General features: G+C 62.3%; 216 protein-coding genes, 3 tRNA genes, 1 other RNA gene and 1 pseudogene (2 of these 221 only partly in view). 107 read left to right on the top strand and 114 right to left on the bottom strand.

The window, feature by feature from the left end; translation table 11 throughout:
• Nucleotides 1-556 carry the 3' portion of a TIGR00341 family protein gene (locus tag MLE18_RS01355; protein WP_243366630.1) on the top strand. Its footprint begins 452 nt before the window's first position, so the window shows 556 of its 1,008 coding nt (coding positions 453-1,008); its start codon lies beyond the left edge, outside the window; its stop codon occupies nucleotides 554-556.
• Nucleotides 557-952: 396 nt separating this feature from the next.
• Here MLE18_RS01355 and MLE18_RS01350 read toward each other — a convergent pair whose 3' ends face one another.
• The 5 genes from MLE18_RS01350 to MLE18_RS01330 form a co-directional block, all read right to left on the bottom strand.
• Nucleotides 953-1,285 (bottom strand): DMT family transporter, encoded by a 333-nt coding sequence (locus MLE18_RS01350; RefSeq protein WP_243366628.1) that lies wholly within the window; start codon nucleotides 1,283-1,285, stop codon nucleotides 953-955.
• Nucleotides 1,286-1,420: 135 nt separating this feature from the next.
• Nucleotides 1,421-2,986: a sigma-54-dependent Fis family transcriptional regulator gene (locus MLE18_RS01345; protein WP_243366626.1), complete on the bottom strand. Its 1,566-nt coding sequence runs from the start codon at nucleotides 2,984-2,986 to the stop codon at nucleotides 1,421-1,423.
• A gap of 13 nt (nucleotides 2,987-2,999) precedes the next feature.
• Nucleotides 3,000-3,587 carry an indolepyruvate oxidoreductase subunit beta gene (locus tag MLE18_RS01340; RefSeq protein ID WP_243366624.1) on the bottom strand — a complete coding sequence of 196 codons (588 nt, stop codon included), beginning with the start codon at nucleotides 3,585-3,587 and terminating at the stop codon, nucleotides 3,000-3,002.
• Nucleotides 3,588-5,429, bottom strand: a complete 1,842-nt coding sequence (iorA, locus tag MLE18_RS01335; RefSeq protein ID WP_243366622.1) for an indolepyruvate ferredoxin oxidoreductase subunit alpha — start codon at nucleotides 5,427-5,429, stop codon at nucleotides 3,588-3,590.
• Between the two features lie 32 nt (nucleotides 5,430-5,461).
• The gene (locus tag MLE18_RS01330; RefSeq protein WP_243366620.1) at nucleotides 5,462-6,091 is read right to left on the bottom strand and encodes a tetratricopeptide repeat protein; all 630 of its coding nucleotides are present in this window, start codon (nucleotides 6,089-6,091) and stop codon (nucleotides 5,462-5,464) included.
• 167 nt (nucleotides 6,092-6,258) lie between these two features.
• Here MLE18_RS01330 and MLE18_RS01325 point away from each other — a divergent pair, with 167 nt between their 5' ends.
• From MLE18_RS01325 to MLE18_RS01215, 23 genes are all read left to right on the top strand, one after another.
• Nucleotides 6,259-7,518: a glutamate-5-semialdehyde dehydrogenase gene (locus tag MLE18_RS01325; protein ID WP_243366618.1), complete on the top strand. Its 1,260-nt coding sequence runs from the start codon at nucleotides 6,259-6,261 to the stop codon at nucleotides 7,516-7,518.
• Between the two features lies 1 nt (nucleotide 7,519).
• On the top strand, nucleotides 7,520-8,173 hold the full coding sequence (nadD, locus tag MLE18_RS01320; protein ID WP_243366616.1) for a nicotinate (nicotinamide) nucleotide adenylyltransferase: 654 nt from the start codon (nucleotides 7,520-7,522) through the stop codon (nucleotides 8,171-8,173).
• A gap of 120 nt (nucleotides 8,174-8,293) precedes the next feature.
• Nucleotides 8,294-9,343 carry a hemolysin family protein gene (locus MLE18_RS01315; protein WP_243366614.1) on the top strand — a complete coding sequence of 350 codons (1,050 nt, stop codon included), beginning with the start codon at nucleotides 8,294-8,296 and terminating at the stop codon, nucleotides 9,341-9,343.
• A gap of 2 nt (nucleotides 9,344-9,345) precedes the next feature.
• On the top strand, nucleotides 9,346-9,771 hold the full coding sequence (locus MLE18_RS01310) for a cytochrome c maturation protein CcmE (protein ID WP_243366612.1): 426 nt from the start codon (nucleotides 9,346-9,348) through the stop codon (nucleotides 9,769-9,771).
• Between the two features lie 37 nt (nucleotides 9,772-9,808).
• Entirely contained in the window at nucleotides 9,809-11,695 is a 1,887-nt protein-coding gene (locus tag MLE18_RS01305) for a heme lyase CcmF/NrfE family subunit (protein WP_243366610.1), read from the top strand.
• Nucleotides 11,696-11,699: 4 nt separating this feature from the next.
• Nucleotides 11,700-12,359: an ABC transporter ATP-binding protein gene (locus MLE18_RS01300; RefSeq protein ID WP_243366608.1), complete on the top strand. Its 660-nt coding sequence runs from the start codon at nucleotides 11,700-11,702 to the stop codon at nucleotides 12,357-12,359.
• Nucleotides 12,353-13,027: a heme exporter protein CcmB gene (locus MLE18_RS01295; RefSeq protein ID WP_243366606.1), complete on the top strand. Its 675-nt coding sequence runs from the start codon at nucleotides 12,353-12,355 to the stop codon at nucleotides 13,025-13,027. The genes MLE18_RS01300 and MLE18_RS01295 overlap by 7 nt, the downstream gene beginning before the upstream one ends.
• Before the next feature lies 1 nt (nucleotide 13,028).
• Nucleotides 13,029-13,691: a cytochrome c biogenesis protein CcsA gene (gene ccsA, locus MLE18_RS01290; protein ID WP_243366604.1), complete on the top strand. Its 663-nt coding sequence runs from the start codon at nucleotides 13,029-13,031 to the stop codon at nucleotides 13,689-13,691.
• Nucleotides 13,692-13,700: 9 nt separating this feature from the next.
• Nucleotides 13,701-13,838, top strand: coding sequence for a CcmD family protein (locus MLE18_RS01285; RefSeq protein WP_243366602.1), 138 nt, complete (start codon nucleotides 13,701-13,703; stop codon nucleotides 13,836-13,838).
• Entirely contained in the window at nucleotides 13,831-14,415 is a 585-nt protein-coding gene (locus tag MLE18_RS01280; protein ID WP_243366600.1) for a tetratricopeptide repeat protein, read from the top strand. The genes MLE18_RS01285 and MLE18_RS01280 overlap by 8 nt, the downstream gene beginning before the upstream one ends.
• 263 nt (nucleotides 14,416-14,678) lie before the next feature.
• The gene (locus tag MLE18_RS01275) at nucleotides 14,679-15,839 is read left to right on the top strand and encodes an ABC transporter substrate-binding protein (RefSeq protein ID WP_243366598.1); all 1,161 of its coding nucleotides are present in this window, start codon (nucleotides 14,679-14,681) and stop codon (nucleotides 15,837-15,839) included.
• A gap of 176 nt (nucleotides 15,840-16,015) precedes the next feature.
• A complete protein-coding gene (locus MLE18_RS01270) occupies nucleotides 16,016-16,903 on the top strand; it encodes a branched-chain amino acid ABC transporter permease (RefSeq protein ID WP_243366596.1) in 888 nt (295 codons plus the stop codon).
• A gap of 10 nt (nucleotides 16,904-16,913) precedes the next feature.
• Complete coding sequence (locus MLE18_RS01265; RefSeq protein WP_243366594.1) at nucleotides 16,914-17,942, top strand: branched-chain amino acid ABC transporter permease; 1,029 nt, start codon at nucleotides 16,914-16,916, stop codon at nucleotides 17,940-17,942.
• Between the two features lie 3 nt (nucleotides 17,943-17,945).
• The gene (locus MLE18_RS01260) at nucleotides 17,946-18,731 is read left to right on the top strand and encodes an ABC transporter ATP-binding protein (protein WP_243366592.1); all 786 of its coding nucleotides are present in this window, start codon (nucleotides 17,946-17,948) and stop codon (nucleotides 18,729-18,731) included.
• Nucleotides 18,724-19,431, top strand: coding sequence for an ABC transporter ATP-binding protein (locus MLE18_RS01255; RefSeq protein ID WP_243366590.1), 708 nt, complete (start codon nucleotides 18,724-18,726; stop codon nucleotides 19,429-19,431). The genes MLE18_RS01260 and MLE18_RS01255 overlap by 8 nt, the downstream gene beginning before the upstream one ends.
• A 19-nt stretch (nucleotides 19,432-19,450) precedes the next feature.
• The gene (gene guaB, locus MLE18_RS01250) at nucleotides 19,451-20,908 is read left to right on the top strand and encodes an IMP dehydrogenase (protein WP_243366588.1); all 1,458 of its coding nucleotides are present in this window, start codon (nucleotides 19,451-19,453) and stop codon (nucleotides 20,906-20,908) included.
• Nucleotides 20,908-22,461 (top strand): glutamine-hydrolyzing GMP synthase, encoded by a 1,554-nt coding sequence (gene guaA, locus MLE18_RS01245; protein ID WP_243366586.1) that lies wholly within the window; start codon nucleotides 20,908-20,910, stop codon nucleotides 22,459-22,461. The genes guaB and guaA overlap by 1 nt, the downstream gene beginning before the upstream one ends.
• A gap of 3 nt (nucleotides 22,462-22,464) precedes the next feature.
• A complete protein-coding gene (locus MLE18_RS01240; RefSeq protein WP_243366584.1) occupies nucleotides 22,465-22,962 on the top strand; it encodes a twin-arginine translocase TatA/TatE family subunit in 498 nt (165 codons plus the stop codon).
• The gene (hisB, locus tag MLE18_RS01235; RefSeq protein ID WP_243366582.1) at nucleotides 22,955-23,536 is read left to right on the top strand and encodes an imidazoleglycerol-phosphate dehydratase HisB; all 582 of its coding nucleotides are present in this window, start codon (nucleotides 22,955-22,957) and stop codon (nucleotides 23,534-23,536) included. The genes MLE18_RS01240 and hisB overlap by 8 nt, the downstream gene beginning before the upstream one ends.
• Complete coding sequence (locus MLE18_RS01230) at nucleotides 23,536-24,186, top strand: hypothetical protein (protein WP_243366580.1); 651 nt, start codon at nucleotides 23,536-23,538, stop codon at nucleotides 24,184-24,186. The genes hisB and MLE18_RS01230 overlap by 1 nt, the downstream gene beginning before the upstream one ends.
• Entirely contained in the window at nucleotides 24,183-24,917 is a 735-nt protein-coding gene (gene hisA, locus MLE18_RS01225) for a 1-(5-phosphoribosyl)-5-[(5-phosphoribosylamino)methylideneamino]imidazole-4-carboxamide isomerase (RefSeq protein ID WP_243366578.1), read from the top strand. Before MLE18_RS01230 ends, hisA begins: the two co-directional genes overlap by 4 nt.
• Nucleotides 24,918-25,189: 272 nt before the next feature.
• Nucleotides 25,190-26,473 carry a S1C family serine protease gene (locus MLE18_RS01220; RefSeq protein WP_243366576.1) on the top strand — a complete coding sequence of 428 codons (1,284 nt, stop codon included), beginning with the start codon at nucleotides 25,190-25,192 and terminating at the stop codon, nucleotides 26,471-26,473.
• Nucleotides 26,474-26,567: 94 nt separating this feature from the next.
• Nucleotides 26,568-26,780, top strand: a complete 213-nt coding sequence (locus MLE18_RS01215; RefSeq protein WP_243366574.1) for a heavy-metal-associated domain-containing protein — start codon at nucleotides 26,568-26,570, stop codon at nucleotides 26,778-26,780.
• 266 nt (nucleotides 26,781-27,046) lie between these two features.
• Here MLE18_RS01215 and MLE18_RS01210 read toward each other — a convergent pair whose 3' ends face one another.
• From MLE18_RS01210 to ade, 3 genes are all read right to left on the bottom strand, one after another.
• Entirely contained in the window at nucleotides 27,047-27,706 is a 660-nt protein-coding gene (locus MLE18_RS01210; RefSeq protein WP_243366572.1) for a carbonic anhydrase, read from the bottom strand.
• Nucleotides 27,703-28,602: an isocitrate lyase/PEP mutase family protein gene (locus MLE18_RS01205; protein ID WP_243366570.1), complete on the bottom strand. Its 900-nt coding sequence runs from the start codon at nucleotides 28,600-28,602 to the stop codon at nucleotides 27,703-27,705. The genes MLE18_RS01210 and MLE18_RS01205 overlap by 4 nt, the downstream gene beginning before the upstream one ends.
• A 530-nt stretch (nucleotides 28,603-29,132) precedes the next feature.
• Nucleotides 29,133-30,869 carry an adenine deaminase gene (gene ade, locus MLE18_RS01200; RefSeq protein ID WP_243366568.1) on the bottom strand — a complete coding sequence of 579 codons (1,737 nt, stop codon included), beginning with the start codon at nucleotides 30,867-30,869 and terminating at the stop codon, nucleotides 29,133-29,135.
• A gap of 111 nt (nucleotides 30,870-30,980) precedes the next feature.
• Between ade and yedF the strand changes: the two genes are divergently transcribed.
• Nucleotides 30,981-31,598, top strand: a complete 618-nt coding sequence (gene yedF, locus MLE18_RS01195; RefSeq protein WP_243366566.1) for a sulfurtransferase-like selenium metabolism protein YedF — start codon at nucleotides 30,981-30,983, stop codon at nucleotides 31,596-31,598.
• A gap of 83 nt (nucleotides 31,599-31,681) precedes the next feature.
• Complete coding sequence (locus tag MLE18_RS01190) at nucleotides 31,682-32,458, top strand: pseudouridine synthase (protein ID WP_243366564.1); 777 nt, start codon at nucleotides 31,682-31,684, stop codon at nucleotides 32,456-32,458.
• An 84-nt stretch (nucleotides 32,459-32,542) separates the two neighbouring features.
• Here MLE18_RS01190 and MLE18_RS01185 read toward each other — a convergent pair whose 3' ends face one another.
• The gene (locus tag MLE18_RS01185) at nucleotides 32,543-33,517 is read right to left on the bottom strand and encodes a hypothetical protein (protein WP_243366563.1); all 975 of its coding nucleotides are present in this window, start codon (nucleotides 33,515-33,517) and stop codon (nucleotides 32,543-32,545) included.
• 125 nt (nucleotides 33,518-33,642) lie between these two features.
• On the opposite strand from MLE18_RS01185, the gene MLE18_RS01180 reads away from it, so the two are divergent.
• Entirely contained in the window at nucleotides 33,643-35,940 is a 2,298-nt protein-coding gene (locus MLE18_RS01180; protein WP_243366561.1) for a response regulator, read from the top strand.
• 17 nt (nucleotides 35,941-35,957) lie between these two features.
• Here MLE18_RS01180 and MLE18_RS01175 read toward each other — a convergent pair whose 3' ends face one another.
• Genes MLE18_RS01175 through uvrB form a run of 6 tightly spaced genes read right to left on the bottom strand, consistent with a single transcriptional unit; the run spans nucleotide 35,958 to nucleotide 44,211 of the window.
• Nucleotides 35,958-37,622 (bottom strand): NAD+ synthase, encoded by a 1,665-nt coding sequence (locus tag MLE18_RS01175; RefSeq protein WP_243366558.1) that lies wholly within the window; start codon nucleotides 37,620-37,622, stop codon nucleotides 35,958-35,960.
• On the bottom strand, nucleotides 37,619-38,404 hold the full coding sequence (gene dapB / locus MLE18_RS01170) for a 4-hydroxy-tetrahydrodipicolinate reductase (RefSeq protein ID WP_243366556.1): 786 nt from the start codon (nucleotides 38,402-38,404) through the stop codon (nucleotides 37,619-37,621). The genes MLE18_RS01175 and dapB overlap by 4 nt, the downstream gene beginning before the upstream one ends.
• 17 nt (nucleotides 38,405-38,421) lie before the next feature.
• Entirely contained in the window at nucleotides 38,422-40,479 is a 2,058-nt protein-coding gene (ligA, locus tag MLE18_RS01165) for an NAD-dependent DNA ligase LigA (RefSeq protein WP_243366554.1), read from the bottom strand.
• Nucleotides 40,476-41,138, bottom strand: coding sequence for a DUF3431 domain-containing protein (locus MLE18_RS01160; RefSeq protein ID WP_243366552.1), 663 nt, complete (start codon nucleotides 41,136-41,138; stop codon nucleotides 40,476-40,478). Before MLE18_RS01160 ends, ligA begins: the two co-directional genes overlap by 4 nt.
• The gene (locus MLE18_RS01155) at nucleotides 41,135-42,187 is read right to left on the bottom strand and encodes a potassium channel family protein (protein ID WP_243366550.1); all 1,053 of its coding nucleotides are present in this window, start codon (nucleotides 42,185-42,187) and stop codon (nucleotides 41,135-41,137) included. The genes MLE18_RS01160 and MLE18_RS01155 overlap by 4 nt, the downstream gene beginning before the upstream one ends.
• Complete coding sequence (gene uvrB, locus MLE18_RS01150) at nucleotides 42,184-44,211, bottom strand: excinuclease ABC subunit UvrB (protein ID WP_243366548.1); 2,028 nt, start codon at nucleotides 44,209-44,211, stop codon at nucleotides 42,184-42,186. The genes MLE18_RS01155 and uvrB overlap by 4 nt, the downstream gene beginning before the upstream one ends.
• Before the next feature lie 73 nt (nucleotides 44,212-44,284).
• Here uvrB and MLE18_RS01145 point away from each other — a divergent pair, with 73 nt between their 5' ends.
• From MLE18_RS01145 to MLE18_RS01135, 3 genes are all read left to right on the top strand, one after another.
• Nucleotides 44,285-44,773: a hypothetical protein gene (locus MLE18_RS01145; protein WP_243366546.1), complete on the top strand. Its 489-nt coding sequence runs from the start codon at nucleotides 44,285-44,287 to the stop codon at nucleotides 44,771-44,773.
• Complete coding sequence (locus tag MLE18_RS01140) at nucleotides 44,770-45,351, top strand: LOG family protein (protein WP_243366544.1); 582 nt, start codon at nucleotides 44,770-44,772, stop codon at nucleotides 45,349-45,351. Before MLE18_RS01145 ends, MLE18_RS01140 begins: the two co-directional genes overlap by 4 nt.
• Before the next feature lie 134 nt (nucleotides 45,352-45,485).
• Nucleotides 45,486-45,893, top strand: a complete 408-nt coding sequence (locus tag MLE18_RS01135; RefSeq protein WP_243366542.1) for a DUF4279 domain-containing protein — start codon at nucleotides 45,486-45,488, stop codon at nucleotides 45,891-45,893.
• Nucleotides 45,894-46,025: 132 nt separating this feature from the next.
• Here MLE18_RS01135 and MLE18_RS01130 read toward each other — a convergent pair whose 3' ends face one another.
• The 8 genes from MLE18_RS01130 to MLE18_RS01095 all read right to left on the bottom strand — a co-directional run bounded on the left by MLE18_RS01130 (nucleotide 46,026) and on the right by MLE18_RS01095 (nucleotide 52,435).
• Nucleotides 46,026-47,093, bottom strand: coding sequence for a DsbA family protein (locus MLE18_RS01130; protein WP_243366540.1), 1,068 nt, complete (start codon nucleotides 47,091-47,093; stop codon nucleotides 46,026-46,028).
• Nucleotides 47,094-47,303: 210 nt separating this feature from the next.
• On the bottom strand, nucleotides 47,304-48,089 hold the full coding sequence (gene aat / locus MLE18_RS01125) for a leucyl/phenylalanyl-tRNA--protein transferase (protein WP_419714880.1): 786 nt from the start codon (nucleotides 48,087-48,089) through the stop codon (nucleotides 47,304-47,306).
• A 16-nt stretch (nucleotides 48,090-48,105) separates the two neighbouring features.
• Entirely contained in the window at nucleotides 48,106-48,822 is a 717-nt protein-coding gene (locus MLE18_RS01120; protein ID WP_243366536.1) for a discoidin domain-containing protein, read from the bottom strand.
• 12 nt (nucleotides 48,823-48,834) lie between these two features.
• On the bottom strand, nucleotides 48,835-49,599 hold the full coding sequence (locus MLE18_RS01115) for an OmpA/MotB family protein (protein WP_243366534.1): 765 nt from the start codon (nucleotides 49,597-49,599) through the stop codon (nucleotides 48,835-48,837).
• 122 nt (nucleotides 49,600-49,721) lie between these two features.
• On the bottom strand, nucleotides 49,722-50,369 hold the full coding sequence (fsa, locus tag MLE18_RS01110) for a fructose-6-phosphate aldolase (RefSeq protein ID WP_243366532.1): 648 nt from the start codon (nucleotides 50,367-50,369) through the stop codon (nucleotides 49,722-49,724).
• Between the two features lie 4 nt (nucleotides 50,370-50,373).
• Nucleotides 50,374-50,649, bottom strand: a complete 276-nt coding sequence (locus tag MLE18_RS01105) for a transcriptional regulator (RefSeq protein ID WP_243366530.1) — start codon at nucleotides 50,647-50,649, stop codon at nucleotides 50,374-50,376.
• A 27-nt stretch (nucleotides 50,650-50,676) separates the two neighbouring features.
• Nucleotides 50,677-51,216 (bottom strand): 2-amino-4-hydroxy-6-hydroxymethyldihydropteridine diphosphokinase, encoded by a 540-nt coding sequence (gene folK, locus MLE18_RS01100; RefSeq protein WP_243367468.1) that lies wholly within the window; start codon nucleotides 51,214-51,216, stop codon nucleotides 50,677-50,679.
• 46 nt (nucleotides 51,217-51,262) lie between these two features.
• Nucleotides 51,263-52,435, bottom strand: coding sequence for an LL-diaminopimelate aminotransferase (locus MLE18_RS01095; protein WP_243366528.1), 1,173 nt, complete (start codon nucleotides 52,433-52,435; stop codon nucleotides 51,263-51,265).
• 81 nt (nucleotides 52,436-52,516) lie between these two features.
• Between MLE18_RS01095 and xerD the strand changes: the two genes are divergently transcribed.
• The 4 genes from xerD (at nucleotide 52,517) to MLE18_RS01075 (ending at nucleotide 57,206) form a co-directional block, all read left to right on the top strand.
• Nucleotides 52,517-53,464, top strand: coding sequence for a site-specific tyrosine recombinase XerD (gene xerD / locus MLE18_RS01090; protein WP_243366526.1), 948 nt, complete (start codon nucleotides 52,517-52,519; stop codon nucleotides 53,462-53,464).
• Nucleotides 53,461-56,151: a CBS domain-containing protein gene (locus MLE18_RS01085; RefSeq protein WP_243366524.1), complete on the top strand. Its 2,691-nt coding sequence runs from the start codon at nucleotides 53,461-53,463 to the stop codon at nucleotides 56,149-56,151. The genes xerD and MLE18_RS01085 overlap by 4 nt, the downstream gene beginning before the upstream one ends.
• A 75-nt stretch (nucleotides 56,152-56,226) precedes the next feature.
• Entirely contained in the window at nucleotides 56,227-56,523 is a 297-nt protein-coding gene (locus MLE18_RS01080; RefSeq protein WP_243366522.1) for a hypothetical protein, read from the top strand.
• Nucleotides 56,524-56,588: 65 nt separating this feature from the next.
• A complete protein-coding gene (locus MLE18_RS01075; protein ID WP_243366520.1) occupies nucleotides 56,589-57,206 on the top strand; it encodes a methyltransferase family protein in 618 nt (205 codons plus the stop codon).
• A 7-nt stretch (nucleotides 57,207-57,213) separates the two neighbouring features.
• On the opposite strand, the gene MLE18_RS01070 is transcribed toward MLE18_RS01075, so the two are convergent.
• Genes MLE18_RS01070 through MLE18_RS01040 form a run of 7 tightly spaced genes read right to left on the bottom strand, consistent with a single transcriptional unit; the run spans nucleotide 57,214 to nucleotide 63,265 of the window.
• Nucleotides 57,214-57,750 carry a DUF4279 domain-containing protein gene (locus MLE18_RS01070; protein WP_243367467.1) on the bottom strand — a complete coding sequence of 179 codons (537 nt, stop codon included), beginning with the start codon at nucleotides 57,748-57,750 and terminating at the stop codon, nucleotides 57,214-57,216.
• Nucleotides 57,751-57,807: 57 nt separating this feature from the next.
• Nucleotides 57,808-58,776: a tyrosine recombinase XerC gene (locus MLE18_RS01065; protein WP_243366518.1), complete on the bottom strand. Its 969-nt coding sequence runs from the start codon at nucleotides 58,774-58,776 to the stop codon at nucleotides 57,808-57,810.
• The gene (locus MLE18_RS01060; RefSeq protein ID WP_243366516.1) at nucleotides 58,751-59,707 is read right to left on the bottom strand and encodes a GGDEF domain-containing protein; all 957 of its coding nucleotides are present in this window, start codon (nucleotides 59,705-59,707) and stop codon (nucleotides 58,751-58,753) included. Before MLE18_RS01060 ends, MLE18_RS01065 begins: the two co-directional genes overlap by 26 nt.
• A gap of 2 nt (nucleotides 59,708-59,709) precedes the next feature.
• The gene (locus MLE18_RS01055) at nucleotides 59,710-60,549 is read right to left on the bottom strand and encodes an HDOD domain-containing protein (RefSeq protein ID WP_243366514.1); all 840 of its coding nucleotides are present in this window, start codon (nucleotides 60,547-60,549) and stop codon (nucleotides 59,710-59,712) included.
• Nucleotides 60,550-60,592: 43 nt separating this feature from the next.
• The gene (locus MLE18_RS01050; RefSeq protein WP_243366512.1) at nucleotides 60,593-60,931 is read right to left on the bottom strand and encodes a hypothetical protein; all 339 of its coding nucleotides are present in this window, start codon (nucleotides 60,929-60,931) and stop codon (nucleotides 60,593-60,595) included.
• Between the two features lie 23 nt (nucleotides 60,932-60,954).
• The gene (gene dprA, locus MLE18_RS01045) at nucleotides 60,955-62,187 is read right to left on the bottom strand and encodes a DNA-processing protein DprA (protein ID WP_243366510.1); all 1,233 of its coding nucleotides are present in this window, start codon (nucleotides 62,185-62,187) and stop codon (nucleotides 60,955-60,957) included.
• Between the two features lie 7 nt (nucleotides 62,188-62,194).
• Nucleotides 62,195-63,265, bottom strand: a complete 1,071-nt coding sequence (locus tag MLE18_RS01040; RefSeq protein WP_243366508.1) for a tetratricopeptide repeat protein — start codon at nucleotides 63,263-63,265, stop codon at nucleotides 62,195-62,197.
• Nucleotides 63,266-63,484: 219 nt separating this feature from the next.
• Between MLE18_RS01040 and MLE18_RS01035 the strand changes: the two genes are divergently transcribed.
• Nucleotides 63,485-64,411 carry a hypothetical protein gene (locus tag MLE18_RS01035; protein WP_243366506.1) on the top strand — a complete coding sequence of 309 codons (927 nt, stop codon included), beginning with the start codon at nucleotides 63,485-63,487 and terminating at the stop codon, nucleotides 64,409-64,411.
• An 80-nt stretch (nucleotides 64,412-64,491) separates the two neighbouring features.
• Here MLE18_RS01035 and MLE18_RS01030 read toward each other — a convergent pair whose 3' ends face one another.
• The 7 genes from MLE18_RS01030 to MLE18_RS01000 form a co-directional block, all read right to left on the bottom strand.
• Complete coding sequence (locus MLE18_RS01030; RefSeq protein WP_243366504.1) at nucleotides 64,492-67,440, bottom strand: chemotaxis protein CheA; 2,949 nt, start codon at nucleotides 67,438-67,440, stop codon at nucleotides 64,492-64,494.
• Between the two features lie 30 nt (nucleotides 67,441-67,470).
• A complete protein-coding gene (locus MLE18_RS01025; protein WP_243311622.1) occupies nucleotides 67,471-67,839 on the bottom strand; it encodes a response regulator in 369 nt (122 codons plus the stop codon).
• Between the two features lie 9 nt (nucleotides 67,840-67,848).
• A complete protein-coding gene (locus MLE18_RS01020; RefSeq protein ID WP_243366502.1) occupies nucleotides 67,849-68,562 on the bottom strand; it encodes a chemotaxis protein CheW in 714 nt (237 codons plus the stop codon).
• A complete protein-coding gene (locus MLE18_RS01015; protein ID WP_243366500.1) occupies nucleotides 68,559-69,329 on the bottom strand; it encodes a ParA family protein in 771 nt (256 codons plus the stop codon). The genes MLE18_RS01020 and MLE18_RS01015 overlap by 4 nt, the downstream gene beginning before the upstream one ends.
• A 73-nt stretch (nucleotides 69,330-69,402) precedes the next feature.
• On the bottom strand, nucleotides 69,403-70,281 hold the full coding sequence (locus MLE18_RS01010; protein ID WP_243366498.1) for a CheR family methyltransferase: 879 nt from the start codon (nucleotides 70,279-70,281) through the stop codon (nucleotides 69,403-69,405).
• Complete coding sequence (locus tag MLE18_RS01005) at nucleotides 70,281-72,209, bottom strand: HEAT repeat domain-containing protein (RefSeq protein ID WP_243366496.1); 1,929 nt, start codon at nucleotides 72,207-72,209, stop codon at nucleotides 70,281-70,283. The genes MLE18_RS01010 and MLE18_RS01005 overlap by 1 nt, the downstream gene beginning before the upstream one ends.
• A 42-nt stretch (nucleotides 72,210-72,251) precedes the next feature.
• Nucleotides 72,252-73,349: a protein-glutamate methylesterase/protein-glutamine glutaminase gene (locus MLE18_RS01000; protein WP_243366494.1), complete on the bottom strand. Its 1,098-nt coding sequence runs from the start codon at nucleotides 73,347-73,349 to the stop codon at nucleotides 72,252-72,254.
• 176 nt (nucleotides 73,350-73,525) lie between these two features.
• Here MLE18_RS01000 and MLE18_RS00995 point away from each other — a divergent pair.
• Both MLE18_RS00995 and MLE18_RS00990 read left to right on the top strand, forming a co-directional pair.
• Nucleotides 73,526-73,603 (top strand) — tRNA-Pro (locus MLE18_RS00995).
• Nucleotides 73,604-74,198: 595 nt separating this feature from the next.
• Nucleotides 74,199-75,983, top strand: coding sequence for a UDP-N-acetylglucosamine 2-epimerase (locus MLE18_RS00990; RefSeq protein WP_243366492.1), 1,785 nt, complete (start codon nucleotides 74,199-74,201; stop codon nucleotides 75,981-75,983).
• Nucleotides 75,984-76,603: 620 nt separating this feature from the next.
• Here the strand turns inward: MLE18_RS00990 and MLE18_RS00985 are convergent.
• The gene (locus MLE18_RS00985) at nucleotides 76,604-77,107 is read right to left on the bottom strand and encodes a phospholipase D family nuclease (protein ID WP_243366490.1); all 504 of its coding nucleotides are present in this window, start codon (nucleotides 77,105-77,107) and stop codon (nucleotides 76,604-76,606) included.
• 246 nt (nucleotides 77,108-77,353) lie between these two features.
• Here MLE18_RS00985 and MLE18_RS00980 point away from each other — a divergent pair, with 246 nt between their 5' ends.
• Nucleotides 77,354-77,800, top strand: coding sequence for a 4Fe-4S binding protein (locus tag MLE18_RS00980; protein WP_243366488.1), 447 nt, complete (start codon nucleotides 77,354-77,356; stop codon nucleotides 77,798-77,800).
• Entirely contained in the window at nucleotides 77,787-79,556 is a 1,770-nt protein-coding gene (locus MLE18_RS00975) for an aldehyde ferredoxin oxidoreductase N-terminal domain-containing protein (protein ID WP_243366486.1), read from the top strand. The genes MLE18_RS00980 and MLE18_RS00975 overlap by 14 nt, the downstream gene beginning before the upstream one ends.
• A 149-nt stretch (nucleotides 79,557-79,705) precedes the next feature.
• Here the strand turns inward: MLE18_RS00975 and MLE18_RS00970 are convergent, their stop codons facing one another.
• Both MLE18_RS00970 and MLE18_RS00965 read right to left on the bottom strand, forming a co-directional pair.
• The gene (locus MLE18_RS00970; protein ID WP_243366484.1) at nucleotides 79,706-79,975 is read right to left on the bottom strand and encodes a hypothetical protein; all 270 of its coding nucleotides are present in this window, start codon (nucleotides 79,973-79,975) and stop codon (nucleotides 79,706-79,708) included.
• Nucleotides 79,976-80,092: 117 nt separating this feature from the next.
• The gene (locus MLE18_RS00965) at nucleotides 80,093-80,893 is read right to left on the bottom strand and encodes an AraC family transcriptional regulator (RefSeq protein ID WP_243366482.1); all 801 of its coding nucleotides are present in this window, start codon (nucleotides 80,891-80,893) and stop codon (nucleotides 80,093-80,095) included.
• A gap of 83 nt (nucleotides 80,894-80,976) precedes the next feature.
• On the opposite strand from MLE18_RS00965, the gene MLE18_RS00960 reads away from it, so the two are divergent.
• Nucleotides 80,977-81,975 (top strand): bile acid:sodium symporter family protein, encoded by a 999-nt coding sequence (locus tag MLE18_RS00960; protein ID WP_243366480.1) that lies wholly within the window; start codon nucleotides 80,977-80,979, stop codon nucleotides 81,973-81,975.
• Between the two features lie 137 nt (nucleotides 81,976-82,112).
• Here MLE18_RS00960 and dxs read toward each other — a convergent pair whose 3' ends face one another.
• The 8 genes from dxs to MLE18_RS00920 form a co-directional block, all read right to left on the bottom strand.
• The gene (dxs, locus tag MLE18_RS00955; RefSeq protein WP_243366478.1) at nucleotides 82,113-84,017 is read right to left on the bottom strand and encodes a 1-deoxy-D-xylulose-5-phosphate synthase; all 1,905 of its coding nucleotides are present in this window, start codon (nucleotides 84,015-84,017) and stop codon (nucleotides 82,113-82,115) included.
• A gap of 74 nt (nucleotides 84,018-84,091) precedes the next feature.
• Nucleotides 84,092-84,982: a polyprenyl synthetase family protein gene (locus tag MLE18_RS00950; protein WP_243366477.1), complete on the bottom strand. Its 891-nt coding sequence runs from the start codon at nucleotides 84,980-84,982 to the stop codon at nucleotides 84,092-84,094.
• Nucleotide 84,983: 1 nt separating this feature from the next.
• The gene (gene xseB, locus MLE18_RS00945) at nucleotides 84,984-85,214 is read right to left on the bottom strand and encodes an exodeoxyribonuclease VII small subunit (RefSeq protein ID WP_243366475.1); all 231 of its coding nucleotides are present in this window, start codon (nucleotides 85,212-85,214) and stop codon (nucleotides 84,984-84,986) included.
• Nucleotides 85,211-86,146 (bottom strand): M23 family metallopeptidase, encoded by a 936-nt coding sequence (locus tag MLE18_RS17850; RefSeq protein WP_272881419.1) that lies wholly within the window; start codon nucleotides 86,144-86,146, stop codon nucleotides 85,211-85,213. The genes xseB and MLE18_RS17850 overlap by 4 nt, the downstream gene beginning before the upstream one ends.
• Nucleotides 86,143-87,540: an exodeoxyribonuclease VII large subunit gene (xseA, locus tag MLE18_RS00935; protein ID WP_243366473.1), complete on the bottom strand. Its 1,398-nt coding sequence runs from the start codon at nucleotides 87,538-87,540 to the stop codon at nucleotides 86,143-86,145. The genes MLE18_RS17850 and xseA overlap by 4 nt, the downstream gene beginning before the upstream one ends.
• 126 nt (nucleotides 87,541-87,666) lie before the next feature.
• Entirely contained in the window at nucleotides 87,667-89,391 is a 1,725-nt protein-coding gene (locus tag MLE18_RS00930) for a proline--tRNA ligase (protein ID WP_243366471.1), read from the bottom strand.
• Complete coding sequence (ispG, locus tag MLE18_RS00925; protein ID WP_243366469.1) at nucleotides 89,382-90,485, bottom strand: flavodoxin-dependent (E)-4-hydroxy-3-methylbut-2-enyl-diphosphate synthase; 1,104 nt, start codon at nucleotides 90,483-90,485, stop codon at nucleotides 89,382-89,384. Before ispG ends, MLE18_RS00930 begins: the two co-directional genes overlap by 10 nt.
• Nucleotides 90,486-90,556: 71 nt before the next feature.
• Complete coding sequence (locus MLE18_RS00920) at nucleotides 90,557-91,216, bottom strand: phosphoadenosine phosphosulfate reductase family protein (protein ID WP_243366468.1); 660 nt, start codon at nucleotides 91,214-91,216, stop codon at nucleotides 90,557-90,559.
• Between the two features lie 44 nt (nucleotides 91,217-91,260).
• Between MLE18_RS00920 and MLE18_RS00915 the strand changes: the two genes are divergently transcribed.
• From MLE18_RS00915 to MLE18_RS00870, 10 genes are all read left to right on the top strand, one after another.
• On the top strand, nucleotides 91,261-91,695 hold the full coding sequence (locus tag MLE18_RS00915; RefSeq protein ID WP_243366467.1) for a pyridoxamine 5'-phosphate oxidase family protein: 435 nt from the start codon (nucleotides 91,261-91,263) through the stop codon (nucleotides 91,693-91,695).
• 61 nt (nucleotides 91,696-91,756) lie between these two features.
• A tRNA-Arg gene (locus MLE18_RS00910) sits at nucleotides 91,757-91,832 on the top strand.
• A 534-nt stretch (nucleotides 91,833-92,366) separates the two neighbouring features.
• Nucleotides 92,367-92,606, top strand: a complete 240-nt coding sequence (locus MLE18_RS00905; RefSeq protein ID WP_243366465.1) for a hypothetical protein — start codon at nucleotides 92,367-92,369, stop codon at nucleotides 92,604-92,606.
• Between the two features lie 78 nt (nucleotides 92,607-92,684).
• Nucleotides 92,685-93,611, top strand: a complete 927-nt coding sequence (locus MLE18_RS00900; protein ID WP_243366463.1) for a winged helix-turn-helix domain-containing protein — start codon at nucleotides 92,685-92,687, stop codon at nucleotides 93,609-93,611.
• A 246-nt stretch (nucleotides 93,612-93,857) separates the two neighbouring features.
• A complete protein-coding gene (locus MLE18_RS00895) occupies nucleotides 93,858-94,559 on the top strand; it encodes a DUF5131 family protein (protein ID WP_243366461.1) in 702 nt (233 codons plus the stop codon).
• 63 nt (nucleotides 94,560-94,622) lie between these two features.
• A complete protein-coding gene (locus tag MLE18_RS00890; protein ID WP_243366459.1) occupies nucleotides 94,623-96,125 on the top strand; it encodes a DNA primase family protein in 1,503 nt (500 codons plus the stop codon).
• Between the two features lie 47 nt (nucleotides 96,126-96,172).
• The gene (locus MLE18_RS00885) at nucleotides 96,173-96,913 is read left to right on the top strand and encodes a hypothetical protein (protein WP_243366457.1); all 741 of its coding nucleotides are present in this window, start codon (nucleotides 96,173-96,175) and stop codon (nucleotides 96,911-96,913) included.
• 53 nt (nucleotides 96,914-96,966) lie between these two features.
• A complete protein-coding gene (locus MLE18_RS00880; RefSeq protein ID WP_243366455.1) occupies nucleotides 96,967-98,277 on the top strand; it encodes a hypothetical protein in 1,311 nt (436 codons plus the stop codon).
• 208 nt (nucleotides 98,278-98,485) lie between these two features.
• A complete protein-coding gene (locus MLE18_RS00875) occupies nucleotides 98,486-98,863 on the top strand; it encodes a hypothetical protein (protein ID WP_243366453.1) in 378 nt (125 codons plus the stop codon).
• On the top strand, nucleotides 98,850-100,469 hold the full coding sequence (locus MLE18_RS00870) for a hypothetical protein (RefSeq protein ID WP_243366451.1): 1,620 nt from the start codon (nucleotides 98,850-98,852) through the stop codon (nucleotides 100,467-100,469). The genes MLE18_RS00875 and MLE18_RS00870 overlap by 14 nt, the downstream gene beginning before the upstream one ends.
• A 1,089-nt stretch (nucleotides 100,470-101,558) precedes the next feature.
• Here the strand turns inward: MLE18_RS00870 and MLE18_RS00865 are convergent.
• Nucleotides 101,559-101,996, bottom strand: a complete 438-nt coding sequence (locus MLE18_RS00865) for a hypothetical protein (RefSeq protein ID WP_243366449.1) — start codon at nucleotides 101,994-101,996, stop codon at nucleotides 101,559-101,561.
• Nucleotides 101,997-102,025: 29 nt separating this feature from the next.
• On the opposite strand from MLE18_RS00865, the gene MLE18_RS00860 reads away from it, so the two are divergent.
• Nucleotides 102,026-102,583 carry a hypothetical protein gene (locus MLE18_RS00860; RefSeq protein WP_243366447.1) on the top strand — a complete coding sequence of 186 codons (558 nt, stop codon included), beginning with the start codon at nucleotides 102,026-102,028 and terminating at the stop codon, nucleotides 102,581-102,583.
• Between the two features lie 4 nt (nucleotides 102,584-102,587).
• Here the strand turns inward: MLE18_RS00860 and MLE18_RS00855 are convergent, their stop codons facing one another.
• Nucleotides 102,588-103,925, bottom strand: a complete 1,338-nt coding sequence (locus MLE18_RS00855) for a hypothetical protein (RefSeq protein WP_243366445.1) — start codon at nucleotides 103,923-103,925, stop codon at nucleotides 102,588-102,590.
• A gap of 775 nt (nucleotides 103,926-104,700) precedes the next feature.
• Between MLE18_RS00855 and MLE18_RS00850 the strand changes: the two genes are divergently transcribed.
• The 14 genes from MLE18_RS00850 to MLE18_RS00785 all read left to right on the top strand — a co-directional run bounded on the left by MLE18_RS00850 (nucleotide 104,701) and on the right by MLE18_RS00785 (nucleotide 123,681).
• Nucleotides 104,701-106,137 (top strand): AAA family ATPase, encoded by a 1,437-nt coding sequence (locus tag MLE18_RS00850; protein ID WP_243366443.1) that lies wholly within the window; start codon nucleotides 104,701-104,703, stop codon nucleotides 106,135-106,137.
• 14 nt (nucleotides 106,138-106,151) lie between these two features.
• The gene (locus MLE18_RS00845; protein ID WP_243366441.1) at nucleotides 106,152-106,574 is read left to right on the top strand and encodes a DUF1257 domain-containing protein; all 423 of its coding nucleotides are present in this window, start codon (nucleotides 106,152-106,154) and stop codon (nucleotides 106,572-106,574) included.
• A 108-nt stretch (nucleotides 106,575-106,682) separates the two neighbouring features.
• The gene (locus MLE18_RS00840; RefSeq protein WP_243366439.1) at nucleotides 106,683-106,865 is read left to right on the top strand and encodes a DUF2997 domain-containing protein; all 183 of its coding nucleotides are present in this window, start codon (nucleotides 106,683-106,685) and stop codon (nucleotides 106,863-106,865) included.
• Nucleotides 106,866-106,890: 25 nt separating this feature from the next.
• Nucleotides 106,891-107,802 (top strand): DUF3150 domain-containing protein, encoded by a 912-nt coding sequence (locus MLE18_RS00835; protein ID WP_243366437.1) that lies wholly within the window; start codon nucleotides 106,891-106,893, stop codon nucleotides 107,800-107,802.
• A 112-nt stretch (nucleotides 107,803-107,914) separates the two neighbouring features.
• Nucleotides 107,915-108,796 carry a PD-(D/E)XK nuclease family protein gene (locus MLE18_RS00830; protein ID WP_243366435.1) on the top strand — a complete coding sequence of 294 codons (882 nt, stop codon included), beginning with the start codon at nucleotides 107,915-107,917 and terminating at the stop codon, nucleotides 108,794-108,796.
• An 11-nt stretch (nucleotides 108,797-108,807) separates the two neighbouring features.
• On the top strand, nucleotides 108,808-109,731 hold the full coding sequence (locus tag MLE18_RS00825; protein WP_243366434.1) for an ATP-binding protein: 924 nt from the start codon (nucleotides 108,808-108,810) through the stop codon (nucleotides 109,729-109,731).
• A 155-nt stretch (nucleotides 109,732-109,886) separates the two neighbouring features.
• Nucleotides 109,887-110,363, top strand: coding sequence for a hypothetical protein (locus tag MLE18_RS00820; protein WP_243366433.1), 477 nt, complete (start codon nucleotides 109,887-109,889; stop codon nucleotides 110,361-110,363).
• A gap of 34 nt (nucleotides 110,364-110,397) precedes the next feature.
• Nucleotides 110,398-112,149, top strand: a complete 1,752-nt coding sequence (locus MLE18_RS00815; protein ID WP_243366431.1) for a DUF262 domain-containing protein — start codon at nucleotides 110,398-110,400, stop codon at nucleotides 112,147-112,149.
• A 399-nt stretch (nucleotides 112,150-112,548) separates the two neighbouring features.
• Complete coding sequence (locus MLE18_RS00810; RefSeq protein ID WP_243366428.1) at nucleotides 112,549-115,617, top strand: DUF499 domain-containing protein; 3,069 nt, start codon at nucleotides 112,549-112,551, stop codon at nucleotides 115,615-115,617.
• A gap of 2 nt (nucleotides 115,618-115,619) precedes the next feature.
• Nucleotides 115,620-116,249, top strand: coding sequence for a DUF3780 domain-containing protein (locus MLE18_RS00805; RefSeq protein WP_272881417.1), 630 nt, complete (start codon nucleotides 115,620-115,622; stop codon nucleotides 116,247-116,249).
• 9 nt (nucleotides 116,250-116,258) lie between these two features.
• Entirely contained in the window at nucleotides 116,259-119,273 is a 3,015-nt protein-coding gene (locus MLE18_RS00800; RefSeq protein ID WP_243366424.1) for an anti-phage-associated DUF1156 domain-containing protein, read from the top strand.
• Nucleotides 119,273-122,059 (top strand): phospholipase D-like domain-containing anti-phage protein, encoded by a 2,787-nt coding sequence (locus MLE18_RS00795; RefSeq protein WP_243366422.1) that lies wholly within the window; start codon nucleotides 119,273-119,275, stop codon nucleotides 122,057-122,059. Before MLE18_RS00800 ends, MLE18_RS00795 begins: the two co-directional genes overlap by 1 nt.
• Nucleotides 122,060-122,177: 118 nt before the next feature.
• Nucleotides 122,178-123,353 (top strand): class I SAM-dependent methyltransferase, encoded by a 1,176-nt coding sequence (locus tag MLE18_RS00790; protein WP_243366420.1) that lies wholly within the window; start codon nucleotides 122,178-122,180, stop codon nucleotides 123,351-123,353.
• Between the two features lie 127 nt (nucleotides 123,354-123,480).
• Nucleotides 123,481-123,681: a hypothetical protein gene (locus MLE18_RS00785; protein ID WP_243366418.1), complete on the top strand. Its 201-nt coding sequence runs from the start codon at nucleotides 123,481-123,483 to the stop codon at nucleotides 123,679-123,681.
• 37 nt (nucleotides 123,682-123,718) lie between these two features.
• Here MLE18_RS00785 and MLE18_RS00780 read toward each other — a convergent pair whose 3' ends face one another.
• The 5 genes from MLE18_RS00780 to MLE18_RS00760 form a co-directional block, all read right to left on the bottom strand.
• Complete coding sequence (locus tag MLE18_RS00780) at nucleotides 123,719-124,174, bottom strand: hypothetical protein (RefSeq protein WP_243366416.1); 456 nt, start codon at nucleotides 124,172-124,174, stop codon at nucleotides 123,719-123,721.
• A 95-nt stretch (nucleotides 124,175-124,269) separates the two neighbouring features.
• Nucleotides 124,270-125,100: a DNA-methyltransferase gene (locus MLE18_RS00775; protein ID WP_243366415.1), complete on the bottom strand. Its 831-nt coding sequence runs from the start codon at nucleotides 125,098-125,100 to the stop codon at nucleotides 124,270-124,272.
• 6 nt (nucleotides 125,101-125,106) lie between these two features.
• Nucleotides 125,107-126,591 carry a reverse transcriptase domain-containing protein gene (locus MLE18_RS00770; protein ID WP_243366414.1) on the bottom strand — a complete coding sequence of 495 codons (1,485 nt, stop codon included), beginning with the start codon at nucleotides 126,589-126,591 and terminating at the stop codon, nucleotides 125,107-125,109.
• Nucleotides 126,592-127,294: 703 nt separating this feature from the next.
• Nucleotides 127,295-127,630 carry a hypothetical protein gene (locus MLE18_RS00765; protein ID WP_243366413.1) on the bottom strand — a complete coding sequence of 112 codons (336 nt, stop codon included), beginning with the start codon at nucleotides 127,628-127,630 and terminating at the stop codon, nucleotides 127,295-127,297.
• A 28-nt stretch (nucleotides 127,631-127,658) separates the two neighbouring features.
• Nucleotides 127,659-128,858, bottom strand: a complete 1,200-nt coding sequence (locus tag MLE18_RS00760; protein WP_243366412.1) for a tyrosine-type recombinase/integrase — start codon at nucleotides 128,856-128,858, stop codon at nucleotides 127,659-127,661.
• 672 nt (nucleotides 128,859-129,530) lie between these two features.
• Here MLE18_RS00760 and MLE18_RS00755 point away from each other — a divergent pair.
• From MLE18_RS00755 to MLE18_RS00695, 13 genes are all read left to right on the top strand, one after another.
• Nucleotides 129,531-130,967, top strand: coding sequence for a sigma-54-dependent transcriptional regulator (locus MLE18_RS00755; RefSeq protein ID WP_243366410.1), 1,437 nt, complete (start codon nucleotides 129,531-129,533; stop codon nucleotides 130,965-130,967).
• 268 nt (nucleotides 130,968-131,235) lie between these two features.
• Complete coding sequence (locus tag MLE18_RS00750) at nucleotides 131,236-131,418, top strand: DUF3309 family protein (RefSeq protein WP_336605549.1); 183 nt, start codon at nucleotides 131,236-131,238, stop codon at nucleotides 131,416-131,418.
• 104 nt (nucleotides 131,419-131,522) lie between these two features.
• Nucleotides 131,523-131,702, top strand: coding sequence for a CsbD family protein (locus tag MLE18_RS00745; protein WP_243366406.1), 180 nt, complete (start codon nucleotides 131,523-131,525; stop codon nucleotides 131,700-131,702).
• A 217-nt stretch (nucleotides 131,703-131,919) separates the two neighbouring features.
• Nucleotides 131,920-132,303, top strand: coding sequence for a hypothetical protein (locus tag MLE18_RS00740; protein WP_243366404.1), 384 nt, complete (start codon nucleotides 131,920-131,922; stop codon nucleotides 132,301-132,303).
• Complete coding sequence (locus MLE18_RS00735) at nucleotides 132,251-132,559, top strand: glycine zipper domain-containing protein (RefSeq protein WP_336605548.1); 309 nt, start codon at nucleotides 132,251-132,253, stop codon at nucleotides 132,557-132,559. The genes MLE18_RS00740 and MLE18_RS00735 overlap by 53 nt, the downstream gene beginning before the upstream one ends.
• A gap of 175 nt (nucleotides 132,560-132,734) precedes the next feature.
• Nucleotides 132,735-133,325, top strand: coding sequence for a hypothetical protein (locus MLE18_RS00730; RefSeq protein WP_243366400.1), 591 nt, complete (start codon nucleotides 132,735-132,737; stop codon nucleotides 133,323-133,325).
• A 208-nt stretch (nucleotides 133,326-133,533) separates the two neighbouring features.
• Complete coding sequence (locus MLE18_RS00725; RefSeq protein WP_243366398.1) at nucleotides 133,534-133,815, top strand: SH3 domain-containing protein; 282 nt, start codon at nucleotides 133,534-133,536, stop codon at nucleotides 133,813-133,815.
• 72 nt (nucleotides 133,816-133,887) lie between these two features.
• Complete coding sequence (locus tag MLE18_RS00720; protein ID WP_243366396.1) at nucleotides 133,888-134,946, top strand: OmpA family protein; 1,059 nt, start codon at nucleotides 133,888-133,890, stop codon at nucleotides 134,944-134,946.
• A 329-nt stretch (nucleotides 134,947-135,275) separates the two neighbouring features.
• A complete protein-coding gene (locus MLE18_RS00715; RefSeq protein WP_243366394.1) occupies nucleotides 135,276-135,698 on the top strand; it encodes a chemotaxis protein CheB in 423 nt (140 codons plus the stop codon).
• A gap of 43 nt (nucleotides 135,699-135,741) precedes the next feature.
• The gene (locus MLE18_RS00710; RefSeq protein WP_243366392.1) at nucleotides 135,742-136,986 is read left to right on the top strand and encodes a sensor histidine kinase; all 1,245 of its coding nucleotides are present in this window, start codon (nucleotides 135,742-135,744) and stop codon (nucleotides 136,984-136,986) included.
• A 461-nt stretch (nucleotides 136,987-137,447) separates the two neighbouring features.
• Nucleotides 137,448-140,465 carry a chemotaxis protein CheB gene (locus MLE18_RS00705; RefSeq protein WP_243366390.1) on the top strand — a complete coding sequence of 1,006 codons (3,018 nt, stop codon included), beginning with the start codon at nucleotides 137,448-137,450 and terminating at the stop codon, nucleotides 140,463-140,465.
• Between the two features lie 3 nt (nucleotides 140,466-140,468).
• Nucleotides 140,469-142,196 (top strand): PAS domain-containing hybrid sensor histidine kinase/response regulator, encoded by a 1,728-nt coding sequence (locus MLE18_RS00700; protein WP_243366388.1) that lies wholly within the window; start codon nucleotides 140,469-140,471, stop codon nucleotides 142,194-142,196.
• A 582-nt stretch (nucleotides 142,197-142,778) separates the two neighbouring features.
• On the top strand, nucleotides 142,779-144,188 hold the full coding sequence (locus MLE18_RS00695; protein ID WP_243366386.1) for an SLC13 family permease: 1,410 nt from the start codon (nucleotides 142,779-142,781) through the stop codon (nucleotides 144,186-144,188).
• A gap of 124 nt (nucleotides 144,189-144,312) precedes the next feature.
• On the opposite strand, the gene MLE18_RS00690 is transcribed toward MLE18_RS00695, so the two are convergent.
• The 11 genes from MLE18_RS00690 to MLE18_RS00640 form a co-directional block, all read right to left on the bottom strand.
• Nucleotides 144,313-144,774: a YaiI/YqxD family protein gene (locus tag MLE18_RS00690; protein ID WP_243366384.1), complete on the bottom strand. Its 462-nt coding sequence runs from the start codon at nucleotides 144,772-144,774 to the stop codon at nucleotides 144,313-144,315.
• 18 nt (nucleotides 144,775-144,792) lie between these two features.
• Nucleotides 144,793-144,996 carry a YwbE family protein gene (locus MLE18_RS00685; protein ID WP_243366382.1) on the bottom strand — a complete coding sequence of 68 codons (204 nt, stop codon included), beginning with the start codon at nucleotides 144,994-144,996 and terminating at the stop codon, nucleotides 144,793-144,795.
• Nucleotides 144,997-145,214: 218 nt separating this feature from the next.
• Complete coding sequence (locus tag MLE18_RS00680) at nucleotides 145,215-146,069, bottom strand: ABC transporter substrate-binding protein (protein ID WP_243366380.1); 855 nt, start codon at nucleotides 146,067-146,069, stop codon at nucleotides 145,215-145,217.
• A 171-nt stretch (nucleotides 146,070-146,240) separates the two neighbouring features.
• Nucleotides 146,241-149,081, bottom strand: coding sequence for an MSCRAMM family protein (locus tag MLE18_RS00675; RefSeq protein WP_243366378.1), 2,841 nt, complete (start codon nucleotides 149,079-149,081; stop codon nucleotides 146,241-146,243).
• 289 nt (nucleotides 149,082-149,370) lie between these two features.
• Nucleotides 149,371-150,207 carry a UbiA family prenyltransferase gene (locus MLE18_RS00670; RefSeq protein WP_243366376.1) on the bottom strand — a complete coding sequence of 279 codons (837 nt, stop codon included), beginning with the start codon at nucleotides 150,205-150,207 and terminating at the stop codon, nucleotides 149,371-149,373.
• Nucleotides 150,204-151,457 (bottom strand): cytochrome c oxidase subunit II, encoded by a 1,254-nt coding sequence (gene coxB, locus MLE18_RS00665; RefSeq protein ID WP_243366374.1) that lies wholly within the window; start codon nucleotides 151,455-151,457, stop codon nucleotides 150,204-150,206. Before coxB ends, MLE18_RS00670 begins: the two co-directional genes overlap by 4 nt.
• A 7-nt stretch (nucleotides 151,458-151,464) precedes the next feature.
• Entirely contained in the window at nucleotides 151,465-151,764 is a 300-nt protein-coding gene (locus MLE18_RS00660) for a cytochrome C oxidase subunit IV family protein (protein ID WP_243366372.1), read from the bottom strand.
• Between the two features lie 15 nt (nucleotides 151,765-151,779).
• Nucleotides 151,780-152,376 carry a cytochrome c oxidase subunit 3 family protein gene (locus tag MLE18_RS00655; RefSeq protein WP_243366370.1) on the bottom strand — a complete coding sequence of 199 codons (597 nt, stop codon included), beginning with the start codon at nucleotides 152,374-152,376 and terminating at the stop codon, nucleotides 151,780-151,782.
• Nucleotides 152,369-153,991 carry a cytochrome c oxidase subunit I gene (gene ctaD / locus MLE18_RS00650; RefSeq protein WP_243366368.1) on the bottom strand — a complete coding sequence of 541 codons (1,623 nt, stop codon included), beginning with the start codon at nucleotides 153,989-153,991 and terminating at the stop codon, nucleotides 152,369-152,371. The genes MLE18_RS00655 and ctaD overlap by 8 nt, the downstream gene beginning before the upstream one ends.
• A gap of 66 nt (nucleotides 153,992-154,057) precedes the next feature.
• Nucleotides 154,058-154,921 carry an SCO family protein gene (locus tag MLE18_RS00645; protein WP_243366366.1) on the bottom strand — a complete coding sequence of 288 codons (864 nt, stop codon included), beginning with the start codon at nucleotides 154,919-154,921 and terminating at the stop codon, nucleotides 154,058-154,060.
• A 5-nt stretch (nucleotides 154,922-154,926) separates the two neighbouring features.
• A complete protein-coding gene (locus tag MLE18_RS00640) occupies nucleotides 154,927-155,214 on the bottom strand; it encodes a c-type cytochrome (RefSeq protein ID WP_243366363.1) in 288 nt (95 codons plus the stop codon).
• A gap of 394 nt (nucleotides 155,215-155,608) precedes the next feature.
• Here MLE18_RS00640 and MLE18_RS00635 point away from each other — a divergent pair, with 394 nt between their 5' ends.
• Genes MLE18_RS00635 through MLE18_RS00620 form a run of 4 tightly spaced genes read left to right on the top strand, consistent with a single transcriptional unit; the run spans nucleotide 155,609 to nucleotide 162,641 of the window.
• A complete protein-coding gene (locus MLE18_RS00635) occupies nucleotides 155,609-157,375 on the top strand; it encodes a cytochrome c3 family protein (RefSeq protein ID WP_243366361.1) in 1,767 nt (588 codons plus the stop codon).
• A gap of 11 nt (nucleotides 157,376-157,386) precedes the next feature.
• On the top strand, nucleotides 157,387-160,401 hold the full coding sequence (gene fdnG, locus MLE18_RS00630) for a formate dehydrogenase-N subunit alpha (protein ID WP_243366359.1): 3,015 nt from the start codon (nucleotides 157,387-157,389) through the stop codon (nucleotides 160,399-160,401).
• Between the two features lie 10 nt (nucleotides 160,402-160,411).
• Entirely contained in the window at nucleotides 160,412-161,128 is a 717-nt protein-coding gene (locus tag MLE18_RS00625) for a 4Fe-4S dicluster domain-containing protein (RefSeq protein WP_243366357.1), read from the top strand.
• A 43-nt stretch (nucleotides 161,129-161,171) separates the two neighbouring features.
• Nucleotides 161,172-162,641 carry a DUF1254 domain-containing protein gene (locus MLE18_RS00620; RefSeq protein WP_243366355.1) on the top strand — a complete coding sequence of 490 codons (1,470 nt, stop codon included), beginning with the start codon at nucleotides 161,172-161,174 and terminating at the stop codon, nucleotides 162,639-162,641.
• 120 nt (nucleotides 162,642-162,761) lie between these two features.
• Here MLE18_RS00620 and MLE18_RS00615 read toward each other — a convergent pair whose 3' ends face one another.
• The 12 genes from MLE18_RS00615 to MLE18_RS00560 form a co-directional block, all read right to left on the bottom strand.
• Nucleotides 162,762-163,172, bottom strand: coding sequence for a bacteriohemerythrin (locus MLE18_RS00615; RefSeq protein ID WP_243366353.1), 411 nt, complete (start codon nucleotides 163,170-163,172; stop codon nucleotides 162,762-162,764).
• Complete coding sequence (locus tag MLE18_RS00610) at nucleotides 163,169-163,591, bottom strand: hypothetical protein (RefSeq protein ID WP_243366351.1); 423 nt, start codon at nucleotides 163,589-163,591, stop codon at nucleotides 163,169-163,171. The genes MLE18_RS00615 and MLE18_RS00610 overlap by 4 nt, the downstream gene beginning before the upstream one ends.
• Before the next feature lie 155 nt (nucleotides 163,592-163,746).
• On the bottom strand, nucleotides 163,747-164,739 hold the full coding sequence (gene ilvC, locus MLE18_RS00605; protein ID WP_243366350.1) for a ketol-acid reductoisomerase: 993 nt from the start codon (nucleotides 164,737-164,739) through the stop codon (nucleotides 163,747-163,749).
• A gap of 179 nt (nucleotides 164,740-164,918) precedes the next feature.
• The gene (gene ilvN, locus MLE18_RS00600) at nucleotides 164,919-165,398 is read right to left on the bottom strand and encodes an acetolactate synthase small subunit (RefSeq protein WP_243366348.1); all 480 of its coding nucleotides are present in this window, start codon (nucleotides 165,396-165,398) and stop codon (nucleotides 164,919-164,921) included.
• A 10-nt stretch (nucleotides 165,399-165,408) separates the two neighbouring features.
• Entirely contained in the window at nucleotides 165,409-167,109 is a 1,701-nt protein-coding gene (ilvB, locus tag MLE18_RS00595) for a biosynthetic-type acetolactate synthase large subunit (protein WP_243366343.1), read from the bottom strand.
• Nucleotides 167,110-167,112: 3 nt separating this feature from the next.
• Nucleotides 167,113-167,346: a DUF465 domain-containing protein gene (locus tag MLE18_RS00590; protein WP_243366340.1), complete on the bottom strand. Its 234-nt coding sequence runs from the start codon at nucleotides 167,344-167,346 to the stop codon at nucleotides 167,113-167,115.
• Between the two features lie 31 nt (nucleotides 167,347-167,377).
• Nucleotides 167,378-167,677 carry a DUF167 domain-containing protein gene (locus MLE18_RS00585; RefSeq protein ID WP_243366338.1) on the bottom strand — a complete coding sequence of 100 codons (300 nt, stop codon included), beginning with the start codon at nucleotides 167,675-167,677 and terminating at the stop codon, nucleotides 167,378-167,380.
• A 10-nt stretch (nucleotides 167,678-167,687) separates the two neighbouring features.
• Nucleotides 167,688-168,206, bottom strand: a complete 519-nt coding sequence (locus tag MLE18_RS00580; protein WP_243366336.1) for a DivIVA domain-containing protein — start codon at nucleotides 168,204-168,206, stop codon at nucleotides 167,688-167,690.
• Nucleotides 168,207-168,219: 13 nt separating this feature from the next.
• Nucleotides 168,220-168,525, bottom strand: coding sequence for a YggT family protein (locus MLE18_RS00575; RefSeq protein ID WP_243310003.1), 306 nt, complete (start codon nucleotides 168,523-168,525; stop codon nucleotides 168,220-168,222).
• A gap of 54 nt (nucleotides 168,526-168,579) precedes the next feature.
• A complete protein-coding gene (locus tag MLE18_RS00570; RefSeq protein WP_243366334.1) occupies nucleotides 168,580-169,287 on the bottom strand; it encodes an HAD family hydrolase in 708 nt (235 codons plus the stop codon).
• A gap of 3 nt (nucleotides 169,288-169,290) precedes the next feature.
• Complete coding sequence (locus MLE18_RS00565) at nucleotides 169,291-170,085, bottom strand: hypothetical protein (protein ID WP_243366332.1); 795 nt, start codon at nucleotides 170,083-170,085, stop codon at nucleotides 169,291-169,293.
• 51 nt (nucleotides 170,086-170,136) lie between these two features.
• A complete protein-coding gene (locus tag MLE18_RS00560; protein WP_243366330.1) occupies nucleotides 170,137-170,508 on the bottom strand; it encodes a hypothetical protein in 372 nt (123 codons plus the stop codon).
• A gap of 77 nt (nucleotides 170,509-170,585) precedes the next feature.
• Here MLE18_RS00560 and tatA point away from each other — a divergent pair, with 77 nt between their 5' ends.
• Nucleotides 170,586-170,738: a twin-arginine translocase TatA/TatE family subunit gene (gene tatA / locus MLE18_RS00555; RefSeq protein ID WP_243366328.1), complete on the top strand. Its 153-nt coding sequence runs from the start codon at nucleotides 170,586-170,588 to the stop codon at nucleotides 170,736-170,738.
• Here the strand turns inward: tatA and MLE18_RS00550 are convergent.
• From MLE18_RS00550 to MLE18_RS00455, 20 genes and pseudogenes are all read right to left on the bottom strand, one after another.
• Nucleotides 170,732-171,307 carry a CDP-alcohol phosphatidyltransferase family protein gene (locus MLE18_RS00550; RefSeq protein WP_243366326.1) on the bottom strand — a complete coding sequence of 192 codons (576 nt, stop codon included), beginning with the start codon at nucleotides 171,305-171,307 and terminating at the stop codon, nucleotides 170,732-170,734. The two genes, tatA and MLE18_RS00550, sit on opposite strands and share 7 nt — an antisense overlap.
• A 13-nt stretch (nucleotides 171,308-171,320) precedes the next feature.
• A complete protein-coding gene (locus MLE18_RS00545; RefSeq protein ID WP_243366324.1) occupies nucleotides 171,321-172,439 on the bottom strand; it encodes an N-acetylmuramoyl-L-alanine amidase in 1,119 nt (372 codons plus the stop codon).
• A gap of 9 nt (nucleotides 172,440-172,448) precedes the next feature.
• Nucleotides 172,449-173,414, bottom strand: a complete 966-nt coding sequence (gene miaA, locus MLE18_RS00540; protein WP_243366322.1) for a tRNA (adenosine(37)-N6)-dimethylallyltransferase MiaA — start codon at nucleotides 173,412-173,414, stop codon at nucleotides 172,449-172,451.
• Nucleotides 173,411-173,923 carry a pantetheine-phosphate adenylyltransferase gene (gene coaD, locus MLE18_RS00535; protein ID WP_243366320.1) on the bottom strand — a complete coding sequence of 171 codons (513 nt, stop codon included), beginning with the start codon at nucleotides 173,921-173,923 and terminating at the stop codon, nucleotides 173,411-173,413. The genes miaA and coaD overlap by 4 nt, the downstream gene beginning before the upstream one ends.
• Nucleotides 173,869-174,465, bottom strand: a complete 597-nt coding sequence (rsmD, locus tag MLE18_RS00530; protein ID WP_243366318.1) for a 16S rRNA (guanine(966)-N(2))-methyltransferase RsmD — start codon at nucleotides 174,463-174,465, stop codon at nucleotides 173,869-173,871. The genes coaD and rsmD overlap by 55 nt, the downstream gene beginning before the upstream one ends.
• Nucleotides 174,466-174,467: 2 nt before the next feature.
• Complete coding sequence (fusA, locus tag MLE18_RS00525; protein ID WP_243366316.1) at nucleotides 174,468-176,504, bottom strand: elongation factor G; 2,037 nt, start codon at nucleotides 176,502-176,504, stop codon at nucleotides 174,468-174,470.
• A 1-nt stretch (nucleotide 176,505) separates the two neighbouring features.
• Nucleotides 176,506-177,312, bottom strand: a complete 807-nt coding sequence (locus MLE18_RS00520; RefSeq protein WP_243366314.1) for a hypothetical protein — start codon at nucleotides 177,310-177,312, stop codon at nucleotides 176,506-176,508.
• A gap of 36 nt (nucleotides 177,313-177,348) precedes the next feature.
• Nucleotides 177,349-178,083, bottom strand: coding sequence for an outer membrane protein assembly factor BamD (locus MLE18_RS00515; RefSeq protein WP_243366312.1), 735 nt, complete (start codon nucleotides 178,081-178,083; stop codon nucleotides 177,349-177,351).
• 24 nt (nucleotides 178,084-178,107) lie between these two features.
• A complete protein-coding gene (trxB, locus tag MLE18_RS00510; protein ID WP_243366310.1) occupies nucleotides 178,108-179,037 on the bottom strand; it encodes a thioredoxin-disulfide reductase in 930 nt (309 codons plus the stop codon).
• Between the two features lie 4 nt (nucleotides 179,038-179,041).
• A pseudogene (trxA, locus tag MLE18_RS00505) lies at nucleotides 179,042-179,374 on the bottom strand (thioredoxin); the annotation flags it as partial.
• A gap of 93 nt (nucleotides 179,375-179,467) precedes the next feature.
• Entirely contained in the window at nucleotides 179,468-180,706 is a 1,239-nt protein-coding gene (locus MLE18_RS00500; RefSeq protein ID WP_243366308.1) for a GAF and HD-GYP domain-containing protein, read from the bottom strand.
• Nucleotides 180,707-180,751: 45 nt separating this feature from the next.
• The gene (gene tsaD / locus MLE18_RS00495) at nucleotides 180,752-181,810 is read right to left on the bottom strand and encodes a tRNA (adenosine(37)-N6)-threonylcarbamoyltransferase complex transferase subunit TsaD (protein WP_243366306.1); all 1,059 of its coding nucleotides are present in this window, start codon (nucleotides 181,808-181,810) and stop codon (nucleotides 180,752-180,754) included.
• Nucleotides 181,807-182,820, bottom strand: a complete 1,014-nt coding sequence (gene fbp / locus MLE18_RS00490; protein WP_243366304.1) for a class 1 fructose-bisphosphatase — start codon at nucleotides 182,818-182,820, stop codon at nucleotides 181,807-181,809. The genes tsaD and fbp overlap by 4 nt, the downstream gene beginning before the upstream one ends.
• A 22-nt stretch (nucleotides 182,821-182,842) precedes the next feature.
• Nucleotides 182,843-183,694, bottom strand: a complete 852-nt coding sequence (locus tag MLE18_RS00485) for a hypothetical protein (protein WP_243366302.1) — start codon at nucleotides 183,692-183,694, stop codon at nucleotides 182,843-182,845.
• A 94-nt stretch (nucleotides 183,695-183,788) separates the two neighbouring features.
• A complete protein-coding gene (locus MLE18_RS00480) occupies nucleotides 183,789-184,637 on the bottom strand; it encodes a tetratricopeptide repeat protein (RefSeq protein ID WP_243366300.1) in 849 nt (282 codons plus the stop codon).
• Nucleotides 184,621-184,938, bottom strand: a complete 318-nt coding sequence (locus MLE18_RS00475; protein ID WP_243366299.1) for an FtsB family cell division protein — start codon at nucleotides 184,936-184,938, stop codon at nucleotides 184,621-184,623. The genes MLE18_RS00480 and MLE18_RS00475 overlap by 17 nt, the downstream gene beginning before the upstream one ends.
• 3 nt (nucleotides 184,939-184,941) lie before the next feature.
• A complete protein-coding gene (locus MLE18_RS00470; protein WP_336605547.1) occupies nucleotides 184,942-185,196 on the bottom strand; it encodes a hypothetical protein in 255 nt (84 codons plus the stop codon).
• A 267-nt stretch (nucleotides 185,197-185,463) separates the two neighbouring features.
• Nucleotides 185,464-186,012 carry a CDP-diacylglycerol--glycerol-3-phosphate 3-phosphatidyltransferase gene (gene pgsA, locus MLE18_RS00465; RefSeq protein ID WP_243367465.1) on the bottom strand — a complete coding sequence of 183 codons (549 nt, stop codon included), beginning with the start codon at nucleotides 186,010-186,012 and terminating at the stop codon, nucleotides 185,464-185,466.
• A 91-nt stretch (nucleotides 186,013-186,103) separates the two neighbouring features.
• Nucleotides 186,104-187,036, bottom strand: coding sequence for an Mrp/NBP35 family ATP-binding protein (locus MLE18_RS00460; RefSeq protein WP_243366295.1), 933 nt, complete (start codon nucleotides 187,034-187,036; stop codon nucleotides 186,104-186,106).
• 18 nt (nucleotides 187,037-187,054) lie between these two features.
• Entirely contained in the window at nucleotides 187,055-187,699 is a 645-nt protein-coding gene (locus tag MLE18_RS00455; protein WP_243366293.1) for a protein-L-isoaspartate(D-aspartate) O-methyltransferase, read from the bottom strand.
• 130 nt (nucleotides 187,700-187,829) lie between these two features.
• Between MLE18_RS00455 and MLE18_RS00450 the strand changes: the two genes are divergently transcribed.
• Nucleotides 187,830-188,267, top strand: a complete 438-nt coding sequence (locus MLE18_RS00450; RefSeq protein WP_243366291.1) for a CBS domain-containing protein — start codon at nucleotides 187,830-187,832, stop codon at nucleotides 188,265-188,267.
• Between the two features lie 60 nt (nucleotides 188,268-188,327).
• On the opposite strand, the gene MLE18_RS00445 is transcribed toward MLE18_RS00450, so the two are convergent.
• A complete protein-coding gene (locus tag MLE18_RS00445) occupies nucleotides 188,328-189,548 on the bottom strand; it encodes a M24 family metallopeptidase (RefSeq protein WP_243366289.1) in 1,221 nt (406 codons plus the stop codon).
• Nucleotides 189,549-189,734: 186 nt separating this feature from the next.
• Here MLE18_RS00445 and MLE18_RS00440 point away from each other — a divergent pair, with 186 nt between their 5' ends.
• Genes MLE18_RS00440 through MLE18_RS00425 form a run of 4 tightly spaced genes read left to right on the top strand, consistent with a single transcriptional unit; the run spans nucleotide 189,735 to nucleotide 191,818 of the window.
• Complete coding sequence (locus tag MLE18_RS00440; protein ID WP_243366287.1) at nucleotides 189,735-190,154, top strand: CoA-binding protein; 420 nt, start codon at nucleotides 189,735-189,737, stop codon at nucleotides 190,152-190,154.
• 1 nt (nucleotide 190,155) lies between these two features.
• On the top strand, nucleotides 190,156-190,611 hold the full coding sequence (locus tag MLE18_RS00435; RefSeq protein WP_243366285.1) for a YkgJ family cysteine cluster protein: 456 nt from the start codon (nucleotides 190,156-190,158) through the stop codon (nucleotides 190,609-190,611).
• A complete protein-coding gene (locus MLE18_RS00430) occupies nucleotides 190,608-191,372 on the top strand; it encodes a J domain-containing protein (RefSeq protein WP_243366283.1) in 765 nt (254 codons plus the stop codon). The genes MLE18_RS00435 and MLE18_RS00430 overlap by 4 nt, the downstream gene beginning before the upstream one ends.
• On the top strand, nucleotides 191,369-191,818 hold the full coding sequence (locus MLE18_RS00425) for a hypothetical protein (RefSeq protein WP_243366280.1): 450 nt from the start codon (nucleotides 191,369-191,371) through the stop codon (nucleotides 191,816-191,818). The genes MLE18_RS00430 and MLE18_RS00425 overlap by 4 nt, the downstream gene beginning before the upstream one ends.
• Before the next feature lie 329 nt (nucleotides 191,819-192,147).
• Here the strand turns inward: MLE18_RS00425 and MLE18_RS00420 are convergent, their stop codons facing one another.
• From MLE18_RS00420 to MLE18_RS00400, 5 genes are all read right to left on the bottom strand, one after another.
• Complete coding sequence (locus MLE18_RS00420; RefSeq protein WP_243366277.1) at nucleotides 192,148-192,597, bottom strand: metal-dependent hydrolase; 450 nt, start codon at nucleotides 192,595-192,597, stop codon at nucleotides 192,148-192,150.
• A 123-nt stretch (nucleotides 192,598-192,720) separates the two neighbouring features.
• Nucleotides 192,721-193,878 (bottom strand): SufB/SufD family protein, encoded by a 1,158-nt coding sequence (locus MLE18_RS00415; RefSeq protein WP_243366275.1) that lies wholly within the window; start codon nucleotides 193,876-193,878, stop codon nucleotides 192,721-192,723.
• Between the two features lie 13 nt (nucleotides 193,879-193,891).
• A complete protein-coding gene (locus MLE18_RS00410) occupies nucleotides 193,892-194,650 on the bottom strand; it encodes an ABC transporter ATP-binding protein (RefSeq protein ID WP_243366273.1) in 759 nt (252 codons plus the stop codon).
• A gap of 87 nt (nucleotides 194,651-194,737) precedes the next feature.
• Nucleotides 194,738-195,460 carry a rhomboid family intramembrane serine protease gene (locus tag MLE18_RS00405; protein WP_243366271.1) on the bottom strand — a complete coding sequence of 241 codons (723 nt, stop codon included), beginning with the start codon at nucleotides 195,458-195,460 and terminating at the stop codon, nucleotides 194,738-194,740.
• Nucleotides 195,461-195,466: 6 nt separating this feature from the next.
• Nucleotides 195,467-197,062 carry a dephospho-CoA kinase gene (locus MLE18_RS00400; RefSeq protein WP_243366269.1) on the bottom strand — a complete coding sequence of 532 codons (1,596 nt, stop codon included), beginning with the start codon at nucleotides 197,060-197,062 and terminating at the stop codon, nucleotides 195,467-195,469.
• A gap of 206 nt (nucleotides 197,063-197,268) precedes the next feature.
• On the opposite strand from MLE18_RS00400, the gene MLE18_RS00395 reads away from it, so the two are divergent.
• Nucleotides 197,269-198,207 carry an MDR/zinc-dependent alcohol dehydrogenase-like family protein gene (locus MLE18_RS00395; RefSeq protein ID WP_243366267.1) on the top strand — a complete coding sequence of 313 codons (939 nt, stop codon included), beginning with the start codon at nucleotides 197,269-197,271 and terminating at the stop codon, nucleotides 198,205-198,207.
• On the opposite strand, the gene MLE18_RS00390 is transcribed toward MLE18_RS00395, so the two are convergent.
• Both MLE18_RS00390 and MLE18_RS00385 read right to left on the bottom strand, forming a co-directional pair.
• On the bottom strand, nucleotides 198,163-198,828 hold the full coding sequence (locus MLE18_RS00390) for a class I SAM-dependent methyltransferase (RefSeq protein ID WP_243366265.1): 666 nt from the start codon (nucleotides 198,826-198,828) through the stop codon (nucleotides 198,163-198,165). The genes MLE18_RS00395 and MLE18_RS00390 overlap by 45 nt on opposite strands.
• Nucleotide 198,829: 1 nt before the next feature.
• The gene (locus MLE18_RS00385; protein WP_243366263.1) at nucleotides 198,830-200,149 is read right to left on the bottom strand and encodes an MFS transporter; all 1,320 of its coding nucleotides are present in this window, start codon (nucleotides 200,147-200,149) and stop codon (nucleotides 198,830-198,832) included.
• A gap of 140 nt (nucleotides 200,150-200,289) precedes the next feature.
• Here MLE18_RS00385 and hisD point away from each other — a divergent pair, with 140 nt between their 5' ends.
• The 9 genes from hisD to ffs all read left to right on the top strand — a co-directional run bounded on the left by hisD (nucleotide 200,290) and on the right by ffs (nucleotide 210,152).
• Nucleotides 200,290-201,594: a histidinol dehydrogenase gene (hisD, locus tag MLE18_RS00380; RefSeq protein ID WP_243366261.1), complete on the top strand. Its 1,305-nt coding sequence runs from the start codon at nucleotides 200,290-200,292 to the stop codon at nucleotides 201,592-201,594.
• Between the two features lie 16 nt (nucleotides 201,595-201,610).
• Nucleotides 201,611-202,507: a phosphoribosylaminoimidazolesuccinocarboxamide synthase gene (locus MLE18_RS00375; RefSeq protein WP_243366259.1), complete on the top strand. Its 897-nt coding sequence runs from the start codon at nucleotides 201,611-201,613 to the stop codon at nucleotides 202,505-202,507.
• A 110-nt stretch (nucleotides 202,508-202,617) separates the two neighbouring features.
• A complete protein-coding gene (locus MLE18_RS00370) occupies nucleotides 202,618-204,672 on the top strand; it encodes an acyl-CoA dehydrogenase family protein (protein ID WP_243366257.1) in 2,055 nt (684 codons plus the stop codon).
• Nucleotides 204,673-204,690: 18 nt separating this feature from the next.
• On the top strand, nucleotides 204,691-206,547 hold the full coding sequence (locus tag MLE18_RS00365) for a 4Fe-4S ferredoxin (RefSeq protein WP_243366255.1): 1,857 nt from the start codon (nucleotides 204,691-204,693) through the stop codon (nucleotides 206,545-206,547).
• Nucleotides 206,548-206,590: 43 nt separating this feature from the next.
• Nucleotides 206,591-207,397, top strand: coding sequence for an electron transfer flavoprotein subunit beta (locus MLE18_RS00360; protein ID WP_243366253.1), 807 nt, complete (start codon nucleotides 206,591-206,593; stop codon nucleotides 207,395-207,397).
• A 90-nt stretch (nucleotides 207,398-207,487) separates the two neighbouring features.
• Entirely contained in the window at nucleotides 207,488-208,510 is a 1,023-nt protein-coding gene (locus MLE18_RS00355; RefSeq protein WP_243366251.1) for an electron transfer flavoprotein subunit alpha/FixB family protein, read from the top strand.
• A 622-nt stretch (nucleotides 208,511-209,132) separates the two neighbouring features.
• Nucleotides 209,133-209,897 (top strand): enoyl-ACP reductase FabI, encoded by a 765-nt coding sequence (locus tag MLE18_RS00350; protein ID WP_243366249.1) that lies wholly within the window; start codon nucleotides 209,133-209,135, stop codon nucleotides 209,895-209,897.
• A 60-nt stretch (nucleotides 209,898-209,957) separates the two neighbouring features.
• Nucleotides 209,958-210,051, top strand: a tRNA-Ser gene (locus tag MLE18_RS00345).
• 5 nt (nucleotides 210,052-210,056) lie between these two features.
• Nucleotides 210,057-210,152, top strand: an RNA gene (ffs, locus tag MLE18_RS00340) — signal recognition particle sRNA small type.
• 32 nt (nucleotides 210,153-210,184) lie between these two features.
• Here ffs and MLE18_RS00335 read toward each other — a convergent pair.
• Nucleotides 210,185-210,811 (bottom strand): hypothetical protein, encoded by a 627-nt coding sequence (locus MLE18_RS00335; RefSeq protein ID WP_243366247.1) that lies wholly within the window; start codon nucleotides 210,809-210,811, stop codon nucleotides 210,185-210,187.
• A 180-nt stretch (nucleotides 210,812-210,991) separates the two neighbouring features.
• Between MLE18_RS00335 and MLE18_RS17845 the strand changes: the two genes are divergently transcribed.
• Nucleotides 210,992-211,120, top strand: coding sequence for a hypothetical protein (locus MLE18_RS17845; RefSeq protein WP_272881413.1), 129 nt, complete (start codon nucleotides 210,992-210,994; stop codon nucleotides 211,118-211,120).
• 23 nt (nucleotides 211,121-211,143) lie between these two features.
• Here MLE18_RS17845 and MLE18_RS00330 read toward each other — a convergent pair whose 3' ends face one another.
• The 3 genes from MLE18_RS00330 to rsfS are packed head-to-tail and all read right to left on the bottom strand — an operon-like array spanning nucleotide 211,144 to nucleotide 213,321.
• Entirely contained in the window at nucleotides 211,144-211,386 is a 243-nt protein-coding gene (locus MLE18_RS00330; RefSeq protein WP_243366243.1) for a hypothetical protein, read from the bottom strand.
• 2 nt (nucleotides 211,387-211,388) lie between these two features.
• On the bottom strand, nucleotides 211,389-212,927 hold the full coding sequence (gpmI, locus tag MLE18_RS00325) for a 2,3-bisphosphoglycerate-independent phosphoglycerate mutase (protein WP_243366241.1): 1,539 nt from the start codon (nucleotides 212,925-212,927) through the stop codon (nucleotides 211,389-211,391).
• Between the two features lie 4 nt (nucleotides 212,928-212,931).
• Nucleotides 212,932-213,321 carry a ribosome silencing factor gene (rsfS, locus tag MLE18_RS00320; RefSeq protein ID WP_243366239.1) on the bottom strand — a complete coding sequence of 130 codons (390 nt, stop codon included), beginning with the start codon at nucleotides 213,319-213,321 and terminating at the stop codon, nucleotides 212,932-212,934.
• A 134-nt stretch (nucleotides 213,322-213,455) separates the two neighbouring features.
• Here rsfS and MLE18_RS00315 point away from each other — a divergent pair, with 134 nt between their 5' ends.
• The gene (locus MLE18_RS00315) at nucleotides 213,456-214,760 is read left to right on the top strand and encodes a phenylacetate--CoA ligase family protein (protein ID WP_243366227.1); all 1,305 of its coding nucleotides are present in this window, start codon (nucleotides 213,456-213,458) and stop codon (nucleotides 214,758-214,760) included.
• Nucleotides 214,761-214,769: 9 nt separating this feature from the next.
• Complete coding sequence (locus MLE18_RS00310) at nucleotides 214,770-215,201, top strand: ACT domain-containing protein (protein ID WP_243366225.1); 432 nt, start codon at nucleotides 214,770-214,772, stop codon at nucleotides 215,199-215,201.
• A gap of 74 nt (nucleotides 215,202-215,275) precedes the next feature.
• On the opposite strand, the gene clpA is transcribed toward MLE18_RS00310, so the two are convergent.
• Nucleotides 215,276-217,561, bottom strand: a complete 2,286-nt coding sequence (gene clpA / locus MLE18_RS00305; protein WP_243366223.1) for an ATP-dependent Clp protease ATP-binding subunit ClpA — start codon at nucleotides 217,559-217,561, stop codon at nucleotides 215,276-215,278.
• The gene (clpS, locus tag MLE18_RS00300; protein WP_243366221.1) at nucleotides 217,562-217,876 is read right to left on the bottom strand and encodes an ATP-dependent Clp protease adapter ClpS; all 315 of its coding nucleotides are present in this window, start codon (nucleotides 217,874-217,876) and stop codon (nucleotides 217,562-217,564) included.
• 174 nt (nucleotides 217,877-218,050) lie between these two features.
• On the opposite strand from clpS, the gene MLE18_RS00295 reads away from it, so the two are divergent.
• Genes MLE18_RS00295 through MLE18_RS00285 form a run of 3 tightly spaced genes read left to right on the top strand, consistent with a single transcriptional unit; the run spans nucleotide 218,051 to nucleotide 219,898 of the window.
• Nucleotides 218,051-218,623 carry a UbiX family flavin prenyltransferase gene (locus MLE18_RS00295; protein ID WP_243366219.1) on the top strand — a complete coding sequence of 191 codons (573 nt, stop codon included), beginning with the start codon at nucleotides 218,051-218,053 and terminating at the stop codon, nucleotides 218,621-218,623.
• A gap of 11 nt (nucleotides 218,624-218,634) precedes the next feature.
• On the top strand, nucleotides 218,635-219,363 hold the full coding sequence (locus MLE18_RS00290) for a metal-dependent hydrolase (RefSeq protein ID WP_272881412.1): 729 nt from the start codon (nucleotides 218,635-218,637) through the stop codon (nucleotides 219,361-219,363).
• 40 nt (nucleotides 219,364-219,403) lie between these two features.
• Complete coding sequence (locus MLE18_RS00285; RefSeq protein ID WP_243366217.1) at nucleotides 219,404-219,898, top strand: surface-adhesin E family protein; 495 nt, start codon at nucleotides 219,404-219,406, stop codon at nucleotides 219,896-219,898.
• A gap of 210 nt (nucleotides 219,899-220,108) precedes the next feature.
• Here MLE18_RS00285 and MLE18_RS00280 read toward each other — a convergent pair whose 3' ends face one another.
• Both MLE18_RS00280 and uvrC read right to left on the bottom strand, forming a co-directional pair.
• A complete protein-coding gene (locus MLE18_RS00280) occupies nucleotides 220,109-220,795 on the bottom strand; it encodes a methyltransferase domain-containing protein (protein WP_243366215.1) in 687 nt (228 codons plus the stop codon).
• Between the two features lie 54 nt (nucleotides 220,796-220,849).
• Nucleotides 220,850-222,679, bottom strand: coding sequence for an excinuclease ABC subunit UvrC (gene uvrC, locus MLE18_RS00275; RefSeq protein WP_243366212.1), 1,830 nt, complete (start codon nucleotides 222,677-222,679; stop codon nucleotides 220,850-220,852).
• Nucleotides 222,680-222,875: 196 nt separating this feature from the next.
• On the opposite strand from uvrC, the gene MLE18_RS00270 reads away from it, so the two are divergent.
• The 3 genes from MLE18_RS00270 to mutS all read left to right on the top strand — a co-directional run.
• Nucleotides 222,876-223,376, top strand: coding sequence for an HIT family protein (locus MLE18_RS00270; RefSeq protein ID WP_243366209.1), 501 nt, complete (start codon nucleotides 222,876-222,878; stop codon nucleotides 223,374-223,376).
• A gap of 14 nt (nucleotides 223,377-223,390) precedes the next feature.
• Complete coding sequence (locus tag MLE18_RS00265; protein WP_243366207.1) at nucleotides 223,391-223,753, top strand: LapA family protein; 363 nt, start codon at nucleotides 223,391-223,393, stop codon at nucleotides 223,751-223,753.
• Nucleotides 223,754-223,900: 147 nt separating this feature from the next.
• Nucleotides 223,901-225,793: the 5' portion of a DNA mismatch repair protein MutS gene (gene mutS / locus MLE18_RS00260; RefSeq protein ID WP_243366205.1), read on the top strand. 804 nt of this gene lie beyond the right edge of the window; only the first 1,893 of its 2,697 coding nucleotides appear in the window; its start codon is at nucleotides 223,901-223,903; its stop codon lies off the right edge, out of view.

Genomic DNA, 225,793 nt, shown 5'->3' with positions numbered 1-225,793 from the left:
CGCGCCGCTCATGGGACCGCACATGGCCCTCGCCCTCGCCACCACCCTCGGCGACAAGGATCTCGCGCGAAAATCCGTCTTGTCGGCCGTGAAGGGGATATCTCTCGCGGTGGCGGTGGCCCTTGCGCTTGGACTTCTGATCCCGGTGGATACCGGCAATTCGGCCATCGAAAGCAGGACGCGCCTGGACTTCTTCGTGGTGGTCCTGGCCCTGGCGTCGGGTTCCGCCGGAGTGGTCTCCTTCACCAGCGGAGCGGCCTCGGCCCTGGTTGGGGTGATGGTCTCCCTGGCGATCCTGCCGCCCCTGGTCGCGTCGGCCATTCTTCTTGCGCACGGACACTGGGCGGCGGGGCTGAACGCTGGGATTATCTTCATGGTGAACATCATCGGCCTCAACCTGGCCAGCGTTGCCACTTATCTGGCCCACGGCATCCAGCCCATGAGCTGGTGGGATGTGAAGCGCGCCCGGAAAATGACCATCAAAGCGATCATCATCTGGGTCATGATGCTGCTCGCTATGGTCGCCATCATCATGGTCAAGATCCACAAGTTCTAACGATTCCCGGTTAATTCTGGCCCGAACGCGCCTGCATTCATCCTGCATGGCCCCAACCACACCGGACCGCGCGCGGTTGGTCGTGCTTGCGCCCCCGACCCTGTTTCCAGCGGCGCCCAGACGCCCACTCTCCCGCGTTGACCGGCGGACAACGATCGTTTGCGGCCATGAATGCAACGGACAATGTGTCCCTGCCCTCTGGGCGTGCATGCAGCAAAATGAGTGGACGGAACTGCCTGGATACTCAAACAGCGGGCGTTAACGGCCGAGAAGACGACCCAGCGGGCTGACCACCTGTGGCCCCTTGAGGGGCACGGGGAAGTGATTATGGATAAATAGAATTGATTTAGAAAGTTACAATCAAGACCGGCGTTCCTTAGGTTAGCGCGCGCAACGCTAGGATGCAAGTTTGAGCGTCGCGACGCCGGCGATTATCAGGGCGACGCCAAGGATGCGCATCAACCCTGCCGGGTCGCCGTAAAACATGAGCCCCACCAGAAACGTCCCGGCCGCGCCAATACCCGTCCATACGGCGTAGGCCGTACCCATGGGAATTGCCTTTTGGGCCTGGAAGAGCAGCCAGCCGCTGAGGCCCATGCAGACGACGGCCACGGCCACCCCGAGCACCACCTTGCCGGGAGAGTGCGTCATCTTCAGGCCCACGGGCCAGCCGATCTCGAACAATCCGGCAAGAATCAGGTACGTCCAGGCTGCTTGCGTCGTCAGCATCGTCTCTCAATCCTCCGCGTCCCATCCGGCCTGGGCGCAGGCCGGTGCTGGCGCGGCCCGTTACGGGAACGCGCCAGCACCGGCCAAGCGTCGTGCCCGTCTCGGCCTGTGCCTGAAAACGCTCAAGGGGCGGCGCTACTTGCGCTTGCCCGGGGTGAAGCGTTTGGGGTCGATGTTATGCTTTTTGACCTTGTAGTTGATGATCCGGTAGCTCTCCCGAAGGTCCTTGGCGGCCTGGAACATGTTGCCCTTGGCCTTCTTCAGGGCCTCGATGAGCAGCTCCTTCTCGAACTGGTCCACAGCCTCGCCGAAGGACAGCGTGGCCTCCGTGTTGGAGCTTTCGGCCGTCTGCAGGGTGGGGGGCAGGTGGTAGGCCCGGATAACGCCCTCCTCGGACTGCTCCAGGGCCCGCTCCATGCAGGAGCGCAACTCCTGGACGTTGTCGGGCCAGTGGTACTGGCTGATGAGGTCGATGGCCGGGGTGGAGATGCGCTTGAACGGCTTGCCGGAGGCCTGGGCGAACTCCTGAAGGAAGTACTCGGCCAGGGGCAGCACGTCGCCGGTGCGGTCCCGCAGGGGCGGCACGTAGATGGGCACCACGGAGAGCGCGTAGTAGAGGTCCTCCAGGAAACCGCCGGTGTTGACGATGTCCTCCAGGTTCACGCGGCTGGCCGCAATGATGCGCACGTCCAGGGGGATGGGCTGGTCGCTGCCGTAGCGCAGGATGGTGCCCTCCTGGAGGTAGCGCAGCAGGCCCTGCTGGGCCTCGGGAGTCAGCTCCTCCACGTCCTCCATAAACAGGGTGCCGCCCTGGGCCAGCTCCAGCAGGCCCCGCTTGGACTGCGTGGACTTGGAGGCCTCGCCCTTCTGGATGCCGAAGAGCGTACGGTCCATGCTCTCGCTGGACTCCGCGGAGCAGACGAAGCTGACGAAGGGCCGCTTGCGCCTGGGGCTGTGGGCGTGCAGCGAACGGGCCAGGCACTCCTTTCCGGTGCCTTCTTCGCCCCGGAAGAGGACGGGGGAGTCGTTTCCGGCGGCCTGGTCGATCTGGCGCAGCACGAGCCGCATCCCCTTGGAGACCGCGATGACCCTCTGGCGGGTGTTCACCGTCTCGGAGCTGGTTTCGGGTTCGGAGTCGAGCTTGGGCTTGGCCTTGGCCCGGTTGAGCTCGTCCTGCAGGCGCAGGGCCGCGTTGGCCACCACGGAGGCGGCCACCAGCATGAAGTCGCGGTGGCGCTCCATGAACACGGGCGGAGCCTTGGGGATGTCGGCGCAGAGCACGCCCATGGCCAGGCGCTGCGTGGCCGGGGCCTGGCCAGGAACCAGCACGGGGACGCAGACGAAGGCCAGCTTCTCCAGGTCCTGCGCGGGGCGGCCGTAGAAGTCGGGGTGGTCGGCCATGTTGTCGATGATCAGCGATTGCCGAGTGGCCAGGGTCTGCCCGGTGGCGATGGGTCCGGGTCCGAGCGGGGTGCCGAACACCGCCTCACGCCCGCGCGAGAGCGAGAGACGCTGGTTCTTGAGCGGCAGGTCAAGGAGCTCCAGGTACGTCCTGTGATAGCCCATGGCCTCCACAAGGCGGTTGAGCATGCCTTCCAGGCAGTCGCGTGCGGGCCGGCCAGGGTAGGATTCGTTCAGCAAAGCCCGCAAGGCGTTCAGGAACTTCTGGGAAAGGCTCTCGCTGGAGGCAAAAACGTCCATGTTCCGCTCCCGTTCAGCCCAGGGCGGCCTTGGCGCCGAGCTCCAGGGCCTTGAGGTTCACATCGGCAAGGGCAGGTTTCAGGTATTTGCGCACGGAGCGCTCCAGGGCATCCATGCCGAAAGGCAGCGCCTTGACGGCGCAGGCGGCGCCGAGCAGCACGGTGTTGGCGCTCTGGGCCTTGCCCGCCTGCTCCGCCAGGGTGCGGCAGGGCAGGAACAGCGCCTGGGAGGTCACGGCCTGGGCCTTGGCGCGCACCGCTTCCAACGTGGGGTAGTCGGCTTTGCCCGTGGCCACGGAGAGCGGGGGAAGGGCTTCCGAGTTGGTTATGAAGCGGCCGCCCGGCTTGAGGTAGCACAGGGCGCGCAGCCCTTCCAGCAGCTCGAAGCCAAGGAGCACGTCGGCTTCGCCGTGGGTGATCTTGGGGCTCAGGTAGCCGATGAGCACCGTGGACTCCACCACGCCGCCGCGCTGGGCCATGCCGTGGATCTCGCCCGAAGTGACGGGCAGGCCCTCGTCCAGGGCGGTGAGGGAGACGAGTTTGGTGGCGGTCAGGGTGCCCTGGCCGCCGACGCCGGTGAGGAATATGCGTGTACGCTGCATCTATGCGCCCCTTTTCTTTGCCTTGAACGACTTGTCCAACTGCAGGCAGAACATGCAGCCCGAGCACATCTCCTCGTCAACGCGCATGGCCCCGCCCTCTTTGACGAAGGCCGGGCAGGCCAGGGAGTTGAGCACGTCCAGGCAGCCGGCGCCGGTGCCTTCGACCACGGCCACCTGGGGCTTGCCCTTGCCGGAGGTGCGGCGCTCGTGGATGACGCACGGAGCCTGGAAAATGATCACCCGGGGGCCCGCCGCGTCCTTCATGGACTCCAGGGCCTTTTTCGATGCCTTGTGGTTGAGCGGGTTGACGGTGACCACGTTGGACACGCCGCAGGCGCGCACCAGCGGTTCGATCTCGATGGGGCGCTCGTTGGGGCCGAGCACGGTGTGGTCCACGCCGGGGTGGGGCTGGTGGCCGGTCATGGCCGTGGTGCGGTTGTCCAGCACGACCACAAGGATGTTGTGCTTGTTGTAGACAGCGTTGACGAGCCCGGTGATGCCGGAGTGGAAGAACGTGGAGTCTCCGATGAAGGCCACGGTGGGCTTGCCGCTGGCGGTGGCGAAGCCGGACCCCGTGGAGATGCTCGAACCCATGCAGACCAGGAAGTCCGCCGCGGAGAGCGGGGGCAGCAGGCCAAGGGTGTAGCAGCCGATGTCGGAGGAGTAATAGGCTTCGGAGCCGAAGACCTCGCGCACGGTGGCGTAGGAGGCACGGTGCGAGCACCCGGCGCAGAGGTTGGGCGGGCGGTTGGCCAGGTCGGTCTCCGGGGCGCAGTGCTCCGGGGCGCGAGCCTGGCGGCCCATGGTCAGGCGCAGGGCCTGGCGGACCATCTCCGTGGAGTATTCGCCCCACAGGGGAAGGGTGTCGCCCTTGCCGATGACCTCAAGTTCGATGCCGCTGCGCTGCAACAGCTGGCGCAGATGGTTCTCCATCAGCGGCTCCAGCTCTTCGAGCACCAGCACCTTCTTGAGACCCCGCACGAATTCGAGCAGCAGCTCGTCGGGCATGGGGTAGGTGAAGCCCAACTCCAGGACTTTGACCGAACCGTGCAACCCTTCTTCGAGCAGGGCGTCGCTCAGGTAGCAGCGCGCGATGCCCGAAGCCAGCACGCCGACCTCGCCCTCGCCGGAGAGCTTGTTCCAGGGGGAGCGGGCGGCCTCCTGGGCGAACATGGCCAGCCTGTCCAGCAGTTGGCGGTGCTGCACCCTTGAGTGCGCCGGGATGGGCACATACTGTTGCAGCTTGCGCTCAAAGGGCTTGCGCTGCTTCTCTTTGGGAAGGCCGCCGAGCTTCACCGGGCCGCGCACGTGGTTGACGCGGGTGGTGGTGCGCAGGAGTACCGGCTGACCGGTGCGCATGGCCAGATGCAGGGCGTCGCGGGCCATGTCCTTGCATTCCTGGGCGGTGGCGGGTTCGAAGCAGGGCAGCCCGGCCAGGCGGGCGTAGTAGCGGTTGTCCTGCTCGTTCTGGCTGGAGTGGCAGCCCGGGTCGTCCGCCGAGAGCAGCACCAGGCCGCCGGGGGCCGTGATGTAGGAGAGCGTGAGCAGCGGGTCCGCCGCCACGTTCACGCCCACGTGCTTCATGGTCACCAGGGTGGGCAGGCCGGCCAGGGCCGCGCCCGCGCCCACCTCGAGCGCCACCTTCTCGTTGGTGGAGTACTCGAAGATGTAGTCGCCCTGGGGGCTCAGACGGTAGAACGTATCGGGAACCTCGGAGGAGGGAGTGCCGGGGTAGCAGCTCACGAAGCCGACGCCGCCCTCGAGGGCGCCGCGCACGATGGCCTCGTTGCCCAGGAGCAGAAGGACTTCTCCGGGGGTATCGGCAAGAAGGGGATTGGCCATGACGGTACTGATCCTTCCCTAGATATGCGTGCTTATTGCATCTTGGCTTTGAGTTCGGCGATCTTGGCCTCGTAGAAGGCCTTGTTGCCGCCCATGCCCAGGTCCTTCATGCGCTCGTAGGCGCTGATGGCCTCGGTCCAGGCCTTGGCTTCCTCGGCCAGGGAGGCCAGCTGGCGGGCGATGACGGGCTGGAAGGGCTTGGGGGCCTTGGGCAGCATGTCCACCAGGAACTTCACGGCAGCCTGCTTGTCGCCCTTCTGGGAGATGGCGGTGGCGTAGCCCATGCCGGCGATCTCGCGCATGCCTTCGGGAGCGGACAGGTACAGCTGGTTCCAGGCGTCGGCGGCCTTGTCGAACTGGCCCTGCTCCTGGGCGGTGTTGGCGAGTTCGAGCAGCGCGGCGCCCTTGGTGGAGGCGGGCGCGCCCTTGAGGTAGGCTTCGAGGGCGGTGAGGCGCTCTGGGCCGGTCTTGGAGGCGATGATGGCCCCGAGTTCGTTCTCGGCCTTGATCTTCGCCTGTTTGATGTTGGCGGTGTACCAGGCGTAGCCGGCCGAGGCCACGACTGCGGCGATGACCATCACAGCCATGGTGCGCCAGTGGTTGTTGAAGAACCGTGCCAGGGGACTCATCTGCTCGGGGCGATCGAAAGTAATGTCTGCCATGGTGTGTCGTTTTTCGTGGGGTGGTTAAGGTGTTGGCCCGGGCGCTTTCACGGTGGGCCGCCGAAAGGAGGTCCATCTATACCCAAACAGAGGCCGTGTCAAAAGGCTCTCGTTGACGGGCCGCTTTCGCGGAGCTATCAGCTTCTACGAACAGAACCGGAGGAAGCATGAATATACAGGATCAGATGACGCAGCTTGCCGCCAAGGCCCAGGCGGCCTCCCGCCTGATGGCCAAGGCCTCCCCGGCGGCCAAGAATGACGCCCTCGCGGCCCTGGCCGGGCTGCTGGAGACCCGCCAGGACGCCATCGCCGCGGCCAACGCCCGCGACATCGCCAAGGCCGAGGCAGCCGGGATGGACTCCGCCAAGCTCGACCGCCTGCGCCTGACCCCCAAGGTTCTGGCCTCCATGGCCCAGGCCTGCCACCATGTGGCCGGCTTGAGCGACCCTATCGGTGAGATCGAATCCGTTAAGCAGCGCCCCAACGGGCTCATGGTTGGGCGCATGCGCATCCCCCTGGGCGTGGTCTGCATGATCTACGAGTCCCGGCCCAACGTTACCGTGGATTCCGCCATCCTCTGCCTCAAGGCTGGCAACGCCGTGGTGCTGCGCGGCGGGTCGGAGGCGTTCGAGTCCAACATGGCCCTGGCCGGGCTTTTGAGCGAAGCGCTGGAGCAGGCGGGCCTGCCCGGAGCCGCGGTGCAGCTGGTGCCCACCACGGACCGAGCCGCCGTGCCCGCGCTGTGCAAGCTCGACGAATACATCGACGTGATGATCCCCCGTGGCGGCGAGGGCCTGATCCGCTCCGTGGTCGAGGCCGCCACCATGCCCGTGCTCAAGCACTACAAAGGCGTGTGCCATCTCTTCGTTGACGAAGGGGCCGACCTGGAGAACGCCGTGGTGGTCGCGGACAACGGCAAATGCCAGCGCCCGGGCGTGTGCAACGCGCTGGAGTGCCTGCTGGTGCACAGGGACGTGGCCTCCGCGTTCCTTCCCAAGGTGGCGAAGGCCCTGGGCGGCAAGGGCGTGGAGTTCCGGGCCTGCCCCGAATCCCTGCCGCTGCTCGGCCCCACGGCCAAGCCCGCTACCGAGGCCGACTGGGGCTACGAATTCCTGGATTACATCCTGGCCGTGCGCGTGGTGGCGGACATGGACGAGGCCCTTGAGCACATCGCGGCCTACTCCTCGCACCACACCGAGTGCATCCTGACTTCGGACCACGCCCGGGCCATGCGCTTCCTGCGCGAGGCCGACGCCTCCATGGTGGGCATCAACTGCTCCACGCGCTTCAACGACGGCGGCGAGCTGGGCCTGGGCGCGGAGATCGGCATCAGCACCTCCAAGCTGCACGCCTACGGCCCCATGGGCGTCACGGAGCTGACCAGCCAGAAGTTCGTGGTCTTCGGGCAGGGGCAGGTCCGGGGCTGAGATGCGCCTGGGCGTCCTCGGCGGCACCTTCAACCCCGTTCACGCCGGGCATGTGCGCTTGGCTCTGGAAGTGGGCGAGGCTCTCGGCCTGGACGGGGTGGAGATGATCCCCTCGGCCCGTCCACCGCACAAACAGGGGGAAGGCGTGCTGCCCTTCGAGCTGCGCGCCGCCCTGGTGGAGCTGGCCGTGGAGGGCCTGCCCGGAGTGAGTGTCAACCGCATGGAGGCAAGCCGCCCGGGGCCTTCCTATACCTGGGACACACTTACGGAGCTGCGCCGCTCGAGCCCCGGCGACAGCTTCTACTTCATCATGGGCGCCAGCGACCTGATGAACCTGCACCTCTGGAACCGCGGTGAGCGGCTGGGGGAGCTGGCCAACCTGGCCGTGGCCACCCGCGACAGCCTCGGGCGCGCCGAAGTGGAGGACTACCTGTCCCGGCACGGCGAGATGCGCTGCTCACCGGACGGGGGCGGCTGCTGGCGGATGCCCTCTGGCAACGAACTGCGGCTGGTGGACGTGCCCCGGCTCGACATCAGCGCCTCCTCCGTCAGGAAACGCTTCCTGGCGAGGCGCAGCCTGCGCTGCCTCGTGCCCCTGCCCGTGGAGCGCGAGCTGGAGCTGCGCCGGGCGGAGCTGAACAGAACCTGGGCCTGAAACAGCCCGTGCCGACTCTTTACAACGCCGGGAAAAACCTTAGAATCAGACGAAGAAACGTGACGGACCACAACGTGCCCCCTCCCCGAACACCCGGGTTCCCCTCAGCCCCTCATCCCCATGTTTGAACTCATTCTTGCCATTGCCATCGCCGTGGCCATGAGCTTCTTTTGCTCCACGAGCGAAGCCGTACTCTATTCCCTGCGCTGGAGCTGGATCGAAAAGATGCGCTCCGAGGGCAAGCCTTCGGGCGAGATCATGTACCAGATGCGCATGAACATCGAGAAGCCCATCACGGCCATCCTGACCGTGAACACCGTGGCCTGTTCAGCAGGAGCCACCGTGGCGGGCGCGCTGGCGGTGGGCGTGCTCGGCGAGGACCGGCTGGTCTTCTTCACCGCGCTGTTCTCGGCGGTGATCCTGCTGGTGGGCGAGATCGTCCCCAAGACCCTGGGCGTGGTCTACGCCAAGCAGCTCGGTCCTTATATCGCCCGGCCCCTTCAAATCATGGTCTACATGCTCACCCCGGTGATCTGGACCAGCGGCCTGATCGTGAACCTGATCAAGCCCAAGAGCAGGGGGCCCGAAGCCTCCGAGGACGACATCCGCGCCGTGGTCAGCCTCTCCAGCAGGGCGGGCAAGATCAACGCCCTGGAGGAAAGCTCCATCGCCAACATCCTGGCCCTGGACACCAAGATCGTACACGACGTCATGACCCCGCGCACGGTGGTGTTCTCCCTCTCAGCCGGGATGACCGTGGCCGAGGCCAAGGAGGAGGGGGGCATCTGGCCGCACAGCCGCGTGCCCGTCTACGAGGACGACGACCCCGAGAACGTGGTGGGCATCGTCTTCCGCAGGCAGGTTTTCGACGCCCTGGCCAACGACCAGCACGGGCTCAAGCTCTCCGAGATCATGAAGCCCGTGCAGTTCGTGCTGGACACGATCACCCTGGACAAGGTGCTGGGCAAATTCATCGAGTCGCGCATGCACCTGTTCGTGGTGCTGGACGAATACGGCGGGGTGGGCGGCGTCATCACCCTCGAGGACGTTTTCGAGGAAATTTTGGGCAAGGAAATCGTTGACGAGACCGACGAGGTGGCCGATATGAGACAGCTCGCCAGGGTCCGGCGCGAGAAACTTCTCCGCAGCCACGGCCCCGCCAAGGAGTGATTATGGCCGGCAACAATAAGAAGTCCCTTTACGCGGTGGCGGCTGTGCTCTTCCTGGGAGGGCTCGGCTGGCTGATCGCCTCCGGGCTGGATGAGGGGGCGGTGTACTTCCTCAACGTGCGCGAGGCCCTGGCCATGAAGCCGGAGCAGCTCAAGCAGGCCCGCCTGTTCGGTACCGTGGCCGAGCAGGGCATCGTCCCGGCTCCGGGCGGCCTGGGCGTCAGTTTTACGCTCATCGACAAGGACGACGCGCAGAAGACCATGCAGGTGGTCTACACCGGCGCCGTGCCGGACACGTTCAAGGCCGGTGTCGAGGTCATCGTGGAGGGCGGCGTGGCCCCCGGCGGCGACAGCTTTGCCGCCAACAGCCTGATGACCAAATGCCCCTCCAAGTACCAGAAGGAAAACCGCAAGGATAGCCGGGGCTGATTCCAGCCGCCAAGCCCAACGCCCGGAGGAAGACTGTATGCATTTCGCCGCCCACTGGGCGCTTCTGTTGTCCCTTGTCGGTTCGCTCATTTTCGCCGGAATCGCCGCATGGCAGCTCTGGAACAAGGACCAGGGCCGCCCCGCATGGCTTGAAACCGCCCAGGCCGTCCTGTTCTCGGTGCTCACAGCCGTCTCGGTGGTCATGTGGGTGGCCCTGCTCAAACGGGACTTCTCCTACGAGTACGTGGCGGGCTACACCGACTCGGTGCTGCCCACCTTCTACGTGGTGACGGCCTTCTGGGCCGGGCAGGCCGGTTCCCTGCTGTTCTGGGCCTGGATGACGGCCCTGTTCGGGCTGATCTTCTCCATGACTGAGGGCTACCAGCGCTGCAGCAACACCACGAAGCTCTATTTCTGGCTGTTTCTGCTGGCCACCGAGGCCTTCTTCCTGCTGCTGCTCACCGGACCGAGCAACCCCTTCCTCAAGCTCGTGCCCGCACCCGCCGACGGCAAGGGGCTCAACCCCCTGCTGCAGAACCCCGGCATGATCTTCCATCCGCCCCTGCTGTTCCTGGGCTACGCCGGGTTCGCCATCCCCGGATGCCTGGCACTGGCCTCTTGGATCGCGGGCGAGCCGACCTCCTGGCTGAAGAACACGCGGGTCATCACCATCCTCTCCTGGGTGTTCCTGACCGCGGGCATCATCCTGGGCTGCTGGTGGTCCTACATGGAGCTGGGCTGGGGCGGCTACTGGGCCTGGGACCCGGTGGAGAACGCCTCGCTCATCCCCTGGTTCTCTGCCACGGCCTTCATCCACACGGCCGTCATCGAGAACCGCAGGGGCGCGCTTCCGCGCACCAACGTGCTGCTGGCCGCCCTGACCATGCTGTTGTGCTACTTCGCCACCTACCTGGTGCGCAGCGGGGTGGTCGAGTCCCTGCATGCCTTCGGCGAAGGCGGAGTGGGGCGGCCGCTGCTGCTGTTCATCCTCACCGGGCTTGGCCTCTCCGTGCTGATCACCTTCGCGGGCAAGTCCGCCCGACCCGTGCGCCAACTGGCCGGGCTGGCCAGCCTGCCGGGCCTGCTGGTGCTGCTGGCCTGGCTGTTGATGGCCAGCGCGGCCGTTGTCTTCCTGGGCACGCTCTGGCCGGTGATCTCCTCCATGTGGAGCCAGAACACCGTGGGCCTGGACGCATCCTTCTACAACAAGGTCTGCAACCCGCTGTTCGTGCTGATAGGGTTGCTTCTGGCCGTCTGCCCTTGGATGAGTTGGAAGGAGGGCGTGCGTGAGCCCCGCTGGGCCATGGCCGCCGTGATCGCCATGGCCGCCTCGGCCGCCGCCTTCTTCGCCATGGGCTACCGCAAGCCCGTGCCCCTGGTGGGCATGGCCGCCGGCGTCTCCTCCCTGGTGAGCCTGGCGCTTTTGCTGGTCACCTCCAAGTCCGCCCGCAACCTGCGCGGGGGGCTGGGGGCCTGGCTGCTGCACGCGGGCGTGGCCATGGTGTTCCTGGGCGTGGCCTTCTCCGGGCCTTACCAGTCGGTCAAGGAGGCCATCGTCAGCCCCGGCCAGACACTGGAGCTGGGCTCCTACTCCCTGACCTACAATGGACTGAACGAGTTCTCCACCCCCGGCTATTCCGGCGCCAAGGCGCGCATCGACGTGACTTCCGGCGGCAAGGCCGTGGGCGTGCTGGAGCCTGAGCGCCGCATCTACAAGAACTTCCCCCAGCCCTTCGCCGAGGTCTCCGTGATCCCCTCCCTCGGCGAGGAGCTGTACGCCACGCTGCTGGCCTTCACCCCCGACAAGAGCGCCAGCATCAAGGTCAGCGTCAACCCGCTGGTGAACTGGTTCTGGATTGGCGGCACGGTCATGTGTCTGGCTGGCTTCGCCTGCCTGCGCCGGGGCCAGGGCGGAGAGGAATAGACGCGTGCTGCGGCTCAAGTCCGTGGCCAAGTTCTACGGCGAGCGCCTGGTGTTCAAGGGCGTGGACCTGGAGCTGAGCCCGGGCCGCGTGCTCATGGTGGTCGGGGCCAACGGAGCGGGCAAGTCCACGCTGCTGCGGGTCATGGCCGGGCTCTCGCGCCCATCGGCCGGCAACATCGAGTGCGGGCTGGAGAAGGGCGAGATGGCCTACCTGGGCCACCAGACCTTCATCTACCCCGAGGACACCGCCCTGGAGAACCTGCGCTTCTGGACCGGGCTGTACGGCCTGGGCCTGGACGACGAGGCCCTCGTAGCCGCCCTGGAGCGGGTGGGCCTGAAGAAATTCTCGCAGGAGCGCGCGGGGCACTTTTCCCGCGGCATGGCCCAGCGCCTCAACCTTGCCCGGGTGTTCTGCATCGCGCCCCGGCTGCTTTTCCTGGACGAGCCCGACACCGGGTTGGACGAGGCCTCCCGCGCCATCCTCCACCAGGAGATCGAGCGCGCCGGGCATGGCGAGCGCTCCGTGGTCTGGGTCAGCCATCACCTGGAGCGCGACCTGGTCAAGGCGGACGACGTGCTGCACCTGGAGCGCGGGCGCGTGGCTTACCTCGGCCCCGTGGCCGGGTTCGACGCCTCCGTGATGGCAGGAGCCGCCACATGCTGACCCCGGCCCTGCGCATCGCCTCCAAGGACCTGCGCCTGAGCCTGCGCGGTGCCCAGGGCCTGGCCCAGACGGCCCTGCTGGGCCTGCTGCTGATATTCGTGTTCAGCTTGTCGCGCAAGCCGGGCGACCCAGTGCCCGCCCTGGCCGCGGCCGCCATCTTCTGGCTCTCCTCGCTGTTCGCCCAGGTGCTGGTCTTCAACGGGCTCTATTCCCTGGAGGAGAACAATGGCGCGCGCCTGGGCCTGGCCATGGCCCCCATGCCTCCCCAGGCGGTCTGGCTGGGCAAGGCCCTGGCAGGTATCACGCTGCTGCTGATCTGCCAGTGCGTGTTCGCCCTGGCCGTGGCCGCCTTCCTGGGCCAGTCCGTCGAGGGCTCGCCGCTGATTGGCGCGGCGACCGTGGTCACGGTGGACGTGGGGCTGGCCGCGCTGGGCTCGCTCATGGGGGCGCTGGCCTCGGGCAAGTCCTCCCGGGAGTCGCTCTTGACGGTGGTCTTCTTCCCGCTCATCATCCCCGTGCTCCTGGCCGGTATCCGCCTCCTCGAGGGGGTGTTGACGGCGGGGGAGGGCGCCTCCCTGGACTGGCTGGGCATGGCCGCCGCCTTTGCGGCGGTGTTTTCGGCAGCGGCCATCGTGCTGTTTCCGCATCTTTACACCGGGGAGGAGTGACATGATCTCCGTGCTGGCCCTCGCAGCCGCGCTGGCTTTGTCCGTGGCCCAGTGGTTCATCTGGGTGCACGCGCCCGTTGAGGAGACCATGGGCGTGGTGCAGAAGATCTTCTACATCCACCTGCCCCTGGCCTGGTGGGCCATGATGAGCTTCCTGCTGGTCTTCGGGGCCTCGGTGATGGTCATCTGGCGCAAGGACCAGCGCTGGGACAGGATCGCGGGCGCGGCCTGCGAGGCAGGCGTGCTCTTCTCCGGCCTGGCGCTCGTCACGGGCTCGCTGTGGGGCAAGCCCATCTGGAACGTCTGGTGGACCTGGGACCCCAGGCTCACCACCACGCTCATCATGTGGTTCGTCTACGCCGCCTACCTCATCCTGCGCCAGGCCGGCATCGGCGGGGAGCGGGGGGCCGTGGTCCGGGCGGCGCTTGGCATCGTGGCTTTCCTGGATGTGCCCCTGGTGTTCTTTTCGGCCAGGAAGTGGCGCTCCATCCATCCCACGGTGTTCGGGCAGCAGGGCGGCGGGCTGGAGCCCGAGATGCTCTCCACGCTCATCGTGAGCATCGTGGCGGTGGGGCTGTTCTGGGCGGCCCTGGTGACGCTGCGTTCCCGCCAGTTGGCGCAAACGGCGGCTGTGCGAAACATATTCCTGCATCAGACGAGGTAGGTTGGACACATGGGCAAAGAAAACTATCTGTTGGCGGCCAACGTCGTGGTCTGGCTCGGCCTGTGCGGCTATTTGGCCTTTGTGGCCTCGCGTCAGAAGCGCCTGGAACGCCGCCTGAAACAACTGGAAACGCTCCAAGATGACTAGCAGCACCTCACCCCTGGCCTCCAAGGCCGTCCTCGTCGTCATGTTCGCGGCCCTGCTTGCCATGTTCGCCTGGTCCTTCGCTTATCGGGCGGCCAATCCGTCGCTCATCGCCACGGTGCAGCAAAGCTCCGGCCCTCCGCCGGAGATGGGCATGCAGGGCGGCAACGCCATGAACACCGTGATGGCGGCCATGTCCAAGCTGCAGAAGAACCCGGACGATCTCGAAGCCGTGACCGAGGCCGCCGAGGCCTTCGCCGCCGCCGAGATCTGGGACAAGGCCCTGCAACTGCTGGAAAGGGCAGCCGCCAAGGCCCCCGACAACCCCGAGATCCTCAATCTTCAGGGCGTGGCCCTGTTCAGGTTGGAGCGCCCCAAGGACGCGGCCGCCAAGTTCCAGAGGATGCTCGAGCTTGATCCCGGCAACTACCGCGCACAGTACAACCTGGCTGCCGTCTACAAGCATGGGCTCAGCGAGCCGGCCAAGGCCAAGGCACTCTTCGAGGCCGTGCTGGCCAACCCCGGCGCGGACCCGCTGACCCGCCACCAGGCTGAGGACGAGTTGCGCTCCGGTTCCTGACGGCACACGAAATGTTCACGCGCAGGGCCCGCGTAGAAAGGCCCCGGTGCCGCGCCAGATCAAGCTTTCAACTCGGTAGGCGCGGAGCGTCCCTATGTCCGCATGGTTACGAAAGCGTTGCATTTTTGGCAATCTCGGGTAGTGAAAACCGGAGTTACATCACCGGATTGCGCGGTGCCGCGAGGTCCGGTCCTGGCAGGTGTCTTGGGCGACGCGCCCTGGTGCGCGGCATGGTTCAATTCATTTTCGGAGGTAAAGCAGGCATGAAGTTCAAACGTGCACTGGTTATGGCGTGCGCCATGGCCGCGGTTCTGGCAATGGGCAGCCTCGCCCTGGCGGCCGACGTGATCAAGATCGCCGTCCCCTCGCCCTTCACCGGCTCCGCCGCCGGTTACGGCGACAACGTGAAGGCCGGCGTGGTCATGAAGGTTGAAGAGGTCAACGCCAAGGGCGGCGTCAACGGCAAGAAGATCGAGGCCGTCTACTTCGACGAGCAGTGCGATCCCAAGGAAGCCGCCACCGTCGGCACCAAGATCGCCGGCGACAAGGACCTCGTGGCCATCGTCGGCCACCTGTGCTCCGGCGCCCACCTGGCCGCTCTGCCCAACTACGTGCGCGTCGGCGTTGCCGCTCTCTCCCCCACCGCCACCAACGTGACCATCTCCGACAAGGGCAAGGACGCCAAGGGCCAGTACTGGAGCTTCCGCAACGTCTACCTTGACGACTTCCAGGGCACCTTCCTGGCCGACTACATGCTCAAGCAGCTGAACCTGAAGAAGGTCGCCGTGTTCTACGAGAACAACGACTACGGCATCGGCCTCAAGGACGCCTTCGTGAAGCAGGCCAAGGCCAACGGCCTGCAGGTCGTGGGCGAGGAAGCCTACATGAAGGGCGCCACCGACTTCACCCCCCAGCTGACCAAGCTCAAGGGCGCCGCCCCCGAAGCCCTGTTCATCGCCGGCTACTACGCCGAAGGCGCCCTCATCGCCGACCAAGCCAAGAAGCTGGGCATCAACGTGCCCAAGTTCGGCGCCGACGGCCTGGACAACGCCGACTACATCAAGCTGGCCGGTCCCGCCGCCGACGACACCTACCTGACCACCCCCTTCCTGGCCGAGACCGCCGGCCCGGACGCCAAGGCCTTCATTGAAGCCTACAAGGCCAAGTTCAAGCGCGATGTTGACTGGATGAGCGCGAATGCGTATGACGCCGCCGGTATGATCATCGAGGCCATTTCCAAGGTCGGCCCGGACCGCGCCAAGATCCGCGAGTACCTGGCCTCCATCAACACCAAGGAAAAGGCCTTCAAGGGCATCACCGGCCTGACCTACTTCAACGAGAAGGGTGACTGCGTGAAGCCCGCCTACGTGAAGATGGTCAAGGGGGGCCAGTTCGTGCCCGCCCCGAAGCAGATGACGAACTAGCCGACACCGGCTTGAAATGAATCGAAACAGGCTGGATGACCATCCAGCCTGTTTCTTTTCATAAGAAATCCGCATATAGCACGCGGATCGCGCGCAGGGGCGCGGTACACCCCTCTGAAGGGTCGGCGCATCGCCGCCGGGGCCCTGCAGTCAACACCATCGGTTCGGAGAAGGCAGTGTTCGAACAACAACTTTTCAATGGCTTGACCCTGGGGCTCATCTACGCCCTGATCGCCGTGGGCTACACCATGGTCTACGGCGTCATCGAGCTGATCAACTTCGCCCACGGCGAGGTGTACATGCTCGGGGCGTTCCTTTGCATCACCTTCATCCAGGCCCTGGGCGTCCCGCTGTTTCCGGCCATGGCCCTGGCCATGGCCTTCTGCGCGGGCATAGGGGTGCTCATTGATCAGATAGCGTACAAGCCCCTGCGCAAAGCCCCACGCCTAGCCGCGCTCATCACGGCCATCGGCGTCTCCATCTTTCTGCAGAACATCGCCATGATCATCTGGGGCTCGCGCCCGGTGCCCTTCACCCGCTCGGCCGTGCCCGCCGCCTTCAGCGAGACGGCCTTCACCCTCGGGTCCGTGAACGTCTCCGGGCTGCAGGTGTTCATCTACGCGCTGACCATCGCCATGATGATCGGGCTCACGCTCATCATCAACAAGACCAAGGTCGGCACGGCCATGCGCGCCCTGGCCCAGAACGCCACCGCGGCCGCGCTCATGGGCATCAACGTCAACAGGGTCATCTCCTTCACCTTCGCGCTGGGCTCGGGCCTGGGCGCGGTGGCGGGCATCCTGGTGGGCATGTATTACAACACCCTCTCCGCGACCATGGGCTACAACGCAGGCGTCAAGGCCTTCGCAGCCGCGGTGCTGGGCGGCATCGGATCGGTGCCCGGCGCCATGCTCGGCGGGGTGGTGCTCGGTGTGGCCGAAACCCTGGGCGCTGGCTACGTTTCCTCACAGTACCGCGACGGTCTGGGCTACGCGGTCATGATCGCGGTCATCCTGCTGCGGCCCTCGGGCCTGCTCGGCAAGAGCGTTGGCCAGAAGGCATAGGGGGAAACACATGACTGGCAACAAGACCGCTCTCAAACTGCTCGGGCTGGCCGCACTGCTGGCTTTCCCCGTCCTGCCCATCAGCAGCGAGTACGTGATGCACGTGGCCGTGCTCATCATGGTCTACGCCGTGCTGGCCATGGGCCTGAACGTCCTGCCCGGTTTCTGCAACCTGCTGGACCTGGGCTACGTGGGCTTTTACGGCATCGGCGCGTACACGGCGGGCATCCTGGCTTACAACCACAACGTGAGCTTCTGGCTCATCGTTCCCGGGGCGGTGGCCCTGGGCGCGCTCTGCGGCATACTGCGCGGAGCGCCCACGTTGCGCCTCTCGGGCGACTACTTCGCCATCGTGACCTTCGGCTTCACCGAGCTGGTGGTGCTCTTCCTGACCAACGAGATCTGGCTCACGCGCGGCCCCCTGGGCCTGCCGGGCATCCCGCCCATCGCGCTGAGCCTGGAGTTCCTGGGCATCGACTGGCGCTACGACTTCCTGAGCGAGGTCCCGTATTATTACCTGGGCCTGGCCATGGTGGCGGCTGTCTACGTGGTTATGTGCCGCATCGAGGATTCGCGCCTGGGCCGCGCCTGGCTCGCCATCAAGGAGGACCCCCTGGCGGCCGCCAGCTGCGGCATCAACCTGATGGCCTACAAGACCGTGGCCTTCGCCTTTTCCGCGGGCGTTGGCGCGCTGGCCGGCTGCTTCATGGCCCAGTGGTCCATGTTCCTGGCCCCGGACGTGTTCAAGTTCTGGGAGTCGTTCCTGGTGCTGTGCATGATCGTGCTGGGCGGCCTGGGCAACATCAACGGGGCCATCGTGGGCGCCGTGGTGCTCATCGCCCTGGGCGAGATCCTGCGCGTGGTGCTGCCCAAGTTCGGGCTCCCGGCCGAGACGCGGTTTCTGGTCTACGGCCTCATCATGATTCTCATCATGCGCTTCAAGCCCGGCGGCTTCTTCCCGGCCATCGCCGCCACCAGCAAGAAGAGCAGGCTCATTTTGGACCTCAAGGCCAGGCTCGAGGCCGAGAGGGCGGGGTAGGGCATGGACACCATTCTCAAGATTGACGGCGTGAGCAAACGCTTCGGCGGCCTGATGGCCCTGGCCGACGTGAGCTTCGAGGTGAAGAAGGGCCGCATCCTGGGCCTCATCGGCCCCAACGGCGCGGGCAAGACCACCATGTTCAACTGCATCGCAGGCATCTACAAGCCCACGGAAGGCCGCATCCTCTTCGACAAGGAGACCGGCCCGGTGGACGTGGGCGGCTCCCGCCCTGAACAGATGACGCAAATGGGCGTGGCCCGCACCTTCCAGAACATCCGGCTCTTCGGCTCGCTTCCCGTGCTGGACAACGTGCGCATCGGCCGCCACTGCCGCGCCACCCAGGGCTTCTGGGGCGCGGTGCTGCGCTCCAAGGCCCAGAAGGCCGAGGAGAGCATGCTGGTGGAGCAGAGCATGGAGTACCTCGATTTCGTGGGCCTCAAGAGCAAGGCCCTGGACCTTTCCAGTTCGCTCTCCTACGGCGACCAGCGCCGCCTGGAGATCGCACGGGCCCTGGCCAGCCAGCCCAAGCTGCTGCTGCTGGACGAGCCCGCGGCGGGCATGAACCCCCAGGAGACCGCCTCCCTGGTGGACCTCATCCACGCCATCATGCACAAGGACATCACCGTGGTGCTCATCGAGCACGACATGAAGCTGGTCATGAGCATCTGCGAACACCTCGTGGTGCTGGACCACGGAGTGAAGATCGCGGAGGGCGGGCCGCGCGAGATTAGGGAAAACCCGGAGGTCATCGAGGCCTACCTGGGCAGGGGAGCGGCCCATGCTTAGTCTTACAGGCGTCAACACCTATTACGGCTCCATCCACGCCCTCAAGGGCGTGACGCTGACCGTCAACCAGGGCGAAATCGTCACCCTGATCGGCGCCAACGGCGCGGGCAAGACCACCACGCTCATGAGCATCTCCGGCGTGACCGTGCCCCGGCAGGGAACGGTGGAATTCCTGGGCGAGGACATCACCAAGCTCTCAACGGAGAAGATCGTGGCCCGGGGCATCACCCAGGTGCCCGAGGGGCGCATGATCTTCCCCCGGCTCACCGTGCGCGAGAACCTGCTCATGGGGGCCTACCTACGCAACGACAAGGACAACGTGAAGGCCGACGAGGAGCACGTCTACGAGCTGTTCCCCAAGCTGCTGGAACGCACCAAGCAGCACGGCGGCACGCTCTCCGGCGGCGAACAGCAGATGCTTGCTATCGGGCGCGCGCTCATGGCAAGACCCAAGGTGCTCCTGCTGGACGAACCGAGCCTGGGGCTTGCTCCCATCGTCGTCGAAAACATCTTCGAGATCATCCAGCGCATCAACCGCGACGGGGTGACCATCCTCCTCGTGGAACAGAACGCGCAGATGGCTTTGCAAGTGGCCCATCGCGGCTATGTGCTGGAAACCGGCCAGGTCACCCTGGAAGGACCGGCCAAGGATCTGCTGGAGGACCCCAAGGTCCGCTCGGCCTACCTCGGACTCGACTAAACCGCCTGCGGAGGGCGATATGGACAGAATCATCGGCCTGGGGCTCACGTTCGACGACGTGCTGCTCATCCCCGCCTACTCGGAAATACTGCCTGACAAGGTGGACGTCTCCACCTGGCTGACCCCCGCGATCCGCCTGAACATTCCCCTGCTGTCCGCCGCCATGGACACCGTGACCGAATCGCGCATGGCCATCTCCATGGCCCGCAACGGCGGCGCCGGCGTCATCCACAAGAACATGAGCGTGGCCCAGCAGAAGCTGGAGGTGGAGAAGGTCAAGAAGAGCGAATCCGGCATGATCATCGACCCGGTGACCGTGCACCCGGACATGACCGTGGCCGCCGCGCTGAAGGTCATGGCCGAGTTCTCCATCTCCGGCCTGCCCGTGGTGGAGAACGACGGTCTGGTGGGCATCGTCACCAACCGCGACGTGCGCTTCGTGGAAGACGACGTGACCACCGTGCGCCAGGTGATGACCAGCGAGAACCTGGTCACCGTGCCCGTTGGCACCCCCCTGGAGATCGCCAAGGAGCACCTGCACGAGCACCGCATCGAGAAGCTCCTGGTGGTGGACGAGCACAAGAAGCTCAAGGGCCTGATCACCATCAAGGACATCGACAAGATCCAGAAATACCCCAACGCCTGCAAGGACGACCTCGGCCGTCTGCGCTGCGGCGGCGCCATCGGCGTCGGCCCCGGGCGCGACGAGCGCGTGGAGGCCCTGATGGACGCCGGGTGCGATTTCATCGTCCTGGATTCCGCCCACGGCCACACCAGGAACATCATCACCGCCGTCGAGGCCATCCGCGCCCAGTTCCCCAAGTGCCAGCTGGTGGCGGGCAATGTGGGTACCTACGAGGGCGCCAAGGCCCTGCTCAAGGCTGGCGCGGACACTGTGAAGGTGGGCATCGGCCCCGGCTCCATCTGCACCACGCGCATCGTGGCCGGTGTGGGCGTGCCCCAGATCACCGCCATCATGGAGGCCGTGCGCGCCTGCCGTGAGGTGGGCAAGTGCTGCGTGGCCGACGGCGGCGTGAAGTTCTCCGGCGACGTGGTCAAAGCCCTGGCCGCCGGTGCTGACACCGTGATGATGGGCTCCATGTTCGCAGGCACCGAGGAGAGCCCGGGCGAGACCATGCTCTACCAGGGCCGCACCTACAAGATCTACCGGGGCATGGGCTCCATCGACGCCATGCGCGAAGGCAGCGCGGACCGCTACTCCCAGGACAAGACCTCCAAGCTGGTGCCGGAAGGCATCGTTGGCCGCGTGCCGTTCAAGGGCTTGGTCTCCGAGTCCATTTACCAGCTGGTGGGCGGCCTGCGCTCCGGCATGGGCTACGTGGGCGTGGACAACATCAAGGACCTCCAGGAAAAGCCTCAATTCACGCGCATTTCCGCCGCCGGCCTGCGCGAGTCCCACGTTCACGACGTCATCATCACCAAGGAATCCCCCAACTACAGGGTGGAGAGCTACTGATGCAACACGAAGAAACCGTCGTCATCCTGGACTACGGCTCCCAGTACACCCAGCTCATCGCGCGCCGGGTGCGCGAGGCGGGAGTCTATTCCGAAATCCATCCCTGCACGCTCTCCTCTGAGGCGCTCAAGGCCATCAAGCCCAAGGCGATCATCCTCTCCGGCGGGCCCTGCAGCGTCAGCGACGAGGACGCCCCCCAGCTCGACAAGACCGTGCTGGAGCTGGGCGTGCCGGTGCTGGGCATCTGCTACGGCATGCAGCTGCTGGCCCACACCCTGGACGGGGGCAAGGTCGCCTCCTCCAAGGAGCGGGAATACGGGCGCGCCGAGCTGACCCTCTCCGCAGGGAGCGCCCTGTGGGAAGGCGTGGACGCCACCACCCCGCGCACGGTGTGGATGTCCCACGGCGACCACGTTGTGGCCATCCCCAAGGGATTCAGCATCATCGCAAGGACCTCCAGCGTCGAGGCGGCGGCCATGGCCGACCCCTCCCGCAACATCTACGCTCTGCAGTTCCACCCCGAGGTGGCCCACACCGAAGACGGCGAGACCATCCTGCGCAACTTCCTGTTCAAGATCGCCAAGGTGAAGACCGGCTGGACCATGGCCAGCTTTGTCGAATCCGAAGTGGCGGCCCTGCGCGAAAAGCTCGGGGACGACCATGTGGTCTGCGCCCTTTCCGGCGGCGTGGACTCCACGGTGGTGGCGGTGCTCTTGCACAAGGCCATCGGCGACAGGCTGCACTGCATCTTCGTGAACAACGGCGTTCTGCGCCAGGGAGAAGGGGAGGAGGTCGTCTCCTTCCTTACGGAACACTTCAAGCTGAACTTGAAGTATGTGCAGGCGCAAGACCTGTTCCTGGACCGCCTGGACGGCGTGGAAGACCCCGAAAAGAAACGCAAGATCATCGGCCACACCTTCATCGAGGTCTTCGAGCGCGAGGCCAAGGCCATCCCGGGCGTGAAGTGGCTGGCTCAGGGCACCCTCTACCCGGACGTCATCGAGTCGGTGAGCTTCCGGGGCGGGCCCTCCGTGGTCATCAAAAGCCACCACAACGTGGGCGGCCTGCCCGAGAAGATGGACCTCAAGCTGGTGGAGCCGCTGCGCGAGCTCTTCAAGGACGAGGTTCGCAAGGTGGCCCTCGAGCTGGGCATGCCCGACTCGATCATCTGGCGCCATCCCTTCCCGGGGCCAGGCCTTGCCATCCGCATCATCGGGGACGTCACCCGCGAGCGCCTGGACATCCTGCGCAAGGCCGACAAGATCGTTCAGGCCGAGCTGCACGCCGCCGACTGGTACCGCAAGGTCTGGCAGGGTTTCGCCGTGCTCCTGCCGCTCAAGACCGTGGGCGTCATGGGCGACGACCGCACCTACGAGAACGTCTGCGCCCTGCGCATCGTGGATTCGCTGGACGCAATGACCGCCGACTGGTCCCGCGTGCCCACGGACATCCTGGCGCGCATCTCCAACCGTATCATCAACGAGGTCAAGGGCATCAACAGGGTCGTCCTGGACATCTCCTCCAAGCCGCCCGCGACCATCGAGTGGGAGTAGAGCATGTTCTCCTCGGAGATGATCCTCATCCTGATCGTGGCGCTGGTGCTTATCGGGCCTTCCAAGCTGCCCGAGATCATGAAGATGGCGGCCAAGGGGCTGTCCGAGATCCGGCGGCTCAGCCTGGAGGTCAAGTCCACGCTGCAGCAGGAAGTCGAGAAGATCGACGCGGCCAAGCGCATCGAAGAGGCCAAGAAGGAGTACTTCGGGGATATCGAGAACGTGGTCAACGACGTATCTGCCCAGGTGGAGAAGACGCAGGCCGAGCTGGAGCAGGCCCAGGCCCCGCAAGAGCAGCCTGAAGTTCCGCAGGAAACAGCCGCGTCCGAACCGGTCCAGGGTGAACAGGCCGCCGCGTCCGAACCGGCCCCGGAAGACAAGACCCCACTGGCCGAGGCCCCCAAGGCCGATGAGGCTCAATCGCAGACCGAGGCCCCCAAGGCCGCTGTAGCCGAGGCGCAGGCCGAGTCCAAGGAATCCAAGGAGAAGTCCCATGCGTAAGGCACAGGTGGTTCGCACCACCAAGGAGACCTCCATAGAACTGGAAATCGACCTGGACGGTTCCGGCTCGGCCGAAATCTCCACCGGCGTCGGTTTCGCGGACCACATGCTCACCCTGCTGAGCTTCTGGTCAGGCTTCGACCTGAAGATCTTCTGCAAGGGTGACCTGCAGGTGGACGCCCACCACACCATCGAGGATGTGGGGCTCTGCCTGGGCCAGGCCGTGGCCGAGGCCCTGGGCGACAAGGCCGGTATCAACCGGGTGGGCTTCAGCCGGTTCCCGCTGGACGAAGCCCTGTGCGAAGCCGTGGTGGACCTCTCGGGAAGGCCCTACCTGGTGTACGACGATACCCCCCTCCCGGCGATAGTCGCCGGTGAGGAGAAAGACATCTGGCGTGAATTCTTCAAGTCCTTCGCGAACAAATGCCAGATGAACCTACATGTGCGCATGATCTACGGCAAGAACGGACACCACCTGCTGGAAGCGGCCTTCAAGGCCCTCGGCGTGGCCCTCAAGCACGCGGTGCGCCGCGAGGGGGCAGGGGTGCCAAGTACCAAAGGGAGCCTTGGCTGATGAGAACCAACCGTTCGTTGATCGTTCTTCTGGTGTTGGCGCTGTGCGTCAGTGTGGCTTGCCAGCGCAAGCCCACCCAGGTGGACAACAAGATCAATCCCCAGTTCACCGTGGCCGTCGCCCCCTTCACCGTGGCCACCGAGCCGTGGGAACTGATCTCCGGCTATCTGCCCGACCATACCGTTCCGCCAAAGGCGGACGCCCTGGACGAACTGGACGCCATCCTGATCAAGTCGCTCAAGATTGGCCCCGATCGCAACGTCGTGGCCGGCAACAAGGTCGCCGGCTGCATGCAGTCCGTGCGCAAGCCCGCCGACGCCACCCGCATGAGCACCATCAAGTACTGGCAGGAGGTGGGCAAGTGCATGGAGGCCCAGTACCTGCTGGTGCCCGTGGCCGTGCACTGGAAGGAGCGCCAGGGTTCCGCCGCGGGCTCCACCAGCCCGGCCTGGGTCATCCTGGACCTGTATCTGGTCAACGTGAAGACCGGCGGCCTGGTCAACCATTTCCGCTACGACTACCAGCAGAAGGCCCTCACGGATAACATCCTGGAGGCCGACAAGTTCCTCAAGCGCAAAGGCCAGTGGGTCACCGCCGCCGACCTCTCCAGGGAAGGCATCGAGAAGGGGCTCAAGGAGCTTGGTCTGTGATCCTGTACCCGGCCATCGATATCAAGGACGGCAAGTGCGTCCGCCTCAAGCAGGGGCTTGCCGACCAGGTGACCGTATTCGACCCCGACCCGGTGTCCGCCGCCGGGCACTGGCTCGGCCTTGGCGCCAAGGCCCTCCACGTGGTGGACCTTGACGGCGCATTCGACGGCGAGCCCGTGAACATGAAGATCGTCGAAAAGATCTGCCGCTCCTCCGGCGTGCCCGTGCAACTGGGCGGCGGCATCCGCGACATCGCCACGGCCAAGGCCTACGTTTCGGCGGGCGTCTCGCGACTGCTGATCGGCACCCTGGCCCTTGCCGACCCGGATACCTTCGGGGCCATGTGCGCCGAGCTGCCCGGCAAGGTGGGCGTCTCCCTGGACGCCGACGGCGGCAGGCTCAAGACCAAGGGCTGGGTGGAGGACTCGGGCCTCACCGTGGACGACGTGATCCCCAGGCTTGAGGCCCAGGGCACGGCGTTCCTGGTCTATACCGACATCAGCCGCGACGGCATGCAGAGCGGGGTGAACCTCCAGGCCATGGAGGCGCTTCTGTCAAAGACCCGCCTGCCGGTGATAGCGGCCGGCGGCGTGGCCACCCTGGACGACCTCAAGGCTCTGGCTCCCCTGGCCTCGAAGGGCCTGGCCGGGGTCATCAGCGGACGCGCCATCTACACCGGCACACTGGATTTTACCGAGGCAATGGCTTGGCTTGGGCAGCAAGCCGCCTAGCTGCTGCGCTTCAATGGATTGAAAGAAGGCCGGAGGGTGAAACCCTTCGGCCTTCTGCTTTCTGGGACCTTTTGGACTCCGGCGGCGCCATCCGGTGATCATCGCCGCTGGCGGAGGCTGGCATGTAAACCTTCCGGATGCCGGGTTTGCGGCCGAAGTGTCGAACTTCACCTGCATGAACGTGGATATCGAACCCATAACCTACTATATTGACACGCGATATCGCACAGGGTACATTTTTTTAACGCTGTCCCGCCTTACAGGAGTACCTCATGCGCCAGTTGAAGTATTTCGTTCTTGTCGTGATCGCCTGCTGCCTCAGCGCTTGTGTCAGCTCTCAGACCGCCACGGTCAAGGACCATCCCGTCATCGAGGTGCCCGACGGTAGGGAGACCAAGACAATCGGTCTCGGCAGGGTGGTGGTCAAGCTCCCACGGGGGCAGGTCTACGGCGACCTGAAATCCGGAGCGCTTTGCCTGCCCAATACCCAACTGGTGTGGGGGGCTGGCTCCAGGTCGCCCAAGGTGGAGGAATTCACCTCGATTTTCTATGAGGAGCTTCGCCGCAACAACTACAACGTCAAGGGCGATCCTACTGACCTCTTCAATCGTGAACCCCCCGCCACGGAGATCACCGTTGGGGGGCTGATAACCGATCTGTACGTGGAAGCCTGCTTCCCGTGGTTTGGCTGGGGCAATGTGCGCAAGGGCACCTCAAAGGCCACTGTATCCGTGGAATGGCAGGTCTACTCGAACTACCAGAAAAAAGTCCTGATGAAATCCACGGCTTCGGGCGAGGCCGAGTTCAAATTTGAAAACGGCAACTTCAACGAAGCCCTGTTCCTGGCGTTTTCCAGCGCGGTACAGGGGCTGCTGGCCGACCCCAAGTTCAACAAGCTGCTTCTTGAACCAGAGAAGAACGCGGAAGCTTCCGACGCTGCAGCCCAAGCCGCGCCGCCGGCCAGCATCAAGGTCTCGGCCAATCCCAAACAGACCTACTCCCTGGAAGAGGTCAAGAAGCGCGTGGTGGTGCTCCAGATGGGCGGCATGCACGGATCAGGCGTGCTCGTGGGCGACGAAGGCTACATCCTCACCAACGACCATGTTGTCAAAGGCCTCAAGCGCATGAAGGTAATCTTCGAGAACGGAACGTCGACCGAGGGAATCGTCATTCGCTCCGACCCGGTCCAGGATGTAGGGTTGGTCAAGATTGTGAATCCACCTGTCAAAGGCCTTGCCGTGCGGCCTGAAAGGGTCGCCACGGGCACGGAGGTGTTCGCCGTGGGTGCGCCGCTTGAAGTGACATTCCACGGGACGGTCACAAAGGGCATCGTAAGCGCCTACCGCCCTAGAGATGACGGCAGCCAGTGGATCCAGAGCGATGCAATGATCAATGGAGGCAACAGCGGAGGCCCCTTGGTGGACGGTCAGGGCAGGGTTGTAGGATTGACTTCCTGGAAGCGAATCGACACGGACAGCAACAACAGGAGTACAGGGCTCAACTTCTTCGTCCCTATCGCGGAGGGCATGCGCGCCGTGGGTATGGAGGCGAAATAGGTCCCGGGCTGTTCAAGTGAGGCGGGGCTAGGCTTTCCACCCAAGCTGGAGTAGGGTTGCAGAGCTTTCCGCCGACACCGCACAGGAGGATTCAATGAGCACCAAGACCATAGAAGTCAAAGGCATGAGCTGCGGCAACTGCGTCAACTCCGTCACGGAGGCCCTTTCGAGCATTGATGGCCTGGCCAACGTGAAGGTGGACCTTGCCTTCGGCACCGCCTCCTTCCAAGAGGAGAAGCCCGTCTCCGAGGAAGAGGTCAAGGCCGCCATCGAGCGCATCGGGTTCACCGCCGGGAATTTCAAATAGACGGCCAATCCGTTTTCATTGATGGGGCCCATGCCCGAGAGCATTGAAACGCCCGGAGAGGAATCCCTCACCGGGCGTTTTCTTGTGGAAAGGCCGGGTATCAGGTCCTGCTGGCATCGCCCGCAGGGCTCATCGTCCCGCCCCGTCTGGAGAGCGGGGAGGAGATGCCTTGGGGTAGGGCATCCGTGCCGGATGTACGGGAGCCCGGTGGCTCCTGAACAGCAAGTGAAGCGCCCAACCAGCTGACCTCATCCTCTGAACGAGGGCTATGCCTTCGCGCGTTCCCGGGTGCAGCGGGGCACCAGAGCCTCGAAGGTGCCCGTTTCGGGCAGGTAGCTGTACAACTCGCCGGAGTCCATGTCGAAATACCAGCCATGCAGGTGCAGCTTGCCTTGCACCACGCGTTGCCAGACCCAGGGGAAGGTGAGCAGATTGTCCAGCGAGACGAGCACCGAAGCCTGCTCGCAGGCTCTGCGCCGCAGATGTTCGGGCTTGCCCGGTAGCTCCCGTTCCACTTCCATGAGCGCGGGTTCAGCGATCTTGACCCAGGGCGCGATGAACTCGCCCAGGTCCTCCCGGTTGGGGGCCAGCAGCGCCGAGATGCCGCCGCAGCACGAATGCCCCAGGATGATCACGTGCTCCACCTCGAGGTTCTTGACCGCGTATTCAAGGGCCGCGCTCACGCCGTGGCGGCCTTCGGCGTTCTCGTAGGGCGGCACCAGGTTGGCAACGTTGCGCACCACGAACATGTCGCCTGGCTCGCAGCCCGTGAGGATGGCCGGGTCCACCCGGGAGTCGGAACAGGCGATGACCAGCACCTTGGGGCTCTGTTCCTTCTGCAGGTTGTTGTAGAAGTCGCTCTCCGAACAGAAGTAGGTGCGCTGGAATTCCTTGAATCCAGAAAGGAAGCGGGCGATATCTTTCATTTTATTGCATCTCCATCAAGGGGTGCGCCGCCTGAGAACAGGGCCTCCCTGCGACGGATGTCTTCCGCGCCGATGAAGCGGAAGTATTCGTCGAAGTTCAGCATGGTCTCCGGCCCGGCGAAGCCCTGGCTGGTTCCATGTTGCTTGAGGTGCTGCGCCCAGCGCTGCAAGGCCCGGACGGCCGTGAACACCGAGGCGCAGGGGTAGGCCGCCAGGGTGTAGCCCACGTCCTGGAGTTCGGCGGCGCTCAGGAAGGGTGATTTGCCGCCCTCGATCATATTGGCCATGCTGGGCACGCTCAGGGCGCTGTTCACTGTGCGCATGTCCTCTATGGAGGTCACGGCCTCCACGAAGACCATGTCCGCACCGGCCTCGGCGTAGATCCTGGCCCGGCGGATGCCTTCGTCCAGGCCGTGCAAGGCCACGGCGTCGGTCCTGGCCATGATCACGAAGTCCGGGTTGCGCCTGGCCCAGAGCGCGGCCTTGAGCTTGGGCAGGTAATCGTCGACGGACACCACGGCCTTGCCGGACATGTGGCCGCAGCGTTTGGGGAAGGTCTGGTCCTCTATGAAGAGCGCGGCCGCGCCCATGGCCTCAACCTGGCGCACGGTGCGGATGACGTTGTTGACGTCGCCGAAGCCGGTGTCGATGTCCACCAGGACAGGGATTTCCACGCGCTCGATGATGTGCGCGTAGTGCGTGATCATCTCCGTGGAGCTCATCAACCCGAAGTCGGGCAAGCCGAGAACGCTGCCGGAGCTGCCGAACCCGGCTACGGCCAGGGCCTTGAAACCGGCCTGGGCGATGGCCAGGGCGGAAAGGCCGTCATGGGCCACGGGGAGCATGAGCAGCTCCGGGGCGTTGACAAGGGAACGGAAGATGGCGCCGGGGTTCATAGAGGCGGATTCCTTGAAGGCGGCCGAAGGCTCACCAAGGTTGGTTTGACTGGGGCAGTATCCGGTGTTTTTGGATGGATTGCAACGGGTGACGTAGGCCAGCTGTCCCTTTGGGTAATGGGGCGAGGCAGCTCAACGATACCGGTGGATCGAGAACCCAGCGGAATCGTTCAAAAGCCCCCTCTCGCAGCCCGTACCATTGTCTCATAATGTAAATTATGTAAACTTTAGAAACTGGTCTGACCCAGGTATGCCCCCCCCAATAAGCAAAAAAGCGCCCGCAACCGGGATTCCGGTCACGGGCGCTTTGTCAGCTCTTCTCCTGGGCAGCGGCCCACCCACTTTCCCTTGTCAGGCTTACTCGGATCACCGAGGCAGCGTCACGACGTCACACATCGGCTGAAAATGCCTTTGGCCGCATCGCGTTCTCCCTTGGCATGCCTGGCCCGAAATCGGGCTGCAGAATGACGCTCTCAGATCGATCCTGAGTAAAAATCCGGTCCATGGGTCGTGTCGGGCCTCATTGCGGCTCAGAGCCAAAGCCCGACCTTCTCGAACCGCGTGACGTCAACAAGCCCCTGGTCGGTCAGTTTCAGTTCGGGAATCACCGCCAGAGACATGAACGACAAGGCCATGAACGGTCTCGCCCCCGCGGCGGGATCGACCGCGATGGATTCATAGGCGGCGTGCAGCGCCTTCTGCGCGGCGACCACCTCCTCAAACGGCCTGAGGCTCATGAGCCCGGCGAACCGCAGCTCCAACTTGGCCAGCACCTTGCCGCCCGCCACAACCACATATCCGCCGCCGCACTCGGCCAGCACGTTGCCGGCCAGCGCCATGTCCGCGTCGTCCATCCCGGCCACGATAAGGTTGTGGGCATCGTGCGCCACTGTCCCGGCCACGGCGCCGCGCGCCAGGGAAAGCCCGTTCACGAACGCGAGCCCGATGTTGCCGTTGCGCCCGTGCCTCTCTACCACCGCGACCTTGGCGATGTCTCTCGCCGGGTCGGCAACGGCGAAACCGTCCACAAACCTGGGAGCTATCTTCAGGCTCTTGCTGATGATCTGCCCCGGGATGGCCCCGATGCAGCGAACCTCATGTGACACTTGAGGTATTGCGAAGTCTGCAGCCTGCAGCTTTCCACCGGAACAGCTCAAATGGACGGTATTTTCCTGCGGAACTTGGCCGCTGGGACCGAACTTCGTCTCCGACACGTCGCGGCCCTTCAGGAAGGCCTTCCAGACCTTGAAGCCCTGGAGGTCGTCCAGCACCAGCAGGTCCGCCCTGTAACCCGGGGCCACCGCACCCCGCCCGCGCAGGCCGTAATGGCGCGCGGTGTTGATGCTGGCCATCTGGATGGCGCGGATGGGTTCGAGCCCCAGGCCGATGGCCATGCGCACGTTGTGGTCCATGTGGCCGTTGGTGGTCAGGTCGATGGGCTCGCGGTCGTCGCAGACCAGGGAGATGTTGGCCGCGTTGAACTCGTTGACCACGCCCACCAAGTCTGTGAGGTTGCGCTCGTCGCTGCCTTCGCGCATCAGCAGGTGCATGCCGGCGCGCAGCTTCTCCACGGCCTCCTGCGGGTCGGTGCACTCGTGGTCGGAGCTTGGGCCTGCCGCGACGTAGGCGTTGAGCTGCTTGCCCGAAAGCAGCGGCGCGTGGCCGTCGATGATCTTGCACTGGCAGGCCGCGATCTTGGCGATGATGGCTGGGTCCTTGGCCAGCACGCCGGGATAGTTCATCAATTCGGCCAGGCCCAGCACGCGCTCAGGGTAGCGTCCGGCCAGATAGGCCACGTCTTCGGCGTCCAGCACCGCGCCGGACGTCTCCATGCTGGTGGCGGGCACGCAGCTGGGGATCATGATGAAGAAATCCAAAGGGCAGTCCCGGGTCAGCTCCAGCAGGGCCTCGATGCCCGCCCTGCCCAGCACGTTGCCGATCTCGTGCGGGTCCCAGACCACGGCGCAGGTGCCTCGGGGAGCGGCCGCCCGGGCGAACTCCCACGGCGTGAGCAGCGTGGATTCGATGTGGATGTGGCCGTCGATGAGCCCCGGGCAGACGTAGCGCCCCTGGCAATCGATCACCTGCTTGGCCTGATAATCGCCGAAACCGACGATCATGCCGTCCGCCACCGCTATGTCCGCAGGGTGGATGTCTCCGGAGAGCACGTTGACCAGGCGTGCGTTCTTGAGCAAAAGGTCGGCCGGGGCGTTGCCCAGAGCCAAGTCTATCCTGTGTTCGACCCCATCGTGGACCTCGAAAACCATGCTGCCCTCCGTCATCGACCACCGCGAGTCCGGCAGCCGGTATGTATAGGCGTATACTATTTGACCCATCCGCCCCTGTCTATGTTACTGGGTCGCGGAAGGAAGGCGAAAATGAACGTAAAGACTCTCGATTGCAAGGGCATGACGTGCCCGCAGCCACTCATGGAATGCAGGAAATGCCTTGAAGCCGAGGCCCCGGACGCTCTCGACGTGCTTGTTGACGACGAGGCCGCCCTGGAAAATGTGAGCCGCTACCTCACGTCCAGCGGCTACAGCGTCGCCTCGGGCAAAGAGGGCGCACGTTGGGCCATCCATGCAAAGCGCCAGGGCGGACAGGCCACACCGGCGGACCCGGCGGACTTCCCCTGCCCTGTCCCGGGTTCGGGGGAGGGGCAGCGCATCGCCGTGTTCCTGACCTCCGACGTGGTGGGGCGCGGCGACGACGGCCTCGGGGCCAAGCTGATGCTCAACTTCATCAAGACCCTGCCCGAGTTGGGGCCGGACCTGTGGCGCATCGTCATGGTCAACGCGGCTGTGAAGCTGGCCGCCGAGGGCAGCCCCCACATCGAGACCCTGCGCGCCCTGGAGGCCGCCGGAGTGACCATCCTGGTCTGCGGCACCTGCCTCGAATTCTATGGCCTGATGCAGCAGAGGGCCGTGGGCCAGACCACCAACATGCTCGATGTGGTCACCAGCCTGCAGCTGGCGTCGAAAGTCATCGACATCTGAGCCGTTTCCCATGATACTCTTTCGGCGGTTTCCGGGCACATGCCCCGGGAGCCGCCGTTTCCATTTCATCCACAGGACGCCCCATGCCCCGCAGTCAGCCCCCCTCCCCTCCCGTGGAGGCAGCCCCCATCCGCTTGAACAAGGCCCTGGCCCAGGCGGGCGTGTGCTCCCGCCGCGCCGCCGACGAATTGATCCGCTCCGGCAAGGTCACGGTCAACGGCCATCCAGCCGACCTCGGAACCCCGGTCCGCCCCGGTGTGGACGACGTGCGCGTGGAAGGCAGGCCCGTGGCCTTCACGCAGGGCGAGGAGCACCTCTATTTCATGCTCAACAAGCCCGTGGAGGTGGTGACCACCGCCAAGGACCCCGAAGGCAGACGCACCGTGATCGAACTCATGGCCAATGCCGCCGGGGAGCGCAGGCTGTTCCCCGTGGGCAGGCTGGACTATTTCTCCGAGGGTCTGCTGCTCTTGACCACGGACGGCGAGCTGGCCAACAGGCTCATGCACCCCAGATGGCACCAGCCCAAGCTCTACCACGTCACCGTGCGGGGCGACGTTCCTGCCCCGGCCCTTGAGACCGTGCGCTCCGGGATGCGCCTGGCCGAGGGCGAACGCCTCGCCCCGGTGAAAGTCCGCCTGCTGGAGGGGGCTCAGCCCGGCCGCAGCGTCCTGGAGATGGAGCTGGTCCAAGGGATCAACCGCCAGATCAGGCGCATGTGCCGCGACCTGAACCTGACCATCCTGCGTCTGGTGCGTGTGTCCCAGGGGCCGGTCAAACTGGGCGAACTGGCCCCGGGCGCGCACAGGGCGCTCACCGGGCCGGAGGTGGCCGCGCTCAAGGCCAGCGTGGGCTTGTAGATCGCAGTCCGTGTTTCATCGACGTGAAAGGCCCGGCCGCCCTGAATGGGCGGCCGGGCCTTAATTTGTTTCAGTGGCTCGCGCCTACATAGGCAGCTTGAGCACCTCACGCGCAAGGCCTGCCATGCGCCGGGAGCGGGTGGCGCTCTTCTCCACGGCGTTTCGGGCCTGGTCCTCACGGAGGTTGAGCTGGATGGTCTCCAGGTCCGTGGCGGCGCCGTCCAGGCGGTCCGCCAGGTGCTGCAGGGTCGGCTTGGTCTCCCCGGTGCGGGGTTTGGTGATGGCCTCGGCCAGCTCCAGGCATGCCTCAAGGGCCTTGCTGGTGGCCCGCACGTAGGCCCCGGAGAGGAAGCCCTTCTCCTGCACGGAGAGCCCGTTGCCGGACGTCACCCAGGCGGCCGTCTCGGACATGAGCCTGCGCAGCCCCTCCTGCTCGCGGGCCAGGGCGGCGCTGTAGGTCCGTTGCAGGTATGCGGCCGTGTCCCCGGCCTGGGCCGGGTTGAAGCGCGCCTTGGAGTCCACGTCCAGCGAGGTGAACATGGCGTTGAAGTCCTTCATGTACTTGGGAACGGTGCCCGCCTGGGCCACGCCGATCATCTCGATGCGCCCGAAACCCGTGAGCACCACGGCGGCGTAGTACTCCACGCCCTGGCCGTCCACCGGGGCCAGCCAGTAGGAGAGCATCCTGCTCGAACCGTCGAGCAGGGCCTGCTTCTGCTGGTACTTGTCCTTGCTGACGTTCCAGAGCTCGCCGAAGTCCAGGTTGCGGTCCCGGGCCATGAGCTCGAGCACGCCGGGCGGGGTCGGTTCGTGGACCTCGCGAACGATCACGGTGGGGTAGCCCTTGCCGGAATCCACCGCATCCTTGTGGGCCAGCACGGCGATGCGCCTGCCATGTTCGGCCCCTTTTTCCTTGATGGTCCAATCGGGAGCGAGTTTTATGGAGTAGGAGCCGTCCTGGGCGGTCAACGTGTTGCCGGAGCCGGAGCCTGGCATCAGCGGGATGCCGGAGCAGGCCGCCAGAAACAGGCACAGCAGCGACGCGAAAAGTATGCGCATGATATCATCTCCTCGGGATAGGGGAAATGCTCCCCTGTGCGGGCATTTGTCAAGCCCGTGCATTCCGGCTCAGGCCGGGTGCTCCCTGTTGCAATAGCGGACAAAGCTGCTATGAGTTTCAACATATGATCCTGAAGTACCCCCCGAGCCCCTACCTCAGATTGCTGATCATCGATCCGTCCCCTGATTTCGTGATGTCCCTGCGCAACCGGCTCCAGGGGCTGCAACGGTTCGATGCGATCTGCCACACCGCGGCCACAGTCGCCGAAGCCTGGGAAGTGCTCGCTCTGCAACGTTTCGACGTGATCCTTGCCGGCCTGCCGCTGCCCTCCCCCGGCGACACCGCCCCGGCTGACCTGGCCACCGTGTTCTCGGCCATGCCCGTGATCGGCTTCAGCGATTCCGGCTCCTCGCTGTTCCTGCACACGTCCCTGTCGGAGAACGTGGTCATGGTCCTGCCACGCTCCCAGCTGGACAACCGCCTGCTGGAGCAGAGCATCATCTGCGCTGTGAACAGGGCCAAGGTCTGCCGTCAGTTGGAGATCGCCCAGTCGGCCCTGATTTCTTCCGGGAAGCGCTTCCAGAACATCATCGTCAACAACGCCGACGGCATCGTCGTGGTGGACATGGAAGGCCGTATCCGTTTCGTCAACCCGTGCGCCGAGCGGATGTTCGGGGCCACCGCGGAGCAGCTCATCGGCGATCCCTTCGGCTACAACCTCATCCCTGATGGGAGCATGGAGATAGCCCTGCGCTCCCGCGACGGCAGGCAGACCACCGTGGAGATGCGCGTGGTGCGCTCTCGCTGGGACGGCGGCGAACTGGTCTACCTGGCCTCCCTGCGCGACATCAGCTCGCGCAAGGGCCTGGAGCGGGACCTGACCACCATGAAGGAGGCCGCCGAGGCCGCCAACCGGGCCAAGAGCCAGTTCCTGGCCAACATGAGCCACGAGATCCGCACGCCCATGAACGGCATCCTGGGCATGAGCGAGCTGCTGCTCTCCACGGAGCTCACCCAGAAGCAGCGGGACTACCTGGACATGGTGCGCCAGTCCGCCGCCTCGCTGATGGACATCCTCAACGACATCCTGGATTTCTCCAAGATCGAGGCGGGCAAGCTCGAACTGGAGGACGTGGTTTTCGACCTCACCGAGACTGTCCGCAGTTCCGTCAACATTTTCACCGCCCTGGCCCAGAACAGGGGCCTGACGCTCAACTGCTCCCTGGCGCAGGACCTGCCGCGGCTGGTCCGCGGCGACCCGGGCAGGCTCCGCCAGATCGTGGTCAACCTGGTGGGCAACGCCGTAAAGTTCACCGGCGCAGGCTCCGTGACGGTTCAGGCCGAGGCGGGCGGGCTCGAAGCCGATGGACGCTTCCGCCTGTGCGTCAGCGTGCGGGACACCGGCCCCGGCATCCCCCGGCAGAAGCTGGACACCATCTTCGAGAGCTTTACCCAGGCGGACAACTCCTCCACCCGCAAGTACTACGGCACCGGCCTGGGCCTGGCCATCTGCAGGCATCTGGTGGAGCGCATGGGCGGCACCATCGGCGTCGAAAGCGAGGAACGCAAGGGTAGCCTCTTCCGTTTCGAGGTGGACCTCAAGGCCGTGGCGCAGCCCGGCGAGCAGGCGCGCCCCGAGGCCCAGACCGGCAGGCCCGGCCTCCCTCCCCTGGTCATCCTTCTCGCGGAAGACAATATGATCAACCAGCTCTTCGCCACGGAGATCCTGGAGCAGGACGGGCACAAAGTGCTGGCGGTGGGGAACGGACGAGAGGCCTTGGAGGCGCTGGCCAAGAATCGGGTGGACGCCGTGCTCATGGACATCCAGATGCCCGAGATGGACGGCCTGGAGGCCACCCGCCGCATACGCGCCGGGGAGGTGCCGGGCACCCCCCGCGACCTGCCCATCATCGCCATGACCGCGCACGCCCTGAAAGGCGACCGCGAGCGCTTCCTGGCCGAGGGGATGGACGTCTACCTCTCCAAGCCGGTGGGATCGGAGGAGATACACGCCGCCCTGCACGAGGTCCTGAATGCCAGGAGCAAGCCCCAGCAGCCCCTGCAGGAAAAGCCGTCCACCGGCTCCGAAATCCTCAACGTCGCCTGGCTGTTGGAAAAGGCTCGCGGCAACCGGGAATTCCTGAAAAAGCTCTTCGGGGTCTTCGTGGACCAGCAGCCCCAGAAATTCGAACAGATGCGCGAGACGCTGGATGCGGGCGACATGGCCCAACTGGCCTTCATGGCCCACACGCTCAAGGGCGGGGCCGCCACCATGGGGGCCGAGGTGCTCAAGGACAGGGCCTTCGAGGTGGAAAAGGCGGCCAAGGCCGCCGACAAGGCCCTGGCCGCCCAAGAGATCGGGGCGATGGAATTCGAACTCGAACAGACCATGCTGGCCATGAAGCACTTCATGGACCAGTAGCCTTGCCGGCCTGAAGCTCAATACTCCATGCGGCAGGCCACGGGCATACGCCAGCCCGTACCGAAGGCCCTGTCCGTTATTTTCAGGCCGGGGGCGGCCTGACGGCGCTTGAACTCCGCGTTCTTCACCAGCCTGCACACCTTGCCCACCACCACCCTGTCGAACCCGGCCGCCGCGATCTCGTCCACCGAGGCCTGCAGCTCCACGCGCAGGCGCAGGATGGCGTCCAGCTCCTCATAGGGAGGCAGGCTGTCCTGGTCCTTCTGGTCGGGACGCAGCTCAGCCGAAGGGGCCTTGTCGATGATGGCCTGGGGGATCAGGTCGGCCCGGTTGGCGTTGCACCACGCGGCCAGGCGGTAGACCATGGTCTTGGGCACGTCCGAGATCACGGCCAGGCCGCCGGACATGTCGCCGTATATGGTGCAGTAGCCCACGGCCAGCTCGGATTTGTTGCCCGTGGTCAGCAGGAGCTTGCCGAACTTGTTGGAGACCGCCATGAGCAGGTTGCCCCGGATGCGCGACTGGATGTTCTCCTCCGTGGTGTCCGGGTCGCGCCCGGCGAAGGCTTCGGCCAGCGTGCTCTCGAAACAGCCCATGATGCCCTCGATGGGCAGGGTCATGGTCTCGATTCCAAGGCGCGCCGCCAGCTCCAGGGAGTCGTCCACACTGCCCTGGCTGGAATAGGGGCTGGGCATGAGCACGCCGAGCACCTTCTGCGGCCCCAGGGCTTCGGCGGCGATGGCGGCGGTCAGGGCGGAGTCGATGCCGCCGGAAAGTCCCAGCAGCGCTCCCGGAAAGCCGCACTTGGCGGCATAATCCCGCACGCCCAGCACCAGGGCGCGCCAGGCCTCGGCCTCGGGCGAGAAATCGTCCTGGGCCAGGGCCGGTTCGCAGTCCGGCGAACATTCGTCCAGAGCGTTCAGATCCACGACCAGGACGTCCTCACCGAAACCCTTGGCGCGCATGGTCAGGTTGCCTTGGGCGTCGGCGGCCATGGAGCGGCCGTCGAACACCAGGTCGTCGTTGCCGCCCACCTGGTTGCAATAGAGCACGGGCAGGCCGTACTTGCGCGCGGCGCTTGCGATGAGCTTCTCGCGCATGGCCTGCTTGCCCAGGGTGAAGGGCGAGGCGGAGAGGTTGAGGATGGCCTGCGCCCCCTCGGCCACCAGCCGCTCAACGGGGTCGTCACGGTAGCGGCGGCTCTGCCAGAAGTCCTTGTCGTTCCAGATGTCTTCGCAGATGGTCACGCCAATCCGTTTGCCGCCGATCTCCACGAAGCCGAGGCTGTCTCCGGGCTCGAAGTAGCGGTCCTCGTCGAAGACGTCGTAGGTGGGCAGCAGCATCTTGGGGATGAAGGCCTCCACGACACCGCCGCGCAGGAGGGCCGCGCAATTGTACAAGGGCTTGGCGTCTCCGCGCCCCGTGGGGATGGCCGTGCCCACCAGGACCGCCGGGCCTTTGACCAGGCGCTCCGCCAGCCTGTTCAGCTCGTGACGGGCCTTCTCGATGAAGGCCGAGGAAAGCAGCAGGTCGCGGGGCGGATAGCCCGTGAGGGCCAGCTCCGGGGTGACGCACAGCTCCGCGCCCTGCTCGGCCGCAACCTCCGCGTTGCGGGCGATCCTGGCGGCATTGCCGCAGAGGTCGCCAGCCACGGTGTTTATCTGGAGCAGCCCTATCTTCATGCCAGCATGTCGGCCATGGTGTAGAGCTTGCCCGGCTTCTGGGAGCCGATCCAGCGCGCGGCGCGCAGCGCCCCCCGGGCGAAGTTCTCGCGGGAGTGGGCGCGGTGCGTCACCTCGATGCGCTCGCCAGGGCCGAAGAAATAGACCGTGTGGTCGCCCACCACGTCGCCGCCGCGCACGGCCAGCACGCCGATCTCGTCCTTGGTGCGCGCGCCCACGATGCCCTCGCGCCCGCACTTCTTCACGTCGTCCAGGGCCTGGCCCCGGGCGGCGGCGATCACCTGCCCCAGCTTGATGGCCGTGCCGCTGGGGGAGTCCACCTTCTTGTTGTGGTGGATTTCGGTGATTTCCAGGTCGTAGTCGGGGCCCAGGGCCTCAACCAGCATGGGCAGGAGCTTCATGAGGGTGTTCACGCCCACGCTCATGTTGGGGGACCAGAACATGGGCGCCTTGGCGGCGGAGGCCTCAAGCTCGAGCAGCTGCTCTGGCTTGAAGCCGGTGGTGCCGAAGACCACGGGGTTGCCCAGCTCGGCAGCGGCCTTGGATACGGCCACGCTGGCCTCCGGGGCGGTGAAGTCCACCACCACGGCGCCGGGCAGCTTGGCGAAGACCTCTTTTGCGTCGGTGCCGCGCACGCAGGCGAATTTCTCGAGCGATGCCTCGTGCTGGGGCCGCTCCACCACGCCCGCCAGGTTGAGTTCAGGGTCGGCCATGGCCAACGCCGCCAGGGTGCCGCCCATGCGGCCGCCCGCGCCCATGATGATCACATCGCACACGCTCATGCTCGTCCTCGCTCGTATCAAAGGGTTTCGCCCCGGATGAGGCGTTCGAATTCGTCCTGTGAGAGCACCTGTACACCAAGTGCTCTGGCTTTATCCAGCTTGGAGCCGGGGTCCACGCCAGCGACCAGATAGTCGAGCTTCTTGGAGACGGAACCCAGCACCACGCCGCCCAGCCCCTCCACCAGCGCCTGGGCCTGGCTGCGGCCCATGCCTTCGAGCGTGCCCGTGAACAGGAAGCGCTTGCCGGAAAGCGGCCTGGAGGCGGCGTCCGCCGCAAACTCCTCGGCCTTGCGCGGCCATAGCCCGCACTCCTTGAAGCTCTCCAGCAGGTGATGGTTGGCGGGGTTGTCGAAGAAAGCCCGGATGGCCCCGGCCACTTCCGGCCCGATGTCCGGCAGGGCCTGGAGGGTCTCCTGGTCCGCTGCGGCCAGGGCGTTCAGGTCGTCGAAGCGGGCGGCCAGGGTGCGCGCGGTCTGCGTGCCCACGTGGCGGATGCCCAGCCCGGCGATCAGCCTGGCCAGCGGGGCCTGGGTGCGGGTTTTCTCGATGGAGGCCAGCATGTTCTCGGCCAGCTTTTCGCCCATGCGCTCCAGGGGCATGAGATCATCCATGCGCAGGCGGAAGATGTCCGCCGGGGACTTCACCAGCCCCTTGTTGACCAGAACCTCTATCCAACGCTTGCCCAGGCCCTCGATGTCCAGCCCGGACTTGGAGACGAAGAATATGATGGACTGCACCAGCACCGCCGGACAGGAGAGGTTCAGGCAGCGCCAGGCCGCCTCGCCCTCCAGTCGCTTAACGGGCGAGCCGCAGGCCGGGCAGGTGGGCGGGAAGGTGAATTCCTGCGCGCCTTCGGGCCGCTTCTCCAGCACCGGGCGCACCACCTCGGGGATCACGTCGCCCGCGCGCTGCACCACCACGGTGTCGCCAGCGCGCAGGTCCTTGGCGCGGATTTCGTCCTCGTTGTGCAGCGTGGCCCGCGAAACCGTGACCCCGGCCACCTGCACGGGTTCGAGCATGGCCACGGGAGTGAGCACGCCCGTGCGCCCCACCTGCACCTCGATGCTCCTGAGCACAGTCTCGGCCTGCCTGGGCGGGAACTTCCAGGCGATGGCCCAGCGGGGGGCCCTGGCCGTGAACCCGGCCTCGCGCTGCCACTCCAGGGAGTCCAGCTTGACCACCATGCCGTCGATCTCGAATGCCAGCTCGTCGCGCGTGGCTTCCAGCTCCTTGTAGAAAGCCTCCACCCCTGCGGCGTCCACCGCCCTGCCCTGCTCCGCCACGGTGAAGCCCAAGGCGGCAAGGCCGCGCATGGCGGCGGAATGGGTGCTCCAAGGCGGGACCAGCAAGGGCCAGCTCGTCTCGCCCAGGCCGTAGGCGAAGAAGCGCAGCGGCCTGGAGGCGGTGATCCGCGAATCCAGCTGCCGCACGGAGCCCGCGGCCGCGTTGCGCGGGTTGGCGAAGACCTTGGCCCCGGCCTCGTCCTGGGCGGTGTTGAGGGCGTGGAAATCCGCCTTGGTGATCACCACCTCGCCGCGGACCTCCAGCAGGCTGGGCACCGGAAGCCCCGCCTTGCGGGCGGCTTCGCGGATGTCCAAGGGCAGGGAGCGCACCGTGCGCATGTTGTCCGTGACGTCCTCGCCCACCTCGCCGTCGCCGCGCGTCAGGGCGCTCGTGAGCACGCCGCCCTCGTAGATGGCCTCCAGGGCCAGGCCGTCGAACTTGGGGTCCGCCCAGAAGCTGAACTCCCGGTCCGGGAGCACGCGGGCCAGGCGCTCCACGAAGGCGCGCCAGTCCTCCTCGGTCAGGGCGTTGTCCAAACTGTACATTCTCTGGCGGTGCGGCCTGGAGGCGAATTCCCTGGCCACGGCCCCGCCCACGCGCCGCGTGGGGGAGTTGGGGTCGTCCAGCTCGGGGTGCGCGGCCTCGATGGCCTGCAACTCGCGGAAGAGCGCGTCGTACTCGGCGTCGCTGATCTCCGGGGCGTCCAGTACGTAGTAGAGCCTGCTGTGGCGCTCCAGTTGGGCCCGGAGCTCCAGCGCGCGGGCACGGGCGTCGGTTGCGGTGTCGGTCATGCGTAGGACTCTTTGTTCAAGGCGGTCTTGCCGTTGAATATGATCTGCCACAGCCGCTCGAAGGCGTGGCCTGTATTGCGTTCGTCCTCGGGGTCGGCCTCCACCAGGCTCAGGGCGAAGGCGTAGAACTCCAGGGGCCGGGCCAGGATGCGCCTGCGGGAGACGAAGAACAGCCCGGCCGGGGCCGTGGCCAGAAATGATTCGGGAGCATCCCCAGCGAAGAGCGCGGCGTAGACCTCGCCCACGGGGATGTCCCGCCCCCAGCCCTTCCAGCGCCCCTTGCCCTCGGGGTCGCGCATGGCGTGGGGCCTGCCCAGCCTGTCGCACTTGAGCTTGTACCAGGCGAAGCCGGTGAATTGCGCGTCCAGGCGCACATTCTGTGCGATGCGTTCGCGCAGGGCGTTCACGTCCGCGCCCTCGCCCATGTGCCGGAACGGGTCGGCTTGCAGGAAAACGGTGAAATCCGCAAGCCTATCGTAATTCCTGACGATGTGCGTCAAGTAGGTGTGTGTCTCTCGGCCGATGTTGGGCAGGGCCAGGAGGCCGGGCTGGCCAGACTTGTCATAGACCAGCGCCTCGAAGCCCAGCGCATCCACCCAGGCCACGTCCTCCCGCCAGCGGGCCACGACGACCTGCACCGTCTGGCCGTCGGGGCTCATGTCAGGTCTTTCTGCATGGCGGTCAGGCTGTGCCTGTTGCCCACCAGGATGAGCGTGTCCCCGGCTTCCAGCACGGACTGGGGCTGCGGGTTGAACAGCAGCTTTCCGTCGGGCTTCTTGATGCCGATGACGATGATGTTGTAGCGCTGCCTGAGCTGGGAGGAGATGAGGTCCTTGCCGGCCACCGGGGATTCGGGCGCGATGGTCAGCTGCTCCATCTGCAGGTCCTCGATGTCGCCGCGCATGGCCAGGTCCATGAAGCCGAGCACCGTGGGCCGCAGCACGGACTGCGCCATGCGCATGCCGCCGTAAAGGTGCGGGAAGAGCACCTGGTTGGCCCCCGCGCGGGTGAGGCGCTGGGAGTGGTCCGGGGCGTCGCTGCGGGCCACGATGAAGATGTCGGGGTTGATCTGGCGCGCGGTGAGCGTCACGTAGACGTTGGCGGCCTCCTCGCTGAGCGCGGAGACCAGAGCCTTGGCACGCTTGAGCCCCGCGGCCAGGAGCATCTCGTCCTTGGTGGCGTCTCCGGCCACGTAGGGGATGTTCTTGCGCTGAAGCTCCTCGATGAGCGCGGGCGTGCGCTCCACCACCACCACGTCCTGGCCCTCGGCCAGGATTTCCTGGGCCACGATGGAGCCGATGCGGCCGTAGCCGCAGACGATGGTGTGCCCCTGCATCTTGTCTATGGCGCGTCGCATCCACCGCCTCCCGAAAATGTTTTGCAGATGCCCCTCGATGACCAGTTGCACGATGGCGCCCGCGAGATAGAAGAACGTGCCCACTCCCGTGAGGATCACCAGGGAGGCGATCACCCTCCCCGCTTTGCTCAGGGGGTGGACCTCGCCGTAGCCCACCGTGGAGAGGGTGATGATCATCATGTACACGCTGTCGAAGAGGTCCCAGCCCTCAACGTGCATGAAGGCCAGTGTGCCGCAGGTGAAGATGCTGACCACAGAGGCCAGGCCCGCCAGCACCGGCCAGAGCACGCCGAGCTTGCGGCGCAAGCCCCAGAAGCGGCTGCGGATGCGGCTTATGCGGCGCCCCTTCATTTCTTGCCGCCTTGCAGGGCCGCGATGGCGTCGCGCAGTTCGGCGGCGCGCTCGAAGGCCAGCTCCTTGGCGGCGGCCCGCATGTCGCGCTCGAGGCGCTTGAGAAGCTTCTCCACGGTTTCCTCGTCCCTTGCCTGTTCCATGATCTCGTCCACGAAGCTCTCGCCCTTGCGTTTCGGGGCCTTCTCGGCCTTGCCCTGCGTGTAGATGGCGTCGAGCACGTTGTCGAGATCCTTGATGATGGTGCGCGGCGTGATGCCGTGCTCGAGGTTGTGAGCCAACTGCTTGGCGCGCCTGCGGTCGGTCTCCTCCATGGCTTCGCGCATGGAGCGCGTCACCTGGTCGGCGTAGAGGATGACCCTGCCCTCGATGTTGCGTGCCGCGCGCCCGAAGGTCTGGATCAGGGAGCGGGCGGAGCGCAGGAAGCCCTCCTTGTCGGCGTCAAGGATGGCCACCATGGACACCTCGGGGATGTCGAGGCCTTCGCGGAGCAGGTTGATGCCCACCAGCACGTCGAACTCGCCCGCGCGCAGGGCCTGAATGATGGCCACGCGCTCCAGGGTGTCCACGTCGGAGTGCAGATAGCGGGTGCTCACGCCGTAGGTGTTCAGGTAGTCGGTGAGCTCCTCGGCCATGCGTTTGGTCAGGGTGGTCACCAGCACGCGCTCCCCGGCGGCCGCGCGCTTTTTGCACTCCGAGAGCAGGTCGTCGATCTGGCCCTGGGTCTTGCGCACCTCCACCTGGGGGTCCAGCAGGCCGGTGGGACGGATGATCTGCTCCACCACGAGGCCCTGGGCGCGCTCCAGCTCCCAGGGGCCGGGCGTGGCCGAGACGAACACGGCCTGGCCGATGCGGCTCTGGAACTCGTCGAAGTTGAGCGGCCTGTTGTCCAGGGCCGAGGGCAGTCGGAAGCCGTAATCCACCAGGGTTGATTTTCTTGAGCGGTCGCCGTTGTACATGCCGGCAACCTGCGGCACCGAGATGTGGGATTCGTCCATGAACAGGATGAAATCCTTGGGGAAATAGTCGATCAGGGTAGCCGGGGGCTCACCAGCCTTGCGCCCGTCCAGGTGGCGGGAGTAGTTCTCGATGCCGTTGCAGTAGCCCAGCTCCTCGATCATCTCCAAGTCGTAGAGGGTGCGCTGCTCCAGGCGCTGGGCCTCCACCAGGCGGTTGTCGCGCTTGTACTCGATCAGGCGCTCGCGCAGCTCGTCGCGGATGTCGCTCATGGCCCGGGTCAGGTTGTCGCGGTCCGAGACGTAGTGCGAGTTGGGGAAGATCACGGTCTTGGGGAGGTTGCGGATCACCTCGCCGGTGAGGTGGTCGGTCTCCAGCACGCGCTCCAGTTCGTCGCCGAAGAACTCCAGGCGCAGGGCGCGCTCCCGGGCGTAGGCCGGGATGATCTCCAGCACGTCGCCGCGCACGCGGAAGGCGCCTCGGTGCAGGTCGTAGTCGTTGCGCTCGTACTGCACCTCCACCAGCTTGCCGATGACCTCCTCCATGGAGATGTTCTGGCCCTCCTCCAGCGGCAGCACCATCTTGGCGTAGTACTCGGGCGAGCCCAGGCCGTAGATGCAGCTCACCGAGGCCACGATCACCACGTCGCGCCGGGTGAGCAGTGCATGGGTGGCGGCGTGCCGGAGCTTGTCGATATCCTCGTTGATGGAGGAGTCCTTTTCGATGTAGGTGTCCGTACGCGGGAGGTAGGCTTCCGGCTGGTAGTAATCGTAGTAGCTGACGAAGTACTCGACTGCGTTGTTGGGGAACAGCCCCTTGAATTCGTTGAAGAGCTGCGCCGCGAGCGTCTTGTTGGGGGCCATGATCAGCGCGGGCCGCCCCGTGCGTGCGATGACCTGGGCCATGGTGAAGGTCTTGCCGGTGCCCGTGGCTCCCAGCAGAACCTGTGCGGGCAGGCCGGCATCAAGGTTGGCGGTCAGCTCGTCGATAGCCTGGGGTTGGTCTCCCTGAGGCGAAAAGGGGCTGACCAGCGTGAACTCGGATTGACTTTTGTCCTGTTTTCTCAAATCTATCCCCTCGCGACGGCGCGAACATCTTTCTAAGGCCTCGCGGGCCATAAAACAAGCGCGGAGGGCAACCATGCTGATCGACATCGTCCCTGCACAGGAACGGCTCCCGGTGGACCGGGCCTGGTCCGTCTCCATCGTGATAAAGAGCTTCAAGGGCCGCAAGGACGTGGAGGTCCACCTTTTCCGCCCCGAATGGGACGACCTGGAAGAGGATTCCTACGACTGGAACCATGTGCTGGGCGACCCCATGCACCCCGACATGGACGCCGACATGGCCTCCGGCCGCAAGCTGGTGATGGAGTCCTTCACGGCCGAGGAGCGGGACCAGATGGTGGCCTACTTCCAGGAGCGCTACGCGGACAAGCTGGACGCCATCCGCTCCTGCACGATCGACTTCCCCGTACCCCTGGGCATTCCCGCCCTCTCCGACTTGCCCGAGGGCAAGGACGTTGGCTTCGTGCTCTTCGACAAGATCCCCAACTACACCCTGCCCTTCCCCGTGCGCGGCTTCTTCGACCTGAGCCAGCACGCGCCCATCGTCGAGGTGGACCAGAAATGAGGAACGTCTGCGTCTTCCTGGGCTCCAATCCGGGAAAGTCCCCGGCCTACGCCGAGGCCGTGGCCGAAGCCGGGCGCACCCTGGCCGAGCGCGGCATCGGGCTGGTGTACGGCGGGGCCAAGAACGGGCTCATGGGCGTGCTGGCCAATGCCGTGGCCGACGGCGGCGGGCGCGTGGTGGGCGTGTTGCCAGGATTTTTGAAGGCTAAGGAGCTGGCCTTCGACCGGCTGACCGAGATGCACGAGGTGGACACCATGCACGAGCGCAAGGCCAAGATGGCCGAGCTCTCGGACGGCTTCGTGGCCATGCCCGGCGGCCTGGGCACCCTGGAGGAGTTCTTCGAGGTGGCCACCTGGGGGCAGCTGGGCCTGCACGCCAAGCCGGCCGGACTGTGCAACGTGCTGGGTTATTACGACAAACTGGCAGGATTTCTGGACAACATGGTGCAGGAGGGCTTCGTGAAGCCCGTTCACCGGGAGAATCTGCTCCAGGCGGACAGCTTCCCTGCCCTGCTGGAAATTATGGTCGGATTTAAGCCGGTGGTCGCTGGAAAGTGGTTCGGAATCGAGAAAAGTTGATACCCCTATCGAATAAATGATAGGAGAAGCCGCCAGGAACGTGGTTCCTGGCGGCTTTTCTTTTTTTTCACACAGAGATTGATAGCCATTTTCTACAACTTCGCACAACATGACTACCATCAAGGGATATTCTCATGAATCCATTCAAATTTAGCGTCTCGCTGCGTTTCTGGAGCAAATCGATTGATTGCATAGAGATAGCGAATGTAATATTGCTCCAGCCAGACATTAGTCACAAAGCTGGAGAGCAGCGGAAAACGCCTAAGGGTACACTCTTGGATGGCATCTATAAAGAGAACTATTGTGTTTTCAGAATAGAGAGACAAGATGATGAAGACCTCAGTGAACTACTCGAACGGATCGCAGATGATCTTCTGCCCTACAAGGATCTCTTTGACCGAGTGCGAGATGAGGGAGGAGTAGCTGAATTCTTCATTGGCTGGTTCACCTCAGGAAATAGTGGAGATATTTTTAACCATCAGTTGCTGCAAAAGCTCGGCGAGCTATCCATCGATCTGTCGTTTGATGTGTATGGAGATTGAAAAACTACCGGCTAACCCCGCAGCATACTCCCACCGGCTGTTGCCACTTCTTTAAAAAACAAAGCCTGGTGCCGGTAACACCGGCGCCAGGCTTTCTTATCTCTTGGGCAAATGCAGCCAGCTTAAACCAAGCTACTGCTTCTTCGCCTTGCTCTGCTCCAGCGCCTGGTCGATCAGGTGCTTGAACCCTTCCAGGGTGGGCACGCCGGGCAGGGGCTCGCCGTTGATGAAGAACGTTGGCGTGCGGTCCACGCGGGCGTTGTCCGCGTCCTGAACGCTCGCCTCCACTGCGGCCTTGTACTTGTCCGTGCTCAGGCACTGCCCGAAGGCCTGGGCATCAAGCCCAAGCTGCTGGGCGAACTGCTTGAGCAGGTCGTCGGGCAGGTCGCCCTGGGCGGCGTACAACAAGTCCTGGTAGTCCCAGAACTTGCCCTGGTCCGCGGCGCAGCGGGCGGCCTGGGCGGCCCGCGCCGCGTAGGGGTGCATCTGCAGCGGGAAATCCTTGAAGATCCAGCGCAGGCGGCCTTCGTACAGGGGGCGCACCTGTTTGATGCTCTCGTGAACCCTCTTGCAGCCGGGGCACTGGTAGTCCGAGAACTCCACCACGGTCACGGGGGCATCGGCGGGCCCCAGCACGTACCGCGGGTCGATGGGCAGCCTGGCGATGTCCGGCTTGGGTTGGGGGGCCGCCTGGGCCGCCTGGGCCGGGGCCTTGGGCACGGGGCGCGCCAGCCCCTGCTGCACGAGGATGAAGGACAGCAGCGCCAGAGCCAGCATCTGCCAGAAATGGCGGCTGCGGAACACGAAAGCCGCGCTCAGCACCACGAACACGCCGTTGGCGATGCAGAACACGCACGGGGCCTTCATGGCGATGAGGGTGCGGGCCAGCTCGGCCTCGAAGCCGAGTCCCGCGCCCACGATCCATACGGCGGCCGGCGGAAAAAAGTACACCGACGCGCACAGAAGCGCGAAATAGGCCGCGCCGAGCACCCACAGCGGGTATCCCAGCAGAGTAAATCCCAGGGTCTGCTTGCAGCCGTCAGAAAACGCGGCGCAGAGCTGGGCGAACATGCCGTAGCTCTCGTACATGCCCGAGAGCACGGCCACGGCCGCGCCCGCAAGGCACAAGAGCGCCACCGCGCGCGTATTGACGTCCTCTCCCTTACGCGAGGTATCTCTCCCTATCAGCAGCGCCGACATGCACACACTCCTCAGGTTTTTCTCGTGAAACGGAACACCACGTCAGCGCCGTTCTCCACAATCTCCATAATCCATTGGCCATACATGGACGCAAGCTCCCAGAAGATGGGCGCCTGCGAGGGTTTGCCCCACACCTCCACGACACTGGCCTGAACAAACCGGAGGTGCCACCCGACCTCCGCGCCTACGCCTCAACACGTGCGGCGAACATCAAGAGCGATCGTCACGGCTTCCATCCAAACGCTCCTTCACGCATTGCGGATCGCTCCACCACGCGGGCGCGGCCCAGGGGCCTGGCCCCGAAGGCTGGGCGCAGGCCGTGCGCGCCAGGCGGGTGAACTCCACCCGGGGTATTTCCCGCGCGCCAAGGCGCATCACATGCGGGGTGGCCTGCTGGCAATCCATAAAGTAAAACTTCAAGTCTTTCAGGAGCCACATCAGGTGCACGAAGGCCACCTTGGAGGCATGCCCCACGGTGTGGAACATGGATTCCCCGAAAAACGCCCTGCCAACGCCCACCCCGTATATGGCACCCACCAGCCGGCCGTCCAGTCTGCATTCCACGCTGTGGGCATATCCCTCGCGGTGCAGGCGCGCGTAGGCCCGGATCATGTCGTCCGTGAGCCAGGTTCCGGCCTGTCCGGGCCGGTCCACGATGGCGCAGGCGCTGATGACGGCCTGGAAATCGGTGTCCACCGTGACCTCGAAGGGGTGGTTGCGCAGATAGCGCCGGAACCGCCTGTCCAGCGTGAGCCAACGCGGGGTGATGATGGGGCGGGGATCGGGCGACCACCACAGGATGGGGTGGTCCTCGTTGTACCAGGGGAAGATGCCGTTGCTGTAGGCGGCGAGCAGCCGCCTGGGGCTCAGGTCGCCGCCCACGGCGAGCAGGCCGCCCGGATCGGCGTTCTCTGGGTCCGGGAAGACCGTCGAGGACGACAACAGGGTGATCACCGCGCACCCCGGGCCGGAAGAGCGCCGACCACGAACCCGCATCCTACGGACATGAGCCCTATTTGGCCGGCTTGGCGGCCAGGACCTCCAGAACGTTGCCGGGCCGGACCACGGCAGTGATCTGCAGGCGTACGTTGACGAGATCCTTGGGGTGGAAGCACAGGTCGTCCATGCAGCCGAAAATCCTGCCGTCGTCGGAGCGGAAGCGGGAGCAGTAATACAGCGGGTCCTCCGCGCCCTCCCAACTGGAGCTGGAGCGCGAGCGCACGCAGCCCTCGAAGCGCCCGGTCAGCTTCACCTGCTGGAGTTCCGGGTCGTACCCCTCGAAGAACACCCCGGAAAGATAGGGGATCTCGGAGGCGCTGCCGCCGTAGACCTCCGTGACGGTCATGCGCACGCTGGCCGTGGTGGCCTTGATGGCGAAGCTCTGGGGCTTGGGGGAGTCCTTGAGGGTGATGGTCTGCTTGCCGCCGTTCGAGAACTGAAGGGTCACGGCCCTGACGCGGCCCTGGCGCTTGAACTCTGCGGAGTCGCCCCAGCCGTTGACCACGGTCAGGCGAGTCACCACGTTGGGCTTGCCGAAGTCGAACTCCATCCACTGGCCCACGGCCACGCCGGTGGTGTTCTCCTTGCGGGTGAGCGCGGAGAGTTTCTCGGCGGATTCGCCCGTGCCCGAGGCGTTGATCTGGTAGGCCAGCGGCAGTGACACGTTGCCCTGGGCCCAGGCGGCCGGGGCCATGAGAGCGAGGAGCAGAAGCAGGACGAGTGTGCGCATGGTATCCCGTGGCTAGTAGAGGTTTGCCATCTCTGGCGAGTGGTACAGGAATTCCACCCGGCGGTTGATGGAGCGGTTCTGGTCGGAAGTGTTGGGCGCGATGGGCTGGCTGTCCGCGTAGGCGGCGGCCTTGACGCGCGTGGAGGGAATGCCGCCCTTCTCCACGATGTAGCGCACGCAGGACGCCGCGCGCATGGCCGACAGTTCGAACTTGGACATGCCGTTGCCGGATTCGGCGTCGTCGGTGTGTCCGCGCACCACCAGGTCCACCTTGATCTTCTTGAGCACGCCCACCACGTCGTCCAGCAGTTTGTAGGCCTCCGGCTTGAGCTGCGGAGAGCCGGGCTGGAACATGACCGCGTTGTTGACGTGCAGCAGCACCCCCACCTTGTCCGAGCTGATGCCGGAGTTCTGCTTCAGGTTGGGGTTGTTGTCCATGAGCTGCTTGATCATCAAGGCGACTTCGTACTTGTACTTCTCCTCCTGGGAGAGTTTGAACTGGGGAGTGCCCTGGGTGCTGTCCTTGGCGACGTAGGTGGGCAGGACCGCAGTCTCCTGCGGCTTCTCGCGCTTGGGGAGGTCCTGGTCCTGGAAGAACATGGCGATCTGCTCCTTCACCTGGGGCTTGAGCGCCATAGTCAGCCACAGAAGGAGGAACAGGGCCATCATGGCCGTGACGAAGTCCGCGTAGGCGACCTTCCAGCTGCCTCCGTGGGGGGCGGCGTGGCCTTCCTCTTCGCGTTTGATGATTATGGGAGCCGGTTTGTTTTTGGACATCAGACACCTGGGGGGCGCGTGGCGCCCCTAAGCGGCACCGCCCCAGGCCCGCCTGGCCCGGCGGCGGAAACGGTTTCCGAATTCGCTGGAGAACATATGCAGCCGCAGTGAAAAACGCAACGTCAGCCTTTGACCACCTTGCCCCAATCCTTCAGGAAGGTCTCGAGGCCGCTCTCCGTCAGGGGGTGCTTGGCCAAGTCCTTGAGCACGGCGAAGGGCACCGTGACCACGTCCGCGCCCAGCAGGGCCGCGCGCACCACATGCAGGGGGCTGCGCACGCTGGCCACCAGCACCTGGGTGTCCAGGTCGTAGTTGCGGAAGATGGAGAGCACCTCCTCCACCATGCCCATGCCGTCGCCGCCGATGGCGTCGATCCGGCCTACGAAGGGGCTGACATAGGTGGCCCCGGCCTTGGCCGCCATGAGCGCCTGCAGGGGCTGGAACACCAGGGTCACGTTCACGGCCACGCCAGCCGACTTGAGCTGGCGCACGGCCTTGAGGCCCTCCAGGATCATGGGAATCTTCACCACCACGTTGGGCCCGAAGGAGATGAGGTCCCTGGCTTCGGCCAGCATGGCCTCGGCCGTGGTGCCCACCACCTCCAGGCTGACCGGGCCGGGGCATTCCTTGCAGATTGCCTGGGCCACCTCGCGCCAGTCGCCCTTCTCCTTTGAGAACAGGGTGGGGTTGGTGGTCACTCCGTCGAGCAGCCCCATGTCCGCCGCGGCCTTGATCTCGTCAAGGTTGGCGCTGTCCAGAAAGAATTTCATGGGATCACCCCTTGTTGTCGTTGGAGCCGGACCGCAGCTGCCTGATGTAGGCGTCGCGGCACTCGTAGCTGCAGAAATGCCGGGTCTGGCCGTCGATGCTGGCCTGGACGGAATCCTCCGGGGAGACGTAGGCCCCACAGGCAGGGTCCTTGACCATCTCCCCCTTGGCGATAAGGGTTTCGCGTTCCTGCTTGGCTTCTTCCTTGCGACGTTTCGAGTCGCCCATGAACATTTTCCAGAGCATGAAGGCCGCCGCGGCGGCTATGATGAACTTCCACATGGATGGGGAATCCTTTGAATCAGGCGTTCAGAAGATGATAGTGCCTGAATGGGAAAATGACAAATCCCCAAGCCTTTCATCCGGCACCAATTCGGGGGCGACCTCCCGCAAGGGCAGCAGCACGAAGGCGCGCTCCCACATGCGCGGGTGCGGCAGGATCATGGCGGGGTCATCGCTCCGTTCGTCCCCGAAGAGCAGCAGGTCCACGTCCAGGATGCGCGGCCCCCAGCGGCGCTCCATGACACGGTTGCGCCCGAGCCGGGCCTCCAACTCCATCAGCGCGGAGAACAGCGATCTTGCCGTGACCTCCGGGGCGCATTCCAGGCGCACCACCATATTGGCGTACCAGGGCTGGTCGGGCGGGCCCAGGGGGGCCGTTTGCCACAACCTGGACCGGGCGGCCACGCGCACGCCGGGCAGAAGTTCATCCAGGGCTCTAGCGCAGCGTTCGAGGGCCCTGGCGGGCTCGCCCAGGTTGGAGCCCAGAGCGACGAAAGCCGGCCTCCAGCCGCGCCGGGATGGGGCGCGGACCGGAAGGCCGGCTGAATGCGCGGGCTCCCCTTGCAATGGGGAGCCCGGATCGTTCGGTTCGTGCAAGGCCAGTTGCGCGGCCCTACATCTTGGCCAGACGCGACAGGGCCTCTTCGATGCGGTCCTTGCCCACGGTCATGGCGATGCGGAAATAGCCCTCGCCGGCCTGGGGCATGCCGAAACCGTTGCCGGGGGTGACTACCACGCCCGTCTCCTGCAGGACCTTGGTCACGAAGGCCTTGGTCTCGTGGCCCTGGGGCACCTTGCACCAGGCGTAGAAGGTGGCTTCCGGCTCCCGGCAGGAGATGCCGATCTTCTTCAGGCCCGCCATGAGGATGTCGCGGCGCTCCTTGTAAATGGCGCGGAACTTCTCGGCGTAGGGGTCGCCATGCTGAAGCGCGGCGATGCCCGCCTCCTGCACGGCCTGGAAGATGCCGGAGTCCACGTTCTCCTTGATCTTGCCCAGGCCCTTGACCAGCCCGGCGTTGCCCACGGCCATGCCGATGCGCCAGCCGGTCATGTTGTAGGTCTTGGAGAGGGAGTGGAACTCGATGGCCACGTCCTTGGCGCCGGGAATCTCGAACACGGAGATCGGCTTGTTGGCCGGGTTGTAGTACATCTCAGTGTAGGCCGCGTCGGCAACCACGATGGTGTTGGTGGCCTTGGCCTTGGCGATCAGCTTCTCGTAGAAGCTCCTGGGCACGCAGGCCGAGGTGGGGTTGTTGGGGAAGTTGGTGAAGATCATCTTCGCCTGCTCCCACTCCTGGTCGGTCACGGAGTCGAGGTCGGGCAGGAAGTCGTTGTCCTCGCTCATGGGCAGGTACTTCACGCGGCCGCCCGCAAAGCCGGTGGCGATGCCGTACACGGGGTAGTTGGGCGTGCAGACCAGCACCAGGTCCCCGGGATTGACGTAGGCCAGGGGGAAATGGGCGATGCCCTCCTTGGAGCCGATGAGGGAAACGACTTCCTCGTCGGGGTCCAGGTCGACGGCGAAGCGGCGCTTGTACCAGTCAGCCACGGCGGCGCGGAAGGTGCGCAGGCCCACGTAGTCGGGGTACTGGTGGTTCTCGGGCTTCTTGGCCGATGCGTAGAGGGCCTCGATGATGAAGTCCGGGGTGGGCAGGTCGGGGTCGCCGATGCCCAGGCTGATGATGTCGACGCCGCGAGCCTTGACCTCTTTCTTGACGCGGTCGATCTCGGCGAAAAGGTACGGGGGCAGGGCCGCGATGCGGTCAGCCATCTTGAACTGGGACATGAGGAGACTCCTTGGAGCGATTGCGCGCTGGCGCAAGAAATGTAAGAAACGAGCCCAGGTCATAAAAAGAGGGCCTGTCCGGTGTCAATAAAAACCAATGCGTTGCGCGGCGCGCCACATCCCTGGGTGGACGCCTGGCTCGAACATCTGCTGGTGGTCAAGGGCCTCTCCGAGAACAGCCTGACCGCATACTCGCAGGATATCGTACATTTCCAGATATTCCTGGAGGAGCGCACGGCCAGCATGGAGGCTGTGAGCGACCAGACAATCTTCCTCTACCTGATGTTTTTGCGCCAGAAAGGCCTGACCAGCCGCTCCCTGGCCCGCCACCTCTCCAGCCTGCGCAGCTTCTTCGCCCACGCCGTGAGCGAGGGTTGGCTGGCGGCGAGCCCCGTGGCCCTGGTGGAGGCCCCCAAGCTGCCCCGCACCCTGCCCGGCGTGCTCAACCGCGAGGAGGTGGACGCCCTGCTCGCCCGCCCGGACGTCAACACCAGCCTGGGCTTCCGCGACCGGGCCATGCTGGAACTGCTCTACGCCGCCGGGCTGCGCGTGAGCGAGCTCATCACCCTGCGGCCGCTGGATTTCGACGCCCAGGCCGGGGTGCTGCGCGTGATCGGCAAGGGCGACAAGGAGCGCCTGGTGCCCATCCACACCCTGGCGCAGGACCTGCTCTCACGCTATTCCCAGAACGTGCGCCCCGGCTTCAAGCCCGTGACGGACCTGCTGTTCCTGAACCGCTCCGGCAAGGGCCTCACGCGCCAGGGGGTCTGGAAGCTCATCAAGCGCTATGCGCTTGAGGCGGGCATCCGCAAGGAGATATCCCCCCACAGCCTGCGCCACTGCTTCGCCACCCACCTGCTGGAGGGCGGAGCCGACCTGCGCACCGTGCAGATGCTCCTGGGCCACGCCGACATTTCGGCCACCGAAATCTACACCCACGTCCAGGCCGACAGGCTCACGGCCGTGCACCGCAGCCACCACCCCCGCTCCAGGCCTTCAGCCCCCAAAAGCCCCAGAGAGGATTCATGACATCCAAGCCCCATCACGGCTTGGCCGCTCCCACGGTCATCACGTCCCACATCAACGCCGATTTCGACGCCCTGGCCGCCATCATCGCCGCCGGGAAGCTCTATCCCGGCGCGGTGCTCATCTTCCCCGGCAGCCAGGAGAAGAACCTGCGCAACTTCTTCATCCAGAGCGCCACCTACGTCTTCAACTTCAAGGCCTTCAAGGAGATAGACCCCACAACGGTGCGCACCCTCGTGGTGGTGGACACCAGGCAGCGCTCCCGCGTCTCCCACGTTGAGGCGCTGTTCTCCCAGCCGGAACTGGACATCCACCTCTACGACCACCACCCCGACACCGAGGAGGACCTCCAGGGCAGCGTGAGCGTGGTCAAACCGTGGGGCTCCACCACCACCATCCTCACGCACATGATCATGGAGAAGGGCATGAGCCTCACGCCCGACGAGGCCACCTTCCTGGCCCTGGGCATCTACGAGGATACGGGCTCCTTCACCTTCAACTCCACCACGGAGAAGGACTTCACCGCCGCCGCCTGGCTCAAGGGCCAGGGCATGGACATGGCCACCCTCTCCGAGCTGCTCACCCGGGAGCTTTCCGCCGAGCAGATCACGCTCATGAGCACCCTGCTGGAGAACTGCACCACCTTCGACGTCAACGGGGTGGAGGTGGTGCTCACCGAGGCCGTGCTGGACAACTACGTGGGCGACTTCGCCCTGCTGGCCCACAAGCTCATGGACATGCAGAACCTGCGCGTGCTCTTCGCCATGGCCCTGATGAAGGACCGCGTGCACCTGGTGGCCCGCTCCCGCACCCGCGACGTGGACGTGGGCCGCATCTGCGCCTCACTGGGCGGCGGGGGCCACGCCTTCGCGGCCTCGGCCTCCCTCAAGGACAAGACCCTGCCCCAGGCCAAGCAGGAGCTGCTGGCCCTGCTCTCCTCCCAGGTGAACCCCCAGATTCTGGCCTCCGCGCTCATGAGCCGCCCGGCCATCGTCATCACGGACGACCGCCCCCTCACCGAGGCCGCCGAGACCATGACGCACTACGGGCTCAAGGCCATGCCCGTGGTCGACGCCGAGGACAGGCGCTGCGTGGGCATCCTGGAGCACGACATCGTGGACAAGGCCGTGAAGCACGGCCTGGGCGCCTCCGCCGCCGGGGACTACATGATGCAGGGCGCGCACACCATCACCCCGCAGACCGACCTCTACCACATCACGGAGATCATCCTGGAGCAGCGTCAGCGCCTGATCCCCGTGGTGGAAGGGAGCGAGGTGGCGGGCGTCGTCACCCGCACGGACCTGATAAACGTGCTGGTGCGCGAACCCGCGCGCATCCCCGAGACGGTGGGGCCGGAGCGCAAGAGCGAGCGCAACATGGCCGGGGTGCTGCGCGAGCGCCTGCCCGGCAGGCTCTTCGCCCTGGTCAAGCGCGCCGGGGCCCTGGCGCAGGAGATGGGCTACGAGGCCTACGTTGTAGGCGGCTTCGTGCGCGACCTCATCCTGGGCCGGCCCAACCTGGACCTGGACCTGGTGGTGGAAGGCGACGGCATCCGCTTCGCCGAGGCCCTCTCGGCCGAGATGGGCGGCAGGATCAAGTCCCACCACAAGTTCAAGACGGCCGTGCTCATCCTGCCCGACGGCAACCGGGTGGACGTGGCCACGGCCCGCCTGGAATACTACGAATACCCGGCGGCCCTGCCCACGGTGGAGCTGTCCTCCATCAAGATGGACCTCTTCCGGCGCGACTTCACCATCAACGCCCTGGCCGTGCACCTCTCCCCGGGGAGCTTCGGCAAGCTGGTGGACTTCTTCGGGGCCCAGCGCGACATCAAGGAGCGTGTCATCCGGGTGCTGCACTCCCTCTCCTTCGTGGAGGACCCCACCCGCATCCTGCGCGCCATCCGCTTCGAGCAGCGCTTTCAGTTCCGCATCGGGGCGCAGACCGAGCGGCTGATCAAGAACGCCATCGCCAACAACTTCGTGCACAAGCTCTCGGGCGCGCGCGTGTTCCACGAGATCATCCACCTCTTCGAGGACGGCAACGCCCTGGCCTGCATCCGGCGCATGGACGAGTTCAAGCTGCTGGCCGCCATCCACCCCCTGCTGGCCCTCGACACCCGCAAGGACGAAGTGCTGGCCGAATCCGAGCGGGTCATCACCTGGTACCAACTGCTCTACATGGAGCCTTCGCCCGAGGTCTGGCGCATCTACTTTCTGGGCTTGTGCGCGGGCATGGAGGACGAGCAGGTATCCAGCGTTGCCGAGCGCCTGGGCTTCAACAAGCAGCGCGTGGAGGGTTTCCTTTCCCTGCGCCACTGCATCCGCAACATCGCCCAGTCCATCTACGAGTGGGACTACCGGCGCGGGCTGCACAGCGAGCTGTACTTCCTGCTTAAGGACCTGCCGCTGGAGGGGGTGCTGTATCTCATGGCCCGCCACCCCAAGGAGACGGTGCGCAAGGCCATCTCGCTGTTCCTGACCACACTGCGACCGCAGCGCGTGGACATCACCGGGCAGGACATCAAGAAGCTGGGCGTTGAACCCGGCCCCCTGTATGGCGAGATATTGCGCCGGGTGACGGCGGCCATGCTGGACGGAAGGGCCAGCTGCCGGGCGGACCAGTTGGAACTGGTCAGGAAACTGGCCGAGGGCAGCGAAGGGATGGGGGACCTGCGGGGGTTGGCGTGACGTACTCGTTCAGCGTGGTGATTCCGCCCTTACTGCTGCATAGAGCGAACACTATCCCCACTCTTGAGGAGTGCAATGAGTGATTTCATTTCTCGACAACAGGATGTATTGCGCAGGATCATACGTGAGTACAACACTGGAGCCAGAAGCCTTAATTCTCTGATTATAAACATCGAAACAGTGGCCAACTCCATCGGAAATCTGCGATTCTCAGAAGAAATATCTCCACTTATTCTGTCGATGGAACAGATTAATGCTGCCATGATTGAAGAGAATAGAACATTGACGGATCTTGAGCATGGTTCAGTTACTGAGCAGCTATTACGGCTGGAAGAATTGACGATGAAAATCAATCAATCCGCCAAAACATAAAAAAACATTGACGATACCTGTGATACGTTGCTGGTACAAGAGTCATCAAGTGAACATTTCCAACCATGAGTGACAGCATAGCGTTTCTATCAATCCTATCCGCCTGGGCGCTCCTGCACAGCCTGAGCATGTGCCAGGCCCTCAAGCGCGCGCTCATGGGCGCGCTGGGGGAGCGTTACGCCTTCTACCGGCTGGGCTTCACGGCGTTTTCCCTGGTCAGCTTCGGGGTCGCGCTGCTCATGCTGCCGAGGCTGGAGGGCGAAATCTACCATGTGCGCGGCCTGTTCGCCGCCCTGCTCTGGCTTGTGCGCCTTGCGGCCGCGGCCTTCTTCATCTGGACCTTCAAGGCTTTCGACCTGAGGGAATTCATCGGCCTGAGCCAGGCCAAAGCCTTCCCCAACGCCCGCCTGGGACAGGACGGCGAGTTCAAGGGCTCGCACGGATTGGCGATCTCAGGCGCCTACCGCTATGTGAGGCACCCCATGTATTTTGCTTCGATTGTGTACCTGTTCGCGGAACCGCACATGACGCTGGAAAGGCTGCTGTTCGCGGTGTTCGTGTCGGGCTACAGCCTGATAGGCTCCATATTCGAGGAGCGGCGGCTGGTGGAGAAGTTCGGGGAGGATTACAGGCGGTATCAGAAAGAGGTGCCGAGGCTCATTCCGCGCTTTTCACATCGCTAACCGGAAATCACGGGGCAACCGTTCCATTTACTTCCGTGTCGTTCTTTGCATCCGTCTTGTAGAGCCGCACCTTGCAGCATTTCCCATACGTCAAGCCGCTTGCGTACGGGCAAGGATCGTCGTCCAGCAGTTCCTTGCCGGGGTCGTAAATATCAAATTCGATCATGATGCCCCGCTGGCCCAAGGCTAACAAAGTTTCTGGTGGCAGTGTAATGCCTTCATTGCTTTCCGCCATGAAGAAGCCGACGAACAAATCAATTTCGTGCTCCTTGCGGAGAGCTTCCCACACGCTCAAATCCTGCGTGAGCTTGCCGAGCAGTTCCGCCACCTGCGCATCCAGGTCGGCGGGTTTGCGGTCCTCCGCCGAAAGAGTCCAAATGCTGTGCCTCCTGATCCACACACTCCCTGAGGCTTCACTCCGCCCCGTTTCACCTTTGGAGTGGGTGTAGGTCGGCTCGCAGCCCAGCATATGGGTGATGTACTGGGGACAAAAGAAATCCCCATGGACTCTCAGCGCGGCAACGGACTGATTTAGTGCAGGCATTTTCACGCTCCCTCTTTACGATGCGTGGGAGATGTCATTGTCCAGGCAATCGAAGTACTACCCGTCCTCGCCTCCATCACCGCCCTTCTCCACCTTCCCCGCCCGTGGGTGCGCGTGATCGTAAGCCTTGGTCAGTTGGGCCAAATTCAAATGCGTATACCGCTGCGTGGTGGAGAGCCGCTCGTGCCCCAGCAGTTCCTGCACAGCCCGCATATCCGCCCCTGATTGCAGCATGTGGCTGGCGAAGCTGTGGCGCAGCACGTGGGGGCTGATGGCCGTGGGCAGCCCGGCCTTGGCCGAGAGCGCCTCCATGATCCTGTTGGCCTGCCTGCGCTGCAGCGGCTTGCCCCGCGCCCCAAGGAACACCGCCTGCTCCGCCGGTTCGGGCGAGAAGGCGTGACGCACGGCCATGTAGCCGCGCAGGGCGTCCGTCGCCGTGTCGGAGAGCGGGGCCAGGCGCTGCTTGCTGCCCTTGCCCATGACCCTGGCGATGCGCGCGTTCAGGTCCAGATCGTTCAGCTTCATCCCCAGGGCTTCAGAGATGCGCAGCCCAGAGCCGTAGAGCAGCTCGGCCAGGGCCGCGTCGCGCACTGACTCAGGGTCGGCCTGGCTGGGCTGGGGTGCGTCCAGCAGGGCGAAGGCCTGGTCCACGTTGAGGCTCTTGGGGTGCGGCTTGGAAAGCTTGGGGTTGGCCAGCCCCTCCATGGGGCTCTTGGCGATCATGCCCCGGCGGATCAGGTGCTTGAAGAACCCGCGCAGGCTGGAAAGCCGCCGCGACATGGAGGTCTTGGCCTGTCTGGCGCGGTGCTGTTCCGCCAGGAACCCCTGGATATCCTTGCGTGAAATTGCCTTGGGCTCCGCAACCGTAAGGCTGCGGTTGTTCAAGTATCGCTCGAAGTATTGCAGGTCGTTTCGATAGGCGGCCAGGGTGGCCCCGGAATAGCCCTTCTCCACGGAGAGCCAGGCCAGAAAGCCCAGCGCCGTGTCCGGGAGGGGAGTTTCAGGAGAGTCGCTTGTCGAGGACATAGCAGCTCTTGGGGTTCTCCTTGGCCTTCTTCTTCAGGGTCATGGCGATCTGCGAGGCCTCGCCGTAGTGCTGGAGCCGCCCATTGACGTTGAGCACCACCGCGATGGAGATGGCCATGAGCGGGAAGGTGCGCATGTTGCCCTCCCGGTCCGTGGACTGGATGAACCCCCTGGCCCGGTCCTCCTCGTCGTAGAAGTGGGGCACGATGGAGTCGAAGTTCTCCACGATGCGCTGGCAGGCCAGCTCGATCTTGTCCGGCGGCAGGATGAACACGAAGTCGTCCCCGCCCACGTGGCCCACGAAGGAGCGCACCCCCGTGAAGCCCCGGATGGTGTTCACGATGATGCGCGCGCTCATCATCAGCACCTCGTCGCCGCGCGAGAAGCCGTATTTGTCGTTGAAACTCTTGAAGTAATCCAGGTCGGCGTAGGCCAGGGCGAAGTCCTCCCGGCGGTCGATCATCTCCTGGATGCGCTGGATGATGGAGGTGTTGCCGGGCAGCTTGGAGAGCGGGTTGGCGTCGAAGGCGCGGGAGGCCCGGGTAATGGTCAGGAAAATGCGCACCTTCATCCGCGCGGCGGAACTGGGCAGGATGAGGATGTCGTCCACCTCGGCGGAGCACCAGTCCGCGCCCTGGTCCAGGCTTTCCTCCCGGATGGCCAGGATCACAGGCAGCTGACGGTAGACGTTCTCGCTCTTGACCAGGTTGACCACGTCCAGGCCGGGCATGTCGGGCAGGTCGTGGTCCACGATGAGCAGGTCGGGCAGCTCGTTGAAGAGCACCTCGATGGCCCCCCTGCCCCGTTCGAAGTGGGTGATCTCAAGGTGACCGTCGCCCCAGAGGGCGCTCAGGGCATCTTTGAGCCCGGCGTCGGCGGAGAGCAGGTAGACCCGCTGGGGGCGCTGCAAGCGGCAGGAGTCGGCGTTCATGCTCAGGTGAAGCTCAGGTCCGCGAGGTCGAGGAACTTCTCGCTCAACTCGTCCAGCACGGCTTCGAGGTCGGCGGGCTTGAGCTTGAGTTTCTTGAGCGCATCGGGCTCCAGGTAGGGCACGTTGTCGTCCCCGCCGGAACCGTACTCGTACACGCGCACCAGAAAGTCGCCCAGATGCACGCAGCAGGCCACCTCGGGGTAGAGCCGCGCCAGTTGGGGCTTATGGTGGTAGCTCATGCCCTCCTTGATGGGGGGCGGCAGCTTCCAGTGGTCGGCCAGCCAGGCGTTCACGCGGTCGTGCCCGAAGCCCATGACGGCCTTCTCGGCCTCCAGGTAGCTCTTGTCCTGGGTCTTCACCAGGGCTTCCACCCCGGTCTTGAGTTCGGGCAGCTGCACGGAGGTGACCACCTTGCCCAGGTCGTGCAGGAGCCCGGCCACGGAGATGTCCTCCACGTCCTTGAGCCCGCACTGGCGCGCCACGGTGGAGCTGGCCAGGGCGCAACCCACGGAGTGCTCCCACAGCCCGACCATGGTCTGGTTCATGATGTCCATGACCGAGGTGCTCACGATCACGCCGCGCAGCACGTTGAAGCCCAGCAGCACCAGGGCGTGGTGGATGGAGCCGATGCGCCCGGGGAAGCCGTAGATGGGCGAGTTGACCATCTTGAGCACCTTGGCGGAGAGCACCTGGTCCATGGCGATGAGCTTGGCGATCTGTTCGGTGGAGGAGTCCGGGTCCTTGACGAGGCGCGACACCTCGTCGAGCACCTTGGGCAGGGTGGGCAGGTCCTTGGCGGCAAGGATCTGGTCCTTGCGTTCAAGCTTCAAGTCCTCGGCCATGCGAAACTCCTCCTGAGGGGGCGATACATCCTGCGGGCGGGCATCAGCCCTCGGCGGGCCCGGCCTTGGAGGCCACTTTCATCTTGAAATAGTGCTGCAGCAGCGCCTTGACCTGGTTCATCCATGGGTCCTGGGCGTGTTTGCGGAAGAGATGGTCCAGGCGCTGGAGCCGCTGGTCGTAGTTGGTGCCGGAGCTGACGCCCTCGGTCTGCACCGGTTCGCCCTCCACCACCACCTGGTCCACGCCCATCATGTCGAACTTGTCCAGCAGGGCCTCGGTGAGCTCCGTGCCCTGAGCGGCCACGACCATGCCGTCCGCGCGGGCCACGGGCTTGGCCAGCACGTAGCCGGGCTTGGCCAGGTTCAGGGGTATCTTCTGCATCGGGCGGGGACTCCTTGCTGCGATCAGGCGCTGAGATAGTATCCGCCGGGCAGTCTGCGCACAACCCCTTTTAGTTCCAGCAACACCAGCGTCCTGCTCATCTCAGCGGCGTCGCGCCCGAAGGCGCGGCAGAGCGCGTCGATGTGGGTCGCGCCCATGGCGGCCAGATGTCCCTGGAGATCGCGCTCGAAGGGCGTACCCGGGTCCGGCGGCGTATGGGTTGGCGCGGGCTGCCGCGTTTGCACTGTGCGAGCGCCCTTTTTGGCTTTCGGAGCGGCGGGGGCTTCCTTGGCGAGGAGGCTCAGGCGCTCCTGCCCGGGCTTGGGCGCCGGCGCGCCCTGGGGCCGCCTGCGCTCCTCCAGGTGGGCCTCCAGCTGCGGTTTGAGCTCCAGCAGGATGTCCTGGGCGTCATGCACAAGCTTCGCGCCCTTGTTGATGATCTCGTGGCAGCCCCGGTAGCTCTTGAGCGACACGGGCCCAGGCACGGCGAATACCTCCCTGCCCTGCTCCATGGCCAGGCGCGCCGTGATCAGGCTGCCGGACTTGGAATGCGCCTCAACCACCAGCACCCCCAGGGAGAGCCCGCTGATGATCCTGTTTCGCAGGGGGAAATTGGCCGCCAGCGGCTTGGTGCCCGGCGGGAACTCGGAGAGGATCAGCCCCCTGGAGGCCAGGTCCTTCCAGACGTCGCGGTTGGAGGCCGGATAGATGAGGTCAGGCCCGGTGCCCATGACCGCGATGGAGCTGCCCGCCCCGGAGAGCCCGGCCATGTGGGCCTGACGGTCTATGCCCAGGGCCAGCCCGGAGACGACGGTCACGCCTGATTCGGCCAGGTCGAGTGAGATGCGCTGGGCCAGCTCCAGCCCGTAGCGGGAGCAGTCCCGCGAGCCGACCACGGCCACGCAGGGGTTGTCCAGCAGGGCCGTATCGCCCAGACAGTACAGGAACACGGGGGGATCGGGGATCTCGCGCAGGCGGCGGGGGTAGCGCGGATCGCTCCAGAGCAGCGTGGGGACGCCCTTCTCCTCGGCGTTGCGCAGCTCGGCTTCGGCCGCACCCCGCCAGGATTCGGCCAGAAAGCCCTGACACTGGGAGCTGTTGGCCAGGCCGCGTTCATTCCAGCCCCGGCACCGCCGGACGGCCTCGGAGGCGCAGCCGTAGGCGTCCAGCAGCTTCCTGGCCGTGCGGGGCCCCAGCCCCGGCGCATGCTTGAGGCTGATGCTGGCCCAGAGCTCTTCTCGGGCGTCTGTGGTCACGCCGGTGCTACTGGCCAAGCTGTTTGAGTTTCTGTTTGGCCTTGGCCGCGAAATCGGACTTGGGGTGCTCGTCCACCAGCAGCTTGAGGTGGAAGACGGCGTTGGATTTGTCCCCCAGGCGCTCGTAGGCCTCCGCGATGCGGTAGAGGGCCTCCTCGGCCTTGGGGTCGCTGGGGAAGCGGACGGTGACTTCCTTCAGGGAGAGGATGGCCTGGTTGTAGCTCTTGTCCGCGATGTAGCTCTCGCCGATCCAGTAGAGGGCTTCGGGGGCCTTGGGGGAGTTGGGATACTTGGCCAGGAAGTCGTTGAACTTGCGGCGGCCCTCCTCGCTTTTATTGGCCGACACGGCGCGCAGGGCGTCGGTGTAGAGCGTTTGCTCCTCCATGCCGGGCGATGCGGCGGGCTTGGCGCTCACGGAAGGAGCGGCCGCAGGGGCCGCGCCAGCGGGCATGGGCGCGGGAGCCTTGGCGGGCTTGGCGGCGGACTGATCCATTGGCACGGGCTGGCGCGGCTGCGCCGGGGCTGCGGGAGCAACAGTATTGGATGCGGGGCGTGAGGCGGCTCCATCGTCCAGGGAGACCACTGGCGGTTTGAGCGCCAGGGGCTGCGGCTGAGGCCCGGCCTGGGGTGCGGACACATGGGATGCCGGTGGCGGGGTCAGAGGCTGCGGCTGGCTCATTGAGGCAGGAGCCGGCGCAGGCGTCGGAGCGGCCGCGGGTGCCTGCTGGGGTGCCCCCTGCGCCAGGGAGGCATAGGGAATGACCTGCCCGGCCACCAGGGGCTGCCTGCCGGAGACGGTGCGCACTGTGGCCTGGGGAGCGGCGGCCTCCTGGACCTTGGCGGACTTGTGGGCCGGGGCCTTGCCGGAGGAAAGGCGGTCGAGCCGGTCGGCGATGTCGCGCAGGCGCATGTCGAGCTCGGCGTCGCGCAGGCGCTGCTGCTCCTGGAAGCGGGACATGGTGGCTTCCAGCTCGCCCAGGCGCGCAGACGAGGCGGCATCCTGCGATTTGCGCCCGCCGCTCTGGGCGCAGCCGGCGCAGACGAGCGCCAGCATCGTAACGGCCAGGACTCTTTGCATTCCGATCCTCCGATGTTTCAGCGTCGATAACCGAAGCGGCCCTGTAAAGGCAAGCGCCGCAGGACAATCAGCCTGTCTTTCCGGCGGTTTCCTCAATTTTTTTCTGATACGCCTCGTACCGGCTCCGCGTTGTCCATATGCGGATTGCGTGGAAGCGTTTTTTGAGGCAGAAAGACGCCGCACATCGGTTCGCCATCAGCCTAAGGAGTTTGATCCCGCGTGAGTGAGCTTACCCTTTTCGCAGCCCTGACGGCCCTCGTATGCGTTCCCCTCTGCTTCGCGCTGGCGGCCGCCGCACTCCCGCTGACCAGCGCCGCGCTGCTGTTCAATCCGCCCAAGCGGGTCAAGGTCTTCCGCGACAAGTACGGACAGCAGACTTCCACCTGCTGCCTGATCTGCGGCCTGATCGCCGTTCTGGGTCTGGGCGGCGGCGCGCTGGCCCTGCAATCTCTGGCCCCCGCCTCCGCCGCGTTCTGGCTGGGCTGGCCCCTGCCCCTGCTTCCCCTGTGCGCCGGGCTTGCGGTCTGCGCCGGGCTGGCCGTGGTCTACCGGGCCGTGTGGCAGAACCTCAAGGATAACAGGCCACTGCACTCGGCCATCGGCGTGGCGGCGACACTCTCCGCCTGGGCCTTGGGCTACCTGTTCGTGACCTTTTTCCGGCACTACGTGCTGAGCCCACTACAGCCCTCAGAGGACCCCTTCCTCTTTCTTCCGCCTCTGGATTCCACGGCCTGGCTGCTGCTGCCCGCCGCTTTGTGCATGTCGCTGGTGATGGCAGGGTCCTCGGCCACCCTCTATCTGATCCACCGCCGCGACAAGGACGATTTCGGTCGCGACTACTACAATTACGGGCTGAAGATGGGCAGCCGCTGGTCCCTGGCCGGCGTGGCCGGAGCAGTGGCCTGCGCCGCCGCAGCGGCAGTGCGGCTGTGGCCCTCCGTGAGGGACCTGCCCGTGCGCCCCGTCTTCTTCTGGGGCGAGGCCGTGTTCCTGTGCGCCCTGGCCATGGCCGCCATCCTCTGGGGGCTGGTGCTGCGCAACCAGAACGCCCTGCGCCTGAAGGTGCACCTGGTGGCGGCGTTCGCCCTCTCCTGGTTGGCGATAAGCGCACAGGCCCTGGTCAACCTGCGGTTCTTCCTGGGCTGATCCGTCCCGTCGCATTGAAACGAAAAAGGCGGCGCCCCCAACCGGGAGCGCCGCCTTCTTTATTTGTCGCCTGTTCCGTTTCAGATGGAGGAAGCCCCGCGCTGCGAGGTGGCCATCAGATAGATTTCGTGCGGGTCCAGAATGAGCACCACGGAGCCGTCGCCCATGATGGTCGCGCCGGAGAGGCCGCGCATGTCGAAATCGGAAAGGTAGGCCCCCAGGGGTTTGATGACCACCTCCTGGCGTTCCAGCAGCCTGTCCACGATGACGCCGAGCCTGCGGTCGTTGTCCTGGAGGATGACCATGGAGACGATCTCCTTTTCGTCCTCCTCGGCTGGGGGAATCTCCAGCACCTCGCGCAGCTCGATGATGCCCAGCACTTCCCCGCGTAGGGTCACGGCCTTGCGCTTGTTGACCTCGGTCATGCGCCGGACCTCGATCTTGGTGGTCTCGGAGACGGCGTCCAGGGGGATGGCGTACGTCTGGTTGCCCACCATGACCATCAGGGCGTCGATGATGGCCAGGGTCAGCGGCAGGGTCATGGTGAACTTGGTGCCCTTGCCGATCTCGCTGGTGACGCTCACCGCACCCTTGAGGTTCTTGATGTTGGTGCGCACCACGTCCATGCCCACCCCGCGCCCGGAGATGTCCGTGATGGTCTCTGCGGAGGAGAAGCCGGGCATGAAGATGAGCTCCAGGGCGTCGCGGTCGTCCAGGTTCTTGGCCTCGTCGGGGGAGATGAGGTTCTTGCGCACCGCCACTTCGCGCATCTTGGCCGGGTCGATGCCCTTGCCGTCGTCCTCCACCTCGATGGCCACGGAGTTGCCCCGGTGGTATGCGCGCAGCCAGACCTTGCCCGCGGCGGACTTGCCGGCCGCTCGGCGCGTCTCTTCGGTTTCGAGCCCGTGGTCCACGCTGTTTCGGATCAGGTGCACCAGCGGGTCGCCGATGACTTCCACCACGGACTTGTCCAGTTCTGTCTCCTCGCCTTCCATGATCAGCTCCACTTCCTTGCCCGACTTGCGGGAAAGGTCGCGCACCAGGCGCGGGAAGCGGGCGAACACGGAGGATACGGGCACCATGCGGACCTTCATGATGGTGTCCTGGAGGTCGTCGGAGAGGCGCGCCATGGCGTAGGTGGTCTCGGTGAGCTGCTGGGCGATGGCCTGGACGTCCAGCTTGCCCTCCTCCAGGGAGCGGGCCAGCAGGGCGTAGCGGTTGCGGTTGATGATGAGCTCGCCGATGAGGTTCATGAGGTGGTCGAGCTTCTCGTGATCCACGCGGATGGTCGAGGACACCTTGGCGCCGCCCTGCGCCTGAGCCTGGGCTTGTGCTGCGGGAGCGGGCGCCGCCTGGGGCGCGGGCTCGGCAGCCTTCTTGGCGGCTGGCTTGGGCGCGGGGGCGGGTTCCTCGGCTTTCTTCGCGGCGGGTTCGGGAGCCTTCTTGGCCGCCGGCTTTGGTGGAGCCGCAGCCTCGGGGGCCGGTTTGGGGGCCTCTTTCGGGGGTTCCTGGGCGGCCGGTTTGGCCTCAGGCTTCGGCTCTTCCGCCTTGGCCTTCGGCGCGGACTCGGCAACCGGCGCGGCTTCGGGCTCAGCGGAGGGAGGAGCTATAGAGAGCGTACTGATGATCTTCTTGAGCATGTCTTCAAGAATCGAGCATTCCTGGCGGAGGATGTCCACCATCATCTCGAAGTCCAGCCCGGCCTTGCGGGCTTGGTCCACCATGCCCGCCGTGCGTTCGGCATAGACCTTTATGTCGCCGAAGCCCATGTAGCTGGTGGAATTGCGGAGCGTATCCAAAGAGCGGTACAGCCCGTCGATGTATTCCTTGTTGGTGCCGTCCTTGGCCAGTTCGTCCAGGGCCATATGGATGTTGGCCAACTGCTGGGTGACGGTTTCGTTGAAAATCTCGTTATCCTCTTCGTCCAAGCCTGAAGCCGGACCGCCCTCGCCGCCCGAGGGAGCGGCGGGCTCCACTGCTGCGGCCTGTGGCTCGGGGGCTTCCGGCGCAGTCTCGGCGGACGGAGCTGGCGCGGGGGAGGAACCCAGGTTCACGTCGCCGGTGGCCACGGCCTCCTGGAGCTTCTCCACCAGGAAGGCGATGTCCACGGGGACGGCCTGGTTGTGCTTGGCGTCGATGCGGGTCACCAGGGACTCCATCATATCCACGGAGCCAAGCAGCAGGTCGATCATTCCCCTGGTGGGGACCATCTCGCCCTTGCGCACCTTGTTCAGCAGGGTTTCGGCCTCATGGGTCAGAGCGTTGAGCTCTTTGTGGCCGATGATGCCTGAGTTGCCCTTGAGGTTGTGGAAAAAACGGAAGATGTCGTTGACGAGCTCGCCCCCGGCGGTGGGGTCCTTCTCGAGTTCGAGCAGCGAGTCGTTGAGGCTGGCGATGATCTCCTGGGCTTCTTCCAGGAAATCGTTGAGGTGGCCTTCGCCGATGGCCTGCAGGCTGTACGGAGGGCCCGTCTCCACCAGTTCGGGCATGATGAAGCCCCGGCCCTGGCCCCCTGCTTCGCTGTCATCCTGGGCGGACGTATTCTCGGGAGCGTCCTCTTCCACGGCGGCATCCTCCTCCGGAGGAGCTTCCTGTGCGTCGTCTACGGATGCAGCCGGGGAATCGGGTTGGGCTTCACCGGCCAGAATGGATTCGATGCGCGCGATGATATGCGCCGTCTCCACCTCGCCCTCGTAGCCGACGGTCTCCAGGTTGTCGATCATGGTGCGCAGTGCGTCGGTGGCCGCGAGGATCACGTCCATGATGCCCGACGTGACGGCGATCTTGCCCTTGCGCAGTTCGTCGAGGATGTTTTCGGCGCGGTGGGCCAGACCATTGATGTGGTTCAGGCCCAGAAAACCCGACGCGCCCTTGAGCGAATGCATCGGGCGGAAGATCTCGTTGAGCAGGCCGAGGTTGTCCGGATTCTTCTCAAGCTCCAAAAGGTTGGGCTCGATGGTTTCCAGGTGTTCTTTGGCTTCGACGATAAAATCCGCGAATAGTTCCGGATCCATGAAATCCTGACTCATGCTGACCCCTGTAAGGCGTATTTCCGGTAACTATCCAAGAAGCATCTTGATGTTCTTGACCATTTTCTCAGGCTGGGCCGGTTTCACCATGTACATGTTGGCCCCGATGGACAGCCCGGCCTGGATGTCCTTCTCCTGGCCTTCGGTCGAGAGCACCACGATGGGTATGTCCCTGTAGGCGTCCTGCTCGCGGACGCTCTTGATGAAGGTGAAGCCATCCATCCGCGGCATGTTGATGTCTGAAATTATCAGGTTTATCTCACCGGAGGAATAGAGTTTTTCCAGCCCGTCCAGACCGTCTTCCGCAGTGACAACCTTGAACCCCTCCTTCTTCATAATGAAGGCGACCAGGTTGCGAACTGTCTTGGAATCATCAACGATGAGTATCGTTTTGGACATGTTCGGCTCCTAACTCTTGAGCACTTTCTGGAAAAGCCGGTTGACTGAGAGAATCTTGATCAGCCTATCCTGGGCCTTGAGCAGCCCGGCCATCAGGTCGGCGTTCACACCGACCTTCGCCTCGATGCCCCATTCGATGTCCTCTCGCGGGGCTTTGTACATCGTGTCGATCGCCCGCACCAGCATTCCGATCTGCATATCGCCGATCCGGCAGACGATAAGGAAGTTGTCCGGCTGCTGATCCTTGCGCTCGATGTCAAGGAGCACGCTCAGGTCCACCAGGGGGGTCACCCTGCCGCGCAGGTTGGTCACCCCGGCAAGGAAGGCCGGCGCGGCGGGCAGCTTGGTGGCGGGAACGGCCCTGAGCACCTCCTGCACGAGCATGATGGGCACCGCGAAAAGCTGGCCGGCCACATGGAAGCTCACAAGCCGCAGCTCAGGCTCGGCCATGAGCCCGGCCTCCAGATCCTGCCCGGGCTGGGCGTCGGGCTGTTCCTGCTGAGCGGCCTTCCCGGCACTCTGTGTCGGGGCCTGCCCGGCGGGCATCATCACGCGTTCGGGCTCAAGCGGCCTGGCGAGTTGCCCGGCGGCCTCGGAGCCTTCCCACCCGGCGCCGACGTATTTCTCCAGGAAGGCCTTCTCGGAATTGGTCAGGCCAGGCATGCCCCCCGGTGCTTCGGGCAGGGTCACGTCCTGGGCGAAATAGTTCTCAAGGGTCTTCATAACGACAGAATTTCCTTTGCCAGGGCCATGTATTCACGCGCTCCGCGCGAATCCGGGGCAATGTCGAAGATGACCTTGCCGGAGGCGCTGGCCTCGCGGAACTTGGTGTCCAGATCGACGACTGTGCCGAACAGTTTGTCGCCGAGCTTGTTTCGCAACAGCAGCATCACACGCCTGCAGGCGCCCGCGCGGCGGTCGTACATGGTGGCCAGGGCCCGCCAGGCCACCGGCTTGGGCAGGACCTTGTTGAGCAGCCGGATGGAGTCGAAGATCAGCCGCAACCCATGCAGAGCCAGGAAGTCTGTCTGGATGGGGATGATCAGCAGGTTCGACGCCACCATGGCATTCACCAGAAGCACTCCCATATTGGGCGGGCAGTCGAGGATCACGTAGTCGTAGTCCTCCGAGGCCTCGCCGAGCAGGTTCTTGAGCAGTACGCCCTTGTTGTCGCGGCCCCGGAGGTCCAGATCCAGCTCCGTGAGCTTCACGTTGCTGGCGATGACGTCCATGCCGCCTTCCGTGCCTCGCAGCAGGCTGCGGTCCCAGAGCCCCTGGTCGAAAGTTTCCGCCAGGAGCAGGTCATAGGCCGAGAACGGGACATTCTCGGGATAGTACCCCAAATGCACCGAGGCGCAGCCGTGCGGGTCGAGATCCATGAGCAGGACCCGCTTACCCAGCCGCACGAGCGCCGCAGCGAGCGAAAGCGCCGTCGTGGTCTTGCCCACACCGCCCTTCTGGTTGGCGATCGCCACAACGAAAGCGCTCACGTTCCCCATCCTCTGGCGCGGTCCGGCAAGAGCCGCCCCCGCGTTTTCACATTCGGCCAACAACCTGAAATTTTTATCCTTCCTTCAAGTAAACAATCGCCCCCGGGAAGTGTTTGGGCTTGAACGCCCGGGAGATGTTGTGCAGCGACTCCGAGTGGCCGATCAGCAGGAAGCCGCCGGGCTGCAGGTTGTCGTAGAAGGAGCCGATGACGTTCTTTTTCATCTCGTCGTCGAAGTAGATGATGACGTTGCGGCAAAAGACTATCTGGGAGCGGTCCACCCGTTTGAGCATGACCCTGTCGCTCAGGTTGATGGGCCCGAACTGCACCAGGCGCTTGACCTCGGGCTTCACCTTGAACTTGCCCGCGTCCGCGGTGAAGTATTTCGCCACGATCTCCTTGGGGGTGGTGCGCAGCGTGTAGTCGTTGTAGACGCCGTTGCGCGCGGCCGCCAGGACGGCCTCGGAGAGGTCGTTTGCGGTGATGCGGATGTCCCAGGAGTTGATCTCGCTCTTGAGCACCTCGTGCAGGATGATCGCGATGGTGTAGGGCTCTTCGCCGGTGGAGCACCCGGCGGACCATATGCGCAGCTTCCTGGCGCCCAGCTTGCGCTGCTTCTCCAGCACCTCGGGCAGCACGTTGTTCTGGAACACGGCCAGCTGGGGCGGATTGCGGTAGAAGCTGGTCTCGTTGGTGGTGACCACTTCGAAGAGTTTGGAGAGCTCCTGCTTCTTGGACGGATCGTACTGCAGAAAATGGTAGTATTCGGCGAAGCTGCGGAGATTGAGTTCCTTGAGGCGGTTGGCAAGGCGGTTTTCCAGCAAATATTTGCGGTTGTCCGCGATGTAGATGCCTGCCTGCTTGTAGATGAAATCCCTCAGCTGCACGAACTCGGCGTCGGAGATTTTGAGCTCCGTACGCAGGGATATCGTTTTCGAGAAAAGGGAGGACATCAGCGATCCTCTCCGTGTTCGTTCTGGATCCTTGAAATGGCCGCCTCCGCTGCCTCGACAAGCTCCTGGTCGTCAGAATTGAGGATTTCCAGAAGTTCGCGGAAGGCCGTCTTGCCCCCGATCTCCCCCAGCGTCTCAACAACGCGCAGTGCAAGAAGCTTGTTGGGGCTGTCCAGCAGGCTGACGAGTTTGGGGACCGCCTCGGCGGACATGCGCATGCCAAGCGCCTCCATGGCCCGGATGCGCACCCAGTCGTCCGGGTCGTCCAGGGCCTGGATCAGGTAGGAATTCCCCTCGGTGAGCAAACAGTGGCCGATCTGTTCGACCGCGGCGAGACGGACCTCGCGCGATTCGTCGGACAGGCGAGACACAAGGAGGTCCAGCCCGTCCAGGGCCGTGCTGCACAGCGAGGCCACAGCCTCCAGGGCGATCTTGCGGATATCGGGGATTTCGTCTTCAAGAGCCAGCTTGAGGGTCTCCAGGTTGGCTTCGGGGTCCATGCGCCCCAGCGCGAAGATCGCCATGAGCCTGTCCAGGGGTTCGTCCGATCCGGCCATGACCCGGAACCGCTCCTCCATCTCATGTCCGCCCAGGGCTACACAGGCGTCCAGAGCGGTTTCCTTCACATCGTCGTAGGGGTGGTGGAGCTGGCCGAAAAGCAGCTCGGCCGCGCGGGGTTCGCGCATCTTCTGACCCAGGAAGGTCAGGGCCGCCTTGAGCACGTTACCGTCCTCGTGGCGTTCGAGCACGTCAAGGAAGAAGTCGACGGCTTCCGCGCCCGCCACGGAGATCAGGGCCGTGACGATGGCGCGCTGCACGTCGCGGTCGCGCTCCCAGAAGGCGCCCATCAGCACGCCGGCGACGCTCTCGCCGCCCATCCGCGCCGCGGCTTCGACAGCCACAAGGGCCTGGGCCTGCGGTCCGGAGAGGATCGCCTCCTCCAATGCGGGGCTCAGGCCGATGCCCGCGAGTGTGTTCACGGCCAGGGCGATGCGGTCCTGGTCGCGGTCGGGGTCCCAGGCGCCAGCGAGGTCGAGGACCACGCCCGAGGCCTTTTCGCCACCAACGAAGCCCAACCCGAGAATGGCGGCATCCTGGATCTCCTGGTCCTCGTCGGAGGTGGCGGCCAGCAGGTATTCCTGGAATTTGGCCCGGTCGTGCTCGGAGAGCAGGTTGAGCGATTTGCCGCCCAGGATCTTCACCACGGCCTTGCATATCTTGTTGCGCAGAGCCGCCGGGGATTCCTCAAGACGTTTGATGAGCATGGCCACGGCCTTGACGTTGCCTATCTCGCCCAGGGCGTCCACGATCATGGAAGCCACCAGATCGGTGGACTTGGAGAGGGCGCCGACGAGCGCGCTCACGGAAGTGTCGTCGCGGATTTTGGCCAGGGCCTCGATGACGGCGAACTGGACCCACTCCTCGTCGTTCATGGCCTTGTTCAGGCACTTGGCCGCCTCGGGCCTGCCAAGCTCGCCCAGGCTGACGGCCGCCTGATAGCGGACGTTCACCTCGGGATCCTTGAGCAGGGCCTCGCAGAGCGGGTCCACGGCCAGGAGACTGTCGGTGGAGCCGAGAATATCGGAGGCGAAGATACGCATGTCGGCGTCGTCGTCATGCAGCAGGGCCACCAGGGTTGGAAAGTCCTGGCCGCCCACCTCGCGCATGACGTCCATGGCGATGTTGCGCGCAGGGGGATCGTCGGAACGCAGAAGCGGCGCCACGGCGCGGACCACGACCGGCCCCCCGATCCTGCGCAGGGCATGGTCGGCCGCCTCCTGTACGCCAAGGTTCTGGCTCTGCACCAGCTTGGCCAGATAGGGGACGGCCTCCTCCACCTTACGGTCGCCCGCGGAGAAGGCGGCTTCGCGTTCAAGCTCGACATCGCCGGAACCGAGTTGCCTCAGCAGTTCGTCGTGATCACCCATAAGCTCCCCGGCTTTCGTCCAAAAACTGAACGAGGTTCACGCCTATTTGTAGAGGTTCGTCATGATGGCCTGGGCCATGTCGTCGATGTCGATGATCTCATCGGCGAGTCCGGCGTCCACGATGGCTTTGGGCATGCCGTAGACCACGCAGGTGGCGTCGGACTGGGCCAGCACCCGCCCGCCCTTCTGCTTGAGCACCTTCACGCCTTCAAGGCCGTCCGAACCCATGCCCGTGAGGATCACGCCGAGCGCCCGCTTGCCCACGGCCTCGGCGGCGGAGGCCACCAGCACGTTGGCGGAAGGCTTGTAGAGTGCCTCGGCAGGCTCCGTGGTGATCTCGATCTCCACGCGGCTCACCTTCTGGTGCAGCTTCAGGTGCTTGCCGCCTGGGGCGATGAACACGCGCCCGGGGGCGAGCCTGTCGCCGGTCTCGGCCTCCTTGACGCTCACCTGGCAGACGCTGTCGAGCCTCTTGGCGAACGGCCCGGTAAAGGCCGCAGGCATATGCTGCGCGATGATGATGGAGGCGGGAAAATCAGCCGGAAGCGCGGAGAGCACCTTCTGCACCGCCGGGGGCCCCCCCGTGGAAACGCCTATGGCCACCACGTCGTGCAAGAGGCTGCCAGAGGGTTTGTGGAACTCCTTGCGGGGCTCGGCCTCGTTCGTGTGCGACGCTGAAGCCGTAGCGGCCGGTGCGTACGCCGGAGTATGGGCGGGCCTGCGCAGATGGGAAGGCGGGATGAACCTGCGCCGGGCGATCTGCTTGACTTTGGCCCGCAGATCGTCCTCGATCTTCACGATGTCCAGCGACACCTTGGAGAGCTGTTTGGGGATGAAATCGACGGCCCCCAGCTCCATGGCCTTGAGCGTGGCCTCCGCCCCCTCCACCGTGAGGGAGCTGACCATGAGCACCGGCTTGGGCATCTCCATCATGATGTGCTTGAGAGCGGTCAGCCCGTCCATGCGGGGCATCTCGATATCGAGGGTGATCACATCGGGGTTGTGTTTGCGGATGAGCTCGAGGCCTTCCTGACCGTCACGGGCCGTGGCCACCACGCTGATATCGGGGTCTTTCTCCAGCATGGAGGCGAGGGCCTTTCGCATGAAGGCGGAGTCGTCGACAACAACAACACGTATCACAATAGCGTTCCTTTGGGTTGATTGGGTCTAAGCCCGGCCTGGAGTTGACGAGCGGGAATACGCGTCAAATAACCGGAAACAGGCAATTCCTTTTCTACTTGAAAAGGAAGCGCACGACAACCCGAAATCCTGCTTGCCAAATCCCGGACAAGTGTATAGTTACCGTCCTCTCGCATCGGGATGTAGCTCAGCATGGCTAGAGCGCTGCGTTCGGGACGCAGAGGCCGGAGGTTCGAATCCTCTCATCCCGACCATGAAAACCAAGGGGTTACAGCACAAAAAGCTGTAACCCCTTTGCATTTAGGGCTCCCTCCTGGCCTGTGTGTCTCGCGATGGCAGTAAAGCGTCGGCCTGCCAGTCCTTCCGGCATACTCTTCACTACCAATTCTAACTCTCCTGCCCCTCCCCTTCGACGCCTCCTCGACGTTCATCTGGCCATCGCCGTGCTGGCCTGGGCATTCAGCATGAGGTGAAATGCACCTGCCCAACGAAGGTTGTCCGCAATGGAATGTTCAGCCGCGAATCTATCGCCGGCACAGCATCAGCCACTTCGACCGCAAGGAAGGTGGGTTGTCGTCACCATTATGAGCAGCCTGAAACGAGCCGGCAAGACAGCTTGAATTGGGTGGCAAATTACCCAGGAAGCCCTCGCCAGCAACAGGAACGAATAATCCGCAGTCCTGTTGCATCAACAGGATGATCCCATCGCGTATAAATACACAACACTGTATTTAGCCCTGGACTACAATGTCACTCTTAATCTACACTGTCCGAGAATACCATGGGAAATCACGGCGGGCCACATGCCGTCTCGCCCGACAAGCCTCCGTAATCATAGCGGGATACAAGATGAATAAAACAGCCTGGGTCCATTCCTGCCGAGAAGATGGCGATACTGAGCAGGGGAAAAAAGAGCTCGTCGGAAATGTGTTAGAGTTAAGAAAATCTTATCCTGATGCACGTGTCGTCAACATGTACCACCCCCTTCGAGGTGAAGCACTTCCTTTTGAACACACTTACTACAAAGACTTGATCCCATACCAGGACGAGATAGCGCTCTATGCAAAAGCGTATGACACCGCAGACATCATAATAGGCCAGTCTTCATTAACCCAGAATCCTTTAGTGACAGCGTCATTCTCCGCCTTATACCACAGTATAGCTTCGCAATTTTTCTACTATTTCTCGTACGAATATTTACTTGATAAATTCAAAGCAGACTCATTAATAGTAATATCGAGCTACAAAAACGGCTCGACAGACCAGCTACTGGAAACAAAAAACCTGCTCGATGAAATGAAACCACTTATACTGGAGGCGCAGGCCAATGGATCTGGTGCAGACTGCCGTTTGATAGATCACGTTGTCTCTCCGGATAAAACCATTTTGTTTTCATGTGAAGACTCTGGCTCAGGGATCAACCGCGAGACATACATGTCTATCGGCAAGATGTTGATTGACATGGGATTTGATGTTTATTTTTTCTGCCTGACGGAGGAAACCGAAGCGCAGCTGAAAAATTTCTCTTCGCATGTCATTAGGCATTCTGAGAAGGACGGGGAGAATCCACTGGCATGCACGCTTGCCCTAAGTTATTGTATGGACACGTTGATCAAGGGTTTTTTTGCTGCCCGGACGCGCGGCCTTCTTCCTCGAATTTCATATCGAGCACCGCTAAGGGTCGGACCTGATGCATTAAACAGCTTCCTTATAGCTACCCTCTTTACCATTTATGAAAAGTTTGCCCATTACATGGCTTCATTTGAGTTTGCTTTCGCTTCGGTAGAAATCATCGCGGCACAAGGCGTGCGAAAGGTCGTAGCCATCAATGAGGGCGACACGTCCAGTAGTTTTCTTCTCAACGCCGCTTCACATTTTGACCTAGACTCCATTGGGGTAAGCCCGATCCTCTATTCTGATCACCCGGCGAGCAGATTCTTTCCGGCCAAGATACATTTGGTGTACGGCTCGCAACTCGCCGATCTGATGGTCAAATCCGGCATTGAGGCGGATTCCATTATCCCGGTGGGCTCCGTTCATTATGATCAAGCCTATGGCCGGGACAAGCAAGTCGACGTGACGTACACGCAAACGATTGTCCCAGAATGGGATGGCAGGCCACTTATCGTTGTTGCAACGGAGAATCGCTCAAACCAATTGACGGAAATCCGTCCCACTCTTGAAGCCCTGCGGCAACGAACTGATTTTTTTGTCGTTATCAAACTTCACCCGGGCGACCCGATTGACCTGTTCGAGAGCCTGTTAGCTGATCTAGGCAACCCAAGCCACTTTAAACTCATCGAGAAATGTGACGTTCTCGCGGTTATCCATGCCTCATCGCTGCTTATCACAATGAGCAGCAACCTTGTCATTGAGGCTGCGGTGATGGGTAACATCTCACTCTCTTACAATTATTCGTCGTCAATGCCGATACTTGATTTTGTCGAGGAAGGACTCTGTCTTGGCGCGCGCTCACCTGATGAATGCATTGCCAAGATTGACATGCTCGTCTCAGACACCCCAATGAGGCGCGAAGCATTCGCCTTGCTTGAGAATGTTGTGAAGTTTTGCACCGCAGTCGATGGCGCAAGTGCCGACAGGATATTAAAACGCATACTTAAATCTAATTCCTGACAATATATTGCACTTTAAAATTCGTCCATATTCGTTGTAAACCTGTTCAGCATTCTATTGCTTTTTATTCATCGGCCATGTGGCGACACAATGCTGCTCTGCCAAATCGACATCTAATCCAAATCACTGCGCGTTGAGCTGAAAGATGCTTCACCATGTGCCTCTCTGACATTCGACATTCGTGACACACAACCAGCCAACTGTGTTGTGTGCATCTTGAAGGCCAGATGATTCCTGCATCTGTCTTCTGCGTCCTGAAGCAATGGACTCAGAAAATTGTTCTTAAAAATGACGGCAACCGGCAAAGCAAAGCCATTGTTTTCTGGTTCTTTACCGGCGTAAGCCGACAGACATGAACCATCCATGAAGTAAACTCAATGGTGTTCTCGGCAGTGAAACAGAAACATTGGTAAGATTTTCGAATACAGCGGTGTTATAGTCCTCCGAACGATTTCTAAGCACGTTTCAATCGGGCAACTTAATCCACAAGACAGCCAGTGATCCTTCCATTCCGACCCATAGACTTCGGGGGGCTGCCATTACACCGGAGCCCTCTTAATTCCTTTTGGCGTCCGAGGCAGGCAACACCTTTTAAGGTCCCCATTTCGACTACCCGGCGTTTACTTCCGTGCACTGTGCTCCAGGTGCGCCCGGAAATTCTCAAGATAGATTGCGGCCAGCTCCGGGCTGTGCAGGATGAGGACGTTCTCGGCGAAGTCCTTCTCGGCGGAGGCCGTGAAGTTGAAGCTGCCCGTCAGGACGGTGCGGCCGTCCACCAGCATCAGCTTGTTGTGCGCAATGGCGTGCTGGTCGTCCACAAGCACCTCCACCCCGGCCTCGCGCAGTGCGGGGGCGATGGACCTGGGGTTCTCCCGGTTGGACTTGTCCACCAGCGCCAGCACCTGGACGCCCCGCTTCTGCGCCCTGATGAGCGCTTCGCGGATCCTGGGCGCGGTGAAGCCGAAGGCCTGCACGTAGACGGACACGGCGGCCTGGTCGAGCAGGGCTTCGATGGCCTCGGTGCAGCCGCCCTTGGGCGAGAAGAAGACCTGCGCCGGGCAGTCGAGCCTCAAGTCCCTGGCCTGGGCCGCGCATGTGGCCAGCAGGACGGCTAAGGCTCCCATCAACACGCTTGGCATCCGCATGAGACCTCCAATCAGGCCGGGGAGTCCTCCCCTGCCGCCGATCATACGGGATAATGCCAACCAGCCAGTGGCCGCAAGGATGCGGGCATCTCCATCCTGCGATTGACCGCCCGGACCGTGGCGGGCTACTGATGACGGTGATGCCGGGAGCAGCCAGCGTCAGGCAGTCCTTTCGTGCGGCACGGCTGCTCCCAAGGCGGCTCAATCCCCGGTTGGGAGGTCATCATGAAAGTCCACCGAGCGGTCCGCATGGAGCGCTGCATAGGCTGCCACTGCTGCTCTCTGGCGTGCGCGAGGCTGGTGTACAAGTCGGTTTCCTGGAACATGGCGGGCATCCGCATCAAATCTTCGGGTGGCCTGACAAGCGGCTTCCAGGCCCAGTTGTGCGTGGCCTGCGACCCCGCCCCATGCGCGGCGGCCTGCCCCACCGGGGCCATCTCGCAGCGCAAGTCCGGTGGGGGGGTGCTGCTCAAGCGCCAGATCTGCATCCAGTGCGGCCAGTGCGCGGCGGCCTGCCCCGTGGACGCCATCGCCCTGGACTCCGACACCAACCCCTACGTCTGCATCCACTGCGGGCAGTGCGTCAGCTTCTGCCCGCATGACTGCCTGGCGCTGCTGGACGCGGAAACGCGCCTCGCGCCGTGCACGGAGAGCTGCCATGTTCCAGAGTAACCCCGAGGAGTTCCGTGTCCTGGTCTATGATCTGGACGCCGGCAAGGGCGACATCCAGATGCTGCCCGGCAGGTCCGTCTGGTGCGGGGGCTCCGGGCTGGCCGCCATGCTTTTCGCCAAATACGGCGACGTCACGGCTCCGGCATTCGACCCGCGGCAACCGCTGATCTTCGCCATCGGGCCGCTCAACGGCTACTTCCCGCTTATGAGCAAGACCGTGTGCGGCTTCAAGTCGCCCTATAACGAGAACTACGCCGAGAGCCACGCGGGCGGGCGCAGCTCCCTGGCGCTGCGCTTCGCGGGGCTGGACGCCCTTGTGCTGGTGGGGAGGGCTTCCGCGCCCTCATGCCTTGTGGTGGGCTCCCGGCAGTTGCGGCTGTTGGACGTGCACTACCTCTGGGGCGCCGACGTGGCCACCACGGGCAAGCTGCTGCGCAAGGTGGTGCCGGGCAACTCGGGCCACCGCAGCATTTTGCGCATAGGCCCCGCGGGCGAAAACCTCAGCTCCTACGCCTGCATCAACACGGACACCTTCCGGCATTTCGGCCGCCTGGGCTCGGGCGCGGTCATGGGCGCGAAGAACCTCAAGGGAATCGTGATCCACGGCGACGGAAACATGCCCCTGCCGGAGAACAAGAGCTATCCCAAGCTGTTCAAGTCCATCCACGAGCAGATGACCGACACCGAGATGATGGAGAAATACCACAACCTCGGCACCCCGGTGAACGCCCTGCCCTTGAACGAGATCAAGTCCCTGCCGTGGCGCAACATGACCGCCACCTCCGACCCGGACGTGGCCAAATGCTCTGGCGAGGCCTTCGCGGACAAGGTGCTCATGCGCAACGCCGCCTGCTCCGGCTGCCCGGTGGGCTGCATCCACGTGGGCATGCTGCGCGAGCAGTTCTCCGACCAGCACCGCTTCGCCATCCACCAGGTCTCCTATGACCACGAGCCCAACTTCGCCGTGGGCACCATGCTGGGCGTGGTCGATCCGGCGAGCATCCTGTCGCTCATCGACATGTCCGACCGCCAGGGGCTCGATGTCATCTCGGCGGGAGTTACACTGGCCTGGGCCACCGAAGCCTTCCAGAAGGGGCTCGTCTCCCAGGAGCAGACCCTGATTCCCCTCGCCTTCGGGGACCTGGAGGGTTACCGCAAGGCCCTGTGGCACATCGGCCACAAGAGCAACGACTTCTACGGCGCGCTGGGCAAGGGAGCCCTTGTGGCGGCCAGGAGCTACGGCGGAGAGGACTTCGCCTGCGTCATCGGGCAGGAGATGGCCGGGTACGCCACGGGGGAGACGTACTTCGTCTCGCAGACCGTGGGATTCCGGCATTCCCACCTGGACACCTCCGGCTACTCCTACGACCAGAAGCACGCCGAGAAGGACGTGGACAAGACCGTGAAGTTCCTGCTCGACGACGAGACCGAGCGCGTGATGCTCACCAACCTGGTGGCCTGCCTGTTCGCGCGCGGGGTCTACAAGCCCGAGCGCGTGGCCGAGGCCCTGGACTGCCTGGGGTACAAGGAACTGGCGCAGGGGCTCATGCCCGCGTCGGAAGGCGTGCGGCGGGAGCGCTGGCGGCTCAAGATAGCAACCGGGTTCGACCCCATGGCCACAAAGATCCCCAAGCGCTTCAGCGAGATAACCACCTGGAAGGGCCCCGTGGACGCCGACTACATGGAGGCGCTGAGGAAGGGGTACGCCGCGCGCATCGCGGAATTCGGGGCATCGAAGGAAGTGACTGGTTCCTGAGGGAGCGCAAGGTCAGTCAGGACGAGCATGAATGCGGGTGCAGGTTTCGGCCTGCACCCGCTTTGTTGTTTACTCCGACGGAGCAGTACGAAACAGCCTTAAGGATGAATTGTCAAATATGCAGGAAAGAACAGGCGTCAGAAGTTAAGTCACGTCTGAGTCTGAACTGCATAGATGACGAGATCGTCACCATCCAAGTTAATCACTCTTCTCCAAACATGCTTTCTATTCTGGACCTCTACAAAGTCAGATCGATCCATATTTTTGTACAGAATGCGCTTGAGGTCAGGCGGAAGACCAAGCGCTGCTGTGGTGGCTGTGTCTGTCCAGGCATCAATAAAACCACGGAAATTGCTTTGCCTGTCCTGGGAGATGTGGCTTTTGCCCTTGAACGTCGCAATGTAGGTGTACAGCGGCACGGCATACCTCTCTTACATTGTATAAAACGGCGCGACAGTACCGAAAGGTTAAGAGATGGCCCTGAATTCCAGGCCACAATGGTTCTCAACTCAAACGTTCCTGGTCAACCCCATTTTTCAAGATGCCGAACGCTTGAAGAACTCCCCCGGCGTCCTGCCGAAGCGTTTCCTGAACGCCGCTATGAAGGCCGACGTGGACTCGTACCCCGCGTCCAGGGCCACGGCGGTGACGCTCTGCCCGGCAGCCAGGGCCGTGAGCGAGAGCAGCAGCCGCAGCCGCTGCCGCCAGTCCCGGAAGGAGAGGCCCGTATCGCGTTGGAACAGGCGGATGAGCGTCTTGTCGGATATGCCGGCCTCATGGGCCAGTTGGGCGCGGGTGCGCTTGTCGTCCGGGTGCTCCTTGAGCGCCTGGCAGACCTTGCGCAGGCGTTCGTCGGAGGGGAACGGCAGGGAGAAGTCCACCTCGGGCAGCAGCTCCATCTGGTCCAGAAGCACGGCCACCAGCCGGGCCTCAGGCCCCTCCTCGGTATACTCGGCCGGGATGCGCGACACGGCTTGGAGCAGCTCGCGCATGAGCGGCGTCACTTCCAGCACCTTGCATTCCCTCCGCAGCGGCCTGGCCACGGCGGAGGCCTCCACATAAAGCGATCGCATCTCGGCCTCTGCCGAGTTGGTGACGCTGTGCTCCGTTTCCGGGGGAATCCACACGGCCCGGTCCGGCGGGGCCACGTGGCTGCCCGTGGCCGTGCTCACCTCCAGCACGCCCTTTGAGGCGTAGGTGAACTGCCCCCAGGGGTGGCTATGCACGCGAGTGCGCGAACCGGCGGGCAGCATCTCCAGGCGCACGAACACCGGCCTGGGCAGGCTGACCAGGGCGGGAAGCTCGCGCTCGGTGAAATGTTGTCCTTTTAACGACATAAGTTGGATTTCTATCGATATCGCCCAGACCTGTCAAAGCGTAGGCATCCCTTGCGGCGTCTGCCCGCGAAGGAGAGTGCGTCATGATCGGCAAGGCTTTGCGCAAGATGGCGAAGGACTGGTTTCTGGTGGGGATGATCAGCGCCGTGGTGCTGGCCACCTTGTTCCCCTGGATAGGTAAGACGGGCGGCGCGATCCACGCCGACAAGCTGGCGGACTGGGGCATTTGCTCCGTGTTCCTGCTGCACGGCCTGGGGCTTTCCACCGAGAAGATGTGGGCGGGCATGTCCCGCTGGAAGCTGCACCTCACCGTGCAGCTCATGACCTTCGCCATGTTCCCGCTGCTCTGGCTGGCGCTGGACGCCGCGTTCGGCACGCTGCTGCCTCCGGCGCTGCTGCTGGGCTTCTTCTACCTCTGCGCCCTGCCCTCCACTATTTCGTCCTCGGTGGCCATGACCGGCATCGCCAAGGGCAACGTGCCCGGGGCCATCTTCAACGCCACGCTTTCGAGCCTGCTCGGCGTGTTCCTGACCCCGCTGCTCATCAGCTTCGTCACCGGCGCCAGCGGCGAGGGCATCCCCCTGGGGCAGGCCATTGTGAAGATCGCCACCCTGCTCCTGCTGCCCTTCATGGTCGGGCAGGGCCTGCGCCCCTTCCTGGGCACCTGGTTCGACAAGCACAAGAAGACCATCAACCCCTTCGACAAATGCGTGATCCTGCTCCTGGTGTTCAGCTCCTTCTGCGACTCGGTGGTCTCCGGGCTGTGGACCGACTACGGCGTGGGCACCCTGGGCTTCGCCTTCGCCGGAGCGGCTCTGATCCTGGCCGTCGTGCTGACCTGCACCACCTTCATCGCCTCGCGCCTGGGCTTCTGCACCGAGGACCGCATCACCGCCGTGATGTGCGGCTCCAAGAAGACCCTGGCCTCGGGCGTGCCCATGGCCAAGATGCTCTTCGGCGCGCACCCCGCACTGGGCCTGATCGTGCTGCCCATCATGTTCTACCACCAGCTCCAGCTCTTCGCCTGCTCCATTCTGGCGGATCGCTACGCCCGCAGGGTCGCCGTTCCCGCCGCCGAATAGCGCCGCATCCGTCGAGTCTGGATATCCTGGAACTCCTCCGGCGGCGCGGCCTTCCAACCCAGGGTCGCGCCAATGAACAAGGGCCGTTTCCGCAGTCGCGGAAACGGCCCTATCGCTTGTCGCGCGCATAGGGATGCTCAGCTCCGGGCAAGCTCCAGCGTGGCGGCCTTGATGCCGCCCTTGGCGATGCCCAGCATCTCGCGCAGAATCTTCTGGGGGCCGTGCTCCACGAAATGGTCCGGGATGCCCAGGCGTTTCACCTTCAGCCCGGAAAGAGACCCGGCGTCGGCCAGGCACTCCAGCACGGAGGAGCCGAATCCGCCCTGGAGGGCGCTCTCCTCGACTGTGAGCATGGTCTTGAAACGTCCGGCCAGGGCGATGAGGTCGTCCGCGGGCAGCGGCTTGACGAAGCGCGCGTTGTACACGGCCACGCTCAGGCCCTCCTCGGCCTCCAGCTCGATGGCGGCCTGCAGGGCGGGGAGCACCCGGCTGCCGATGGCCACGATCACGGCGTCCTTGCCGTCGCGGAGCAGCTCTCCCTCGCCAATGGGCAGCACGGCGGGTTCGCCTTCGCGGGCGCTGCCCACGCCGACGCCGCGCAGGTAGCGGATGGCCACGGGCCCCTCGTGCTTCATGGCGGTGGCCAACATGCGCTGCAGCTCGGCTTCGTCCTTGGGGGCCATGAGCACCAGGTTGGGGATGTGGCGCAGGTAGGAGAGGTCGAACACGCCGTGGTGGGTGGCACCGTCCTCGCCCACGAGCCCGCCGCGGTCCAGGCAGAGGGTCACGGGGAGGTTCTGCAGGCAGACGTCGTGCACGATCTGGTCGTAGGAGCGTTGCAGGAACGTGGAGTAGATGGCCACCACGGGCTTGAGCCCCTGGGTGGCCAGCCCCGCCGCGAAGGTCACGGCGTGCTGCTCGCAGATGCCCACGTCCACGAAGCGCTCGGGATAGAGCTGGGCGAAGCGGGAAAGGCCCGTGCCCTCGGGCATGGCGGCGGTGATGGCCACGATGCGCTGGTCCTTCTCCGCAAGGCTGCACAGGGTGTGGCCGAAAACGTCGGTGTAGCTCGGCAGCTTGGAGGCGCTGAGCTTGATGATCTCGCCCGTCTCCGGCTCGAAGGAGCCCACGCCGTGGTAATAGGTGGGGTTGCGCTCGGCGGGGCTGTAGCCGCGCCCCTTCTGGGTGAGCACGTGCACCAGCACCGGGCCGCTCATCTCGCGCACCTCCTTGAAGATGGCGGTGAGCTTGGGCAGGTCGTGCCCGTCGATGGGGCCGAGGTAGTTGAAATGGAAGGCCTCGAAGAGCATGCCCGGGGTGAAGAACCCCTTGAAGGACTCCTCGCCGCGCTTGACGATCTCCACCATCTCCTGGCCGTACGGCAGGTGCCTGGCCACGGACTCGAACTCCCTCTTGGCGCGCACGATCCAACGGTTGGAGAGCTTGCGCGACAGGAACAGCGAGAGCGCGCCCACGTTCTTGGAGATGGACATCTTGTTGTCGTTGAGCACCACCACCAGGTCGCGGTCGTCTCCGCCCGCCTGGTTCAGGCCCTCGTAGGCCAGCCCGGCGGTCATGGAGCCGTCGCCGATCACGGCCAGCACCTTGTGCTTCTGGCCCAGCAGGTCGCGAGCCATGGCCAGGCCCGAAGCGGCGGAGATGGAGGTGCTGGAGTGGCCGGTGCCGAAGTGGTCGAAGGGGCTCTCGGCCATGCGCGGGAAGCCGCTGACCCCGCCCAGGGTGCGCAGGGTGTGGAAGGCGTCCTTGCGGCCGGTAAGCAGCTTGTAGGCGTAGGCCTGGTGGCCCACGTCCCAGACGAACTTGTCGCTGGCGGGGTCGAAGACGCTGAGCATGGCCAGGGTCAACTCCACCACGCCAAGCGACGGGGCCAGGTGGCCGCCGTTGTGCGACACGGTGGAGATGATGACCTCGCGCAGGTCCTCCGCGAGCAGGGTGAGCTCCTCCTGTGTGAGGGCCGCCACGTCGGACGGGGCGTTGATGCGCGGCAACACTTCCAGCGGGCGCTCTAAGAACTGCGACATTATACCTCTCTTCTCCCTACATGCGGCGGCATCGATGCCTGCCGCCTGACTCGGCCATCCGGCCCGGCTCCCGCTCAGGAGACCCGGTCCACTATATAGCGCGCCAGATCCTTCAGGAAATCGGCCTCACCGCCGCTGAACATGGCCAGGCTCTCCACGGCGTGCGCCGAGTGCCTGCGGGCCAGATCCATGCTGCGCTCCACGCCGATCAACGCGGGATAGGTGGTCTTGCCCTGCTGTTCGTCCGAGCCAATGGGCTTGCCCAGGGTGCTCTCGTCGCCGACCACGTCGAGCACGTCGTCCACGATCTGGAAGGCCGCCCCAACGGACTGCCCGTAGGCCCGGGCCCGCTCCACGCCGTGCGAATCGGCTCCGGCCAGTTGCGCTCCGCAGACGCAGGCGGCGGTGATGAGCGCGCCGGTCTTCAGGGCCTGCATCTCGCGCAGCTCCTCAAGGCTGACCCCGGCCTTGGCGGTGTAGGCCATGTCCAGGGCCTGGCCGCCGACCATCCCCGCAGCGCCCGCGGCGCGGGCCAGGGTGGCTGTGGCCTGCATGACCCGGTCGGCCGGGATGTCGCCGCAGCTGGCGGTCATGAGGGTGAAGGCCTCGGTGAGCAGGGCGTCGCCCGCCAGGATGGCCATGGCCTCCCCGAACACCTTGTGGTTGGAGGGGCGGCCCCGGCGCAGGTCGTCGTCGTCCATGGCCGGGAGGTCGTCGTGGATGAGCGAATAGGTGTGGATGAACTCGAAGGAGGCCGCGAAGGGCAACGCCGCATGGGCGGGGGCGCCCATCATGCGCGCGAAGCACAGGCACAGCACCGGGCGCAGGCGCTTGCCGCCCGCGAGCAGGCTGTACTCCATGGCCTCCAGCAATCCGGCGGGTATGCCCTTTCCCTTGAGCGAGGAGCGCAGGTAGCCCTCCACCTCGCGAGCGTAGTCCTTGAGCCTGTCCTTGACCGTATTCACATCAGTTCTCCTCGCCGTCCGCGGGCGTGAACGGCACAATGCCCTCGGGGGTCACCTTGTTGACCGTCAGCCGGGCCTTGTCCAGCTGTTTGCGGCAGGCGGCCGCCAGGGCCATGCCTTCCTTGTAGAGGTCCACGCCCTTTTCCAGGGCGGGCTCGCCGGATTCGAGCTGTTCCACGATCCGTTGCAGCCGCTCGATATTATTCTCGAAACTGTTTTTGTCGACGCTCATGAGCCCCCCTTGGAGCCGCCGGCCAACGGGACGCCAGCCTCGAAAAGTGAGGTGGGGTCAACGTTCTGGCCCAGAATCTTCAAGCCGAAATGCAGATGCGGCCCCGTGGAGCGCCCGGTGGAGCCCACCCGGCCGATCTCCTGCCCGCGCTCCACACGCTGCCCTTCGGTCACGCCGATGGCGCTCAAGTGGAAGTACATGGAGAACACCCCGTTGCCGTGATCCAGAAAGGCGGACTTCCCGTTGTAGTAGAAGTCGCCCACGAGGGCCACCCTGCCCTGCCCGGCAGCCAGCACGGGCTCGCCCTTGAATCCGTCCAGGTCCAGCCCGGAGTGGGAACTGCGGGGCTGCCCGTTGAGGATGCGGCGCAGGCCGAAGGCGCTGGTCACCTCCCCGGGCACGGGCCGCAACAGGGGCAGGTTCCAGAGGCGCAGCGGCGAGGCCACGGCCACGGCCTGGGCCACCAGCTCCTGCTCGCGCTTGATGCGGGCCTGGTCCTCCTTGGAGGGCGTGACCATCTTCGGAGGAAGGTTCAGGCGCTGCTCGGGAAACACTCCCGGCGTGACGCGCACAGTGCACGTAACCTGGTCGCGGCCCCCATCGGACGAGACCGCCAGCATGTGCTCCCCCGGGACCTGACCGAGCCCGGCCCCCAGCAGGACCTGCGCCCGGGACGCCCCGCCCTCGCGCACAAGCGAAATCTCAGCCCTTTTGCCCAACCACTCCACGGCGGCGGTTTTGGCCGCACCATCCGCGCGGATATCCACCAGGAAGGGCTGGCCTTCGGCCATATCGTCCGGGGCCGTGACGCTCAAGCCACCTTTGGTGTGCGTAGCCGCCAGAACCGCGCCAGCGTAAGGTGCGGAGGCCAGGAGCAACAGCAGGAGCAGCGCCGGGGCCAGGGACAGGAACAGCCGAGCCGACCGGGTCATGGCTCCCGCCTGTTCACGCCGGTGACCTGCGCGGCCACGCTGCCGTCGCGCACCTGGATGTCCAGGGCGTCGCCGGGGCGCGCATCCGCCGTGCTGCGCAGGAAGCTGCCGTCCGCCATGCGAACCAGGGAATATCCCCGCTCCAATGGCAGCGCGGGGTCCAGACCGCGCAGCCGGGCCTCAAGCAGGGAAAGGCGCGAGTCCGCACGTTCAAGACTTCTCTGTCCCACCGAGGCCAGCCGCTGGCGCAGGGCCTGCAGCCTGTCCTCCAGACCCGAGAGCCTGGGTGCGCCGAAGGCCCAAAGCCTGCGTTCAAGCCCGTCCAGGGCTTCGGCCCTGCGCAGGGGCAGGCCAGCGCCCGCACGCAGCAGGCGCATGGAAAGATCGTCCAGCTTCTCGCCCATGCGCTCCACCCGGCCGCGCGGCGAGAGCCAGGCCAGGGCCTTCTCCAGCGTGAGCAGCCTGTCCCCCGCCGCCTGCAGGCGTCGGCCAAAGGCACGGGTGAGCGCGGTCTCAAGCTCGTCGGCGCGCTGGGCCAGCACGGCCCGCTCCGGCCAGAGCAGCTGGGCCGCGTGGCTGGGGGTGGCGGCGCGCACATCGGCCACCAGGTCCGCGATGGTCACGTCCACCTCGTGCCCCACCCCGCAGAGCACGGGAATTTGGCTTCGGAACACCGCATGGGCCACGGGCTCGGTGTTGAAGGCCCAGAGGTCCTCCAGGGAGCCGCCGCCCCGGATGAGCACCGTCACCTGGGCCCAGCCGTCGGCCCAGGCGGCGTCCAGCGCGGTCGCGATCTGGCCCGGCGCGGCCTCGCCCTGCACCAGCACGGGGTGGATGCGGATCTCGCATCCGGTGCCCCGGGCAGCGCCCACGCGCAGAAAGTCCTGTATGGCCGCGCCAGTAGCCGCGGTGACCACGGCCACACGCACGGGATTCGGCGGCAGGGGGCGCTTGCGCTCCTGCGCGAAATACCCGGCCTCATGCAGCTTGCGCTTGAGGGCCTCGAACTCCAGGGCCAGCTTGCCCAGGCCCATGTCCTGCACGTATTCGGCCACCAACTGGTAGGCCCCGCGCGGGGCGTACACGGTGAGCCGCCCGGCGCAGAGCACCTCCATGCCGTCGGCCAGCCAGCCCGACCCTCCGTCGCCTTCGATAACCTCGCCGGTCAGCGGGTCGTAGCGTTCCGCCTCGCCCAGGGCCACGCCGCGCTGGCTGCCCTTGAACCAGACAACGTTCAGCAGGGCTTCCTCGTCCTTGAGCGAGAAGTAGACGTGCCCCGAGGCGGGCCGGGCCAGGTTGGACACCTGGCCCTTGACCCACACGAAGGGGAACTGCCCTTCAACCACGTCCTTGAGGGCGCGGGTGATCTCTGCGACGCGGAAGATGTGCTGCATCAGGCTGCCGGTACTTCCTCTAGTGTAGCGTCCGCGATATTCGTCCGCATGGTTCCAGCGCACTGCACGGGAAAACCATAGAATTAAATTTTGAAAAACAAGTACTTGTTTTTCAAAATTGGGACGTTAGCGCCCGGCCCAGCCCTCGGCGACTTTGGCGCGCCAGGCCGCGAAGGCCTCCTGGAAGCCCTCCACGGGCAGCTCGGACTTCTCGCCGGTGCGCCGGTCCTTGACTTCGACCACGCCACGGCCAAGGCCCTTGCCGCCGATGACGATTTGCATGGGGTAGCCGATGAGGTCCGCGTCCTTGAACTTGACGCCAGGGCGCTCGTCGCGGTCGTCCAGCACGGCCTCGATGCCCTGGGCGTTCAGCCAGGCGTACAGCTCCTCGGCCTTGGCCAGGGGGTCGCCCTTGGTGTCCAGGCAGAGCACCGCCACCTCGAAGGGGGCCAGGGCGGGCGGGAAGGCGATGCCGCCGCCGTCATGATTCTGCTCGATGCAGGCGGCCACCACGCGGGAGACGCCGATGCCGTAGCAGCCCATGAAGATGATGCGGTCCTTGCCCTGCTCGTCCAGGAAGGTGGCCTTCATGGCCTCGGAATACTTGTAGCCCAGCTTGAAGACGTGGCCCACCTCGATGCCCTTGGTCAGGGAGAGGGGCTTGCCGCACTTGGGGCAGGGATCCCCCTCGGTGACGGAGCGCAGGTCCGCGTAGCGGGTCAGGGTGGCGTCGCGGTCCAGGTCAACGTGCTTGAGGTGCGCGTCGGCGGCGTTGGCGCCCACCACCCAGTCGGTGCCCCAGGCCAGCTCGCGGTCGGCCAGCACGGTCTTCACGCCAAGGCCCACCGGCCCGGCGAAGCCCACGGGGGTCTTGGTCCAGGCCTGGACCTGCTCCGGCGTGGCCAGAGCCACGTTGGTGGCGTTCAGGGCGTTCTTGAGCTTCACGTCGTTGAGTTCGCGGTCCCCGCGCACCAGGGCCGCCACGGGCTGTCCGTCCACGTCGAAGAGCAGGGTCTTGACCACCTGGGCGGGCTCCACGCCAAGGAACTTGGCGACCTCCTCCACGGTATGAGCGCCCGGGGTGGGCACCTGCTCGTATGCGGCGCACACGGCGGGCTTGGCGCACTCGGGGGAGACGGCCTCGGCCTTCTCCAGGTTGGCGCCGTACTCGCAGGCCATGCAGGCGGCGATTGTGTCCTCGCCGGTGTCGGCCAGGACCATGAACTCATGGGAGTAGTTGCCGCCGATGGAGCCGGTGTCCGCCTCGACGGCGCGGAACTGGAGGCCCAGGCGGGTGAAGATGCGGCAATAGGCCTCGTACATGGCCTTGTAGCTGGCGTTGGCGCCCTCCTCGTCGCGGTCGAAGGAGTATGCGTCCTTCATCAGGAACTCGCGGCCGCGCATGAGCCCGAAGCGGGGCCTGATCTCGTCGCGGAACTTGAACTGCACCTGGTAGAGGTTCAGGGGCAGTTGGCGGTAGGAGCGCACCTCGTGGCGGATCAAGTCCGTGACCACTTCCTCGTGCGTGGGTCCGAGGCAGTAGTCGCGGTCGTGGCGGTCCTTGAAGCGCAGCAGCTCCTTGCCGTAGACCTCCCAGCGGCCCGTCTCCTGCCAGAGGTCGGCGGGCTGGACGCCGGGCATGAGGATCTCCAGGGCCCCGGCGCGGTCCATCTCCTCTCGAACGATGCGCGCGGCCTTGTTCAGGGAGCGCAGCCCCAGGGGCAGGAACGTGTAGATGCCCGAGGTCAGCTTGCGGATCATGCCGGCGCGCAGCATCAGTTTGTGGCTGACGACTTCGGCGTCGGCGGGGTCTTCCTTCAGGGTGGGGGCGTAGTAGCGGCTCAGGCGCATCTGTTTTCAAACTCCTGGATTATCTGGTCAAGTTCATTCATGAATTCGGTCAGCACGTTGGCCTCCCCGCGCACCTTGCGCACCACCTCGCCCTTGCGGAAGATCACGGCGCAGTCGCGGCCGCCAGCCAGCCCGATGTCGGCCTCGCGGGCCTCTCCGGGGCCGTTGACCACGCAGCCCATCACTGCGACCTTCACGGGCACCTGCACGCCGCGCAGCTTCTGCTCCACGGCCTGGGCCAGCCCGGCCAGGTCGATCTCGGTGCGCCCGCAGGTCGGGCAGGAGACCATCTCCGCGCCGCGCCTGCGGATACCCAGGCAGCGCAGCAGCTCCCAGGCCACGTCCATCTCCGGCAAGGGGTCGCCCGTGAGCGAGACGCGCAGCGTGTCCCCGATGCCCATCCAGAGCAGGATGCCCAGGCCCACACCGGACTTGGTGGCCCCGCGCAGGGGGGTTCCGGCCTCGGTGATGCCGATGTGCAGGGGGTAGTCCACCACGTCCGCCAGCCGCGTATAGGCCGCGATGGTGGCGGGCACGGATGAGGATTTCAGCGAAATCTTGATCTGGTCGAAGTTCTCGTCCTCCAGCATGCGCACGTGGCCCAGGGCGCTCTCCACCATGGCCTCGGGCGTGGGGCCGCCGAACTTCTCCAGCAGGTGGCGCTCCACGGAGCCGGAATTGACGCCGATGCGGATGGGCGCTCCCACAGCCTTGGCGGCGTGCACCACGGCGGCCACCTTGTCCTGCCCGCCGATGTTGCCGGGGTTGATGCGCAGGCCGTCCACGCCCGCCTCCAGCGATGCCAGGGCCAGGCGGTGGTCAAAGTGGATGTCGGCGATGAGCGGCACGGGCGAGGCGGCCTTGATCTCTTTGAGCGCGCGGGCGGCGTCCTCGTCCAACACGGCCAGGCGTACGATCTCGCACCCGGCCTCGGCCAGGGCCAAAACCTGGGCGATGCTGGCCTGGACGTCGCGGGTGTCCGTGTTGGTCATGGACTGGACGCGGATGGGGTTGCCCCCGCCGATGAGCATGTCGCCCAGGCGGATGGCGCGCGTCTTGCGGCGCACAATGGGGGATGGTGTCTCTGCGTTCATGGAGGCGGGAAGCGTAGCCGATTTCGCAGGCAAAGCCAATCGCCGCGACAGGCGGAAATATTCCTGGGGAATCAGAAATATCCCAGGGCGTGCAGCTCGGCCATGCGGGCCTCCTTCTCGCTGTCGCGTCCGCCCCGCTCCCCCTGCCCGGCCCCGGATGGCAGGGTGCAGGGCACGCAGCCGAGCGAGCGGTAGCCCCGGTCGTACAGCTCGCAATAAGGCAGTCCGCGCGCCACGGTGAAGGCCCAGACATCCATCTCGGTCCAGTCCAGCAGAGGATTGAACTGCACGTAGCCCTCGCGCTCCTCCCGTTCCCGCATGTGGGCTCGCTCAGGGTTCTCGTCGGCGCGCACCCCGGTGAGCAGCGCCCGCACGCCCAACTCGCTCAGGGCGCGGCGCAGCGGGGCGACCTTCATGGCGCGGCAGCAGGCGATCTTGTCCGCCGCGATCTGGGCCGGGCAATCCTCGGGCAGGGGTTTGGCAATGTGCAGCCGCACGTCCCACTCGCGGGCCATGCGATCGCGGAAGGCCAACACCTCTGGGAACTTGCAGCCCGTGTCGATGTTGATGGCAAGGTTGTGCTCCGGCGCGGCCTCCCTCCAGAGGGCCAGCAGGGCCGTGGAGTCCTTGCCGCCGGTCCAGGCCAGGGCGGTCTCGCCGGGGAGATGGGCGTCCCGGATGGAGCGCAGCAGATCCAAGGTGTGTTCAAGCTTTTCTTGTAGGCTTTTCATGGGACTGGTACTGTGTTTATGGCCCGCCGCCCTAGGAGAAGCACATGCCCCCGATACCCGACGAGATATACGCCATGATCCTGGAAAACAGCCACGGAGTGCTGGCCACCAGCTTTCAGGACGTCCCGCACGCCTCGCTGATGGCCTACACGGTGCAGGCGAATCTGGAATACATTCATATGGCCACTTCCGCCAGAACAAGGAAATGGGCCAATCTGCTGGCCAACCCCAGAATGGCCCTGCTCCTCGATGACCGGGGCGAAAGCGCCGGAGGCCCCACCAAGGCGCTGACGATCGGCGGCGACCAGGTGAACGTGGCCGGACAGGCCGAGCAGGATGAAATCGTGGGCGCCCTGCTCGCCCGGCACCCGCATCTGGAGGGCCTGCTCTCCCTGGAAGACATACGGATAATCAGGCTCAAGCCTCGCTGGTGCGTGTTTCTCCAGGATCCGGAGCATTCGGTTTTCATGAACTTTTAAAAAATTCGGATTTGTACTTGACGGGAGGAGGGTGTTTCTTTAGAACGCCTTTCTCGACGACGCGCCCGTAGCTCAGCGGATAGAGCGCCGGACTACGAATCCGTAGGCCGCAGGTTCAAATCCTGCCGGGCGCACCAAGAAATCAGGGACTTAGGTAACAGCCTAGGTCCCTTTTTCTTGTTCAACCCTCAAGTTGTCCAACCGTTATCCAACCTTAGCCGTGTGCTTGAGGGCCAAAGCAGGAAAAGTCGCCGTCTTGCATGTGCGGTGTTCAGCCTCCTGGTGGTTCGGACCACAACGCCCTACTCCTTAAGAGCATGGCGTGGTGCCCACCCAGTGGCCTTTGAAAAAATGTGAGGATCTGAAAAAAAATCTTGCCAGGAGGCGAGAACGCGCCTAAATGATTTTTTCGCGATGAGGCATCTCAGTCGCGTCAATGAATCCCTCCCATAAGCGCACGGCACATGCCCGCGCAAAGAGTCGGTCTCAAACAAGGCCGCAATTCCCCTGAAGACATCCCCATAGGCGCACGGCACATGCCCGCGCAGAGAGTCGGCCCGGCAACGGGTACCGCAATCCCTTCTTGATCTCCCCTAGCGACATCATTTCCCAGCGGCCGCACATGCGTCCGATTTCGAACCGCAGCTAGCTCCAGCTGCATGGAGGGCATCATGGCCCTTTTCGAACTCGGCAACGGGGGGCTTCCCCTCGTCATCGCCCGCAACCAGGTCGGCAAGCTGACCGGCGGTGCGCTCTCTCCCAAGACGCTGGCCAACCTCGACTCCCTTGGCCTTGGTCCGAGAACTCGGATCAAGCTGGGTCGTCGCGTGGCCTACCCAACTCCGGTTCTCCTTGAGTGGCTTGAGGCGCGCTCTACCACGATCGCCGCTCAGCCCTCCTGGGAACTGTAATGGTCATCGGGTCGAAACTGATCCCGGTGACCCTGACCCAAGTCCTTAAGCCGGGCTTCAAGAACAGGAGAGTTTCAAATGAACGGTCAAGATAAGCTTTACAGCAGTGTTGCGGCCACGCCTCCCACTCCCTCCACCACGGAGCAAATTAAAGCTGCCCCCTCTCTGATGGAGGCAATCCTCAACACCGGCAGGAACGCTGCCGACATCGCCAAGGACGTTCCGCTTACCTCGGAACAGAAGTACCGCGAGTTCTTCAAGGCCGGTCTCATCAAGATGGAAGGCGACTTGGTCGCATGCCGCCAGGTCGTCATCCAGGCCTGTAAAGCCGTAAGCGGTTTGGAAGCCATCGTCGCGCGTAAGCACGGCACGTTGAACAAGACGGCCCGCTACATCGCCAAAACCCCGGTAAGGCCTCACGTCGAGGCCGCAATCCGCCGCCAGGACAAAAAGATCAAGGGCGGTAACTTCCACGTTCATGACTGGCCCACCTTCGACGAGACGGTCCTGTCCGATATCACCAAGGACATGCTGGCCGAACCGGACCTTTACGTGCTGGTCCTCGAAGACGACGCCAACGGTGAACTGGCAGCCGAGAAAAACGCCGTGTTGATGGACAAGCTGAACGAAGCTGCCGTGGAACACGACGTCACCGTCTTCCTCGTGAACTCGCTTGCACCGCGCCCCGCAGGTGGCGGTCTCATTACGATTGCACAGATGCCGGATCGCAACGTCCATACCGTCACCATCGAACAAGAGGGTCGCCACAACCTGGAAGTTTACCTCCAATTGGAAGGCGGTGCCAGGCTTCGCGCTACTCCGGAGGTGGTCACTGACCTCAAGGTACTGGAGTACCTCAAAGCCGAAGGCGGAGCCGAGGTGAAGATGTCCGCGATCTGCGAGCGTTTCAGCATCTCCAACCCGGCGGCAAACGCTATCGTCAAACGTCTCATCGCTAACGGCAAGGTCACACAGGTTAGGCGCGCTCACTACGCGACTGCCTAGCCGAGGACTGTAACATGGGGGGCAGGCCAATAGGCCGCCCCCTACTCCAGAGGGATGGACATGGTCGGATGCCTCCAAGGTGTTGTCGAGCGTTTTCAGTGCGTTATGCCCAGAACGGGACGCACGGGACACGTTTTGCGAGTCTTCCAGGAAATTTCATGTCCGCTCTTTCCAACGTCGCTCCTCTCTACGCCGAAGGCTTGGCTGGGGGGAGCACCAACGAACCAACAACTGCCGAGGTACAATATGGCTTCGAAAATCGACTGGACCGACGAGGTCTGGAACCCTGTCACCGGATGCACCCCGATCAGCACCGGTTGTGCTCGCTGCTACGCCAAGGGCTACGCCGCACGCCTCCACGGGGCTGGCATCTCGAAATACGCCAACGGTTTCAACGTGACCTGCCATCCCGGCCTGCTCAACATGCCCAGCAAGTGGAAGGTGCCAAAACGCGTTTTCGTCAACTCCATGAGCGACCTGTTCCATGCCCAGGTGCCGGATCAGTATATTCTGGACGTTTTCGCGGCAATTGGCCGCTATCCGCACCTTACTTTCCAGGTGCTCACGAAGCGAGCGCAAAGGCTCATAAGTATCAACAACAAGCTCACTTGGCACCCGAACATCTGGATGGGCGTCACGGTCGAAGAAGACGCCTACGCAGATCGCGTTGAGTTGCTCAAGCAGACCGGCGCTCAGGTGAAATTCGTGTCCGTGGAGCCGCTCATCGCCCCGGTACCGTCCTTGGACGTCCGTGGTCTGGATTGGGTCATCGTTGGTGGAGAGAAGGCCGTAGGCGCTCGCCCCATGCTTGCCGAGTGGGTCATGCCCATCAAAGAGGCAGCCAGGGTCTCGGGTATCCCTTTCTTCTTCAAACAGTGGGGCTCCAAGAACACCCCGTTCCACAGCAACATGTTTGACGGTGACGTCTGGCACCAGTTCCCCGGCTAAACGGTCATCAACCGAGGGCGGTCGGCGTGGCCGCCCTCACAACCCTGCTCAACGGAGGAAGCCATGAGCAAAGAAACGAATGACATCGCTGCAAGCTCGCCCGCAGCATCTGAAGTTATTCAGAAGGCTTGCGTTCCTGACAAGGTGACCCATCCGCTCACCGACCTGGGCAACGCAGACCTTTTCGCCGAGATGTTCAAGGACGAGGTCCACTACGTCCCGGAACTCGACCGATGGATTGTCTGGACCAAAGGCAAGTGGAGCGCATCAAAAGGCGAGCTGATGGGCCGAGTACGCCGACTGCTGGAGGAGAGACGCGCGGAGTCGAACTACCCCGGCAACCTCGTTACCATTTACGGAGAGGACGTCGGCAAGAAGGACGCCAAGAAGTGGCTTGCGAAGTCCCAGAGCAAGTCCCGCATCGACGCCATGCTGGAATTGGCCAAGGTGGACCCGAAGATCAGTGTCTCCCAAGATGAGCTCGACAACAATCCGTACCTGCTGGGCGTACAAAACGGCACCCTCGACTTGGTGACCGGCATCCGCCGTCCAAGCACCCCTGAAGACCTGATCACCCAGTATGTCCGCGTGAAGTATGATCCCGAGGCCACGTGTCCGGGCTGGGAAAAGTTCATCGACCAAGTGACGTGCGGCCAGAAAGACCTCGCCAACTACATCCAGGAAAATCTTGGCTACGCCCTATCCGGCTCCGTCCAAGAACAGCAGATGATCGTGTTCACCGGCAAGGGGAAGAACGGCAAGTCCACGCTCGTGGACGTCATCCTGGAGGTCATGGGCGACTACGGCAAGACCACTCCGGCTCATACCCTTATGAAATCCGAATCAAGGGCCATCCGCAACGACATTGCACGTTTGCGTGGAGCTAGGTTCGTTTCGGCGGTGGAGATCAATACCGGGAAGCACCTGGATGAGGCCCTGGTAAAACGCTTGACCGGCGGCGACAAAATGACTGCCCGCTTTATTGGTCGTGAATACTTCGAGTTCGTCCCCCAGGCGAAGTTCTTCCTGGCGGTCAATACCCTCCCGGAGGTCAGTGGTGCGGACGACGGCATCTACCGGCGCATCAGGATCATTCCCTTCGACCTTTCCGTGAGCGAGGACGAGGTCAACAAAGGCTTGGCCGAAGAGTTGAAACAGGAGAAAGCCGGAATTCTCGCCTGGGCTGTCCGAGGTTTCAAACACTGGCACGCCAATGGGAAGCTTACTGAACCTGCATGCGTCCGTGACGCTTCCCGCGACTTCCGTTCCGTCATGGACACCATAGGCAGCTTTATCGAGGACGAATGCGAGCGGGACAAGTCCAAACGCGTCCCCAAAGGCCTGCTCTTCTCCGAATACCAGAAGTGGGCCAGCAGGGCCTGCATCGAACCTGTCTCGATGAAAAAGTTCGGTATCCTGATCCGCCAGCAGGGCTTCAAGGAGCAAAAATCAGACGGCATCCGTTTCTGGCAAGGAATAACATGCCTTGAACTAACCTCCCAGCCAACGTCCGTTTCTCCGTCGACTTCGTCGCAACAGGATCCGTCAACAGGCCCGGTGCAATAGTGACAACCCATCACACCGGCATCTGGCCGGACCAATAGGAGAACAGGATGTCCGAGGACCTGCAAGCACGCACCGAGAGCGTGCCCCCCATCAACGAGACGACCGTGCCTGCCCATGTTTTCCAGGGCCTGGTTCGGACGCTCAAATGCATGGCCGCCATTTCCGGCCCCGTGATCAAGATCGAGGATAAAATAGTATCGACCTCGTTTAGAGGCGGCATAGCCATAGCCGATATGACCGGGCTCAATTTTAGCACGGTCCCGATGACCATATATCGAAATGAGAAGGCATTCAAAGAACTGGACCGCCTCGTCGGAGGCACGAAGGTCCGCATCCATTATAGAGAAAGCGACGAATCATATTATGCTGACAACGGCCACCTGGAACTCCCGGTTGGCCAGAAGTGTCATGCGGTCATAAGCCATCCCCACACCCAGTATCTGGATGTCAAAGGCGAGCCCATCACGGGCCTTAAACCCTCCTTGATCACCAAGCACATCGGAAACGCCTCGGACATCGTCCTTGGGCTCTGTGAAGGGCAAATCGACCACATCTGCTCCGGAGTGGGAACTCCCCTGCGCCTGAGGCCAGCGGTGGGAGGAGTGGCCAGGCAAGGCAATGCTGACCTCCTTCTCATGGTCAGGCAGTGCCTCGTGGCGCTCAAGAGCAACCCAACCTCCTTCACGTTGCACGCGGGCAAGCTCGGCGAGGAGTGGTTCGTGGAACTCAAGGGTAGGCTCGGCCACAAAATGCACCTGCTCGTTCGGGAGAAGGCCGTCGTCCTTTAACGCTCACAGGGGCGGGTCCAAGAGGCCCGCCCTTTCGATTATAGGAGTTCTCCGTGAAATATCTCCACGTAGCCACCAAGAGCTACAAAACAAGTCTAGCTTACGACCAAGCCATCATGCGGCAAACGGGAAGCTGCCTGTATTCCCTCATCGAGGGTCTCCGGCAGGAATATTTCGGGCTCCATACGCTTGACAGGGTCCTGGAAAACATCCGGGACTACAAGACCAAGTGCGTGCTCCCCGTTAGAGGAAGCCTATTTACCGATTCAGGTGGCTACTCGATCATCAAGGGCGACGTGCATCCGACCGACATCCCCAGGTTCATCGAGTGCTATGGCGAGTACCTGGCTGACGAACGTGACGTCTACGAGTACATCTTCTCGCTGGATATCCCCTTGAGCCTGAAACACGATGAGTTGAACAACAAGGCTCTCATCTATGAGTTGAACCGGCAAAGCCTGATGGATGCGAAAGTGAGCATGGAGGCTTACCCAGCTATCCGGGAAAAGTACTATTTCGTTTGGCAGTTCAAAATCCTGGCTCAGTATGAAATCTGGTGCCGCTTGTTCACGGAATTGGGATTGGGGCAGATGACCCGAAACCACGCACTTGGCGGCATGGTCGGGCTTCGCGGGGCGACGGGGATCACGTACAGCCCTTTCATCCAGATGGCCTTCAAGTGCTTGCACGAGTGGAAGGCCGGAGGTCTGGGTGGAGAGTTCCGCCTCCATTTCCTGGGCATCCACTCCCCGTGCGACAGATTCCAAATCGCGCTGCTGGAAAAGCTGTTTAGACGCTACCTGGTCGAAGGCGAATCCGTGGCCATGAGCTACGACTCAGTCCACCCTGTACAGGCCGCACGCGTCAAGAAAGACCTTCAATTCTTCTCCAAGGAGCCTGGAGGCCTTCAGGTCTACTCCAAGGCCGCCGATGTCCCCAGGGCGACTCTGGAGGCCATCTACCATACCCAGGAACTTCAGGAGGCGCTCGATGAGGCCCTGCGGGACAGGGCCAAAGGAGAGCCGGTCCAGAATACGAACATCTTCACCCCATTGAGCATCTTCAGCCACAAATGCCTCGACGCCTTTTTCGAGGAGGTGATCGACAACGCTGGACTGGTCGACATGCTCATCAACGAAGACAGTCGCGTCAGTTTCACCATGTGGACGTCGCAGTTGCTCAAAACCTGGAAGGGGGCTCACCCCGAAGTCTTCAAGGACAGCATGGTCGAGGCTTTGAGTAAAAATCTGGATATGACCTTCGAGATGCACCTTTGGAAGCAAAACGGTGTTTGCCCTGCAAAGTTGGACCAACTGGTCAGAAGGTCGATTCTAAACCTCAGGTTCCCGTTCAACCTGGAGTAGCTTAGCTCGCAGGGGCGATCACCTAGTCGCCCCTGCGATTATCTCCACGTTATCCAACACTCTCTCGCATCAGGCAGTGATTTCAATCTCCCCAAAATTGTGTTTCCATTTTCATAAAAAAATAGTCCTATTGAAAATGAAAAAAGGAGGCCCCTGTAAAACGGTCAAGGCATAACAATTCAAACATTATAACAAGCAAGGATTTAAGATGGGAAAAGACAACAATGCAACCTGCGCACTGGATTTGTTCGTAAACATGGGCGACAATTACGTAAACAAAATTGACAACAATAAACAGATTGTAAAGATTTGTGTCGTCTGTGGACTCCCACTAGAACTGTCAGAAGAAGAGTCTTGGAAAACAATGCACCAAGCATGTTGGATAAAACAGGAGCTTCCGAAACGCGAACAAAGACCAATCGTGGACAAAAGACCAAGAAATGATCTCGGCGAACCACTTTGCGAAAGATGTGGAGAGCCGCTTGACATGGAAGACCCAAATACAAAGATTCATTGGGTGACTATGCACAAACATTGTTTTGCAAAACACAAAAAAGAAGAGAAAGAAAGTAATGCTAAATCTTGATGAGCTATTAAAGAATGCTCCCGAAGATAAATGTGATGGCAAAGAAAAAACTCAAAGCACAACAGCAAAAACAACAAAAGATAAGACACAAAAAGGAAATCACGAGCTACTAAACAGAATATGCGCCGCATACAAATATATTAAAGACGAAAACGGAAAACCATATGCTGAGGTAATTGATCCACACGGCAAGTCGACGATAATTGAGGTTCAAAGTGAAGACTTCCTTAACAACCTAAAGAACGACTTTGTCCTGAAACACGGCAAATTTCCGCAAATAACTGAGATCAAAAACGTAGCGGACTTATTCCACTATAGCGTAAAAACATCTGAAAGCACCGAAACACTTTGTCTTAGATTCGGCGAAAAGAACACCGAAAACTACATTGACTTGAACAATAGCAGAAACGAATCAGTCTTTATATGGAACAATGGCTGGGCAATCACAACGAATCCAGGCGTAAAGTTTAAGCGCACCGGTCAACAGAAAGAGCTTTGTCGTCCTGCTGACAGTGACGATGGCGATTTCAAACTGATTCTCAAGTACTTACGCTTCAAGAACAAGACTCAAGAGATGCTGACACTGGCAACAATCTGTTCGCTCGTCAGGACAGACATCATCCGCCCCATCCTTTGTTTCGTTGGTCCTCCAGGCAGCGCAAAAACGACTAACGCCAAGATAATACGTTCGTTGCTGGACCCACGTGAACCATCGATGAACAGCACTATGAAAAATGCCAAGGACCTAGCCCTGGTCTTCAGCCAGAACGCCATCCCGTTCTTCGACAACCAACCGAAGATCAGTCGCGAGATGTCCGACATGCTCTGCACTGCCGTAACTGGCGCGGGATTCGAGAACAGAAGCCTGTATACGAATGGCGACCTCCATCACCTCTCCTACAGACGAGGTGTCCTCATGACAGCGCTTGAACTCCCAAGCCTCATGCCGGACTTCCTCGATCGCTGCGTCCACATCGAACTTGATAAGATACCGCAAACTGACAGACGCTCGGATCAGGACATGTGGGAGGAGTTCGAGGAAGACAAGCCGAACATCTTCGCCGGTATGCTGAACACAATCGCAAGGGCAAAACTGTGGGAACCTTACTTGAACATGTACATGAAGCCACGACTCGCTGATTTCGCAAGGTTTGGAGCTTGCGTAGCCAGCGTTCTTGGTTATTCAGAAAACGACTTTGTCCGTGAATTGCTCAGAAACGTAGAGGATGAAAAACAGCGTGAACTGATCATTAACGATCCGATCTCAATGGCTATCGTATCGATGGTAGACGAGAACGGAGACTTTGAAGGAACGACAGATTCACTGGCAAATGCTTTGAACAGATACATTGTCAATCCGAGTCAGAAGATATCAGCTGTCACACTAGGAAAGAATCTTAAACGTATTGCCAGTCACATGTCTGTCGCTGGAATAACAATTGAAAAGCTGAAACGTTCAAACGAAGGTTCTCGTTGTAGAATAACAAAATGTGCTCAGAGTTCCGTTGTTATCACAGAATCTGACAAACATTATGCGTCACTGTCTCAAGATAGTTTGACTACTCACAGAGACTGTGAGCTGTCTAAAGAAAACTTGTTTGTATGATTACAAAAGTGTTGAGTGAATACGAAAGATGAAGATAGGTTCGAGTCTAATACGGCGGGGTGACACTTGGGGTCACCCCGTCACTTTTATCCTGTCAATCTGTCGCCGATAACACGTTGTAATGGTTGAGCAATTTCAAAAAGTGACGGTTTGACAGTTGAAACAAGGAAATTCATTTTACTTTGTACTATTACTGCTTTAATAAGTATAATAGAGTACTATAGGTAGTATAACAATAGAAAGTAGTCATGAAACAGGAATTCTTCTGTCAATCCGTCACTTTTTGTATTCTCTAACAATAGCAATTGTTTACGGGTGACAGATGGGTTTCCCATTCCATCACTCGTTTTGCCAACCGTCACTGTCATCAGGTCAGATCTAGACTTTCGTGTTTACCTTACGATAGAAAAGATCAGTGACAACTGTGACACTTTGCAAACGTGAAAAATCATGCGCAAGATATCTGAACGACTGAAAGCAGACAAACCTTGGGCCATCCTTGGTATCAGTCGTAAGCAATATGAATCTGCGAAGCCTTGGAAGAAATCAAACTTGTCGAGAGGAACGTTTGAAAGCATTCAACACTCTTGCCCCACAACATTGTCCAAGACATGTAACTGCATGCTTCTGTTGACTATTTGACCAATCAAATATTGGAACCATTCAAGTGAAGCTTGTTAGCTAATTCATTTGAAATAAATCATATGAACTCTGCGAGCATGATATCAGATAGATTGCTTTCAAAGATATGTTCAAAACATCGTCTGAATCTGAAAGGTGTTCACGGTCTAAGACATTGGGCTCGAGTCCGAGAGTTTGGCTTGGCACTATCACAGAAGACAGGTGCTGATCCTGTCGTCGTCGAGCTTTTCGCAGTCTTTCATGACTCCCAACGCTACAATGATTGGCGCGACCCTGATCACGGCCCGCGTGGTGCCGAGTTGGCCAGATCACTCCACGGTGAGTATCTTGAAATCGAATCATCCCAGTTAGACCTGCTCTGCCGCGCCTGCGAGGGTCATACCCATGGGACTATGAAAGTAAGTGCGCGCTAGCGTCGAGAAATGCAGAAAAAGCATTCGTGACAAGTTAGCTTGATGCATTTAGTTTGTGCAAGTTTTCAAAATATATATAGTGATCCTTGTCCAAGTAAGCGACGCCGTTAAACGGCGTGCCATTGATTTTTAGTTCAAGTATTGGCCTGAGTGATGGATCTAAAATAAGATTCAAGGCAAGAGATGATGGCAGGTCGATGTTCTGCATGTAATAAACGGGTGCAGCTTCAAAATACTCATGATCCATTCGCACCACATCGGCATTTCGAAGTGTTCTTAACAGTTCCCGCGAGTAGAATGGCATACTTACTGGCCCTGAATCATATGTTATAACTGCGCTTGCACAAAAGTATTCTTTGTCTTCGTAGACGCCATTGATTCTTATGTGAAATATATTTCCAAGATTTGGAATAAGCCAGTCCGGATGTGTAATTTTTTGCTTTTCCACTTTTATATCTGTTGGCAATTCCATGTTAACTCCATGTCCTGGGTGAGGCAAAAGTGTTTGACTACAAATGCTCCTTCAATGCGCCATGGTCTTTCAGAAAGCTTTACTATCTTTTTAACTCTTCCAATAGCGTGAATATTCGTGGGAAAATTTCTGACTTGGAGTATTTGTGGGAGTGCTTAAGCGACAACATACTCCAAGTTGAAAAATTAGTGATCGCTTGTTGCCCTAGGCCTGCTAAACCCCACAAAGGCAAGTCGATGACCGAAGAGCAAATAGTTTTCAAACAAGCATGCCTTGGTGGCGGAAATCTTCATTCTTGGCTCAAGTGGTGGTCATACGGGTGGTTATTGGCAGAATACGGAGAGACGCCAATATTTGAGTACACCATGCGAAGCTATGGTCGTGCTGATATTTTTTGTCCAGTAAACAAAATCATTGTGGAATGCGGCGACACTGCGTCAGCAAAAGTAAATGTTAGCTTGTCTGGAGATTTGGCAGAGAGTTTCGTCATAGTGCCTTACCAGTCTTCAATTATTGAAAACTACGCAATGGCAAATCCTTGCAGAACACTAGTTGCGTTTATTTTTAGCAAAAACAACAACATTTAATGAATTACATATGTTTTTGCATGCGCCTTACATCCAAGTGCTGGTACTTTTTATGAGAAACCATCACCTCAATTGATCCATCTTGCGACTTGCGATAGTATAGCCGACCACCACGACTGTCACCCGTCTGGAATTTTAGCCTGAGCCAGCCTTCGACGCCTTCCATTCGTTTGCTTTTGGTAATTTCAGGCGAGTTGTTTAGTTGCGACAAAAGTTCTACAACTCTTTTCTTGTCCAAGACTTCATTGGCAATATATGAGACAGAACCTCGCGTAAGACGTATGCTTGGAAAGGCGGAAGTTATTACTTCGCTGAAAATATTCTCGTAGCTATTTTTTTTGATTGGATTGCAGCCTTGCGACAACTTGACGTCAGAACTGTTCTCAAGGCCGCATGTCCGCATTAATTGAGCATCAAGGTGGAGTAATTGATTGCGAAGGGCTAATATTTCATTGTCTTTTTGGTCTAAAAGGAACTGAAGTTCGTCTTTTTCTTCTCCAATTTTTGCAACAGTACACAGATGTCTGTTTATATTTTCTCCGGCCTCATCAAGTAATTTTTCATATTCATTTATGTTTTCATTCCCACTGCGCCCGAAGTCAGCTACGGCTTCTTTTAAGGCGATGAAACTCCGTGAATACTCTCTGAGTCTTGCGTATAGATCAAGTACCTTTTCTCTTGACTTGGCTAATTCTTCCTGAATTATTTGAATCGTAATGTTGTTCTTATCGAGCGACTCAACAAGCTTTTCTTTTTCTGTCTCATTCCGCTTGTTAATTTCATCGTGACTATGTATTATGTTTAGCAGTCTTTGAACTTCTTTTCGAAGTATGCGGACTTTTGAAGCATCATCGTGATCCGCTTCAAACTCGTTGAAAATGCTATTCGCTGCAGAGCTTTGATTCCCGGTATGAAGTGAAACATTTGCCTGTGGCAGTCGTGAATGCGACGGGAGGTCGATCACGGGAAGTACGCTTTTAAGCTTCTCTCTGATGCCATGGAGAGCCTTGCTGCTTCTGCTTGAATCAATTCTTATAAAAAATTTATATTTGTTTCCGTCGTGCCCAGGCCTTGCGCTTTCACCGCTATGCAGAACAGTTATGCCAGTTTTCTTAATTTCTAAAATATATTTTTTAAGATCAAGGTCTTTGCAATTTATCAAAACATACGTGTAGTAGCCTTCGGCATCAAGAATCCACGTATTAATGTTAGCAACGGGCCAGTCTTCGTGCTCAAAACTGTCTGTGCAAAATTCATCCTCATTGTCTCTGTCTGGTCCTCCGAGATAGTCTTCCCAATATTCACTGTCTTTGTCGTCAAGTTCGTCAGAATAAATGCTCATGTTGCCTGCCATTCCTATGCTGTGTGCTTTGTTATAGCCGAAAGAATATTGTATTTAAACAGGCCGAGGCCAAGTCTGGCATTAACCTGTATTTGTGCAAAACGACCAAGCGTGGTCTGATTATTCTTGATCCTTGTAATATCAAAAGAAATTTGCAAGAATAATAAGTAGGAGCTTGCCGGAAGTCTTCGGCCAACGTCAAGCAAACACTTCACCAAATTCAATTAATTTACCTACATTTTGTCTTTATTAAGCTAAAAAGAACCCCGCGACAAGCGGGGTTCCTATCTCAAAGCCAGAAATTTCTCGTAACCCTACCACCCAATCAGTCTACCCATTCGGCATCCTGCCCATTTGGCTGATCACGAGACTGCCCCTTTCCGGCCTTAGTTCGATTCGTCCCCGGAGCCTTTGCCGATCCTCGATTATCATCGTTGTCTGGTCGTCATCTTCTCCAGGAACACGATTTTGCCATTCACGATCTCGATGGCGGGACATCCCTGTTGTCTGTCCTTGCTCGGACATGGGTAGACCTCACAGCCATCACACTGGTTCGTGATCTTCAATCCATTTGGCGTGTTCATAAGATAATCTCCTTTGAGATTTGAATTTGACGACATCGGCTAATTTGCTCTTTTGCTTTTCGAATGGAATAAATATGTCATCGTCATTTATTGTATACGATTCTTGTTGCCATCAAGAACAACAGGAGGGGTTTGAATAATCACGGCGTTCATAGAGAAATATTAAGGGAAACATCATCAGGAGGTTTCCCATGCTCATTGACTATCTCAAGGCAGGTTTTCCAGCCATCTCGATCCTCACGCATGAACCCGCAAGAGCTGAAAAAGTCATTCCATTCGAAGGACATTGGAGGTTCTTTGCATGGGACTGCATGAGAGGAATTCGTCAGGCTGGAAGCGCCAAGATTCTCGAAGAGATTCGTGATCCCGTAGACGCCATCAACTGGCTCAACGCGAGCATGGACACAGTCCTGCTGATGCACAACCTACACCTGTTTCTGGACTCCCCGGAGATCATCCAGGGAATTCAGAACGGCGCGGAACTTTGGAAGAGCAAGGGCAACTGCCTGGTCATGGTCTCACCGATCATCCAGATGCGGCCCGAACTCAAAACCGTGTTCACCGTCGTAGACCTCCCGCTCCCCGACACCGACGACCTCTATCAAATCCAACAAGAGCTTGGCGGCCCGTTGTCGATTAAACCAAATCGCAAAGCCGCCAGACTGGCCCGTGGTTTGTCAGAGCAAGAAGCCGAATGCGCGTATGCACTTTCACTCGTTAAACGCCGCTACTTCTCATCCCGCATTGTTTCAGATTTAAAATCTAAAACATTACGCGCGACAGGACTCCTTGAAGTCTGGAGCCCAGAACATTTTTCCAACATTGGAGGGCTGTCAGCCCTGAAACAGTACATCAAATCCCGTGCAAAGGCGTTTACGCCTGAAAACGAACATCTCCCAAGACCGAAAGGTCTGTTGCTCTGTGGAATTCCAGGCACGGGCAAGAGTCTTTCCTGCAAAGCTGCCGCCTCCATCTTGGGGTGGCCGCTGATCCGTCTCGACATCGGAGCACTCAAAGGCTCCCTCGTCGGAGAAAGCGAAAAGAAAATTCGTCAGGCCACACAGATCATCTCGTCATTTGGCGAATGCGTCGTGTGGCTTGATGAAATCGAAAAGGCGCTGTCTGGAGTCAAAAGCTCTGGAGAAACAGACGCTGGAACAACTTCCGGCATGTTCTCCCATCTGCTCACGTGGCTTCAAGAGAACACTTCACCCGTGTTCGTCATGGCCACGGCCAACGACATCACCAAGCTTCCACCTGAAATACTTCGGGCGGGAAGATTCGACGCCATCTTCATGGTCGATCTGCCTTCCAATCGTGAACGTAGAGAGATCATGAAGATCATGAACGCCAGATACGGCACCAACATCTCGTTGGAATTCGCTGACCAACTCAATGGATTCAGCGGGGCAGAGATTGAACAGGTTTTCCGCGAAAGCCTTTTCACCGATTTCGGCACTGCGCTTAATGCAGTGATACCCCTCTCACGCACTATGCGCGAAGAGATCGACGCCTTGCGCAACTGGGCTCGTACCCGCGCCAGAGCGGCAAACACGCCTGACGACGAACCCGAGACCCGGAAAATTCGCACAAGCGCTCCAGGCTCATCAACACCAACCGTCCAATAACAAGGAGGTCTGATGTGTCACACGTCTCAACCATTGAGATTGAGATCACAGACTTGCACTGCCTCAAACAGGCATGCCTGCGCCTCGGTCTTGAATTCCGTGAGAATCAGCGCTCATACGTTTGGTACGGACGCCTGGTCCAACCCGACCGGTATCCGCTGCCAGACGGCATCACCGAGAAAGATCTTGGTAAATGTCATCATGCCATACACATCCCCAACGCATCCTATGAGATCGGCATTGTTCAGCAAGGACACAAGTTCCTGCTCCTCGCAGACTTCTGGGATACGCGTCTCAAGAACGCCATCGGAGACGGTGGCGGGAAACTCAAGCAAGCATACGGTGCTGAACGCACCATCCAGGAGGCTCGAAGACGCAATTACCGCGTAGTCGAACAGAAGACAGCCACTGGAATCCGCTTGATCCTCTCGTCCTAATCCGTCCCAAGTTTTCATCCAAATCTCGGCCCCATGCCCTTTTACCCGTCCACCAGTGTTTGCACGTGTGGAAAAGAAGGTGTTTTGCCTATGCAGAAACAAATTGTCGTGGACATCGACGATTCCGGGGAAACCCGGATCGAGACCAAAGGCTTCAAAGGCGCTGTGTGCCTAGAGGAGTCTGCGTTCCTTAAGAGTTTACTCGGCAAGGAACTCTCGCAGTATCTCACGCCGATGTTCTACCAGAAAGACAAGGTCGAAATCCGCAAGCACATCAACCTGTGTGGCTGAATAGACGCCAAAGGAGAAAAGCATCATGAGCAACGACATGTTTAAGAAGGCATGTTTGGTCCAACTCGCTACGTCGTGTTGGATCGGCACCAAGAACATCAACCAGAGCCTCATGGGCAACCTTGGCAGCAGCCCGGACTGGTTGAAAGGCAAGAAGCTCCTGGTCAATCCCGAACTGCTCGGTCCCATCAAGACCTCAATTCAGCAAGCTCGGAAGCTCCTGGCCCGATACGCCCTGCCGTTTCCCATGGCAGGACTTCACCTCGTCCCCAAGGACATCATCGACGACATCGACAACAGGCTGGAAATGCTCAAATCCGAGTTCCTGTCCAAAGTTGAGACCTTTGCAGCGTTCTACGAGGACGCACGCGAAGAAGCCAAGGCCGCTCTCGGCGACCTGTTCTCCGAGACCGACTATCCCCAGGACATCAAGCAGAAGTTCCGCTTCACATGGAGTTTCGTGGTCCTGGATGTTCCGTCAAAGGCTTCGTTCCTCTCCCCTGACATCTATCAGAAGGAGAAGACCAAGTTCCTGGAGTTGATGGCTGAAACACGCGAATTGGCCATGGCCGCGCTCCGTGAAGAATTCGGCGAGATCATCAACCATCTCTCCGACAAGATTACCGGCGGCGACAAGCCCAAGGTTATCCGCTCCAATATGACCAACAGGATAAATGAGTTCTTGGACGGGTTCTCTGACAGGAATCTGTTCCAGGACGACAAGTTGTCAGCGTTGGTCGAAGAGGCCCGAGGTCTCGTAAAGACCATCAACGGCAATTCCTACGGTGTGCAGTACAACGATGTGCTTCGGCAGAAATTCACAAAGGACTTCAACACGCTCAAAGCATCCATCGACGCTGCCATCGAAGAGATGCCCAGACGCCGCATCCATCTGGATGATGGCGAAAGGGGGTTACTTCTCCCAGACGCAGCCTAGCAACTAGCGATTGCGTCAGAAGATCAGAAACAATCAATCACATGGGGAGGTGGCCACAACGGCTGCCTCCCCTTTCCTATTTCTGGAACGAAAGAAAGACACAGGAGGACCCATGCCTATCACTCTCTCGAAGACGAAGCTCATGGCGTACATCTCATGCCCTGAAAAATTCAGGCTTCGATACGGCCTGCGGCTGAAACCGCTCAAAGACGATCCGGCGCTACTTGAAGGTCGGGCCATCCACCACCTGGTTGAGTCTGGCCTCATGTACGCCTACGCCATCGAAGACGTTCTTCCCGTCGCTTCCATGCGATTCTGGGAATCCACGCCTTTCGAATCTTGCGGCTATGACAGCATCAAGGAGTATAAGCATGCGCAGGCCTTGTGCCTAGCGCAATCACAGAAATTCCTGGAACTCATCGGCCCCATGCAAGTCATGGCAGTTGAGAAAGAGTATCTGGCAATCCTGACCGATCCGTTTACCGGGGAGGTCTTCGACGACATTACTATACGGGGTTTTCTTGACGTCCTTTTCCAAGGGGAATCAGGCCCCGCCGTTATCGACATCAAGACCGTGGGGCGCACCCCATCCATGCCTATAGCGCATATCTCGCTGGAACTGGCGTTGTATGGCTACCTGCTGACATATCCCGACTACTGGGACGCCAAACCCATCGAGGTCGCGTTCCTGAATCTCATCAGGACCAAGGAACCCAAGATCACCTGGGATAAGGCAGTCGTGGACATCGAAGCTTTTGAAGCTCTTGTCACGACATGTCGTCAGGTCGCGGAGGCTATTCGCCTTGGGCATTTCTGGAAGAATCCAGGCATGCACTGTGGCTGGTGTTCCTTTCGAGGCCTGTGCCACGGCAACAACTTGCTCGCCATTCAGACCTTCGGCCACCATGTCATCGAGTTCTACCAGGCCACCAAAGACGTGATGGCCTACCAACACCTTCACAATTCCATGAACCCGCAAGATCAGGCGGCATAGAAGGAATAGCCATGTTCAAGAAGGCAGTTCGTGAATCAGCGAAGCTCCGTTTGGCCTTGACCGGCCCTGCCGGAAGCGGCAAGACCTACTCGTCGCTCCAGATCGCAAAAGGCCTCGGCGGCAAGATCGCAATGATCGACACCGAACGAGGCTCTGGAGCACTCTACGCAAACATCTGCGACTATGACGTGCTCCGCATTGATCCGCCCTTTGAGCCCAAGAAGTTCCTGGATGGCATCAAGGCAGCTGAGGAGGCAGGGTACGACGTACTCATCATCGATTCATTAAGCCACGCCTGGGCAGGCGAAGGAGCCATCCTCACGATCCATGATCGTGTCGCAAAAGCTACGCGAAACTCATTCGATGCATGGCGTGAGGTAACGCCTCTCCACAATCAACTTGTGGACGCGATCCTAGCCAGCACCTGCCATGTCATCGTGACACTCAGAACCAAGACCGGATATGAGGTCATTACCGAGAACGGGAAGACCAAAGTCTCAAAAGTCGGATTACAAAGCATCCAGCGTGAGGGACTGGACTATGAATTCACCGTGGTCATGGACCTCTCGATTGAAGGCCATGTGGCGACAGCATCGAAGGACCGGACAGGCCTGCTTGACGGTTTGCGATTGACGCCCGATTCTCATACGGGCAGAAGGCTTCTTGGGTGGTTGGAATCTTCAGCGATTCCGACCGACAAGGGCGAAAATCCTGGATTGCAAACCTTGATAGAGACCTTCGGCCAACTCGGCATCGACGATCTCCGTGGCGAATACACCACCTACGTTTGTGAGCGGTACGAGATTTCAGGGATGGACGAGATGAACAACAGCCAAACCAGTGAGCAGATCACTATGCTCAAGCAGTGTTTGGTGCGTGACGAGAAGCTCGGACAGTTTGTGGACATCCTGCGGCAGAGGAAGCTAGCGGCTTAATCATTACACCTTACCGGGTCGAGCAATCGGCCCATTTTCTTGGCGCAGACCGTACACTGAATATATTCACGGAGGCTACTAATTTGGCACCAGCTATCCAAGGGAAGCATGACGGACTGTGCGGAGTCTATTCAATTATTAACGCCGTGAATGTCATGAAAAAACTGGGCAACGAACGGGATGAAGCCCTATTCGGCTTACTGATCGACTACCTTCACGAGAAAAAATATTTAAATAAAGCCTTACGCACTGGAGTTTACAAACGACACATTAGAGGCATGCTTGAGGTTGCCAAAAATTATATTTCCAATGAGTTTAATAAGCAGTGGAGCTTGGACTATGAAATGATTGCAGTCCAGCGGGGGAGTATCACAGGAGTGTGGTTGGATTTGGTCAATCACTTTCGATCCAACGTGCCTAAGAAGGCTGCTATTATTGGGTTAGGAAAGACCTACGATCACTGGACCTGTGTCCAATCTATCACCGACAAGCAGATGCGACTGTTCGACTCTGATGGGCTGAAAATAGTTAATAAATCTAGATGCACAGCAGGCACAACCACAAACAAACCTCACGAAATAGACCCAGCCGAAGTTTTTGGGCTTAAAATTCTGGCTAACGCCCCCAAATAGTTCAGACAAGCGATGACAGGGAATAGCAAGCACAATGGCAAAGACACTTGAAGCACACGACCGGCTGATCCGAGAGATCTTCGAAGGCAGCTACCAGTTCGAAATCCCGGACTACCAGCGCCCGTACGCATGGACGACTGAACAAGCCGAAGAGTTGTTTAACGATCTGGTCTCGGCAATGCAGGACGCCCGTAGCAATGGAGCCACAAGCCAGTACTTTATGGGCAGCATCGTCCTAATCAAGAATGACCGCGACGCGAAAGCGATGGTCGTGGATGGGCAACAGCGGCTCACTACACTCACAATGCTATTTGCAGCCCTGCGCGCTGCTTGGGAGGCAGCTAGCCATCCTCAGGGCGTCAAAAGCGTGACTCCCTTCCTATACGAGGAAGGAGATGAAATGCTGGGTAAGGCGACAGGCTATCGGTTTACCGCCCGCGAGGAGGACGCTGCTTTTTTTCGGAAATATATACAAGAACCAGGTGGGATCGACAGTCTCGTCACCAGCACAGAAAAGCTCGAAGACAGCCAGTTGCGTTACCGCGAAAACGCCACCTTACTGTTGGCAAAGACCACCGCTCTGACACCTGATGAGCGCAACGCGTTCTGGAAGTTTTTAGCCAACAATTGCTCATTGGTTATCATTTCAACGCCAGATCTTGAGGCCGCATATCGCATCTTTTCGGTGCTGAATAACCGGGGACTCGACCTCGCACCCATCGATATTCTCAAAGCGGCAGTGCTAGGTTCGATTCGCAACCTTGCGGGCGAAGAGAAAAGCCGTTCCTATGCCAAGGAGTGGAGTCGCATCGAAAGCACACTCGGTCGCGACGCTTTCGGAGATCTGTTCGGGCATATCAGAACTATCTACGCAAAACAAAAACAGCGGGCAACGTTGGTCAAGGAGTTCCGGGAGCACGTCACTGAGTACAAAAAGCCAGTCGAGCTAATCGACGACGTAATCAAGCCCTATTCTGAAGTATGGAACTTCGTTCGGGATGCCGACTTCGAGGCGACCGAGCAGGCCGAGGCGATCAATGACTACCTGTCGTGGCTGAACCGTGTCGATTTCAAGGATTGGGTGCCTCCGGCGTTGGTCTATTTTAAACGCTTCCGCCAGCAGCCTAATCTACTCGTTAACTTCTTCAAAGCACTTGAACGCCTGACTTACTTCTTGCTCATCACCAAGGCGGGCATCAACGTTCGCATCGAGACCTATGCCGATCTCACCAAAGAGATCGAGCCGGATGCCTTCGATGGCGACCTGGCGGCGCTGAAAACACTTGATCTCACCGACAAGCAAAAGCATGAATTCCTCGCAGCTCTTGACGGGGAGATATACAGCAAGCTGCCCAAGGCCCGAATGGCCCTGGTACTGCGCCTTGAAGCGCTGGTTAGCGACGGTAGCAAGAAGCAGGTGTTCAATCATCTCTCGCTTGAGCACGTTCTACCGCAGACCCCACCAGCAGACTCTGAATGGATCAAGTGGTTCCCAAATGATGACGAGCGCGCTTCGTGGACGCACCGATTGGCAAACCTGGTTCCGTTGCACTTCCGAAAAAACCCGGCAGCCAGCAACTATGATTTCGCTACCAAAAAGAACGTTTACTTCAATGGCAAGGGCACCGCGTCTCCCTTTATCCTGACGCAGGAAGTCAGGTCAGAGATTGCTTGGACGCCTGATGTTTTGTCTAAGCGCCAAGAACGTCTCCTTGGCATCCTGAAGTCGCACTGGAATCTTGAAGTCGCAGCAGGCCCTAAGAGCGCGGACGAAACTATCGAATAAGAGCATGATTACGAGCACAAGAAACAAAACAAAAACTTACGAAGTAGGCTTTCGAGCAGTTTCAGGCCTTGATTACAAGGGCGACAGTCCTTGCGATCTCCAAGCATTGTGCGAAATACGCCATCACTCCTACACCCCAGATCGTCGAGCAGAAGTGCATTGGCGGGCGGATCATTAAGGAGTGTTAGTCACCTGAAGAGGCAATTCTGTGTGTATAAATATGTTAGCATATTCGCAAATGGAATGCATCGGCAAGGACCTACTTGCGGACTTACGGGTTCAGCCATGGTTCCCATGGCAGCCTTCTTCACACAATCACTGAAAAGGGATTGACAAATGAGTATTCACGCCCTGTGTGCCCCACGCCCGTCTGTTTTCGCGGTAGACCGTCGAGCAACAATGCTCAGCCTGGAAACCTTCCTCAAGGGGCAGGTTAATGGTCCTGAGTTTTTCGAAGAGAACTATTTCACCACCGGAATGCTGACCCTGGTCGACCGAGTCTTCCGCCATTTGGGCGGCGGGGGGGCTGGATCGTCTGTGTTCCAGCTTTCCCAAGCCATGGGCGGCGGTAAAACGCATAGTATGATAGCTCTTGGCCTCCTGGCTCGAGACCCTGACCTGCGCAGTCGAGTTTTGGCAGAGAAGAATCCGGCCCCTCGCCTGACCCGATGTCGTGTTGTAGGCTTTAATGGTCGAAATACAGACGCTCCGGGCGGCATCTGGGGTTCTATCGCCGAGCAGCTAGGCAAGGCGGAGCAATTCGCCCGGTACGTAGCTCCACTTTTAAGCGCACCTGGCCCCGAGGCCTGGAAGCAATTGCTTGGCGGCGATCCCCTGGTCATTTTCCTAGATGAATTGCCGCCATATCTGGAATATGCGGCAGCAGTCCCTGTGGGGCATGGCGACCTGGCCTTGGTGACCACCACGGCCTTGGCCAATTTATTCGTTGCTGTGGCTGAAATGGATAGCGCCTGCCTAGTGTTGTCAGACTTGGCCGGAACCAATTATCGCGTCGGGCAATCAAGCCTGGAAGCCGCCTTTACGAGGGCCGTACAGGGCATAACCTCTGAAGCAAAACGCATCGCAGTACCTATCACTCCGGTCAATCCCAACGGAGACGAACTATACCACATTTTGCGTAAACGACTTTTTGAACGGATTGCTCCTGAGGCGGATATCCAGAACGTGGCGAGCCGCTACCGGGATGCCCTGCGAGAAGCAACTCGCATGAATCTGACCACCACCGCGCCGGAAAGCTTGTACACTCGGATTTTGGATTCCTATCCCTTCCATCCAGACTTGCGCGAACTCGTGGGTAAGTTCAAAGAGAATGAAGGATTTCAGCAAACACGCGGAGTAATCCGCCTAATGCAGATGATCATTACCAATCTGTGGAAAGGGCAGAAGGCCACAGAGCTGGACTTAATCCACCCCTACGATATTGACTTGAATGACGACGAACTGGCGTCGGAAATCAGAACCATCAATCCTTCATTGAGCGAAGCTATTGCCCACGACATTGCCCACGGCGGCGATGCCGAAGTGGAACAGATCGACCTCGCTAATGACACAACTGACGCCTCGGACGCCGCCCGGCTCATGCTCGTGGCCTCTCTCTCCACTACACCTGGGGCCATTCATGGGCTGCGTGAATTTCAGTTAGTCGACGGTTTACAGCGTCCTGGCCGCGACCTGTCTACTTTCAAGGCCAACGTTCTGGATAAACTCGCAACCAGGGCTTGGTATCTGCACAACTCCCCTGACGGGCGTTATTATTTTAAGAACCAACAAAACTTGGCCGCAAAATTGCGTTCCACTGCTCAGTCTCTGCATTCAGAAGTGGTAGACCGCATGCTCAAAGAGCATTTAGAGAAAGATTTCTCCCCCAGCCTGCGGGATTGCTACCAAGTGGCGCGAATCCTGCCTCCCCTGGACGAAGTTCAAATTGAACAGGACAAAACCACCCTGGTAATTGTTCGCCCTGGAGGCCAGGCCAACCGACTGCCCATTTCTTCAGATTGGCAGGACTGGTGGGGCCAGCAGCAGTATAAAAATCGAGTATTATTTCTATCAGGATCGCGTGATACCTTCCAGAAAGTGCTGGACTGCGCTCGTCAGGCCAGGGCATTGCAAAGCATTGGAGACGAGTTGCGTGCGGAAAACACGCCGTCCGACGACCCTCAATGGCGCGCCCTTGATTCCCTAGAAGATCGGGTCAATTTACAATTCAGTGCCGCTCTGAAAGAAGCCTTTGATCAACTCGTTTACCCGTCTATCAATAATGCCTTGAGAACGTCTGGCATCGAGCTGGCCTTTGCAGGCAATCAAAGCGGCGAGGCTACCATTCGTAAGACCCTTGAAAACGCCCAGAAATTTACCACGAAGATCGATGATGATAGCTTCCGGGCTCGGGCCGAAGCTCGTCTTTTCGGCAGTGCGGAGACCAAAGTCGTTCTCTGGAGTGATTTCAAACGCAATGCAGCCGTGAATACGTCCTGGCCTTTGCACAAGGTATCAGCCCTGGACGACCTCAAGGCCGATTGCTTACGCCGGGCCCTTTGGAGAGAGGAAGGCAACCATGTCCGGCGTGGACCGTTCCCACCGCCCAGCCCAGAAGTAGCAATCCGAGAGCTGTCAACTGATGAAGACGGGGATGGTCGCACGTATTTGAAAATTGAGCCCCTGCACGCTGAAGCTGTGGTTTACGAAACCGGGGACGCCGACCCCACACCCGCATCTACCCCAGTGCCTACCCCTGCTCGATTCGAAGCCACTGCCTTGCGGTATCGTTTCTTGGCTCATGATCCCGCTCAACCAGAACGGGTCAGCGCGGTCAAGGAATGGACTGCCAAATTGCGGCTCAAGTACCAACTCCACAACCGGGGTGACCACTACGAGGTAGAACTTTCCGCTCTACCCAAGGCGGGGGGAGTAACCATCCGCTACACCACGGACGGGTCCTCCCCCACACCCATGCTCTCCGCAACCTATTCCGGTCCGGTTCGGGTGCCTGGCGGTTGCAGAGTGGTTTGCGCCATGGCCGTAGCTTCAGCCTACCAACTTCAATCTGAAGTCGTCCGAATCACCATCCCTCAACAAGGGCAGGAAGAGCGCACTCTTGACCTGGCCAAACCTGCCCAGTGGCTTCTCAAAACCAAACTGGACGACCCAGGCCAAGTCTGGGATTTCATTACGCGACTAGAGAGCACATCCGCAGTGACAGCCCATGACATCGGCTTGACTGCTGAAAGTAGTGACGGACTACAGAGCATTGATTATTCTGGGGCCTTGGACAGCGGTTACGACGGCCCCACTCTGCGTGCTGTCACCGAGAAACTGGCGGACATCGTCCAAGGTGGTTCCCTACGGATGACTGTAGGGGGGATGCGCTTTGCAACGGGCCAAGGTCTGCTTGACTGGCTCCAGGTGTCTAAACAATCTTTTGATTTGAGCAAGGTACGACAATAGCCATGGCAGGTTCTCGCTCAGCGAGCCGAAAAATCCTAGGACTGGGCTTCTTGCCTGAAGAAGCGCGACACGGATTTCTGATTGATGTACCCAAAGGTACATCCGGTGATGACCTCATTTTTATCACCGAGCATCGTGGTCAGGACTTGGTTGATCTTGGTTTGCGCCCTTTGGAAAGCTTGGCCCCTAATGCGCCAAGCATGCGAGTTGTCATCGACCGTACCCGCTGGCTTGCCCTTGCCCCAGCCTTTTGGGAAGAAGCCAATCGGCGATTGCGAGCCAATGGTATGCCCACGGTTAGATTTGTTAAAAATCCAGGCAAACCCACCCCGGTTCATGCTTCACTTGGCAAAGAGCTATGTATCCTGTGCTGGGCCGTTGAAGAGGCTTCACCCGATGACATCCCCAACGCTCTGCGTAACTGGGAGGCCCTGGCACCAGAGGAACGTTGGTGGTTGTATACCATGACAGTGTCCACCACTGGGCAGGCGTTGCAAAAAGGAATTGGCTGGCGCAAAGCCCTGCGTGCGGCTCTGGCCGACAATCCCTTCGTCAAGGGCGAGGGTATGTCCCCAAAGGCCCGGCGCGAACTTCTGGCCCATCCTCAATCTCAACTTTTGTTGCCTCTGTAAGGATGCATCATGTCCGTATTCATTGAGAACCAGTTCCCGATTGCTCGCCTATCCGCCGAAGCCTACAAGGAACGCAAAGCTAACAATGGCCAGACCCTTACTCGTCTAGGCAAATGGTGGGGACGCAAGCCGTTGATCCTGGTTCGTGCGGCCATCCTGGGGATGCTCATGCCCGCCTCGGACAACCCCAAGAAAGACCGCGAAATTTTCCTGAAGATATTGACCATGGACGACGATGGGGTCTGGCTGCGTTGCAAAGGTGAGATTCCTGCCGTTGCCTGGCGGGAAGCGGCGAACTCCGACGTTCAGGAAGAGTATTTTGGCGCGCGAGGTTTTAAACGGGGCCTGAGCGACGAAGAAAAAGAAGAGATTTGCGCACTGATTTGGGACTCCCTTGGTGATGTGGATAGAAATGAGCTGGACAACCAAAGGCGGCGTCCAATCCCTAGCCGGGAAGAATTTGACGCCCTCCCTTATGCAGAACGGATTAGGCATTGTGAGCGTCCAGAAAATATCGTCGGCCCCAAGGTAGAGACCTGGTCCGAAATCAACGCACATCTTGGCACTACGGCCTCGAGCCTTCCTGGCCTAGTGCGGGAACTGGGAGTGCGGCAATTCGGACACCCCCCACGGGTAGGGGATTGTTTTTGCGGAGGCGGGTCTATCCCCTTTGAGGCAGCGCGTATCGGATGTGAAGCTTTTGGGTACGACCTGAACCCGGTGGCCGCCCTCTTGACTTGGGCCGACCTGAATCTGCTGGGCGGTGGCCGCGAAATGCAAGAAAAGGTAATGCGCGTACAGGCCAAGGTTCTACGCGAAGCAGATAAACAGATCACCGACTGGGGTATCGAGCACAACGACCAGGGCGAACGGGCAGACGCCTATCTTTATTGCGTGGAGGTTAAACCAGAAGGTTGTGACTATTACATACCTCTCGCTCCTAGTTGGCTGATTGGCGAAAAGTCCAAGGTAGTGGTCACATGGCGGCGCGTTCCCGGTTCGGACAGGCTCCAGCCTGAGATTCAATACGTATCCAGTGCTGAATTGAAGGCGTACAAGGACGGGAAAGGAGCAACCATAGTCAGTAGCCGGGTGGTGGACCCCTTTGACTCTAATCGTTCCTGGTCCCTAGAAGCTCTGCGCGGCCCAGAGGGTCTGCGCCGCTGGACGAATGAAGATCTTGCGCCACGTCCAGACGACGTTTTTCAAGAGCGGTTATACTGCATCCGCTGGGTTCAAGAGACAGAGGATGAAATCACCGGAAGGACCAAGGAGGTCCGCCGTTATGCTGCTCCTGACCACACAGATCTGGAGCGTGAAGCTAAGGTGCTGATCCTTCTGAGGGAACGTTTTGCACAGTGGCAAAGAAAAGGCTTCATCCCCTCTAAGGCTATTTCGAGTGGCTACAACACTGAGCAGCCTATTCGGGAGCGCGGGTGGAGTTATTGGCACCACTTTTATACACCAAGACAGTTGCTGACGCATGGTCTAGTCGCAGAGATTTCAAGTCGCATTGCATCTTCGCAGGAAATGCATGTTGCTTGCTTGTTGGGCTTGGGCAGGATTGCCGACTGGGATTCTCGTAGCTGCGCCTGGATGTGGCATGGAAGTAACGAAAAAGGCAATCAAACTTTTACTAATCAAGCATTGAATACATTAGTGAGTTACGCAGGGCGGGCCCTCTCGAAGTTAGCGCCGACGTTTCAGCTTCTTGACGGTGCCCATCCAATTTCTTTTGGAAATGTGGGCAAGGTATCAGTGACAGATGCTCGCGACATAAATAGTCCATGCGAACTTTGGGTAACGGACCCCCCCTACGCCGACGCGATAAACTATCACGAGTTGGGCGACTTCTTCTTAGCTTGGTATGACACACAGATGGCCCGAGTGTTTCCGAATTGGGTACCTGATGCCCGAGCTGAACTGGCCGTGCGCGGGGACGGAGAAGATTTTCGGCGGTCAATGGTCGATATCTATCGCAACTTGGCCCGGTGTATGCCGGATAATGGCCTGCAGTTGGTCATGTTCACTCACAAAAACCCCGGAGTCTGGGCTAATCTGGGCATGATTCTTTGGGCAGCCGGGCTTACGGCCACAGCCGCATGGACCATTAGCACCGAGACGGACGCTGTGGGCTTAAAAAAAGGCGATTACGTACAAGGGACTGTTTGCTTGGTTCTGCGCAAACGCTTGGAATCAGAACCCGGTTTCATGGACGAGGTTTCCCCCCTGGTGGAAGACGAGGTTCAAAATCAGATTGCCTTCATGCAGTCCTTGGATGAGGCCGGGGAGCCCAATTTTAACGACGCTGACTATCAGTTGGCCGCCTATGCCGCCGCCCTCAAGGTACTAACACGTTACTCGACGTTGGACGGTCGGGACGTGGAACACGAAGTCTTTGCGCAGCGTGACCGGAACGAAAAGAGCGATTTTCAGAAGGTCATCGAACGTGCCTTGGAAATCGCCTGTTCAATCCTGGTGCCACGCGGCCTACACGGAGTATGGCGAGACCTCTCCTTGGTCGAACGCTACTATATGCGCGCTTTGGACATCGAAAGTCGGGGAGAACGTCGCAAAGGTATGTACGAAGAATTGGCTCGAGGCTTTGGTGTGGCTGACATTCGCCCTCTGCTCAAGACGGACAAAGCCAACGGCACACGCATGCATACGGCAAGCGGCCTGGGGGCGTCTCTATTGGCCGTGGCCAACGAAGGCAATGCCCAAACACTTCCCTCTCGGCGTGGCCGAGCAGCGACTGGCGCGCCCCACCCATTCGCCTTTTCACCCTTGCGTCACCTGCTTTTTGCCATGCGCGAAACCACTCGGGCAGACCTTAACCCCGAATCAGGCAGGCAATACCTACGAGACACGTATGGCCAGAGCTACTGGAGCAAGCGAGAGCTGTTCCTGGGACTTTTGGAATGGTTGTCGACACTGGCAAATTCCCAAGGAATGGATGAATGGACGCCCGACTCAGAGTCTGCCCGCATCCTAGCTGGGCGTCTGCGCAACGACGAAGCCTGATGCTGCGCCATCATTCCAGCCGCCGTGGTCGTCTACATCAGACGGTCCTGGCTCAACGCCTCACCGGAGCGGTGTCTTACGACCGCATAGCTGGGTATTTCCGCTCAAGCCTCTTTGAGGTGGCCGGGGAAGCCTTGGCCAACGTGAGCGGCAAAGTCCGTATAGTCTGCAATTCCGACCTTGATCCCCATGACATGATCACGGCCTCAGCGGCTCAGGCAGCTTTGCGCCGTAGTTGGTGCTCGGGACGTCCTGAAGATGCGCCACCCTTGGCTCTGCCACGGTATCGTGAACTTTATGCCGCTCTGACCAATCAGAAAATCGAAATTCGCGTTTTGCCTGATTCAGCCTTTGGCTTGATTCACGGCAAGGCAGGGTTGATCCGCTATGCGGATGGTTCGGGCACGGCTTTTTTGGGCAGCGTCAATGAAAGCCTCTCCGCCTGGAAACTTAATTACGAGCTTCTCTGGGAGGACGACACCCCGGAAACGATGGCCTGGGTTCAGGAAGAGTTTCTGGCGCTATGGAATGATCCCCGTGCAGTTGATTTGGCCTGCTGCCCCTTCATTGCCCAGGACGTTAAACGCATCGTATCTCGCACAGTCGTTGAACCACAGGAATTACAGGCCGTGGACGCCACCGAAGCGGCGGCTGCGGTGGCTGTGGAAACGCCGATTTACCGACAGGAGCAAGGATTGTGGCCGCATCAGAAGTATTTTGCACGCCTTGCTCTTGAACGACATCGTCTAGGCGGAGCACGCTTGGTTCTGGCGGATCAGGTCGGCTTGGGCAAGACGATCCAACTGGCCATGGCTGCCCTGCTCATGGCTGTGGACGATCCAGGCGGAGGGCCAATCCTGATACTCGCACCCAAGCCACTTCTTCAGCAATGGCAGGGCGAATTGATGGATTTCTTGCAGCTCCCCTCTGCGCGTTGGAACGGCCGGGCTTGGGTGGATGAAAACGAATTGGAGTATCCATCCGAAGGCACCAAGAGCCTGGGCAAATGCCCGCGCCGTATTGGCTTGGTCTCACAGGGTCTCGTTGTGCGCGGCATGGCCGAGGCCGTCAATCAACTCTTGAGCCGGAAGTATACCTGCGTAATCGTGGACGAGGCTCATCGTGCCAGAAGGCGGAAGGTTCCCAAGGTGGACGCCGGTCCTGAAGATGTGAACGAGCGAGCCGAACCCAACAAGCTGATGGATTTCTTGCGCCAGGTAGGGCTCAAGACCAAGAGCATGCTTCTGGCTACAGCCACACCAGTGCAGTTGCACCCTGTTGAAGCCTGGGATTTGCTGCACATTCTGGCTCAAGGCAACGACGGTGTACTGGGGGGGCGAACCCAGAGTAGCCCCTGGTTTAGGCCTAGCCTATGCCTTGATGTCGCCACCGGCCAAATCGCCGTGCCCACGGAAGACTTGCGTCAAGGATGGGAATTTGTGCGCGATCCCATGCCAGCGAAAGAGGAAGATTCAGCCTTCAGACGCATCCGAAACTATATCGAGGCAGACGACGCTCGTTGGCAATTCCCGCCCGAAACATTTGACCAGCTTCCTCCGGCCTTGCGTAATGTTCAGCTTGGCAATGAACTGCTGCCTGATTACGGCCAGCGCTTCAATCCGTTACTACGCTGCATTGTACGCCGTACTCGGGCCTATCTGGAATCTACCATCAATCCAGCCACAGGAAGTTATTACCTCCCCAAAGTCAGCGTGCGCCTTTTTGGCGAGGAAGACGATGGCGGGCTACTCCTGGGGGGATATTTACTTGAAGCTTATCAAGAGGCCGAGGCGTTTTGTTCTTTGCTCCAACAACGCGTACGAGGGGCTGGTTTCTTCAAGACGTTGCTTCTGCGCCGCCTTGGGAGTTCGATGGAGGCAGGTCGGCGGACGGTCATGAAGCTTCTCGGTCAAGACCCTGATTTAGTTTTGGATGAAGATGACGATGAGGTAGAAGAAGAATCGGGATTGACAGCCTCTCAAGACACGGTCAGCGAGTTCAAGCAGTTCACTGATGCCGAACGTGCATCTTTGCAACGCTGCTTGGACCTCTTGCGTCAGGGTGGTACTGCCGACCCCAAGCTCGAAGCCGTAACTGACTATTTGCTGGGTCGGAGACACGGTTTGAACAGGCCCTGGATTGACCTGGGGTGCATCCTGTTTTCCCAGTATTATGACACGGTATGGTGGATAGGCAGCGAACTGGCCAGGATGGAGGCCTTTCAGGGTATGGATATTGGCCTCTATGCTGGAAGCAATCGTTCAGGGTTCTGGAGGGGCGGGCGCTTTGAGCGTTGCGACCGAAACCTTCTCAAGGAGCGCGTCCGGACCGCCGACATCAAATTGCTACTTGGTACGGATGCAGCGTCAGAAGGTCTCAACCTGCAACGCCTTGGTACGCTTATCAACATCGACTTGCCCTGGAATCCGACACGCCTGGAGCAACGCAAGGGCCGTATTCAGCGCATTGGGCAAGCTCGGGATGAAGTCTGGATTGCTAATCTTCGCTACAGGGAATCCGTAGAAGACCGGGTCCACCGGGTATTGGCTGAACGCCTAGAGGCCATTCACGACCTCTTTGGCCAAATACCAGACACCCTTGAAGATGTGTGGGTTGAAGTGGCTCTACACAATGAGCAATCCGCCCGTCAGCTAATTGATCGAACAACGGCCACTCGCAATCCCTTTGACGTGAAGTATAGCAAGGTGGAGGATGCGGACTGGGAAACCTGCGCCTCGGTTCTCAATGCCGTTAGCATGAGGGAGTTGCTGTCCACGGGATGGTAGCGTTCTACTAAACTCAAGGAAATGTCCATGAGAAGCTCTAATTTAGTAGTTTGCCCCTCCACATCTAGATTACATTTATGATGTAAAAACCTCAGCACACTCCATACGGACAAAGAATATGCATAAAACTACTTCGGTAAAAATCAAAAGTTTCTTTTCGGATTGCAAGATTGATATACACAAAAACAAGAATAAATTTGAAAAGTTATTGATCAAAAAGCATGGAGCTTTGGCTGTTGATTTTTTAAAGTGCGTAGATGCACGTGTCGACAACAACACTTGTTGCGATCCATATCCAATAAAAAATACTACACTTGAATTTGCCAACGACATTGCTGCTGCATTTGACTGTCCACGCCTAGAGCCTTTTTTCCAGTGGATCATAAATGAAAACTTTACCAACTGCCGCAAATTCCTTGAGATTGGCTGCGACAACGGATTAATTTCATGTTTTTTAGCCCGTGAACTTAAGGGATCAAGTGGAATCGGGATTGACAGATGTAAAGAGGGCATTGATCTAGCTCGCAGGCGAGCTTCAGACTTGAAAGTGACAAACATTGCATTTCTAAACGATACTTTTGATAGCTTTTCAAAAAACAATAAGCCTGGATCGTATGACATGATATTTGCGTCCCTGGTCTATCACGAGGTAATCCAGCCCAATCCATGTGAATCTGTGGCACCCACTAGTGACTATTTCGATGGAATTTCAAAACTTCTGTCTGAAGATGGGTTCTTTATATCTGTCGACAGGTTTCAAACGCCAAAATCATTGATCGATTTTTCTAAGTTCGCAATTGCAAGTGGGCTAAAGCTGTCGCTCGCCAAGTCCTTTCTATTAAACTTCGTTGACGGGTTCAAAAACAAGGAAAGACTTGTTCTCACCGTCCTGTCAAAGTCGCTTAAAGGGACCCCTCTGCCATCTGACATTCTTTCGTTCTTTGACTACAATGCTTTTTTAGAATCCCCATCTGCCAAGCTTATCAACTCACCAGTCGTAGCAGAATCCATCTACAGATCTCTCACAAGAAAGGAAACAATATGCAAAGTGTCAACAACATACTACAAAGACAATGTCACTGAAGATATTGATATTTTTGAATCTGAAGGTATATTTGTAGTTTACGTCTCTTCTGAGCATGGGGATAAGTCACTTTCAATATTCCCACTCGTTTTCTTGCCGGAATACCTGCAAAATATTCCAGCAATGCTAGATGAACGAAAAACAATCGGGAGTGTTAGCGTATGGCAGAACAACGACCTTTCCTCGTTAAAAAGACTAAACGCAATTTGATTGCACTAAGGAACTGGTGCTTGCTTTTTCCGTTGATGTCAAATCTTGACCTGGATGGTCTTTAGTGCTGTCTTTGCTTGACAATGACTCTTTTACAACTAATCAGAATGTATCCAGGAGTAACGCTGTGGAAGAAACTTGGAAAGAAATGACGCCCGAGGAATTTCTCGAGTCCGTAAATTGGGGTGATCCGATCGACGGCTTTGAAAATGCTGACGATCTGGAGTCCATCGCTCTTGGCATATATGAGAGTGCGGGCATCCACCGAGTAGAACTTAAGGACGGTAGCGTCGAAGCTTATTTGCGTGAACTGCGCAACCAACGATAACGTGGCTAGAATACACGATGGGAGGACTGCCCCCCATTCATTCCCAATCTATGGAATGGTACCTATCGATGAATTCCCGAATGCGACTGTTTGTCCAATTGCTGGCCTTAGCGTAAACATACTCTCTGGCTATGTAGTTGATAATATCATCGTCCGAAACCAAATCATAACTGTCCGCGTCAAATTGGTCTTCATCCCAGTCATCACTTGCATCTGTTTGCACCCAAAGCGCTTCTCGTTCATGCCTTGATAATTCATCAACATAACCCGCCAGAATCCCGCAGACAATGTCATCAAGTACTTCCCAGTCTATGGATCTTTCACTCTGCTCCTGAAAACAAATCTCATCCCATATAGACTTAAGCGGGCTGTCTTCGGCATATAGCGCGTGATCAAGGCGGCACAAATGTCTTATAACTCCCTGCGAAATTCTAGATGCTAACTCATGCGCGAAAGCACTTACAATTCTACTGTGACTCAATGGCAGTTTCACTGTATTTCGTCCCTGTTACGAATACCATTTCCAGAACAGGTCATATTTCATATGCAACGGAAGACCTGCAAATATGTTGATTAAAACTTTGACCATCAAATCGCCATATATTTACGTTTGTATTTCGCGATCAATCTCTCTGCGTCAATCCTGAATCTATCCTCTGTCTCATATCCAACGTAATACCTCCCAAGCTTTTTGGCTGCAATAGCAGTCGACCCTGACCCCATAAATGGATCTAGAACTGTCTCTTGTGGAAATGAAAAGTATGTAATAATGCGCTCTGGAATTTCCGGTGGAAATGGGCATGGGTGCGAAACGTCTGGCGAAGATCTTTTTGTTGCAGGATGTACATGCCAAACATTGTTTGCAATTTCGCGCTTAAATAAATCAGTCAAAGGGATTATGTTTGCATCATAAAACTTACTTCTGGGGGCAAATGCCTTCCTTGGATTTTTTTTGAAAAACAAGAGATATTCAACCCGATTGTTCGGAGTGAACCTTCCAGGAAAAGGATGGGCAAGAAAGTTTCGAGCTTCATGCCTACCACCTACGATTTTGTCCCATACAATCTCAAATTGAAACGAAAATCCCAGTTCTTCTAACCAAGACACAGCATAAAATGGCAAAGCAATGGTTTTGTGATTCTCTCTGATCGTACCCAGATTGACGATGCAATAGCGACCAGCTCTTAATACACGAAAACATTCAGAAAACCATGTCTGAAATGAAGTAATATATTGAGGAAGATCTGTTGAGTGAGCTTTGTAGTGCTGCTCACCAGCTGCATAGCTTGAATAGTTGATTAAAGACCCGTAGGGAGGCCCTGCAAATATTAAGTCTATAGCTCCGTCAGGCAATTCGGCCATGCTTTCGCAGCTGTGGCCATGGATGACGTTTTTTTTGAACGGGATTTGCTTTTTCACAAGCAGCTAAAGTTTTTCATGCTGGTCTGTTTTTGATTTTTCAATGCTCGACAAAAAAGCCTGATACCCGCGCATTTGAGACTCAGACATTGGCTTATTACCCCAGTAAGGAACTTCTCCTTTGGATTGTTTATGAAAAACTGCTCGCAACTTTCGCCTCAATTCTCTTGGTGCGTTAACGCATTGATTAACAATAAGGCCAGTAACCTTCTGCTGCGCACCCTTTCGCGCTATACGAAGCTTTTCGCTGGCAATGCCGAAATCTTCTTCTTGAATAATACTTTTTACAGCAGGCAAAATACTAACAACATTCTTGTGCCCGCTAATAATTAGATCGTCTGCATAGCGAGTATATGTGCCACCAACTGAAGCAGCCAAACCGTTAAGCCTACTATCAAGCCTCCGGGCTACAATGTTTGCCAAGCACGGACTACTTGGTGCGCCTTGCGGCAGGCCTCCACCTCTGGTGGTAACACGGGTTAGAAAACGGATTTCAAAGTCACTGAACCCGAGTGAACGGAAAATTCCAGCTATTCTAGCAGGTTTGATCGAAGGAAAAAAATCTTTAAGGTCTATTCGTATAACAACGTCTTTCCCCGTGTGTTTAGTGGCATTGGTTATGATTGAAAAATTTTTCCGAAACCCATGGCAGGCGTCGTGCTGTGGGACCGTTGACAGTATTTTGTCCAAAACAACCCTTTGAGCAATTTTTAAAGGCGTAACAGGCGCTGAAATGATGCGTTCAGTGCCGTTCTTCTTGGGGATTTTAAACTCAAAATAACCAACATCATCCAAATCAGACCAGTTTCTGACAATCCAGCCTGCAATTCGCCAATCAATCCCTAGCTTATTCCAGGACTGTACGTACTCGCTCTGAACTTTTGGTGCCTTTGGAGATACTGTTTCTTTGGAGCTTTGAGGACGGCTGTCGCTGTATTTATCATGGTAATATTTCTTAAGCAGAGGGTAGCGAAGAAACTTACCCCTTAACGTATGAATAACTGAAACAGGTATGTCGCTGAGTACTGAAGCTACTCTCTCGCAGGCGCACGCCTCAATTTGCGCTGCCAACTTTTTTGGAATTCTAGACTGTTTAGACCATCTATAAAATAGCGCCTCTGTCGTATCCATTTTGATCAGATACTTCGATGCAGCTTCAGAAATAACCTTGTGTGAGTGTTGAGTAAGATTATAGATGGTCCTTGTTGTCAAAGCATGATTGCGTCTAGCTAGCCAAGGAATCAGTCTCAAAAGAGGGACTTTCCTGGAGTCAACTGCGCTGCATACAGCTGCCAACTCGAGATCGCCACCTATTTTGAGAAGGATTTTTGCTGACTTTTCTCTAACCTTACGGTCCCAATGCTCTAATGCTTTAAGTAGGAATGCCGATCGCGTGGGTTTGTCGTAAGCAGTAGAGCGTTGAATGGCGTGCATCCTGCCACTAGCAGACTCAGCATCAAGCCCAACTAGCAACTGTTCAAGATCGCTCATTTAACCCCCAAAAAAAAGGAGTGGCCCTACCGAACTTTCTAGCTGCATCTCATGTGAGCATCCGTGTGATGTGACGTAGTCACATTATACGGCTGCTCATATTGAGCTGTAATGGAGGGAGCATGTTCTACCGCAGCGAAACGCCACGCATGACTAGGGCCACTCCAGTTTCTTCCGAAATATTTATCCCGAAGGAACAAATCTGTCTAGGGGGCAGGAACTCTTCGGAAAAAATTTCTCAACGGCGAGAATCTGTCCACTTCCTTATTTCCAATCCTCGCTATAGCTAGCGAGTGTACTGCATTCGATTCGCCAATTCTACGCATAGATCACGTTGACTGATATTCAGTGTAACAAATAGTTGGCTTGGCATTCGCTCGTCTGGATTATATCCTGGGAGAATGAACGGATCGACTGCATGAGCTTGGTATTTCGACCAGGTTCGCGAGAAGTCGCGCATGGTCTGAACCAATGAGTAGGAGCTAGGATTGCGAGAGCTCAATCAATTGCTATGTGTGGTAACAAGCCTGTGAATCTCATCAGCTCTGCGCAGTTGAGTGGGAATCCCAAAAGTCAAACCCTAGAATTTTCCGCACTCACTTCCTAGAAACAACCATCTGGTGGGAAAACTCAAGAAAACGAACTAAAAAGCGAGAGCCTGACAACCCTCGCTTTTCTCTGCTCACAACAGTCCCGAAGAACCTTAAACCATCTTCAGTTTCAATCCGTCCTCGGTCTTCTTCAGCACGAACTTCTGCCCTTCCTCAATCTCAAATCCCTTGAGCATGTTGGCGCCAAGGACGATCTTGCCACCACGGTAGACAGGGGATGTCGACCTGGTCCTGGTCGAGGAACCCTCGATTTCCAGAAACTCCTTTTTCTCTATCATGAGTTTCATGAGGTGGTTCATAAGCGTGGACTTGGACTTGACACCCAGCGTAGCCATGATCTCAGGCATAGTCTTGCCTTCTTTGATCAGTGCGTATAATTTTTCACCGTCGTATTTGGACTCAACGCGTTCACCTTTTTTGGCTGGCATGAATGATCTCCTTAATTTGATCTGAACTTTAATTAATCATATCCAAGTCAATTTTTCCGTCAAGCTTTTTTGCTGCTTTTCTCAATGCTCCATTGCCAAGGTGGGCATACCTTTGAGTCATTGCTAGACTAGAATGGCCCATGAGTTCTTTGACCATATAAATATCAGTTCCATCCATAGCAAGCCAAGAGGCGTATGTATGCCTAAGTGTGTGAAATACGAGTTTCTGCCGAGGATCTGAAACTCCATTGTTTAATCCAAGCTCATCGACTACAATTCGGAAGGTTCTCGAAATTTGACTGATTTTTACACCTTCTCTGCCCACAAAAATCAAGTCGTTCTTGTCACCTTGTTTTTTCGACAGCAGCATATTTTTGACATTTTCCGTCATGAATGCTGGTCGAGACTTTGAATTTTTTGAATCAAATATGGTAATTATTTCATTTTCAAGATCAATATCTTTCCATTTGAGAGAGAATATTTCATTGGCTCGAAGCCCGCATTCAAAACTCATAATAGATATTTCGTAGACTTGTTCACTTTTTTCTTTTAATGCTTTTAGCAGGATGGCCGCCTCATCTGGAGACAAGAACCGTTTCCTTTGATTGTCAAATTTTGGCATTTGAATTCTTTGAGTCGGCGAATCTAATTCCGACATGTGGCAAAACTTGGCGTAGTTGAATACTTGTCGAATCACAGCGAAAGCATACGTTACGGACCTAGGGGCAATTCCTTTTTCGAGCATGTTTGATCGAATTTGGTTCAATTGAAGCGCTGAAATTTTCTTGAAAGGTAAATCGCCGATAACTGGTGATATCCAAAGTCTGAATAGTTGATCTTCCCTGTCGGTAGATTTTTTTGATTTCGACGTGAGCGAATGAGGCGCATAAGTCTCCGTGAAGAACTTGGTGAAAGTGAGCGCTTCTTTGGCTTCACGCACTTTTTGGGCTTCTTTTTCAGCTTTTCGTTCAGCTGCCAGGTCACGCTTCTCGTTCAAAGTCTGTGGGCCTTCGCCAGTCGCGTGAGCCTGCTTCAGCTTGTTTCGCTCAATGGCGGCCTTGGCTTCTGTCCAGCCTTGGGATGCCCACCCAAGCGCCTCTTCATAGAACTTGCCCTTGAGCTTGTAGTATATGGTGAAGTACCGATCGGGCTTGCCGTTGTGGAGTCGGGTCTTGTGCTCACGGTAGCGCACGCCAGGGTGGCTGCTCTTGGTCCGCTGGATCGTCATGACGCCCTCGGGGTTGGATAGGGTTGGATAGCTGCACGGGCTTGACCCGGAATCTGGCCGCAGGTCCGCCGACCTTCTGTCCATCCCTTATCCAACCTTTTTCGGGAAAACAAGGGATTTGACGGGAGCGAGGCTGGTTGCTAAGTTGCTTGAATGACAACGTTAAGGCACATGCAGGAACAGCTGGGAAATACATGTTGTCGGACTACGAATCCGTAGGCCACAGGTTCAAATCCTGTCGGGCGCACCAAGAAAACAGGGGTTTAGGACAACGGTCCTAAGCCCCTTTTTCATTTAGCCTTGCCCTTCTTCACACGCTCTCCCCACTCATTAGTGATTGCCCTACCCAAAAGCGTTCCTCTCTCTAGTCGAGGTCTCCCTGTAACCATCCCCTTAAGGCTGGACCTTTCTATTTAATGTGATAGTTATTCACTGATCTCCATCCAAGTGCCCCCTTGAACTGCCCCCGGCAAGCCTGCTCATAGGCCCGCTCGTTCCGCACCTCAGTTGGAGGAGATTGGGAGGCAGGCGCACCTCAGGACCAGCAAGCGGCCTGCTTCTGAAGATGTAAGGCCGAGAACAGGACGGACCCGCAATTTATGCGGCCTACCCAGTACCGATCTGAAACCTGGTGAGCGTCCGGGGGCCTCTCGGGTGAAGTAAGGAAGTTCCATGGCCAGGATTCTCATTGTTGACGATGACGAAATCACCCGCGCGATGCTATCGACAATATTGAACGGGGAAGGGCACACGGCCTTGACCGAGCCGACCTTGACGGCTGGTCTCAAGCGCGCGCGGTCCACCCCCTGCGACGTCCTGTACCTGGATGTGGCCCTCCCCGACGGGAACGGCCTGGAGGCCGTCCCGACCTTCCTAGACATGCCCTCCAATCCTGAAGTCATCATCATCACGAGCTCAGGGGACCCCAACGGCGCGGAGAAGGCCATCAGGAACGGCGCCTGGGACTACATCGAGAAATCCTACACGCGGCAGGACATCCTGCTCTCCATTCGGCAGGCGCTGGCGTATCGCGCGAAAAAGCTGGACGCGTTGCCTGTCAAGCGGGGCCGGATCATCGGATCGAGCCCGCAGCTTGAGAAGTGCATCCAGGAGATGTCCCAGGCCGCCCGCAGCAACGTGAGCGTCCTTGTTTACGGCGAGACGGGCGTCGGCAAGGATCTCTTCGCCCACGCCCTGCACGAGAACAGTGCCGTGTCTAAAGGTCCGTTCATCATAGTCGACTGCGCCTCTCTTCATCCATCAATCGCGAGCAGGGAACTTTTTGGACACAAAAAAGGATCATTCACCAGCGCGATCACCACGAACCAGGGGCTCATACAGCAGGCCCATGGGGGCACCCTGTTCCTGGACGAAATCAGCGAGCTGGACCTGGAAACCCAGAAAATATTCCTCCGTGTGCTTGAAAGCCATCGATTCAGGCCCCTTGGCGAATACAATGAGGTCTTCTGCGATTTCCGTTTCATATGCGCAAGCAATCGGGACCTGGAGGCAATGGTCGCGCAGGGAACATTCCGGCAGGACCTGTTTTTCCGGATACGCGAGGTGACGATCCGCATCCCTCCCCTCAGGGAGCGCAAAACCGACCTTTCCCAGCTCATCGACCATTTTCTCGCTGCGGCCTGCCAGGAGAATGATCTCCCTCTCAAACTGCTGTCCCCGGATCTGATGCGCATGTTCTGCTCGTATGCCTGGCCAGGCAACGTACGCGAACTTTCCCACGTGGTCAGGGCGTTGGTTTCGGCATCCTCCACCGAAGAAGTTATCATGCCCTGGCATCTGCCCGTGGAATTACGTGCCGTGCTCATACGGAACTCCCTGAAGGGAACGCGCGAGGGAACAGGTGCGTCCCACCCTCCTGCCCAGGCTTTCGACGGGAGGGAGTGGAAGCACTACCGCAAGGAATCGCTCGAGACGATTGAGAAGTCCTATTTTCGTTCGCTGGTTCAGTCCCATGAGGGCGACATCGCCTCGATCCTGGCCGTTTCCGGATTGAGCCAGGCCCAACTGTACCGGCTGATCAAGAAGCATGGATTGAGCCTGAGACCCCGCTCCGCCGCCAGTCAAGACCACCGCCCCCTGGCAATCTAGCGTTTCTCATTTCATAAGAATTCTCCCTCCACGATTCTCATTCCGTGAGAATCACGGATGAATCTCGCCCCTCCCCCGTCCGCAATGCACATGATTCCGGCGTGTTACAAATAACGGTCAGCTGGCACGCTTGTTGATTAGGGACTTTGTGAACCGGAAGTATGAATGTGGATACCCAACGCATCGACGCCAATTTCGGTCCGCCATAACTGATACGAGCCACAGATGTACGGCAAGCGAACTGTTTTACCTCATCACCTCATACATTATGAGGCAGTACGGAGAGAATCGAATGTCAATCGGAACAATCCTGATCATCATCCTTGTTCTTGCTCTCTTGGGAATTATTCCAATCTGGCCCCATAGCAGATCCTGGGGATACGGTCCAAGCGGCGGGCTGAGCCTTATTGTCATCATCATCCTGATCTTGCTTCTGCTTGGCAAGATATAGCCCGTAAAGTGCCCAAGAGACCCGCGGGACACTGACCCCCAACCATGCACTTCATGAGTGCTTGGCAGTTTCCGAAGCAGAACAAAAACCAAAGAGGTTACATCATGAAATCCGGGACAAAGGACATTGTGGAAGGCACGCTGCACCAGGTTAAAGGCCGGATCAAGGAAGCGGCAGGTGTTCTAACCGGAGATGATCGCATGCAGGCGGAAGGCGTCACAGAGAAGATCAGCGGGAACATCCAGAAGAAGATCGGCCACGCCAAAAAAGTACTGGACGAGTAGACAGGCCCAATGCAGCGGCCGGTGGATTGTCTCTTGCCGTTGTTGCGGAAATCCAACCGCTCGCACTTTAACGAAGGGCAATCAAGCAGGCGGAGAACCTGTCATCATGCAACAATAAAGATGTCAGAAGAATCGGCCGCCGCAACCAACCTCAACTGTTGAACATGCTGAAAACGAGAACGCATTCGTTTGCAAGCCATCTGGCACGGAGGCACATATGAAAAAGAATATATCCGCCCTGGCCGTTATGCTCGCAATTGCGATCACAACATACCATAGCCCCTGTTTTGCGCAGGAAAAAACGAGCCACCCTGCTCCGGATGTTGATGGGCAGACATGGATGTCCTCAACAGAGCCGGAAAAGAAGGCTTTTCTGCTCGGCGCAGGGAGCGCCCTGGTTCTCGAATACCACCTCAGGGACAAGCACTCCGAAGAACCCTCGCGGTTTGTCAAAGGCTGGGTCGACGGACTCAAGGACATGAGTTGGAGCGAGTTGTCCAACAAGCTAACCCGCTATTATAAAAGCAACCCCGACAAGATGAACAGGCATGTCTTTGAAGTGGTCTGGCATGAAATCATCCTGCCCAACCAGAAACAATAAGGACCCAGCCATGCGTAGAATATCACTTTTCGTACTCATCGCCACAAGCTTGTGCTTCGCGGCCTGCACCAACATGTCCCGCACGGAACAGGGCGCCATGTCCGGCGCGGCCATAGGCGCTGGCGCGGGCCTCGGCATAAGCGCCATTACAGGCGGCTCGCTCGGCACAGGGGCCCTGGTCGGTGGGGCTCTTGGTGGTGTTGCTGGTGGCCTCTATGGCAACCAGCAAGAACAACAACGCTACAGAAGCTATTGATTTCCCGCATGACCATGGTGCTCCAGGCACAAACGCAGGCGGCCTTCCGGGAACCATGGAGCATGTACAGGGACAACAAACCGAGATGAAGGCCATGCGCGCTGCATGGTTGCCTTGAACTTCGGGATTTTTCAGCAGTGCGCACAATAAGTAACCATAAATGCATGGAGGCGACATGAGACATATCACCCCACCACCAACACCCATCCTCTGCGCCCTCATACTCATGGCCTTTATTGCCGCATCTGGCTGCACAAGAAGGGATCGGACTCCGCCGGAACCGACTGCGGCGGTAACTACGCACACCCATGAACGAGCCGTGATCGTGCGCAACAGCAACCAGGGTTCCCAACGCTACTACCGCGACGAAAATGGAAAGCTCTACTATGTTGACCAGGGAGGAGCTATCCATGAAGTCGAACGGAGTGCGCGTGTCGAGCGCGGGACTGCCGGATTATACTACATCATCGACGACGACAACGTGACCTACAAAACCGACGAAAGCGGCAGATTGTACTATCGTGACACGTCATCAGGACGCGCCATCTACGTGGAAGACAGCGGCGCCGGCAAGGTAATCGACCCGTTGCCCATACTGCGCGGCGGGTCATACCCCCGGATCGAGCATGTGCGGAGCCTTGATTATTGCAACGACGCCTGGAGAAGGTGCACGTCTGAGTGCGACAACTCCCCGGGCCTGAACAATAAGCGCAACTGCTTCGATAATTGTGACTATCAGAGGGAACAGTGCCTCAAGCCTTACTGATTCACATCAAGTACAGACGCGGCAGCGCGCTGTTTATGCAACGATTCATATTCGCGCATGTTGATTGCCATAGCCTCCCCCAGGAAATGAACAGCGACGCATAACAGCGTATCGCCGTGGAGTTCTCTCAACATGCTGCGTGTAAACGGCCAAATAGAGTGCAAATTGAAACTTTAAACATCACTCCAACAGACTGAAGGAGCACATCATGAGGGTCCTTAGAGAAATCACACGCGCGTTGGCCGTTGCCGCTTCGCTTGCCATTTTCATTGTCCCGGCAATCGCGGCGTCTTCCAGCAGCACCGTCACGGCTGGCTTCACTGACCTCCCCCTGCGCAAGTGCCAGGGCACCTATTGCGGTGTGGTCAAGAGGCTCCCCATGGGCCAGCAGCTCCGGGTGCTGTTCAACGACACAGGCGGGGGCTGGTCTTACGTCGAGGTCGTCGGGACCGGTGAAAAGGGCTGGGTGTGCAACGACAACGTATTTTAACACCTGCCAGATGCTTGATTGAAATCGTACAGGGCACAACATGTTGTTTTAGACCTCAAAAGAGGAGAGTTTATGCGTAGTATCAACATCAGAAATTCGCGTCTGATCCTTGCTTTGCTGGCGATGACCCTGCTGGCCACAGCATTGCCGGCGGACGCCGCAAAACTCATTCCCACCGTGGACAACTTCATCCTGTTCCTGGACCATTCCAGCTCAATGAAGTTTTTCTACAAGGGAGAGAGGATCGTTGATCTTGGCGGGCAGTCCAAGATCGTGTTGGCAAAATCCGCCGCAGTGGAATTCAACAAGCTCGTCCCCGACCTGGGCTACAAGAGCGGCGTCTACACCTTCGCACCGTTCAAACCGTATGGCCCCATGGCCCCATACAACAGAGACGCTGTCGAAAAAGCCATCGAACCGATCAGCATTACCTACGAGACCTACGGCCGCGTCACCCCCATGGGGCCTGGGCTGGATAGCCTGGATATGATCCTCTCCAGGCAGTCCGGCCGGACCGCCGTGGTCATCTTCTCCGACGGCGATTCCAACCTGGGCGTTGACGCTGTCGAAGAAGCCAAAGCGCTCCAGGCCAAGTACGGCGACAAGCTCTGCTTCATGGTGGTCAGCTTTGCCGACAACGCCCACGGCGAGTCTGTCCTGAAGCAGATAGCCGCCCTGTCGCGCTGCTCCTGCTTCGTGCGGGGCGAAGACTTCCTGCGCGACCAGGCCGCGCGTTACGCCTTCTTGAGATGCGGGCTGTATGAAGAGATGAAGGACATGGCAGGTGAAACAGTCGTATTCAGGTCCATCTACTTCGACTTCGACAAGTCCAACATCAAGCCGGAATTCTACCCAGTGCTCGACGAAGGCGTCGCCATGACCAAATCCAAGCCGAACACGGGCGTGGTCCTCGAAGGGCATACGGACTCCGTCGGAACCGAACAGTACAACCAGGCCCTGTCCATGCGCCGCGCCAACTCTGTTAAGTCATACTTTGTGAAGAAGGGCATTGATGCCAACCGCGTCACTACTGTTGGCTACGGCGAGTCTCAGCCGCGTGCGGACAATGCCACGGCGGATGGCCGCAAATTGAACCGGCGCGTTGAGATCAAGTTCAAGCCCATGCAGTAAGCCCCCTAGTTCCAACGCCGAAATACCCAGGCGGTGCCCTCGTCGGCACCGCCTGGGTCCTTCATTGCCCAGGGGATGCCCCCGTCGATCGTGCCCGGTCGACGGCTGAAACATCCCCCCACCACTCCACAGCGGCCCGCTGCGGGTTGATCGAGGGGCGACGCAAGCCGGCCCAGCCAGGATCGCGACCCGACACAACCGGGGAACTGAACGCTGGCTTGTTTATCAGGCTGATGATAGCCTTCCAACGCCCTCAACCAGACATTGAGACATCTTTCAGATTGCGCTGCCGAGCTGGTATTTGTTCGCAATATGATGGAGCAGCAGTCATGGCCCACCAAACAAACCCGGCAAAACACGAAACCCCGAATAAACCTATCGGCTTGGTGAAAAATTCCGGATCCGTCACAAGGCAGGCCGCATCGCCGTCCGTCCCCGCTGTCGGCATCGGCGCCTCCGCAGGCGGCCTCGCGGCTTTCGAGGCCTTCTTCTCCGGCATGCCGGCGGACAAGTGTCCGGGCATGGCCTTTGTTCTGGTCCAGCACCTGGCCCCCAATCACAAGAGCATCCTCGCCGAGCTCATCCGCCGCTACACCCGCATGCAGGCCATCTCCACCGTGCGGGCGGGCCTGTATCCGGCCAGCATCGCGGCGGACGATTTCCCTGAACGCCTGGCGCGCTTCTTCACGTGGGAGTCCGAAGGAGGCGCGTATCGGATTCCCCAAGGCACCCATGCGAGGTTTCACGGATGAAGAGCTGAGAGCGGCACCGGAGTGTGCTGCGGAAGTTTGGAACATGCAGCAGCAGGAACCAGTGAGCACCATGAAGGACACCTTGCGCCGCCGGGCGGAGAAGCTGGCTGCAACGGACGAGGCCACCGCCGGACGCGTCCTGACCCCTGAGGAGACGAGCCGGACGCTCCACGAGCTGCGGGTCCACCAGATCGAACTGGAGATGCAGAACGAGGAGCTGCGGCGGGCGCTTGCGGAACTGGAACTCGCGCGGGAGCGGTATTTCGACCTCTACGACATGGCCCCTGTGGGCTATATGACCCTCAGCGAACAAGGCATGGTTCTTGAGGCCAACTTCACCCTGGCCGCGTTGCTCGGCCTGCCCCGGGGCGCCCTCGCCAGGCAGCCCATCAGCCGGTTCATCCTCAAGGATGACCAGGACATCTACTACCGCCACCGCAGGCGCTTGGTCGCGACAGGCGAGCCCCAGGCATGCGAACTGCGGATGGTGAAAAGCGATTCCACCCCCATATGGGTGCGCATCGAAGCCACCGTGGTCCAGGATGCCGATGGCGCCGTCGTGCAGCGCGTCATGATCAACGATATCACCGAACGCAAACTCCACGACGAACTGCGTGAACAGATCGAGGGCATCATCCGGCACGACCTGCGCTCCCCGGCCAGCAACGCCATGAATCTGGCCCAGCTGCTTCAATTGTCCGCGAACCTGTCCGAAGAGGAGCATCATCTCTTGGATCTGATGATGGCGGCGGGGAGGCAGATGCTGGACACCTTGAACCGCTCCCTCGACTTGTACAAGATCGAAGTGGGGCAATACCACGGCGAGGCCCAGAACATCGACTGCCTGCCGCTTGTCGTTTCGGTGGCGGATGCCCTGCTCCGCTTCCCCAAACACCAGTTCTTGCGCCTGGAGATCAGATCGAACGGCTTGCCCCCAGGCCCGGAATCAAGCCACCCTTGCCGCGGGCAGACGGATCTGCTGCGGGCGGCATTGCACAACCTGATCCAGAACGCCCTGGAAGCCTCGCCCCCGGATGCCGCCGTGTCCGTCAACCTGACGTCCGGTTCCGACTGCCGGATCGAGATACGCAACAAAGGCCTGATACCGCCGGACATCCGGGACAGGTTTTTCGAGAAGTACGCCACATCCGGCAAAAGGTCCGGCACAGGCCTTGGGGCCTACTCGGCGAAGAAGATGATCGAGGCGCAGGGCGGCAGCATTGAGATGCGGACCTTGGATGAGACTGGCGAAACCAGCATCACCCTCCATTTGCCCGGCAGCGCATGAAGGGGCGCCGGAAGTAACGGACACCTGCCTGCCCGCACAGTATTCTTTCGGGATTCTTCCGAACCTGAAAAGGCCCACGTCGACCTTGTCTTCCTTATTGCTGATGTAGATGTGCCAAACACCCGGGGGTTGGCGGCATTCCGCGTTGCAAAGCGTCGGGACAATACCCCAATGAGCTTGCAGGGAATTGGATTGCCCGCAAGGAATGGCGCCAGGACCATGCCTTTTGCGCCCTCCCGACTCGCTTTGCGGAATGGCTCAGGATGAATACATAAGAGCGTCGGATGCGGACACCACGAAATGGGCAGGCCATAACCTATCTGCAACATGCCATGCGGGTAAGGCCGCGTACCCGTTGGATGCCGAGAAGCCGGCTGACACCTACCGAAAATAATCCTAAGAACAGCTGGTACGCACGCAGTGTTTGCCCAACGCCCAGGCCTCGAATGGAGATAGGCACGATGGTCAAGAAAAAGGCCGCGACAGCATCTGGTTCCCCAAAGAAAGCCCCCGCATCTGCGAAAAACCCCGCGGCCAGCACCGAGCATGCTGGCAAGCCTACTTTCCCCGTCGTGGGTGTCGGCGCATCGGCGGGAGGATTGGCGGCCTTCGAAGCCTTCTTCTCCGGCATGCCCGATGCCGACACCGGCATGGCCTTCATATTGGTGCAGCATCTGGCTCCGGACCATAAGAGTATCCTCACGGACCTCATTCAGCGCTATACCCGTATGCAGGTCTACGAAGTCGAGGACGGCATGGCGGTCAAACCGGACTGCGCCTACATCATACCGCCCAACCGCGACATGGCCCTGCTGAACGGCGTGCTCCACTTGATGGAGCCCACCGCCCCCCGGGGCCAGCGACTGCCCATCGACTTTTTCTTCCGCTCCCTGGCCCAGGATCGTGGCGATCAGGCTATAGGCGTCATCCTCTCGGGCACGGGCAGCGACGGCACAGTGGGCATCCGGGCCATCAAGGGCGAAGGCGGCATGGTCATGGCCCAGACCCCCTCGTCCACCGAGTATGACGGCATGCCGCGCAGCGCCATAGCCACCGGCCTGGTGGATTACGAGCTGCCGCCTGCCGAGATGGTCGCCCAGATCATCGCCTATGCGGCCCATGCGATCGTCAATGCCTCCCAATCACCGGCTGTCAGGTCGCCCAAGGCAGAGAACGCACTGAAAAAGATCCTCATCCTCCTTCGCGCCCAGACCGGCAACGATTTTTCCCAATACAAGCCGAGCAGCATCATTCGCCGCATCGAACGGCGCATGGCCGTCCACCAGACCGGAACACTGGAAGAATACGCCAAGTATCTGCAGCACGACTCCGCCGAGGCGGACATCCTCTTTCGCGAACTCCTGATAGGAGTGACCAATTTCTTCCGCGATCCCGAAGCGTTCAAGGCTCTCGAGGAACAGGTCATCCCCAGGCTTTTCGCAGGCAAACAGCCCGGCTTCATTCTGCGCGTCTGGTCGCCGGGATGCTCCACCGGAGAGGAAGCGTATTCCATCGCCATCGCCATTCAGGAGCACATGGAGGCGCTGAAGCAGAACTTCCAGGTGCAGATCTTCGCCACTGACATCGACAGCCACGCGATAGCCACCGCCCGGTCCGGGATCTACCCCGCCAGCATCACCGCTGACGTCTCGCCCGAGCGCCTGTCGCGTTTTTTTTCGCTCGAGCCGGGCGGCGGCGCATACCGCGTCAACAAAGTCATCCGCGACATGCTGATCTTCTCCGAGCAGAACGTCATCAAAGATCCGCCTTTTTCCAAACTCGACCTCATCAGTTGCCGCAACCTCATGATCTATTGGGGTGGGGAATTACAGAAGAAGGTCATTCCCCTCTTCCACTACGCTCTGAATCCTGGGGGCTTCCTCTTCCTGGGCACCTCGGAAACCGTGGGCGAATTCGGCGACCTTTTTTCGACCCTGGATCGCAAGGCGAAGCTGTACCAGCGCAAAGAAGATTTGCTCGGCTCACAGCGCAAGGCCCTGGGTTCGATCCTGTCGGCCGTCGCGACAACGGGGGCGGTGCAGCCCAAGGCTGCCGGACGGATAGCGGGCTTGGGGAAACTGCCGCTGCGCGAACTGACCGAGCAGGCGCTCCTGCAACGGATCGCCCAGGTCGGCGCCCTGGTCACCGGCCAGGGGGTCATCCTCTACCTGCACGGCCGGACCGGCCTCTACCTGGAGCCGACTCCGGGCGAGGTCGGCGTCCACAACATCCTGAAGATGGCCCGGGAAGGCCTGCGGCAAGACCTGTCCACGGCCTTGCACAAAGCCAAGACAAGCAATGAAGCCGTGCGCCACCCGGGTCTGCAGGTCAAGACCAACGGCGACTTCACAACGGTCAACCTGTCCGTGCACCCCGTGGAGATAGACCCGGCTACCGGGCACGAGACGCCCCTGTTCCTGGTCATCCTTGAGCCGGCGCCGTCCTCTGTTCAGACTGAGACGGCCGCCTTAAGCGGCATGGGCTGCGACGATCCGGATGTTGACGAGCGCATCACTGCGCTCAGGCAGGAGCTTCAGGCCAAAGAGGAGTACCTTCATGCCTCCAACGAGGAGTTGGAGACCACCAATGAAGAACTCAAATCCTCGAATGAGGAGATGCAGTCCGTCAACGAAGAGTTGCAATCCACCAATGAGGAGCTGGAGACCTCAAAAGAAGAGCTTCAATCCGTCAACGAGGAGCTGGCCACTGTCAACTCGGAATTGCAAACCAAGGTGGCTGACCTCTCGCAGGCCAACAACGACATGAACAATCTGTTGGCAGGCACGGGCATCGCCACCGTGTTCGTGGACCATCAAATGCGCATCATGCGCTTCACCCCGGCCGCGACCAAGATCATCAACCTGATCCAGGCCGACGTTGGGCGTCTTGTGAGCCATATCGTCTCCAATCTTTCGGGCTACGACAACCTTGTGGAGGATGTGCAGACCGTATTGGACACCCTGACCCCCAAAGAAGCGGAGGTTCAAACCAAAGATGGCAAATGGTACACCATGCGCGTTCGGCCTTACCGCACGTTGGAAAACGTGATCGAGGGCGTGGTGATCACCTATACAGACATCACCGAGATAAAGGAAACACGCGACCTATTGAAGAAAACGAGTGACCAGCTCGGATTGGCCGTGATAGTACGTGATTCAAGCGATGCTGTCTCGATGCTGGGTCTGGACGGGCGCATCCTGGCTTGGAACCCGTCGGCGCAGAAGTTGTTCGGCTTCAGCGAAGCCGAGGCCCTGGCCATGAACATCCGCGACCGGGTTCCCGAGGATCTGCGTGGAGAAGAGCTGGACAGAATTAAGCGTCTGGCAAAGGGCGAAGGTCAAGAACCCTATCGCACCAGGCGCATCGCCAAGGGCGGAAACCTCGTGGAGACATGGGTTACTGCATCCGCCCTGGTCAACGAAGCCGGTCAAGCCTATGCCATAGCCGTCACGGAGCGGGTGTCTAGTACGAAGGAGTGATTCATGATGAACGACTTGCGTACCAGGGCTGAGGCTCAAGCCATGGCGAGCAAGACTGAGCTCGGGAACGATCCTTCACCCGAAGGGATGCGACGGGCGCTTCATGAGTTGCAGGTCCACCAGATCGAACTCCAGATGCAGAACGAAGAGCTGCGCCGGGCCCAACTGGAGTTGGACGCCCTGCGCGCCCGGTATTTCGACCTCTACGACCTGGCTCCCGTAGGCTACATCACCCTCAGTGCGGAGAGGCTCATCCTCGAAGCCAACCTCACCTTCACGGCACTCCTGGGTCTGCCCCGGGGGGAGCTCATCAATAAGCCGCTCAACCGGTTCATTCTCAAAGAAGACCAGGATGTCTTCTATCTGTTTTTTCAACAGCTTTTGGCGGCCGGAATTCCGAGGGCGTGCGAACTGCGGATGGCGAAAAAAGACGCGGCTCCAATCTGGGTGCGCATGGACGCGGCCCCTTCAGTTGACGAGGGAGGAGCCCTCTCCCACCGAATGACCATAATCGACATCACCGAGCGCAAACACTTCGAGGATGACCTTCTCGAAGCAAAGATTAACTCGGAGAGCGCCAACAGAGCCAAGAGCGAGTTCCTGGCCAACATGAGCCACGAGATCAGAACCCCCATGAACGGGATCTTGGGCATGACCGAACTGGCACTCATGGCCGAAATCCCTCCGCGCGTCCGCGAGTATCTCCAATTCGTCATGCAGTCGGGAAAGGCCCTCTTGGACATCATCAACGACATCCTGGACCTGTCCAAAATCGAAGCCGGAAAAGCCGAGTTGGTTCCCCATCCGTTTCTTCTTCGCGAGGGATTGGAATCAATGTTCAATGCGTTCCAGGCCAGCGCCCGGGAGAAAGGGCTGGGCTTCTACCACGCCATCTCCCCCGAGGTTCCCAACCATCTGATGGGAGACCTCGGACGGCTGAGACAGGTGTTGACCAACCTGATCGGCAACGCCGTCAAGTTCACTGAAATGGGGTCGGTACGGGTGTCCGTCGAGATGGACAGCCTCTCGTCTCCTCCCGGATCAACCCGCCTGCGCTTCAAAGTCCAAGACGACGGCATTGGCATCCCGAAGGACCGGCTGGAAAAGATATTCGAGGCTTTCAACCAGAGCGGCCTTTCCAGCCATTTCAAATACGGCGGCACGGGGCTAGGCCTGTCCATTTCAAAAAGCCTCGTCGAGATGATGGGCGGCAGGATCTGGGTCGAGAGCGAACTGGGCAGAGGAAGCAGCTTCTGCTTCACCATCACGCTGGGGCTTCTCCAAGAGCAGACGGCCCCGCCCAGCGAGCCCGCCGAGCCTCGCGCGCACCAGGGAGGGCGAAGGCTCAGGATTCTCCTGGCCGAGGATAACGCCATAAATCGGATTCTGGCGGAAACTCTTCTGAGACAAGGCGAGCATTCGGTCGTGGCTGTGGAGAATGGCGTGGAAGCCTTGGAGGCGCTCTCGAAGGAGCCCTTCGACCTGATCCTCATGGATATCAGGATGCCTGAAATGGATGGTGAAGACGCAACAAGGAGGATCCGGGCAGGGGAAATTCCGGGCCTCAATCCTCGAATTCCGATCATCGCCCTGACGGCCTACGCCCTGAAGGGGGACAGGGAAAGGTTCCTGGCCGCCGGGATGGACGACTATATCGCCAAACCAATCGACGTCGATGAATTGGACAGCATTCTGGGCAAATACGCGGGCCGTAGTCTCTCCCGGCAATGACGTTTCCCCAAGAGGGAGCCATCCTCGGGGTGGCGCACCTGCATAACCAGCATACCCGGAACTCTTGTGGAGCATGCCCCGCCACTTTTGCCAGCAACTGTTATCCGAATCACTTGATGATGTTGTCCCGTTAGAGGACCAAGTTTTGAATCCGTACGCAACGGGTTTGACCCCTGCCGGGCGTGCCATGAAACCAGAACTTCGGGTAACGGCCCAAAACCCCTCTTTCTTTGCGGTCAGTCCGGATGCCGCTCCCGAAAGATAAGCCTGCCTTCAACTGTGGCCTTGTCATCCGAAAAGCGGCTCAAGCCCAGTCTTCAGCCCAGGACTTCAAATCCACACGGCATGGCACTGGCAACGTTACCCCTATTCCTTTTTGCATTGAAAACAGATAGGTATGCTTCCATGTTTTGACGATTTCGTTGTTTCTCCGACTTCCGAGCTGGTTCGAATGGTTGGCCTTGTCAGCGCCCACCCTGCCCTCGGGATGGTCCGCCCTCTTCCGCTCGGGCTCGGTTGGCAGCATCACGAACTGTCGCGGAGACGGGTTTCGGCTTGAACCCCCTATGAAAGGAACCCGCCGTGACCGCAAAGAAATGGACTGGCCTCGCCATCGCCTTCGCCTCCCTGGTGGGAATCATCTGGTTCGTTCCCCCCATCGACGGGCTCACGCCAGCGGGCAAGGCCTCCCTGGCGGTGGCCGTGTTCGCCATCGTGGTCTGGATGACCCAGGCAGTCGACGACGCCACCAGCGGCTTCCTGATCGTCTTCCTGCTGGCCGCGCTGAACGCGACCACCGTGGCCAACGCTTTCGCCGGTTACTCCAACACCGCCCTCTGGCTGATAGTCATCGGCTTCGTCATGGCCGCCGGGATGGAGAAATCGGGGCTCTCCAAGCGGATCGCACTGTTCCTCGTGAATCTGGCCGGCGGCTCGCCCATCAGGATATACTGGGCCGTGGCCTCGGTCATGCTGGTGCTCACCTTCCTGGTGCCCTCCATCACGGCCCGGACGCTGCTCATGCTGCCCATCGTCATGGGCATCGGCATGGCCTTCAACGCGAAGGAGGGCCAGAGCAACATCGTCAAGGCGTTGATCTTCATCGTGGCCATGAGCGGCACCATCATGAGCATCGGCGTGCTCACCGCCCACGTGGGCAACCCCGTGACGGTGGGGCTCATTGAATCGGCCACCAAGAAGGCCATCTCCTGGTCGGACTGGTTCAGGGCCGCCGCGCCGCCGGCCTTCAGCCTGGCCGTTCTCTCGGTCGTCGTGATCGCCGCCATGTGGAAGCCTGAAGTGAAGAGCCTGGGCGAGGGCCACAGCTACATCCGCCGCGAGCTCGAGGCCCTGGGCAGGATCAAGGGCAAGGAAATCTACACGCTGGTGGTGTTCTGCTTCATCCTGTTGCTGTGGGCCACCGATTCGATCCATAAGATCAACGTGGTGGTCGTGGGCATGGTGGCCGTCATCCTGGTGTTGTGGCCCAGGTTCGGCGTCATGACATGGAGCGAGGCCCAGAGGCGGGTGCCCTGGAACGTGTTCATCGTGTACGGGGCGGGCCTCTCGCTTGGCGCGGCGCTCGTCAGCTCCGGGGCGGCCAAGTGGCTGGCCGGGGTGATGCTCTCTCCCATCGCTCAAATGCCGCAGGCCACGCAGTTGATCATCCTGCTCTGGATCATCACCGGCCTGCAGCTTTTCTTCACCGGGGGCGGACCCAAGACAACGGCGCTGACCCCCATCATCATCGCCCACGCCACCGCCATCGGGGCGGACCCCATGACGTTCGCCCTGATCCTGGGCCTGAACATGCCCCACCAGTACATCCTGCCGGTGAGCAACATGCCCAACGCCGTGGCCATGGGCACCGGGCATATCACCGCCGGGGAGCTTCAGAAGACCGGCGTCGTGATCAGCCTGCTGGCGGTTGTATTCATGAGCGTCATGGTGCTGACCTACTGGAAGTGGATCGGGATGGTCAGCGCGGGCTGACCGGTTCACGACGCACCTCGGTTCCGATCGGACCGGCGGGAATCTGCCGGTCCGCTGCTTTTTAGGCCTGCTGGAGCCGCTGGCGGCTATTTTCCTGGAGCTGGAAAGGGGCTGCCGTGCCGGCCTACCCCCGCTTGGCCGCAGACTGCCTCGTCATGAAGATGTCCAGGGCGTTGGCGAAGGCTTCACGGTCGCGGTTGCTGAGGGGCGGAGGCCCGCCAGTCATCACTCCGCCGTCGCGCAATTCGCAGAGCAGGTTGCGCATGGCCAGGCGTCCCTGGATGTTCTCCTTGGAGAACAATTCCCCTCGGGGGCTCAGGGCGTGGGCGTCCCGCTCGATAACCAGCGCGGCCAGCGGGATGTCCGCCGTGATCACCAGGTCGCCGGGCTGGACGCGTTCCACGATGGCCGCGTCCACCACGTCGAAGCCCTGACCCACGCGGATGGCGGCGATGTGCTCCGAGGCCGGCACCTGGAGCGTCTTGTTGGCCACCAGGGTCAGGCCCGTCCGCAGGCGGATGGCCGCGCGGAACAGTATCTCCTTGATCGGATTGGGCAGTGCGTCGGCGTCGACGTAGATGTGCATCGGGTAATCCTTCGGTTTCTATGCCGGTCCGCCAAGCACCTTGGCCACCCTTCCGACCGCGCCGCTGGTCAGCCGGACCTTGATGCCCCGGGAATGGTGGGGAGCCTTGGTCAGTAGATCCTTCACGACCCCCTCCGTGGTTTTGCCGGTGCGCTGGTCCTGTTTGAGGATGATCAGCACCCGGCACCCTGGGAAGATGTTCTTGCGTTCCGTTCCGTTCACAGTGCTGCTCCACAATCCGCTTCTGGTTGCTTTGATGGGCCTGCGTGTGCCGTTCCAGCCTCATTGTCAAGCAGTGGGGCGCCCACCCTCAGCAATCAGGCCAGCTTGGGAGTATTCTGGAGCGTGCATGCGCGCTGATGGTCTCAAATACGGCCGGGCGGACCGCTGCGCCAACTTGCAACGGCCCGCCCGGGAATTGATCGGCGGCGGTCAAGGCGTCAGTCGTCGTATTTCTTGGCGTAGGCCGCGTCGTTGTAGAGTGATTCTCCGTACTTGTCCTTGCCGTAAGCGCGGATGATGTTCTGCCCCTCATCCGAGGCCACGAAGTCGATGAAGGCCGCGGCGGTTTCGGCTCCGGGGGTGGCGCCCTTGGGCTGGCCCAGGGCGTGGTAGGTGTTCACCAGCATTTTGTCGCCCGAGAAAAGCACCTTGAGCTTTGGCGTGTTCGTTTTCTCCGCCACCCAGGTGCTGGAATCGGTCATGAAATAGCCCTGCTCATTCTCGGCGCGCTTGAGCGTGGCGGTCATGAAATCCTTGGTCACGATGTACCAGGGGCCGGATGGTTCGATTCCGGCCGCCTTCCAGATCGCCATCTCCTTCTGGTGGGTGCCGGAGTTGTCCCCGCGCGAGAAGAACGGGGCCTTGCCCTTGGCAGCGTCCTGATAGGCCTGAACCCCGGTCTTGGCCATGGCGATGCCCGAGGGGTCTGATGCCGGACCGACAATGAAAAACTCGTTGGAGCCGATGAGGGTCTTCTTGACGCCCCACCCTTCCTTCACGGCCTGATCCACCTTGGCCGGGGCGTGCACCATGACCATGTCCACCTTTCTGGCCTTGAGCATATCCAGGGATTGGCCCGTCCCGGCCTTGTACCACTCCATGCTCGCCCCCGCTTTTCGGGCGAAAGCCTCCCCCAACTGCTTCAACAGGCCCAGTTCACCGGGGCTGCCAGTGGCCAGGCTGAACACCTTGGGGCCGGAACCGTACGTCTCTGTGACTTTGGGAGACTCCTGGGCGTAGGTCAAAACGGGGGCTGATACGAAGATCGCGAGCAATGCGAGGAAACAGCGCATGGGCAACTCCTTATGTCAGATTTGACATATGCTAGAACAACTGTGAGTTGCGAGTCAACAGGAGTGGGCACGCGTACCACAGCTCAGCCTTCCCAGGGTGAGTTACAACAAAAAGCCCCCCGGACTACGTCCGGGGGGCTGGTTCTCCCGTCGGTTAGCCGAGGCGCGGGATCAGTTGGTCAAGAGCTGCATGAGCGCGCCCATCAGGGTGCTGATCTTGAGCAGAACCAGATTGATTCCGGTGACGGCGGGCTGGCCCGGGTTGATGACCACGGGCTGCGCGCTGGCGCAGCTGCCGCCGGCGGCGCCGTCCCAGTACTTGTCGCCGTATTGCATGCCCTTGGCCCTGCTGCCCACATAGATGTTGGACGAGAGCGGCAGGCCGTAGATGGTGTAGTTGCCATCCCAATCGGTCATCCCGTTCTGCAGGAAGGAGCCAGAGCAGGCAGCGTCGGAGGAGGCGGACACGATCATGCCGGGCACGGCCGATCCGGCGCTGGTGATCTTGCCGCTGATCGAACCGCCCGGTGCGAGCGTGAAGTCGACCCCGGTCGTCTGCGCTCCCGAGGCGAGCGAGAAACTGGCGGCCTGGGAGCACACGGTGGTGTCACCACTGGAGGTGCGCCACTTGGGCGCGAAGGACTGCAGCCTGGGGTAGGAGTCAGTACGCACCGTCACCGGTGTGTTGGGCGGGATGCCGGTGATGGTGTATTTGCCGTAATAGTCGGTTCGCGCGTTCACGTACTGGTCGGGGTAGGCGCACGGGCCATTGACCAAAGCCATGATTTGCACATTCTGCAAGGGGACGGTGCCGTCCGTGACAGTACCGCTGATGGATGCGCCCTTGGTCAGGCTCAGGTTGAAGCCCGAAGTGGTGGTTCCCGCGGTAAGACTGAGCGCCTTGTAGGCTTTGGGGTTGGTGTTCGCCCCCACGCCGTCCCACCAGGAGAAGCAGTACCCGGGACCCGAGGTCGAAGTGCCAAGGCGGCCGCTGGTTGTGGCCGGGATTCCCTTGATGGTGAAGGTTCCGTCGCTGCCGGTGGTCGTGCTTGATCCCGTGTAGAAGCCGTTGGAGCCTTTGACGTCCACGCGCACGGGCACTCCGGCGGCGGGCTGGGCATTGGAGGCGTCGGTGATCGTGCCCGTGACGATCGCGCCCTGCGGCGACTGGAAGTTGATGGTCTGGCTGGCGTTGGCGTCCAGTGCGATGGGCCTGGCCTTGGCCGGATCGCTGGTCAGGGCCGAGCCGGTCCACCAGGAGTTGACGTTGTTGTACCCTGAGCTTGCGGGCTTGGCGTGGATGTAGGAGCCGTTCGGCACGCCCCGGAGGGTGTATGTGCCATTGGCGGCCGTGGAGGACGCGGCGACGGAGTTGCCGTTCGGGTCCAGGAGCGCGAAGACGTTCACGTTCGCCAGGGGGGCGCCCGTGTGGTCCGTGACCGTGCCGCTCACGGTGCCGGTCGCATGGAGCTTGAAGTCGATGGAGCCCGTGTTTCCGGACATGACCACCGGCACAGGCTTGGCCTGGAACCAGTACAGGGTGCCGTCGCTGCCAGCGCCCTCCCACCAGCGGGTGTCGAAGTTCAGGCCCGACGATGCCCCCTGGGCGGTGACATTGATGCTCCCGGCGGGGAGGTTGTTTATGGTGTACTGCCCGCTGCCGTTCGTCTGGACCGCTCCGAGGCTGCCGTTGCTCACGCCATAGCTGGCGACCACCCATACCCCTGAAACAGGTGCGTTGCTGGTGTCGCGCACCACGCCGGAGATGCTTCCTCCCGCGGGCATGACGAAGTTGAACCCGTTGTAGGTCTGCCCGCCGCTCAAGGCCACCTGTTGGGCGCTTGAGCACATGGGGCTGCCCTGAGTCCCGTCCCACCACATGGACACCTTGCCGTTAGCGCCTGAGCGCAACAGCACATTGCCGGGGGCCACGCCGTACAGGGAGAAGTTGCCCTGCGAATCAAGCGAACTGGTGGCGGTCAGGTAGCTGTACCCCGAGCAGGCGCTCCCGGTGTAGACGTTCACGTAGCCCGAAGTGATGGCCTGGGAGTTGCCGTCGGTGAGCTTGCCGTTGATGATGGCTCCGGGCGAGACGGCGAAGTTGACATTTGCGTTGGTCGCTCCGGGCTGGGTGTTGGCGATGGATTGGGCGTTCTGGCAGTTGGCGGAGCCGGAAGCGCCGTCCCACCACAGGGGAACGTAGTTCAGCTTGTTGTAGGTGCTGTCCGCGCGGATAAAGAAGGTGCCGCCCGCGGGCGCGACTATGGAGTAGTTGCCGTTGGAGTCTGTCGATCCGCTGGCTACCCACACCCAATTGCCGCAGGGTGTGCCGGAGTAGGCGGACACCGACATACCCGGGACGTTGGCGCCTGAGTTGGTGACCTTGCCTGAGATGGTGACGCCCCTGGCAACGTGGAAGTTCAACAACTGGTTGGTGTCGCCAGCGGTGACGTTGACGGTGATGCCGTTGGCGCAGGCAGTAGATCCATTGGAACCGTCCCAATAGGAGGTCGGGTACGGCTTGGAAGGATCATAACTGGAAAAACGGAAATAGTTGGCGCCAAGAGGCACCCCGTGGATGGCGAAAGTGCCGTCTGACTTGACCTGGCTGGAATAGACCTGACGGCTGCTGCAGGCCGTGCCGGAAGGCATGAACATGTTTCCGACGAAAATGGAGTTTCCACCCACCGGCGTGCTGCCGTCCATGACGCTGCCGGTTACCGTTCCGCCCGGCTGGAGGATGATGTTGCCGATGTTCGTGGTTTGCCCTGCCGTAACCGTGATCGGTGTCGCATTCAGGCAGTCGTAGGCGTCATAGGCCGTGCTGTGGTTCGCCTTATACCAGGAGGGGGTGTAGTTGCTGGAAGCTGAAGGGTTGCCAACCTGGACGTAAATGTTCGAGCCTTCGGGAATGTTGTTGAAAGTGAAGGAACCGTCGGAGCCGGGATTCGTGGTTTGAATGGGCGAAGAGCTGCAAACGCCGCCCGAGGTCTGGAACGCCCACACGGACATGCCCGTTATCCCGTTGTCCCCTGGGTCGACGACCCGACCCGTGATGGAGCCGTTTGCGGCGAACACCAAGCCGGGAACAAGAAGAGCCAGCAGAACCACTAAGGACGCGAGATAGCCTTTCCGCACAATACCCCCCTCCTGCTCGGATAATGTCATATTAATTCTTAAATGCGTCAAAAAGCAAAAGTCGAACAGGTCGAACTTTAAGCAAACGATACAGGAGGTGTTATTCTACGCCCGGCGCAAAGGCAACAACAATAAAATATTGGAGTTGTTATCGGGGGATGGCCTAGACGGCGCGGCTTGCTGCATCAACGATAAGCGTACAAAGCAGAAACAGCAGGGAGGCATTCAAGGCCTGGAATCCACTGGGGCCACGGAAGCCGCCGAGCAGGCCCACAGACATGACGCTGGCCCCGACCCCCACCAGCACGAACCCGAGCCAGCGCGTGGAGACAAGGCCAAGAGCGGGCAGCAGCAGGACGCTCAGCCCGTAGCACGCCAGCCAGATGGAGACGACGAAGCCGGAGCGGCCCCAGAGGCGTCCTGCGAAGACGGGCAGCCCGGCGGCCCTGTATTCGCCCTCGTGGCGCCGCACCAGCATCCAGAAATGAGGGACCTGCCAAAGGTAAAGCATCCCTGAGAGCGCCAGCGCGCGGCAATCGGAAGGCTCGCCTCCGGCCGCGCACCAGCCCAGCAGCGGCGGCATGGCTCCGGCGATGCCTCCGGCCAGGATGGCGAAGGGTGTCCGGCGTTTGAGCGGCGTGTACAGGCCGTTGTAGACCAGCAGCACCACTGCCCACACCGCAACGGCGCTGATATCGGTTTGGGCAAGGAGGGCCAGGGACAAGCAGAGACTTGTAACAATGAAGACCAGCGCTTGAGGCACGCCGAGCCTGCCGGAGGCCAGCGGGCGGGAGGCCGTGCGGGCCATGAGCCTGTCCGTGGCGCGCTCCTGGAGTTGGTTGAGCGCACCGCTGCCCGCCGCCAGCAGCAGCGCGCCGGCAAGCGCGCAGGCCAGGCCTGAGTCGGCAACTGGTTTGAAGCAGACATAGCCCGCCAGAGCGGCCACGACGGCCAGGAAGCACAGCCTCGGCCGGACCAAGGCCGGAAGATCGCGAATCACTTGTGCCCCTCGTGGGGGTGCTGGTCCTGATGCCCCTGCCCTCCGCCGGTTCCCATCGACTCCAGGTAGAGAAGCAGCGCTTGCTTCTCCTGCTCGGTCAGTTGCGGGTAGGCGGGCATGATCGGGTCGAAGCCTTTGACCCTGTGCTTATCAGGATGGGACAGCACCTCCAGCACGAAGGCCCTGTTCACGACCTCGTCCTTCTCGGTACCGTCCACGGTCACGCGGGTCACGGAGCCCATCAGCCCCTTGAAGCTCGGGCCGACCAGGACGGAGCCGTCCGTGGAGTGGCAGCCCGTGCAGCCCTGGCTTTCAGCGACCGCCTTGCCGTCCGGAAGCGCGGCCTTCTCGCCCTTGAGCAGGAAATCCACCATCTGATCGATGTCAGCGTCCGGGATCTGGCCCGAGAAGCTGGGCATCAACGGATCGTAGCCCTTCATCGTGGCCTCCTTCTTTCCGGCGATGGCCTCCTTCAGGTAGGCGGCATCCACCGTGACGGTGCGTTCCACGCCCTTGGGCGTGATCAGCACCACCTTGCTCCCGGCGATGTCCTTGAGAGTGGGTCCTACGGACTCGCTTCCGTCCAGGGTGTGACAGCCCAGGCAGCCGTAGCGCTCAAGCAGCGCCTTGCCCGGGTGTGCGCCCTCGGCCGGGACCTCCTCCAGCCACTTCTTGAATTCCTCTTCGGAAACGGCGCGCACCGTGGTGTGCATATCCGCGTGCTTGAGACCGCAGTACACCGAACAGAACAGGTCGTGCTCGCCGGGCTTGTCCGCGCGGAACCAGGCATGGGTGGTCATGCCGGGAACGGCGTCCACCTTGATGCGGAACGCGGGCACAAAGACGCCGTGGATCACGTCCTTGGAGGTTACGTTAAGCTTCACGGCCCGGCCCACGGGCACAACCAGCACGTCGCTGCGGCGTCCCCCCTCGTAGGCGAAGTTCCAGGACCACATCCTGGCTGTCACGGACACCTCCATGGCGTCCGGCGGCACGGTGCGCAGCCCCTGGTAGCTGGTCCAGCCGTAGTGGAACAGCCCCAGCACGATGAGCGTGGGGATGACCGTCCAGGCGATTTCAGCCCAGAGGTTGCCGTCGATGTCGCTGGGCACGGGGTTGCGCTTGCGGTCGTAGCGCACCACGAAGAAGATCATGGTGAGCGTGACGATCACCAGGAGCGCCGCCGCTGTGACGAAGATGATCAGGAAGGTCCGGTCCACACCGGCTACCGCATCGTAGGCCTGGTTCATAGCCCCCTCACCGCCTGAAGCCCACGTCGGAGAACGTGAGCCCGATGCAGATCGCCAGCACCACGAACGCCACCAGCACCATGGTTTTGATCGTCCTGTTCTCGTACTTGAGGTGCATGAAGAAGAATATGACCAGGGCCGATTTGAGGCTGGCGATGCCCAGCGCCACCACGACATTGAAAAAGCCCAGATCGACCCGGGCCACGGATATGGTCAGGGCCGTGAGCGCCAGCAGCGCGGCCCAGATGCCCGCCAGGAAGCGGTAGCTCAGCGGGTGCGACCCGGCATCGTTTTGTGCGTCGGACATGGGAGCCGCCTTTGCCTAGGCAATGAGGTAGAAAAGGGGGAACAGGAATATCCAGACCAGGTCCACCAGATGCCAATACAGCCCGGCGTTTTCCAGCAGCCCGAAGTTCCCCTGTGTCACTCTGCCCCTGCGCACCAGCGCCGCGGTGACGGTAAGCAGCGTGGCCCCGATGAGCACGTGCAGCCCGTGCAGGCCGGTCATGGCGTAATAGAGCCCGAAGAAGAGGTTCTCGCCGGGGGGCAACCGCATCAGATGCTCTGAACCGGGATAGATTCCGTGGCCGAACTTGGCGCTCCATTCGAAGAATTTGTTCACCAGGAAGCCCAGGGCCAGGGCCACGGTGGCGGCCAGCAGCCACAGGCAGCGCGTGGTCTCCCCCAGCCGCAGGGCCGTGATGGAGGCGGCGACGGTGAAGCTGGAGGTGATGAGTATCACCGTGTTGGCCGCGCCGAGAACCACGTCGAGCTGCTTGCCCCCGGCGTTGAAGTCCGCCGGATAGCGGTGCAGGTAGGCCGCGTAGAGCAGGAACAGCCCCCCGAAGAGCAGTATCTCCGTGAACAGGAATAACCACATGCCGAGCTTGCCCCCGGCGTAGTCGCGGTGCTCAGTCACGGCGCGCAACTCCGCGGAAGTCGTAGGGGCCGCGCGTCACAACGGGCTCCGTAGCGAAATTGTCAGCGGGCGGCGGGGACGATGTTGTCCACTCCAGCGTGGCCGCGCCCCAGGGGTTGTCCCCGGCCAGGGGGCCGCGCCGGATGCCCCGGTACAGATTGGCGAACATCATGACCAGCCCCACGGCCAGTATCCAGGAGCCGACCGTCGAGAGCATCTGCCCGTGGGCGTACTTGGGCAGGTAGTCGTAATACCGCCTGGGCAGGCCCTCCAGCCCGAGGATGAACATGGGGAAGTACAGCAGGTTCATGCCCGCCAGGATGATCCAGAAGGAGAGCTTGGCCACCGTCTTGTCGTACATCCTGCCGAATATCTTGGGCAGCCAGAAGTGCAGCGCCGCGAAAAGCCCCAGGCCCGTCCCGCCGAAAATGACGTAATGGAAGTGGCCCACGATGAAATAGGTGTCATGCACGTGGATGTCCGTGCCCGCGGAGCCCTGAACCAGCCCGGTGAGGCCGCCCACCGAGAACATGAAGATGAACCCCAGCGAGAACAGCAGCGGGGGATCCACGCTGATGGAGCCCTTGTAGAGCGTGGAGACCCAGTTGAACACCTTGATGGCCGAGGGGATGGCCACGATGAACGTCAGGAAGGAGAACACCAGCACCGCCGTGTCGCTCATGCCGCTGGTGAACATGTGATGCGCCCAGACCAGCGAACCGGCGAAGGCGATGGCAAGGCTTGAGAAGGCGATCATCTTGTAGCCGAAGATGTTCTTGCGGGCGAACACCGGGATGATGTCGGAGATCACGCCCATGGCCGGCAGCACCATGATGTAGACCGCCGGGTGCGAATAGATCCAGAACAGGTGCTGGTAGAGCAGCGGGTCGCCGCCTCGCCCGGGGTCGAACAGGCCCAGGTGCAGCACTCGCTCGGCGAACACCAGCGCGAGGGTGATGCCCAGGATCGGCGTGGCCAGCACCTGGATCCAGGCCGTGGCGTACAAGGACCAGACGAACAGCGGCAGGCGCGTCCAGGTCATGCCCGGAGCGCGCAGGCGGTGAATAGTCGTGACGAAGTTCAGCCCCGTGAGGATGGAGGAGAAGCCCAGGATGGTCACGGCGGTCACGGCCATGGAGACGTTGGTGGTGGTCCGCTCGCTGAAAGGCACGTAGAACGTCCAGCCCGTGTCGGGCGCTCCCGTGCCGGTGAATATGGAGACCAGCGCGAGCACCGCGCCCAGCACGTAGAGCCACCAGGAGAACAGGTTCAGCCTGGGAAAGGACACGTCCTCCGCGCCGATCTGCAGAGGGAGCAGGATGTTGCCCAAGGAGGCAGGGATGCTCGGGATGACCACCAGGAAGATCATGATCACGCCGTGGAGCGTGAACATGGCGTTGTAGGTCTGCGGCCCCACCAGGGTGCTGCCCGGCGTCATGAGCTTGAGGCGCAGGATCATGCCCAGGATTGACCCGCAGAAGAACATGAACACAATGCAGCCCATGTAGAGCAGGCCGATGCGCTTGTGATCCGTGCTCCCTATCCAGGAGAGGAGCCCTCCTCTGCCCGGGGCGCTGGCGAGGAAGCCGAGGCCGTCGACGTTGCCGTGATCCATGAACCCCCCAAAACAAATGACGCCCTCACGCGCCCGACGACGCGCGCATGGGGGCGGAGACTCGCGCTACTTCTTCTTCCGGCCGCCGAAATACAGGAAAACCCCGAAAAGCGCCATTGCCGCCAAAATGCCCGCCCCTGAGACCTTCATCAGGTCGAAGACGTATTGGCGGCCTTGCGGGTCATATGTGTAGCACATGGCGATGGCCCGCCGCACCGAAAGCCCAACAGTTTCGCGGGCGGCCTCCGTGGCGGCCATGGTGATGTCGAACGGCAGGGGGGTCACCCCGTAGAGATAGCGCACCACCTTGCCCGAAGGCGACAGCGCCACCAGCACCACCGGATGCTTGAAGGCCTTGCCGTCGCGCTGGAAACCGAAGCCCACGGCGTCCGTGAGCCTGCGGATGTTGGCCTTGTCGCCGGTGAGGAAGGTCCAGTACCGGGCCGGGAAGCGATCGCCCATGGCGGTGATGAAATCATTCTTGCGCCTGGCCGCGACCTGGGGCGTGTCGTGCTCGTCGAAGCTGACCGAAACAACCTGAAAGTCCTTGCCGGGCTCCAGCGAGACCAGGGGAAGCACCTGGGCCAGACTGCCCAGCAGGAGGTTGCAGTCGTTGGGGCAGGAATAATAGACCGGGACCAGGATGGTGGGCGTCTTCAGCAGTTCCTTGACGTTCACCTCGCGGCCGGTTTCGTCGCGCATGACGATATCGTCCGGGATGGTCTGCCCCAGCTTCTCCTGGACGCCAACGGCCGAGGGGAGCGCGGCGCCCCCCCCGTCGTGTTGGTGATCCGCCGCCTCATCCTGGTGGGCCGGGCTGGGCCGGGCCGAAAGCATCAGCCCCGCCAGAAGGAGCACGGCCGCCAGGAAAGGCAGGCCCGCCCGTCCGGCGAGGCCTCTTGGGCCGGGAGTCGTCAAGCCGGAGTACATCGGTCCTACAAGGTGGAGATGTACTTGGCCAGGGTCTGGATGTCCTCGGGGGACAGGTTCTTGGCGATGCTCTCCATGATTGCCTTCTTGTCTCCCCCGAAGGTTTTCTCCCTGTAGCCGTTGAGGGCCGCAAGGATGTCGGCCTCGGCCTTGCTCTTGAACTTGCCGCCGTCCGCGCCGTGGCAGCCCGCGCACTTGCGGTAGAGTTCCTGCCCGTCCGCCGTGAAGCCTGAGACCGCAAAACCGAAAGCCAGTGTGAGGCAAATGCTCGAAACCAGCAGAAAACGTTTCATGTAGTTACCCTCCTATTGAATCGTAAACACACCGTTCATTAACCGCATTCGCTAAAGGCTGACAACATGGAAAAAAACACACGGTTTCGTTTGCCATCCTGACGTTCCGATTTCGGCGGCCCTTACCGGCGCGATCATTTGCCATGCCAGATTGAACAAACATACTCCTGGCTCTGGATTCCAAGGTTCCTTCCAACCTCCCTCCTCCGGTATGAAACACAAGCGTACCGACGCGTGTTCACACTTGCATTCTTTCCCCGGCCGGGAGTAAGTGAACAAAATAGGCCCTGTTTTCCCGGGCCTGACGTTCCCGCAGGACGTGTTACGCCGTTAGAACAGTGGGGATGTCCCCTGGGCGGGCTGCTTGCGGTCAACCCTCAGCATCGAGGTGCCGATGGCGCTCCGAAGATACCCCCTGCGCATGTTCGGCGCGGCGCTCGCTGTAGCCGTGTACGTGCTGGCTCCTCCGGCCTCAGCCGCACAGAACAAGCCGGAACCGCTGTCGAAACCGTCAGCGTCGACCCAGAAGAACCAACCCGCACCCGCACTCATCGTGAAACCACCCGATCCCGGGCTGGGCCTGCCCACCGGCATTCCCCCCTTTGATCCCGCCGGTTCGCCCTATGTCCTGAGCGCCTGGAGCGAATCCTCCCTGCGTCAGGTGAGCGACTGCGACGCCCTGTTCAGCCTCTTTGCGCCCTTCGCCACCCTGCGCGCGGAGCTGGTCAAACGGGGCGAGAACCCTCAGCAGGTCACGGACGGGGTAGTTCTGTCCTACTCCATCGAGGGGATGGCCGAGCCGTCGACCGTGACCCGCTACTACGAATTCTCCCGGTCATTGAGAGGAACAGAACTGCCCCGCGACACGGGGCCGACCGGCAATTCGGTTCGCGGTGAAATGCGCGCCCTGAACGGTGGGTTCGTGGCCGAACAATTGCCGGTGACCCCCTACGCGGCGGACGGCTCCTACATGCCCTACCCGTTGGTGCGCGTGGAGGCCCGGGACGCCGCCAGCGGCGACGTCCTGGCGGTCACCAAGGCCGAGCTGCCCGTCAGCACGGAGATCGGCTGCGCCAACTGCCACGGCGGGGCTTCCTCCCGGCCGGGAATCTCACCGGAGACCGCAACGGCCATCCTCACCGCCCACGACAAGCGCAGCGGCACCAAGCTGCTGGCGGAGGCGAAGGCGGGCAGGCCCCGGGCCTGCGCCTCCTGCCATGACGACGCCCTCAGGACCGGCACCATGTCCCTCTCCGCCTCCATGCACGGTTTCCACGCCTCCAGGCTGACCGGCATGGGCGCGGCTGCCTGCGCCAACTGTCACCCGCAGGGGGCCGCGAGCAGGATCGCCAGGGACCAGCACCAGGCCAGGGGCGTAAACTGCACCCGCTGCCACGGCACTATGGAAAACCACGCCGCCGCGCTGCTGGCCTTCGAGGCCGAGGCGAACAAGAAGACCGCCGCCAGGCTGCTGTCGGCCATCCCCGGCCGGGCCCAGGGTGTGCCCCCCCGGGCCGCCCACGTGCAGCAGCCCGACTGCAAGGGCTGCCACGATTTCAAGTCCCGCCCGCTGGCCTCCTCATCTTCCGCTGTGGGCAAGTGGACGGCACCGGACGACCCGGCCTACTCTACGCGCAAGGACGCCATGGGCGGGCTGGCCTGCGCGGCATGCCACGGCCCGGCGCACGCCCTCTATCCTTCCGACAACCCCTACGGCCGCGACAGGGACGACATCGCCCCCATGCAGTACCAGGGAGTCTCTGCCCCCCTGGGCTCTCTCGGGCACTGCTCCGCGTGCCATGTCGTGCCCATGAACCCCGCCACCTCGGTGCATCACCCCATACCTCCCAAAACCGGCACGCGCATCAGCCTGCCGGACACGGTGAAGCCCACCAAGGCCAGGGTGCTCATCCCCCATAAGGCCCACGGCGAGCTGGCCTGCAAGACCTGCCACCACACCGGCTACGCCGACGACGGGAACATGCGCTGCACCGCTTCCGGCTGCCATGACAGGGTCGACGCCTCCAGCGATGACCCGCTCTTCTATCGCAGCCCCTTCCACGGCCCGGGGATGAGCTGCATGGGCTGCCACCAGGCCGCGAAGAAGCAGGACAAGCCCCACGGCCCGGTGGACTGCGCCGGCTGCCACACCGAGCGCTAAGGAGCATTTGCATGAGCTTGAAGCGACGCGACTTCCTCAAGGCGGCATCGGCCACGGCGACCGCGGCGGCCTTCGGCGGCCTCGGGTTCGACCTGACCCCCGCCAGGGCCTTTGCCTATGCCCTGAAAACCGCCGACACCAAGGTGGGCACGTCCGTCTGCTGCTACTGCGCGGTGGGCTGCGGCCTGCTGGTGCACACCAACCCGGCCACCGGCAGGACGGTGAACATCGAGGGCGACCCCGACCACCCCATCAACGAAGGCACCCTCTGCCCAAAGGGCTCCTCCATTTTCGAGACCACCGAGCAGAGCCCCCGGGTCACCAGCGTGCTCTACCGCGCGCCCTACTCCGACAAGTGGGAGGAGAAGCCCTGGGACTGGGCGCTGGCCCGCATCGCCCGCAAGGTCAAGGACGTCCGCGACGCCAGCTTCGAGCCCGTAAGCGCCAAGGGCCAGCCCCTGAACCGCACACGAGCCCTGGCCTCAGTGGGTTCTGCCGCCATCGACAACGAGGAGGGCTGGCTGCTCCAGGCCATGCTGCGCGCCCTGGGCCTTGTCTACATCGACAGCCACGCCCGCATCTGCCACAGCTCCACCGTGGGAGCCCTGGCCGAATGCTTCGGGCGCGGGGCCATGACCAACCACTGGATCGACCTCAAGAACGCCGACGTCCTGCTGATCATGGGCAGCAACGCCGCCGAGAACCACCCCATATCCTTCAAGTGGGTGACCCGCGCAATGGAGAACGGAGCCACGCTCATCCATGTGGATCCGCGCTTCACCCGCACCTCCGCCAAGGCCGATATCCACTCCTTCATCCGCTCCGGCACGGACATCGCCTTCTTCGGCGGGATGATGAAGTACATCCTGGAAAACAACCTCTTCCAGCAGCCCTATGTGGCTGAATACACCAACGCCCCCTTCATCGTGAGCGAGGGGTTCTCCTTCAAGGACGGCCTCTTCTCCGGCTGGGACCCGGCCAAGACCGCCTACGACAAGTCCAGCTGGGCCTACGAGACCGACGAGAACGGCGTGCCCAGGAAGGACCCGGCCCTGGCCCACCCGCGCTGCGTGATGCAGCTGCTCAAGGGCCACTACGCCCGCTACGACATCGACACGGTCTCCTCCGTCACGGGCATCCCCAAGGAGAAGCTCGAACAGGTCTGGAGCACGTTCGCGGCCACGGGCAAGCCGGACAAGGCCGGGACCATCCTCTACGCCATGGGCCAGTGCCAGCACACGGTGGGCGTGCAGAACATCCGGGCCCTGGGCATGATCCAGCTGCTGCTGGGCAACATCGGCGTGGCCGGGGGCGGGGTGAACGCCCTGCGCGGCGAGTCCAACGTGCAGGGCACCACGGACATCGCCCTGATCTGCGACAACCTTCCGGGTTATCTGGCCGTCCCCAAGGCGTCCTGGACCACCCTGGCCGAATACCTAAAGGGGGCCACCCCGGTCAGCAAGGACCCCATGAGCCTGAACTGGTGGTCCAACTATCCGAAATACATGGCCTCCTACCTCAAGTCCGTCTACCCGGAGCCTGATCTGGAGACCGCCTACGCATGGCTGCCCAAGGTCGACGACGTAAGGATCGTGGACTACTCCTGGCTCTCCATCTTCGAGCGCATGTCGCAGGGCGGCTTCAAGGGCCTGTTCGTCTGGGGCCAGAACCCCGCCGGGGGCAGCGCCAACGCGGGCAAGACGCGCAAGGCCTTCGAGACGCTGGACTTCATGGTCAACGTCAACCTCTTCCACAACGAGAGCTCCAACTTCTGGCGCGGCCCGGGCGTGGACCCCAAGAAGATCAAGACCGAGGTTTTCCTGCTCCCGGCCTGCATCAGCGTGGAGAAGGAAGGCGCGGTCGTCAATTCGGGGCGCTGGCTCCAGTGGCGTCACCGAAACGCTGCCCCCATGGGCCAGTCCCGCACGGACGGGGACATCCTCCTGGGGCTGTGGAAGCACATCCGGGAGCTCTACGCCAAGGAGGGCGGCGCGTTCACCGGACCCATCGCCGGGCTCCACGTGGACTATGAAACCGGCGGCGCCTACGACGCGGCCAAGGTAGCCAAGCGGCTCAACGGCACCTTCCTGAAGGACGCCACGGTGGGCGTCCAGAGCTTCAAGGCCGGACAGCAGGTGCCGGGATTCGCGGCTCTGGCCGACGACGGCTCCACCTGCTGCGGCTGCTGGATCTTCTCCGGCTCCTACACGGATGCCGGGAACATGATGGCCCGGCGCGACCGCAAGCAGGATTCCATCCAGGAGGCCCTGGGCCTCTTCCCCAACTGGGCATACGCCTGGCCGGCCAACAGGCGCATCCTCTACAACCGGGCCTCCACGGACAATGCCGGCAACCCCACAAACCCCGCCCGACCCGTCATCGCCTGGCAGGACGGCAAGTGGGTGGGCGACGTGCCCGACGGCGGCATGAAGCCCGGGGAGAAGTACCCCTTCATCATGCTCCCGGACGGCTGTGGGCACCTGTTCGGGTCGAGCCGGGTGGACGGCCCCTTCCCCGAGCACTACGAACCCATGGAGAGCCCGCTCACGGTGCAGCCTTTCTCCCCGATCCGCTCCAACCCCACTGCCCTTGCGTTCGCGCACGAGCCCAAAGCTGTCGAGGACCCCAGATACCCCTACGTGTGCACCACGTACCGCGTCACCGAGCAGTGGCAGTCCGGCACCATGACCCGGCAGACTGGATGGCTGCGCGAATGCCAGCCCCAGGGCTTTTGCGAGCTGAGCATGCAGCTGGCGCGCCAGCTCGGGATCCAGAACGGGGACAAGGCCACGCTGGAATCCGTGCGCGGCGCGGTGACGGTGACGGCCATCGTCACCCAGCGCCTCCAGCCCATGACCGTCATGGGCAGGACCGTGCACCTGGTGGGCATCCCCTGGCAGTTCGGCTGGATGCAACCCAATGCGGGCGGTGCGGATTCGGCCAACCTGCTCAGCCCATCCGTTGGCGACCCCAACACGGGCATCCCGGAAACCAAGGCCTTCATGGTCAACGTCCGCAAGGCATAGAGGTGCAGCCATGACCACGGGCAAATCCTTCTTCATAGACCAGACCCGCTGCACCGCTTGCCGGGGCTGCCAGGTGGCCTGCAAACAGTGGAAGAACCAGAAGGTTGTTGAGACTGTCCAGACCGGGGGCTACCAGAATCCGCCGGACCTCTCCTCCTCCACCTTCAAGCTGGTCCGCTTCAGCGAGGTCGTGGTGGACGGCGCGCTGCGCTGGCTCTTCTTCCCGGAGCAGTGCCGCCACTGCCTCCAGCCGCCCTGCAAGATGGTGGCGGACATGTACGACCCCGAGGCCATCATCCAGGACCCTGCCACCGGCGCTGTGCTCTACACCGAGCGCACCAAAAAGCTGGACGCCACGGAGATCCGCAACGCCTGCCCCTACGACATTCCCCGTCCCAACCCGGAGACCGGCGCCCTCACCAAATGCAACATGTGCATCGACAGGGTTTCCAACGGGATGCTCCCCGCCTGCGTGAAGACCTGCCCGACCAACACCATGCACTTCGGCGAACGCCAGGACATGCTCGCCCTGGCGGCCAAACGTCTGGAGCAGGTCAAGCGCAAGCGCCCGCACGCCATGCTGGTGGATGTTTCCGACGTGCGGGTAATATTCCTGGCCGAGGTGCATCCCAGCCTCTACTACGCGCACATGATGGCCGCGCGCCCTGGTGAGCCCAAGGTTCTCTCGCGCCGGGAACTGCTGGGGAAACTCGTAAGGCAGGCATAAGCAGCGTTTTCAACGTCGTATCAAACCCAAAGGTGAGTTCTCCATGGTAAAGACTTGTCGCCGGACGCCGCTTGTCGGCATTGTGGCCCTGGCCTTGGCCATCGCATTTATGGCGGGATGCGCGAACAAGAAGGACAGCATCTCCCGGGCGGAAAAGGATGAGAAGAACAGGCCGGACTTTACCGAGACCAGGGCCATCGCGGAGGAAGGGTTCATCTACGGCCTGCCCATCGTTATGAACTACGCTGTGATGTACGAGTTCTCCGTCGACCGCAATTCTGGCCAGTTCAAGGCCCCCTTCAACCAGATCAGCAACGAGGCCCGCGTCTTCACCTACAAGGACACGACCGTCATCACTCCCAACAGCGACACGCCCTACTCCATGCTCTGGCTCGACCTGCGCGCCGAGCCCATGGTGCTGAGCGTGCCCAAGGTCGAGAAGCGTCGATACTACTCGGTGATGCTCTGCGACGGCAACACCTTCAACTACGGCTACATCGGCAGCCGCGCCACAGGCAACGACGCGGGCGACTACATGGTTGTGGGGCCCAACTGGAAGGGCGAAACCCCGCCCGGGATCAAGAAGGTGTTCAAGTCCACCACGGAGTTCTCCTCGGCCATCTTCCGCACCCAGCTCTTCAACCCCAAGGACATGCCAGGCGTGGTCAAGGTGCAGTCAGGCTACAAGGCACGGCCGCTCTCGGCCTTCCTCGGCCGCCCGGCTCCCCCCGCCCCCCCTGCGCCGGATTTCCCGCCCATCGACAATGAGAAGGTCAAGACCGGCTTCTTCGAGTATCTCGACTTCGCCCTGCAGTTCGCCCCGGCCGGGCCGGAGGAGCAGGCGATCCGGGCCAAGCTGGCGCGCATCGGCGTCGGACCGGGCAAGACCTTCGACTTCAAGAACCTCTCCGCGGAGCACAAGGCCGCCGTGCTGCTCGGCATGAAGGACGGCGAGGAGAAGGTCGCCAAGGCGGTGGAAACCGCCGGGAAGCATGTGAACGGTTGGAACGTGGCCTCGGTGTTCGGCGACCGGGCCTTCTACAACGGCAATTGGTTGATGCGCGCCGCAGCAGCCAAGGCCGGCATCTACGGCAACGACGCGGCCGAGGCCGTCTACCCGATGACAAAGGCCCTCGTGGGCGGCGACCCACTGGACGGATCCAAGCACGACTACGCCCTCACCTTCCCCGCCGGGCAGCTGCCGCCGGTCGACGCCTTCTGGTCGGTCACGATCTACGACGGCAAGACGCAGCTGTTGATCAAGAACCCCATCGACCGCTACCTGATCAACTCGCCCATGCTGCCGGGGATGAAGAAGAACCCGGATGGGTCTCTGACGATTTACATCCAGAACAAGTCGCCCGGAGCGGCCAAGGAGGCCAACTGGCTGCCCGCGCCCGACGGCCCGATCTACCTCGTCATGCGCCTGTACTGGCCCAAGGTGACGCCGCCCTCGATCCTGCCGCCAGGTTCGGGGACGTGGAGCCCCCCGAAGATCACCGTGACGCGTTAGCCCGGCGGCTGCCTTGAAATCGGACGCCAGGCATTCCCCCGCGGGGGAATGCCTGGCGTTTCAAATTATTGGAAAGGGCTGCGGAGCAACCCGTCGGTCAGCTCGAAATAGCCTGAACGGTCACGCGCTCCTGGCGGCCAGCCAGTCGAAGAAGCGCCTGTCCTCGATCTTGATGTGCTTGAGCAGCCAGTGCAGCAGGAAGCGCAACACGTCCAGGGACGTCCACTCGCTGTCCGAGGCGGCGTCCTCGAAGAAACCGCCGGTCTTCTGCATGAATTCAGCGTGCAGGCCCCGGTGTACCGACAGATCCGGCCACTCGCTCTCGCGCATGAGGCCTTCCTCTTCGTCGAAGTGGGTGGCGGCGTAGGCAAGCATCCCCTGGATGGCGTCCAGAACGCCCTGGCCGAATTCACCGCGCCCCATGCGTTCGTCCAACTCCTCGATCATGCCCAACAGTGCGCGGTGCTGTTCGTCGATGGATGGGTGGCCCATGACCAGGGCCGGGTCCGTCATGTCGATCGCTGCGATCATTTGTGGGCCTTCCTGAGCTCCTTGATGAAAGGAGCGAGGTTCTTGTCGCCTTTGGCCTTGCGGGCCACAACCCACATGCCCCAGGAGATGGGGATGTTGCGGTTGGCGGGGTCGTCGTAGAATTTGTCCAGCCCGGTGGCGGCGTCCATGGTGCTCAGGTTGTCCATGTAGCGGGCGGTCTGGGCAATGATGCTCTCGATGACCTCGGAGCAGATGGTGTAATTGTCGCGGATGACCACCTGGATCAGCCCCTCGGAGAGGGCCATTCCGTCGTAGAAGCCGAGAATGATGTCGACCTTCTCGGTTTCGGGGATGGAGCGCCAGTAGTGACCGTCACGCTTCTGCTGGGCGTGCGCCTGGGCGGCCAGCACCACAAGGGCAGCCGTCACAAGGAACATTTGGCGAATGAGAATGGGCATGGGCGCACCTTCAGGACATTACGAAAGACATCCGGCTGCGCCCCACGGGCGGAGTACCGGCGGGCGGCGCAAGACGCGCCTCCCCGCTCGTCATCAATAAGAAAAGGCCGTGGTTCCGTCCAGAACCACGGCCCTAAAAAACAGGCTGCGCCCGCTTATTTTTTCAGCCAGCTCATCATGCCGCGCAGCTTGGAGCCGACCTGCTCGATCTGATGCTCGGCGTTGACACGGCGCATGGCCAGGAAGTGAGCCCTGCCGCCGGCGCGGTTCTCCAGGATGAAGTCCTTGGCGAACTCGCCCATCTGGATTTCCTTGAGGATCTTGGCCATCTCCTTGCGGGTCTCGTCGGTGATGACGCGGGGGCCGCGGGTGTAGTCGCCGTACTCGGCGGTATCGGAGATGGAGTAGCGCATCTTGGCAAGGCCGCCCTCGTAGATCAGGTCCACAATGAGCTTGAGCTCGTGCAGGCACTCGAAGTAGGCGATCTCGGGCTGGTACCCGGCGTTGACCAGGGTCTCGAAGCCGGCCTTGATGAGCTCGGAGACGCCGCCGCACAGCACGGCCTGTTCGCCGAAGAGGTCGGTCTCGGTCTCCTCGCGGAAGGTGGTCTGCAGCACGCCGGAGCGGGTGCCGCCGACGCCCTTGGCGTAGGCCAGCGCGATCTGGAAGGCCTTGCCGGAGGCGTCCTGCTCCACGGCGACGATGCAGGGAACGCCGGAGCCCTCGGTGTACACGCGGCGCACCATGTGGCCAGGGCCCTTGGGGGCGATCATGATCACGTCAACGTCGGCGGGGGGCACGATCTGGTTGAAGTGGATGTTGAAGCCGTGGCCGAAAGCCAGCACCTTGCCGGGCTTCAGGTTGGGCTTGATGCAGTTGTTGTACAGATCGGCCTGGTACTGGTCCTGGATCAGGATCATGATCACGTCGGCCTTGGCGGCGGCGGCAGCGGCGTCCATGGGCTCGAAGCCGTGCTCTTTGGCCAGCTTCCAGTTGGGGCCGCCCTCACGCTGGCCGATGACCACGTTCACGCCGGAGTCACGGAGGTTCTGGGCGTGGGCGTGGCCCTGGGAGCCGTAGCCGATGATGGCAACGGTCTTGTCCTTGAGGAGGGAAAGATCGGCATCCTGATCATAAAAGACTTTCATTGGAAGAGCTCCTTATCAAAATCACTGTGCGGGAATGGCAGGCATGTGCATAAGAAGGGGAAAAATAGCCGAAAAAGGCAAAACTGGCAAGGCAAACGCGTTTGCCGTGACCGGAATGGAAACGGATGCCCCGTCCCGGCCGCTCCCTCTGGAGCTACGGCCGGGACGGGGCGAAGAAGCTATTGCATGCTGCGCCGCATGGCCACGGCGCCGGTGCGGGCGATCTCCTTGATGCCGAAACGCTGCATCAGGTTGATGAGCGCGGTGAGCTTGTCCTGCGTGCCGGTGATCTCGACGGTGAGCTCGTCGAAGCCCACGTCCACCACCTTGCAGCGGAACACGTCCACAATGCGCAGGATCTCGGCCCGCTTGCCGTCCTCGGCGGAGACCTTGAGCAGCATCATCTCCCGCTCGACGTTCTTGACCTCGGTCAGGTCCACCACCTTGATCACCGTGACCAGCTTGCGCAGCTGCTTGATGATCTGTTCGATGATCTGCTCGTCGCCCACCGTGGTGATGGTCATGATGGAGACGCCGTCCTCGAGGGTGGGGGCCACGTTGAGGGTTTCGATGTTGAAGCCCCTGCCGCTGAACAGGCCGGACACGCGGGACAGGACGCCGGGTTCGTTTTCCACCAGGATAGAGAGAATGTGGCGCACGGCGTCCTCCTTAGACCAGGATCATTTCGGTGATGGATTTGCCCGCGGGAACCATGGGGTACACGTTCTCCTCCGGGTCCACCAGCACGTCCACGATGCAGGGCTTGGGCGAGGCGAACGCCGCCTTGAGGGTGGCCTCCATATCCTCGGCCTTCTTCACGCGGAAGCCGTCCGCGCCGTAGGCCTCGGCCAGCTTCACGAAGTCGGGGGCCACGTCCAGGCAGGTGCTACAGTAGTTCCTGTCGTAGAAGAGCTCCTGCCACTGACGCACCATGCCCAGATAGCCGTTGTTGAGGATGACGATCTTCACCGGCAGGTTGTAGGCCACGGCGGTGGCCAGCTCCTGGATGCACATCTGGATGGAGCCGTCGCCGGCCACGTCGATGACCAGCTTGTCGGGATAGGCCGCCTGCGCGCCGATGGCCGCGGGGAAACCGTAGCCCATGGTCCCGAGCCCGCCCGATGTCAGCAGGGTGCGCGGCTTCTTGTAGTTGAAGAACTGCGCGGCCCACATCTGGTTCTGGCCCACCTCGGTGGCGATGATGCAGTCGCCCCCGGTGAGCTTGTAGATGGCCTCCACGACGGCCTGCGGCTTGATGGGCCCTTCCTTGGCGGCGGGCTTGTAGGTCAGGGGATGTTTCTTCTTCCAGGCGGTGATCTGCTCGAACCAGGCGTCCTTGGGGGCGCAGGCCGCGCCGGACTTGGCGGTCTCGGCCAACTCCTTGTTCAGGGCCTCCAGGAACAGCCTGCAGTCGGCCACCACGGGCACGTCCACGGTCACGTTTTTCTGGATGGAGGTGGGGTCGATGTCGATGTGAACGATGGTGGCCTTGGATGCGAAGGCGCTCAGCTTGCCGGTGACGCGGTCGTCGAAGCGCGCGCCGACGGCCAGCAGCAGGTCGGCCGAGGAGATGGCGTGGTTGGCCGCAAAGGTGCCGTGCATGCCGAGCATGCCCAGCCAGCGCGGATCGTCCCCAGGGAAGCAGCCCAGGCCCATCAGCGTCGCCGTGACGGGGATGTTCTGGGCCTGGGCCAGCTTCGTGAGTTCCTTGGACGCGCTGGAGCTTATGACGCCTCCGCCCGCGTAGAGCACGGGGTTCTTGGCCTTGCAGATCAGCTCCGCGACCTTGCGCACCTGCTTGATGTTGGGTTCGTAATGCGGGTTGTAGCCGCGCATGCTCACCTTCTTGGGATAGCTGAAGGCGGCGCGCTGCTGCTGTATGTCCTTTGGCAGGTCGATGAGCACTGGGCCGGGCCTGCCGGACTGGGCCAGATAGAAGGCCTCCTTGATGGTCCTGGCCAGCTTGGTGACGTCCTTGACCAGGTAGTTATGCTTTGTGCAGGGGCGCGTGATGCCCACGATGTCCACTTCCTGGAACGCGTCGTTCCCGATCAGCGGAGTGGGGACCTGCCCGGTGATAATGACCACGGGTATGGAGTCCATGTAGGCCGTGGCAATACCGGTTACTGCGTTGGTTGCGCCGGGGCCCGACGTTACGAGGCATACCCCTACCTTGCCCGTTGCGCGGGCGTAGCCGTCCGCCATGTGGATGGCGCCCTGCTCATGGCGTACCAGCACATGCTTCAGGTTGGGATAGTTGGGGAACTGGTGGTAGATGTCTATCACCGCTCCGCCGGGAAAGCCGAAAAGAACGTCCACTCCCTCTCGTCCGAGAGACTCGAGGAGAATCTGAGCCCCGGTCAGTTCCATGAGTTAATTCGCCTCCGCCTTGCGGTAGCTGATGAGCATCGTTTCCAGACGCGTCCTGCCCGCAAGCTTCTTTTTCTTGAGTTCCTTGATTTCCTGCTCTTCAGCCGGGTTGAGGTACGACTTGCTTTCGAGCTTCTCGATCATTTTCTCGAAGGCCACGTGATCAGCGTAGAGCGCTCTGAGTTCCGCGTCCGATTCGCTGTGCTTGGCGATAAGCTCCAAATCGTGACTGTCCATTGGCGCCGCCTCCTGTTGGATGTTGATAGCCTCAACCGGCCGCGCTTCCCGGCGTGGCCCAGTCCGGTTGCTCGCCGGGCCGTATGCGCAGGGTCTTTTTGCGGCCAGTGTGTCCCGCCGCCAGTTCCAGGGCGCCCTTGGGCACCCCGAGATATTTGGCCATGAACGCCACCAGGGCGTCGTTGGCCTTGTTGTCCACCGCCGGGGCCCTCAGCCGGATCTTCAGCCGGCCCTCGACCACGCCTGCGGCGGCGTCGTGCTTCGCTCCGGGCTGCACCCACACCAGGATGCGGTAGCCCCCGTCCTTGGCCTGCTCGGCGTATGCGGGCATCCCCGCCGGATCACTCACCGCCGTCGGCGAAGGTGAATTCGCCGCCGGGCCGTCTGGCGTCCGAGGATGCCTCCGATGATTCGAGCAGCCTGAAATGTCCTTCAAGCAGCCTGCGCAGTTCCTGGGCCATGGCCTCCCTCTGGGCGCGCAGGTCGGCTATGTCCTCGTAGACTCGGGCCTTGAGCAGGTTGGCGTCCGCCACAAGGCGCGCCCCCTCGGCGCGGGCCTCCTCCAGGATGCGCTGGGCGTCCTGGCGGGCTTTGCCGGTGCTTTCGTCCACGATCCTGCGCCCGGCGGCCATGGCCTCGCGCAGGGCTGCGGGATTGGAACCGGTGTCTGGTTCGGGGGGGCGGGCTGCGAGACTGCGATCGCACTGCGACAGACGCTCCGCAAGTCTGCGGTTATCGTCCGCCATCTGCCCGATGGCCTCGGCCACATCGTGCAGGTAGAGATCAACCTCATCCGGGCAATAGCCGCGTATGCAGCGGTTGAACTTCTTGTTGAGCAGGTCGATCTTGGAGACCGTCACACGCTTGTCCCGGTTAGCGCACCATGTATGCCAGTTGCAGCACCGACTCGACGATGAACACCTGGCCGATGAATTGAAGGGCCAAAATGACTACGAGGGGGGACAGGTCCATCCCTCCGACCATGACAAACGGAAGCAACCGCCTCACCCGGTAGAGCACTGGCTCCGTGGCGGAATACAGGAAGCGGATGACCGGGTGATAGGGGTCGGGCCTGACCCACGATACGACAGCCGCAATGATAATGATCCACTTGTAGGCACCGAAGACGAAGTCAAGAATCAGAGCGATGGTCTTGAGGAGCGGTCCCAAAAAAGGCATATGATTCCTCGTAGTTGCGGTCAGAAGAGAATGATCCACATTGCGTTCAGCCTCTCACACACCCTGTTGCAAATCAAGGGCTTTTTCGGAAGCATCGCCCTTCGCGAGGCAGCGCGCGACCCACCTGCGCAAGGGCTCGAAATCCTCCACATGCAGGGCGGCGGAGAGCCCCGCGTTCCTGAAAGCCCAGAAGGCAACCCCCGCTGCGCGGGCGGTCTGCTCGTCCACGCCGGAGTCGCCGACGTAGGCCACCTGCTGGCGCGTCATGCCCCAGTGGCGCATGATGGCGTGCACGCCTTCGGGGTTGGGCTTGGGGTGCTTGACCTTGGCCGCTGTGATCACAGGATCGAAGAACTCGGTGAGTTCGAAGGTATCCAGGAGCATCTCCATGGAGTCCGTGCGGTTGGTGTTCACCGCCAGCTTGAAGCCGAGCTCCCGCAGGGTGGTGAGCAGCTCCACGAGCCCTGGCTGCAGGGTGGTGAACGGCAGCATGTCCGTGAACTTGATCTTGCGCCGCTCGGCCTCGGCCTCGGCCATCCGCTCGGGGGGGATGATGCGCTGCATGGAGGGGATGACGGCGTGCGCATGCACGTAGTCTTCCTCCTCAGGGGTCATGGGCAGCATCCCCAGGGCCTTGCGCACGGAGTTGTAGTACATGCGGTTGGCGTCCTTGGAGTCCACCAGAACGCCGTCGCAGTCGAAGATGATGCCCCGGATGCCCTTGAGCAGCTCAGGTGAGGGCTTGTCGCCGGTATCGAACATCGTTCAACTCCCCGCCGGAACAACGACAGTGAAGCTGCGGGCCTGCCAGGGCTTTTCCGGGTCGGTCCTGCGGGAGAGGCACAGCCTGCGCCCCTCGGCCACGGCCTCAAGCCACGCCCCTTCGCCGCCCAGGCCGAACCGGGCCAGGGTGGCTTCGGATGCGGGGGCGAAGGCCACCCCGAACTCCTCCCAGTCGGCGCGCAGGGCGGCGTCCCTGCTGAGGAGGCCGCAGGCATCGGGCAGGAAGGCCAGCACGGCGTCCAGGATCACCCGTGAGGGTACGGACGGGCCGGAGGGCACCAGCGAGGGTTTGCCCTCCACCAGCCCGAGGCCGTCGTCGTCCAGGGCGTCTTCGCCGTCCATGCCCAGGGTCTGCTCGAAAGTTTTCCACTGGTCGTCCAGCCGTGCCTCCAGACCCTTGAGCTCCCTGGCCACCTCCTCCAGAGCCCAGGCCAGGCACAGCTCGGTCTGCGCCTTGGAGAGGGCGCGCTCCCGGGCCTTAGCCGCCGCGTCCTCACCCTGCACGGCCGCCTGAAGCTGATCGCGGATGGCGTGGGTGGTGTTCCTGTGGAAGTCCTCGTAGACGCCGGAGGCGAAAGCGGAGACGTCGGCCACGGTCTTGGATTCGCGGGCCAGTTGGACGAACTGTGCCAGCATCGCCTTGGCCACAGGCCGGGCCATGGGCAGATTGGCGGGCGTGAACCTGTCGGCGTCGCCCTCCCCTTCCGCCACGCCCGGGTCGAACAGGCGCACACCGGCTGGAAGCCCTTCCGCACCGGCCGTGGTCAGTGTGGGCACGTAAACGAGAAAAACCTCTGAAGCTGAAGTCGTGTGGTGTGTCACCAGTGGTCATCCCCGGTGTTTGAGTGAAAAGTTGCGGCATCTGCCCGCACACTGCGGGAAGCGGAGCACGCACAGGCCGTCCATGCCGTGCAGACAGTTCGGAAAGCCCTCGTTACCACCGGGCTCATAGTCCTGACAACCCGTATCATGGCGGCAAAGTTCCAGAAAACGGCGCTCCCACATGGAGCGGGCCTGGCTCTCGGCCAGCCCGAAGGCATCGGCCTGATCCAGGAAGGAATCGTACATGGCGTGCAGCTTGAGCACCACGCTGCATTGGAGCCCCTGGTCGTACCCGGGGTTGAGGTGTTCCTCGTAGAGGCAGCGCCCGGCCAGGAAGTGGGCGCAGGTTACAGCCGGCAGCCGGACCACCTTGCTCACCGGGACCCCCGCGTTAGTTGACCGGCCCTATGCCGCAGTGTAGTTCTGCGGAAATACTCCCCGGAGGGGGCGCACGCATGGGCATTACGGGCCTTCTGGTCATCATCCTGGTCGTACTGGTGCTGTTCAACGGCAGCAAACTGCCCGGCCTTGGCAAGAGCTTGGGCAAGGCAATCCGCGAGTTCAAGCGCTCCAGCCGGGAGGACGGCCCCAAAGACGGCGATCACTGATCCTGCCCCCCCGTGAACATGGCCAGCCCCTTGGCCACATAGTGCCCGCCCGAAACGACCGTCAGAGCGGCCGCGATCCACACCAGCCCCAGCAGCAGGGCTTTGCCCGCGCCGCCCCAGACGTCCATCCCGACAAGAAACCCCGTCAGCACGAGCGCCATCTGCGTGGCCGTGGTCAGCTTGCTGACCAGGCTCGGGTGAATGCTCTGGCGCATATCCCTTCCCCAGAAGGTCAACAGCGCGATTCCGCCCAGGATGATTACGTCCCTGCTGACCACCAGCACGGCCAGCCAGAGGGGTATCCAGCCCGCGTGGGCCAGGCAGATGAAGGATGTGACCAGCAGAATCTTGTCCGCGAGGGGATCCAGGATAGCGCCCAGGGCGGAGCGCTGGTCCAGGAGGCGGGCCAGCAAGCCGTCCAGGGCGTCGGAGAGCCCTGCCAGGAAGAACATGCTCAACGCGCCGAAGTAATTGCCGTCCAGGAAGAGCACCACGAAAAAAGGCGTGAGCAGGATGCGCGCCATGGTGAGCGCGTTGGGGATGGTCCAGTTTCCGGCACTGCGAGCCATGCTTGATGAAACCTCATCCGAGGATTCGCGTCAAGCCCTGGGCCAGGGTGCGCGCCAAGACCGCCTGGAATTCCTTGCCTTTCAAGGCTTTCTCCTCCTGGGTGTTGGAGAGGAAGCCCATCTCGATGAGCATGGAGGGGCAGCGGGGGCCCTCCAGCACTCGAAGCGGCGCCTGCCGGGCGTGGGCTGGGCCGAAGGTCCCGGGAAGGGTCAGCTTGGCGGCCAGGGACTCGGCCAGCTCCTTGCCGCGCCGCTCGCCGGAGCGTACGCGCCAGGCCCCAAGCAGGCCGCGTTGCGAGGCGGGTTCCGCCAACACCGGCGGCTGCACGCGCTCGAAGCGCAGCACGCCGTTTTCCAGTTCGGCCACGGCGTTGGCCTCGGCATCCGAAGCTGCCCCTGAGTAGCTGTAGACTTCCACGCCCGCGTAGCCGGGGAGCGAAGCCGCGCAGTGCAGGGAGATCATCAGCTCGGCTCCGAAGAGGTCGGCCTGGGCCTTCCTGGCCCAAAGCGGCACGGCGTAGTCGGCCTGGCGGGTGAGCATGGCCCTGAAGGCGTCCGAGGCGTTCAGCTCCGCCGCCAGCAGGGTGGCGACATCAAGGGTAAGATCCTTCTCGACCAGGCCGGTGGTCCCGGTCACACCCTTGTCCGCCCCTCCGTGCCCGGGGTCGATGAGCAGCAGGCGCTTGCCGGGAGCCTTGCCCGTCTTGGCGAACGCGGAAAGCTCGTCCCTGGCCTGCTCCTCCAGTTGGGAAAGACGCTTGGACTTGCCGGGCTTTTCAGCCGGCGCGGGCGGCAGGGGGTGCTGGGCAAGCACGTCCAGCATCATCCGGGAATAACCGTCGGCGGGATCGATGCGCAGGGCCAGGCGGAAGTTGTCCGCCGCGAGGCGCTGCTGCCCCGAGGTGTAATAGGATCTGCCCAGCAGGTTGAATACCCAGGCGTTGGCGGGGTCGAGCTTGGCGGCTTCCTTTAGGGCGGCCAGGGCCTGGGCGGTCTTGCCCTCCTGCAGGCGGGCCAGGCCCTCGGAGGCCAGCTCCTGCGAGGTGGCCGCCAGCGCTCCGCCCGGCAGGGACAGCGCCAGCCCGGCCAGCCCCAGCCCCTTGAGCACCTGCCTTCTCGCAACATACTTCATGAAGACATCCTAGCCCGATATGGGCCGCATGTTCAACCAACCCGAGGCCAGCGCGACCATCTCCCGCGTTCTTCCGGGCGTGAACCAGCGGATGCCGGTATCGCGCTTGAACCAGGTCATCTGGCGTTTGGCGTAGGCCTTGGTGTTCGAGAGCCAGAGGTCCAGGGCCTCCTGGAAGCCGAGCTCGCCCCGCAGGTGCGCGGCCAGTTCGGCGCACCCGATGCCGGAGAGCCCCGGAGCGGACGGGTCCGGGCATTCGGCCACGGCGCGGCGGACCTCATCAAGGGCGCCCCGCTCCAGCATGACCCGGATACGGGCCGCCAGCCGCCTGTCCAGCACGGTCTTCTCCATGCGGATGCCCATCTTCATGCAGGGCAGATCCAGGGGCTTCTCGGCCTGGGCATGCCAGGCGCTGAAGGTGCGGCCGGTGGCCTCGAGCACTTCCAGCGCGCGGGTGACGCGCTGACGGTCGTTGGGGTGCACGCGCGCGGCGTAGGCGGGGTCAGCTTCGGCAAGGCGGTCGTGCAGCGCAGCCCCGCCCTGCTCGTCCCACTGGCGGGCGACCCGCTCGCGCACGTCCTGCGGCACGTCGGGGATGGGGGCGAGGCCTTCCAGCAGGGCCTGCAGGTAAAGGCCCGTGCCGCCGACCAGGATGGGAGTGCGGCCCTGTTCCAGAACGGAATACACGGCCTTCGCGGCGGTCTCGGCGAAGCTCCCGGCAGAGACGGCCTGGGTGCATGGCATGAAGCCGTAGAGCAGGTGCGGGCAGCGGGCCTGTTCCTCCGGGCTGGGCTGGGCCGTGGTGACGGGAATGCCCCGGTAGACCTGGCGGGAATCGAAGTTGACCACGGAGCCCCGGAAAGCTTCGGCCAGGGCCAGTGCGGCTTCGGTCTTGCCGGCCCCGGTGGGGCCGACCAGGCACAGCGCCTTGCCGTTCAGGCTGTTGGGGCCGCCATCGCCATCCTTGCCGCTCATGCCTTCTTGCCGTTGACAGGCCCGAGGCGCTCAACCAAGCGGGCGCGCACGGCGTCGGGCACAAGGCCCTCGTAATCGCCCCCGGCGCGGGCCAGCTCCTTGATGATGGTGGAGCTGATGTAGAGCCATTTGAAGTCGGTCATCAGGAACACCGTCTCGATGTCCTTGTCCAGGCGGCGGTTCATCAGGGCCAGCTGGAACTCGTAGTCGAAGTCGGAGACGGCGCGCATCCCCCGCAGGATGACCCCGGCCCCGGTGGAGCGCACGTAGTTGACGAGCAGGCCGCTGAAGGGTTCGACGCTGACGCCAGGGTCATTGCGGAAGACTTCCTTGATCATGTCCACGCGCTCCTCGAGGGAGAACATGGGCTGCTTCGGGGAGTGCTCGGCCACGGCCACGATGACGCGGGGGAACACCTTGAGCCCGCGGCGAACCAGGCTCCAGTGGCCCATGGTCAGGGGGTCGAAGGTTCCGGGGTAGACTGCGGTGCGGGGATCTGGTGCGTCCATATGAGTATCCTGGTCTGTCCGTACTGGCGGTCGGCCTCAAGCGCAAGCGAAGCGGGCCAGCCGGCGTATTCGAGGTTCTTTTCCACTTCCGCCACCACCAGCGCCCCGTCGGCGAGCCAGCGTTTGGCGGCGAGCAGGTTCATCACGGGGGCCAGCAGTTCCTGGCCGTAGGGAGGATCGACAAAGGCAAGATCGAACGGAATGCGGGGCGGCCTGGCCAGCAGTTTCAGGGCGTCCGCCGGGGCAGCGGCCACCCTGGGGGCATCGAGGCCCAGCAGCCGGGCGTTGTCCGCGATGCGCTTTGCCAGGGCGCGGTTGGCCTCCACGAACTGCACGAAGCCGGCCCCGCGGCTCAGGCACTCGAAACCGAGGCTGCCCGTGCCCGCGAAGACGTCGATGACGCGCGCGCCCTCCAGCGCAAGGCCGCGCGCGGCGATGATGTTGAACAGGGCCTCGCGCACCACGGCCATGGCCGGGCGGCAGCCTTTGGCCTCCAGCGTGGGCAGGTTGCGGCCCTTGAAGTTTCCGCCGAGTATTCTCACGGCTAATCCAGCAGGTCGAAACGTTCGAATTTCATGACCAGCCCCGCCCTGCCCTGCGTGGCCGAGCGCAGCTCCGTGGAGAAGCCGAACAGCCTGCTCAGGGGGGTGAGCGCCTGGACCACCTTGAGCCCGGCCCGGTCGAAAAGGTTCTCGATCTTGGCTCCTTTGGTGCCGAGCAGGCCGATAACATCGCCCACGAAATCCCCGGGCACGCCGATCTCAAGGAGCATGATGGGCTCCAGCAACGCCGGGCGCGCATCGCGCAGGGCGGCCTTGAGGGCCTGGGCCGCGGCCATGCGGTAGCCCACGGCCGAGGATTCTCCGTCGAGCCTGCCCATGTCCAGCACGCGCACGGAGACGTCCTGCACGGGGAAGCCGGAATGCGCGCCCGAGGCCAGGCCGTCCTCCAGGCCTTCGGCCACGGCGTCCAGCCAGGCCTTGGGCCAAACCTTGGGGTCAAGCGGCACATGGATCTCGCGCCCTTTTTCGCGCGGCAGCGGGGAGACCTCCAGCGTCACCTTGCCGTAGTGCTTCTGGCCGCCCAGTTCGCGCTGGAACACGGCCTCGCCGGTGGCTTCGCGGGTCACGGTCTCCTGACAGACGACCTGGGGCTTGCCCGAACGGGGCGAGAGGCCGTGTTCGCGCCGGATGCGCTCCAGCACAACCTCCAGGTGCAGCTCCCCCATGCCCGAGAGGATGAGCTGGCCCGTGTCCTCGTCGTAGACGCTGCCCAGGGTCGGGTCCTCAAGCAGGAGTCGGCCGATGGCCTCCTGGAGCTTCTCAAGCTCCTCGGTGTTGCGCGGCTCCAGGGCCAGCGAGAGCACCGGCTTGTACTGCGAGATGCTCTCCAGCAGCACCGGACGTGATTTGTCCGCCAGGGTGTCGCCCGTGCGGGGCAGCTTCATGCCCGAAATGGCCACGATCTCGCCGGGGCCGGCCTTTTGAAGGGGCTCTTTCTGGTCGGCGTGCAGGCGGAAGAGGCGCCCCACCCGCTCCGTCTTGCCCTGCGTGACGTTGAGGCAGTCCGCCCCCTCGACCAATTCGCCGCAATAGACGCGGGCCAGCGCCAGCCTGCGCCCCGCCTCCATGAGCACCTTGAAAACCAGCGCGGCCAGGGGGCTTTTGGGGTCTGGTGCCAGCTCCATGTCCTCGTGGGTGTGGGTGTGCTGGCCGTGGGCCGGAACCACGTCCGCCGGGCTGGGCAGGTAGTGGCAGACGGCGTCCATGAGCGGCTGCACGCCCATGTTGCGCAGGGCCGAACCTGTAAGCACGGGCACCAGTGCGCGTGAGAGGGCGGCCTTGCGGATCACGGGACGCACGGCATCCGGGGCCAGGTCCTCGCCGGAAAGGTAGGCCTCCATCAGGGCGTCGTCGTGTTCGGCCAGGGCCTCCAGCATGGCGTCGCGCCAGGGTGCGGCCAAGGCTCGCTCGGCCTCGGAGAGCGGGACGCGCTGCACCTCCTCCCCGGCGAAGGTGATCTTCTCCAGGGTCACAAGGTCGGCAACGGCGTGGAAATCCTGCCCGGAGCCCAGGGGGATTTGCACGGCCAGCGGCCTGGCGCCCAGGCGCAGCCGCATGGATTCCAGCACGGCCGCGAAATCCGCGCCGGGGCGGTCCATCTTGTTTACGAAGGCCAGCTTTGGGACCTTGTAATGCTCGGACTGCCGCCACACCGTCTCGGACTGCGGCTCGACCCCGGCCACGCCGCAAAACACTCCCACGGCGCCGTCCAGAACGCGCAGGGAGCGCTCCACTTCGATGGTGAAGTCCACATGCCCGGGGGTGTCGATGATGTTGATCTGGTGGGCGCTCCAGTAGCAGGTGGTGCAGGCGGAGGTGATGGTGATGCCGCGCTCCTGCTCTTCGGGCAGGTAGTCCATGGTGGCGGTGCCCTCGTGCACCTCGCCCATCCGGTGGATCTTGCCCGCGAAATAGAGGATGCGTTCGGTCAGGGTGGTCTTGCCCGCGTCGATATGGGCGATGATGCCGATATTTCGCAGCGCGGAGAGCCCTTTTCTGCCGGTGGCGGGTGCGGCCATGTTACCCCCTGCCCAGTTGCACGCGGGTTTGCTGAAAAAGAGCTTCAGGAAGACCGGGCCACTCCCACATGGCCTCGCGTCCAGGCTCCAGAACAAGGGGACACCAGTCCGGGGCCTGATCCGGGGAGGACAGGACGGCGTCCAGCGAACCCTGAGCGGCCTCCAACCGTTCGAGCGGCACCCCGGCGTGAGCCACGGCCACGGCTTCCATGTCCCACAGCGCGCCGGACTCCACAACGCCGATCGAAACCGGCGGCCGTAGCCAATGGCTGACCTCGCCCAAGTCGCGGACGCGGCTCCAGAGCGCCGAGTCGCCCAGGCAGGCCACCCCGCCTTCGCCAAGGGAGGCCAGGGCCTCCAGGCAGCCGGGCAGCTCCCTGAGGGGCGGAGCGAAGACGTTCTCCACGCCGCAGAGCTCCAGGGCCGTAAGTACGCCATCCGGCCAGGGCGCGCTCACCCCGGGGCGCAGCACCGCCACCAGCGGGATGCGCCGGGCCATGGCCGGAAGAACTGCGGCCACGACCTGAGCCGGTGCCTTGACCTCCTGCCCCAGCACCAGGGCGTACCAGGGGCGCGGGCGATTCTCTATCAGTCTCGTGTTGCCGGAATGGAACGTCCCGGCTGCGAGCGTCCGGGTGGGGGCTTGCGAGTCAAGGGTTTCGAAGAGGCCCACGATGCAGGTCTTGATGATGGCGCGGCCCGAGTCGCCGGTGCGGGCGTAAGCCCTGGCGAAACGGCCATCGCCGACGCGCCACTGTTCGGGGAGGGGCGGCGCGCCGGGCGGTGGGGATGATTCCTGATGGTTCATGGGATGAAAAGGGCGGCCCGGAGGCCGCCCAGTCTGTTAGAGCCACTTGAGGAACTTGTGCCAAGTGCCTTCCGCCTCGCGGCGTTCCTTTTCGGAGAGCGTCTTCTGGTACTCAAGGTAGGAGACCTGTGCCCGCTCCTTGGAGTACTTGTATATCTCCGGCAGGTCCTTGAAGTTTTCCGCCACGTACATGTAGCGTTTCCAGGCCGCGCCGTAGCGGCTGCTGTTCCAGTAGAAGTCAGCGATGAAGATCTCGTGCTGCGCCATGCGCGTACGGCACTTCACGATCCAGTTGGGGGCGTCCTTGCCCCACTGGGTGTTGGGGTAGGCGTCCTTGAGGACGGTGAAGTACTGAATGGACTCGTTCAGGCCGTCCTGGGGCATGTCGATGGAATCCAGCCTGCGGAAGATGGAGACGCCGACCTGGTAGAGCACGTAGGGGATCTGCTCGTGCCTGGGGTGCAGGGCCTCGAACTCCTTGTAGGCGTCAGCGGCCTGCAGGAACTTGTCGTCCATGAAGTAGGCGTCGCCCAGGCCCACGATGCCGTCAGGCGTGTAGGGGCTGAAGGGATAGCGGTCCTTGAGCTTCAGGAAGTATTCCTGAGCTTCGGTGTACTTCTTCTCCTTCATGGCCTCGCGCCCCGCTTCCCAGAGTTCCTGGGCTGTGTCTTCAGGAGGGGGGAGGAAGTAATAGTCGATGAAGCCGCAGCCGGAGAGGCCGAACAGGAGCAACGCCAAACAAAAGGCGCGGGCGATGGTGGATCTTGTCATGTGTGTGATTTCGGGGGCCGGGTTTTAGTGATGCCCCAGTGTCTCCAGGTAACTGATGACTGTGCTCGCCGCCAAGGCCCCGTCACCCACGGCCGTGGCCACCTGGCGGACGTTCTTGGAACGGACGTCTCCGGCGGCGTAGATGCCTGGGATTGAGGTGCGGCACTCCTGATCGGTGACGATGAACCCTTTGCTGTCCAGTTCGATGCCCGCGGGGAAGAATCCGCCCTGCGGCTCGTAACCGACGAAGACGAAAACGCCCTCCACGTCGATCCTTTGGACGACACCGGTTTTCACGTTCCTGACCATTACGGCCTCGACTTTGTCCTGCCCGACGATCTCGTCCACCACGGAGCTGCGCAGGATATCGATGTTCGGGTGAACCTCGCACTTGTCCTGGTAGCAACGCTGGGCGCGGAAATCGTCCCGGCGGTGGATGAGGTAGATTTTTTTGACCAGTCTTGCAAGGTACAAAGACTCTTCAAGGGCGGAATTGCCTCCGCCGATGACGGCCACGTCCTGGCCCCTGAAGAAGTTTCCGTCGCAAAGGGCGCAGTAGGAGACCCCCTTGCCCAGAAGCTGCTTCTCGCCCGGCAGGCCGACGCGCTTGTATTGCGCGCCGCTGCAGATGATGATCGCCCTGGCGTGGAGGGTTTCCTCGTCGAGCTGGACGCGATTCACGCCCTCGTGGGGCTCGATGGATTTGACGGTGCCGCTGATGTGCTCCACGTTGGGATAAGCGGAGAGATGCTTCGAGAAGATGTCCGCCAGCTTCCAGCCCTCGATGCCCTCGGGATAGCCGGGGTAGTTCTCGATGAGGTGCGTCATCAGAACCTGTCCGCCGTGGGCCAGTTTCTCCACTAGAGCGACTTTCAGGTCGGACCTGGCAAGGTAGAGGGCCGCCGTAAGCCCCGACGGCCCGCCCCCGACGACCACGGCGTCGAACATTTTCATGAGACTAGAGCGCCTTCTGGCTGATCATTTCCTTGATGGAGGATTTTGAGACGGCGCCGGTGATCTGTTCCACGACTTCGCCGCCCTTGAACAGGATCAGAGTGGGAATGGCGCGGATGCCGTACTTGCTGGGGGTGGAGGGGTTCTCGTCAACGTTCATCTTGGTCACTTTCACCTGGCCGGTGTACTCGTTGGCCAGCTCGTCGATCACGGGGCCCATCGCACGGCAGGGGCCGCACCAGGGCGCCCAGAAATCGACCAGGACAGGGAGCTGGCACTTGAGGATTTCTTCTTCAAAGTTCGCATCGGTGATCTGGATGGCCATTGTGATTCTCCTTTGCTGTTGCTTGGCGGGCGCGGAAGGGCCATCACAACGAAGCGTCCCGCGGGTTCGCGGGGCGTTCGGGCGGCGTTCCGGCTTGTTTGGTTCTTACAGAACGTCCTCGATTTTGAGAAGCGAATAATTTCGGAATTTTTCGAAATCGGCCTCCGTATCCGCGTGGGTGGTGCGGATTGCGTCGGCCTCATCCAGGTTGTCCAGCAGGATGTCCACCAGGGTGGGATCGAAGTGCCTGCCCCGCTCCTCACCGAGAATCTGGACGACCTTCTCCATGGAGAAAGCCGGCTTGTAGACCCGGCGGGAGCTCAAAGCGTCGAACACGTCCACCAGGGCGGTGATGCGCCCGAACAGGGGGATGGCCTCCCCCGAAAGCCCGCGCGGATAGCCGTTGCCGTCCCAGCGCTCGTGGTGGGTCAGGGCCACGGACTGCGACGCCATGAGGATGGGATTGGAGTCGCCCTTGAGGATGAGCGCGCCGATGAGCGTGTGGTACTCCATGGTGGCGCGCTCCTCGGGGGTGAGCAGCCCCGGCTTGTGCAAAATGGAGTCCGGGATGCCGAGCTTGCCCGTGTCGTGCATGGCCGCGCCCCAGTGCAGAAGCTCGAGCCCGTTCTTGTCCATGCCCAGATTGCGGCCCAGCAGCAGGGCGTATTCGCTCACCCTGGTGATGTGGTTGGCCGTCTCCTTGTCGCGGTATTCGGCCGCCAGGCCCAGCCTGAGCACGCTGTCCAGCCAGGACTTCTGCAACGCCATGGTCAGTTTGGCGTTGACGATGGCCACAGCCGCCTGGGAGGCCAGGGCTCCCACCACGGGCAGGCACATGGAGTCGAAGGGGACCACGCGTTTCCCTTCGGGCGTTTCACGTGTGGCGTTGATGAGCTGGAGCACGCCCACAACCTCGTCCTTCTGGTCCATCATGGGCAGGGAGAGCATGGAGTGGGTGGAATAGTCGTTGGCGCGGTCGCTGGCAGGGTTGAACCGGTACGGTGCGGACGGGTCTATGTCGTAGACGTCGGCAATGTTGACCATTTCCTTGCTGACGGCCACGTACCCGGCGATGGATTCGGCGTTGAGGGGCAGTTCGTAGGTTTTGAAGAGGGCCCGGCAGGCATCCTCACCGAGTCTTTCCGACAGGGTGCCGTTCTGCGAGGTTTCGAAGCGCAGCACGCTGCCGTCCACCAGATAGACTGAACCCGCATCGGCTCCGGTGAGCTTTCGGGCTTCCAGCAGGACCATTTCGAGCAGATCGCCCAGGACACGGGTGCTGGAGAGTGCGAGCCCGACCTTGATGAGCTGGCCGGCTTGGCTCTCGAAGGAAAAAGCGGGCACATCGCCCTGGTGAGCAACGTGACAGGGTTCCATGATTTTCGACCCTTATCCGGGCATCTCCAAAAAGTCCAGAGGTATGGGCCTGCCCCTGGGTATGGACGTCACCTCGGGGCCGTGCCGGTAGCCCGCCCTGAGCATCATCTCACCCAGGTAGGCGACCATCACCGCATTGTCCGTGCACAGACTGGCTGAAGGCAGCACGCAGGCAAGCCCCCGCTGCTCGCACATGCGGCCGAGCACACGCCGGATCATGGAATTCGCGGCCACCCCCCCGGCAACGATGAGGGTTCCGGCCTCGGGGTGCTGGTCCGCCGCACGTTCGGTCTTGATGCGCAGGGTGTCGGCCACGGCGCTGTTGATTGAGGCGCAGAACAGAGGCAACCCCGGGATGTCGGGCAGCTCCCCGTCCGGGAGCGCGGGCAGCCGCAGGTGCGGATTCTGCGAGATGTGGCGTGCGACGGCGCTCTTGAGTCCGCTGAAGCTGAAGTCCAGCCCGGGGTTGGCCGTGTACGGCCGGGGGAAGAGCTTCTCGTCGGGTTGCACTGCGCTGCCCAGGATGTCGATGTACTTGCCGCCGGGATAGGGAAGGTTCACCAGCTTGGCGGCCTTGTCCAGGGCCTCGCCGGCGGCGTCGTCCAGGGTGCGGCCCAGCAGCTCGAAATCGAAGGGGGAGCGGATGAGATAGAGGTGGGTGTGGCCGCCGGAGATGAGCAGCCCAAGTGCCGGGAACACGATCTCATGCTCGATCCCGGCCACCAGAAGGTGGGCGTGGAGGTGGTTGACGCCCACCAGGGGCACGCCCAGCCCCTGGGCCAGGCCCTTGGCGAGATTCATTCCCACCAGCAGGCTGCCCAGCAGGCCCGGGCCCCGCGCCACGGCCACGCCCTGGATGTCGCCCGGAACGAGGCCGGCGCTGGTTAGTAAGCCGGAGAAGAGCGCCGTGGCCTTGCGCAGGTGCTCACGCGAGGCCAACTCGGGCACCACGCCCCCGAACAGGGCGTGGAGCTCCACCTGGCTGGCCATGCGCTCACCGAGCACCCTGCCCTCCGACACGAGCGCCAGGGCCGTCTCGTCGCAGGATGTCTCGATGCCCAGACAGATCATTTCTTATGCTTGCGGTAGATCTCCATCACCTTGTCCACATCGTTGCGGCTTCCGATGAACAGGGGCACGCGCTGATGCAGCTCGGATGGCTCGATCTGCAGGATGTCGATTTCGCCGTCGGTGGCCTTGCCGCCCGCCTGTTCGATCAGGAAGGCAAGGGGATTGGCCTCGCACATCAGCCGCAGCTTGCCCCTGGGCTTCTTGGGGTCCTGCATGTCGGCGGGATAGAGGAAGATGCCGCCGTAAAGCAGGTTGCGGTGGAAGTCCGCCACGAGGGAGCCGATGTAGCGTTGCGAGTAGGGCTTGCCCCGGGAGTTGTCGGTGCTCTTGAAGTAGCTCACCGCCTCGCGGGTGGCCTCGTCCCAATAGATCCAGTAGGCCTCGTTGACCGAATAAATCTTGCCGGTCCCGGGGGTCTTGATGTCGGGATGGGAAAGCAGGAACTCGCCCACGCTGGGGTCCATGGTGAAACCGTGAACGCCGCGCCCGGTGCTGTAGACCATCATGGTTGAGGTGCCGTAGAGGAAGTATCCGGCCGCCACCTGGTCCGCGCCCTTCTGCAGCACGTCGGCCAGCGTCGCGCCGCATTTGCAGTTCGACTTGCGGCGGTAGATCGAGAAGATGGTGCCCACGTTGACGTTGGCGTCGATGTTGGAGGAGCCGTCCAGCGGATCGAAGATCAGGATGTAATCCCCCTGGGGCATGTTCTCCGGTATCTCGATGACGTCGGCGTTCTCCTCGGAGGCGATGGCGCAGAGCACGCCGGCGCGCTCCATGCGGTAGATCAGGATGTCGTTGGCGTAATCGTCGAGCTTTCGAACGGCCTCGCCCTGGACGTTGACCTCGCCCGTCAGGCCCAGCACATCAACCAGCCCGGCCTTGTTCACCTCGCGGGAGATGATCTTGGCCGCGAGGATGAGTTCGTTGAGCATGGAGGTGAACCGCCCGGTGGCCATGGGCGATTCCTTCTGGTGCAGCAGCAGATGTTCGGTGACGGTTACCTGGCGCATTGTTGCTCCTTCCTGGAAAGCGTTACTGCGCCGGAACCTGGGCCGGGGCCTGAGCCGGTGCGGGTTCGGCGGCGGGCTGGGGCTGGGGGGCGGCCTTGGGCTGCTTGGGCTGCTCCTTCACCGTCTCGATGGCGTAGATCAGGTACGTCTGCGCCACCGCGCGCGCCTGCCACTGGAACTTGCGGCCGCCCACGGTGTCCTGGCCGGTGACGTTGGACTTCAGGATGTTCTTCCACTTGAGCTGGGCCATGGCCTGCCCGGCACCCGGGTCGTCGCCGCCCCACAGGGTTTCGCCCGGGGACATGATGAGCAGCTTGCCCGGTTCCGGGGACTGCTTGGCCAGGCTTGAGGCGTCGAAATGGGCCACCAGGATGCCCACGAAGTCGTTCTCGACGTAGAGCGGCTTGGCGATCATGATCTCGGCTCCAAGCTCCGTGACGGAGACGGCGGCGGCCATCTTGCGCTCTTTGTACAGCTTCTCGAACTCCACCAGGGGGGCGAAATCAACCTTCTTGATGGAGAACGAAGGCTGGCGCCTCACCAGGGTGCCGGTGGGGCTCAGTTCGGCCAGACCGGTGAGCCAGGGGAAGGACGTCATCACATTCTGCACCCATTCGGAATCGGGCGGGGCATCCTGGGCGGAAAGGGCGCGCAGCAGGTATTCAAGCTGGGCGTCCACGGGGGTGAACAGCTCGGCGAACTTGAGCACCGTGGGGTCGGAGGTGCCCAGGTCGGTCAAGTCGATGGTGGGGTCGACGTTGACGTATTCCTTGTACATCTTCTTGGTGCTCTTCCAGTAAGGCTTGACCGTGTCGCAGCCGGAGGCGGCGAAAAGGGCGCAGACCACCAGGGCCAAAATGACGCGCTTATGCATGAGGCCGATCCTTCTTAACGGGGTGATGGACGTGCTCCGCCCGAATTGCATTCGATGCGTCTACTCTCTGGAGCGGGCGTTATCAAGCGGGTGTTCAGGCCGTGGCCCGCGCGTCAAGGCGACTGGCGAGCGCCTCGAGCATGCTCACCAGCTTGGCGCCGGATTTCGGCTGCGCCTCAGGCGCGGATTTGGCGGGGGAAGCGCCGGAGGAAACCAGGAGGTTGATCTCGTCCATGCGGGCGGAAATATTCTTCCTCTCCTGTTCGGAGGAGGCAAGGCGCAGCAGGTCGCCGTAGATTTCGAGGGCGGCCGCATAATCGCCGTGGCGGGCAAGAAGCTCGGCCATGGTGCGGGTGCGCACGGCGGCCACGTTTTCCGAGGCGCACTCGGGGGGCAGCATCTCGGCCGGCGCGTGGCGCTGCTGGGATTCGATGCGCTGGGTCAGGGCCATGACCTCCTCGGCGCCGCGCAAGGAGAACAGCTCGGATTCGCAGGCGGCGGAGCGCCCCGCGGCCGGGGCCTCGGCGGGCGCTTTGGCCTCTCCGAACTGGGCGGTGAGCCCCTTTTCCATCAGCGACAGCCAGGAGATCTCCTTGCCTTGCAGGGAGAGGGCCAGAAAGCGCAGGGCCAGGGCGGCGTCCTTGGAGAGGCCGGTGGCCTTGGCGGCCCACAGGGTCCACACGGCGGGGTAGTCGGCCAGCATGGGGGAGACGGCTTCGAACTGGCAGGCGGCCTCGTCCTCGCGGCCAAGGCGCATCAGGAGCTCCACAAGCAGGAACTTGGCCTCCATGTGGCCGGGATGCAGATTGATGGACTTCTGGAGGACGGCGACGGCCTCCTCGGTTTCGCCTTGCGCGGCAAGCATCCTGCTCAGGGGGAAGAACACCCGGGAGTTGGGGTCGTCCGAGAGAACTTCGCGGTAAAAATCAATTTTTGATGTCATCGCCGACGCTTCCTTCAGGGTATTGTCCGGGGAAAAGATAGATGATCTCGTTGTCGCGGAGGTAGTTGCCGTGGGCGCGGGTCATCTTTTCGGTGAAGGCCCGGTCGGACTTGAGCCAGCGAATCTCCTGGCTCAGGTCGAGCGAGCGCCCGGCCAGGGCGTCTATGCGCATCTTCAACTGCTTCTGGTGGTTCTTGAGATCGAGATAGGCGAATACGCCCTTGTCGCTCCAGACGAGGTTGTACAGCAAGACGGCGTTGCAGAAGAGGATCAGAGCGAGGAGCAGGCGCCGTATGAACATGGTCTATTGCAGGGTCTGGTTTTTGGTTTCGCCCGCACGGGCCATGGCCGAAGGCGTTTTCAACTCTTGCAGGAAACGCTCGGTAGCGTTCTCTATCCGGGCGACATCCTCTTCGTCAAGATCGATCCCATCCATTTCATTGAGGAAAGACTTCAACACCTTGAATTCCGGCAGCAACATGCTCCCGGAATCGATGCGTTGAAGAAGCGGCTCCAACTCCAGGATGGTCTGGAGGCAGTTCACGATGCGCGCCGCCAAAGTTGAAGACCTGGTTCCTTCCATCGTTTCATGACCCGCCGCGATGAGGCTTCATTGGAGTGAACTCTGTATCTTCGCCCAGCCGGAACGTCCCTGAAGGCATTGCCCGTTCCAGCGCGAAGCGGTCCCTGCATTGGAGCATCGCACATTGCCGCGCGGAAAGCAAAGCCAATTCACGCCGGAGCGTCAAAGCCGCAAAAAAACACGACTCGGGCGCAAAGGCGGAAGGCGTTCACACTCCTCGGACAACAGGTTCGGCGGCGCGGCTCATGCCTTGTTGGGGGGCCAGCTCCTGAAGAAGCTGTACATGTAGTTCGCGCCGGAACCGATGGTCAGGCCCAGGGCGACGTAGAGCATCATTGTGCCGAAGGGCTGCGGGTCGAGCCCGAACACGGGGTAATGCAGGATCAACGGACACAGGGCGATGATTTGGATGATGGTCTTGAGCTTGCCGAACCTGTCCGCGGCGATGACCACGCCCATGTCCGCAGCCACTGCTCGCAGGCCGGTGACGGCCATCTCGCGCCCGATGATGATCACCGCGACCCAGGCCCCCACCCAGTCCAGTTTGACGAGCATGATCAGCACCGAGCAGATCAGCAGTTTGTCGGCCAGCGGGTCCAGAAATTTGCCGATGTTGGTCACCAGCCCGAGCCGCCTGGCCAGCAGGCCGTCGAACACGTCCGTGACCGAGGCCGCCATGAAGAGGAGCGTGGCCGCCAGGCAGACCCCGGGGCCCGGAAAATAGAGCATGGCCACCAGAAAGGGGACCACCGCTATCCGGGCCAGGGTCAGCGCGTTGGGCAGGTTCAGCAATGTTTTGAGCAAAGGGCCGCTCCGTTTTCCGACTCGGCCCCAAAGGGCGGATGACCGCCATTCAGGGCCCGGGCAAATGGTTGCGCTGGTTTCAGCCGCCCAGGGTGGCGTGGGCTTCCAGGCTGGACTGGGCCGCGCGGTCGATGGCGTCGGCCAGGGCCAGCAGGGCGTCCTTCACGGGGGAGGCCTCGTCCATGAGGGCCACGGGCCTGCCCACGTCGCCGGCCACAACGGCCACCGGGTCCAGAGGGATGGCTCCCAGGAATTCGATGCCGTACTTCTTGGCCAGCTCCTCGCCGCCGCCCTTCTTGAACAGGGCGATCTCCTTGGAGCAGTGGGGGCAGATGAGCCCGCTCATGTTCTCCACGATGCCCAGAATGTTGGCCTTGGCGTACTGCAGGAAGTTGATGGCCTTGCGCACGTCCGCCAGGGAGACCTCCTGCGGGGTGGTGACCACCACGCACAGGGCGTCGGGGATGGTCTTGAGCACGGTCATGTGCTCGTCGCCGGTGCCCGGGGGGGAGTCGATGACCAGATAGTCCAGCTCGCCCCACTGGATCTCGCCGATGAACTGGCGGATGGCCGAGGTCTTCATGGGGCCGCGCCAGAGGACGGCCTGGTCGGGGTCCTTGAGGAGGGACTCCATGGAGACCACGTAGAGGTTGTCGCCGCACTGCTTGGGGGTCACTTCGCCCTTCTCGTTGGCCTCCAGGTTGCCGGAGAGGCCGAGCATCCGGGGAACGCTGGGGCCGTGCAGGTCCACGTCCAGGATGCCCACCTTGTGGCCCTTGCGGGCCAGGGCCGCGGCCAGGTTCACGGTGACGGAGCTCTTGCCCACGCCGCCCTTGCCGCTCATGACGAAAATCTTGTATTTGATGCGGGACAACGCGGAGCTGATGCGCTCGTCCTGCTGCTGGGTCTTGGCGTCCTTGCAGTCGCCCGAGGCGGGCTTGCTGGCGCAGGTGCTCGCCTTGGAGCACGTCTTGCAACCGCCGCCCTGATCGCCTTTCTTCTTGATCTTCATGCTTTGTCTCCGTGCTTTCTACCAGCCGTGGCGTCCGACGAGGTCGACGAACATCACCTGACCGAGGTTCTTGCGCCCGATCCTGCCGCCTTCCTTGCGCAGGACGACCAGGGTCTGACTGCGCCGCTCCGGCCCGACGGGCATGATGAGCATGCCCGGGTCCGCCAGCTGGTCGAGGTAGGGCTGAGGGATAGAGGGGCCGCCCGCCGTGACCAGGATGCGGTCGAACGGGGCCTCCTCGGGCCAGCCCAGGGTCCCGTCGTCCAGCTTGAGGCGCACCCTGCCGTAGCCCATGGAATCCAGCCGGTTCCTGGCCAGTTCATAGAGTTCGGGCACCCGCTCCACGCTGTAGACCAGGGCGTCCAGCTCCGCCAGGATGGCGGTCTGGTATCCTGAGCCGGTGCCGATCTCAAGCACCTTCATGCCCGGGCGCACGTCCAGCTCGTCGGTCATCCAGGCCACCACATAGGGCTGGGAGATGGTCTGCCCCTGACCGATGGGCAGAGGATGGTCCCCGTAGGCGCTGGGCGTAAGCGCCTCCTCCACAAAGAGGTGGCGCGGCACCTTGCTCATCACGGACAGGATGCGCGGCGTGTGGATGCCGCGGTCCATGATCTGCTCCCGAACCATGCGTTCGCGGCTGCGTTTGGGATCGATTTCCATCTGTTCACCCGGTCCTTTGTTCGGAACTGGGGAGAGACACCAGATTTCCCCCGCCAAGTCAACGTCTTGACTTGACAGGGAGACTCTTCGAGGGTGGAATGACTATGAAACCCCAGCCAGGAGGAAGGACATGCTCACCGTCGGCGACCTCATGACCACACAGCTGTTCACCCTGCTCTCCTCCGACAGCCTGTACACCGCGAGGCAGATAATGGAAATGGCCCGCGTACGCCACGTGCCCATCGTGGACGGCGAGGACAACTTCATCGGGCTCATCACCCACCGGGACATGCTCGCCGTGGCCGTCTCCGAGCTCTCCGACATCGATCCCTCCACCCAGGACGAGCTGGACGCGGGCATCCCATTAAGCGAAATCATGCGCACGGACACCGCCACCGTCAACCCGGAGACCCTGCTGCGCGACGCCGCCCAGACCCTGCTGGAGCACAAGTACGGCTGCCTGCCCGTCCTGAAGGGGCGAAGGCTGGTGGGCATCATCACCGAGGCGGATTTCCTGCGGCTGACCATCAGCCTCATGGACGCCCTGGAGGAGCGCTCGGCGGGCTGATTGGCCCGGCTTCGCGCCCCTCCCGGGGCCGCCTTACAATACGCGCCCTACTCCACGCGCCTATTCCACGCGGATGATCTCGAAGCTCTCGCCGGTGAGGCAGACGCCCCCGGCGGGAGTGACCTCGAACGTGTTCTCCACGCCCACCATGCCCAGGCCCGGGATGCCCTGCTTGGGCTCCACCGCCAGGACCATGCCCTCCCGCAGGGGTTCATCGAAACCCCTGGCCAGTACGGGCCAGGCGTCCACCACCAGGCCGATGCCGTGGCCCAGGAAAGGCACCTTGTTGCCGCCCAGGCCCATGAAGCCCTCGGCGAAACCCTCACGGGCGGCCCAGTCGATCACATGGGCGTAGATCCGGGAGGGGATGGCCCCCGGCTTGAGTTGCTCGGCTGTCCAGCGCTGCACGTCCATGCAGAAGGCCTGGGCGCTGCTCACTTCGTCCGGCATGGCCGAGGCCCCGGGCCAGTACACCTGGGTCTTGTCGGTCTGGTAGCCCTCCAGGCAGAAGCCGCAATCCACGGAGAGGGGTTCCCCGCGCCGCCAGACCTGCCCGGCGTAGCCCATGAAGGGCACGCTGGGGTGCTCGCCGCGCAGGCCCAGGGGGCCGTTGTAGCCGCTGGGATAGTTGCCGGAATCGCCAGCGCTGACGTGACCCAGGAAGAGCTCGTCCCCCGCGCCGGCCATGCGCATCATGCCGCTGTGCCCCATCTCGAAGAAGATGCCCCAGATCAGGTGGGCCACCTCGCGCTCGGTCATGCCGGGCTTGATGCGCTGCGGCAGCGTCTCGCACATGGCCTTGGCGTGGCGGCGGCCGCAGAGGCGCATCTTGTTCAGCTCCCACGGGCTTTTCACGGACTGGGCCCTGGCCAGGGCCGCGTCGCCGGGCACGAAGCGCACGTTCTTGATGCGCGCCGTGAGCAGGTTGGCCAGGTTCCAGGGCAGCGCGCCCATCTCGGCGGCGATCTCCGAGCTCAGGGGCGAGCCCGCTTCGGCGCAGATGCCCTCGATGTCGCCGTAGGAGCGGAAGGGCATAATGTGCTTGAGCGGAGACTCCAGCCTGGCCCTGTCCAGGCCCTTGCGGATCATGAGCACCGGTTCCCCTTCCAGAGGCAGCCAGAGCACGCCGTTGCCGAAGGTGCCGGTGAGGTAATAGATGCTGAGCCTGGAGAACACCAGGAGCCCCCCGGCTCCGGGCTGTAGAAGGCCCAGGTGAACCCGGCAGGAGGCCTGGCGCAGCGCCGCCTCCTGGACGGGCAGGGTTTCCAACGCCTGATACATGCGAACGCTCCTTCATTCGGGCGGGGCCGCACTCCGCCCGGGCTTTGTTGAATCCTCTCCCGGCGCACGGCCGGAGCCGCCCTCCCGGACATTCCCCCTTGAGAAGCCCGCTGCTTTGCGGTTAGAAGGTCCGGGTCGGACACGAGCTTTCTAGCGATTTCTCACCTGAAGGAAAAGGCGGCTTTCATGCTCATCGGCGACGCCGAACTGCGCACCCTCTTGGACGGCTGCACGACTGTGGCCATCGTGGGCGCCAAGGACAATCCCGGCAGCCCCGTGGACGCCGTAGGGCGCTACCTCATCGGGCGCGGCTTCACCGTGTACCCAGTGCACCCGGTGCGCAAGGCCGTCTGGGGCCTGCCCGCGCGCGCGTCCCTGGCCGAACTGGACACTCCCGTGGACATCGTGAACCTGTTCCGCGCCTCGGCCAGCTGCCCGGAGCACGCCCGCGAGACCCTGGCCCTGCCCAGCCCGCCGCGCATGTTCTGGATGCAGTCCGGCATCTTCAGCCTGGAGGCCCGCACAATCCTGGCGGGCACGCCCATCACCGTCGTCGAAGACCTCTGCCTCATGGTGGAGCACCGGCGCCTCTTCCCCTCCATGTGACATGAACGAGAACACCACAGCCTTCGAATGCCGCCGTTGCGGCCACTGTTGCCTGGGCGAAGGCGGCATCGTGCTCACCGTCAAGGACCAGCAGCGCCTCGCCGGCCACCTGGGTCTGGAACTGGCCGCCTTCCTCGAGGCGCACACCACTACACGCGGCTCCAAGGTGCACCTGGGCGTTCGGACCGACGGTCTGTGCGTCTTCTTCGACGAAGGGTGCGGCATCCACCCTGCCCGGCCCGACATCTGCCGCGCCTGGCCCTACTTCCGGGGCAACCTGATCGACGACTCCAGCTGGGAGCTGGCCCTGGAATACTGCACGGGCATCAACCCCAACGTGCCCCATCAGGAATTCGTGCGCCAGGGCCTGGCCGCCCTGCGCGAACAGGGCGTGGGCGTCACCGGCGACCCTGAGGCCCCCAGCGCCCTCAAGCTGGACGGGATCGAGAAGCCATGAACGTGGAGGAGGCCCACCGCGTCCTGGGCCTTGGATCCGGCGCCACATTGGAGGAGGTCAAGAAGAGCTACCGCCAGCTCGCCTTCCGCTATCACCCTGACCTCAACCCGGACGACGCCCTGGCCAAGCGCAAGTTCCAGCGCATCAACGAGGCCTACCTGCTGCTCAGGCAGATTCTGTCCGAGGGCCCGCCCAAGGCCGCCCAGCGCCCCGGGCGCGAGAAGCCCAAGCCTCCGCCGAAGCCGGAGCCGGGCGCGTGGCGCAAGGCCAAGACCGCCTACACGGAAGCCTCCAAGGAAGAGCCGGAAAAGACCAACTACTACTTCCGGCGCGAGGACGTGCTGCAGGACCTGCTCAGGGACCCCTTCGCCCGCCAGGTCTTCGACGACATCTACAACGAGCTCAAGAAGCACCAGGGCGCGAAGCCCATTCCCGACGCCCCGGCCAGCCGCAAGCTGGACATCAGGATGGGCAAGTCCAAGTGGTCCATGGACTTAAGCGACGGCCTGGTCTCCGGGCTGCGCGGCATGCTCCTCAAGCAGCTCGACGACGAGCAGACCGTCACCGTGCCGCCCACCAGCATCCTGCCGGGAGCCAAGCTGCGCGTGGGAATCGCCCAGGGTCTCTCCGGCGAGGAGAAGACCGTCGAATTCACCATCCCCAAGGACTACTCCCTGGGCCAGCCCATACGCCTCAGGGGCCTCGGGCGACGCCTCGGCCCCTGGAAGGGCGATCTGTATTTGAGGATCACTTTGGGATGAGCACCCCGTCCGCCTGGATACGGGCCGCGGCCGTGGCTGTCGCGCTGTCAGCGGCGTTTAGCGTACCGGCCCAGGCCCAGGCCCCGCAACGCGTGGGCGGCCCCTGCACCTACCAGGAGCACCCGGGCACAGCCACCATCGTCAGCGTCACCGCCCTGCCCCGCACCTCCCCGGAGGCGTACCAGCCGCACAGGGTTCTCTTCACCTTCCAGGCCGAGCCCATGCTCGCCGATCCGCTCTACGCGCCCGGCAAGGTGCACGAGATGACCCTCACCGGCGGCGCGGCCCCGGGCAGGAAGTTCTTGGAGAAGTACGGGATAAAGCAGGGCAGGAAGATTCCCGCCGAGATCCGGCTGATACGCGGCGGAACGTGCACGCCGGTGCTGTTCAGGTTCCAGGGCATCGACCTGTCGGACAGGGTTGGGATGCGGGGGGCGTTGCCCTAGAATGGGAAGACTGGCAGGGGGAAGCCTCCGGCGGCCAAAGGGAGTTCCTCCCTTTGGAATCCTTTGCCGCTTCGCATTTTTATGTTGCTAGCGCACGGATAATCCTGATCTTTTCTTCAGCGCAGGGCATCCAAGACACTGCCCCTGCCGCGCCTGTCCCTCATTTGATTCCTTCCGCGCTGAAACAAATTGTCTCCCCGTCAGGGCTCAGCGGGCCGCGGCGTCTCGACATTCTTCAAATATGTCGGGGTGCTGCGGCCCGCTGAGCCCGGACGGGGAGACTCAAACCACAATATCCGTTTTTGATCCTAGCAGTGATACCCGCCGCCTCAGAACTCCCCATCCAGCAGCAGGTGCGAATAGTAGCCCGCCACGGCGGCGATGTAAAAGGGCATGAACGGCTGCCAACCAGCGTGCGCCACGACCATGGGCGCGATCAGGATGGCAGAAGGGATGAGGAGCCCGGCCCACCAGGTGTGGGTCCAGCCCCGGTGCGAGCCCACGGCGGGCAGGAGGGCGCAGAATCCCAGGAGCGCCGCGTAGCGGTACTGCTCCTTGAGGATCAGTGCGATGTCCGCGATGAGGGCCGCCCCGTAGTAGATGTGGCGGCCCTTGGAGTTGGTGTCCACGTCCGGGAAGAGCGAACCGAGCACGGCCACGGCCGCAAGCAACAGCATGACCTTGGGCTCCGGCCTGTACACTCCCAGCCACCACGCCGCGCCGAGCCCGCCGCCGACCACGGCCAGGGCTCCGGCCACATGTCCCTTGTATCCCGGCATGTCCGGGCTGCTACCATCGCCTCGCTCCATTGACAAGCCCATCTTGCCATCCAGCCACATGATAAGGCCGGGCCAACCTTGCGGCGGACCCGGCCTTGATCACTCGAAGAGATGCGCGCGGACCTAGAACATGTCCTTCTCGCACTCCTTGATGGTATCGTCGATGACCTTCTGCAGCTTGGCGGGCAGGCCCATGATGTCCACGTTGAGGAAGCCGCGCACGATGGTGGAGGTTGCCTCTTCCTGGTCCAGGCCGCGCGCCATGAGGTATTCGATCTCCTCCTGGGCGATCTTGCCCACGGCGGCCTCGTGGGAGAGCTCCACGCCGTCCACGGTGGCCTCGAGCTCCGGGATGGCGTGGATCACGCCGCCGCCCAGGATCAGCCCCTTGCACTCCAGGTGGCCGCGCGCGGGCACCGCGTTGCCCGCGATGTGGCCGCGCGCGATGATGGTGCCGCCGGTGGTGATGGTGCGGGCGATGGTCTCGCCGCGGGTTTCCGGGGCGGCCAGGATGATGCGGTTGCCGGTATCCACGTGGGAGCCCTCGGGGGCCACCATCACGGAGTTGAAGCGCGCCACGGCGCCTTTGCCCGCCAGGGTGATGGTGGGGTACATCTGCAGGTCGCTCACGGGCTTGAGCAGCACGTAGTTATTGAGCAGCACGCCGCCCTCTTCCACCACGCCGGCCGAGCGGGGACGCACCACGGTGTTCTCCGCCCAGTTGTGGATCATGGTGAAGGTCAGCTTGGCGTTCTTCTTGACGTAGAACTCCGAGATGCCCATGTGCGCGGAGCCCTTGGACTCGTGCGCGGCGGAGCAGCCGGTGATGATGTGCAGCTCGGAGTCTTCCTCCACAACGATGATGTTGTGCACGCTCTGGCCGATGTTGTCGCCCTTGATGAACAGGCAGGACTGCACCGGTTCGGTGATCTTGGCGCCCTTCTCCGTGCGGATGAAGTAGCCGCCGTGGAGGTTGTCCGCCGCGGCCCTGGTGAACTCATCCTTGTCGGGGTCGATGAGCTTCCAGAAGTACTCCTTGAGGCCGTCGTACTTGTCCATGGCCGTCTTGATATCCAGGATCTCGACGCCCTTCTGGCGGGTCTTGCAGTGCACGGCCCCGTGGTTCATGTGCATGTACGTGCCGCTGACCGCTTCGGCGGAGACGTCGACACCGGCCATGAGCAGCTGGTTCTTGTCGGCTTCGTCCAGGGTGGTCAGGTCGGCGATTTCCAGGGGCGCAGGGGCCGTGAAGTCGAATTTTTTCAGATCGATGGGCTTCATGTGGGCAACTCCGTTAGGCAAGGCAGCGCAGGCATTCCTGGTAGCCGAAGCGGCTGATGTGATCCAGGATGTCGCGGGGGTTGGATTCGCAGCAGAGCTTGCCCTCGTACATCACCTGGCCCCGGTCGGCGTTGATGTACTCCAGGATGTAGCCCGTGTGGGTGATGATGAGGCCGGCCACGTTGCGCGAGCATTTGGCCATGCGCAGGCTGCGCTCAACGGTCATGCCGCACTCGCCGCCGAGCAGCTCGCGCACGGTGTTGCCGATGAGCTTCATGTTCTCCAGGTCCACGCCGGATTCGGGCTCGTCGAAGAGCACCAGGTGCGGCTGCTGGGCCATGAGCTGCAGGAGCTCCGAGCGCTTGATCTCGCCGCCGGAGAAGCCCGCGTTCACGTCGCGCTCCAGGAAGTCGGTCATGTTCACGCGCTTGGCCAGGGCGTCCACGTCGATGTCGCGGCCCTGGGCGGCCATCTGCACCATCTGGCGCAGCTTGAGCCCGTGGATGGTGGGCGGCCGCTGGAAGGACATGCCCATTCCCAGGCGCGCACGCTCGTAAATGGTGGCGTGGGTGATGTCGTGGCCGCGGAACATGATGCGGCCCTCGGTGATGGTATAGTTGCCGAAGCCCATGAGGCTCATGAGCAGGGTGGTCTTTCCGGATCCGTTGGGCCCGAAGAGGATGAAGGTTTCGTTTTCCTTGATTTCGAGGTTGATGCCCTTGAGCACCTCCCGTTCGCCGATCTTCACATGCAGATTTTCTATGCTGAGCATGATGCCTCGCCTTTGGACAAGTGATGCCGTTAAAAAAGCAAAAGAACAGATTAGTTCAGATGGTGGCCGCTGTCCAGCCGTGCGGGTTCAGCGGCGCTCGTAGGCTTTATCCTCGGGAAGGTAGCAGTAGCGGCAGTCCAGGGGGCCAAGCAGGCGCACCACCAGCAGCCCGAACAGGAAGCCTCCGGCATGGGCCCACCAGGCCACGGACTGGCCGTCTTCCAGGGGCGTGGCGGCGTATAGGCCCGAGGTGATCTGGATCAAGAACCATATGCCCAGGAAGGCCACTGCGGGCAAATCCACGATCCAGGGTATGAACACGATGGGGATGAGCGTCACAACCCGGGCGTGGGGAAAGAGCCGGAAATATCCGCCCATGACCCCGGCGATGGCCCCGGAAGCCCCCACCACGGGCGTGGTGGAGCCCGGGTTGAACAGCAGGTGCATGGCCAGCGCCGCCACGCCCGAGAGCAGGTAGAAGGCGGCGAAGCGCCAGTGGCCCAGGGCGTCCTCCACGTTGTCCGCGAAGACCCAGAGCACCCACATGTTCAGGATGAAGTGCAGCCAGCCCCCATGCAGGAACATGTAGGTCACCGCCGAGTCGAAGCCCTGGGAGGGGAATCCGACGGCCTCGGCCCAGGCCGGGTCCGTGAGCCGGGCGGGCACCGCGCCGTAGAGTTGCAGCAACAGGCCCAGGCCCTTGCTTGGCAGGCTCAGCTCGAACAGGAAGGCCACAAGGTTGACTGCGAAGATGATCACCACCACCACGGGCTTGCGGATGTTGGGGACGTTGTCCTTGATGGGGATCATGGCGGCCTACGCGTAGCCGTTGGAGCGCATCCAGGCCAGCAGGGAGCGGCTCTTGTCCCTGCGCTGGGCCTTGAGCCCGGCCAGCAGGGCGTCCACGCCCGCCTCCATCTCAGCCAGGGAGCCGGAGTTATCCAGCACATGCGCGCACGCGGCCATCTTGCGCTCGCGCGGCCACTGCCAGGAGTCCACCAGGGCGATGTCCTCTTCATTCCAGCCCCGGCCAGCCAGCCGCTGGTGGCGCTGCTCGTCCGGAGTGTCCACGCCCACGGCCAGGTCCGCCTCGCCCTGAGCCAGCCAGCCGGATTCCAGCAGCATGGGAATCTCGGCGAAGGCGGCGCGCGCCCGGGCGTTTTCCGCCCAGAAGTCCTCCAGGCGGTGCCGGATGATTGGATAGAGGGCGTCCATCACCTCGCGGCGCAGCCCGTCGGAGGCACGCATGGCAGCCATCAGGGCCTTCTTGTCCACGGGCTTGGCGGGGTCCGGCACGAAACGCTCGCCGTAGCGGGCGCGCAGCAGGTGCCAGCCGTCTGCGCCGGGCTGGTACAGCTCGGCCACGCAGCGGTCCGCGCTCCAGACGGGCAGCCCGCGCCGGGCCAGGGCCTTGAGCGCCTCGCTTTTGCCGCCGCCGGGCAGACCCACGATGGCCACGCGCTGCACGGAGCGCGCGAGGTACAGGGGGATGCGCCAGAAATCCTTGGGCGTCGGGCAGGTGAAGTCCAGCCGCTCCCCGGTCACCGGGTGGTCGAAGGCCAGCTTCCAGGCGTGGAGCATCTGTCGGGCGGCGAGCTTGCCCAGCAGCCTGTCGGCCCGGGCCGCCTGCTTGCTGGGGGATGCGCCGTAGAGGGCGTCGCCCAGCAGGGGATGCCCTATGTGGGACATATGCACCCTGATCTGATGGGTGCGCCCCGTACTTATGGAGACCTCAGCCAGGCTCGCGCGGCCCTTGCCGTCGGCCCAGACGCGGCGGTAGGCGCTGTGGGCCTCGCGCCCGCCCTTGACCACGCCCATGCGCGACTTGTGCGAGGGGTCGCGCCAGATGGGCGCGTCGATCTCGGCCTGCTCCTTGGCGGGGTCGCCGCAGAGCAGCGCCAGATAGGTCTTGTTCACCTCGCGGTTGGCGAAGGCCTCCGAGAGTTTGAGGCGCACGGGTTCGTTCAGGGCCACGGCCAGCAGGCCGGAGGTGTCCTTGTCGATGCGGTGCACGATGCCGGGGCGCTGCCCCTCGATGGAGGCCAGCTCCGGGAAGTGGTGCAGCAGGCGGTTGACCAGCGTGCCCTCGGGACAGCTGGGGGCCGGGTGCACGGTGAGCCCGGCGGGTTTGTTCAGCACGATGAGCTGTTCGTCGCGGTAGACCAGGGAGATGTCGCTGCTCTCGGCCGCCGGGGAGTCCTCCAGGGCGGGGGCGGCCAGCTCCAGAGCTTCGCCGCCGCGCAGCTTGCGGGAGGCCTTGCTCTCCACAGCGCCGTCAACCGTGGCCAGGCCAGCGGCGATCCACTTCTGGATCTTGGCGCGGGTGACGCTCTGCTCCGCCAGTTGCTCGGCCCAGCACTGGTCGAGCCTGCCGGGCCCAGGGGCCGTATGGCGCAGGATGGAGCCGCTCATGCGCGCCCCTCCCGGCCGGAAAGAGTGGGATGGACGTCGGACGGCTCAGTTGCGGGAATGGATGCGGTAAATACCATCCACATGGGATGCCTGGAATCTCCCGCCGGGTCAACGCCGCGACGCCGCCCCCCCGGATGACAAGGGGCCTGCCCTGGGATATCCACTGACGACAATCACCTCACGCCCTTCAACCACGCGAGGCCCCCATGCTCTGCGCCATTGCCAAGAATTCCGAAGTCGCCCTCGCCCGGCGCAAACGCCCCGCCCCGGCCCAGGGCGAAGCCCTGGTGCGCGTCCTGCTGGCGGGCATCTGCAACACGGACCTGGAAATCATCAAGGGATACATGAGCTTTTCCGGCATCCTCGGGCACGAGTTCGTGGGCGTGGTGGAGGCGGCCCCGGGATACCCGGACATGGTGGGCAAGCGCGTGGTGGCGGACATCAACATCGCCCCCGGCCCCGGCGACCACCGCCACGCCCCGGAGCGGGTGACGCTGGGCATTCACGGCAAGGACGGCGCCTTCGCCGAATACCTGACCGTGCCCATTGCCAACTGCGTGGCGGTGCCCGGGGAGCTTTCCGACGAGCAGGCCGTGTTCGCGGAGCCCCTGGCCGCCGCCATCGAGGTGGGGCAGCAGGTGCACATCACGGCGGCGCACAGGGTCTGCGTGTTGGGGGACGGGAAGCTGGGGCTGCTGGCGGCCATGAGCCTGCGCCACCTCTGCCCGGAGCTTGTGCTGGCGGGGAGGCACACGGACAAGCTGGCCATCGCGCATCGTTACGGGGTGCGCACCGCCCTGCAAGGCAGCGTGCGCGGCCCCTTCGACATCGTGGTGGAGGCCACCGGAAGGCCCCACGACGTGGAGGCCGCGCTGGATCTGGTGCGCCCCGAGGGCACGGTGGTGCTCAAGTCCACCCTGGAGGCCCCCGCGCCCATCGACTTGACCCGCATCGTGGTGAACGAAATCACCCTGGTGGGCTCGCGCTGCGGCAGCCCGGCCCTGGCCATCGACCACATGCTGCGCGGGCTGGTGGACCCTACGGGCCTCATCGAGGCCGTCTATCCCCTTGAGCGCGTGCAGGATGCCTTCGAGCGGGCATCACGTCCCGGGGCGCGCAAGATCCTGCTCCATGTGAGCCAGTAGGGTCACGCCGTTAATTATGTTGCCGCTTCTGGTGGGCGAGGGATGCACGGTGAACGACAGCACCTCCCCGCCCGCCCCGCGCACCAGCTCCCGCAGTTCCGCTTCGGTGGCGTGCCGGGCCACATAGAGCACCCTGCCGCCCTCCTCCACGGGAAATGCGCCGGAAGGCAGGCCCATCGCCGCGCCCCGCTGGTAGCGGGCCTCATAGAGCGGCAGTTCGGGCGTCATCATGAAATCCTGCACAGCCACAATGCCCCGGCCTTGGCCCTGACTTTGGCCCCGGCTCACACGCAGCGCCTCGGCCATGCAGGCCAGGCGTCTGGCGTCCTCGGGCAGCACGGTGAGCACGGCCCGCAGGATGACCACATCGAAGGCCCCGTCCGCGAAGGGCAGCGCCAGGCAGTCGCCCTGCGCCACGCTGAATCGCGCAACCGCGCGCTTCAGGCTCGGAAGGTTGAGGTCCAGCCCGACATAGTCCGCCCCGGCCGAGCGCACCTCCTCCCCGGCTCCGGCCTCTCCGCAGCCCACGTCCAGCACGCGCATGCCGGGCCGGATGCGCTGAAGCACGGCCGGGTGCAGCGTGAGGCTGGTGGGCACGCTCGGAACGTCGCGCCAGCCCATCTCAGTCCCCGCGCCCCTGGGGAACGCCCCCTGCTGGGCGCATGAGCAGCACCGGCACCGCGCCCAGCACGATGAGCCCGGCCACGATCAGGAAGCCCTCGGTGAAGCCGCCCGTATTGGCCTTGATCCAGCCCATGACGTAAGGCCCCAAGAACCCGCCCAGGTTGCCCATGGAGTTGATGAGCGCGATGCCCGCCGCGGCGGCCGCGCCAGTCATATAAGATGTAGCCAGCCCCCAGAAGGGGCCGAGCATCCCCCAGATGCCCATGGCCGCCAGGCTGGCCCCGGTGAGCACCGCGGGCAGGGAGGCGGCCTTGGTCAGCGTGAGCATCCCCGACAGGCACAGGCAGAAGGAGCCGGTCAGGTGCCAGCGGCGTTCATGGAAGCGGTCGGAGCTGGCCCCGATGGCCACCATGCCCACGCAGGCGAAGCCGTAGGCCACCATGACGTCCAGGCCCACGCTGAAGGCGTCGCCGCCGGTGATGGCCCCCACGATCTGCGGCAGCCACATCACCAGGGCGTACATGGCCAGCACGGAGCAGAAGTACACGAAGCCCAGCAGCCAGACGCGCGGGCTGGTCAGCCCCTGGCGCAGGCCGCTCAGGTGGCTGGCGGCAACGGCCGCCCGCTCGGCGTTCAGCTGTGCCTCCAGGGCGTCGCGCTCATCCGGCTCGAGCCAGGCCGCCTGGGCCGGGGAATCCGGCAGCAGCAGCCAGACCAGCACCCCGAGCACCACGGCGGGCAGCCCCTCCAGGATGAACAGCCAGCGCCAGCCCGCCAGCCCCATCATGCCGTGCATCTGCATGATCCAGCCGGACACGGGGCTGCCGATGAGCCCGGCCACGGGGGTCGCGGTCATGAACAGGGCCACGGCCCTTGCCCGTACGCCTGTGGGAAACCAATAGGTGAGGTAAAGGATGATCCCGGGGAAGAAGCCCGCCTCGGCCGCGCCCAGCAGGAAGCGCAGGGTCATGAAGCTCTTGGGCTCCCAGACCGTGGCCAGGGCCACGGTGGCCAGGCCCCAGCTGACCATGATCCGGGCGATCCAGCGCCGGGCCCCCACCTTGTTCAGGATCAGGTTGCTCGGAATCTCGAAGAGCACGTAGCCCAGGAAGAAGATCCCCGCGCCCAGGCCGTAGGCTTCGCTGCCCAGCCCGATGTCCTGGTTCATGGCCAGGGCCGCGAAGCTGACGTTGATGCGGTCCAGGTAGGCGATGATATAGAGGATGAACAGGCCGGGCAGCAGCCGGCGGGAGGCCTTGGCCAGGGCCGAGCTCACCAGGGGGGGGTATTGGCCGGAACTTGGCGGGGTGTGCGTCATGGGGTCCGTCTGTGTCGCAGGATGAGGGATGCGCCAAGGCTGTCCGCCGTCGCGCTGAAGCCCCCTAACACGCTCGCCGCCTCTCGACAAACCCCCCTCCATCATCTATCTACGCGCCAACGACGCCATCAGGAGCCCCAATGCCCTGTCCATCGCTCACGTATCAGCGTCCCGAGGATTTCGCCCCCCTGTTCAAGAAACTCAAGGCCCGGGAGAACCCCGACCAGGCCGTGGAGTCCAGGGTTCGCGCCATTCTCGAGGACGTCGCCTCCCGGGGTGACGAAGCCCTCGCGGAGTATACAAGACGTTTCGACTGCCCGTCCTTCACGGCGGACATGCTGCCCGTTCCCGCCCAGGACATCGCCGACGCCCTGGCCCAGATTCCCGCCGACGACCGCGCCATCATAGAGGAGGCCATCGGCAACATCCGCAGCTTCCACGAGTCCCAGAAGGAGAAATCCTGGTGGACCACCCGGGAGGACGGCACCATCCTGGGCCAGATGGTGCGCCCTGTTGACTCCGTGGGCTTGTACGTGCCCGGTGGCCAGGGCGGAGAGACTCCGCTGATCTCCTCGCTGCTGATGAACGCCATCCCCGCCCAGGTTGCGGGCGTGGAGCGCATCGTGGCCGTATCCCCGCCGCGCGCGGACGGCACGCTCAATCCCTACATCCTGGCCGCCGCCGCCCTGCTCGGCATCACGGAAATCTACCGCACCGGCAGCGCCTGGTCCATCGCGGCCATGGCCCTGGGCACCGCGACCATCGCCCCGGTGGACGTGCTGGCCGGGCCCGGAAACATCTACGTCACCACGGCCAAGCGGCTGCTGGTGGGCCAGGTGGGCATCGACATGATCGCCGGGCCTTCCGAGATCGTCATCCTGGCGGACAAGACCGCCCCGGCCTCCTGGCTGGCGGCGGACATGCTCTCGCAGGCCGAGCACGACCCCCTGGCCGCCTCCATCCTGGTCACGGACAACTGCGACCTGGCCGAGGCCGTGAAGAAAGAGCTCGTGCGCCAGCTGGAAATCCTGCCGCGCGGCGAGATCGCCCGCAAGGCTTTGGCCGACTGGGGCTCCGTGGTCGTCGTTCCCGACATGGCCGCGGGCGTGGAGGCCGTGAACCTGCTGGCTCCCGAACACCTGGAGCTGGCCGTGGCCGACCCCTGGGCCCTGCTGGGCGACATCCGCCACGCCGGGGCCATCTTCATGGGCACCGCCTGCCCCGAACCCGTAGGCGACTATTTCGCCGGCCCCAACCACGTGCTGCCCACGCTGGGCACGGCGCGTTTCTCCTCGGCGTTGTCCGTGGAGACGTTCACCAAGAAGTCGAGCGTCATCGCCGCCCCCGCCGCCTACACCCGCAGGCACGGGGCCAAGATAGCGCGCCTGGCGCGGCTGGAGGGCCTTGAGGCCCACGCCCGCTCGGTCGAGTGCCGCAACGAATAATCCCCCGGAGGCTCCCATGCGCGTGGCTACCACCACCGACATCAAGCAATACCCGCTGGTTTCGCGGGGCAAAGTGCGCGACATCTACCAGGTCGCTGACGACGTGCTGCTCATCGTCACCACCGACCGCATCTCCGCGTTCGACGTCATCCTGCCGGACCCCGTTCCGTACAAGGGCGTCATCCTGAACAAGATCACCATCTTCTGGATGGAGAAGTTCAAACACCTGGTGAAGAACCACCTGCTGGCCACCGAGCCCGCCGACTTCCCCGCGCCCCTCAAGGAGCACGCCGACCTGCTGGAAGGCCGCGCCGTGCTGGTGCGCAAGGCCAAGCCCCTGCCCATCGAGTGCATCGTGCGCGGCTACATCACCGGCTCCGGCCTGAAGGACTACAAGGCCACCGGCATGGTCTGCGGCCACAAGCTGCCCGCCGGGCTGGTCGAATCCGACAAGCTGGAGACCCCGCTGTTCACGCCCTCCACCAAGGCGGAACTGGGCCAGCACGATGAGAACATCACCCTGGACAAGGCCAAGGAGATGATCGGGCTGGACCTCTTCGCCAAAGTGCAGGACACAGCCCTCTCCATCTACTCCCAGGCCCGCGAATACGCGGCCGGGCGGGGCATCCTCATCGCGGACACCAAGTTCGAGTTCGGCATGATCGGCGATGAGCTCATCCTCATCGACGAGGTGCTCACCCCCGACTCCTCCCGCTTCTGGCCCGCCGCCGGGTACGCGCCGGGCAAGGTCCAGCCCAGCTACGACAAGCAGTACGTGCGCGACTGGCTGGAGTCGGTCGGCTTCAATAAGCAGCCCCCGGCCCCGCACATGCCCGCCGAAGTGGCCGAGCGCACCCGCAGCAAGTACCTGGAGGCATACCGGGAACTTACGGGTCAATCCCTGGCGCTGTAGGCCCCGGCCTGCCGCTGTCGTTGACGCAACGGCCAGTATGGCTTAATTTGTCGAAATTTCGCGCAATGCCCAACCTTCTTCAGCACGAACCGAGAGGTCAGGATATATCTATGGATACCCTCCGTACCCTGCCGGGCGACGACGTCCGTCAGATCATGTGGCGCTTCACCGACCGCTACGACATCCAGATGGTTGTCCAATCCGCCAGATCACTGGCCCGCGGCCTTGTGGCCCGGCTCGTGGCGGAAGGCGCGCGCAAGACCCATGAGTGGACCGACCACAAGGCCCAGCTGCTGGAGGCCTTCGACACCTCCGGCCTGACCGCCCTGTTCATGGACCCCCACCAGGGCGGCTTCATCGACGGCCCCAAGAACCTGGCCCTGGCCCTGGTCGCCTTCGAGCTGGCCTGGGTCGACGCCGGCGCCGCCACCTGCTCCCTGGCCACCAACCTGGCCCTGGCCCCCATCCACGAGCGCGGCACCACCGAGCAGCGCGACGAGTACATGGGCCGCTGCGTGCCGCCCCTGCCCGGCGAGGACCGCGCCCCCTTCCGCGGCGCGTTCGCCCTCACCGAGCCCCTGCCCTACGTGGGCGTGGAGACCAACACCCTGGTCGGCAAGCTGCGCGTTGCCAAGTGGGAGGAAGGCGAGGAGCCCATCCTCCAGGTGGACAAGCGCGGCCGCTTCATCACGGGCATGGACTTCGCCAATTTCGCCACCTGCGCCGTGGACACCGATGACCCGCGCATCAAGTCCTCCTGCATCGTCATCGTCGAGGACACCGACCCCGGCCTGTTCGACCGCGGCGCGCCCACCCTCAAGATGGTGCACCAGCTCTCCTCCACGCGTGACCCGGTCTTCAACCTGCAGGTGCCCGCCAGCCGCATCGTGGGCGGCTACACCGTGAAGGACGGCGTGATCGTCCCCAACTTCACCCACTCGGAGATCATCGGCGCGGTGTTCCACCGCACCCGCGTGCCCGTGGCCCTGATGACCACGGCCAAGCTGCTCTCCGCCGTGGAGCCCGTGATCCGCTACCAACGCCAGCGCTTCCGCGGCGGCGACGCCTCCGAACCCGGCACGTCCAAGTACGAGCTGGGCCTCCAGGCCAAGCCCGACTCGGTGCTGCGCCTGGTGGACATCTGGGCCGCGGGGGAGGCCGGAGCCTCCCTGGGCTTCGCCACCGCCCGCCTCTTCGACCAGCTCGACCCCACCGAGAAGGAGAAGGACAGGGTCTTCGCCGAACGCGGCGTCTGCGGCGCCAAGTCGCAGCTTACCGCCCTGCGCAAGGTCGAGAAGCAGGCCATCGAATACCTGCAGATGGAGGCCGCCCCCACTCGCGACGAAGCCCGCTTCGCCGAACTGGGCCAGGACACCCTGGTGCGCTTCGCCCTGCTCGAATCCCTGGCCAACATCCTCTGCCCGGCCTGCAAGCTCTGGAACACCGGCAACGGCGCCAACGTGATGCGCGAGGCCTTGGCCCTCATGGGCGGCTACGGCATCACCGAGGACTGCCCCGGCTTCCTCTTCTACAAGTGGACCGACGCCCAGCTCGAAGCCACCTACGAGGGCCCCGAGGCCGTGCAGCGCCGCCAGCTCTCCATCACCATGACCAACGAGGTCTTCCTGGCCCGGCTGCGCATCATCATCGACCAGTTCATGGCCCTGGGCGAGTCCAAGCCCGAGACCGGCGCGGCCGTGGTGGCCAAGGGGTTGGCCCTCTGGCTCTGGACCATCGAATTCCTGCACCGCGCCAAGGATCCTTCCGGCGCGCGCCTCTACCACAACCGCCGCCAGAACGTGACCTTCCCCATGGCCGACGCCCTGTGCTGGCTCATGGCCTCCTACTGCCAGATCGGCGACGTCATGGAGCTGGCCGAGAAGGGCCCCGAGAACGCCGTCGTCGCCGAGGGCCTGGAGGGCACGCTGGGCTTCTTCACCGACCTGTCCCTGGTCCAGGCCGCCCGCGCCGCGGGCGAGGCATCGCGCGTCTGCGCCAGCATGGTCTACGGCTTCGGCCCCCAGGCCGCCGAGGAGCTCGACGCCTTCGACGCCCTGCGCTCCCAGCTCGACCGCAGCATGGCGGGCGCCGCCCTGGCCAAGGACCGCGCGGCCCAGGCGCTGACCCAGGTGATGATTCCCGAAGCCCTGGATTACCCGCTCTAGGCCGGAGGCGCAGTACACATGTCCGAAATCGAACGCCAGAGCATGGAGCTCGACATCGTCTGCGTGGGTTTCGGCCCGGCCATGGCCGGGTTCCTGACCACGCTGACGCGCGGCCTCGCGGATGAAAACGGCGCTCCCCTGCTGGAGAGCGCCGTCATGCCCGGAATGCCGCCCCAGGTGATCTGCTACGAGCGCGCCGACGACATCGGCTTCGGCGTCTCCGGCGTGGTCAGCAAGGCGCGGGGCATCAAGGAGTCCTTCCCGGACTTCGACCCCGCCCAGGTGCCCATGTGCGCCCCCGTCGCCCACGAGACCGTGGCCTACCTGCTGGACCCGCACGGGGCCAGCCGCCGCCAGGAGCTGCTCGGCTTCGCGGACAAGGCCCTGGGTTTCGCCGGGAAATACACCTCCTGCTGCCGCGACCACGCCTACGAGCTGCCCTACATCCCGCCCTTCCTCTGCAAGGAGCCGGGCTACGTGTTCTCCATCGGCCAGTTCAACCAGTGGGCCGGCTCCCAGGTGATGGGCTCCGGCCTGGCCCAGATCTGGCCCTCCATGCCCGTGGCCCGGGTCATCATGGAGGAAGGCAAGGTCGTGGGCGTTCGCCTGGCCGACCAAGGCGTGGACAAGAAGGGCAACCCCGACGCCTGCTTCATGCCCGGCATGGACATCCGCGCCGCCCTGACCGTCATCGGAGACGGACCCGTGGGCCCCGTGGGACGCAACCTGGACGAGATACTGGGCCTGCCCGAGGGCAACTCCCAGCGCGACTGGGCCCTGGGCATGAAGATGGTGGTGGACCTCCCCGAGGACTGCGACCTGCCCGAAGGCTACGTGCTGCACACCTTCGGCTACCCCGAACCCGACATTTTCGGCTTCATGTACGTGCTGCCGGACCGCGTGGCCTCCCTGGGCATCTTCGTGCCCTCCTGGCTGGATACCCCTGTCCGCACCGGCTACCGCTATCTGCAGCACTGGATGACGCACCCCTACCTCTGGAAGCACCTCAAGGGCGGCAAGATGCGCTCCTGGGGGGCCAAGTCGCTGCTCGAATCCGGGCGCAGGGGCGAACCCCACCTGGTGGGCGACGGCTTCGCGCGCATCGGCGAGGGCTCCGGCTCCACCAACGTGCTCACCGGCTCGGGCGTGGACGAGGCCTGGACCACCGGCGTCATGCTGGCCGAGGGCGTTCTCAAGCTCATGAAGAAGAACCAGCCCTTCACCAAGTACAACCTGGAGCGCGCCTACGTGAAGCGCCGCAGGGAGTCGGAGCTGGAGGCCGAGGCCAAGATCGCCGAGAAGGCCCGCGACGGCTTCGGCAAGGGCTTCATCCAGGGGCTCACCGGCATGGCCCTCTCCGGCTTCACCAAGGGCAAACTGAACATGCCCGGCGACCACCGCGACCCCAACCAGCGCGTGCCCTCCATCGAAGAGTATTACTCCGGGCTGCTCAGCGCCCAGGAGATCGAGGCCATCCGCGAGGAATGCGCGGCCAAGGGCGAGCCGCTGCACGACGCGCTCATGGACCGCGTGGGCTGGCCTTCCATTGAGTACGACGGCCAGCTGCTCGTCTCCCACCAGGACGCCCTGCTCATGGGCGGCAAGGTGCAGGCCCCCGGCGGCTACGCCGACCACGTGGTCTTCGCGGACCCGAACGTCTGCCTCAAGTGCCGCGAGCGCATCTGCATCGACATGTGCTCCGGCCAGGCCATCGCGCCCGACCCCGAGGGCGGCGCGCCCCTGTTCGACCGGGAGAAGTGCGTCCACTGCGGCGCCTGCGTCTGGAACTGCTCCAAGCCCCACCCCACCGAGCCCGGCAGGACCAACGTGGAATTCAAGGCCGGCGCGGGCGGTTTGCATTCCGTCGAGAACTGATCTTTCCGCAGGGCGTTCCCCCCTGGATATTGAAGGAGATTCTATGAGTGCAGGATATCATATCGTTGTTTGCGGCGGCATCGTCCCCGACCCGCTGCAGACCCTGGAGCCCGTGCAGGGCCCCGCGGGCTGGGGCCTGAAGAACGAGCTGATGCTCCCCGCCATCCTGGACCCCTGGGCCGGGCACGCCCTGTTCGAGGCCGCCAATCTGGCCAAGAACGTGCCGGGCAGCAAGGTCTGGCTGGTGAGCATGGGCCCCAAGGCCAAGCTCCAGCAGGTCATGATGACCATCGCCCAGAAGGTCCCCTTCGAGCTGGTGGTGCTGGACGGCCCCGCCAGCGGCTTCGCCGACGCCCATGAGACGGGCGCGGCCCTGGCCGAGGCCATCGCCGCCATTCCGGGGCTGGACACCTCCAAGCTGCTGGTGTTCGGCGGCTGGCAGTCCGCTTCGCGCGGCGCCGGTGCCACCATGCAGGTGATCGGCGAGAAGCTGGGCATCTTCGAGCAGTTCCAGGGCGTGGACAAGCTGGAGGTCCTGGCTGACGGCGCGCTGCGTGTGCTGGAGCGCGTGGAGGGCGGCAGCTACCAGGATTCGGTCGTCTCCGGCGCGCCCGCCGTGTTCGGCTGGGCCACCGGCGAGCTGCCCGAGCCCCCCAACAACCCCCAGGTTGGCATGCAGAACATGCGCCTGGTGATGCCCGCGCTGCAGAAGGCCAAGCCCGTGAAGCTCGAGAAGGGCCCCGAATACTCCGGCGTGCAGATCCCCAGCCAGAAGCGCGAGACCCGCGTGGTCAAGGACGCCCCGGTGGATCAGATCGCCAAGGAGATCGTGGACTGGCTGAGCGCCTAGGCCGCCGCCCGGGGCACCGCTCCGGGACGACCCGATAAATTTCCAGCGACGGCGAGGGGGCGGCAGGTCCGCCCGGAGCCGGAGGCAGATATGGACAAGATTCTCTTCGTAGCCCAGACCGAGTGTGACGGTTCGCTCTCCAAGGCTTCCCTGGAAGCCCTGACGGCGGCCAAAACCCTGGCCGAGCAGCTCGGCGCGCCCCTGGCCGTGGGCCTCGTGGGCGAGGCCGTGCAGGCCGCGGCCGACTCCCTGGCCGGATGCGGCGCGGAAGCCATCTACGGCGTAGCCGGGCCGGACTTCGCCCAGCCCCGCTACGCCACGGACGCCGCCGCCCTGGCCGCCCTGTTCGGGGCCTCCGGCGCGGGCATCGTCATCGGCGCGGCCACCCCGCGCATGAGCCGGGTGCTGCCCGGCGCGGCCGCCCGCGTGGGCGGCGTCTCCGACACCTCCGTCACGGCCCTGGCCGCCAACGGCGGCAAACCCGTGGTCACCCGCTGGTACTACCGCCAGCGCATGTACGCCGAGCTGACCCGCAAGGAGCGCCCCTGGTTCGTGAGCGTCTCCGGCGGCTGCTTCACCGCTTATGCGGGAGCGGCCGGTTCAGCCAGTGTGACCGCCGTGCCCGCCGAAATTCCCGGCGGCGTGCGCACCCAGGTCAAGGGCATGATCTGCCCCTCCGCCGAGGAGCAGACCATCCGCCCCGACGCCGCCCTGCTCTTCGTGGCGGGCGCTGGCTGGACCAAGAAGCAGGCCGACGGCGCGGCCCACGCCTCCGAGGCCGAGGAGATCATCCTGAGCTTCCTGAACAAGACCCAGGGGTCGCTCGGCACCTCCAAGTCCCTGGTGGACCTCTCCGGCGAGGGCCAGCAGGTGCTGTCCTTCCTGTCGCACATGCACCAGGTCGGCCAGACCGGCTCCACCCCGCGCCACCCCAAGGGCCTGGCCACCTGCTGCCACGGCGAGGAGCCCCACGTGGTGGGCTGGCGCTTCATCGGCGAACGCCGGGCCGTCAACCTGGACCCCAACTGCGGCTGGGCCCAGGGCAAGGCGGACGTGCTCTACGTGGCCGACGCCTTCGAGGTGATGCGCAAGGTTCTGGCGCTGCTGCCCTAGCCTGCCAGGCATTGTTTCTGTGTATTGTGATCCCCCGCCCATGCCGGGCGGGGGATTTTGTTTGCCAACCCGACACCGGAGAGATTCCCGCCGACCCATCGCCCCGCGCTCAAGACTTGCCTGCCTTTGCGACGTGACTATTTTTCAAGGAAAAATCAGGTCCCCTGGATGGACGCGCTTGCCGCGCGCCGTGTCGCATGTTGCGTGTGCCGTTCGGATGCGGTTCGCGGGTTGAGGGCGTTCGGGCGGCTTCGGGCGCTTGAAGGGGATGATTTCACTCCAGAGGACAGGCTGACCAAGCCGCTGGAACATTCGGGATCAGGTGCCTCCGGCGGCCAAGGGGCTTCGCCCCTTGGAACCCCATGCGGGGGGATGTTCTGGGGTTTGAGTCTCTCCAGTGCGCCGCAGTTCACGGCGGCGATCATGAGACAAGATTACCGTAACCGTCGCGAAGCGGTATGGGAGTCCAGAAGGACCAAGTCCCTTTGGCGGGCCAAATTCGGGAGTTTCTCGATAGGGCGGAGACCTCTTGGGCCGCCGGCGGCCCTCCCCCTCCAATAACCGCAACGATCAACAAGCTGACAATCATCGCGCCGCGCAACCGGCGCTCAAGGAGACGACAATGCTGCTTCAAGGCAAGAAAGCCCTCATATTCGGCGTGGCAAACGACCGCTCCATCGCCTACGGCGTGGCCAAGGCCTTCAAGGAACAGGGGGCCAGACTGGCCTTCGGCTACCCCGGCGAGGCCATCCGCAAGCGCGTGGAGCCCATCAGCGAGGAACTGGGCGGTGAATTCACCTTCCAGTGCGACGTGACCAGCGACGCGGACATCGCCGCCTCCGCCGCGACCGTGGCTGAGAAATGGGGCGGTGTGGACATCCTGGTGCACTCCGTGGCCTACGCCCGCCAGGAGGACCTCAGGGGCCGCTTCATGGACGTGACCCGCGAGGGCTTCGCCCTGGCCCTGGACGTCTCGGCCTACTCGCTGGTGGGCCTGTGCAAGGGCTTCGACGGGCTGCTCGCCGACGGTGGCTCGGTCATGACCATGAGCTACCTGGGCGCGGAGAAGGTCGTTCCCTCCTACAACGTGATGGGCGTGGCCAAGGCCGCCCTGGAGTGCAGCGTGCGCTACCTGGCCGCCGACCTTGGCCCGCGCGGCATCCGCGTGAACTCCCTGAGCGCCGGGCCGCTCAAGACCCTGGCCGCATCCGGCATCACCGGCTTCAAGGGCTTCCTGCCCGTGGTGGAGGAGCGCGCCCCGCTCAAGCGCAACATCACCCTGGAGGACGTCGCGGGCACGGCGGTCTACCTGGCCTCCGCGCTCTCCAGCGGCGTCACCGGAAAGGTCATCCACGTGGACTCCGGCTTCAGCATCATGGGAATTTAGGAGAGCAGCTAAAAAGTGCTTGCCAAGAAGCCAGGATACTTATAATACCTCGCTTCTCGCGGAGAGGTGCCCGAGCTGGCCGAAGGGGCACGACTGGAAATCGTGTGTACTGGCAAAACCGGTACCGAGAGTTCGAATCTCTCCCTCTCCGCCATTTTTCCAAGGAAGCCAGGCGGCGGAAACGCCGCCAACCCCGCCAGGTCCGAAAGGGAGCAACGGTAACGGTTGTTTTCGGGTGCCTGGTTTCCTTCAAAGGCGCGGCTGGTCCGCGCCTTTTTCATTTCCCCTTACTTCCTCCTGAAGATGCTTCTCGAGACCACCCCCACGGCCCGGCAGTAGCGCCAGTCGATCACCCCGCAGACCAGCGCCCCTGCGAGCGGCACGGCCTTGAGCAACACGGAGGCCCCCTGCTCCCCGCCCTGGGCCAGGATGCGCATCCCCACGTTGCCGCCTATGTCGGCCAGAACGCGCTCGGAGAGCTGCGCCGCCCCACGCTCCAGCAGCATGGTCGTGAAGCGCACGCCCAGGCTCTTGAGCACTTCCACGGCCTTGCGCCCGGCCAGGGAGAGCCCCACCATCACCCGCACGTCGCGCGAACGGATGTCGTGCCCGTAGACCAGGGCCACGGCGGCGGCAAGCCGGGCCTGGTAGGCGAAAGTGGCGTAGACGTTGAGGGGGATGGCCACCGGCAAGGTCAGCGGACCGCCGACGTTGGCAAGCGCGGTGCAGAAGGCGTTCTTGCGCGATTCGCGGCGGATGAGCGCCTCCACGCGGCTGTCGTTGTCGGGGAAGCTCTGGTCCCGCAGGTAGCGCACGGCCAGCTCCCATGAGGAATCAAGGGGCGGCAGGCCGTCCACGCCGCGATCCACCACGGAGTTGAATACCTGGTTCGCCTTGTCCAATAGGGTGCCCATCCCTGCCTCCTCCCGCCCCCACGCCAGGGGGCGGCTTCCCGACGACACTTGAGACGAGTCGGCATCGAGGGTAGCTGCCATTGAAGTCCCCATCAAGCCCTGTGAGGTTCCCTCGCGACCCTGATCCGGGAGGAGAACTTTTCGGGCCTGCTGCTTCTGGCAGGGCTGCCGGAGGCCGACGTGAGGGCCATTCGACTGAAAAACAGAGATAAAGTCGTGCTGCGCTATATCATGTGCGGCAGAGGCGTGCCCCTGGAAATCATGGAACGCATCGACGCCGCAATCCTGCGGCTGCACAGGGGGCGTTGAAGAGGGGGTTGCTCAGGCCGCGCTTAGAGGAAATCCGGGTCGATGCCCGCGCGGCCGTTGGCCGTCATCACCTTGAGGAAGCGCACTGTTTTCTCGTCCACGGGCACCACGGGGAAGCGCTGGTGGCAGGCGTCGCACTGGGCCATGGTGGGCTTGGTGGGCGCGATGAGCGGCACCTCCCGCACGCAGAACGGACACGGGTACAGGAACACGAGTTCCATGCCCGAGGGCTTCACCGGCGTCAGGGGCTTTTTCTTTTCGCTCATGCTCACTCCTCGATGAGGCTGCGGCCGGTCATGGCCTCGGGCTGCGCCAATCCCGCAAGCTGCAGGACGGTGGGGGCCAGGTCGGCCAGCTTTCCGTCGTGCAGTTTGGCCTCGCGCCGGGCGGGGTCCACCAGGATCACGGGCACGGCATTGAGGGTGTGGGCGGTCATCCTGCCGCCCTGGGGATCGATCATCTCCTCGGCGTTGCCGTGGTCCGCCGTGATGATCGCCCTGCCGCCGGAGGCCAGCACGGTCTCCACGATGCGGGCGACGCAGGCGTCCACGGCCTTGCAGGCGGCCACGGCTGCGTCCAGGATGCCCGTATGCCCCACCATGTCCAGGTTGGCCAGGTTGCAGACCACCAGGTCGTAGCCTTTGGCCCAGTTCTCCACGAAGGCGTCCGTGACTTCGAACACGCTCATCTGCGGCTTGAGGTCGTAAGTGGCCACCTCACGCGGGGAGGGAATCAGCACGCGGTCCTCCCCGGGGAAGGGTTCCTCCCTGCCGCCGTTGAGGAAGTAGGTCACGTGGGCGTATTTCTCTGTCTCGGCCAGGCGCAGCTGCTTAAGCCCCGCCTCGGAGTAGACCTGGCCCAGGGTGTGGGTCAGTTCCTCGGGGGCGTAGGCCACGGGCAGGCCGAATGAGGAGTCGTACTCCGTCATGGTGGCGAAGCCGGAGAGCGCGGGCCGCACGCCGCGCGCGAAACCCGTGAAATCTTCCTGGGTGAAGGCCTGGGTGATCTCCCGGGCGCGGTCGGAACGGAAATTGAAGAAGAACACTGCGTCGCCGTCCTGGATCAGGGCCAGGGGCTTGCCGTCCGGACCGCAAACCAGCCTGGGCTTGACGAACTCGTCGTTCTCCCCTGCGGCGTAAGCCTCGTTCAGGGCGGCCACCGGGTCGGCTACCAGCTGGCCCTTGCCCTCGGTGAGCGCCGCATAGGCCTCGGCCACGCGCTCCCAGCGCTTGTCGCGGTCCATGGCGTAGAAGCGCCCCGTGACAGAAGCCACCGCGCCGAAACCGATGCGCCCCATGGACTCGCCCAGGGCCTGGATGTAGCCCGCGCCGCTGCTGGGGGGCGTGTCGCGCCCGTCCATGAAGCAGTGCACGTAGGCCTGCTCGAGGCCGCAGTCTTTGAAAACCTCAAGTAACGCTTCAATATGCCGCTGGTGGCTGTGCACCCCGCCGTCGGACACGAGGCCCATCAGATGGAGCTTGCCGCCGCTGGCCTTCACCTTGGCGGCCAGCTCCTTGAGCACCGGGTTTCGGCGGATGGAGCCGTCCTCGATGGAGACGTCGATGCGGGTCATGTCCTGGTAGACCACGCGCCCGGCCCCGATGTTCATGTGCCCCACTTCGGAGTTGCCCATGAATCCGTCGGGCAGGCCCACTGCCCTGCCGCTGCAGGCAAGGCGCGCGGAGGGGTACTCCCGGGCCAGGCGTTCGAGGGTCTGGGGGCAGGCCTGCGTGACGGCGTTGCCCGGGCCGGCCGGGGCGATGCCCCAGCCGTCCAGGATGAGCAGAAGCGTCGGAGATTGTTTCATGCGTCTATTCAGCGGTTGGAGCGGGGGCCTCGGGCAGGGGCATCTCCACCCCTTCGGCCCAGAGGCCTTCGATGTTGTAGAAGCCGCGCGAATCTTCCTGGAAGATGTGAACGATGACGTCGTTCAGATCCACCAGGATCCACTGGCCGGTCTTGTAGCCGTCCATGCCAAGGTAGGAGAGCTTTTCCTCGGCGGCGCGGGTGAGGATGTGGTCGGCCAGGGTCTGAGCCTGGCGGACGCTGCCCGCCGTGGCGATGATCATGGCTTCGGTGATGGAGCAGACTTTGGTCACGTCCAGCGCGACCAGGTCCTTCGCTTTTTTCTCCAGCAGCCACTGGGCCACCAGATTGACTTTATCGCTTGTGGGGATGGTGTTTTTCTTGATGATCGGCATAGTGTTTTCCGTGGCTCTTCCTACAGTTTTCAAGGCACATGGGCAAACGCAATTTCGTTCGTCCCGGTTGACGCGGACGGGGCCATTCGGGCAGGAATCACCAGACACGCGCACGAATCGGAGGTGACGCCCCTATGATTTTCGACGTGGAGATGGAAACCCTGCCCAGGGAGGAGCTGGAAGCCCTGCAACTCAAGCGGCTTCAGGCCCTTGCGGAGCGAGTGTACGCCAATGTCGGCTTCTACCGCCAGAAATTCGACGAGCGCGGCATCAAGCCGAGCGACATCCGTTCCCTGGCCGACCTGAAGCTCCTGCCGTTCACCGAAAAACAGGACCTGCGCAACCACTACCCCTTCGGCCTCTTCGCCGTGCCCAAGGAGAACGTGGTGCGCATCCACGCCTCCAGCGGCACCACGGGCAAGTCCACGGTGGTGGGCTACACCCACCGCGACGTGCGCAACTGGGCCCGGCTCATGGCTCGCTGCTTCGTGGCGTCCGGGGCCTCCGCCAAGGACATCATCCACAACGCCTACGGCTACGGCCTGTTCACAGGCGGCCTGGGCGCGCACTACGGCGCCGAGGAGCTGGGGGCCACCATCGTGCCCGTCTCCGGCGGCGGCACCAAGCGCCAGGTGATGCTCCTCAAGGATTTCGGACCCACCGTGCTCTGCTCCACGCCTTCCTACGCCCTGGTTCTGCACGAGGCCGCCCAGGAGGCGGGCTTCAGCTTCAAGAACCTGGACCTGCGCATCGGCATCTTCGGGGCCGAGCCCTGGACCGAGGAGATGCGCCGCGACATCGAGGACAAGATGGGCATCACCGCCATCGACATCTACGGCCTCTCCGAGATCATGGGCCCTGGCGTGGGCATCGAGTGCCACAACGCCCAGAACGGCCTGCACATCATGGAGGACCACTTCCTGGTCGAGATCATCGACCCGGAGACCGGCGAAGTGCTGCCCCCAGGCGAGCAGGGCGAGCTGGTGATCACCACGCTCACCAAGGAGGCCCAGCCCCTCATCCGCTACCGCACCCGCGACATCACCATCCTGAACAAGGTGCCCTGCCGTTGCGGCCGCACCACCGCGCGCGTACACCGCATGATGGGCCGCAGCGACGACATGCTGATCATCCGCGGCGTCAACGTGTTCCCCAGCCAGATCGAATCCATCCTGCTGGAGACCGAGGGCCTGGCTCCGCACTACCTGCTGGTGGTCAAGCGCGAGGGCAACCTGGACACCCTGGAGATTCAGGTCGAGGTTGACGAGAAGCTCTTCTCCGACGAGATCAAGGTCTTGCAGCGCATCGAAAGCAAGATCGTCAAGAACATCAAGGAATACCTGGGCGTGACCGCCATGGTCAAACTGGTGGAGCCCCGCTCCATCCAGCGCTCCGAGGGCAAGGCCAAGCGGATTCTCGATTTGCGCAAGCAGAACTAGGGGGCACCCATGAAAGTAGAACAGATCTCCATCTTCCTTGAGAACCGGGCCGGACGCCTGGAGGAAGTCACCCGCATCCTGGCCGAGAACAAGATCAGCATCCGGGCGCTCTCCCTTGCGGACACCTCGGATTTCGGCATCCTGCGCCTGATCGTCTCCGACCACGAGAAGGCCAAGAAGGCCCTGAAGGAGAACGGCTTCACCGTGGGGCGCACCTCCGTGGTGGCCGTGGAGGTGGACGACCAGCCCGGCGGGCTCAACGCCATCCTGCAGATCCTCTCCTCGGGTGGCGTCAACGTGGAGTACATGTACGCCTTCGTGCAGCAGAGCTCCAAGACGGCCATCATCGTCTTCCGCTTCGACAAGACCGACCAGGCCATCGAGCTGCTCGGCCAGAAGGGGCTGAAGATCATCCCCGGCGACACGCTCTACAACCTGTAGGCCCTAGAATGCAAAACGCCCCGCCCGGCTGATTCCGCAACCGGGCGGGGCGTTGTCGTTTGTCGAAGAGGCGTCTAGGCTTTTTCCTTCTCCTTGACCCTGGGCGTGAACTTGAAGGACAGGACCGTCTCGCCCTTGTCCTGTCCGCCCTTCTTGGGGCCTTCCAGGGCCGCATCCACCTTCACCTGTCCGCCCTTCTGGAGCTTGCCGAAGAGCATCTCGTCGGTAAGGGGGTCCTTGACCTTCTCCTGGATCAGGCGCGAGAGCGGCCGGGCGCCGAAGGACGGATCGAAGCCCTTCTCCGCCAGCCAGGCCACGGCCTTGGGGCTCAGGTCCAGGGTGACCTTGCGCTCCTTGAGCTGCTTGTTGAGCTCGGCCACGTACTTGCCCACGATCATCTCCATGATGTCCGAGGTGAGCGGCTTGAAGCTGACCACCGCGTCCAGGCGGTTGCGGAACTCCGGCGAGAAGAGCTTCTCGATGGCCTTGCGGCCGTGGCTCTCGGTGTCCCCGCCCTTGGCCGTGCCGAAGCCGATTGTGTTGGCGGCCATCTCGCGCGCGCCCGCGTTGGAGGTCATCAGCAGGATGACGTTGCTGAAGTCCGCCTTGCGGCCGTTGTTGTCGGTGAGCGTGGCGTAGTCCATCACCTGGAGCAGGATGTTGAACATGTCCGGGTGGGCCTTCTCGATCTCGTCCAGCAGCAGCACGCAGTAGGGGTGCTTGCGGATGCCCTCGGTGAGCAGGCCGCCCTGGTCGAAGCCCACGTAGCCCGGGGGCGCGCCGATGAGCCGCGCCACGGCGTGCTTCTCCATGTACTCGCTCATGTCGAAGCGCATGAAGTGCACGCCCAGCACGTTTGCCAGCTGCTTGGCCAGCTCGGTCTTGCCCACGCCGGTGGGGCCGGCCAGCAGGAAGTTGCCCGTGGGCCTGCCCGCCGGGGAGAGGCCCGCGCGGGAGCGCTTGATGGCCTTGCACAGCACTTCCACGGCCTCGTCCTGCCCGAAGATGAGCCTCTTGAGCTCTTCCTCCACGCCGGAGAGCCTGGCGCGGTCGGTTGAGGAGACGCGCTGGGCCGGAATCCTGGCCATGCGCGAGATGATCTTCTCCACCTCGTGCACGCCCACGGTGTGCTTGCCGGGCTTGTCCTGCAGGCGGAACACGGCCCCGGCCTCGTCGATGACGTCCACGGCCTTGTCCGGCAGGAAGCGGTCGTTCAGGTGGCGGGCCGAGAGCTCCACCGCGCTGCGAAGGGCCGCCGGGGTGTACTGCACGCCGTGGTGCTCCTCGTAGTGGGGCTTGAGGCCCTTGAGGATCTCCACGGCCTCCTCGATGGAGGGCTCGGGCACCTCGATCTTCTGGAAGCGGCGGGAGAGGGCGCGGTCCTTCTCGAAATGGTTCTTGTACTCCTCATAGGTGGTGGAGCCGATGCAGCGCAGCTGCCCGGAGGCCAGCACGGGCTTGAGGATGTTGGAGGCGTCCATGGTGCCGCCGCTGGTGGCGCCCGCGCCCACGATGGTGTGAATCTCGTCCACGAACAGGATCGCCCCCGGCTTGGCGTGCAGTTCGCCCAGCACGGACTTCATCCTGGCTTCGAAGTCGCCCCGGTACTTGGTTCCGGCCAGCAGCGCTCCCATATCCAGAGCGAAGACCTCCACGTTCCTGAAGGTCTCGGGCACGTCGCCGTTGGCGATGCGCAGTGCCAGGCCTTCGGCCAGGGCGGTCTTTCCCACGCCAGGGTCGCCCACGTAGAGGGGGTTGTTCTTGCGGCGGCGCGCCAGCACCTGCACGGTGCGGGTCAGCTCCTCCTCGCGGCCGATGAGCGGGTCGATCTTGCCGTCGCGGGCCTTGGCAACCAGGTCAACGGTGAACTGCTCCAGCGCGGTCTGCTTCTCGCCGTTCTTGTTCGCGGTCTCCGCCTCGGCGCCCTGCTCCACGCCCTGACCGTGGGCGATGCTCTCCAGCACGTCCAGCCGGGAGATGCCCTGGGACTTCAGGAAATACACCGCGTAGGAGTCGTCCTCCTCGAACATGGCGGCCAGCACGTCGCCGACGTGCACGTTCTCCTTGCCGGCGGCCTGCATCTGCATGATGGCCCGCTGCAGCACGCGCTGCACCCCAAGGGTCTGCACCACCTCGGAGCTCTGCTCCTCGGAGACGACCTCCATGTGCTCTGCGAAAAAACGCTCCAACTGGAGTTTCAGGCGCACCACGTTGGCGCCGCAGCTGAGCAGGATGGCCTTGCCCGACTCCTCCTGCACGATGGCGTGCAGCAGGTGTTCGAGCGTGAGGTACTCGTGGTTGCGCCTCTTGACTTCCTTCACCGCATTGGTGAGCACGCGTTCGAGATTCTTGCCCAGCATTTATTCCTCTTCCATCGTGCATTTCAGCGGGTAGCCGTTCTGGCGGGCCAACTGGCGCACTGATACCACTTTGGTTTCGGCCATCTCGGCCGTATACACTCCGCAGACGCCCGTGCCGTTCTTGTGCACGGCCAGCATGATCTGGGTCGCGTCCGCGTCGGACTTGTTGAATACCGACTTGAGCACATGCACAACGAACTCCATGGTGGTATAGTCGTCGTTGTGCAGCAGCACCCTGAATTTGCGCGGCTCCCGCAGTTCCTCCTTGAGGATCGTGCCGGACTCGCGTTCGTCCTGACGTATCGAATCGGTCATGTATGCGCTCCAAAACCCCGTGAGGGATCTTCGGCCAAGAGATAAGTCGAAAGCCGCCCTTGTCGAGGGCCGGCGGGTTCCGGCCGGACGGCTGATCCTCCCAGAGTATACGCCCAGCAGGCTGGCCGCGCAACTGGCGCTGGACTTCCGTGCGCGGCGGGATATAAATGCCTCATGATCGTAAAACGTATCGTCCTGGCCCTCACGGGCGCATCGGGAATGCCCTACGCCGTGGCCCTGGCCCGCGCCATCGCGTCAGACCCCTCCTGCGAACTGCACCTCATACTCTCCGACGCCGCAATCAAGGTGCTCGAACTGGAATCGAAAGTTACAGCCGCCCAGCTCATCGCCCTGGCGTCCGCGGCCTATACCCAGCACGACGTGGCCGCGGGCCCGGCCAGCGGCTCCTGGCGGCACGCTGGCATGATCGTCTGCCCGTGCTCCATGGCCTCCCTGGCGGCCATCTCCAACGGGCTGGGCTCCAACCTGATCCACCGCGCCGCCGACGTGACCCTCAAGGAGGGGCGCAAGCTGGTGCTGGTGCCCCGCGAGACGCCCTTCAACGAGATCCACCTGCGCAACATGCTGGCGGCCAAGCAGGCGGGGGCGTCCATATTGGCCGCCTGCCCCGGGTTCTACGGCAGGCCCGCGACCATCGACGACCTGGCGGACTTCATCGCCGCGAGGGCGCTCGATCTGCTGGGCATTCCCCACTCCCTCGGCAAACGCTGGAAAGACGACAACTAGAGGAGTCCGCCATGCGTCACGAACTCACATGGAACGGCCATTCGAATTTCACGCTGCGCACCGACGGCCTGACCATCCTCATCGACCCGTTCTTCGAGGGCAACCCGAGCGCCGCCCTCTCCTCCAAGGACATCGCCAAGGTGGACTACGTGCTCGTCACCCACGACCACGGCGACCACGTGGGGCAGGCCCTGGAGATATGCAAGGCCACCGGGGCCAAGCTCCTGGCCATCGTGGAGACCTGCACCAAACTCGTCGGCAAGGGACTGCCCCAGGCCCAGGTGGTCAACGGCATCGGCATCAACATCGGCGGCAGCGTGAGCCTGGGCAGCGTGCGCGCAACCATGGTCCAGGCGGTGCACTCCAGCGAATCCGGCCTGCCCGTGGGCTACGTGCTGACCATGGCCGACGGCTACACGCTCTACCACGCGGGCGACACGGCCGTGTTCGCCACCATGGATATCTACGGAAAGCTCTTCTCCATCGACACCGCGCTGCTTCCGGTGGGCGGCACCTTCACCATGGACGCCCGCCAGGCCGCCGTGGCCTGCAAGCTGCTGCGCTGCAAACAGGTGATACCCATGCACTGGGGCAGCTTCCCCGTGCTGGAGAAGAATACCAGGGCTTTCGGACTGGCCCTGGACGACCTGGGCGTTGACACATCGCTCGTCGAGTGTGCGCCCGGACAAACTGTGGCCCTTCAGAAAAACGTCTTCAGCGAGGATTGCGGTTGTGACTGATACTTCAAATTGGATCAAAATGACGCTCAAAGGCGCGGCGGTGTTAGCGATTTGCACGGGCCTGCTCCAGTCGGGCCTGGCCCAGGCTCAGCCCCAGACTCAGGCCCAGCCCAAGGCACAGGCTCAGCCCCAGACTCAGCCCCAGACTCAGGCCCAGCCCAAGGCACAGGCTCAGCCCCAGACACAGACCCAGGAGCTGATGCAATACGCCACAAAGAACGGCGATGAGATCCTCTACGACAAAGGCTCTGTCCGGGAGGAAGGGAAAGGAGTCTTCTCCTTCATAAACGTCGTGCGCATGTCCGAGGAGAACGCCAAGAAATATTCGAGCCAACAAGGCTACTCGGACGTCTGCCACAAATCCATGCAGATCATGGCCATGGACTGCGGGGCCAAGTCGTACGTGATCAAGAAGGTCGTGGATTCCGACAAGAGCGGGAAGATTCTGAACTCAATCGACCCCGAAGATCAGAAGTTCAAGCCCATCGTCAGCGGAAGCGCCATGGAATCCCTCCAGGCTATCATCTGCAAATGATTCTCATCGCCGTAGGCCCCGCCGCGCACGCGGCGGGGTCTCTACCCGGTCAGCCGCATGTACTCCGGACAATCAGGGCCGCAGCGCGGATCAGGTGCTCGTGCTGACATCCTGCCGGGGCTCCCGGGCGGCCGGGGCTGTGCGCCTGGCGCGCCGCCCGGCCGGGCCGGAGTATCTAATACTGTAGGCGGATGGGCTGGGTGAGGGGTACTACCTGTGCAAGCGCAGGTATTTCCTGGGCTTTTCGTATCCAACGGACAGGCTGGAAAGCATCTCGACCTTCCAGCGTTGCTTGAAGAAATCCACCACGTACTCCAGGACCAGGACCTCGCCGTCCTTGAGGTAGGCAGGGGGGTAGTAGGCGCTCATTTCCCGCATGGTGGAGCCCAGCTCCTTGTTGACCATGTAGGATTTCTGAACTGAGAGCACCAGCTCGCGGTCGGAAAGGCTCTCCAGGAAGGCCAGCACCTTGGGGATGTACCCCAGGCGCACGAAGGTCTTGCCGATGAACTCCACCAGCATGGCGATGTCGTACTTCATGCCCGTCAGGCAGTGCACGGGCTTCTCGATGTCGCAGGAGACAAATTCCACGCCGTCCATGCCGAGGATGTCGCGCATCATGACCGCGCCCTCAAGCACTCGATCCTCCCGATCCACGCCCGTCACGCTCGCCGCGCCCCTTCGCCGGGCCTCGAAGGTGAAGAAGCCGAAGTTGCAGCCAAGGTCCACAACTGTCCTGCCGGTGAAGTCCACCTTGCGGAAATCCTCCAGCCCCTGGTGGTCGAGGTCTTCCGTGCCCAGGATGACGGGGGCCAGATTCTCATCATAGATGGTGCGGTAGACGTGCTCCGGCTCCAGCCGGGACACGTGCTCGCGCAGCCGTTGAAAACGGGGCATGAGGACTCCTTGGCGTGACGTGACAGGCCGCGATACAGCCTTTCGCGTGCAAAATCAACGAGGCGGGGAGGAATGCAGGGCCGCGTGGACGACGGCGGCCTTCCTGGGGCCCAGGCCCTTGATTTCGGCCAGTTGCTCCACCGTGGCGGACTTGATGCCCTCCAGGGTGGAGAACCTTTCCCAGAGCAGCTTGGCGGTCTTCGGCCCCACGCCCGGCAGGTTCAGCACCTCGCTGGCGAAAGCCTGCTTCTTGCGCACCTGACGCTGGCGGCCGATGACGAAGCGGTGCACCTCGTCGCGAAGGCGCTGCAGGAAGAGCAGTTCCCTGCTGCCGGGGCGCAACGCCAGGGGATTCTTGCGCCCGGGCCGGAACACCTGGTCGTCCTGGGCGTTCATGGCTCTGCCGGACTTGGCGATGGAGGCGATCTCCCACAGGTGGGGCAGCCCGGCCGCCCCCATGGCCCGCTCCACTGCCGCCAACTGGCCCTTGCCTCCGTCGATGAGCACCAGGTCCGGCCAGGGCTCGCCGGAGTCGATGCGCTTCTCCACCCAGCGGGCCAGGGCGGCGTAGTCGTCCGAGGAACCCTCCAGCTCCGGGAAGGCGTACTGCCGGTATTCCTGGCGGTCGAATCTGCCGTCCTCATAGACCACCATGCCCACGCGCATGCCTTTGCCGCCCAGGTGGGAGACGTCCACGACCTCGATTCGCCCTATCTCCCGGCCGACCTGGAGCTTGCGACCCAGGAGCGCCGGCATGGACTCCTGCGCCCCGCCCGCGCCTGCTTCGGCCACCGCCCTGGCCGCGTTGGCCGAGGCGATCTCCACCAGGCGGCGCTCCTCGTCCGTGCGCGGCGCGTTCAGCACCACCCTGGCTCCGCGCCGCTCGCCCAGGATGTCCGCGGTCACGGCGGCGGCTTCCTCGCCCATGGCCTCCATCATCCGTTGCGAGAGCATCACCCGCCCGGGCACGAAGCTCTCCGGCTTGTAGTACTGGGCCAAAAAGCTCGGCAGGGCTTCGGGCAGCTCCTCGTCGGTGAAATCGGGCCAGAAGAAATTGGCCCTGTCCAGCAGCCTGCCCTGGCGCACGAAGAGCACGGTGAGGCCCATGCCGCCGCCGGCGGAGAACACGTCCAGGGCGTCCAGGTCCGGGTGGTTGGGCAGCACCGCGGCCTGGCCCTCGATGGTGGCGCGCATGGCAGCCAGCAGGTCGCGCAGCTCGGCCGCCCGCTCGAACTGCAAAGCCTCGGAGGCTTCCAGCATCTCGCGCTCCGCCCGCTTGAGCACGTCCGCCGACTTGCCGGAGAGGAAGGCCTCCACCCGCCGCACCAGTACGGCGTAGTCCGCCTTGCCGACCGCGCCCACGCACGGGGCCAGGCACTGCCCGATGAAGTGGTAGAGGCAGGGGCGTACGCGGTTCTTGAAGCTGACGTCGCGGCATTTGCGCAGCGGGAACAGGCGGTTGAGCTCCCGCCAGGTCTTGCGGGCGGCCTGGGCCGAGGTGAAGGGCCCGAAATAGGTGGAGCCGTCGCGCACCACGCGGCGGGTGAAGGCGATCTTGGGAAAGTCGTGGGTCTTGTCCAGCTTGAAGAGGATGTGGCTTTTGTCGTCGCGCAGGACGATGTTGTAGCGGGGCCGGTGCTTCTTGATGAGGCTGGCCTCCAGGAGCAGGGCCTCTTTCTCAGTCCCCGTGACCAGAACGTCCACCCCGGCCACCCTGGCCACCAGCGCCCTGGTCTTGGGGTGGGCCACCTCGCCCCGGAAGTAGGAGGACAGTCGCGAGCGCAGGTTCACGGCCTTGCCCACGTAGAGCACCTTGCCCTGGGCGTTCTTCATCAAATACACGCCGGGATCGGTGGGATAGTCCTTGGTGACGAATTCGAACATTTCCCCCTCATGCCCCGAAGCGGCCCCGCAAACAAGGGGTCCATGCACCCTTGCCCTCGGGGCGTGTTGTGTGTACTGAAAAGCGTTCCACAAGGATAGAATCGAGAATGAAACGGCCCGCTTCCGACACATCCCGCATAACCGCTCCATGCCGGGCGGCTGTTTCACGCGCCTTGCGTCCCGCGGGGCTCCGCTGATGGACGTGCTCTGGGCACCCTGGCGGATGGATTACATCCTCGGCCCCAAGCCCGACTCCTGTGTTTTCTGCATCCCCGCCCACACCGGGGAGGACAGGGACCGCCTCGTGCTGGCCAGGGGAAAGCACACTTTCGTGATCATGAACAAGTACCCCTACAACAGCGGGCACCTCATGGTCACACCGTACCGCCACATCAGCTGCATCACCGAACTCACGCAGGAGGAGTCCGGCGAGATGATGGCCGCCCTCCAGGAGACCGTGGCCATCATCAACGAGTGCTTCAGGCCGCACGGCGTCAACGCGGGCCTGAACCTTGGCGAGGCCGCCGGGGCTGGCATCGCCTCGCATCTGCATTTCCAGATCGTGCCGCGCTGGAACGGCGACAACTCTTTCATGGCGGTGTTCGGCGAGACCCACGTCATACCCGAACTGCTGCTGCAAACCTACGACAGGATCAAACCGCGTTTCGACCGCGCGGCCATATTTAGCAACATCTGACGAGGGAGGCGGATATGCGTTTCATCAAGTTCGTGCTGTTGGTGCTGTTCTTCCTGTTCTTCATGGTGTTCTTCGTCCAGAACAACGCCCAGCTTGGCGCCCTGCTGGAGCTGAAGTTCAGCATGTTCACCCTGAACTGGCAGGCACAGCCTATCCCGTTCTACCTGGTGGTGCTCATCTTCTTTGTGCTGGGCGCGCTCTTCAGCACGGTCTTCTTCGTCATCGACCGCATCCGCATCGGCTCCCTCTGCAGCGAAGCCAAAGCCAAGGCCAGCGCCCTCCAGTCCGAGCTGGACGGACTCAAGGCCAAGCAGGCCATCAACGTGCCCGCTCCCGCCGCCCCCGCCCCGGCTGCCGCCGAGGAGGCCAAGTCCTAGCCGTACGCTCCGTGTGACCAAAGGCCGGACGTATCGCGCGCCCGGCCTTTTTTTTCCCTGTTGACTCCACCAAAATGTCCAGGCAAGTTAAACCCAGGCCCGAGAGCCCCCATTATTAACATTATCGTCAAATCACCCCCGGAAGCCATGAGCACCGTCAAGCTCACCCCCATGCTGGAGCAGTACCTGTCGATCAAGGGAGAATACCCTGATTGCCTGCTCATGTACCGCATGGGCGACTTCTACGAGATGTTCTTCGAGGACGCCGAAGTGGCCGCCCGGGAGCTTCAGATCGCGCTGACCTCGCGCGACAAGAACTCCGAGACTCCGGTCCCCATGTGCGGCGTGCCGCATCACGCGCTTTCGGCCTACCTGAGCCAGCTGCTGGAAAAGGGCTACAAGGTGGCCATCTGCGACCAGGTGGAGGACCCGAAGCAGGCCAAGGGCCTAGTGAAGCGCGAGGTGACGAGGGTGCTCACGCCCGGCACCGTGGTGGAGGACGTCAACCTCCAGGCCAAGCGCAACAACTACCTGGCCGCCCTGTTCTGGGAGCCCGACGAGCGCGCGGGCGGCCTGGCCTGGATCGAATTCTCCACGGGCGAGTGGTCCGGCCTGCACAGCCGCGACGAGGCCCAGCTCTGGCAGTGGGTCGAGAAGATCCAGCCCAAGGAGCTCCTGCTGCCGGACATGAAGGCCCCGCCCAGGCACGTGCCGGAACTGGGCATCCAGATCACCAATTTTCCCCACAAGCCCCATTTCGACCTGGCGGCCGCCTCCAGCCGCGTGCTGGAGGCCCAGGAGGTCTCCAGCCTGGAAACCCTGGACCTCGGCGACAAGCCGCAGCTGGTGCGGGCCATGGGGGCCATGCTCTCCTACCTGACTCAGACCCAGAAGCAGGGCCTTGGGCACCTGAGCGCCTTCCGCCCCCTGAACCTGAGCCGCCATCTGCTGGTGGACGAGGTCACGGAACGCAACCTGGAAATTTTCCGCCGCCTGGACGGCCGCAAGGGTCCCGGCACCCTCTGGCATGTGCTGGACCGCACCGTGACCCCAATGGGCGGCCGCCTGCTGGAGATCCGGCTGCGCCAGCCCTGGGTGGATCTTGAGACCATCCTGGAGAACCAGGAGGCCGTACGCTTCTTTTTCAAGGAAGACGGCCTGCGGGAGGCCATGCGCGACGCCCTGGACGAAGTCTACGACCTGGAGCGCCTCTCCACGCGCATCTTCCTGGGCCGGGCCACGCCCAAGGATTTCCTGGCCCTGCGCAACACCCTGACCGCGCTGCCGGGCATCCACGGCCTGCTGGCGGGAGACGGCCTGGACGGAGCGGTCTTCAGCGTGGAGAAGCCCCGGGCCCTGGGCCGCGTGCTCCAAACCTGGGACCAGTTGGAGGACGTCCGCGAACTGCTGGCCGCCGCGCTCGCCGATTCGCCCCCGGCCACCATCACCGAGGGCGGCCTGTTCCGCTTCGGCTACCACTCGGGCCTGGACGAGCTGATGGAGCTCACCGAGCACGGCGAATCCAAGCTCAAGGAGCTGCTGCTGAGCGAGCAGGAGGCCAACTCCCTGCCCAAGCTCAAGCTGGGCTACAACCGGGTGTTCGGCTACTACTTCGAACTTTCCCGCGCTGGCGGCCATGTGCCCGAGCATTTCGTGCGCCGCCAGACACTTGCCAACGCCGAGCGCTACATCACCCCGGCCCTCAAGGAGTTGGAGGACAAGCTGCTCTCCGCAAGCGAGCGCCGCAAGGATCTGGAATACCGCCTTTTCGGCGAGCTGCGCGAAATCGTCGCCAAGGCCCGCCCGCGCTTCAAGTCCATGGCCCGCGCCCTGGCCGACCTGGACTACTGGCAGGCCCTGGCGGACACGGCCCGCAAGTGGGAATGGACCAAGCCCGCCCTGCACCAGGGGCTGGAGATCGCCATCCAGGCGGGACGACACCCCGCCGTGGAAGCCGTTCAGGGCCCAGCCAACTACATCCCCAACGATCTGAGCATCACCGGGGATACGCGCCTGCTGCTCATCACCGGACCCAACATG

Source organism: Fundidesulfovibrio soli (genome assembly GCF_022808695.1).
Taxonomy (GTDB): Bacteria; Desulfobacterota; Desulfovibrionia; order Desulfovibrionales; family Desulfovibrionaceae; genus Fundidesulfovibrio; species Fundidesulfovibrio soli.
This window is presented reverse-complemented; position numbering and strand designations above follow the sequence as displayed.

Bases quoted from the DNA above. Each gene is read 5' to 3' on its own strand.
- MLE18_RS01350 (WP_243366628.1), bottom strand. From the start codon at position 1,285: ATGCTGACGACGCAAGCAGCCTGGACGTACCTGATTCTTGCCGGATTG.
- MLE18_RS01345 (WP_243366626.1), bottom strand. From the start codon at position 2,986: ATGGACGTTTTTGCCTCCAGCGAGAGCCTTTCCCAGAAGTTCCTGAAC.
- MLE18_RS01340 (WP_243366624.1), bottom strand. From the start codon at position 3,587: ATGCAGCGTACACGCATATTCCTCACCGGCGTCGGCGGCCAGGGCACC.
- iorA (WP_243366622.1), bottom strand. From the start codon at position 5,429: ATGGCCAATCCCCTTCTTGCCGATACCCCCGGAGAAGTCCTTCTGCTC.
- MLE18_RS01330 (WP_243366620.1), bottom strand. From the start codon at position 6,091: ATGGCAGACATTACTTTCGATCGCCCCGAGCAGATGAGTCCCCTGGCA.
- MLE18_RS01325 (WP_243366618.1), top strand. From the start codon at position 6,259: ATGAATATACAGGATCAGATGACGCAGCTTGCCGCCAAGGCCCAGGCG.
- nadD (WP_243366616.1), top strand. From the start codon at position 7,520: ATGCGCCTGGGCGTCCTCGGCGGCACCTTCAACCCCGTTCACGCCGGG.
- MLE18_RS01315 (WP_243366614.1), top strand. From the start codon at position 8,294: ATGTTTGAACTCATTCTTGCCATTGCCATCGCCGTGGCCATGAGCTTC.
- MLE18_RS01310 (WP_243366612.1), top strand. From the start codon at position 9,346: ATGGCCGGCAACAATAAGAAGTCCCTTTACGCGGTGGCGGCTGTGCTC.
- MLE18_RS01305 (WP_243366610.1), top strand. From the start codon at position 9,809: ATGCATTTCGCCGCCCACTGGGCGCTTCTGTTGTCCCTTGTCGGTTCG.
- MLE18_RS01295 (WP_243366606.1), top strand. From the start codon at position 12,353: ATGCTGACCCCGGCCCTGCGCATCGCCTCCAAGGACCTGCGCCTGAGC.
- ccsA (WP_243366604.1), top strand. From the start codon at position 13,029: ATGATCTCCGTGCTGGCCCTCGCAGCCGCGCTGGCTTTGTCCGTGGCC.
- MLE18_RS01285 (WP_243366602.1), top strand. From the start codon at position 13,701: ATGGGCAAAGAAAACTATCTGTTGGCGGCCAACGTCGTGGTCTGGCTC.
- MLE18_RS01280 (WP_243366600.1), top strand. From the start codon at position 13,831: ATGACTAGCAGCACCTCACCCCTGGCCTCCAAGGCCGTCCTCGTCGTC.
- MLE18_RS01275 (WP_243366598.1), top strand. From the start codon at position 14,679: ATGAAGTTCAAACGTGCACTGGTTATGGCGTGCGCCATGGCCGCGGTT.
- MLE18_RS01265 (WP_243366594.1), top strand. From the start codon at position 16,914: ATGACTGGCAACAAGACCGCTCTCAAACTGCTCGGGCTGGCCGCACTG.
- MLE18_RS01260 (WP_243366592.1), top strand. From the start codon at position 17,946: ATGGACACCATTCTCAAGATTGACGGCGTGAGCAAACGCTTCGGCGGC.
- MLE18_RS01255 (WP_243366590.1), top strand. From the start codon at position 18,724: ATGCTTAGTCTTACAGGCGTCAACACCTATTACGGCTCCATCCACGCC.
- guaB (WP_243366588.1), top strand. From the start codon at position 19,451: ATGGACAGAATCATCGGCCTGGGGCTCACGTTCGACGACGTGCTGCTC.
- guaA (WP_243366586.1), top strand. From the start codon at position 20,908: ATGCAACACGAAGAAACCGTCGTCATCCTGGACTACGGCTCCCAGTAC.
- MLE18_RS01240 (WP_243366584.1), top strand. From the start codon at position 22,465: ATGTTCTCCTCGGAGATGATCCTCATCCTGATCGTGGCGCTGGTGCTT.
- hisB (WP_243366582.1), top strand. From the start codon at position 22,955: ATGCGTAAGGCACAGGTGGTTCGCACCACCAAGGAGACCTCCATAGAA.
- MLE18_RS01230 (WP_243366580.1), top strand. From the start codon at position 23,536: ATGAGAACCAACCGTTCGTTGATCGTTCTTCTGGTGTTGGCGCTGTGC.
- MLE18_RS01220 (WP_243366576.1), top strand. From the start codon at position 25,190: ATGCGCCAGTTGAAGTATTTCGTTCTTGTCGTGATCGCCTGCTGCCTC.
- MLE18_RS01215 (WP_243366574.1), top strand. From the start codon at position 26,568: ATGAGCACCAAGACCATAGAAGTCAAAGGCATGAGCTGCGGCAACTGC.
- MLE18_RS01210 (WP_243366572.1), bottom strand. From the start codon at position 27,706: ATGAAAGATATCGCCCGCTTCCTTTCTGGATTCAAGGAATTCCAGCGC.
- MLE18_RS01205 (WP_243366570.1), bottom strand. From the start codon at position 28,602: ATGAACCCCGGCGCCATCTTCCGTTCCCTTGTCAACGCCCCGGAGCTG.
- ade (WP_243366568.1), bottom strand. From the start codon at position 30,869: ATGGTTTTCGAGGTCCACGATGGGGTCGAACACAGGATAGACTTGGCT.
- yedF (WP_243366566.1), top strand. From the start codon at position 30,981: ATGAACGTAAAGACTCTCGATTGCAAGGGCATGACGTGCCCGCAGCCA.
- MLE18_RS01190 (WP_243366564.1), top strand. From the start codon at position 31,682: ATGCCCCGCAGTCAGCCCCCCTCCCCTCCCGTGGAGGCAGCCCCCATC.
- MLE18_RS01185 (WP_243366563.1), bottom strand. From the start codon at position 33,517: ATGCGCATACTTTTCGCGTCGCTGCTGTGCCTGTTTCTGGCGGCCTGC.
- MLE18_RS01180 (WP_243366561.1), top strand. From the start codon at position 33,643: ATGATCCTGAAGTACCCCCCGAGCCCCTACCTCAGATTGCTGATCATC.
- MLE18_RS01175 (WP_243366558.1), bottom strand. From the start codon at position 37,622: ATGAAGATAGGGCTGCTCCAGATAAACACCGTGGCTGGCGACCTCTGC.
- dapB (WP_243366556.1), bottom strand. From the start codon at position 38,404: ATGAGCGTGTGCGATGTGATCATCATGGGCGCGGGCGGCCGCATGGGC.
- ligA (WP_243366554.1), bottom strand. From the start codon at position 40,479: ATGACCGACACCGCAACCGACGCCCGTGCCCGCGCGCTGGAGCTCCGG.
- MLE18_RS01160 (WP_243366552.1), bottom strand. From the start codon at position 41,138: ATGAGCCCCGACGGCCAGACGGTGCAGGTCGTCGTGGCCCGCTGGCGG.
- MLE18_RS01155 (WP_243366550.1), bottom strand. From the start codon at position 42,187: ATGAAGGGGCGCCGCATAAGCCGCATCCGCAGCCGCTTCTGGGGCTTG.
- MLE18_RS01145 (WP_243366546.1), top strand. From the start codon at position 44,285: ATGCTGATCGACATCGTCCCTGCACAGGAACGGCTCCCGGTGGACCGG.
- MLE18_RS01140 (WP_243366544.1), top strand. From the start codon at position 44,770: ATGAGGAACGTCTGCGTCTTCCTGGGCTCCAATCCGGGAAAGTCCCCG.
- MLE18_RS01135 (WP_243366542.1), top strand. From the start codon at position 45,486: ATGAATCCATTCAAATTTAGCGTCTCGCTGCGTTTCTGGAGCAAATCG.
- MLE18_RS01130 (WP_243366540.1), bottom strand. From the start codon at position 47,093: ATGTCGGCGCTGCTGATAGGGAGAGATACCTCGCGTAAGGGAGAGGAC.
- aat (WP_419714880.1), bottom strand. From the start codon at position 48,089: ATGCGGGTTCGTGGTCGGCGCTCTTCCGGCCCGGGGTGCGCGGTGATC.
- MLE18_RS01120 (WP_243366536.1), bottom strand. From the start codon at position 48,822: ATGCGCACACTCGTCCTGCTTCTGCTCCTCGCTCTCATGGCCCCGGCC.
- MLE18_RS01115 (WP_243366534.1), bottom strand. From the start codon at position 49,599: ATGTCCAAAAACAAACCGGCTCCCATAATCATCAAACGCGAAGAGGAA.
- fsa (WP_243366532.1), bottom strand. From the start codon at position 50,369: ATGAAATTCTTTCTGGACAGCGCCAACCTTGACGAGATCAAGGCCGCG.
- MLE18_RS01105 (WP_243366530.1), bottom strand. From the start codon at position 50,649: ATGTGGAAGTTCATCATAGCCGCCGCGGCGGCCTTCATGCTCTGGAAA.
- MLE18_RS01095 (WP_243366528.1), bottom strand. From the start codon at position 52,435: ATGTCCCAGTTCAAGATGGCTGACCGCATCGCGGCCCTGCCCCCGTAC.
- MLE18_RS01085 (WP_243366524.1), top strand. From the start codon at position 53,461: ATGACATCCAAGCCCCATCACGGCTTGGCCGCTCCCACGGTCATCACG.
- MLE18_RS01080 (WP_243366522.1), top strand. From the start codon at position 56,227: ATGAGTGATTTCATTTCTCGACAACAGGATGTATTGCGCAGGATCATA.
- MLE18_RS01075 (WP_243366520.1), top strand. From the start codon at position 56,589: ATGAGTGACAGCATAGCGTTTCTATCAATCCTATCCGCCTGGGCGCTC.
- MLE18_RS01070 (WP_243367467.1), bottom strand. From the start codon at position 57,750: ATGCCTGCACTAAATCAGTCCGTTGCCGCGCTGAGAGTCCATGGGGAT.
- MLE18_RS01065 (WP_243366518.1), bottom strand. From the start codon at position 58,776: ATGTCCTCGACAAGCGACTCTCCTGAAACTCCCCTCCCGGACACGGCG.
- MLE18_RS01060 (WP_243366516.1), bottom strand. From the start codon at position 59,707: ATGAACGCCGACTCCTGCCGCTTGCAGCGCCCCCAGCGGGTCTACCTG.
- MLE18_RS01055 (WP_243366514.1), bottom strand. From the start codon at position 60,549: ATGGCCGAGGACTTGAAGCTTGAACGCAAGGACCAGATCCTTGCCGCC.
- MLE18_RS01050 (WP_243366512.1), bottom strand. From the start codon at position 60,931: ATGCAGAAGATACCCCTGAACCTGGCCAAGCCCGGCTACGTGCTGGCC.
- MLE18_RS01040 (WP_243366508.1), bottom strand. From the start codon at position 63,265: ATGCAAAGAGTCCTGGCCGTTACGATGCTGGCGCTCGTCTGCGCCGGC.
- MLE18_RS01030 (WP_243366504.1), bottom strand. From the start codon at position 67,440: ATGAGTCAGGATTTCATGGATCCGGAACTATTCGCGGATTTTATCGTC.
- MLE18_RS01025 (WP_243311622.1), bottom strand. From the start codon at position 67,839: ATGTCCAAAACGATACTCATCGTTGATGATTCCAAGACAGTTCGCAAC.
- MLE18_RS01020 (WP_243366502.1), bottom strand. From the start codon at position 68,562: ATGAAGACCCTTGAGAACTATTTCGCCCAGGACGTGACCCTGCCCGAA.
- MLE18_RS01010 (WP_243366498.1), bottom strand. From the start codon at position 70,281: ATGTCCTCCCTTTTCTCGAAAACGATATCCCTGCGTACGGAGCTCAAA.
- MLE18_RS01005 (WP_243366496.1), bottom strand. From the start codon at position 72,209: ATGGGTGATCACGACGAACTGCTGAGGCAACTCGGTTCCGGCGATGTC.
- MLE18_RS00990 (WP_243366492.1), top strand. From the start codon at position 74,199: ATGAATAAAACAGCCTGGGTCCATTCCTGCCGAGAAGATGGCGATACT.
- MLE18_RS00985 (WP_243366490.1), bottom strand. From the start codon at position 77,107: ATGGGAGCCTTAGCCGTCCTGCTGGCCACATGCGCGGCCCAGGCCAGG.
- MLE18_RS00980 (WP_243366488.1), top strand. From the start codon at position 77,354: ATGAAAGTCCACCGAGCGGTCCGCATGGAGCGCTGCATAGGCTGCCAC.
- MLE18_RS00975 (WP_243366486.1), top strand. From the start codon at position 77,787: ATGTTCCAGAGTAACCCCGAGGAGTTCCGTGTCCTGGTCTATGATCTG.
- MLE18_RS00965 (WP_243366482.1), bottom strand. From the start codon at position 80,893: ATGTCGTTAAAAGGACAACATTTCACCGAGCGCGAGCTTCCCGCCCTG.
- MLE18_RS00960 (WP_243366480.1), top strand. From the start codon at position 80,977: ATGATCGGCAAGGCTTTGCGCAAGATGGCGAAGGACTGGTTTCTGGTG.
- dxs (WP_243366478.1), bottom strand. From the start codon at position 84,017: ATGTCGCAGTTCTTAGAGCGCCCGCTGGAAGTGTTGCCGCGCATCAAC.
- xseB (WP_243366475.1), bottom strand. From the start codon at position 85,214: ATGAGCGTCGACAAAAACAGTTTCGAGAATAATATCGAGCGGCTGCAA.
- MLE18_RS17850 (WP_272881419.1), bottom strand. From the start codon at position 86,146: ATGACCCGGTCGGCTCGGCTGTTCCTGTCCCTGGCCCCGGCGCTGCTC.
- xseA (WP_243366473.1), bottom strand. From the start codon at position 87,540: ATGCAGCACATCTTCCGCGTCGCAGAGATCACCCGCGCCCTCAAGGAC.
- MLE18_RS00930 (WP_243366471.1), bottom strand. From the start codon at position 89,391: ATGCGCCTGAGCCGCTACTACGCCCCCACCCTGAAGGAAGACCCCGCC.
- ispG (WP_243366469.1), bottom strand. From the start codon at position 90,485: ATGAACGCAGAGACACCATCCCCCATTGTGCGCCGCAAGACGCGCGCC.
- MLE18_RS00920 (WP_243366468.1), bottom strand. From the start codon at position 91,216: ATGAAAAGCCTACAAGAAAAGCTTGAACACACCTTGGATCTGCTGCGC.
- MLE18_RS00915 (WP_243366467.1), top strand. From the start codon at position 91,261: ATGCCCCCGATACCCGACGAGATATACGCCATGATCCTGGAAAACAGC.
- MLE18_RS00905 (WP_243366465.1), top strand. From the start codon at position 92,367: ATGGCCCTTTTCGAACTCGGCAACGGGGGGCTTCCCCTCGTCATCGCC.
- MLE18_RS00900 (WP_243366463.1), top strand. From the start codon at position 92,685: ATGAACGGTCAAGATAAGCTTTACAGCAGTGTTGCGGCCACGCCTCCC.
- MLE18_RS00895 (WP_243366461.1), top strand. From the start codon at position 93,858: ATGGCTTCGAAAATCGACTGGACCGACGAGGTCTGGAACCCTGTCACC.
- MLE18_RS00890 (WP_243366459.1), top strand. From the start codon at position 94,623: ATGAGCAAAGAAACGAATGACATCGCTGCAAGCTCGCCCGCAGCATCT.
- MLE18_RS00885 (WP_243366457.1), top strand. From the start codon at position 96,173: ATGTCCGAGGACCTGCAAGCACGCACCGAGAGCGTGCCCCCCATCAAC.
- MLE18_RS00875 (WP_243366453.1), top strand. From the start codon at position 98,486: ATGGGAAAAGACAACAATGCAACCTGCGCACTGGATTTGTTCGTAAAC.
- MLE18_RS00870 (WP_243366451.1), top strand. From the start codon at position 98,850: ATGCTAAATCTTGATGAGCTATTAAAGAATGCTCCCGAAGATAAATGT.
- MLE18_RS00865 (WP_243366449.1), bottom strand. From the start codon at position 101,996: ATGGAATTGCCAACAGATATAAAAGTGGAAAAGCAAAAAATTACACAT.
- MLE18_RS00855 (WP_243366445.1), bottom strand. From the start codon at position 103,925: ATGAGCATTTATTCTGACGAACTTGACGACAAAGACAGTGAATATTGG.
- MLE18_RS00850 (WP_243366443.1), top strand. From the start codon at position 104,701: ATGCTCATTGACTATCTCAAGGCAGGTTTTCCAGCCATCTCGATCCTC.
- MLE18_RS00835 (WP_243366437.1), top strand. From the start codon at position 106,891: ATGAGCAACGACATGTTTAAGAAGGCATGTTTGGTCCAACTCGCTACG.
- MLE18_RS00830 (WP_243366435.1), top strand. From the start codon at position 107,915: ATGCCTATCACTCTCTCGAAGACGAAGCTCATGGCGTACATCTCATGC.
- MLE18_RS00825 (WP_243366434.1), top strand. From the start codon at position 108,808: ATGTTCAAGAAGGCAGTTCGTGAATCAGCGAAGCTCCGTTTGGCCTTG.
- MLE18_RS00820 (WP_243366433.1), top strand. From the start codon at position 109,887: ATGAAAAAACTGGGCAACGAACGGGATGAAGCCCTATTCGGCTTACTG.
- MLE18_RS00815 (WP_243366431.1), top strand. From the start codon at position 110,398: ATGGCAAAGACACTTGAAGCACACGACCGGCTGATCCGAGAGATCTTC.
- MLE18_RS00810 (WP_243366428.1), top strand. From the start codon at position 112,549: ATGCTCAGCCTGGAAACCTTCCTCAAGGGGCAGGTTAATGGTCCTGAG.
- MLE18_RS00805 (WP_272881417.1), top strand. From the start codon at position 115,620: ATGGCAGGTTCTCGCTCAGCGAGCCGAAAAATCCTAGGACTGGGCTTC.
- MLE18_RS00800 (WP_243366424.1), top strand. From the start codon at position 116,259: ATGTCCGTATTCATTGAGAACCAGTTCCCGATTGCTCGCCTATCCGCC.
- MLE18_RS00795 (WP_243366422.1), top strand. From the start codon at position 119,273: ATGCTGCGCCATCATTCCAGCCGCCGTGGTCGTCTACATCAGACGGTC.
- MLE18_RS00790 (WP_243366420.1), top strand. From the start codon at position 122,178: ATGCATAAAACTACTTCGGTAAAAATCAAAAGTTTCTTTTCGGATTGC.
- MLE18_RS00770 (WP_243366414.1), bottom strand. From the start codon at position 126,591: ATGAGCGATCTTGAACAGTTGCTAGTTGGGCTTGATGCTGAGTCTGCT.
- MLE18_RS00765 (WP_243366413.1), bottom strand. From the start codon at position 127,630: ATGCCAGCCAAAAAAGGTGAACGCGTTGAGTCCAAATACGACGGTGAA.
- MLE18_RS00760 (WP_243366412.1), bottom strand. From the start codon at position 128,858: ATGACGATCCAGCGGACCAAGAGCAGCCACCCTGGCGTGCGCTACCGT.
- MLE18_RS00755 (WP_243366410.1), top strand. From the start codon at position 129,531: ATGGCCAGGATTCTCATTGTTGACGATGACGAAATCACCCGCGCGATG.
- MLE18_RS00750 (WP_336605549.1), top strand. From the start codon at position 131,236: ATGAGGCAGTACGGAGAGAATCGAATGTCAATCGGAACAATCCTGATC.
- MLE18_RS00745 (WP_243366406.1), top strand. From the start codon at position 131,523: ATGAAATCCGGGACAAAGGACATTGTGGAAGGCACGCTGCACCAGGTT.
- MLE18_RS00740 (WP_243366404.1), top strand. From the start codon at position 131,920: ATGAAAAAGAATATATCCGCCCTGGCCGTTATGCTCGCAATTGCGATC.
- MLE18_RS00735 (WP_336605548.1), top strand. From the start codon at position 132,251: ATGTCTTTGAAGTGGTCTGGCATGAAATCATCCTGCCCAACCAGAAAC.
- MLE18_RS00730 (WP_243366400.1), top strand. From the start codon at position 132,735: ATGAGACATATCACCCCACCACCAACACCCATCCTCTGCGCCCTCATA.
- MLE18_RS00725 (WP_243366398.1), top strand. From the start codon at position 133,534: ATGAGGGTCCTTAGAGAAATCACACGCGCGTTGGCCGTTGCCGCTTCG.
- MLE18_RS00720 (WP_243366396.1), top strand. From the start codon at position 133,888: ATGCGTAGTATCAACATCAGAAATTCGCGTCTGATCCTTGCTTTGCTG.
- MLE18_RS00715 (WP_243366394.1), top strand. From the start codon at position 135,276: ATGGCCCACCAAACAAACCCGGCAAAACACGAAACCCCGAATAAACCT.
- MLE18_RS00710 (WP_243366392.1), top strand. From the start codon at position 135,742: ATGCAGCAGCAGGAACCAGTGAGCACCATGAAGGACACCTTGCGCCGC.
- MLE18_RS00705 (WP_243366390.1), top strand. From the start codon at position 137,448: ATGGTCAAGAAAAAGGCCGCGACAGCATCTGGTTCCCCAAAGAAAGCC.
- MLE18_RS00700 (WP_243366388.1), top strand. From the start codon at position 140,469: ATGATGAACGACTTGCGTACCAGGGCTGAGGCTCAAGCCATGGCGAGC.
- MLE18_RS00690 (WP_243366384.1), bottom strand. From the start codon at position 144,774: ATGCACATCTACGTCGACGCCGACGCACTGCCCAATCCGATCAAGGAG.
- MLE18_RS00680 (WP_243366380.1), bottom strand. From the start codon at position 146,069: ATGCGCTGTTTCCTCGCATTGCTCGCGATCTTCGTATCAGCCCCCGTT.
- MLE18_RS00675 (WP_243366378.1), bottom strand. From the start codon at position 149,081: ATGTCCGTGTGGGCGTTCCAGACCTCGGGCGGCGTTTGCAGCTCTTCG.
- coxB (WP_243366374.1), bottom strand. From the start codon at position 151,457: ATGAACCAGGCCTACGATGCGGTAGCCGGTGTGGACCGGACCTTCCTG.
- MLE18_RS00660 (WP_243366372.1), bottom strand. From the start codon at position 151,764: ATGTCCGACGCACAAAACGATGCCGGGTCGCACCCGCTGAGCTACCGC.
- ctaD (WP_243366368.1), bottom strand. From the start codon at position 153,991: ATGGATCACGGCAACGTCGACGGCCTCGGCTTCCTCGCCAGCGCCCCG.
- MLE18_RS00645 (WP_243366366.1), bottom strand. From the start codon at position 154,921: ATGTACTCCGGCTTGACGACTCCCGGCCCAAGAGGCCTCGCCGGACGG.
- MLE18_RS00640 (WP_243366363.1), bottom strand. From the start codon at position 155,214: ATGAAACGTTTTCTGCTGGTTTCGAGCATTTGCCTCACACTGGCTTTC.
- MLE18_RS00635 (WP_243366361.1), top strand. From the start codon at position 155,609: ATGGCGCTCCGAAGATACCCCCTGCGCATGTTCGGCGCGGCGCTCGCT.
- fdnG (WP_243366359.1), top strand. From the start codon at position 157,387: ATGAGCTTGAAGCGACGCGACTTCCTCAAGGCGGCATCGGCCACGGCG.
- MLE18_RS00625 (WP_243366357.1), top strand. From the start codon at position 160,412: ATGACCACGGGCAAATCCTTCTTCATAGACCAGACCCGCTGCACCGCT.
- MLE18_RS00620 (WP_243366355.1), top strand. From the start codon at position 161,172: ATGGTAAAGACTTGTCGCCGGACGCCGCTTGTCGGCATTGTGGCCCTG.
- MLE18_RS00615 (WP_243366353.1), bottom strand. From the start codon at position 163,172: ATGATCGCAGCGATCGACATGACGGACCCGGCCCTGGTCATGGGCCAC.
- MLE18_RS00610 (WP_243366351.1), bottom strand. From the start codon at position 163,591: ATGCCCATTCTCATTCGCCAAATGTTCCTTGTGACGGCTGCCCTTGTG.
- ilvC (WP_243366350.1), bottom strand. From the start codon at position 164,739: ATGAAAGTCTTTTATGATCAGGATGCCGATCTTTCCCTCCTCAAGGAC.
- ilvB (WP_243366343.1), bottom strand. From the start codon at position 167,109: ATGGAACTGACCGGGGCTCAGATTCTCCTCGAGTCTCTCGGACGAGAG.
- MLE18_RS00590 (WP_243366340.1), bottom strand. From the start codon at position 167,346: ATGGACAGTCACGATTTGGAGCTTATCGCCAAGCACAGCGAATCGGAC.
- MLE18_RS00585 (WP_243366338.1), bottom strand. From the start codon at position 167,677: ATGCCCGCATACGCCGAGCAGGCCAAGGACGGGGGCTACCGCATCCTG.
- MLE18_RS00575 (WP_243310003.1), bottom strand. From the start codon at position 168,525: ATGCCTTTTTTGGGACCGCTCCTCAAGACCATCGCTCTGATTCTTGAC.
- MLE18_RS00570 (WP_243366334.1), bottom strand. From the start codon at position 169,287: ATGTTCGATACCGGCGACAAGCCCTCACCTGAGCTGCTCAAGGGCATC.
- tatA (WP_243366328.1), top strand. From the start codon at position 170,586: ATGGGCATTACGGGCCTTCTGGTCATCATCCTGGTCGTACTGGTGCTG.
- MLE18_RS00550 (WP_243366326.1), bottom strand. From the start codon at position 171,307: ATGGCTCGCAGTGCCGGAAACTGGACCATCCCCAACGCGCTCACCATG.
- MLE18_RS00545 (WP_243366324.1), bottom strand. From the start codon at position 172,439: ATGAAGTATGTTGCGAGAAGGCAGGTGCTCAAGGGGCTGGGGCTGGCC.
- miaA (WP_243366322.1), bottom strand. From the start codon at position 173,414: ATGAGCGGCAAGGATGGCGATGGCGGCCCCAACAGCCTGAACGGCAAG.
- coaD (WP_243366320.1), bottom strand. From the start codon at position 173,923: ATGGACGCACCAGATCCCCGCACCGCAGTCTACCCCGGAACCTTCGAC.
- fusA (WP_243366316.1), bottom strand. From the start codon at position 176,504: ATGGCCGCACCCGCCACCGGCAGAAAAGGGCTCTCCGCGCTGCGAAAT.
- MLE18_RS00520 (WP_243366314.1), bottom strand. From the start codon at position 177,312: ATGAACCATCAGGAATCATCCCCACCGCCCGGCGCGCCGCCCCTCCCC.
- MLE18_RS00515 (WP_243366312.1), bottom strand. From the start codon at position 178,083: ATGACAAGATCCACCATCGCCCGCGCCTTTTGTTTGGCGTTGCTCCTG.
- trxB (WP_243366310.1), bottom strand. From the start codon at position 179,037: ATGAAAATGTTCGACGCCGTGGTCGTCGGGGGCGGGCCGTCGGGGCTT.
- tsaD (WP_243366306.1), bottom strand. From the start codon at position 181,810: ATGATCTGTCTGGGCATCGAGACATCCTGCGACGAGACGGCCCTGGCG.
- fbp (WP_243366304.1), bottom strand. From the start codon at position 182,820: ATGCGCCAGGTAACCGTCACCGAACATCTGCTGCTGCACCAGAAGGAA.
- MLE18_RS00485 (WP_243366302.1), bottom strand. From the start codon at position 183,694: ATGCATAAGCGCGTCATTTTGGCCCTGGTGGTCTGCGCCCTTTTCGCC.
- MLE18_RS00480 (WP_243366300.1), bottom strand. From the start codon at position 184,637: ATGACATCAAAAATTGATTTTTACCGCGAAGTTCTCTCGGACGACCCC.
- MLE18_RS00475 (WP_243366299.1), bottom strand. From the start codon at position 184,938: ATGTTCATACGGCGCCTGCTCCTCGCTCTGATCCTCTTCTGCAACGCC.
- MLE18_RS00460 (WP_243366295.1), bottom strand. From the start codon at position 187,036: ATGAAGATCAAGAAGAAAGGCGATCAGGGCGGCGGTTGCAAGACGTGC.
- MLE18_RS00455 (WP_243366293.1), bottom strand. From the start codon at position 187,699: ATGGAAATCGATCCCAAACGCAGCCGCGAACGCATGGTTCGGGAGCAG.
- MLE18_RS00450 (WP_243366291.1), top strand. From the start codon at position 187,830: ATGCTCACCGTCGGCGACCTCATGACCACACAGCTGTTCACCCTGCTC.
- MLE18_RS00445 (WP_243366289.1), bottom strand. From the start codon at position 189,548: ATGTATCAGGCGTTGGAAACCCTGCCCGTCCAGGAGGCGGCGCTGCGC.
- MLE18_RS00440 (WP_243366287.1), top strand. From the start codon at position 189,735: ATGCTCATCGGCGACGCCGAACTGCGCACCCTCTTGGACGGCTGCACG.
- MLE18_RS00435 (WP_243366285.1), top strand. From the start codon at position 190,156: ATGAACGAGAACACCACAGCCTTCGAATGCCGCCGTTGCGGCCACTGT.
- MLE18_RS00430 (WP_243366283.1), top strand. From the start codon at position 190,608: ATGAACGTGGAGGAGGCCCACCGCGTCCTGGGCCTTGGATCCGGCGCC.
- MLE18_RS00425 (WP_243366280.1), top strand. From the start codon at position 191,369: ATGAGCACCCCGTCCGCCTGGATACGGGCCGCGGCCGTGGCTGTCGCG.
- MLE18_RS00420 (WP_243366277.1), bottom strand. From the start codon at position 192,597: ATGCCGGGATACAAGGGACATGTGGCCGGAGCCCTGGCCGTGGTCGGC.
- MLE18_RS00415 (WP_243366275.1), bottom strand. From the start codon at position 193,878: ATGAAGCCCATCGATCTGAAAAAATTCGACTTCACGGCCCCTGCGCCC.
- MLE18_RS00410 (WP_243366273.1), bottom strand. From the start codon at position 194,650: ATGCTCAGCATAGAAAATCTGCATGTGAAGATCGGCGAACGGGAGGTG.
- MLE18_RS00405 (WP_243366271.1), bottom strand. From the start codon at position 195,460: ATGATCCCCATCAAGGACAACGTCCCCAACATCCGCAAGCCCGTGGTG.
- MLE18_RS00400 (WP_243366269.1), bottom strand. From the start codon at position 197,062: ATGAGCGGCTCCATCCTGCGCCATACGGCCCCTGGGCCCGGCAGGCTC.
- MLE18_RS00395 (WP_243366267.1), top strand. From the start codon at position 197,269: ATGCTCTGCGCCATTGCCAAGAATTCCGAAGTCGCCCTCGCCCGGCGC.
- MLE18_RS00390 (WP_243366265.1), bottom strand. From the start codon at position 198,828: ATGGGCTGGCGCGACGTTCCGAGCGTGCCCACCAGCCTCACGCTGCAC.
- MLE18_RS00385 (WP_243366263.1), bottom strand. From the start codon at position 200,149: ATGACGCACACCCCGCCAAGTTCCGGCCAATACCCCCCCCTGGTGAGC.
- hisD (WP_243366261.1), top strand. From the start codon at position 200,290: ATGCCCTGTCCATCGCTCACGTATCAGCGTCCCGAGGATTTCGCCCCC.
- MLE18_RS00375 (WP_243366259.1), top strand. From the start codon at position 201,611: ATGCGCGTGGCTACCACCACCGACATCAAGCAATACCCGCTGGTTTCG.
- MLE18_RS00370 (WP_243366257.1), top strand. From the start codon at position 202,618: ATGGATACCCTCCGTACCCTGCCGGGCGACGACGTCCGTCAGATCATG.
- MLE18_RS00365 (WP_243366255.1), top strand. From the start codon at position 204,691: ATGTCCGAAATCGAACGCCAGAGCATGGAGCTCGACATCGTCTGCGTG.
- MLE18_RS00360 (WP_243366253.1), top strand. From the start codon at position 206,591: ATGAGTGCAGGATATCATATCGTTGTTTGCGGCGGCATCGTCCCCGAC.
- MLE18_RS00355 (WP_243366251.1), top strand. From the start codon at position 207,488: ATGGACAAGATTCTCTTCGTAGCCCAGACCGAGTGTGACGGTTCGCTC.
- MLE18_RS00350 (WP_243366249.1), top strand. From the start codon at position 209,133: ATGCTGCTTCAAGGCAAGAAAGCCCTCATATTCGGCGTGGCAAACGAC.
- MLE18_RS00335 (WP_243366247.1), bottom strand. From the start codon at position 210,811: ATGGGCACCCTATTGGACAAGGCGAACCAGGTATTCAACTCCGTGGTG.
- MLE18_RS00330 (WP_243366243.1), bottom strand. From the start codon at position 211,386: ATGAGCGAAAAGAAAAAGCCCCTGACGCCGGTGAAGCCCTCGGGCATG.
- gpmI (WP_243366241.1), bottom strand. From the start codon at position 212,927: ATGAAACAATCTCCGACGCTTCTGCTCATCCTGGACGGCTGGGGCATC.
- rsfS (WP_243366239.1), bottom strand. From the start codon at position 213,321: ATGCCGATCATCAAGAAAAACACCATCCCCACAAGCGATAAAGTCAAT.
- MLE18_RS00315 (WP_243366227.1), top strand. From the start codon at position 213,456: ATGATTTTCGACGTGGAGATGGAAACCCTGCCCAGGGAGGAGCTGGAA.
- MLE18_RS00310 (WP_243366225.1), top strand. From the start codon at position 214,770: ATGAAAGTAGAACAGATCTCCATCTTCCTTGAGAACCGGGCCGGACGC.
- clpA (WP_243366223.1), bottom strand. From the start codon at position 217,561: ATGCTGGGCAAGAATCTCGAACGCGTGCTCACCAATGCGGTGAAGGAA.
- clpS (WP_243366221.1), bottom strand. From the start codon at position 217,876: ATGACCGATTCGATACGTCAGGACGAACGCGAGTCCGGCACGATCCTC.
- MLE18_RS00295 (WP_243366219.1), top strand. From the start codon at position 218,051: ATGATCGTAAAACGTATCGTCCTGGCCCTCACGGGCGCATCGGGAATG.
- MLE18_RS00290 (WP_272881412.1), top strand. From the start codon at position 218,635: ATGCGTCACGAACTCACATGGAACGGCCATTCGAATTTCACGCTGCGC.
- MLE18_RS00280 (WP_243366215.1), bottom strand. From the start codon at position 220,795: ATGCCCCGTTTTCAACGGCTGCGCGAGCACGTGTCCCGGCTGGAGCCG.
- uvrC (WP_243366212.1), bottom strand. From the start codon at position 222,679: ATGTTCGAATTCGTCACCAAGGACTATCCCACCGATCCCGGCGTGTAT.
- MLE18_RS00270 (WP_243366209.1), top strand. From the start codon at position 222,876: ATGGACGTGCTCTGGGCACCCTGGCGGATGGATTACATCCTCGGCCCC.
- MLE18_RS00265 (WP_243366207.1), top strand. From the start codon at position 223,391: ATGCGTTTCATCAAGTTCGTGCTGTTGGTGCTGTTCTTCCTGTTCTTC.